The organism is Arthrobacter ipis, assembly GCF_014694315.1.
Classification (GTDB): domain Bacteria; phylum Actinomycetota; class Actinomycetes; order Actinomycetales; family Micrococcaceae; genus Arthrobacter; species Arthrobacter ipis.
In genome coordinates, this window is the sequence record NZ_JAAOXD010000001.1 from 82,839 (window position 1) to 293,853 (window position 211,015).

At 65.9% G+C, this 211,015-nt stretch carries 185 protein-coding genes, 5 tRNA genes, 1 other RNA gene, 1 pseudogene and 1 riboswitch; of the genes and pseudogenes, 127 read left to right on the forward strand and 65 right to left on the reverse strand.

Annotation, left to right across the window (positions count from 1 at the left end; translation table 11 throughout):
• Positions 1 to 65 precede the first annotated feature (65 nt).
• Positions 66 to 314: a WhiB family transcriptional regulator gene (locus G9E11_RS00340; RefSeq protein ID WP_003804966.1), complete on the reverse strand. Its 249-nt coding sequence runs from the start codon at positions 312 to 314 to the stop codon at positions 66 to 68.
• 232 nt (positions 315 to 546) lie between these two features.
• Here G9E11_RS00340 and G9E11_RS00345 point away from each other — a divergent pair, with 232 nt between their 5' ends.
• Positions 547 to 1,044: a CD99 family protein gene (locus G9E11_RS00345; protein ID WP_414635163.1), complete on the forward strand. Its 498-nt coding sequence runs from the start codon at positions 547 to 549 to the stop codon at positions 1,042 to 1,044.
• On the opposite strand, the gene G9E11_RS00350 is transcribed toward G9E11_RS00345, so the two are convergent.
• The gene (locus tag G9E11_RS00350) at positions 1,041 to 5,318 is read right to left on the reverse strand and encodes an FtsK/SpoIIIE domain-containing protein (RefSeq protein ID WP_190601959.1); all 4,278 of its coding nucleotides are present in this window, start codon (positions 5,316 to 5,318) and stop codon (positions 1,041 to 1,043) included. The genes G9E11_RS00345 and G9E11_RS00350 overlap by 4 nt on opposite strands.
• Positions 5,319 to 5,509: 191 nt before the next feature.
• On the opposite strand from G9E11_RS00350, the gene glf reads away from it, so the two are divergent.
• From glf to G9E11_RS00415, 13 genes are all read left to right on the forward strand, one after another.
• Positions 5,510 to 6,697: a UDP-galactopyranose mutase gene (gene glf / locus G9E11_RS00355; protein ID WP_190601961.1), complete on the forward strand. Its 1,188-nt coding sequence runs from the start codon at positions 5,510 to 5,512 to the stop codon at positions 6,695 to 6,697.
• Positions 6,694 to 8,700: a glycosyltransferase gene (locus tag G9E11_RS00360; RefSeq protein WP_414635164.1), complete on the forward strand. Its 2,007-nt coding sequence runs from the start codon at positions 6,694 to 6,696 to the stop codon at positions 8,698 to 8,700. Before glf ends, G9E11_RS00360 begins: the two co-directional genes overlap by 4 nt.
• The gene (locus G9E11_RS00365) at positions 8,697 to 9,575 is read left to right on the forward strand and encodes an ABC transporter permease (protein WP_190601963.1); all 879 of its coding nucleotides are present in this window, start codon (positions 8,697 to 8,699) and stop codon (positions 9,573 to 9,575) included. The genes G9E11_RS00360 and G9E11_RS00365 overlap by 4 nt, the downstream gene beginning before the upstream one ends.
• A gap of 1 nt (position 9,576) precedes the next feature.
• Positions 9,577 to 10,308 (forward strand): ABC transporter ATP-binding protein, encoded by a 732-nt coding sequence (locus G9E11_RS00370; RefSeq protein WP_190601965.1) that lies wholly within the window; start codon positions 9,577 to 9,579, stop codon positions 10,306 to 10,308.
• A complete protein-coding gene (locus tag G9E11_RS00375) occupies positions 10,301 to 12,394 on the forward strand; it encodes an acyltransferase family protein (RefSeq protein WP_190601967.1) in 2,094 nt (697 codons plus the stop codon). The genes G9E11_RS00370 and G9E11_RS00375 overlap by 8 nt, the downstream gene beginning before the upstream one ends.
• Positions 12,395 to 12,504: 110 nt before the next feature.
• Positions 12,505 to 13,794 carry a nucleotide sugar dehydrogenase gene (locus G9E11_RS00380; protein ID WP_190601969.1) on the forward strand — a complete coding sequence of 430 codons (1,290 nt, stop codon included), beginning with the start codon at positions 12,505 to 12,507 and terminating at the stop codon, positions 13,792 to 13,794.
• A gap of 67 nt (positions 13,795 to 13,861) precedes the next feature.
• Positions 13,862 to 14,461 (forward strand): acyltransferase, encoded by a 600-nt coding sequence (locus G9E11_RS00385; protein ID WP_190601971.1) that lies wholly within the window; start codon positions 13,862 to 13,864, stop codon positions 14,459 to 14,461.
• Positions 14,458 to 15,549 carry a DegT/DnrJ/EryC1/StrS family aminotransferase gene (locus tag G9E11_RS00390; protein ID WP_190601973.1) on the forward strand — a complete coding sequence of 364 codons (1,092 nt, stop codon included), beginning with the start codon at positions 14,458 to 14,460 and terminating at the stop codon, positions 15,547 to 15,549. Before G9E11_RS00385 ends, G9E11_RS00390 begins: the two co-directional genes overlap by 4 nt.
• Positions 15,549 to 16,544 carry a Gfo/Idh/MocA family protein gene (locus G9E11_RS00395; RefSeq protein WP_190601975.1) on the forward strand — a complete coding sequence of 332 codons (996 nt, stop codon included), beginning with the start codon at positions 15,549 to 15,551 and terminating at the stop codon, positions 16,542 to 16,544. Before G9E11_RS00390 ends, G9E11_RS00395 begins: the two co-directional genes overlap by 1 nt.
• A gap of 38 nt (positions 16,545 to 16,582) precedes the next feature.
• On the forward strand, positions 16,583 to 17,710 hold the full coding sequence (locus G9E11_RS00400) for a glycosyltransferase (RefSeq protein ID WP_194717736.1): 1,128 nt from the start codon (positions 16,583 to 16,585) through the stop codon (positions 17,708 to 17,710).
• Between the two features lie 101 nt (positions 17,711 to 17,811).
• The gene (locus G9E11_RS00405) at positions 17,812 to 18,477 is read left to right on the forward strand and encodes a glycosyltransferase family 2 protein (RefSeq protein WP_311764271.1); all 666 of its coding nucleotides are present in this window, start codon (positions 17,812 to 17,814) and stop codon (positions 18,475 to 18,477) included.
• Between the two features lie 64 nt (positions 18,478 to 18,541).
• Positions 18,542 to 18,853 (forward strand): DUF2304 domain-containing protein, encoded by a 312-nt coding sequence (locus tag G9E11_RS00410; protein ID WP_246468680.1) that lies wholly within the window; start codon positions 18,542 to 18,544, stop codon positions 18,851 to 18,853.
• Between the two features lie 347 nt (positions 18,854 to 19,200).
• On the forward strand, positions 19,201 to 20,442 hold the full coding sequence (locus tag G9E11_RS00415; RefSeq protein WP_190601981.1) for a lipopolysaccharide biosynthesis protein: 1,242 nt from the start codon (positions 19,201 to 19,203) through the stop codon (positions 20,440 to 20,442).
• Between the two features lie 553 nt (positions 20,443 to 20,995).
• Here the strand turns inward: G9E11_RS00415 and G9E11_RS00420 are convergent.
• The 4 genes from G9E11_RS00420 to G9E11_RS00435 all read right to left on the reverse strand — a co-directional run bounded on the left by G9E11_RS00420 (position 20,996) and on the right by G9E11_RS00435 (position 29,038).
• Positions 20,996 to 22,171, reverse strand: coding sequence for a glycosyltransferase family protein (locus tag G9E11_RS00420; RefSeq protein WP_190601983.1), 1,176 nt, complete (start codon positions 22,169 to 22,171; stop codon positions 20,996 to 20,998).
• Positions 22,172 to 22,258: 87 nt separating this feature from the next.
• A complete protein-coding gene (locus G9E11_RS00425; protein WP_190601985.1) occupies positions 22,259 to 23,401 on the reverse strand; it encodes a glycosyltransferase in 1,143 nt (380 codons plus the stop codon).
• A gap of 249 nt (positions 23,402 to 23,650) precedes the next feature.
• The gene (locus G9E11_RS00430) at positions 23,651 to 25,624 is read right to left on the reverse strand and encodes a DUF6541 family protein (protein ID WP_190601987.1); all 1,974 of its coding nucleotides are present in this window, start codon (positions 25,622 to 25,624) and stop codon (positions 23,651 to 23,653) included.
• Positions 25,625 to 25,750: 126 nt separating this feature from the next.
• Positions 25,751 to 29,038 (reverse strand): GH25 family lysozyme, encoded by a 3,288-nt coding sequence (locus G9E11_RS00435; protein WP_190601989.1) that lies wholly within the window; start codon positions 29,036 to 29,038, stop codon positions 25,751 to 25,753.
• Between the two features lie 266 nt (positions 29,039 to 29,304).
• Between G9E11_RS00435 and G9E11_RS00440 the strand changes: the two genes are divergently transcribed.
• From G9E11_RS00440 to ssrA, 15 genes are all read left to right on the forward strand, one after another.
• Positions 29,305 to 30,327, forward strand: a complete 1,023-nt coding sequence (locus G9E11_RS00440) for an acyltransferase family protein (RefSeq protein WP_190601991.1) — start codon at positions 29,305 to 29,307, stop codon at positions 30,325 to 30,327.
• A 60-nt stretch (positions 30,328 to 30,387) separates the two neighbouring features.
• Positions 30,388 to 31,437 carry a UDP-glucose 4-epimerase GalE gene (gene galE, locus G9E11_RS00445; RefSeq protein ID WP_190601993.1) on the forward strand — a complete coding sequence of 350 codons (1,050 nt, stop codon included), beginning with the start codon at positions 30,388 to 30,390 and terminating at the stop codon, positions 31,435 to 31,437.
• Positions 31,438 to 31,564: 127 nt separating this feature from the next.
• Positions 31,565 to 32,788 (forward strand): TadA family conjugal transfer-associated ATPase, encoded by a 1,224-nt coding sequence (locus G9E11_RS00450; protein ID WP_190601994.1) that lies wholly within the window; start codon positions 31,565 to 31,567, stop codon positions 32,786 to 32,788.
• Positions 32,788 to 33,642 carry a type II secretion system F family protein gene (locus tag G9E11_RS00455; RefSeq protein WP_190601996.1) on the forward strand — a complete coding sequence of 285 codons (855 nt, stop codon included), beginning with the start codon at positions 32,788 to 32,790 and terminating at the stop codon, positions 33,640 to 33,642. The genes G9E11_RS00450 and G9E11_RS00455 overlap by 1 nt, the downstream gene beginning before the upstream one ends.
• Positions 33,639 to 34,580: a type II secretion system F family protein gene (locus tag G9E11_RS00460; protein WP_190601998.1), complete on the forward strand. Its 942-nt coding sequence runs from the start codon at positions 33,639 to 33,641 to the stop codon at positions 34,578 to 34,580. The genes G9E11_RS00455 and G9E11_RS00460 overlap by 4 nt, the downstream gene beginning before the upstream one ends.
• A 71-nt stretch (positions 34,581 to 34,651) precedes the next feature.
• A complete protein-coding gene (locus tag G9E11_RS00465) occupies positions 34,652 to 34,894 on the forward strand; it encodes a hypothetical protein (protein WP_246468627.1) in 243 nt (80 codons plus the stop codon).
• Positions 34,895 to 34,897: 3 nt separating this feature from the next.
• The gene (locus tag G9E11_RS00470; protein ID WP_190602001.1) at positions 34,898 to 35,293 is read left to right on the forward strand and encodes a TadE family protein; all 396 of its coding nucleotides are present in this window, start codon (positions 34,898 to 34,900) and stop codon (positions 35,291 to 35,293) included.
• 163 nt (positions 35,294 to 35,456) lie between these two features.
• Positions 35,457 to 35,849 (forward strand): hypothetical protein, encoded by a 393-nt coding sequence (locus G9E11_RS00475; protein WP_311764272.1) that lies wholly within the window; start codon positions 35,457 to 35,459, stop codon positions 35,847 to 35,849.
• Positions 35,850 to 35,914: 65 nt separating this feature from the next.
• The gene (locus G9E11_RS00480; protein WP_190602002.1) at positions 35,915 to 36,328 is read left to right on the forward strand and encodes a pilus assembly protein TadG-related protein; all 414 of its coding nucleotides are present in this window, start codon (positions 35,915 to 35,917) and stop codon (positions 36,326 to 36,328) included.
• Between the two features lie 51 nt (positions 36,329 to 36,379).
• Positions 36,380 to 37,495 carry a peptide chain release factor 2 gene (gene prfB / locus G9E11_RS00485; RefSeq protein WP_190602004.1) on the forward strand — a complete coding sequence of 372 codons (1,116 nt, stop codon included), beginning with the start codon at positions 36,380 to 36,382 and terminating at the stop codon, positions 37,493 to 37,495.
• 175 nt (positions 37,496 to 37,670) lie between these two features.
• A complete protein-coding gene (gene ftsE / locus G9E11_RS00490; RefSeq protein WP_190602006.1) occupies positions 37,671 to 38,480 on the forward strand; it encodes a cell division ATP-binding protein FtsE in 810 nt (269 codons plus the stop codon).
• Positions 38,477 to 39,391: a permease-like cell division protein FtsX gene (ftsX, locus tag G9E11_RS00495; protein ID WP_190602008.1), complete on the forward strand. Its 915-nt coding sequence runs from the start codon at positions 38,477 to 38,479 to the stop codon at positions 39,389 to 39,391. Before ftsE ends, ftsX begins: the two co-directional genes overlap by 4 nt.
• A 24-nt stretch (positions 39,392 to 39,415) precedes the next feature.
• Positions 39,416 to 40,852: a peptidoglycan DD-metalloendopeptidase family protein gene (locus G9E11_RS00500; RefSeq protein ID WP_190602010.1), complete on the forward strand. Its 1,437-nt coding sequence runs from the start codon at positions 39,416 to 39,418 to the stop codon at positions 40,850 to 40,852.
• A 115-nt stretch (positions 40,853 to 40,967) separates the two neighbouring features.
• Entirely contained in the window at positions 40,968 to 41,438 is a 471-nt protein-coding gene (gene smpB, locus G9E11_RS00505; protein ID WP_003804881.1) for an SsrA-binding protein SmpB, read from the forward strand.
• Positions 41,439 to 41,560: 122 nt separating this feature from the next.
• Positions 41,561 to 41,929: a transfer-messenger RNA gene (ssrA, locus tag G9E11_RS00510) on the forward strand.
• Between the two features lie 143 nt (positions 41,930 to 42,072).
• On the opposite strand, the gene G9E11_RS00515 is transcribed toward ssrA, so the two are convergent.
• Positions 42,073 to 43,095, reverse strand: coding sequence for a hypothetical protein (locus G9E11_RS00515; RefSeq protein ID WP_218625933.1), 1,023 nt, complete (start codon positions 43,093 to 43,095; stop codon positions 42,073 to 42,075).
• A 1,199-nt stretch (positions 43,096 to 44,294) separates the two neighbouring features.
• On the opposite strand from G9E11_RS00515, the gene G9E11_RS00520 reads away from it, so the two are divergent.
• Positions 44,295 to 45,278, forward strand: a complete 984-nt coding sequence (locus G9E11_RS00520) for a S1C family serine protease (protein WP_190602014.1) — start codon at positions 44,295 to 44,297, stop codon at positions 45,276 to 45,278.
• 102 nt (positions 45,279 to 45,380) lie between these two features.
• Here G9E11_RS00520 and G9E11_RS21350 read toward each other — a convergent pair whose 3' ends face one another.
• Positions 45,381 to 45,515, reverse strand: coding sequence for a hypothetical protein (locus G9E11_RS21350; protein WP_258006495.1), 135 nt, complete (start codon positions 45,513 to 45,515; stop codon positions 45,381 to 45,383).
• Positions 45,516 to 45,606: 91 nt separating this feature from the next.
• Positions 45,607 to 45,969, reverse strand: coding sequence for a hypothetical protein (locus G9E11_RS00525; RefSeq protein WP_190603532.1), 363 nt, complete (start codon positions 45,967 to 45,969; stop codon positions 45,607 to 45,609).
• 22 nt (positions 45,970 to 45,991) lie between these two features.
• On the opposite strand from G9E11_RS00525, the gene G9E11_RS00530 reads away from it, so the two are divergent.
• Positions 45,992 to 47,380, forward strand: coding sequence for an MFS transporter (locus G9E11_RS00530; protein ID WP_190602016.1), 1,389 nt, complete (start codon positions 45,992 to 45,994; stop codon positions 47,378 to 47,380).
• Here the strand turns inward: G9E11_RS00530 and G9E11_RS00535 are convergent.
• From G9E11_RS00535 to G9E11_RS00575, 9 genes are all read right to left on the reverse strand, one after another.
• Positions 47,367 to 47,732: a fluoride efflux transporter FluC gene (locus G9E11_RS00535; protein ID WP_190602018.1), complete on the reverse strand. Its 366-nt coding sequence runs from the start codon at positions 47,730 to 47,732 to the stop codon at positions 47,367 to 47,369. The two genes, G9E11_RS00530 and G9E11_RS00535, sit on opposite strands and share 14 nt — an antisense overlap.
• Positions 47,729 to 48,205 (reverse strand): fluoride efflux transporter FluC, encoded by a 477-nt coding sequence (locus tag G9E11_RS00540; protein ID WP_311764273.1) that lies wholly within the window; start codon positions 48,203 to 48,205, stop codon positions 47,729 to 47,731. The genes G9E11_RS00535 and G9E11_RS00540 overlap by 4 nt, the downstream gene beginning before the upstream one ends.
• A gap of 6 nt (positions 48,206 to 48,211) precedes the next feature.
• Positions 48,212 to 48,925 (reverse strand): metal-dependent transcriptional regulator, encoded by a 714-nt coding sequence (locus G9E11_RS00545; RefSeq protein ID WP_190602020.1) that lies wholly within the window; start codon positions 48,923 to 48,925, stop codon positions 48,212 to 48,214.
• A 10-nt stretch (positions 48,926 to 48,935) separates the two neighbouring features.
• The gene (locus G9E11_RS00550; RefSeq protein WP_190602021.1) at positions 48,936 to 49,715 is read right to left on the reverse strand and encodes a class I SAM-dependent methyltransferase; all 780 of its coding nucleotides are present in this window, start codon (positions 49,713 to 49,715) and stop codon (positions 48,936 to 48,938) included.
• A 116-nt stretch (positions 49,716 to 49,831) separates the two neighbouring features.
• Entirely contained in the window at positions 49,832 to 51,238 is a 1,407-nt protein-coding gene (locus tag G9E11_RS00555; protein ID WP_190602023.1) for an aminotransferase class V-fold PLP-dependent enzyme, read from the reverse strand.
• A gap of 34 nt (positions 51,239 to 51,272) precedes the next feature.
• Positions 51,273 to 51,386, reverse strand: a riboswitch (SAM riboswitch).
• 181 nt (positions 51,387 to 51,567) lie between these two features.
• Entirely contained in the window at positions 51,568 to 52,380 is an 813-nt protein-coding gene (gene hisN / locus G9E11_RS00560) for a histidinol-phosphatase (RefSeq protein ID WP_102972027.1), read from the reverse strand.
• 66 nt (positions 52,381 to 52,446) lie between these two features.
• Positions 52,447 to 53,562 (reverse strand): ribosome small subunit-dependent GTPase A, encoded by a 1,116-nt coding sequence (gene rsgA, locus G9E11_RS00565; protein WP_190602025.1) that lies wholly within the window; start codon positions 53,560 to 53,562, stop codon positions 52,447 to 52,449.
• Positions 53,546 to 54,967 carry a 3-phosphoshikimate 1-carboxyvinyltransferase gene (aroA, locus tag G9E11_RS00570; protein WP_246468629.1) on the reverse strand — a complete coding sequence of 474 codons (1,422 nt, stop codon included), beginning with the start codon at positions 54,965 to 54,967 and terminating at the stop codon, positions 53,546 to 53,548. Before aroA ends, rsgA begins: the two co-directional genes overlap by 17 nt.
• A gap of 6 nt (positions 54,968 to 54,973) precedes the next feature.
• Positions 54,974 to 55,543 carry a DoxX family protein gene (locus G9E11_RS00575; protein ID WP_190602027.1) on the reverse strand — a complete coding sequence of 190 codons (570 nt, stop codon included), beginning with the start codon at positions 55,541 to 55,543 and terminating at the stop codon, positions 54,974 to 54,976.
• A gap of 308 nt (positions 55,544 to 55,851) precedes the next feature.
• Between G9E11_RS00575 and G9E11_RS00580 the strand changes: the two genes are divergently transcribed.
• Together G9E11_RS00580 and rsrA are read left to right on the forward strand one after the other, a co-directional pair.
• Complete coding sequence (locus tag G9E11_RS00580) at positions 55,852 to 56,724, forward strand: sigma-70 family RNA polymerase sigma factor (RefSeq protein WP_190603538.1); 873 nt, start codon at positions 55,852 to 55,854, stop codon at positions 56,722 to 56,724.
• Positions 56,721 to 56,981 carry a mycothiol system anti-sigma-R factor gene (rsrA, locus tag G9E11_RS00585; protein ID WP_102972031.1) on the forward strand — a complete coding sequence of 87 codons (261 nt, stop codon included), beginning with the start codon at positions 56,721 to 56,723 and terminating at the stop codon, positions 56,979 to 56,981. Before G9E11_RS00580 ends, rsrA begins: the two co-directional genes overlap by 4 nt.
• Positions 56,982 to 57,065: 84 nt before the next feature.
• Here the strand turns inward: rsrA and G9E11_RS21600 are convergent, their stop codons facing one another.
• The 5 genes from G9E11_RS21600 to G9E11_RS00605 form a co-directional block, all read right to left on the reverse strand.
• Positions 57,066 to 57,140, reverse strand: coding sequence for a 50S ribosomal protein bL37 (locus G9E11_RS21600; protein WP_369299106.1), 75 nt, complete (start codon positions 57,138 to 57,140; stop codon positions 57,066 to 57,068).
• Between the two features lie 119 nt (positions 57,141 to 57,259).
• Positions 57,260 to 57,865: a PadR family transcriptional regulator gene (locus G9E11_RS00590; RefSeq protein WP_190602030.1), complete on the reverse strand. Its 606-nt coding sequence runs from the start codon at positions 57,863 to 57,865 to the stop codon at positions 57,260 to 57,262.
• A complete protein-coding gene (locus G9E11_RS00595) occupies positions 57,865 to 58,692 on the reverse strand; it encodes a DUF4097 family beta strand repeat-containing protein (RefSeq protein WP_190602032.1) in 828 nt (275 codons plus the stop codon). The genes G9E11_RS00590 and G9E11_RS00595 overlap by 1 nt, the downstream gene beginning before the upstream one ends.
• Positions 58,693 to 58,782: 90 nt before the next feature.
• A complete protein-coding gene (locus G9E11_RS00600) occupies positions 58,783 to 59,382 on the reverse strand; it encodes a GDSL-type esterase/lipase family protein (protein WP_190602034.1) in 600 nt (199 codons plus the stop codon).
• 142 nt (positions 59,383 to 59,524) lie between these two features.
• A complete protein-coding gene (locus G9E11_RS00605; RefSeq protein WP_190602036.1) occupies positions 59,525 to 63,352 on the reverse strand; it encodes a multifunctional oxoglutarate decarboxylase/oxoglutarate dehydrogenase thiamine pyrophosphate-binding subunit/dihydrolipoyllysine-residue succinyltransferase subunit in 3,828 nt (1,275 codons plus the stop codon).
• A gap of 454 nt (positions 63,353 to 63,806) precedes the next feature.
• Between G9E11_RS00605 and G9E11_RS00610 the strand changes: the two genes are divergently transcribed.
• The 5 genes from G9E11_RS00610 to G9E11_RS00630 all read left to right on the forward strand — a co-directional run bounded on the left by G9E11_RS00610 (position 63,807) and on the right by G9E11_RS00630 (position 69,061).
• A complete protein-coding gene (locus G9E11_RS00610; protein WP_190603540.1) occupies positions 63,807 to 65,192 on the forward strand; it encodes a hemolysin family protein in 1,386 nt (461 codons plus the stop codon).
• On the forward strand, positions 65,189 to 66,259 hold the full coding sequence (locus G9E11_RS00615; protein WP_190602046.1) for a hemolysin family protein: 1,071 nt from the start codon (positions 65,189 to 65,191) through the stop codon (positions 66,257 to 66,259). Before G9E11_RS00610 ends, G9E11_RS00615 begins: the two co-directional genes overlap by 4 nt.
• Positions 66,260 to 66,387: 128 nt before the next feature.
• A complete protein-coding gene (locus G9E11_RS00620) occupies positions 66,388 to 67,374 on the forward strand; it encodes a metal ABC transporter solute-binding protein, Zn/Mn family (RefSeq protein WP_190602054.1) in 987 nt (328 codons plus the stop codon).
• Entirely contained in the window at positions 67,371 to 68,186 is an 816-nt protein-coding gene (locus G9E11_RS00625) for a metal ABC transporter ATP-binding protein (RefSeq protein ID WP_190602056.1), read from the forward strand. Before G9E11_RS00620 ends, G9E11_RS00625 begins: the two co-directional genes overlap by 4 nt.
• The gene (locus G9E11_RS00630; protein WP_190602058.1) at positions 68,186 to 69,061 is read left to right on the forward strand and encodes a metal ABC transporter permease; all 876 of its coding nucleotides are present in this window, start codon (positions 68,186 to 68,188) and stop codon (positions 69,059 to 69,061) included. Before G9E11_RS00625 ends, G9E11_RS00630 begins: the two co-directional genes overlap by 1 nt.
• 50 nt (positions 69,062 to 69,111) lie before the next feature.
• Here G9E11_RS00630 and G9E11_RS00635 read toward each other — a convergent pair whose 3' ends face one another.
• A complete protein-coding gene (locus tag G9E11_RS00635) occupies positions 69,112 to 69,576 on the reverse strand; it encodes a Fur family transcriptional regulator (protein ID WP_102972039.1) in 465 nt (154 codons plus the stop codon).
• 95 nt (positions 69,577 to 69,671) lie between these two features.
• Here G9E11_RS00635 and G9E11_RS00640 point away from each other — a divergent pair, with 95 nt between their 5' ends.
• Positions 69,672 to 70,328 (forward strand): MBL fold metallo-hydrolase, encoded by a 657-nt coding sequence (locus G9E11_RS00640; protein WP_190602060.1) that lies wholly within the window; start codon positions 69,672 to 69,674, stop codon positions 70,326 to 70,328.
• Here the strand turns inward: G9E11_RS00640 and G9E11_RS00645 are convergent.
• Positions 70,325 to 71,404, reverse strand: coding sequence for a PLP-dependent cysteine synthase family protein (locus tag G9E11_RS00645; RefSeq protein WP_190602062.1), 1,080 nt, complete (start codon positions 71,402 to 71,404; stop codon positions 70,325 to 70,327). The two genes, G9E11_RS00640 and G9E11_RS00645, sit on opposite strands and share 4 nt — an antisense overlap.
• Before the next feature lie 61 nt (positions 71,405 to 71,465).
• Between G9E11_RS00645 and G9E11_RS00650 the strand changes: the two genes are divergently transcribed.
• From G9E11_RS00650 to G9E11_RS00660, 3 genes are all read left to right on the forward strand, one after another.
• A complete protein-coding gene (locus tag G9E11_RS00650; RefSeq protein ID WP_190602067.1) occupies positions 71,466 to 72,308 on the forward strand; it encodes a sulfurtransferase in 843 nt (280 codons plus the stop codon).
• A gap of 166 nt (positions 72,309 to 72,474) precedes the next feature.
• Positions 72,475 to 73,629: an NAD(P)-dependent alcohol dehydrogenase gene (locus G9E11_RS00655; protein WP_246468630.1), complete on the forward strand. Its 1,155-nt coding sequence runs from the start codon at positions 72,475 to 72,477 to the stop codon at positions 73,627 to 73,629.
• The gene (locus G9E11_RS00660) at positions 73,626 to 74,054 is read left to right on the forward strand and encodes an HIT family protein (RefSeq protein WP_190602069.1); all 429 of its coding nucleotides are present in this window, start codon (positions 73,626 to 73,628) and stop codon (positions 74,052 to 74,054) included. The genes G9E11_RS00655 and G9E11_RS00660 overlap by 4 nt, the downstream gene beginning before the upstream one ends.
• 422 nt (positions 74,055 to 74,476) lie before the next feature.
• On the opposite strand, the gene G9E11_RS00665 is transcribed toward G9E11_RS00660, so the two are convergent.
• The 3 genes from G9E11_RS00665 to G9E11_RS00675 form a co-directional block, all read right to left on the reverse strand.
• Complete coding sequence (locus G9E11_RS00665) at positions 74,477 to 74,875, reverse strand: hypothetical protein (RefSeq protein ID WP_194717738.1); 399 nt, start codon at positions 74,873 to 74,875, stop codon at positions 74,477 to 74,479.
• Positions 74,876 to 74,964: 89 nt separating this feature from the next.
• The gene (hrpA, locus tag G9E11_RS00670) at positions 74,965 to 78,960 is read right to left on the reverse strand and encodes an ATP-dependent RNA helicase HrpA (protein WP_190602072.1); all 3,996 of its coding nucleotides are present in this window, start codon (positions 78,958 to 78,960) and stop codon (positions 74,965 to 74,967) included.
• Between the two features lie 149 nt (positions 78,961 to 79,109).
• Positions 79,110 to 79,277 (reverse strand): hypothetical protein, encoded by a 168-nt coding sequence (locus G9E11_RS00675; protein ID WP_190243222.1) that lies wholly within the window; start codon positions 79,275 to 79,277, stop codon positions 79,110 to 79,112.
• Positions 79,278 to 79,358: 81 nt separating this feature from the next.
• Here G9E11_RS00675 and G9E11_RS00680 point away from each other — a divergent pair, with 81 nt between their 5' ends.
• Positions 79,359 to 80,327, forward strand: a complete 969-nt coding sequence (locus G9E11_RS00680; RefSeq protein ID WP_190602073.1) for a GlxA family transcriptional regulator — start codon at positions 79,359 to 79,361, stop codon at positions 80,325 to 80,327.
• On the opposite strand, the gene G9E11_RS00685 is transcribed toward G9E11_RS00680, so the two are convergent.
• The 6 genes from G9E11_RS00685 to G9E11_RS00710 form a co-directional block, all read right to left on the reverse strand.
• Complete coding sequence (locus tag G9E11_RS00685) at positions 80,324 to 80,608, reverse strand: protealysin inhibitor emfourin (RefSeq protein ID WP_190602074.1); 285 nt, start codon at positions 80,606 to 80,608, stop codon at positions 80,324 to 80,326. The two genes, G9E11_RS00680 and G9E11_RS00685, sit on opposite strands and share 4 nt — an antisense overlap.
• Before the next feature lie 60 nt (positions 80,609 to 80,668).
• On the reverse strand, positions 80,669 to 81,709 hold the full coding sequence (locus tag G9E11_RS00690) for a M4 family metallopeptidase (RefSeq protein ID WP_190602075.1): 1,041 nt from the start codon (positions 81,707 to 81,709) through the stop codon (positions 80,669 to 80,671).
• A gap of 100 nt (positions 81,710 to 81,809) precedes the next feature.
• A tRNA-Arg gene (locus G9E11_RS00695) sits at positions 81,810 to 81,882 on the reverse strand.
• 93 nt (positions 81,883 to 81,975) lie between these two features.
• On the reverse strand, positions 81,976 to 83,532 hold the full coding sequence (locus G9E11_RS00700; protein WP_190602076.1) for a ferredoxin--NADP reductase: 1,557 nt from the start codon (positions 83,530 to 83,532) through the stop codon (positions 81,976 to 81,978).
• Positions 83,529 to 84,401, reverse strand: coding sequence for an FAD:protein FMN transferase (locus G9E11_RS00705; RefSeq protein ID WP_190602077.1), 873 nt, complete (start codon positions 84,399 to 84,401; stop codon positions 83,529 to 83,531). The genes G9E11_RS00700 and G9E11_RS00705 overlap by 4 nt, the downstream gene beginning before the upstream one ends.
• A 9-nt stretch (positions 84,402 to 84,410) precedes the next feature.
• The gene (locus G9E11_RS00710) at positions 84,411 to 84,887 is read right to left on the reverse strand and encodes an FMN-binding protein (protein WP_190602079.1); all 477 of its coding nucleotides are present in this window, start codon (positions 84,885 to 84,887) and stop codon (positions 84,411 to 84,413) included.
• A 193-nt stretch (positions 84,888 to 85,080) separates the two neighbouring features.
• Between G9E11_RS00710 and argS the strand changes: the two genes are divergently transcribed.
• From argS to G9E11_RS00760, 10 genes are all read left to right on the forward strand, one after another.
• Positions 85,081 to 86,730, forward strand: coding sequence for an arginine--tRNA ligase (gene argS, locus G9E11_RS00715; RefSeq protein ID WP_190602081.1), 1,650 nt, complete (start codon positions 85,081 to 85,083; stop codon positions 86,728 to 86,730).
• Positions 86,731 to 86,735: 5 nt separating this feature from the next.
• Positions 86,736 to 88,250: a diaminopimelate decarboxylase gene (gene lysA, locus G9E11_RS00720; RefSeq protein WP_190602083.1), complete on the forward strand. Its 1,515-nt coding sequence runs from the start codon at positions 86,736 to 86,738 to the stop codon at positions 88,248 to 88,250.
• Complete coding sequence (locus G9E11_RS00725; RefSeq protein ID WP_190602085.1) at positions 88,251 to 89,567, forward strand: homoserine dehydrogenase; 1,317 nt, start codon at positions 88,251 to 88,253, stop codon at positions 89,565 to 89,567.
• Entirely contained in the window at positions 89,568 to 90,674 is a 1,107-nt protein-coding gene (gene thrC, locus G9E11_RS00730) for a threonine synthase (RefSeq protein WP_190602087.1), read from the forward strand.
• An 11-nt stretch (positions 90,675 to 90,685) separates the two neighbouring features.
• Positions 90,686 to 91,651, forward strand: a complete 966-nt coding sequence (gene thrB / locus G9E11_RS00735; protein WP_190602089.1) for a homoserine kinase — start codon at positions 90,686 to 90,688, stop codon at positions 91,649 to 91,651.
• Positions 91,652 to 92,099: 448 nt separating this feature from the next.
• Positions 92,100 to 94,265, forward strand: coding sequence for a transcription termination factor Rho (gene rho / locus G9E11_RS00740; RefSeq protein ID WP_190602091.1), 2,166 nt, complete (start codon positions 92,100 to 92,102; stop codon positions 94,263 to 94,265).
• A 263-nt stretch (positions 94,266 to 94,528) separates the two neighbouring features.
• On the forward strand, positions 94,529 to 95,602 hold the full coding sequence (prfA, locus tag G9E11_RS00745; protein ID WP_190602092.1) for a peptide chain release factor 1: 1,074 nt from the start codon (positions 94,529 to 94,531) through the stop codon (positions 95,600 to 95,602).
• A gap of 15 nt (positions 95,603 to 95,617) precedes the next feature.
• Positions 95,618 to 96,532 carry a peptide chain release factor N(5)-glutamine methyltransferase gene (gene prmC, locus G9E11_RS00750; protein WP_190602093.1) on the forward strand — a complete coding sequence of 305 codons (915 nt, stop codon included), beginning with the start codon at positions 95,618 to 95,620 and terminating at the stop codon, positions 96,530 to 96,532.
• 15 nt (positions 96,533 to 96,547) lie between these two features.
• Complete coding sequence (locus G9E11_RS00755) at positions 96,548 to 97,366, forward strand: L-threonylcarbamoyladenylate synthase (RefSeq protein ID WP_190602094.1); 819 nt, start codon at positions 96,548 to 96,550, stop codon at positions 97,364 to 97,366.
• Complete coding sequence (locus G9E11_RS00760; RefSeq protein WP_190602095.1) at positions 97,363 to 98,148, forward strand: WecB/TagA/CpsF family glycosyltransferase; 786 nt, start codon at positions 97,363 to 97,365, stop codon at positions 98,146 to 98,148. Before G9E11_RS00755 ends, G9E11_RS00760 begins: the two co-directional genes overlap by 4 nt.
• 18 nt (positions 98,149 to 98,166) lie before the next feature.
• Here the strand turns inward: G9E11_RS00760 and G9E11_RS00765 are convergent, their stop codons facing one another.
• Positions 98,167 to 99,063 carry a glycosyltransferase gene (locus tag G9E11_RS00765; RefSeq protein ID WP_190602096.1) on the reverse strand — a complete coding sequence of 299 codons (897 nt, stop codon included), beginning with the start codon at positions 99,061 to 99,063 and terminating at the stop codon, positions 98,167 to 98,169.
• A gap of 315 nt (positions 99,064 to 99,378) precedes the next feature.
• Between G9E11_RS00765 and G9E11_RS00770 the strand changes: the two genes are divergently transcribed.
• The 12 genes from G9E11_RS00770 (at position 99,379) to G9E11_RS00820 (ending at position 108,992) form a co-directional block, all read left to right on the forward strand.
• Complete coding sequence (locus G9E11_RS00770) at positions 99,379 to 100,506, forward strand: MraY family glycosyltransferase (protein WP_190602097.1); 1,128 nt, start codon at positions 99,379 to 99,381, stop codon at positions 100,504 to 100,506.
• A gap of 90 nt (positions 100,507 to 100,596) precedes the next feature.
• Positions 100,597 to 101,094 carry a Cg1360 family ATP-synthase-associated protein gene (locus G9E11_RS00775; RefSeq protein ID WP_190602098.1) on the forward strand — a complete coding sequence of 166 codons (498 nt, stop codon included), beginning with the start codon at positions 100,597 to 100,599 and terminating at the stop codon, positions 101,092 to 101,094.
• Entirely contained in the window at positions 101,094 to 101,432 is a 339-nt protein-coding gene (locus G9E11_RS20845) for an AtpZ/AtpI family protein (RefSeq protein ID WP_218625934.1), read from the forward strand. The genes G9E11_RS00775 and G9E11_RS20845 overlap by 1 nt, the downstream gene beginning before the upstream one ends.
• Before the next feature lie 81 nt (positions 101,433 to 101,513).
• Entirely contained in the window at positions 101,514 to 102,314 is an 801-nt protein-coding gene (gene atpB, locus G9E11_RS00780; RefSeq protein WP_111905891.1) for a F0F1 ATP synthase subunit A, read from the forward strand.
• Between the two features lie 78 nt (positions 102,315 to 102,392).
• Complete coding sequence (gene atpE, locus G9E11_RS00785; protein WP_003804776.1) at positions 102,393 to 102,611, forward strand: ATP synthase F0 subunit C; 219 nt, start codon at positions 102,393 to 102,395, stop codon at positions 102,609 to 102,611.
• Positions 102,612 to 102,664: 53 nt separating this feature from the next.
• Positions 102,665 to 103,222, forward strand: a complete 558-nt coding sequence (locus G9E11_RS00790; RefSeq protein WP_190602100.1) for a F0F1 ATP synthase subunit B — start codon at positions 102,665 to 102,667, stop codon at positions 103,220 to 103,222.
• Positions 103,222 to 104,049, forward strand: a complete 828-nt coding sequence (locus G9E11_RS00795; protein WP_190602102.1) for a F0F1 ATP synthase subunit delta — start codon at positions 103,222 to 103,224, stop codon at positions 104,047 to 104,049. Before G9E11_RS00790 ends, G9E11_RS00795 begins: the two co-directional genes overlap by 1 nt.
• An 83-nt stretch (positions 104,050 to 104,132) precedes the next feature.
• Positions 104,133 to 105,770, forward strand: a complete 1,638-nt coding sequence (gene atpA, locus G9E11_RS00800) for a F0F1 ATP synthase subunit alpha (protein WP_190603544.1) — start codon at positions 104,133 to 104,135, stop codon at positions 105,768 to 105,770.
• Between the two features lie 76 nt (positions 105,771 to 105,846).
• Positions 105,847 to 106,737: a F0F1 ATP synthase subunit gamma gene (locus G9E11_RS00805; protein ID WP_190602104.1), complete on the forward strand. Its 891-nt coding sequence runs from the start codon at positions 105,847 to 105,849 to the stop codon at positions 106,735 to 106,737.
• Positions 106,738 to 106,809: 72 nt separating this feature from the next.
• A complete protein-coding gene (atpD, locus tag G9E11_RS00810; protein ID WP_190602106.1) occupies positions 106,810 to 108,264 on the forward strand; it encodes a F0F1 ATP synthase subunit beta in 1,455 nt (484 codons plus the stop codon).
• A 1-nt stretch (position 108,265) separates the two neighbouring features.
• Positions 108,266 to 108,550: a F0F1 ATP synthase subunit epsilon gene (locus G9E11_RS00815; protein ID WP_111905897.1), complete on the forward strand. Its 285-nt coding sequence runs from the start codon at positions 108,266 to 108,268 to the stop codon at positions 108,548 to 108,550.
• A gap of 10 nt (positions 108,551 to 108,560) precedes the next feature.
• A complete protein-coding gene (locus tag G9E11_RS00820) occupies positions 108,561 to 108,992 on the forward strand; it encodes a DUF2550 domain-containing protein (RefSeq protein ID WP_076801988.1) in 432 nt (143 codons plus the stop codon).
• Between the two features lie 128 nt (positions 108,993 to 109,120).
• On the opposite strand, the gene G9E11_RS00825 is transcribed toward G9E11_RS00820, so the two are convergent.
• Both G9E11_RS00825 and nucS read right to left on the reverse strand, forming a co-directional pair.
• Entirely contained in the window at positions 109,121 to 109,324 is a 204-nt protein-coding gene (locus tag G9E11_RS00825) for a cold-shock protein (RefSeq protein ID WP_003804766.1), read from the reverse strand.
• 295 nt (positions 109,325 to 109,619) lie between these two features.
• Positions 109,620 to 110,315, reverse strand: a complete 696-nt coding sequence (gene nucS, locus G9E11_RS00830) for an endonuclease NucS (RefSeq protein WP_190602108.1) — start codon at positions 110,313 to 110,315, stop codon at positions 109,620 to 109,622.
• Positions 110,316 to 110,458: 143 nt separating this feature from the next.
• Here nucS and G9E11_RS00835 point away from each other — a divergent pair, with 143 nt between their 5' ends.
• Together G9E11_RS00835 and G9E11_RS00840 are read left to right on the forward strand one after the other, a co-directional pair.
• On the forward strand, positions 110,459 to 110,815 hold the full coding sequence (locus tag G9E11_RS00835) for an ATP/GTP-binding protein (protein ID WP_190602110.1): 357 nt from the start codon (positions 110,459 to 110,461) through the stop codon (positions 110,813 to 110,815).
• Positions 110,816 to 110,866: 51 nt separating this feature from the next.
• The gene (locus tag G9E11_RS00840; RefSeq protein ID WP_190602112.1) at positions 110,867 to 111,667 is read left to right on the forward strand and encodes an alpha/beta hydrolase; all 801 of its coding nucleotides are present in this window, start codon (positions 110,867 to 110,869) and stop codon (positions 111,665 to 111,667) included.
• A 2-nt stretch (positions 111,668 to 111,669) separates the two neighbouring features.
• On the opposite strand, the gene G9E11_RS00845 is transcribed toward G9E11_RS00840, so the two are convergent.
• Positions 111,670 to 113,037: an AI-2E family transporter gene (locus tag G9E11_RS00845; protein WP_190602114.1), complete on the reverse strand. Its 1,368-nt coding sequence runs from the start codon at positions 113,035 to 113,037 to the stop codon at positions 111,670 to 111,672.
• Between the two features lie 191 nt (positions 113,038 to 113,228).
• Between G9E11_RS00845 and G9E11_RS00850 the strand changes: the two genes are divergently transcribed.
• From G9E11_RS00850 to G9E11_RS00885, 8 genes are all read left to right on the forward strand, one after another.
• Entirely contained in the window at positions 113,229 to 115,016 is a 1,788-nt protein-coding gene (locus G9E11_RS00850) for a hypothetical protein (RefSeq protein ID WP_190602116.1), read from the forward strand.
• Positions 115,017 to 115,099: 83 nt separating this feature from the next.
• A complete protein-coding gene (locus G9E11_RS00855) occupies positions 115,100 to 116,077 on the forward strand; it encodes a tetratricopeptide repeat protein (protein ID WP_190602118.1) in 978 nt (325 codons plus the stop codon).
• Positions 116,078 to 116,082: 5 nt separating this feature from the next.
• Complete coding sequence (locus G9E11_RS00860) at positions 116,083 to 117,180, forward strand: NADH:flavin oxidoreductase/NADH oxidase (RefSeq protein ID WP_190603546.1); 1,098 nt, start codon at positions 116,083 to 116,085, stop codon at positions 117,178 to 117,180.
• Between the two features lie 83 nt (positions 117,181 to 117,263).
• Positions 117,264 to 118,028, forward strand: a complete 765-nt coding sequence (locus G9E11_RS00865; protein WP_190602120.1) for an ABC transporter ATP-binding protein — start codon at positions 117,264 to 117,266, stop codon at positions 118,026 to 118,028.
• A complete protein-coding gene (locus G9E11_RS00870; protein WP_190602122.1) occupies positions 118,010 to 119,581 on the forward strand; it encodes a transporter in 1,572 nt (523 codons plus the stop codon). Before G9E11_RS00865 ends, G9E11_RS00870 begins: the two co-directional genes overlap by 19 nt.
• A 97-nt stretch (positions 119,582 to 119,678) precedes the next feature.
• On the forward strand, positions 119,679 to 120,461 hold the full coding sequence (gene nagB / locus G9E11_RS00875) for a glucosamine-6-phosphate deaminase (RefSeq protein ID WP_190602124.1): 783 nt from the start codon (positions 119,679 to 119,681) through the stop codon (positions 120,459 to 120,461).
• A gap of 51 nt (positions 120,462 to 120,512) precedes the next feature.
• Positions 120,513 to 120,854, forward strand: coding sequence for a DUF3039 domain-containing protein (locus G9E11_RS00880; protein WP_102972082.1), 342 nt, complete (start codon positions 120,513 to 120,515; stop codon positions 120,852 to 120,854).
• On the forward strand, positions 120,854 to 122,632 hold the full coding sequence (locus tag G9E11_RS00885; RefSeq protein WP_190602126.1) for a DEAD/DEAH box helicase: 1,779 nt from the start codon (positions 120,854 to 120,856) through the stop codon (positions 122,630 to 122,632). Before G9E11_RS00880 ends, G9E11_RS00885 begins: the two co-directional genes overlap by 1 nt.
• Before the next feature lie 34 nt (positions 122,633 to 122,666).
• On the opposite strand, the gene G9E11_RS00890 is transcribed toward G9E11_RS00885, so the two are convergent.
• Together G9E11_RS00890 and G9E11_RS00895 are read right to left on the reverse strand one after the other, a co-directional pair.
• Positions 122,667 to 123,314 carry an isochorismatase family protein gene (locus G9E11_RS00890; RefSeq protein WP_190602128.1) on the reverse strand — a complete coding sequence of 216 codons (648 nt, stop codon included), beginning with the start codon at positions 123,312 to 123,314 and terminating at the stop codon, positions 122,667 to 122,669.
• Positions 123,315 to 123,333: 19 nt separating this feature from the next.
• Positions 123,334 to 124,662, reverse strand: a complete 1,329-nt coding sequence (locus G9E11_RS00895) for a nicotinate phosphoribosyltransferase (protein WP_190602130.1) — start codon at positions 124,660 to 124,662, stop codon at positions 123,334 to 123,336.
• Positions 124,663 to 124,758: 96 nt separating this feature from the next.
• Here G9E11_RS00895 and clpS point away from each other — a divergent pair, with 96 nt between their 5' ends.
• The 6 genes from clpS to rdgB all read left to right on the forward strand — a co-directional run bounded on the left by clpS (position 124,759) and on the right by rdgB (position 129,122).
• A complete protein-coding gene (clpS, locus tag G9E11_RS00900; protein ID WP_190602132.1) occupies positions 124,759 to 125,136 on the forward strand; it encodes an ATP-dependent Clp protease adapter ClpS in 378 nt (125 codons plus the stop codon).
• A complete protein-coding gene (locus tag G9E11_RS00905; protein WP_190602134.1) occupies positions 125,129 to 125,695 on the forward strand; it encodes a DUF2017 domain-containing protein in 567 nt (188 codons plus the stop codon). Before clpS ends, G9E11_RS00905 begins: the two co-directional genes overlap by 8 nt.
• Before the next feature lie 107 nt (positions 125,696 to 125,802).
• Positions 125,803 to 126,828, forward strand: coding sequence for a glutamate racemase (murI, locus tag G9E11_RS00910; protein WP_414635165.1), 1,026 nt, complete (start codon positions 125,803 to 125,805; stop codon positions 126,826 to 126,828).
• Positions 126,825 to 127,622, forward strand: a complete 798-nt coding sequence (locus G9E11_RS00915; RefSeq protein WP_190602136.1) for an MBL fold metallo-hydrolase — start codon at positions 126,825 to 126,827, stop codon at positions 127,620 to 127,622. Before murI ends, G9E11_RS00915 begins: the two co-directional genes overlap by 4 nt.
• A 52-nt stretch (positions 127,623 to 127,674) precedes the next feature.
• The gene (gene rph / locus G9E11_RS00920) at positions 127,675 to 128,433 is read left to right on the forward strand and encodes a ribonuclease PH (protein WP_194717739.1); all 759 of its coding nucleotides are present in this window, start codon (positions 127,675 to 127,677) and stop codon (positions 128,431 to 128,433) included.
• Between the two features lie 14 nt (positions 128,434 to 128,447).
• On the forward strand, positions 128,448 to 129,122 hold the full coding sequence (rdgB, locus tag G9E11_RS00925) for an RdgB/HAM1 family non-canonical purine NTP pyrophosphatase (protein WP_414635166.1): 675 nt from the start codon (positions 128,448 to 128,450) through the stop codon (positions 129,120 to 129,122).
• Between the two features lie 81 nt (positions 129,123 to 129,203).
• On the opposite strand, the gene G9E11_RS00930 is transcribed toward rdgB, so the two are convergent.
• Positions 129,204 to 129,977, reverse strand: coding sequence for a VTT domain-containing protein (locus G9E11_RS00930; RefSeq protein ID WP_190603555.1), 774 nt, complete (start codon positions 129,975 to 129,977; stop codon positions 129,204 to 129,206).
• A gap of 68 nt (positions 129,978 to 130,045) precedes the next feature.
• Here G9E11_RS00930 and G9E11_RS00935 point away from each other — a divergent pair, with 68 nt between their 5' ends.
• Complete coding sequence (locus G9E11_RS00935; protein WP_311764274.1) at positions 130,046 to 131,140, forward strand: 3'-5' exonuclease; 1,095 nt, start codon at positions 130,046 to 130,048, stop codon at positions 131,138 to 131,140.
• 9 nt (positions 131,141 to 131,149) lie between these two features.
• Complete coding sequence (locus G9E11_RS00940) at positions 131,150 to 131,674, forward strand: DUF4395 domain-containing protein (protein WP_190602138.1); 525 nt, start codon at positions 131,150 to 131,152, stop codon at positions 131,672 to 131,674.
• On the opposite strand, the gene G9E11_RS00945 is transcribed toward G9E11_RS00940, so the two are convergent.
• Positions 131,661 to 132,779, reverse strand: coding sequence for an ADP-ribosylglycohydrolase family protein (locus G9E11_RS00945; RefSeq protein WP_190602140.1), 1,119 nt, complete (start codon positions 132,777 to 132,779; stop codon positions 131,661 to 131,663). The two genes, G9E11_RS00940 and G9E11_RS00945, sit on opposite strands and share 14 nt — an antisense overlap.
• Before the next feature lie 232 nt (positions 132,780 to 133,011).
• Here G9E11_RS00945 and G9E11_RS00950 point away from each other — a divergent pair, with 232 nt between their 5' ends.
• The 4 genes from G9E11_RS00950 (at position 133,012) to G9E11_RS00965 (ending at position 139,768) form a co-directional block, all read left to right on the forward strand.
• Positions 133,012 to 133,956 (forward strand): MIP/aquaporin family protein, encoded by a 945-nt coding sequence (locus tag G9E11_RS00950; RefSeq protein ID WP_190602142.1) that lies wholly within the window; start codon positions 133,012 to 133,014, stop codon positions 133,954 to 133,956.
• 57 nt (positions 133,957 to 134,013) lie between these two features.
• On the forward strand, positions 134,014 to 135,186 hold the full coding sequence (locus tag G9E11_RS00955) for an exonuclease SbcCD subunit D (protein WP_190602144.1): 1,173 nt from the start codon (positions 134,014 to 134,016) through the stop codon (positions 135,184 to 135,186).
• Positions 135,183 to 138,275: an AAA family ATPase gene (locus G9E11_RS00960; RefSeq protein WP_190602146.1), complete on the forward strand. Its 3,093-nt coding sequence runs from the start codon at positions 135,183 to 135,185 to the stop codon at positions 138,273 to 138,275. The genes G9E11_RS00955 and G9E11_RS00960 overlap by 4 nt, the downstream gene beginning before the upstream one ends.
• Before the next feature lie 113 nt (positions 138,276 to 138,388).
• Positions 138,389 to 139,768 (forward strand): MFS transporter, encoded by a 1,380-nt coding sequence (locus G9E11_RS00965; RefSeq protein WP_190602149.1) that lies wholly within the window; start codon positions 138,389 to 138,391, stop codon positions 139,766 to 139,768.
• Here G9E11_RS00965 and G9E11_RS00970 read toward each other — a convergent pair.
• On the reverse strand, positions 139,756 to 140,490 hold the full coding sequence (locus G9E11_RS00970) for an IclR family transcriptional regulator (RefSeq protein ID WP_190602150.1): 735 nt from the start codon (positions 140,488 to 140,490) through the stop codon (positions 139,756 to 139,758). The genes G9E11_RS00965 and G9E11_RS00970 overlap by 13 nt on opposite strands.
• Before the next feature lie 249 nt (positions 140,491 to 140,739).
• Between G9E11_RS00970 and G9E11_RS00975 the strand changes: the two genes are divergently transcribed.
• Positions 140,740 to 142,071 (forward strand): MFS transporter, encoded by a 1,332-nt coding sequence (locus G9E11_RS00975; RefSeq protein WP_190602152.1) that lies wholly within the window; start codon positions 140,740 to 140,742, stop codon positions 142,069 to 142,071.
• Here the strand turns inward: G9E11_RS00975 and G9E11_RS00980 are convergent.
• The 3 genes from G9E11_RS00980 to G9E11_RS00990 form a co-directional block, all read right to left on the reverse strand.
• Positions 142,068 to 142,721 (reverse strand): phosphoribosyltransferase, encoded by a 654-nt coding sequence (locus G9E11_RS00980; RefSeq protein WP_190602154.1) that lies wholly within the window; start codon positions 142,719 to 142,721, stop codon positions 142,068 to 142,070. The genes G9E11_RS00975 and G9E11_RS00980 overlap by 4 nt on opposite strands.
• A gap of 125 nt (positions 142,722 to 142,846) precedes the next feature.
• Entirely contained in the window at positions 142,847 to 143,674 is an 828-nt protein-coding gene (locus G9E11_RS00985; protein WP_190602156.1) for an alpha/beta fold hydrolase, read from the reverse strand.
• Between the two features lie 121 nt (positions 143,675 to 143,795).
• Positions 143,796 to 145,181, reverse strand: coding sequence for an amino acid permease (locus G9E11_RS00990; RefSeq protein ID WP_190602158.1), 1,386 nt, complete (start codon positions 145,179 to 145,181; stop codon positions 143,796 to 143,798).
• A gap of 185 nt (positions 145,182 to 145,366) precedes the next feature.
• Here G9E11_RS00990 and G9E11_RS00995 point away from each other — a divergent pair, with 185 nt between their 5' ends.
• Genes G9E11_RS00995 through G9E11_RS01015 form a run of 5 tightly spaced genes read left to right on the forward strand, consistent with a single transcriptional unit; the run spans position 145,367 to position 151,269 of the window.
• Positions 145,367 to 146,077: an NUDIX hydrolase gene (locus tag G9E11_RS00995; protein ID WP_190602160.1), complete on the forward strand. Its 711-nt coding sequence runs from the start codon at positions 145,367 to 145,369 to the stop codon at positions 146,075 to 146,077.
• A complete protein-coding gene (gene nadA, locus G9E11_RS01000; RefSeq protein WP_190602162.1) occupies positions 146,074 to 147,384 on the forward strand; it encodes a quinolinate synthase NadA in 1,311 nt (436 codons plus the stop codon). The genes G9E11_RS00995 and nadA overlap by 4 nt, the downstream gene beginning before the upstream one ends.
• Before the next feature lie 10 nt (positions 147,385 to 147,394).
• Complete coding sequence (nadB, locus tag G9E11_RS01005; protein WP_190602163.1) at positions 147,395 to 149,230, forward strand: L-aspartate oxidase; 1,836 nt, start codon at positions 147,395 to 147,397, stop codon at positions 149,228 to 149,230.
• Positions 149,223 to 150,095, forward strand: coding sequence for a carboxylating nicotinate-nucleotide diphosphorylase (gene nadC / locus G9E11_RS01010; RefSeq protein ID WP_190602165.1), 873 nt, complete (start codon positions 149,223 to 149,225; stop codon positions 150,093 to 150,095). The genes nadB and nadC overlap by 8 nt, the downstream gene beginning before the upstream one ends.
• A gap of 7 nt (positions 150,096 to 150,102) precedes the next feature.
• Positions 150,103 to 151,269 carry a cysteine desulfurase family protein gene (locus G9E11_RS01015; RefSeq protein ID WP_190602167.1) on the forward strand — a complete coding sequence of 389 codons (1,167 nt, stop codon included), beginning with the start codon at positions 150,103 to 150,105 and terminating at the stop codon, positions 151,267 to 151,269.
• On the opposite strand, the gene G9E11_RS01020 is transcribed toward G9E11_RS01015, so the two are convergent.
• A complete protein-coding gene (locus G9E11_RS01020) occupies positions 151,262 to 152,146 on the reverse strand; it encodes a fumarylacetoacetate hydrolase family protein (RefSeq protein WP_190602169.1) in 885 nt (294 codons plus the stop codon). The genes G9E11_RS01015 and G9E11_RS01020 overlap by 8 nt on opposite strands.
• A gap of 46 nt (positions 152,147 to 152,192) precedes the next feature.
• Positions 152,193 to 152,855 carry a DUF1684 domain-containing protein gene (locus G9E11_RS01025; RefSeq protein ID WP_190602170.1) on the reverse strand — a complete coding sequence of 221 codons (663 nt, stop codon included), beginning with the start codon at positions 152,853 to 152,855 and terminating at the stop codon, positions 152,193 to 152,195.
• Positions 152,856 to 152,939: 84 nt separating this feature from the next.
• Between G9E11_RS01025 and G9E11_RS01030 the strand changes: the two genes are divergently transcribed.
• Together G9E11_RS01030 and G9E11_RS01035 are read left to right on the forward strand one after the other, a co-directional pair.
• Positions 152,940 to 153,728 carry a hypothetical protein gene (locus G9E11_RS01030; protein ID WP_190602172.1) on the forward strand — a complete coding sequence of 263 codons (789 nt, stop codon included), beginning with the start codon at positions 152,940 to 152,942 and terminating at the stop codon, positions 153,726 to 153,728.
• Positions 153,729 to 153,801: 73 nt separating this feature from the next.
• The gene (locus G9E11_RS01035) at positions 153,802 to 154,608 is read left to right on the forward strand and encodes a transglutaminase-like domain-containing protein (protein WP_190602174.1); all 807 of its coding nucleotides are present in this window, start codon (positions 153,802 to 153,804) and stop codon (positions 154,606 to 154,608) included.
• An 88-nt stretch (positions 154,609 to 154,696) separates the two neighbouring features.
• Here the strand turns inward: G9E11_RS01035 and G9E11_RS01040 are convergent, their stop codons facing one another.
• The 9 genes from G9E11_RS01040 to G9E11_RS01080 form a co-directional block, all read right to left on the reverse strand.
• Positions 154,697 to 155,164 (reverse strand): MarR family winged helix-turn-helix transcriptional regulator, encoded by a 468-nt coding sequence (locus tag G9E11_RS01040; protein ID WP_190602176.1) that lies wholly within the window; start codon positions 155,162 to 155,164, stop codon positions 154,697 to 154,699.
• The gene (locus tag G9E11_RS01045) at positions 155,161 to 156,273 is read right to left on the reverse strand and encodes an LLM class flavin-dependent oxidoreductase (RefSeq protein WP_190602178.1); all 1,113 of its coding nucleotides are present in this window, start codon (positions 156,271 to 156,273) and stop codon (positions 155,161 to 155,163) included. Before G9E11_RS01045 ends, G9E11_RS01040 begins: the two co-directional genes overlap by 4 nt.
• Before the next feature lie 168 nt (positions 156,274 to 156,441).
• Positions 156,442 to 157,395: a PDDEXK family nuclease gene (locus G9E11_RS01050; RefSeq protein WP_190602180.1), complete on the reverse strand. Its 954-nt coding sequence runs from the start codon at positions 157,393 to 157,395 to the stop codon at positions 156,442 to 156,444.
• A gap of 158 nt (positions 157,396 to 157,553) precedes the next feature.
• The gene (locus G9E11_RS01055; RefSeq protein WP_190602183.1) at positions 157,554 to 160,769 is read right to left on the reverse strand and encodes an efflux RND transporter permease subunit; all 3,216 of its coding nucleotides are present in this window, start codon (positions 160,767 to 160,769) and stop codon (positions 157,554 to 157,556) included.
• A gap of 77 nt (positions 160,770 to 160,846) precedes the next feature.
• Positions 160,847 to 162,352: a malate:quinone oxidoreductase gene (locus tag G9E11_RS01060; RefSeq protein WP_190602185.1), complete on the reverse strand. Its 1,506-nt coding sequence runs from the start codon at positions 162,350 to 162,352 to the stop codon at positions 160,847 to 160,849.
• A gap of 77 nt (positions 162,353 to 162,429) precedes the next feature.
• Entirely contained in the window at positions 162,430 to 164,106 is a 1,677-nt protein-coding gene (locus tag G9E11_RS01065; RefSeq protein ID WP_190602187.1) for an ABC transporter substrate-binding protein, read from the reverse strand.
• A 198-nt stretch (positions 164,107 to 164,304) separates the two neighbouring features.
• On the reverse strand, positions 164,305 to 164,976 hold the full coding sequence (locus G9E11_RS01070; RefSeq protein ID WP_190602189.1) for a fasciclin domain-containing protein: 672 nt from the start codon (positions 164,974 to 164,976) through the stop codon (positions 164,305 to 164,307).
• 246 nt (positions 164,977 to 165,222) lie between these two features.
• Positions 165,223 to 165,304, reverse strand: a tRNA-Leu gene (locus G9E11_RS01075).
• A gap of 145 nt (positions 165,305 to 165,449) precedes the next feature.
• Positions 165,450 to 166,001, reverse strand: a complete 552-nt coding sequence (locus G9E11_RS01080) for a peroxiredoxin (protein ID WP_190602191.1) — start codon at positions 165,999 to 166,001, stop codon at positions 165,450 to 165,452.
• Between the two features lie 95 nt (positions 166,002 to 166,096).
• Between G9E11_RS01080 and G9E11_RS01085 the strand changes: the two genes are divergently transcribed.
• Positions 166,097 to 166,573, forward strand: coding sequence for a MarR family winged helix-turn-helix transcriptional regulator (locus tag G9E11_RS01085; protein WP_102972116.1), 477 nt, complete (start codon positions 166,097 to 166,099; stop codon positions 166,571 to 166,573).
• A 26-nt stretch (positions 166,574 to 166,599) separates the two neighbouring features.
• Here the strand turns inward: G9E11_RS01085 and G9E11_RS01090 are convergent, their stop codons facing one another.
• Positions 166,600 to 167,598 carry a LacI family DNA-binding transcriptional regulator gene (locus tag G9E11_RS01090; RefSeq protein ID WP_190602193.1) on the reverse strand — a complete coding sequence of 333 codons (999 nt, stop codon included), beginning with the start codon at positions 167,596 to 167,598 and terminating at the stop codon, positions 166,600 to 166,602.
• Positions 167,599 to 167,708: 110 nt separating this feature from the next.
• Here G9E11_RS01090 and G9E11_RS01095 point away from each other — a divergent pair, with 110 nt between their 5' ends.
• The 7 genes from G9E11_RS01095 (at position 167,709) to G9E11_RS01125 (ending at position 174,503) form a co-directional block, all read left to right on the forward strand.
• Positions 167,709 to 168,845 (forward strand): Gfo/Idh/MocA family oxidoreductase, encoded by a 1,137-nt coding sequence (locus G9E11_RS01095; protein ID WP_190602194.1) that lies wholly within the window; start codon positions 167,709 to 167,711, stop codon positions 168,843 to 168,845.
• Entirely contained in the window at positions 168,842 to 169,654 is an 813-nt protein-coding gene (locus G9E11_RS01100; protein ID WP_190602196.1) for a TIM barrel protein, read from the forward strand. Before G9E11_RS01095 ends, G9E11_RS01100 begins: the two co-directional genes overlap by 4 nt.
• A gap of 121 nt (positions 169,655 to 169,775) precedes the next feature.
• Positions 169,776 to 170,771, forward strand: a complete 996-nt coding sequence (locus G9E11_RS01105) for a substrate-binding domain-containing protein (protein ID WP_190602198.1) — start codon at positions 169,776 to 169,778, stop codon at positions 170,769 to 170,771.
• 56 nt (positions 170,772 to 170,827) lie between these two features.
• Positions 170,828 to 171,883: an ABC transporter permease gene (locus tag G9E11_RS01110; protein ID WP_190602200.1), complete on the forward strand. Its 1,056-nt coding sequence runs from the start codon at positions 170,828 to 170,830 to the stop codon at positions 171,881 to 171,883.
• A gap of 5 nt (positions 171,884 to 171,888) precedes the next feature.
• A complete protein-coding gene (locus tag G9E11_RS01115; protein WP_190602203.1) occupies positions 171,889 to 172,815 on the forward strand; it encodes an ATP-binding cassette domain-containing protein in 927 nt (308 codons plus the stop codon).
• 22 nt (positions 172,816 to 172,837) lie between these two features.
• Positions 172,838 to 173,872 (forward strand): Gfo/Idh/MocA family protein, encoded by a 1,035-nt coding sequence (locus G9E11_RS01120; protein ID WP_190602205.1) that lies wholly within the window; start codon positions 172,838 to 172,840, stop codon positions 173,870 to 173,872.
• A gap of 139 nt (positions 173,873 to 174,011) precedes the next feature.
• Entirely contained in the window at positions 174,012 to 174,503 is a 492-nt protein-coding gene (locus G9E11_RS01125; RefSeq protein WP_190602207.1) for a DoxX family protein, read from the forward strand.
• Positions 174,504 to 174,596: 93 nt separating this feature from the next.
• Here G9E11_RS01125 and G9E11_RS20740 read toward each other — a convergent pair whose 3' ends face one another.
• The 4 genes from G9E11_RS20740 to G9E11_RS01140 form a co-directional block, all read right to left on the reverse strand.
• A complete protein-coding gene (locus tag G9E11_RS20740; RefSeq protein ID WP_194717740.1) occupies positions 174,597 to 174,740 on the reverse strand; it encodes a hypothetical protein in 144 nt (47 codons plus the stop codon).
• A 197-nt stretch (positions 174,741 to 174,937) separates the two neighbouring features.
• Positions 174,938 to 175,013 (reverse strand) — tRNA-Lys (locus G9E11_RS01130).
• Between the two features lie 115 nt (positions 175,014 to 175,128).
• On the reverse strand, positions 175,129 to 176,370 hold the full coding sequence (locus tag G9E11_RS01135) for a PQQ-dependent sugar dehydrogenase (RefSeq protein WP_190602209.1): 1,242 nt from the start codon (positions 176,368 to 176,370) through the stop codon (positions 175,129 to 175,131).
• Between the two features lie 40 nt (positions 176,371 to 176,410).
• Positions 176,411 to 177,466 carry a sunset domain-containing protein gene (locus G9E11_RS01140; protein WP_246468631.1) on the reverse strand — a complete coding sequence of 352 codons (1,056 nt, stop codon included), beginning with the start codon at positions 177,464 to 177,466 and terminating at the stop codon, positions 176,411 to 176,413.
• A 225-nt stretch (positions 177,467 to 177,691) separates the two neighbouring features.
• On the opposite strand from G9E11_RS01140, the gene ilvD reads away from it, so the two are divergent.
• The 18 genes from ilvD (at position 177,692) to G9E11_RS01230 (ending at position 200,923) form a co-directional block, all read left to right on the forward strand.
• Positions 177,692 to 179,413, forward strand: coding sequence for a dihydroxy-acid dehydratase (gene ilvD, locus G9E11_RS01145; protein WP_190602213.1), 1,722 nt, complete (start codon positions 177,692 to 177,694; stop codon positions 179,411 to 179,413).
• Between the two features lie 393 nt (positions 179,414 to 179,806).
• Positions 179,807 to 181,708 (forward strand): acetolactate synthase large subunit, encoded by a 1,902-nt coding sequence (locus G9E11_RS01150; RefSeq protein ID WP_190602216.1) that lies wholly within the window; start codon positions 179,807 to 179,809, stop codon positions 181,706 to 181,708.
• A 2-nt stretch (positions 181,709 to 181,710) separates the two neighbouring features.
• Entirely contained in the window at positions 181,711 to 182,223 is a 513-nt protein-coding gene (gene ilvN / locus G9E11_RS01155) for an acetolactate synthase small subunit (RefSeq protein WP_190602218.1), read from the forward strand.
• A gap of 87 nt (positions 182,224 to 182,310) precedes the next feature.
• Positions 182,311 to 183,336: a ketol-acid reductoisomerase gene (ilvC, locus tag G9E11_RS01160; RefSeq protein WP_190602221.1), complete on the forward strand. Its 1,026-nt coding sequence runs from the start codon at positions 182,311 to 182,313 to the stop codon at positions 183,334 to 183,336.
• 117 nt (positions 183,337 to 183,453) lie between these two features.
• Positions 183,454 to 185,043, forward strand: a complete 1,590-nt coding sequence (gene serA / locus G9E11_RS01165) for a phosphoglycerate dehydrogenase (protein ID WP_190602223.1) — start codon at positions 183,454 to 183,456, stop codon at positions 185,041 to 185,043.
• 234 nt (positions 185,044 to 185,277) lie between these two features.
• On the forward strand, positions 185,278 to 188,073 hold the full coding sequence (locus tag G9E11_RS01170; RefSeq protein WP_190602225.1) for an ABC transporter permease: 2,796 nt from the start codon (positions 185,278 to 185,280) through the stop codon (positions 188,071 to 188,073).
• Complete coding sequence (locus tag G9E11_RS01175; RefSeq protein ID WP_111905958.1) at positions 188,070 to 188,825, forward strand: ABC transporter ATP-binding protein; 756 nt, start codon at positions 188,070 to 188,072, stop codon at positions 188,823 to 188,825. The genes G9E11_RS01170 and G9E11_RS01175 overlap by 4 nt, the downstream gene beginning before the upstream one ends.
• 34 nt (positions 188,826 to 188,859) lie before the next feature.
• Positions 188,860 to 190,419, forward strand: coding sequence for a methionine--tRNA ligase (gene metG / locus G9E11_RS01180; protein ID WP_190602227.1), 1,560 nt, complete (start codon positions 188,860 to 188,862; stop codon positions 190,417 to 190,419).
• A gap of 169 nt (positions 190,420 to 190,588) precedes the next feature.
• Positions 190,589 to 191,641, forward strand: coding sequence for a 3-isopropylmalate dehydrogenase (locus G9E11_RS01185; RefSeq protein ID WP_190602229.1), 1,053 nt, complete (start codon positions 190,589 to 190,591; stop codon positions 191,639 to 191,641).
• 100 nt (positions 191,642 to 191,741) lie between these two features.
• Positions 191,742 to 192,854 carry a branched-chain amino acid aminotransferase gene (locus G9E11_RS01190; RefSeq protein ID WP_190602231.1) on the forward strand — a complete coding sequence of 371 codons (1,113 nt, stop codon included), beginning with the start codon at positions 191,742 to 191,744 and terminating at the stop codon, positions 192,852 to 192,854.
• Between the two features lie 148 nt (positions 192,855 to 193,002).
• The gene (locus G9E11_RS01195) at positions 193,003 to 193,809 is read left to right on the forward strand and encodes an MBL fold metallo-hydrolase (RefSeq protein WP_190602233.1); all 807 of its coding nucleotides are present in this window, start codon (positions 193,003 to 193,005) and stop codon (positions 193,807 to 193,809) included.
• 18 nt (positions 193,810 to 193,827) lie between these two features.
• Entirely contained in the window at positions 193,828 to 194,604 is a 777-nt protein-coding gene (locus G9E11_RS01200) for a fumarylacetoacetate hydrolase family protein (RefSeq protein WP_190602235.1), read from the forward strand.
• A gap of 81 nt (positions 194,605 to 194,685) precedes the next feature.
• Positions 194,686 to 196,197 (forward strand): glutamate--tRNA ligase, encoded by a 1,512-nt coding sequence (gltX, locus tag G9E11_RS01205; RefSeq protein ID WP_190602237.1) that lies wholly within the window; start codon positions 194,686 to 194,688, stop codon positions 196,195 to 196,197.
• Positions 196,197 to 196,949, forward strand: coding sequence for an HAD family hydrolase (locus G9E11_RS01210; RefSeq protein ID WP_190602239.1), 753 nt, complete (start codon positions 196,197 to 196,199; stop codon positions 196,947 to 196,949). The genes gltX and G9E11_RS01210 overlap by 1 nt, the downstream gene beginning before the upstream one ends.
• Before the next feature lie 162 nt (positions 196,950 to 197,111).
• Positions 197,112 to 197,183, forward strand: a tRNA-Gln gene (locus G9E11_RS01215).
• 129 nt (positions 197,184 to 197,312) lie between these two features.
• A tRNA-Glu gene (locus G9E11_RS01220) sits at positions 197,313 to 197,385 on the forward strand.
• 173 nt (positions 197,386 to 197,558) lie between these two features.
• A complete protein-coding gene (locus G9E11_RS01225; RefSeq protein WP_190603557.1) occupies positions 197,559 to 199,313 on the forward strand; it encodes a dynamin family protein in 1,755 nt (584 codons plus the stop codon).
• Complete coding sequence (locus G9E11_RS01230) at positions 199,310 to 200,923, forward strand: GTPase (RefSeq protein WP_190602241.1); 1,614 nt, start codon at positions 199,310 to 199,312, stop codon at positions 200,921 to 200,923. Before G9E11_RS01225 ends, G9E11_RS01230 begins: the two co-directional genes overlap by 4 nt.
• Before the next feature lie 6 nt (positions 200,924 to 200,929).
• On the opposite strand, the gene G9E11_RS01235 is transcribed toward G9E11_RS01230, so the two are convergent.
• The 3 genes and pseudogenes from G9E11_RS01235 to G9E11_RS01245 form a co-directional block, all read right to left on the reverse strand.
• On the reverse strand, positions 200,930 to 201,481 hold the full coding sequence (locus G9E11_RS01235; RefSeq protein WP_190602242.1) for a DUF1697 domain-containing protein: 552 nt from the start codon (positions 201,479 to 201,481) through the stop codon (positions 200,930 to 200,932).
• A 109-nt stretch (positions 201,482 to 201,590) separates the two neighbouring features.
• Positions 201,591 to 203,197, reverse strand: a pseudogene (locus G9E11_RS01240) (HNH endonuclease).
• A gap of 205 nt (positions 203,198 to 203,402) precedes the next feature.
• On the reverse strand, positions 203,403 to 204,122 hold the full coding sequence (locus tag G9E11_RS01245) for an IclR family transcriptional regulator (RefSeq protein ID WP_043420062.1): 720 nt from the start codon (positions 204,120 to 204,122) through the stop codon (positions 203,403 to 203,405).
• A gap of 111 nt (positions 204,123 to 204,233) precedes the next feature.
• Here G9E11_RS01245 and leuC point away from each other — a divergent pair, with 111 nt between their 5' ends.
• The 6 genes from leuC (at position 204,234) to G9E11_RS01275 (ending at position 210,880) form a co-directional block, all read left to right on the forward strand.
• Positions 204,234 to 205,688, forward strand: a complete 1,455-nt coding sequence (gene leuC / locus G9E11_RS01250) for a 3-isopropylmalate dehydratase large subunit (RefSeq protein ID WP_190602244.1) — start codon at positions 204,234 to 204,236, stop codon at positions 205,686 to 205,688.
• Between the two features lie 9 nt (positions 205,689 to 205,697).
• The gene (gene leuD, locus G9E11_RS01255; RefSeq protein ID WP_190602246.1) at positions 205,698 to 206,300 is read left to right on the forward strand and encodes a 3-isopropylmalate dehydratase small subunit; all 603 of its coding nucleotides are present in this window, start codon (positions 205,698 to 205,700) and stop codon (positions 206,298 to 206,300) included.
• A 273-nt stretch (positions 206,301 to 206,573) separates the two neighbouring features.
• The gene (murA, locus tag G9E11_RS01260) at positions 206,574 to 207,899 is read left to right on the forward strand and encodes a UDP-N-acetylglucosamine 1-carboxyvinyltransferase (RefSeq protein WP_190602248.1); all 1,326 of its coding nucleotides are present in this window, start codon (positions 206,574 to 206,576) and stop codon (positions 207,897 to 207,899) included.
• Positions 207,900 to 207,909: 10 nt separating this feature from the next.
• Entirely contained in the window at positions 207,910 to 208,656 is a 747-nt protein-coding gene (locus tag G9E11_RS01265) for a lysophospholipid acyltransferase family protein (protein ID WP_190602250.1), read from the forward strand.
• Positions 208,653 to 209,705: an NAD(P)H-dependent glycerol-3-phosphate dehydrogenase gene (locus G9E11_RS01270; protein ID WP_190602252.1), complete on the forward strand. Its 1,053-nt coding sequence runs from the start codon at positions 208,653 to 208,655 to the stop codon at positions 209,703 to 209,705. Before G9E11_RS01265 ends, G9E11_RS01270 begins: the two co-directional genes overlap by 4 nt.
• Before the next feature lie 17 nt (positions 209,706 to 209,722).
• On the forward strand, positions 209,723 to 210,880 hold the full coding sequence (locus G9E11_RS01275) for a D-alanine--D-alanine ligase family protein (protein ID WP_190603559.1): 1,158 nt from the start codon (positions 209,723 to 209,725) through the stop codon (positions 210,878 to 210,880).
• Positions 210,881 to 211,015: the final 135 nt, after the last annotated feature.

The window sequence follows — 211,015 nt, forward strand, 5'->3', positions numbered from 1 at the left end:
GGTCCGCGGCCGTCGCCTTTTCCTGTGGAGCTTTTGCCCGGGTGCCTTCGTTGCTGTGGAGCGCGTTAGGACGCGCGGCGGGCCCTGGCGGCGCGGCGCTTCAGTGCGCGCCGCTCGTCCTCGCTCATGCCGCCCCACACGCCGGCGTCCTGTCCGGACTCCAGCGCCCACTGCAGGCAGGTGTCAACGACCGGGCACCGGCGGCAGACGCTCTTGGCTTCTTCGATCTGCAAAAGCGCTGGGCCAGTATTGCCCACGGGGAAAAACAGCTCCGGGTCCTTGTCGAGGCAGGCCGCGCGGTTACGCCAATCCATGCTGATCAGTCACTCCATTCCTGGGAAGTCAATACCCTTGTGAAAATATTCACTAGGGCTTACATAGGAAAGGGGCCCTGGAGGGCCCCCTTGGTCATCTGGATCAAGCGTTTCATGTTAACGCTGTGTAAACAAGGGGTAGTGGACCACGAAATCCCCAAGAAACGTGAGCGATGCATCACATCAGCGGGCTTTCCCGCCGTGAGTCGACTATCTCGGGTAGTGTGCCAGTGTGTCAAGACCCCCAGAAGAGCCGTCCGGCCCGTTCGCTGACGCCGGAGACGGCGGACTGCCGGAGGACCAAGCCTCCGCGGGAAGGGGCCGTTCGAGCCCCGTCCGTCCCCGAGCCGTCGCCGTGATCTCTGGGATCGTGGCAGCGGAGGCCACGGCCCTGCTGGGCGCAGCAGCCTGGTACGGTTTCCAGCTGGCCAGCGGTGCGCCTGTCATGTCGTTTTGGGGTGCCATTTTCACGCTCGGCCTGCTCCTGGCTTTTGCGTCATGGCTGTATGCCGTTGCCGTGTTCCTGTTCCGGGGCTTCCGCTGGCCGAGGGCCGGTGCGCTGGTGGCCCAACTGTTCGTGCTGACCATTGGCTTCCCCACGCTCACCGGCGGATTCCCGGTGGCCGGCGCCGCGATGCTGATCCCGGCCGCCACTGCCATCGTCCTGCTGTTCGACAAGCGCGTGATCCGCTTCGCCTCCCGCGCCGCTTCCGCTCCGCCGGCACTCTAACGCCTCCTGACTTGGTCGGCCACCGCCAGTTGGACGGGCACCGCCGTGCCGTCCGCCACGAGCAGGGCGCGTCCTGGCGGGGGATGGGGCTCCGGGTCAATCCGTAAGCCGAAGATGTCGCCATCCAGCGGACTGCGGGGCGCAATGAGGACGCCCCTGCCGCCACTGCGGGCTGCCATGGCGAGCGGGACACGCTGCATCAGTGACTGGCCGAACGCGGCTGAGAAAACTATCGCCCAGCCGCGACTGTTCAGCTCCACCAGTTGCTGCTGGGAAATGGCAGGCAGCATGTCGGCATCATCGACGAGGAGTATGGCGTCCCTTGGCAGGCTTCCTTCTACGGCGTCACGGTGGACCGCAGCCCAAAAGTCGCCGGAACCGGACCCCCTGCCGGGGTGCGGCCAGCCGGCCGCCAAGGGATTGAGCACCGGCAGGGAAGCCAGGAACGAGGACTTGCCCGAACCCGCGCTGCCCAGCACGGCAAGGACGGCGCCTCCCGGCAGGCGCACCCAGGCAGGGGCGGGTTCGTCCCCGCCCACGCCAATCACCAGGCACCGGGCGGCTCTACGCACCGGGTGGGCCGCTGCGGGATCTGGTCCGTGCAGAGGGACGTCTGAAGCAGGCCCATCGAAAGCAGCGTCGCCTGAAGCTCGATCCCCTCTGGGCATCCGGGAGAGTACGTCCGCCACAGAGAGCTGCACGGGAAGGGCATCCACGCGGAAGGGCCTGACCCGCACCGGCCCCTGCATCGCTTCGCCGAGGGCAATGACAGTTCCGGAACCGGCACGTCGACCTGCTGGGACATAGAGCTGGCAGACCGCCTGGCGCCCCGCCGACAAAGCCCAGGATGCCACGGCCCGGCCCGGAACTGGAGGAAGGTCGGGCATCTTGGGCCACGCCAGCCTGCTCTCGGCGCTGGCGCGCCGCGGGCAGTAGATGCGGTTGGGGATTGCCGGTAAGAACCGCGACGTCACGAGTTCCCGGTCGCCGGAGATCACCACGGTGATTCCGGCACGGTGGCCGTCCCGGACGATGTCCTGGACATGGTCCTCGGCGCGGGTCGGAGGACCGGAGCGGAGGGCCGACAGCCAGGAGCCCCAGCCTGAAATGGCCAGTACCAGCGGCGGCCCGAAGGTTGCCGGGAGCCGGCTGAGCCGCCCGGACGCCTCGCCCGCCAGGCGCTCCAGGAGGCGCACACCGCGGCGGAGGTCGTCGAGGTTCACAAAGGACCCAGCGCGGTGCGCGCCCGCTATTCCCGCCAAGGACCCGTCCGCATCGAGGGCATAGAGGTGGCATTCCGTCGGATGGGCCAGCAGCTGTTGCATCGCCATTGACATGGCGTGGGCGGCGTCCGGGGATCCTGCGCCGATCAGTGCCAGATGCCCATCGGTTCCGGGCCGCCAGGTGAGACCGGCCAGCCGCTGCTCCTCGGGCAGGTCCAGCAACCCCAGCCCGACGGCCAAATCGCCGGCAGTACCCCGGACGGTGGCTGAAGCGACGGTGCCTGAAGGGACGGTGCCTGAAGGGACGGCGCCCGCAGGGACGGCGTCTGCCGGGACCGCGCCTGCAGGGACGCCGTCTGCAGGGACGGCTTCCGCAAGGACGAGGCCATCTGCGGTGAGTGCGGCCAGATGGGCGGGATCGGTCAGTACGTCCGGAAGCGGCGGAGCCAGCGGACGGCGCACCGGAGAACCCCCCATTCCGGCCCATAGGGAGGCAGTCAGCTCCACCACAGGCCTGGCGGCGTCCGACGGGGTTGTGGGCGGAAGGCTGCTGCCGGTGACTGAAGGCAGCATCGCCAGCGCTGCGGTTGCCTCAAGCACCCTGACCGGGCAAGCTGCAGGTTCCTCGCCGGTGCTGGCAATTGATGCTGACTGGAACTCCTCAGCAGTTTCGGTACCCCTGGCCAGGTAGGCGCGGCCGGGCCGGTTGACGGGAATGGCCGATGCCGCATTGGTGCCGATCACATCGGCTGACTCGTGCGCGGACTGCATCCGAAGGGCGATGCTGGTAGTAACGTTCGCCCGGATGTCCGCAGTGAGAGCCCCCTGCGGGCGCTGGGTCGCCATGATCAGGTGGATGCCCAGGGAGCGGCCAATGGCAGCAATCCTCATCAGCTCGGTCAGGGTCTCCGGAGCGTCCTCGACGAGCATCCGGAACTCATCGATGATGAGGATGAGCTGGGGGAGGGGCGGTCCGCCCGCAGGCGCCATGCGATAGGCGGCCAGGTCCGGGGCGCTGGCTGCGGCTAGCAGCTGCTCGCGCCGACGGACTTCTGCCCGCAGGGACACAATCGTGCGCTCCAGCTGGTTGCTGGCCAAATCCGTCAGCATGCCGACGCAGTGGGGGATGCCAGTCAGCGGACTGAGTCCGGACCCGCCCTTGAAGTCGAAGAAGAGAACATTGACGCGGTCCGGCGGGTAGCACAGGGCGAGCCCGGCGGTAATCGTGCGAAGCAGTTCCGATTTTCCGGCACCGGTGGTGCCCGCAACGAGGACGTGCGGGCCATCCGCCTCAAGATCCAGGACACGCACTCCCCGGTCGGTGCTGCCCAGGGGGATGGTGAGTCCCGGCTCCAGCTTGCCTGCCGCCCAGCGTTTGGCGGTTGCAGGAGCCGACAGGTCAAGAACATCGCCCAGCCCGCAGCTCGCCGGGAGGGGGTGTCCCTCAGCCGGCATCTCAGGGAGGGACCGGCGGTATGTCCGGCAGTAGCGGTCGAAAACGCCGGAGGGCACCAGGTCTGCAACGAAGCGGTGTTCCCTGGTCTGCGTCCGAAGCATGCCTCCGCGCTCGCCAAGTTCAATGTCGGTTTCCGCCGGCTGCTGTCCCGGGCCCGGCAGATGGACCACCCGCCAGCCGAGACCGCGGGCAGTTTCGATGATGCCGGCCTCCGGGGTGCCGTCCGCTGCTTCGCCGAAGAGCAGGAGAATGCGGGACGCATCCTGTCCGCCGGACGTGTCCGTCACGGCCGCCAGGGTGTCAGGGATCCTTGAATGGAGTGAGACGTCGGGAAGGAACCGCGCCGCGAGCGGTAGGGAAGAAGCCGGTCCATGAATCGCGATCCGGGTGCCGCTGGCCAGCGGATATCCCGTGAGCTGCATCAGGAACGAATGGACCAGACCATGTACCTCGGGCTCTGGTCCCCGGACGGAAAGGACCACAAAGCCAGGATCAAGGACCAGCGGCACCGCCCCGAGCCCAGGGGGTTTGAAGCCCGGCTGGTTCGGCTCGAGGCGTATGTTGGCCAGTTGGTCAGCCAAGCCGAGCCTGAGCCAGGCGCCCGGCGCAGGCCCTGGCGCTTCCTTGTACTTTGATTTCTCCCGTTCGGCACTCCGGCCGGTGCGGACAGGGCACCGCGCGCGAACCGCAGCGCTCAGTGCAAGATCAGCAGCGGACGGTGCGGACCGTCGTCGTCGGTCCAGATCCTTCGCAACCGCCGCCGCGACTGCCGATCTGAGCTCGCGGCGCTGCCGGACGCCCGAGAGCACCGGGACTAGTAGAGACACTGCCGACACCGCGGTGAAGGCCAGAAACATCCACGACCCCGTCGCCAGCACCAGCCCCACACCTATGATCACAGGGAGAACCGCCCCGAGGAGCAGCATGGACCGGCCCGCCGGCACGGCCGGGTGTGGCACGGTCAGCGGCTCGGCCACAGAGCTCCCAGCGAACCCAAGCTCGGCGTCCCGTGCCCCTGACGGCGCAGCCAACACGACCGACATGGACGAATTGCCGCAGCGAATACGGGAACCGATCGCGACGGCTGCTTTTGACACCTGTTTGCCGTCAACATCGGTTCCGTTAATGCTGCCAAGGTCCACAAGGGTCAGTGACTTATCCGTAACCTCGAGTCGGGCGTGCTCGCGGGAGAGATCGGCATCCGGAATCGTCAGTTCGGCGTTGGTCCGGCCGATTCTGTAGTTTCCCCGCCGCAACGGAAGTACAGAGCCTGCAGCGGGGCCGCTGTCCACCACGAGGAGCATGGCAGCGGGAGGTTCGCCGGCCGGTCCGGCCCCGGACACGGCGGTGTCGGACCCGCCACTGGTGGAAGGACCATCCACCAGAACAGCCCCGTTAATGAGGGGGCTTCTGCCGACGGTCAACACGCCCAGCAGCGTGCCCTCCACCGATAGCCTGCCGGTCTGGAAGCGACGCGAGAGCTCGGCTTCCAGATCGGACCCTGGGCACCCGTCCGGAGCCGACACCGTCAGCTCGACCGGCCCGCCTTGGGATAGGGACCCGGGAGCACGCACGAGCGTGCACTGCAGTTCCATTCGTGTCCGCCTTTCCGGAGCCTTTTGGAGGAAACGCTAGCCCTCATCACAGCGAGCCGATCCTGCATATTGGTGTATGTGGATAAACCCCTGCCAAGGCTGCGATCACTGCCGTCGGGGGAGACTCGGGTAGGCTAGGTCAGCAGACAATGCACAACATTGGGCTGCCCGAATTCGAAACAGGAGATTTAGTGACTGCTGACCTCGTCATCGTAGGATCAGGCTTCTTTGGCCTGACGATCGCAGAACAGGCCGCCAGTGAGCTGGGCTTGAAGGTAGTCGTCCTCGACCGCCGCCACCACATCGGGGGCAATGCCTACAGCGAGAAGGAAGAGCAGACCGGGATCGAGGTTCACCGCTACGGCGCGCACCTGTTCCACACGTCGAACGAGCGCGTCTGGGAGTACGTCAACCGCTTCACCGCCTTCACAAACTACGTGCACAAGGTCTATGGCGTGCACAGCGGGGAGGTTTTCTCCCTGCCAATCAACCTGGCAACGATCAACCAGTTCTTCCGCGCCAACCTGACGCCGGGAGAGGCGAAGGAACTCATCCAGGAACAGGCCGGGGAACTTGCCGGCACGGATCCCCAGAACCTGAACGACAAGGGCATTCAGCTCATTGGGCGTCCGCTTTACGAAGCCTTCATCAAGCACTACACCGGCAAACAGTGGCAGACGGATCCCAAGGACCTGCCCGCGGGCATCATCTCCCGCCTTCCTGTCCGGTACAACTACGACAACCGGTACTTCAACGACAAGTACGAGGGTCTGCCGGCCAACGGCTACACGGCCTGGATCGAAAAGATGGCCGAGCACCCGAACATCGAGGTCCGCCTCAACACGGACTTCTTCGACGAGTCACACGAATACAGCAAGGGCAAAGTGGTCGGCAGCATCCCGGTGGTCTACACCGGACCGGTCGATCGCTATTTCGACTACGCTGAGGGCGATCTGTCCTGGCGCACCATCGACTTCGAGGAAGAAGTGCTCGACGTCGGCGATTTCCAGGGCACTTCAGTGGTCAACTACAACGACGCCGATGTGCCCTACACACGCATCATCGAGCCCCGCCACTTCCACCCGGAACGCGACTACCAGGCCGAGAAAACCGTCATCATGCGTGAGTTCTCCCGTGCCGCCGAGAAGGGTGACGAACCCTACTACCCGATCAACACGGCAGCAGACCGCGAACGCCTCCTGAAGTACCGGGATTTGGCGGCAGCCGAGCAGAACGTTCTTTTCGGAGGACGCCTGGGAACCTACAAGTACCTTGACATGCATATGGCCATTGGATCGGCCCTGACGATGTTCGACAACAAGATTCGTCCCCATTTCGAGGACGGGAAGATGCTGGAAAGCGGAGGAGTGGACGCGTGAGCCTGACCATCAGTACTGAGTCCCGGCAGTCTGGGGAGGGCAGCCAGACCTGGCGCACCCTACAGAGGGTCATCCTTCCAAATCAAAGCCAGATGGACACGGCGCCCTTGTACATCGATACGGGCAACGCCACCGGTAAGCAGCTGCCGACGTCGAATATCGAAGCCGGCGGCAAGTCCGCGACTCCCGCTGGCGGTACGCCGAGCAAGGAAGTGCACGTAGAGGACTTCCTCACGAGGCACTCCACGTCGGTCCGGCCGGGCGAGCGCGTCTCGTTCGGGACCTATTTCAACGCGTTCCCGGCCAGCTACTGGCGGCGCTGGACTCACTTGAAGAGCGTCCGGCTGTCGGTCGCTACCCGGGGTACGGGCTCGGTGATTGTATACAAGTCCAATGCGCGCGGTGCGCTGCAGCGAGTCGATTCCCGCCATGTTAACGGAGCCACCACTAATACGTTCGACTTGTCGCTGGCACCGTTCGGCGACGGCGGCTGGTACTGGTTCGATCTCGTCGCCGGTTCAAAGGAACTGGTCCTCACCGAAGCCAATTGGCTCGGCGAAGGGGAGGAACACACTCCGGGATCGATCACGCTTGAAATCACGACGCTAAACAAGGTCGATTTCTGCATCAACAACCTGCGGATCCTTGCGGACGCGCCGGAGGCCTTGCAACACGTCAAGGAATTGATCATCGTCGACCAGGGAACGCAGAAGGTAGCTGACGCCGAGGGGTTTGCCGACGTAGCAGCGGCCCTCGAAGGCAAACTGCGGATCATCAACCAGGACAATCTCGGCGGATCCGGCGGCTTTGCCAGGGGCATGTACGAAGCGGTGAACAACGGAAGTGATTACGCGCTGCTCATGGACGACGACGTCGTCGTCGAGCCGGAAAGCATTTCCCGTCTCCTGACTTTCGCTGACATGTGCAAGACCCCAACGATCGTCGGCGGCCACATGTTCGACCTGTACAACCGGACCGTGCTGCACACGTTCGGTGAAATCGTCAATCCGTACCGCTTCCAGCCGGACCTGCCGAGCGAGGACATGACGCTGGGACATGACTTCCTGTCATCCAACCTGCGTGAGTCCTCCTGGCTGCACCGCCGGTGCGATGTGGATTACAACGGCTGGTGGATGTGCCTGATCCCGACCAAGGTGATCAAGGAAATCGGGCTTTCCCTGCCTGTCTTCATCAAGTGGGACGACGCCGAATACGGGCTGCGCGCCAAGGAGCACGGGTACCCGACGGTGTCGTTCCCCGGTGCCGCGGTGTGGCACGTGTCCTGGATCGATAAGGATGACCTGGTTGGCTGGCAGGCATACTTCCATGCCCGCAACCGCTTCATTGCGGCTCTTATCCACAGCCCCTACGAATTCGGTGGGCGCGTGGTGCGGGAGTCCCAGTACGCCGACATCAAGCACTTGGTGTCGATGCAGTACGCCACTGCCGAGGGTCGCCGTATGGCACTGACTGACCTGCTGCGCGGCCCGGGCGGGCTTCATGACCTGCTTCCGAGCAAGCTGCCTGAAATCCGGAACATGATGAAGGAGTACCCGGACTCGGTCATATCCCCAGACCCGGATTCCTACCCGGCCCCCAAACTGGACAAGCCTCCGAAGCACGGGCATGGCGTCCGGCAGCCGTCGAAGCTTGGGCTGATCCCCCTGGCGGCGAAGACTGTGGTGCGGCAGCTGGTTCAGCCCGTGGCGCCGTCGAGCGTTAACCGTCCGCAGGCGAACATCGCGCATCAGGACAACCGGTGGTGGCGGATGTCCCAGTACGACTCTGCCGTCGTGTCCAACGCCGAAGGCACCGGTGCGTCCTGGTACAAGCGCAACCCGCAGCAGCTGCGCAGGATGCTGGCCGAGAGTGCCCGGCTGCACGCCATGCTGCTGAAGGACTGGCACAAGCTGAGCGCCGAATACAAAGCGGCAGCGAAGGAGATCTCCTCTTTTGAGGCGTGGAAGAAGACGTTTGAGCGCCACAGCGAAAGTGGACAATGAGCAGTAGCGTCGACGAGCTTACCCGCCCCGGCGTCGGCGGCGGCTTGACGGAAGTATTTCGTACGCGCTTCCTGCTGCACCTCCTGGTCCGCAAGGAACTGAAGGTCAGATACAGGGGCTCGGTCCTTGGCTTGATGTGGTCCTACGTCAAGCCGGGGATGCAGTTCCTGGTGTTCTACATTGCCCTCGGAGTCTTTCTCGGATTGGAAAACAGCCCCCGGAATCCGGACGGCCTGCCCAACTACGCGATCTATTTGTTCTCGGGCATCGTGCTGATCAACTTTTTTTCCGAGGCGCTCGGTAACGCGTCGCGGTCTATTGTCAACAACGGAGGATTGATCAAGAAGATCTATCTTCCGCGGGAGCTTTTCCCTGTTGCCTCAGTGTGGGTCTCGGCAGTGCACTTTTTTCCGCAGCTGGTCATCCTGTTGGCAGCCTGCCTCTTCGCAGGATGGCAACCATCGGCCTTGCAGTTGGCCGCGGCTGCTGGCGGGTTTGTGGTGGTGGCACTGCTTGCCACTGGGCTGGGATTGCTTTTCGGAGCCATCAATGTCTACTTCCGGGACTCCGAAAACTTCGTGGACATGCTCCTCATGGTTGCCACGTGGGCCTCGCCGGTGATGTACGCCTGGACCATGGTGGTCGATAAGCTCGGTCAGTTCTGGTTCGGCGTCTACCAGTTGAACCCGATCACTGTGGGAGTGGAACTGTTCCACTTTGCCTTCTGGGTGCCGACGACTGATGGCAGTTTCGAATTGCCAGAGAATCTGATGTCAGTGTGGCTGCCCTACGCGTTGCTGGTTTCGGCTGCGGTGCTGCTTTTGGGCCAGATCACATTTCGCCGGCTTGAGGGCCGCTTCGCTCAGGAGCTTTGAGTTGACCACAGCCATCGAAGTCAAGAACATCAACAAGCAGTTTGTGCTCCGCCACACACGCTCCATCAAAGAGGCCATTGTGTGGCTTTTGAAGGGACGGAAGGGCGACCTGTCCGAGAAGTTCCATGCCCTCCATAACGTGTCCCTGGAGGTTGGCGCGGGTGAGGCAGTCGCGCTCCTGGGGCTCAACGGCTCGGGCAAGTCAACGTTGCTCAAACATATATCGGGCGTTCTCGTGCCGGACGACGGCAGCGTCCGCACCCGTGGCAGGGTGGCGGGACTGATTGAGGTCGGGGCTGGATTCCATCCCGACCTTTCCGGCCGGGACAACGTTTACCTCAATGGTGCAATCCTCGGAATGTCGGAGGCGGACATCGACGAGCGGTTCGCCTCCATCATCGAGTTCGCAGAGATCGAGAAGTTCATCGACACGGAGGTGAAGTTCTATTCTTCCGGCATGTACCTCCGGCTGGCGTTCTCCGTGGCGGTGCACACCGATCCCGAGGTTTTCCTTGTTGACGAGATTCTCGCGGTTGGCGATGAGCCTTTTCAAAGGAAGTGCATCGAGAAGATTCAGCAGCTGGCAGCGGAAGGAAAGACACTCGTGGTCGTGAGCCACGACTTGGATTTGGTTTCCACGATTTGCGACCGGGGTGTGCTGCTGGAGCATGGGAACATCACTTTCGACGGTCCGATTTCGGAAGGCATCGCCAAGCTGCGTGGCCATGTCTAGAGGACCAACTACGGGCACGGCTGGCCAGAGGGCGGACATTCAAGGCCTTCGGACCCTGTCGGTTGGAATCGTTATTGCCTACCATCTGCGGCCTGACTTGTTGCCGGGCGGGTTCGTCGGCGTCGACGTCTTTTTCGTTATCTCAGGGTTTCTGATTGTCGGTTCGCTTGTCCGTGAAATCAGCGAACACGGCCGCATCGGTATGCTGGCCTTCTATGCCCGCCGCATCCGGCGCCTGCTCCCTGCCTCGACAGCCGTTCTTCTAGCCACCATGGTCGGGGCCGTCCTGCTGATGCCCCAGCACCGCTGGCAGTCGATCGCTCTTGACGTCGTGATGTCGGCGATCCAGATTCAAAACTGGAACCAAGCGTTCAGTTCCGTGAGTTACGAGTCGGCCAATGCACTCGTCTCGCCCGTGCAGCATTTTTGGTCTCTCGCCGTTGAAGAGCAGTTCTACATCATCATTCCCTTGCTCTTGGTTGGAGCCGGACTGGTGGCCCGCCGCAGTAGGATCCCGGTCAGACGTTGCTGCGCTTACCTACTGGGCTTGATGGTCTGTGCCTCCCTCATCCATTCCGTTCTTTTCACGGCGTCGAATCATGACGTGGCCTACTTCGCCACCACGACGCGAATGTGGGAAATCGGCTTGGGTGGGCTGGGTGCACTGCTGCTTCCGGTCTTTCGTCCCGGAGTCCGCACAGGAGCTGTTCTGGCGTGGCTGGGACTGGCGATGATCCTGTCGGCGGCAATCCTCTACTCCACGCAGATGGAATTTCCCGGCTTGGTGGCGCTGCTGCCTGTCACGGGTGCCGCGCTCGTTCTCATGAGCGCCCCGGCGCCGGCTGGTTCTCCCCGGCAAGGCGAGGTATCGGTTTTGCACCCAGCCACATATTTGAGCGTGGCCCCGATGAAGTACCTCGGTGACATCTCGTATTCGCTTTACCTGTGGCACTGGCCACTGATCGTCTTCTATGTCTACCTGGCGGGCAGGACTCCGAATCTTGCCACGGCCGCCCTGCTGGCTGGCGCGAGCGTGCTGCTGGCCGTGCTGTCCTATCGCTTCGTGGAACAGCCCTTCAGGCAGGCCAAGCGAGTGAGGCCTGCAGAGGGCCGCCGGTTCCGGGCAAGGCCCCGCACACTAAGGGACTACGCTCTGGGTGTGTCTCTGATAGCCACGACCTGCCTCACGGCGGCGGCTCCATGGGGGGTCGTGGAGGCAAAGTCCGCGTCGCTCAACTACGAGATCTCCGATGCGGATTATCCCGGTGCGCTTGCCTTCGACCCGGGTCGGCCTGCCCATGTTCCGCAGCAGAAGGCGGTGGTTCCTGACCCGGCGGTTGCCACTAAGGATGTACCGCTGACCAACAAAGACGGTTGCAACGTCTACGATCCGGTCAAGTCGCCGGACACCGGCTGCACATACGGGGATTTAGAAGCCCAGCGTACGCTCGCGATTATCGGTGATTCCCATGCCAGCCAGTACGTCGACCCCTTGGCGTCCATAGGAGAGAAGAACGGTTGGAAGGTCCGGGCCATGGTGCGGAACGGCTGTCCTTTTACGGCGGCTCCGCCAGCGTCCAAGGATACGGTCTTCAGCAACTGCCCGGAGCAGAACCGTCAGTCTCTCCGGAAGCTGCTGCGCATGAAACCAGACATGGTTGTGGTGGCCGGCATGACCCCGGCGGGTTATAAATCTGCCCTCGGATGGGAGTGGAAGAATGATCGTGAGCTAGTTTCCGGTTATCAAGAGATGCTGCGGCCCCTGATCGAGGCAGGCATCAAAGTTTCAGTGATTTCGGATTCGCCATTTCCGGCTTTCTCTGTCCCGGACTGTGTTGAGAGGAACGGGCCTGCCGCGCCGAACTGCTCGGTTCCTGACGAGCCGGACCGGGCTCAAACGGACCCCCTTCGGGTTGCCGCCCAAGAGGTTGGCGGACTGGGCGTTGTGGATCTGGGTAATTATTTTTGCAGGAACGGGAGTTGTCCCCCAGTGATCGGCAACGTCCTAGTTTACCGCGACAACCATCTAACTGCCACCTTTGCCCGCACACTGAGCGGCCCATTGAAGCGTGCGCTGAAGTTGTAGCGGTGGACGACTGAATACGGGCGTGCGCCAGAAACTCGCTAGGCTAGACCAAGAACTCCTGCGCCCGTTGGGGCGCACAAACACCAAATTATAGAGAAGGCGACGTATTCGTGAAGATTGCTGTAATTGCTTTGGGGAAAATCGGGCTGCCGCTGGCCGTCCAGTTTGCGTCCAAGGGCCATGAGGTTGTCGGCGTCGACGTCAACCAGCAGGTGGTGGAGCTTATCAACGCGGGGACCGAGCCGTTTCCGGGCGAGGCGCACCTGCAGGAGAAGCTCTCCGAACTGGTGCCGGCCGGCAAGCTCCGTGCCACTACCGACTATGCCGAGGCTGTTCCCGGCGCTGATGCCGTGGTGCTGGTGGTCCCGCTGTTCGTCGACGCGGACGCCAAGCCTGATTTCGGTTGGATGGACGGCGCCACTGCCGAACTTGCCAAGCACCTGACCCCGGGCACCCTGGTGTCCTATGAGACAACCCTTCCCGTGGGAACCACGCGAACGCGTTGGAAGCCGGCGCTTGAGGCCGGGTCCGGGCTGGTTGAGGGCAAGGATTTCCACCTCGTCTTCTCCCCGGAACGCGTGCTGACCGGACGGGTGTTCGAGGATCTGCGCAAGTACCCCAAGCTGGTGGGCGGCCTGTCCGAGGCAGGCGCGGCTGAGGCCGTTGCGTTCTATGAGGCCGTGCTGGACTTCGACGAGCGTACCGACCTTCGCCGGCCCAACGGTGTGTGGGACCTAGGGTCCGCGGAGGCATCCGAGCTGGCCAAGCTGGCCGAGACCACCTACCGGGACGTGAACATCGGGCTGGCCAACCAGTTCGCCCGGTTCGCGGCAACCGCGGGCATTGACATCTACCAGGTCATCGAGGCTTCCAACTCGCAGCCGTACAGTCACATTCACCAGCCGGGCATCGCTGTCGGCGGTCACTGCATCCCGGTCTATCCGCGCCTGTACCTCTGGAACGACCCCGAGGCGACGGTGGTCCGGGCCGCCCGTGCAGCCAACGCGGACATGCCCGACTACACGGTGGGCCTCCTCGAGGGCGCTTACGGCGACCTCACCGGTGCGCGCGTGGTGGTGCTGGGAGCCGCCTACCGCGGCGGCGTCAAGGAGACGGCCTTCTCCGGCGTTTTCGACGCCGTGGCCAGCCTTGAGAAGCGCGGCGCCGTGGTGACGGTCCACGACCCGCTCTACTCGGATGCCGAACTGGAAAAGCTCGGCTTCACCGCCTACCACGTCGGCGAACCCGTCGACGCGGCCGTCGTCCAGGCCGACCACGCCGAGTACCGCACGCTGACCCCGTCTGACCTGCCTGGCATCAAGGCCTTCATCGACGGCCGCCGGGTGAGCTCCGCCGACAAGTGGGACGGCGTCGTTTACCGCGTTATCGGCAAGGCCTGACAGCGCTTCGCGGCTGCCTTGCCGCTGCGGGCCGCCCGCACCGGCATTTTTCGAGAGGAACCAAAGTATGACGACGACCATTGCTCCGAGCGCCGACGTTTCGGACCAGGCAATCCTCGGCGACGGCACGAAGGTCTGGCACCTGGCCCAGGTGCGTGAACAGGCGAACCTCGGCGCGAACTGCATCGTGGGACGCGGCGCTTACGTCGGCACCGGCGTACAGATCGGCGAGAACACCAAGATCCAGAACTACGCCCTGGTGTACGAGCCGGCCAAGCTCGGCAAGGGTGTCTTCATCGGTCCGGCCGTGGTCCTGACCAATGACACGTACCCGCGGTCGGTCAGCCCCGACGGCTCGCTGAAGAGCGCCCACGACTGGACGCCGGTCGGCGTGACCATCGAGGACGGCGCATCGATCGGTGCCCGGGCCGTGTGTGTCGCCCCGCTGACCGTGGGGCGCTGGGCCACCGTCGCGGCCGGCGCCGTCGTCACCAAGGATGTGCCGGCCTTTGCCCTCATGGCTGGTGTTCCTGCCCGGCGTCTTGGCTGGGTGGGCAAGGCGGGTGAGCCGCTGCGCCAGGAGGGCGGCTTCTGGGTTTGCCCCGCTACCGGCGCCAAATACATTGAAGACGGAAATTCCCTGAAAGAGTCTGAGGAGAACGCATGAGCTACGACTTTATCCCCGCGGCGAAGCCGATCATCGGCGACGACGAGCGGGCCGCCGTCGACGCCGTTCTGGCCACCGGAATGCTGGCCCAGGGCCAGCAGGTCGCCGATTTCGAGAAGGAGTTTTCCGAGGTTCTCCTGGACGGCCGCTCATCCGTTGCCGTCAACTCCGGCACGTCGGGACTGCACCTCGGGCTCCTGGCTGCCGGTGTCGGGGCCGGCGACGAGGTTATTGTTCCGTCGTTCACCTTTGCCGCCACCGGCAACTCCGTCGCGCTGACCGGGGCCACCCCGGTGTTTGCCGACATCGAACTGGACCACTACACCCTGGACGTGGACCACGTTGCCTCGCTGATCACGGACAAGACCAAGGGCATCATGCCCGTGCACCTGTACGGCCACCCGTTCAATGTCGAAGGCCTCGGGAAGCTCGCTGAAGAGCGTGGCATCGACCTGTACGAGGACGCCGCCCAGGCCCACGGTGCCAGCTTCAAGGGCCAGAAGGTGGGAACGTTCGGCAAGTTCGCCATGTTCAGCCTCTACCCGACGAAGAACATGACCTCAGGCGAGGGCGGCATGGTCTCCACACCGGACAGCACGGTGGAGCGGAACCTGCGCCTGCTGCGGAACCAGGGCATGGAAAAGCAGTACGAAAACGAGCTTGTGGGCTTCAACGCCCGGATGACCGACCTGCACGCCTCCATCGGCAGGGTCCAGCTCAAGAAGGTCCTCGGCTGGACGGAGAAGCGCCAGCAGAACGCGGCCTTCCTGACCGCGAACCTCCAGGGCGTCGGCACGCCCAAGGTCGCCGAGGGCGCGTCCCACGTCTACCACCAGTACACGATCCGTGTGCCGGAGGACCGTGACGGGCTGGCCAAGGCACTGCGCGAGGAATACAACATTGGCACCGGCGTGTACTACCCGGTTCCCAACCACCGCCTGCCCTCCTTCAACCGCACCGAAGACCTGCCGAACACGGAAACCGCTGCCCGGGAAGTCCTCTCCCTGCCGGTGCACCCGTCCCTGAGCCAGAACGACCTGGACCGCATCGTCACCGCGGTCAACAAACTCGTCCAGGCAGGTGCCTGATGGCTAACCTGCGCGTCGGCCTCATCGGCCTGGGCATGATGGGCCGCCACCACGCGCGCGTGGTGCGGGAGCTCGACGGCGTCGACCTCGTCGCCGTCGCCGACTCCTTCGGCGACCCGCACGGCGTTGCCGGCCAGCTGGATGTCCTGTCCTCCGTCCAGGAGCTTATCGCCGCCGGCATCGACATGGCTGTGGTGGCTGTCCCCACCGGCCTGCACGAGGAAGTCGGCCTCGCCCTGGCCGACGCCGGCGTCCACACCCTGGTGGAGAAGCCGATCGCCTCCAGCGCCGAGGCCGGTCAGCGCCTCGTCGACGCCTTCGATGCCAAGGGCCTCGTCGGCGCCGTGGGACACATCGAACGCTTCAACCCCGCGCTGCAGTCACTGCGCAAGCGGATCGAAGCCGGTGAGCTGGGTGACGTCTACCAGATCGCCACCCGGCGCCAGGGCCCGTTCCCCGCCCGGATCGCCGACGTCGGCGTGGTCAAGGACCTCGGCACCCACGACATCGACCTGACGGCATGGCTGGCGCAGAGCCGCTTTGAGTCGATCTTCGCACGCACCACCACCCGCAGCGGCCGCCCGCACGAGGACATGGTCGCCGCGACAGGTCAGCTGGACAACGGCGTGATCACCAACCACCTGGTCAACTGGCTCTCGCCGATGAAGGAACGCCTCACCATCGTCACCGGTGAAAAGGGCGCCTTCGTGGCTGACACCATCACGGCAGACCTGACGTTCTTCGAGAACGGCACGGTGGCGACGGAGTGGGAGTCCATGGCCGCGTTCCGGGGCGTTTCCGAAGGCAACGTCACCCGGCTCGCCATCGCCAAGCCGGAACCCCTTCGCACCGAACACGAAGCCTTCCGTGACGCAGTCCTCGGACTGCGCAGCGACGTCGTCACCATGCGCGAAGGCCTGGACACGCTCCGCGTGGCTGAGGCCGTGCTGGAGTCCGCCACCAACCGGCAGCTGGTCAGGGTTCCGAGTTCGTGACCGGGCGACGGGTTCCACGCGTCACCATTACAAGCCGCTTGTTTGCACCCGAAGTGGGCGCGGCGGCCTACCGTCTCAAGGCGCTTGCCGACGGGCTGGCCGCGAAAGGGGCAGAGGTGCGAGTCCTCACGACGAAGCCGCCCAAGGCACTGAAGGGCACGGACGCAGACTACGAAGTACGGCGTTGGCCGGTGCTGCGGGACGCAGGGGGAAATGTCCGGGGATACATCCAGTACCTCAGTTTCGACGTTCCACTGTTCCTCAGGCTCCTTCTGTCGCCCAAACCGGATGTCGTGGTGGTTGAACCGCCTCCCACGACCGGACTCGTGGTCAAGACGGTTTGCCTCCTTCGCAGAATTCCCTACGTCTACTTCTCTGCCGACGTCTCATCCTCGGCTGCGAAGGGCATCGGTCTTCGCGGGCCCGCCCTGAAGCTGCTCACGTGGATGGAGCGCACGGTCCTCAAATCGGCGGCAGGCATCCTCGCGGTATCGGACGGAGTGAGTCAGGAGGTGGAAGCCCTGACCGGCAGGAAACAAGGTATCTTCATGGTGGGCACCGGGGTGGACACGGATACCTTCACCCTCGACGGCGATGCCAGGTCCGGCGAGGGCAGGTACTTCGTCTACGCGGGAACCATGTCCGAGATTCAGGGTGCCCAAGTATTCATCGACGGTTTCGCCCTCATCGCAAAGGACAACCCTGACGTGCGGCTTCTGATGTTCGGGCAGGGTGTGGAACTTGAGGCGCTCAAGGCCCGAAGTGCTTCCCTGGGTGCGCAGGTGGAGTTCAGGCCGCCCACGTCGGGCTCGGAGGTCGCGTCCTGGTTCAGGGGCTCTCTTGCCAGCTTGGCCTCAGTGCGGCCGGGCAAAGGTTATGACTTCGCCTTCGCCACCAAGTCTTTGGCCGGGTTGGCCGCAGGCGCGCCGGCTATCTACGCCGGGGTGGGACCAATGGTCCAGCTCATTGAGGACAACAGGCTCGGCGTTGCAACGGGCTGGGACGCTGCCAGTGTCGCCGTGGCGATGAAGGCCGTGATTGCCAGCCCAGTCTCCGACGACGATCGCTCACGACTCTCGGCGTGGACCGAGAAGAACTTTTCGCTGCGGGCGGTGGGCAGGACGGCCGCAGCGCGTGTCCTCGAGTCTGCCGGAGCAGGCAGCTAGCGTGGCTGCGGCCGCCGCCTCCGGTTCATTGGCGCCAGCTGCCAGTCCGGGGAGACCTGTTCGTTGATAATCACCGTAACTAGCTATGGGATACTGAATCAGTGAGTCGTACTTGGATCGTCATGCCCGTCTACAACGAGGCCTCCGTCGTCGGAAACGTCATTCGTGGCCTGTTGCCTGAGTTTCCCAACGTCGTTTGCGTTGACGATGGCAGCAGTGACGGATCCCAACGAGCCGCCCGCCAGGCCGGCGCCGTCGTCGTGCAGCACCCGGTCAACCTGGGACAGGGTGCCGCCCTCCAGACCGGAATAGAGTTCGCGCTGAGCGACCCGGAGCTGGACTGCATAGTGACTTTCGACGCCGACGGGCAGCACCGGGTCGAAGACGCCAAGGCAATGGTTGCGAGGATCAAGTCCGGCGAAGCCGACGTTGTCCTGGGCTCCCGGTTCCTCGATGACCGCACGCAGCTGTCACTGGCCAAGCGCGTAGTCCTGCGGACCGCCGCTTTCCAGTCGAGGCTGTCAACTGGACTGGAACTTTCCGACGCCCACAACGGACTGCGGGCGTTCAACGCCGAGACGGCCGGAATGATCCACCTGACCCAGAACCGCATGGCCCATGCATCGGAGCTGATACATCAAATAGCGGCGATCAACCCGCGGTGGGTTGAGCATCCGGTCGAAATCATCTACACCGATTATTCGCGGTCCAAGGGGCAGTCCCTGCTCAACTCCGTGAACATCGTTGCGGACCTATTCTTTAGGTGAGATTGTGCAGATAGTTGTCCAAGTAGTTCTTGTCCTGTCAGTGGTTCTTGTCTCACTGGCTCTCATGCGGGGCGGATCCAACGCCCGCCACCTCGCCATCCGGCGGATAATGCTTGTGCTATTCGCTTGTGTTGCAGCTTTTTCCGTGTTTTTCCCGGAGGTGCTGACCCAGGTTGCCCGTTTCTTCGGCATCGGCCGTGGAACGGACCTTGTTCTGTACGCGCTGATTGTGAGCTTCCTCGTCTTCATGGCCACCACCTATCAGCGGTTCCGCCATCTGGAAACGACTTTCACCAAGCTGGCTCGGCGCATTGCCTTGGACGAGGCCGAGAAGCCCTGGGTCAACTCGGAGCTTGAGCGCCCGAAGGGCCTGTAGCGCGATACCTGATCCTCCGTCTGCCCGATGGCGGGGACCTGCAGTTGAGAGGTTGTCGGCCACACGTGCCAATTTTTCGTAGAACAGATGTAACTGCCGCGGACAGCAGGAGCTTCTCCAGCAGATGGACCTTCGCCCTGGCTGGCAGTGTCGCGCAGGGTCTGGTCCGGTTCCTCTATAGCGTACTCATCGGCCGTTTCGTCGGGGTAGCGGCCTTGGGAACCGTCAACTCGGCCATCTCCGTAGCCTTGCTCCTCAGCCTCCTCTGGCCCACCTCGGCGGGGCAGGGCGCCACGAGATTCGTAGCGCAGATGAGAGGCGCCGGCCGCGACGACCAGGCCCAGGCAGTGGCCAACTATCTCGGCCGCCGGATGCTCCTGAGTTCGTTTGCCTTGGCAGCAGTAGCCTTCGGGACTTGTCTTTTCATACTGAGGACCGACCTGGCGACAGCGGCCTGCTGTGCCGTCCTGTTGCTCGGCTACGCATCGTGGTCCTTCGCCCGTGGTGTCCAGTACGGAGGCGGCCAGATCGCCCGGGCGGCCATGTGGGATGTCGGCGGGTCGGTCCTGGCGATCGGACTGCTGGTCCTCGTGCTCCTGCTGAAGTGGAATCCGGTTCTGCTGCTCCCGATGGCCGTCGCCTACGGACTGTATGGCTTAGTCTGCTGGCCGCAGAAGTCGACCGGGGAAGTGGACCCGTCCCTTGTCCGGCAGATGAACACCTATGTCCGTTACGGCGTTCTTGGCACCCTGTCCAGTACAGGTTTGCTGCAGCTGTCGATGATTGCGGCGCACTTCTTGGGGTCAGACCTCGAGGCCGGGTTCTACGCAGCCGCCCTCAGTCTGGCCACACCGGCGACGATGCTCGCGAGGACGGTCAGCCAGGTGCTTTTCCCGTCGATGGCAGAGGCAGGGGGCCGGGAGGACCCCAGCTCCCTTCGACGCCAGACAGACCTGATGACCCGAGGCCTGGTGGTGACCATGGTCGCCGTTTTCGGCGCCCTGTCGTTGGCCAGTCCGCTAGTCGTTGACCTCTTCTTCGGGGAACAATACGTTGAGGCTAAGGGATTGCTCTCGATCCTGCTGATGGCGGTGATGTTCACCACCTTGCCGGTGGCCTGCATCAACAGACTCAACTCGACGGGCACACACGGAGCCCGGTTTGTCTCTTTGACCGCCATGAGCGGGCTTATCTTGGCCGTCATTTTGTGGTTCCCGCTGTCCCATCTTCTCGGCCTCAAGGGAGTGGCGTTCGGCTACCTGATCGCGACCTTGGTCACTGCGACGGTATCGATCGTCCGTTGCTGGCGGCTTGATGGCCAGGAATGGTCGTTGCTGTTCGCCAAGGCCTTTGTTGCGATTGCCCTCGTTGTGGCTGGTCTGACTCTCACGAACATTGCATCTTTGCCCGACATCGCTGGCGTTGGTCTCGCCCTCGGCTTTACCGCCATCTGGGGCTTTATCTGCCGGAGGGACGTGCAGCGAATCAGATCTGCCCGGACTAGCCCGCAACCAGCTGCCGCGGCGGCGGGTCCGGTGCAACCGGATGGCCGCCCGGATGAGCAGGACGGAACTACAGCCAACAGCTGAGAGGCCTAGGTGTACTACCCCGGCTGGTTAGTGACACGCCTGATTGGTGAGCCCGTAAGGCCTCGTACGTTTGTGGCTGATCCCAGCCTCGGCAAGGACTCCCTGCAAAGGCGAGGGAGCGGTGGCAACCGCCGTTGTCGGTCATCACACGCGGGATTTTCACTGCATGGACAGCGAAAGCGGCGACGGCCGCACGCATGAACGCCCCAGCGGTCTCCTTAGATTCGTCAGGCAGGATCTCGGAGTACACGTGCCTGGGATGGTCATCGACGGCTTGGTGGATGGGGGAGTAGCCCCTGACCAGGCTCGATCAGCGCGGCGGCCCAACCCTCAGCCAGGATGCATCGAGCAAGACGCAGACGTCCGGCATGAGCGAGAAAAGCATTAGGGTGAGACACGAGGACCTCCTGGACTGTGTGTTTGCTCTCGACAAGCTCCACACAACACCCGGAGGTCCTCTTATTGCGTCAATTCAGTCCCCGTGTCACCAACCTGCCGGGGCAGTACACCTAGGCGCCGGACAACCGGCGCCACGGCATCCCGGCGCGGCGCCTTAGACGGGCGTCTTAAGCAGCAACTGCCGAACGATATCGCGCACAACGTCCTCGTCTTCCTGCGAGCTCAGAGCACTGGCAGCGGCGTCAGCATTGTTCTTGAAGCGCTCCACATCACTGGCAGAGAGTGACCGGATCGCTTCGGCGAGGCTCTCGGGGGAGTAGTCGCCCGTGACGACGCCAAGGTCATACCGTTCGATGAGCGCAGACGTCTCCGGCGATGGGCTGAACACCAGGCCAAGCCGTGCCTGGACGAAGTCAAAAAACTTATTGGGCAGCATCAGCCGGTGGTTGGTTGTGCGCGGCGGCAGGCTGAAGATCCCCAGATCGTACTGGTTGAGTGTCCGCGGAAGTTCGTCGGGAGCGACTGCGTCGTGGAACCGGATTCGACTGGAACCGGCGGACAGTTTCTTCAGCTCCCCCCAATACTTTCCGCCATCCCTGGCTTTAACCAGGTAGAGGTCGAGGGTATATTTCTCGTCGAGCTGCAGAACAGCGGTGATCATGCCTTCGAGGTTGCGGCCGGGAATCGCCGCCCCGCTGTGGACCAGCCGGATCCGGCCGGCGACCGGTTCGCTGGGCCGGAGGTCACGGAAGCCACCCGCATTCCTGACAACACGGACGCTCAACCCGAAACGGTCTTCATAGAGCCTGGCAATGGAGCCGTTCACTGCGCTGACAGCGTGCGTGCGCGGCAAATATTCACGGCACACGTCGGTCATGAACGGCTTGACGAGGAGGCGCCACGAAAGGACGTGGGCACGTTCCTCCGGGGCCCATTCATGCATATCGCCCCATACAGGGACCGGACCATTCATTTGCCCGGCAAGGTGGTGCGCCAGCGGCAACGCCCGGGCCTCATTGGCGACAATCAGGTCATAATCCTCGCCCGCTGCAAGCTTTTCGGCCGCTTTGACTGCCGGTGCGGACAGGGCCACGGCTTTGAACCTGCGCAGCGCCAGGGCTAGCACACCCGTGATGGTCTGGGGCAGCGACGGCAACGCGCTATCGACCGGAAGATGGCGGGTAGCATGCGCGGGCTTTTCACCGTAGCTCAGTGTCGTGACCTCGCCGAACTCAGCCAGGACTGCCAGTTGGCGGAGAACTCGGGAATCGGCGTTGATGTCGGAAAAAGAGATGCACAGTATCTTGGGTTTCAAGTGGGTCGCCTTCATGTCTGATTTCCTCGTTTGGCTATGGCCCTATTCATTCGCGGGCATAAGAGAGCACGGCCGGTGCCGCCGTCGGGGTAGCGGACAGCACTACGACCCGGCGAGATCTATGTAGTGGCTCTCCAGTTCATCGCAGCTGACGGCCAGGCTTCGGGACGTGACGACAAAATCCCGGGCCCGGGCCCGGCATTTCCGGTATTCCTCCCCGGACATCGTCAGGATTTGGCCTATTGCGGAGGATAGTTGGCCAATGTTTCCTTCGCTTACCAGGAGACCCGTTTCTCCGTTCCGAAGCATTTCGCCGATGCCGCCGCTGTCAGTTGCGACCACAGGGGTGCCGCAGGCTTGAGCTTCCAGAGATACCAGGCCGGCTGCTTCACGCCAGCCTTTGTGTTCCTTGCTGGGCACCACGACAACACTTGCAGCTTGCATCCTCGCTCGAACCGCGCTTCTCCCCGCGGCGCCGACAATTTCTGCATCAGCGTGGTCCACAATTATTTTCTCCAGGTCACCTCTGAGCGGTCCATCACCGATGAATACCAAACGGTGAGGCACGGTCTTCAGCAGTTCCTTAGAAGCAAGGGCGAGGTCCAGAACCCCTTTCCGCTCAGCCAAGCTGCCAACGAAAAGGACAGTGGGAAGCTGGTCGGGGTGTCCCTCATCTTCAAGCGGCACAAAGTAATCGGTATCTATGCCCTGATAATGAACTTCCAGCTTATTGGCTGGGTAGCCGGAGGAGATGGCCGTGTCAGCGAGGAACCTGCTGACCGCCAGTAGACGTGTGCTGGTCCGGTTGCATGCAGAGATGTTGCTGTGGTGCCACCGCTCCATCAACGAGCTTGTACTCCTGCCGTAGACGAATACGTCCGCGCCGTGCAGCGTTGTAAGCATGGGAATTCGTGCAAAGCGAGAAGCCGTTACGGCAGGGAGGGACCAAACCGCAGTGTGCTGATGAATGACGTCGGGACGGAACCTGAGAATTCCCGCCGTCATCCACGGCATGAAAGCTGGCATGACCAATTCACGGCGACGGAAACCAATCGAGGGGAACGGCGCATATTGACGCACGGGAGTAGAAATTGTCGGATCCTGTATGTCGGCCGCCAGTACGAAACACTCGAAATGGTGTTTAGCTCCTAGAGCTTCAGCATGCGAGACGGCAAAATATGTCGGTGGGATCCGGAGAGTGCCTTTGGTGACAGCCACCCTGAGGGCCGATTGAGTACGATTCATGGGTAAATTGAGCGCCCTTTTTTAGTTCATCGGCCTAGCCCTGACACCGAATTGAAATTCGCTCCGACGATCAAAATTCGGGTGCAGGGTCAGCGTCATGCGGGGAAAGCGTGGGCTGAGACAGCAGCTCTCGCCTTAGGTACCGAGTATTGATCTTAGCAAAGGCTCCTCACGCCGAAGGACGTCGGAGGAACACTTCTCGGTGCGCCGTGAGTCGCGTCGCTGGACGGCGGTACTGTCGGGCCTCGTTCAGCGGCACGCGGTCACTTCGTACAGACGTGCATCGCCTTCCGAGTCGAGCAGACGCAAGCCCTCTGTTCCAGCCAGCGAAGATAAAGCGGCGTAATGCCTGCCCTGGTGGACTTCCTTAGGGCCGAAATCCAGGACGTAGTAGCTGTTCTCCGTGGCGATCATCTGGCAGACCTCGCGGTCCTTCGCGACGGCCTTAAGCCGGCTCAGGATAATCCGTTCTGCTGGGCTCGGGGAGGAACTGATGGCAGGAAGCATCGCCGTCCTGCCGCTGAATGCATAAACGAGCGAAGCTCCTGTCCACGGATTGCCGACCACAACTGAGCCGGCGGGAACATGGCGATCAAGGCGCCTGAGCAGTGCCTCTTCGTCAGAGGAGAGCAGGGGTGAAGCGTCCGTGGAACTGTACGACTGGGCGGCCTTTGCCTGTTCGGTGGTGATTGACCGCCCTTGCGTCAGCGCTGCGGCCGCAAGGACCAGCACCGCTGATACGGCGAAGCTGATGGCACGTAGGGCCGGCCTCCTGGCGGGGGTCAGTTGCCGCTGGGCCCCTCGCAGGGAGGTCTCGATCAGCCAGCTTCCGCCAATGGCCGAGATGACCAGGGCGGTTATGGGCAGGAGGGCCGCCAAGCGGTAGGCATCGTTGTACCAGACGCCAGTCCAGAAACTGCGCGTCGGACCTGCAGGGTAACCGGCCACGACGGCGTAAAAGCCCAGGGAGATCAGGAAACATCCAAGAATCCAGAGCTTCCGCTCGGCGCACAGGATGACAATGCCCACGATGGTCAGTGCGAAGATGAGCCAAGGCACATCGGGGCTTTGCGGCGCGCTGGTGAGGGCTTCGCCGATTGCCCGGGGGAGAGTGGTCACCGGCGGCCAGAACGAGGCAGCCTCGCTTGGGCGCACGTTGGTCCAGAGGATCCAGGCAACGGCGCCGTAGGCGAGAACGGCCGCGAAGGCGATCAATGTTTTGCGGATCCCGTGCTCTTGGCCCCGAAAATTAATGCTGCGTTTGGCGAACCAGACCAGCAAAGGCGCCACAGCGAAGGCAATTAGAGTCATCGTCGTGCTGGGATGGGCCAGGGTCAAGCCAACTGATCCAACGCCGAGCAGGCCGACATACAAGATGGGGGAGGCCCGTCTGTCGCGTCCAATTCCCAGGAGTTCGACAACAGCGCCGAGACAAAAGGGGAGCAACGCTATGGCGAGCAGGGTCGGGTAGAGCACCCCGAAATCGACCATCAGATACGGGAATGAGCTAAAGCCTGCGGCCAAGGCTCCCGTCACCATCATGGGGACAGGTCGGCGGCCTGTCAGCGTCGAGACCAGGAATATCGCGGACAGGGGCCAGACCACAGCCGCGATGATCATGTTGGCCACGTTTACGGCCAAGGGAATGGAGGATCCGCTGGCATCCACCACCAGCGCCACAACGTCGTGCCACGCCGCGGGATAAAAGCTGAGCCGGTTGGAACTTGGGTCCAGTGACGCCAAGGTCAGCGACGAGGCCCGGCCGCTGTCCGCAATCACGCGCAGTGCGTTTAGGTGAAAAACGTTGTCATACGTCTGTGAGATATTTTCCGGCCCGCCGAAGATCCTGGTGAATCTGACGGAGATGATTGCCGCGGGGATACCGACGGCCAGCAGGTACGCCGCGGAGCGGAGGACTGCCGGCAGCCGCCCAATCTCCGGCCGTGGCCAGCTCCCGGAGGTGCGCCGCAACCACAGGACCCTCACCGCGGCAGCTGCGGCAGTGAATACGAGAGTTATCAGGACCATGGAGGCAACAGACCAGCGGATGTTCAGCATCTGGAGCAGGATGGCGCCCACCGAGGCAACAGATACCGTCATAGGCGCCGATGCACTCCACAGTGTCAGACCGCGTGCACCCATCGTCCTGGCCAACAGCGCTCCGGGAAGGAAGAGCACCAGCAGGCCGACAATAATCGTGGGGATGGTCTGCATCCAGCTCATCGGGCGAGTCTCCTAGTTTCCGTCAAAGAGTTCAGGATACAAGCCAGTGACCGGGAAACTGTCATCGGGGTGGGCATAGTGAAGGCAGCCGAAAGTCTGTTTCGGCGTGCGCATCCTGACTGTGTTCTAGTTCGCTCCTGAGGAGGCAGCAACCAGTGGCGCCGTGCCGACAGTGCCCGCCGTCGAAGCCACACCCCATTTGCTGCCTGCAAGGATGGGGTAGTAGCGCAGCTGCCCCGAGGTCTGGAGGGCCAGGACGCCCTTGCTTCCCGTGCCTGCGAAGCCGGCCGTGGCCGAGAACTGCCGGAAGGATTGCCAGCCGGTGCCAACCGTCTTTCTAATTTCTGACACAAACCTGCTTGTGCCGGTGGACCGGTAGAGCCGCATCGTGCCCGGCCCGTCCACCACCAACAGATCCTGTTTACCGTCGGAGTCGAAGTCAACCATGGCGAGCTTGAGTCCTGCCCACCCGCTGCCGATTCGCGCCGGCGTGCTGAGTCCCCTGCCGGAGGCGTTTGCCCAGTAATTCAACACCCCGTCGGCGCCATAGCCCACGAGCCCGGGATATTTGGCGCCCGCGACCCATTTGCCGGTCAGTAGCCTGGTCTGGGCGAAACCCGAGGCGACTACGGTAATGGGGGCAGCGAAGCCACCTGCGGCGGAGCCCGCATACAATGTGAGCGCGCCGCTGGACCTCTGGGCGAGAACGTCGGCGACGCCGTCGCTGTTCCAGTCAACGACGTTCAGGGACTTCATACCGGACCAGCCCACGCCGATCTGGTACGGGGATCCAATTGCGGAGGTGTTGGTTTCCGGGTGGTTCCACAACCCTCCCGCGGCATCGACAGTGAGAACATCTGCTGTGCTGGGGATGGCGCGTCCGCGCGTAATCAGAGAACTGCCGGAGATCAGGACACCTGACCAGCCGGTCCCTTCCACGGATTTGGCGCCCACCACGCCGCCGGTCAGTGGGTAGTAGTACACGGTGCCCGCGCTGTTACGTGCCAGCAAGCCGTGGGATGTTGCGGACGTGAAACCGGAGGCAGTGCCTATGCTGTTCATCGTGCCCCAGCCGGTTCCGATGACCTTGCGGGTCTCGGCGACAAAGGTTCCTGTCCCGCCGGAGCGGTAGAGCCGCATCCGTCCCAGGTAGTCGACAGCAAGGATGTCTTGGTTGCCGTCGCCGTCAGCGTCGTTCATGGAGACGTCCATTCGGACGAAACCTGAACCAAGGGCGGCTGCGGGCCCGAGAGCACCCCCGGAGGGATTCCCATAAGCCTGCAGAGATCCGTTGGGCCAGCGGACAATGACACTGGGGTACTTGGAAGACTTGACCCATCGGCCGATGGTGACATCGGCCCCTGACAAGCCGGAAATGAGCGTAGTCCGGGCCGCAAAACCTCCTGCGGCAAGTCCGGTTTGAATGCCGAGCACTCCGGCCGTGCTCACTGTCGCCACATCCTGGATCCCATCGGCGTTCCAGTCGGTTACGTGGACGGAAGCAAGACCGGTGAACCCCGAACCGATCTTGGTGGCGGCGCCCAAAGATCCCGAACTGGCTGCCCGGCGGAAGAGGCCACCGGCGGCATCAACGGTGACCACGTCCGAAGCCGAGGGGATGGACGGAGATGCCGGGGGCGGCGGCGCCGGTGTCACCGGAACCAGGTTGACATTCTCGCCGCCGGCAATGAGGTACGGGTTCCAGCCCGCGCCGAGCGCAGTGGAAACACCCCAGGTTCCGTTGCCGGGCACGGGGTAGTAGTAGAGCTGGCCACTGGTGTTGCGGGCAAGAAGGCCGTTTGTGCCGGCACCCTTGAAATTCGTGGTTACGGTGACGCTGGTCATTTTGTGCCAGCCGCTGCCGATGGTTTTGCGTACTTCCGTCAGGAAGGAGCCGGCGCCGTTGGACCTGTACAGCCGAAGCGCCCCGGTGGGGTCCTGGGCCAGAATGTCCTGGCTGCCGTCGCCGTCGAAGTCAATCATTGTCAGGTTCAACCCGCTCCAGCCCTGGCCGAGAGTTGTCCCGGCGCTCACTGAGGAGCCTGAAGTGTTGCGCCACAGGCGCAGCATGCCAGCATCATCGCGAGTGATGACATGGGGATAATAGCTGCTGTTGAGCCAGTAGCCGATGGTCAGCTGATAGTTGCTCCAGCCGGATTCCGCCAAGACGGGGCCCGCGGAAAAGCCGCCCGACGCCACTCCGACGTAGACGTTGACGCGGCCCGATTTCCACTGGGCCACGATGTCGAGCACACCGTCGGCATTCCAGTCGATGACGTTGATCGACCGGAGGTTGGTCCATCCCTGCCCGATCTGTTTGCGGGCGCGGAAGGTCGCGCTGCCGGTCGCCGGGTAGTCCCAAAGAATGCCTGAGGCGTCCGCCGCGACCACGTCGCCCAAGGATGTTATGGAGGGCGTGGGTACGGCGCCGTCAGCCTGGGACGCAAACCGCCGCAGGCTGTCCAGCGTTCCATTCCAGGCATTGGAGTCTCCAGCGAAGGGGCCCGTTGCACTGTACTGCCACACGCTGTAGGTTCCCCAGCCGTTGGGCATGGCCCCCACGTAGCGCGAATATGTGGCCAGATGCAGGGGCTGCCGGCTGAACGCACCAGAGTTTCCCGTGCACGTTGTCCACCAGTCGGTGGTTGTGTAGATCATCGGCAGCCGGCCGGTCCGGGCCAGCACGCGGTTGGAAAATGCCGCAATCCAGTTGACCATTGAGGCCTGGCTCATGTTGTAGCAGGTGTTGCCCAAGGATGCGTACGGGTTGTACTCGATGTCCAGCAGCGGCGGCATCGTATTGCCGTCTCCGCTCCAGCCGCCCCCGTTGTTGACGAAGAAATCGGCCTGTGCCGCTGCGGTGGAAACACCCGGCAGCGCGAAATGGTAAGCGCCACGGATCATTCCGGCGCTACCTGCGCCGCCATACTGGGAGCTGAAAAGCGGGTTTGTGTAGGTTGTTCCCTCGGTGGCCTTCACGTAGGCGAACCTGGCACCGAGACTATACTGCGCCGCCCAGTTGACGCTTGACTGGTGGCTGCTGACGTCCAGGCCCTGGACACCTGGAGCCATCCATGTGTTGGCCGCTTCTGTAGTTGCCGTTGCCGACAACGGCGACGACTTCCTGACGAGGGTGGATTCACGGCGCTTGAGGCCCTGGCCCATATAGGAGCCGTCTTCTCCGATTTCGGCCCGAAGGGCTTCCATGTCCACCGGCGCCGATGTAGACGTCGCTGCGGGGTCCGGCGTTTCGGAAGAGGACTGGACTGACGGCTGTACCGGGGCGCCCTGCGCAGGTAGCCCGCCGCCGAGGGAAAGCGTGGCCGACAAAAGAGCGGTTGTGCCCAACAGGCCGAGGCGTCTCGCGCCCACCACAATGGGCTTTGCGATTCTGCTATTCGAGGAAGGATTCATCTCATACTCCGTAGCCTTGAACTGCTGGCAGACAGTGGCTTGATGGCAGAGTCGTTCACCGTTTTGGCCCCCTAGTACGCCCGCGCGGGTGAGCGGTTCAGTGTAGCACTGGAGGTGCTGGTGTGACCAACGTGACACCTGAGCAGTACCGGGACCTGCGTGGCACCACATTTCTGCCCCACCGCCGCAGGGAACTAGACTGAGTGGCTGGTCCCGTGCCCCCTGATCGGGAACCCTCAACCGACCATGCGAAGGAACGATGAGCATTGCTTGCACAACCGTCCCTTGAACACCCCCGTCAGATGCGCTCAGGCGCCATTGATTTTCTGCGCGTACTGGGAATCGCGGCCGTGGTTGCCGGCCATATCGGAGCCTGGTCCGGCCCTGTCGTCCGTGAGACTGTCTACACATGGCACGTGCCGCTGTTTTTCTTCCTCTCCGGCTACCTGTGGTCCGAAGGCCGCACCGTGATTCAAGAAATGAATAAGCGGGCCAGGACACTTCTTCTTCCCTATCTCGTTTGGCTGGTTCTGGTTGGTGCGTGGTGGCTGTCACAGCTGGGTGTCATCCATGGCCAAGACATCCGCAAGCTCATCCTGGGCGGCTCGCATGTGCGGGGGCCGCTCGCCGCGTTCTGGTTTGTTACGGCGCTCTTCGTTGCTGTAGTGGCCGTCCGAGCGCTGCAGCGCTTCCCCGCGTGGGCGCAGTGGACGCTCTCCATGGGTGCGTTGGTTGTGACAATGCGCTTCCCCGACCTTGTCGCGCGGATCCCTCTAGCCGCGGGAGCGGGCCTCGCTTGTGTTGTGTTCGTCCTGGCGGGGCGGGAATTCAAGCGGCACCGGGCGAGGATTCGCCGGCCACTCGCCACCGGGCTGTCAATCCTGGGCGGATGCGCCGCCGTCATACTGTTGGGCTGGTCCACCTACCTGGATCTGAAATATGCCCAATTGGGCACGCCCGTTATGACGGTCCTCGTTGCCATCGGGGTATGCGCCGCCCTGGTACTCATCGCCGAGCATCTCGTGCCTTTGCTGGGTCCGCGTGCAAACGCAGCACTAAGCACACTCGCCAGTTGCGGGTTCATGGTTGTACTGACGCACGCGGTGGTTCTCGCTGAACTGACGAGGCTCGGCGTTGCCCCCTGGCTGGTCTTCGCTGCTTCACTGGCCGGTCCCTGGCTTGCCGCCCTGCTTATCCTCAGGACCGGGCTTGCTCCCGTTCTTCTGGGCGTACCCGTTCTCGCGGCAGCCGCGCCCCTGCGCGTGGGTGTGGGCTCCAGCCGTTCCTGATGTGTCTGCCTTCAACGCGTCAATTACCCACTCGCGGTTGGTCGCCATAAACTGGTGGCCATGAAGGTTTTGGTCACCGGCGGCGCCGGCTACATCGGATCACACACGGCTCTGTGCCTGCTCGAGGACGGACATGAGGTTGTCGTGCTCGACAACCTCATGAACTCGAACATTGAGGCAGTTCGCCGCGTCGAGGAGCTCACCGGCAAGAAGGTGGAGTTCCGCGAGGCCGACCTCCTTGACGCTGAGGCTGTTGACCAGGTCTTTGCGGAGGGCGGGTTCGACGCCGTCATCCACTTCGCCGGCCTGAAGGCCGTTGGCGAGTCCGTGGCGAAGCCGCTCTGGTACTACAAGAACAACGTCGGGGGTACGCTCAACCTGCTCGAGAGCATGGATAAGGCGGGCGTCCGGCGGCTGGTCTTCAGCTCGTCGGCCACCGTTTACGGCGCCTCGGAGCACGTTCCCCTGATTGAGAAGTCGCCGCTGGACGCGACGAATCCTTACGGCAGGACTAAAGAGCAGATCGAGGACATTCTGTCCGACCTGAGCGACGCCGACCCGCGGTGGAGCATCGCACTTCTGCGCTACTTCAACCCCGTGGGTGCGCACGAGTCGGGGCGCATCGGTGAAGACCCCCACGGCATCCCCAATAACCTTTTGCCCTTCGTTGCCCAGGTTGCGGTGGGACGGCGCGAGAAAGTCATGGTGTTCGGCAATGATTACCCCACGCCAGACGGGACAGGGGTCCGGGACTACATCCACGTCATGGACCTCGCAGCCGGCCACTTGGCAGCGCTGAACTACCTGCAGACCAAGACCGGCTCGTTCCGCTGGAACCTCGGGACCGGCCGGGGTTCGTCCGTTCTGGAGGTCATCGACGCGTTCGGTGCTGCTGCAGGACATCCGGTCCCTTATGAATTCGCGCCCCGGCGGCCGGGGGACGCGGCCGTCAGCTACGCAGATGCCTCCGCCGCATTGGCGGATCTGGGCTGGTCCGCGCACCGTGACTTGGCGCAGATGTGCGCCGACCACTGGCGCTGGCAGAGCGCCAACCCGTACGGCTACGCCGGCGCAGAAGCGACTGAACCGGCAGCAGCCGCTACGTCCTAAGCTCCACGCCATCGCTGGTCAGTTATCCACATGCCTGATTTTGTGGCTTGGCTCACGGGATAGCATCCTTTAGCTTTAACCCAGATGTACTGCCTCCGCTGGGGGCGGCAGTCGTTCGGGGGAATTCATGGATGCAGTACGCATTGTCGAGGATGAAGTCCGGGAGCTGATTCGTCGGCGGGGCCTCGATCCGTTGCACCAAACGGCCGAGGTCAGGCGGCTCGTGGAAGCGGCCGTGACCGACTATGACGAGCGCGCACTCATGGGTCCGCTTCCACCGCTTGGGCCGCTGGAGTCAGCACGCCGGTTTGTCTTTGATGCGGTGGCCGGGTTTGGTGCCCTCCAACCGTTCCTGGATGATCCGGGCATCGAGGAAATTTGGATCAACGCGCCCACTGAAATCTACGTTGCACGGAACGGCGAATCCGAACTCACATCACTGAGCCTGACGGACCAGCAGGTCCGGGACCTCGTTGAGCGGATGCTGAAGAGCTCAGGCCGGCGGCTGGACATCTCATCGCCCTTCGTGGACGCAGCATTGCCCGACGGATCCCGCCTGCACGTGGTCATCCCGGACGTCACCAGACGCCACTGGGCCGTCAACATCCGTAAGTTCGTTGTGAAGGCGACCAGGCTGGATCATCTCGTGGAACTGGGCACACTGACCCCTCAGTCCGGGCGCTTCCTTGGCGCCGCTGTCGCGAGCGGACTCAACATCCTGGTCTCAGGCGCGACGCAGGCGGGGAAGACCACGCTGCTGAACTGCCTCGCAGCCAGCATCGGCAGCCGCGAGCGCGTCATTACGGTCGAGGAGATCTTCGAACTGCAGTTTCCGCTGCGCGATGTGGTCGGGCTGCAATGCCGGCAGCCGAACCTCGAAGGCGAAGGGGAGATACCGCTCCGCAGGCTGGTCAAGGAAGCCCTCCGCATGCGGCCTGACCGCCTGGTGGTGGGCGAAGTCCGGGAAGCGGAGAGCCTCGACATGCTGATCGCCCTCAACAGCGGCCTTCCGGGGATGTGCACCGTCCATGCCAATTCAGCACACGACGCCGTGACCAAGATGTGCACCTTGCCGCTGCTCGCCGGGGACAACATTTCCAGCGCGTTTGTGGTTCCCACTGTGGCCTCGTGCATCGATCTGGTGGTTCACTGCAGCCGCCTTGCAAACGGGCGGAGGCAGGTGACAGAAATCCTCTCCCTGGGCAGGCGGGTCGAGAACGGAATTATCGAGTCCTCGATGATTTTCTCGACGATCGGCGGCCTGCTGGAACCGACGGCCAACACCATGCCGGCGGAGGAGAAATTCGCCAGAGCCGGTTATGAGGTCGCGGCACTCTTGGACCCGCGCTGATGGCTGCGCTGCTGGGGCTTCTGGTAGGAGCCGGGCTGTTCCTCATCTGGTGGTCGGCTTGGGACGAGCCCGCGCGTCCCAAGCGAGAGCCGCGGACAAGCCCTCTCCATGAGCTGCTGTTGTCTGCCGGCATTGAAAGGGTCACCGGCGCCGGTCTGATGGGCAGCTGCCTGGGACTTGGCGCCTTCGCGACGCTGGCCCTCTTCGCCGTGAGCAGGTCCCTGCCCGTCTCCGTTTGCTTCGGCCTGTTCGGCGCCTGGTTTCCGGTGGCGGTGGTGAAATGGCGGGTCAAGAGACGAAGCTCCGTCTTGCGGAGGGTGTGGCCCGACGTCGTGGACCATCTGCGGTCGGCCATCCGGGCCGGGTTATCCCTGCCCGAAGCACTGATACAGCTTGGCGAAAAGGGGCCGGAAGAGCTCCGGCACGTGTTTCGCGACTTCGGCTCGGACTACCGCTCGGGCGGCCAGTTCGACGCATCGCTGAACAGGCTCAAGGAACGGCTGGCGGACCCAGTAGCTGACCGCATCATCGAGGCACTTCGGCTAACCCGGGAGGTGGGCGGCTCGGATCTCGGCAAGCTGCTCGGGACCCTCGCCGAGTTCCTGCGCGAAAGTGCACGGACCCGGAGCGAGCTTGAAGCGCGGCAGTCGTGGACAGTCAACGCTGCCCGGCTGGCCGTCGCGGCCCCGTGGATCGTCATGCTGCTGCTGGTCAGCCGTCCTGAGGCTGTGGCTGCATACAACACCCCCATCGGGGCGGCCGTGCTGTTGGGAGGCCTGGTTGTCTCGCTGGTGTGCTATTCGGTCATGCTGAAGATAGGGGCCCTCCCAGAGGAAGAGAGGGTGCTGCGATGACCACCGTTCCAGCGGCCGCGATCGTCTGCGGTGCATTCCTGGGTGCCGGTCTGTGGCTCCTCCTTGTCAGGCTCCCGTTCATGCGGTCCGTCAGTTTCGTGGAACGGATCGAACCGCAGCTCAGATGCCAAAACCTCGAATCAAGGCTCCTGCGGGCGGAGGAACGCGTTCTCACTCCTTTTGGTCCCCTCGAACGCATAGTCCGCCCGCTGATCAGGGAAGCCACGGCCAAACTGGCCAGATTCAACCTTGGCTCCGCCGCCCTCAGTCGCAGGCTTGCGCAAGCACGCATCGACAAGTCGCCCTTGGACTTCCGGGCCCAGCAGCTCTTCTGGGGGCTTTGCACATTTATTGCAGCTGTCAGCGTGATAGTGCTGGCAGCACTCTCCGGGAGATTCAGCCCCGTCCTGGCCGTGGCCGTCTCCGTCGGTAGCGCAATCGGCGGCTTCCTCTTTAGGGACTACTGGCTCGGGGTGCAGATCAAACGGCGGGAGGAGCGGATGCTGGCAGAATTCCCCAGCCTGGCGGAAATGATTGCGCTCGCGGTGGGTGCCGGGGAGAGCGCCACCGGCGCTCTCGACCGCGTGTGCAGGACCGCCCGGGGTGAGCTCTCCAAGGAATTCAGCAGGGTCTTGGCCGAAACCCGCGCGGGCAAGCCCCTGGTGGATGCTCTCCAGGAGTTTTCTGCGCGCACCGATCTGGGGCCGCTCATCCGCTTTGTTGACGGCATCATCGTGGCAGTGGAACGCGGGACGCCACTGGCCGAAGTCCTCAGGGCCCAGGCCCAGGACGTCCGCGACACAGCCAAGCGTGAGCTGATGGAGTCCGCCGGCAAGAAGGAGATCGCGATGATGGTGCCGCTTGTCTTTGGCGTGCTGCCCCTGACAGTGGTGTTTGCCGTGTTCCCCGGAATAGCGGCACTCAGCCTCAATTTTTGACGCGGCTGCTCCGGCAGCCGCCGGAAGTGGCCACATTCAACAAACAAACAACTCCGAGAAAAGGGAAGCACATGACATTCATGGCCAGGCACGGACTTGCACTTGTCGCCGCATTAGCGGCGCTGATCGGCCACTCCTTGACTGCGGCCCCGCGCCCCCGGAAGACCTTCTCGGACCATCCTGAACGCGGGGATGTGCCCGGCTGGGTCATGATCACCCTGATGTCCGCGGTCCTTGTTGCCGCGCTGCTGGCCGTGGCCGGCCCGGCCTTGGAAGCCATGTTCAACCAGGCGATGGACACGGTCGGAAAATAGCCCGTGAACGAAACCGGTGCGGCCACTTCCGGACGTGAGCGCGGTGCTGCCGTTGTCGACTTTGTGCTCGTGGGCGCCCTGCTGACGGTGTTTTTTGTCTCCATTATTCAGCTCGCCCTCATCATGCACGTCCGGAACACACTCATCGACGCGGCGGCGTCCGGCGCCCGGCACGGGACCTTGGCCGACCGCAGCGCGGACGACGCCCGGCACCGTACCGGCGAGCTCATCGGAACGGCGCTCAATGCCGACTTTGCCCGTGACATCGAAACACGTGAAGTCGTCTTCCAAGGGCTCCGGACACTGGAGGTGACCGTTAGGGCCCCACTGCCGGTCATCGGTCTAATCGGTCCGCGCGGAGGGCTGGAGGTCACCGGCCATGCCGCGATCACCGGCTGACCGTAGGCGGCGCCACTTCACCAAGCGATTTGCAGACAGATTCCGGGAGGCGCTGTGCCTCGGCCCTGGTGGTACTCCCGGCCCCTGCGGCAGCTTCGGCGCCCACGGCACACGTGACGCAAGGAACGCAGGGGGCGACGTCGGGCAACGGGGGAGTGCGGTCGTGGAGTTCACGTTCCTCGGACTGCTCCTCATGGTTCCCGTGGTGTACTTCATCATCACTGTTGGCCAGCTTCAGGGCGGCTCGTTCGCCGTGGTGGGCGCAGCGGACCAGGCAGCCAAGGTCTTCGTGGCGCAGCCCGATGCACCGTCGGGCCGGGCAGCCGCTGAGCAGGCCACCATGGTGGCCCTTGCTGACTACGGCCATCCCGTCGGGAACGCCAGCGTCGAGATCCACTGCGACTCCGGCGGCGACTGCACCGCCGCGGGCTCGGCGGTCACCGTCACTGTTCGGCTCACCGTGCCGCTGCCTTTCGCCCCCTTTGGGGAGGCAATGCCCCTCAACGCCGGCCAGCTCAGCGCTTCGGCCACGCAGGTTGTGGGCAGGTTCCGTTGACGCCTCTTGCCGCCAGCCGCATCTCCGCCGGACCAGCACGAACCAGCCGCGATGAGGACGGGCAAATGACAGTCCTCATCATCGGGTTCGTCATGCTGGCCCTGCTGGTCAGCACCGTGGTCATGGCGGCGTCCAGCCTTTACATCGAGCACAAGAAGCTCCTGTCGCTGGCCGACGGCGCCTCTGTGGCCGCCGCCGACTCCTACACACTTGGCCAGGTGGAAACGGCCGGCGGCACTCCGTCGGCACTGCTGAACGGTGACAGAGTCCGGAACGTCGCCGCCGATTATCTCAGCCGCAGCGGCGCCTTCGCGCGCGTCGATGGACTGGCCGTCGCAGCCGGAACAGGGACGCCGGACGGTTCCACCTCCGTGGTGGTTCTCAGCGCCACCGTGCACCCGCCGGTGGTCAATTTCCTCATCCCGGACGGCATCACCATTGCCGCCACGTCTACCGCACGCTCGCGGCTGACGCGGTAGCCGGGCCGCCGGTCCTACCGCTCAGGGCGGATAGCGTACGCTTAAACAACCATGGCTCAAATTGATTTTGCTGCAGAAATCCGCGCGCTGCGCGGCACCTATACCTCCATCGAAAACGTCACCGATGTCGAGGCGCTCAAGGAAGAGATCGCAGAACTGAGCGAGCGGGCCGGCGAGCCGAACCTGTGGGATGACCCCGCGGCCGCCCAGGTTATTACCTCGCGGCTGTCGCACCGCCAATCCGAGCTGGAGCGGCTGAACACGCTGGTTTCCCGCATCGACGACCTTGAGGTGCTGGTGGAACTCGGCCAGGACGAGGACGACGCCGACTCCATGGGGGAGGCTGAGGCGGAGCTTGAGTCCATCCGCAAGTCGCTGAAGGACCTCGAGGTCGTCACCCTGCTCTCCGGCGAGTACGACGAGCGGGAGGCCGTGGTGACTATCCGCTCCGGGGCCGGCGGCGTCGATGCCGCGGACTTCGCCGAGATGCTGCTGCGCATGTACCTCCGGTGGGCAGAGCGCCATGGCTACCCCACCACCGTTATGGACACCTCCTACGCGGAGGAGGCGGGCCTCAAGTCCGCCACCTTCGAGGTCAACGCGCCGTACGCGTTCGGCACGCTGAGCGTCGAGGCGGGAACACACCGGCTGGTCAGGATCAGCCCGTTCGACAACCAGGGGCGCCGGCAGACCTCCTTCGCTGCCGTGGAAGTCATTCCCCTCATTGAACAGACAGACTCCATTGACATCCCGGACAACGAAATCCGCGTGGACGTCTTCCGCTCGTCCGGCCCCGGCGGTCAGTCGGTTAACACCACCGACTCCGCCGTCCGCCTGACCCACATCCCCACCGGGACCGTGGTATCCATGCAGAACGAGAAGTCGCAGCTGCAGAACCGCGCCGCCGCGATGCGGGTACTCCAGTCGAGGCTCCTGCTGCTCAAAAAGGAGCAGGAGGACGCGGAGAAGAAGGCGTTCGCCGGCGACGTCAAGGCATCCTGGGGCGACCAGATGCGTTCATACGTCCTGAACCCGTACCAGATGGTCAAGGACCTCCGGACCGAGCACGAAGTGGGAAACACCAGCGCCGTGCTGGACGGCGCCATTGACGACTTCATCGAAGCCGGGATCCGCTGGCGCACTGACAACCGCAACGCCGAACGATAGACGCACCCGCCCGGCCGAGGAACCCAATCCCGCGACACGCCCCTCTGACTCCCGCCTGAGCACGGTGGCCCGTGCGTATAGTCGAGAGGCCGGAGCTCTTCTTCCCCCTAGAGAAAGCCCCCGCACCGGTTGCAGACCATGCCCATAAAGCCGTGTCCTGCAGGGTTTTAGGGTCATGATCCGTTTCGAAAATGTCACCAAGGTCTACGACCAGAAAGCCAGGCCCGCCCTGGATTCTGTCAGCCTTGAAATTGACCGTGGTGAATTCGCCTTCCTCGTCGGCGCGTCGGGATCCGGCAAGTCCACGTTCCTGCGCCTGGTCCTCAAGGAAGACCGCGCCACCTCCGGCACCGTCCACGTCGCCGGCCAGAACGTCGCCAACATCTCCAGCTGGCGCGTGCCCCGCCTGCGCCGCGGAATCGGCGTGGTGTTCCAGGACTTCCGCCTGCTGCCGCAGAAGAACGTCTTCGCCAATGTCGCCTTCGCCATGCAGGTCATCGGCAAGAGCCGCAGCGTCATCCGCGACACTGTCCCCGAGGTGCTCAAGACCGTAGGCCTGGAGGGCAAAGAGAAACGCATGCCGCACGAGCTCTCCGGCGGTGAGCAGCAACGCGTGGCCATTGCCCGCGCCGTAGTCAACCGCCCCGGCATCCTGCTGGCCGACGAGCCCACCGGCAACCTCGATCCCACCACGTCCATGGGCATCATGGGCGTCCTGGACAAGATCAACCAGAACGGCACCACCGTGGTCATGGCCACCCACGACGACGACATCGTGAACGAGATGCGCAAACGCGTCGTGGAGCTCAAGAACGGCAAAGTCATCCGCGACGAAGCCCGGGCCCTCTACACGTCGATGATGCCTGTGGTCGGCCAGTCCCGAAGGCTCAAGGATGCCAGCGGACGCGACGAGACCGCGGACTCCGGCGGCCAGGCAGCGCGCGAACAGGCAGCGCGCGAGCAGGCAGGGGAGGGCCGGCTGTGAGGCTCCAGTTCATCCTCGGCGAGATCGGCGGCGGCCTGCGCCGCAACCTGTCGATGGTCGTCTCCGTCATCCTGGTGACCTTCGTGTCCCTGACTTTCGTGGGCGCCGCCGGTATGCTCCAGCTCCAGATCAACCAGATGAAGGGCTACTGGTACGACAAGGTCCAGGTGGCCATCTTCCTGTGCGGGGAAGGGTCGACGGCGGCTGGTTGCGCCTCGGGACCGGTGACGGCCGAACAGCAGGACAACTTGCGGACCCTGCTGGAATCGCCAGCAGTGGCCCAGTACGTGAACGATTTCCAGTTCGAATCCAAGGACGACGCCTACAAGCACTTCAAAGAGCAGTTCTCGAACTCTCCGATCGTGGATTCGGTCACGCCGGACCAGCTTCCCGCCTCGTTCCGGATCAACATGAAGGACCCGGAGAAGTACCAGATCATCAGCGAGACGTTCTCCTCGCAGCCGGGCGTCGAAACGGTCATCGACCAGCGGCAGGTCCTGGAGCGGCTCTTCTCCGTTATGAACGGGGCGTCCCTGGTGGCAGTCATTATCGCCGGTGTAATGACGGTGTGCGCCATCCTGCTCATCGCCACCACAATCCGGCTTTCGGCGTTCAGCCGGCGGCGGGAGACCGGCATCATGCGGCTCGTGGGAGCGTCAAAGACAGTGATCCAGCTGCCCTTCATCCTGGAGGGCGTGATTGCCGCGGTGATCGGAGCAGCCCTGGCCTCCGGAACGCTGTGGGCCGTGGCGCACTTCTTCCTGGGCGAATACCTGTCCAAGCAGTATCCGGATACTGCGTTCATCTCCCCGGCACAGACCCTGCTCCTGGCCCCTGCGCTTGTCGGGCTGGGTGTTGTTCTGGCGGGTACTTCATCTCTGCTCACGCTGCGCCGATACTTGAGGGTGTAGGCCATGCTCATCGAAGGAATGCCCATGACCAGTTCCGGCAGGCCCGTGCGAAGAAGCCCGGGCGGGCGCCACCGCAGGGTTCTAAGTGCCGCCGTGGCACTGGTGCTGGCCGCGAGCCTGGGGGCGTCGGCTCCTGCCGCCTTCGCAGACGACCTTGAAGACCAGCAGGCCGCCCTGAAAGCCGAAGCTGCCCGGGTCCAGCAGTCGCTCGAATTCGTCGACGCAAAAATTTCCAAAGCTGTGGGCGACCTGGTGATCTACCGGGGCCAGCTTCCTGCCGCGCAGCAGGCGCTTCTCGAGGCCCAGGGCCGGGTGGCGAGTGCCGTCAAGGAAGTGGAGGCCCTCGCTGCCAGAGTGGATCTGGCCCAGCAGAATAAGGCCAAAATCACCCAGCAGCTGGATGCAGACAAGCAGAAGATCGCCAGCACGAAGAAGCTGATCGGCCAGATCGCGACGCAGGCGTACAAGTCCGGCGGCGTGCCGTCAGATCTCACCCTGTTCTTCGGTGCCAACAACACGGGCAGTCTCACTGACACGATGGACATGGCCGACCAGGCATTGCGTAGCCAGAACTCCGCGATGGACAAGCTCACGCAGCAGAACGCCACCAACGTAAACTCGCAGGCACGCCTGCAGGCAGTCGAAGCCGAGATCAAGGACCTCAAGGCCAAGGCCGATGCGGCGCTGGCCAAAGAGAAGGCCGCCCGCGACGAGGCCGCCGCCAAGAAGGCCAAGGTGGACAAGCTCATCGCCGACACCACCCGCCTGAACAAGGAGCTGGAGGCGGCAAAGCCCGGCATCCAGAAGAAGCTGGACACCGTCAAGACACGTCAGCAGGCCGTCGCGGCCGAAATTGTTGAACGCGACCGTAAGCTGCGCGAGGCTTGGCTGGCCGAACAGCGCCGCATAGCTGAGGCCGCTGCCGCAGCAGCCCGGGCACGGGCCGAAGCGGATGCGCGGGCTCGGGGTGATGCCGAAGCTGCGGCCCGCGCGCGGATCGTGCAGCCGTACGTGCCTCCCGTGACCGGGCCGCCGTCGGCCTTTGGCCTCCGCCACCCGTTCCCTGGCAGCGTACCCATCACCTCCGGTTTTGGATGGCGGGCGACGCCGCCAGGAACCATCGATTTCTACGGTGCCGGCGGCTACATGCACACGGGCATTGACTTCGGTGCCGCTTGCGGGACGCCCGTGTACGCGGCGGCGGCCGGCGAAGTTTTCTCGGCTGGCTGGGCGGACGACGGCGGCGGGAACAACGTCAAAATCTCGCACGGTGTGGTCCAGGGCAACTCGCTGACCACGATCTATTACCACAACACCAGTGTGGTGGTCTCGCCCGGACAACAGGTCAGCCAAGGCCAGCTCATCGCATACTCCGGCACGACGGGAAACTCCACCGGCTGCCACTCGCACTTCGAGACTTGGCTGAACGGCGAGGCTGTTGACCCGATGCGCCTGCTCTGATCAGGGGCAGGGGCAGCCTTACGGCGCGGGCCCGCCGGTGCACCTGCCGTAGAATAGTAAGACTTTGTTCCGGTGCCGCCGGGACAGCCAGTACCGAGAACTGAGGAGTTGAACCGTGCCCAAAGAAAGTGGCCGAAAAGTCGTGGCCACCAACCGGAAGGCCCGGCACGACTACCACGTTATGGACACCTATGAGGCCGGCATCGCTCTCATGGGGACGGAGGTGAAGTCCCTCCGCGAAGGCCACGCTTCCATGGTTGACGGGTTCTGCACGTTCTATAATGACGAGCTCTGGATGGAGGGCATCCACATCCCTGAGTACAACCAGGGAAGCTGGACCAACCATGCAGCGCGCCGGCGGCGGAAACTCCTGCTGCACCGCGAGGAACTTATCAAAATCTCGCACAAGATCCGCGAATCCGGCTTCACCATTGTGCCGCTGCAGCTGTACTTCGTGGACGGCCGCGCCAAGGTGGAAATCGGCATCGCCCGGGGTAAGAAGGATTACGACAAGCGCCAGACTTTGCGCGAGCAGCAGGACAAGCGCGAGGCCCTTCGCGTCATGCGGGAACGCAATCGGCGCTAGGACGGAAAAATCGACGCGCGGTACATCGGCTGGAATCAATACTCGTTCCGATGCGTTATGCTAGGTAGTCCGGCAGGGATCTGGTCCAGAACCTGAGCTCCGCCGGTTTGGTAACAAAATACGGGGATGATCGGTTTCGACGATGTTAGTCGCGACAGGTGAAGCGGGCCGAGGATGCAGAATTATCTCGTAAACGCTGTCTGCAAACCAATAAGTGCCGAATCTAAGCGCACTGACTTCGCTCTTGCTGCCTAAGCAGTAAGACAGTCCGTCAGCCCGAGGTTGCTATCGCCCCGGATCCTGGCGTCATTTAGATAGCCACTGCTGTTTGCTCCCGTCATCGGAGTAAACGGGACTTTTAGATGACTGGGCCCGGATCAGCCGCCTGTTTGCAGGACGGCTGGGGCCGAGAATATCCGACGCAAACTGCGCCCGGAGAAGCCCTGACAACACGACATCGGACGGGGGTTCAATTCCCCCCATCTCCACCTTAGATGACCCCAGACATCCTTTACGGATGTGTCGGGTCATCAAAAACACCCCGGTCTACGGACCGGGGTGTTTTTGTTTGCCCGTTTCTCTGGGCTGGTAGTTCCGGGTGGTGTCTACGGTCTTGCCTCCGGTGTAGGCAAAGTCACCACGTCTCGCCTTGGAAGCAGGCACCCAAGGCACGGAATCCGTACAGAGTCCCCTGGAGCGCCAGGAACTTGGTCATCTGGTCCGCTGTGGTTTCCTTGATTGCCGAGAACGCCTCAAGCACGCTGGGAGACAGCGCGGCACCTTGGCAATCCGCGAAAGCCACCTGCGAAAGCCCGTTCCCAAAGTCCCGGAGGGTGCCGCCGGTTGGCTGATCCCACCACGGGTTGCTGAGGAACTGGAGAGTTGCGGATTTTCCGAATTCTGGCTCCAGGACCAAAACCGATTGAAGCGTGTATCCCTGATGCGGTGCGTCTTGTGGCTTGCCAAGCTGGGAGGGAAGATCACTGTAGCCCCAGTAGCCGGTGGTTGGGTTGAAGAGATAGCGGTCCGCGGCGGTTATCTGCGCCACGACGTCATCGAGCAGGGGGATGCTCCAGCCGGTTACTTCACGTACCTGCTTGAGCCAGGCTCCCGCGCCGAGATTGACGTTGGGCACGCAGGGCAGGTCCTTTCCCGAGTTCGAGTAGGCAACACAGATTCCGCCCGGCACATTTACCCGCGGGGTATTGAGCAGGCTGTCGACGGCCAAACGCAAATCCTCGTCGGTCACCAGCTTGTTCTGCCAGGCACCGAGCAATGCTGGCCCGGCGTGCCCGGCTGTGGACACTGTATATGTGGTGGACTCCGGGTTGGTAGTTCCGTCGCCGAACGCGTCCCAGGCATTTTCGATGCCCCACCCTCCGTCTGGCTTGCGGACATCGAGGAGGTGCTGCACAAGCTCTGCAACAGTAGGACTATCCCACCCCTCATGTCGCGCGTGGATGATGATGTCGAAGCCAGTCGATGCGGCATCGTGCGATCCGGCAGTCATACCCTTGGCTAGTTCCCAGAGCGTTTCCGACTCCTGACCCCACAGCGTTGAGGCTGTCGCTGCCTCAAGCAGGGGTGCATCCGTAATTTTGACCGTCACAGACATGCCAGGGATGCGGTTTTTACCCGCCCAGAGGTCAGGAGCCACTGTGAGCCGTCGCGCTGGTTGTGGAGTTACCCTGCAAGAAGCTGACGCCGTGCGGTCCGGGCTGAGCCGCACCAGCAGTTCGGCGGGGCATCCAACTGCCCCGGCTACGCCGGGGGCGATGCGCAGTACCGCGCCTGGTGACCACAACGGGCCTCCCACCGTAAATCGCAGAGTGGTCGCTTCACCGCGACGGACCACAGTTGGGACAACCGCTGTCACGCCAAGGGCTGCGACACGGGACGAGGTGGTGTGGGTTCCTACAGCGCGGCCGCCGTAGTAACGTGTCGCCACCGCGGTGACGGGGTACCCGCCGGCGCCCCTTGGCAGAAAGGTGCAGGTGGTCCTCGCGACGCCGGTGGCAACCCACTTTGTGGTGCCGCAGCTCATGGGGGAGGGGCCGCTGGGCACGATACGCACAGACTGGCCGGCCGGAACGTTTTTCAGTGTGGCTGTGATGGTCCCTGTGGTGTTGACCTTCAGGGAGGATGCGATGGTGAGTACAGGCGGCGCGGGCTTGGCCGTAACCCGAAGCGAGGTCGTCTGGGTACCAACGACCCGCCCGCTGTAGAAGCGGGTGGCTTTGGCGCTGACGGTGTACCCGCCGGCGAGGCGTGGCACAACGGTGCAGGAGGTGACCGCGACTCCGGGTGAGGCCCACCTGGTATTGGCGCAGGTCGTCCCCGCCGGGCCGGTGACGGCGATTGTCGCAGAATGGCCGCTAGGAATATGTCTCAGCGTGGCAGTGATGGTCCCCCGGCTGCCCACCTGCAGTGCCGAAACGCTAATCGACAGAGTAGGAGACGCAGCTTGCGCCTGGTAGGGGACGCCAATGATTACGAGCGCGCTGGCGATCAGGATGCCCATAAATGTCCTTGGGCGTAGTCCGACTAACATCTCTTGCTTCCCCCCGTACTGCGTCCTGTTGACGGCGCCGGCGCCTGGCAACGTGTGACGCGTTACAGCTCTTCCATTTGCTCCGCGTAGCCACGGATGTGACCTGGAGCACAGAAGGTAACAGGTCGAGGTTGGGGTGCCTCCCCCCAAAATGGGGGGGGCGGCCGCTTTCACCTCCGCTTGCCCAAGGCTTGCCCTCCCCGTTCACCCAAGGCGTAGCCGCTGCTGGACTAGGCAGCGGGGGCTGATTGTTGTGTTGGATAGCACCGGGTATTCACGGGTGCTAATTGCAAAGGAGGCCCTCAATGTCCACGGCGGCTGCAAATGAACCGGGTCCCGTCGAAGACGGCCCGGCCCTCGACTCTTACTCGGAGACGGTCATCAGGGTGGCCAGGACCGTCACGCCCCATGTGGCCGCCATTGAGATGACGGGGAACCGCCGCAACGGACGGTTCCGGGTCGGCGCCGGATCCGCGGTCCTGTTCACCGAGGACGGCTACCTGCTGACCAACGCCCACGTGGTGGCAGGCACCCAGAAGGGCCGTGCCGTGTTCGCCGACGGCTCCAGTACAGACCTTGAAGTCGTTGGCGCGGATCCGTTGTCTGATCTGGCAGTGATCCGGGGCCGGGCCCCGCATGTCGCTCCTGCCGAGTTCGGGGACGCAGAGTCACTGCAGGTGGGGCAGTTGGTGATTGCCGTCGGAAACCCGCTGGGGCTCTCGGGCTCGGTGACGGCAGGTGTGGTCAGCGGACTGGGACGCGCCATACCGGTCTGGGCCGGACGCAACCGCAGGGTCATTGAAGATGTCATCCAGACCGATGCCGCTTTGAACGCCGGCAGTTCCGGCGGGGCACTGGCCGACTCACGAAGCCGGATCGTGGGAATCAACACTGCCGTGGCGGGTGCCGGGCTGGGACTGGCCGTACCCATCAACCGCACGTCGCGCCGGATCATCTCCGCGCTCCTGTCGGACGGAAGGGTGCGGCGCGCCTATCTAGGCGTGGTCAGCACCCCGATCCGGCTGGGGGCCAGCGAAGTGGTCCGCACCGGCCAGCGGGAGGGGCTGCGCGTCGTGGAGGTGCTCTCGGGTTCCCCGGCCGAGCAGGCAGGGCTAAAGACGGGCGATGTGCTGCTGCGCGTGGGCGCCCGCGCCGTCAGCAATGCCGAGAGCCTGCAGAAACTCCTCTTTGCCGAGGCCATCGGCGTCCCGATGAACGTATCGGTCCTCCGCGACGGACACCTAACTGACGTCATAGCCGTCCCCGGCGAGATGGCGGACTGGGGATAGGCGGACTGGGGATAGGCGGATTGGGCACGGACCAGGGGCCGGGCACGAAAAACGGGGTGGCCAGGGAATCCTGGCCACCCCGTTCTCGGTGGTATTGGGCAATCAGCGTTTCTTCAGGTGCGCTACGGGGTCCGCTGCTCCCTCATGCGGGGCCTTGGCCTTCTTATCCGCGCGTTTCTGTTTGATGGTCTTGCCCGCTTTTTTCTGCTGTTGCTGGTGCGGCGATTTGTCCGGCATGGCGTGCTCCCTCGTCCGAGGGGCAGGAGGGTGCCCCTCCCTACGTAAATTACGCCTGTTTCAGCCCAGATGTAACTGCCCGGCTTACCCGTCAGCCCGTGACGTCGGCGATTCCCACAAACCTGGTGCCAACGCCGTCGAACTCGCTCCGTACATATCCGGGCGCGGGCGGGGGAACCTCGGAGGGGCGGTGATGATCGCACACGACGTACGTGAACTCCGGCCACCACTTCTTTGGCCGGGCCGCCTCCTCGTAACCGCAGACCGCGCAAACGAGGTGCACCCACACCGGCCGCTTCCCTGTCCGGTTGGCGCGGGACTGGACGAGCCACGCAGGCGGATTGTCCAGCAGTTCGCCAAGCTGGGCTTCGGTCAGAAGCTTGGGAATGCCGTGGCGCTGCGCCATTTCCAGTGGTACATCCAAGGCAATTGCCGCGTCACGTCTGCTGATCATCCAGTCCACGATACGGTAAGTCATGAGCGATGCCAGCCAGACCACTGCTCCCACGCGTCTCCAGCGACAGGTGCTGGCTGTCGCGATCGTGGCGTCCTTCATGGCGATCCTTGACAGCTTCGTCGTCAGCCTGGCGCTGCCCGCCATCGGCAGGGAACTCGGCGGCGGCCTCCGCGTTCAGCAGTGGGTGGTGGATGCCTACCTCCTGACGCTCGGGGCGCTCATTCTGGCGGCCGGCTCGCTCTCGGACCATTTTGGACGGGTCCGGGTGCTGCAGTGGGGGCTGGGCGGGTTTGCCCTCACTTCGGTCCTCTGCGGGGCAGCGTGGACCGGTGAAATGCTGGTGATAAGCCGGGGGCTGCAGGGAGTGGCCGGAGCACTCCTGGTGCCCAGTTCGCTCGCGCTGATTGTCAGCCACTTCGACAGCGGCGCCCAGGGGGCGGCCATCGGCAAGTGGTCGGCGTGGACCAGTGCTGCAGCCATCGTGGCCCCCTTGATCGGCGGCGTATCAGTGGACCTGCTCTCGTGGCGGGTCATCTTCTTCGTCAACGTGCTGCCGGCGGTGGCCATCTGGCCCGTGCTGGCCAGGTTGCGCAAGGCCGACGCCGTCCCCGGCCCGGCCGGCACCATTGACATTGCCGGGGCGCTCCTGGCCGTCATCGCACTTGGCGGACCGGTGTACGCGCTGATCGAGCAGGGGACTGCAGGCTGGGGCAGCCCGCATGTCTGGCTGCCGCTGGCGGCAGGTCTCGTGGCCGCGGCGCTTTTCCTCGTTCATGAATCGCGCACTGCCGTGGCGCTCCTGCCCCTGGGCATGTTCAGGGTCCGGAACTTCGGCTGGGGCAACATCGCCACCGCCGCGATCTACGGCGGCTTTTCCCTCGGGTTCTTTGCGCTGGGTATCTACATCCAGCAGGTGGGCGGCATGAAGGCGACCACCGCCGGCCTGGCACTGCTGCCTTCGACGGTGATCCTGATGCTGCTGGCATCGTTCTTCGGTGGCCTGGCCGGCAAGTACGGACCGCGGTGGTTCATGACGGCCGGTCCGGTGCTGTGTGCGGCCGGATTCCTGCTGACGCTGTCCGTTGGCGGCTCCCTGAACTACTGGACCCAGGTCCTGCCGGGGCAGGTGGTCTTCGGCCTCGGTCTTTCCATGACGGTGGCACCCCTGACGGCGGCCATCCTGGGATCAGTCCCTGAGAAGCAGGCCGGCGTGGGCTCGGCCGTGAACAATGCGGTTTCGAGGATCGCCGGCCTGGTCTGCATCGCCTTTGCGGGCTTCATCATCGGTCCCGAGCTGACGACGGCGGGCCTGCACCGCGCGCTGCTGGCCACCGCCGCGCTGCTGTTGCTGGGTGCGGCCTGTTCCGCCGGCGGAATCCGCAACCCGGTGCCGGCTAGCCGCCGCTGACCGCGATTCCCGCCCCGGCAGCAGCCAGCCCCAGCAGCAGATTTGCGAGGATGTTGGCGGCGGCGGCGAGGTAGCGCCGTTCACTGGCCAGCCGCACCGTCGCAGTGGTCCAGGAACTGAAAGTGGTCAGGCCGCCGGCGAACCCGGTGGCCAGGGCTGAGTGCCATTCGGGGCCGAATACCGCGGTGACGCCAACGGACAGCCCGATCACGAACGAGCCAGCCACGTTGACCAGCAGGGTAGCCCAGGGCCAGTGCCGCCGCGGCGACGGGAAGCCGGCCAGCCAGCCATCCACGGCGAACCGGAGGAGGGCTCCGGCGATGCCGAAGAGACCAACGAGGAGCGCCGTCACTGTCCAGCACCACGAGGAGCGCCGCGGAAAGCGCGGGGCGCGCCGAGCACCCTGCCGGTCCGCCAGCCGGCGGCAGCCGCCGCCAGCCCCAGGAGGACGGACAGTCCCAGATAGAGAAGACCCAGGACGGGGAGCCCGGTGCGGGTCAGCTGGTCCGTGGAAAATACGACGGCGGAGAAGGTGGTGAAGGAGCCCAGCACACCCGGCCCGATGGCCGCACGGAGCCAGAACGCGGTCTGCGGCCGCGCGATCCAGATGGTGGTGAGGGCCGCCAGCGTGAAGCTGCCGACGATGTTGATGCCCAGCGTGGCCCACGGCAGCTCTCCCGACTGGTCGGGGAACAGCAAGCCCAGCGCGTACCGGACTTCAGTGCCGAGCAGGCCGCCGGCGGCCACGGCCGTCCAGACCCGCCAGCCGTAGCCGGAGTCCGTCGTGGAGGCGGCGCCGGCGCGGCCGGCCAGGGGAGCCCGCACCAGTGCCTACAGGCCGGCCATGCGGCAGCCGGGATGCGCGGAGTCGCTGTGGATCCAAAGCGCGGAGGCCACTTCGTCGGCCAGGTCGACGTCGCGGCTGGTCCCGGGGGAGCCAATGCGGACAACCAGCGCGCCGCCGAAGGGCTTGCGTCCGCGCACCTCGACATCGGCGTCGAGGCTGATCTTTTCCGCGGCGAGGTAGCGCAGCAGCTCCGGGTTCTCGTCGCTGATCCGGGTGATCCTGCCCGTGTGGCCGTCGTCGAGCTCAATCATGCGGTGGGCGGACGGCATCCGAACGGAACCGTCGGCCGAGGGGATGGGATCGCCGTGAGGGTCCCTGGACGGGTTGCCCAGCCGGGCTGCCAGCCTCTCAATAAACGTGTCCGAGACCGCATGCTCCAGCTGTTCGGCCTCATCATGGACTTCGTCCCAGCTGTATCCGAGATCCGTGACCAGATACGTCTCGATGAGCCGGTGCCGCCGGACCATGGAGAGGGCAAGCCGGACTCCCTGGGGCGTGAGCGTGATGGCGCTGTAAGGCTTGTGGAGGACAAGGCCCTGGTCCTTGAGCTTGCGAACCATCTCAGAGACTGAAGAATTGGCCACGCCGAGGCGCTGTGCAAGCTGGGTGGAGGTGATGGGCTTGTCCTGCCATTCCGTGAAGGAATAGATGACCTTAACGTAGTCCTCGATTGAGGAGGAGGGCGTACTGGTCTTCACAGCTTCAAGCCTACCTGTTGCCACCAGGCCGTTCGGACCTGACAGCCCGCCAGGTCTGGGTGAGGTAGGGGAGCTGCAGCAGTTCGCCCTCGGCATGCCCGAGGTGTTCATGCAGGTACCAGGCCAGGTTGCCGGTCACCTTGGCCCGGGTGGCGTCATTGGCCGCGAGGTAATAGCTGCGGGACTTGGTCAGTTCGAGGATGTCGTCGGGGGTGACGGGATCCTCCCACCGGGTCAGGTGACTTTCGAGGGACGAGAATTCCGGGCCGATTTTGGGGCGGAAGTCCGGTTTGTGGACGTCCCCGGCGTGCATGATGCGGGACAGCCGGTGCACCCAGGGCACTGATGTGTCCAGCTGGTTCCAGATCAGGCCAAGCACCCCGTGCGGCTTGAGGATCCGGGAAATCTCGGTGCTGGCCCGCAGCGGGTTGCACCAGTGCCATGCCTGGGCAACGCTGACGACGTCGAACGCCGCCTCGGGCAGTCCGGTCGCCTCCGCGGTCCCTTCCAGGGCTTGAACCCCGGGGTAGTCGCGGCTGAGCTGCTCCAGCATGCCCAGGGAAGGATCCACCGCGCTGACGCTCAGCCCGCGTTCCACCAGCAATGCCGTGAATTTGCCGGTTCCGGCGCCAACGTCGGCAGCAGTGCGGGCCCCGGCTGGAATGAGCCAGTCCGCGGAATCACCCGGGTAGCCGGGACGGACCCGGTGGTAGTGCTCGCCGCCGTCCTGGAAGCTCTGCCCAAGCTCCTGCCGCCGCCCGTGATGAAGTTTGGGACCACCCCGTGCCACGCACAGTCTCCTTAGCCCGACGTCGAAAATTACCTTTTGAATCTACCGCACCGGGACCGCTGGTAGGGGACCGCTGCGGTGGCAGGCCGGGGTGACGGCTTAGTCCGGGGCGGCGGCTAGTCCTGCGCGCAGGGTGCGGCGCCCGCGGTGCAGGGGGTGTTGGGGGCCCACTCCGGGTAGGTGCGGGTGTCGTTCGCCGGGACCCAGCGTCCGGCGTCCACCACGTAGTCCCAGCCGAGGCCGGAGCGGCGGAGTTCCTCGATGCCGGCGAGCAGCCGCTGGGCGTCCTCGAGCCGTGATCCCACGCCGAAGCTGGCGCGCAAGGATCCGGACGGCAGGCCGAGGCGCTTCAGCAGCGGGTGCGCGCAGAAGCGGCCATCGCGCAGGCCCACGCCGTGTTCGGCCGACAGGTAGGCGGCCACGAGGCCGGCGTCGTATCCCTCCACGGAGAAGTTGACCACGCCGATGGCATCGTCCGGGTCGCTGTCGGCGAAGATCTGGTGGACGGTGACGCCGTCGATCTTGCCCAGCCCCTCGACGAGGAAGGACCGGATGGCGGCCTCATGGGCGTGCCAGCCCTGCGGATCCAGGGCAGCGATGACCTGGGTTGCCCGGGCCAGGGTGGCTGCTCCGAGCACGTTGGGTGAGCCGCCCTCGTGGCGTGCGGGGCCGGTGGCCCAGCTGACGCCGTCGAGCCTGGCCTCGCTCACGGCGCCGCCGCCGGCAAGGTGGGGGGTGCCGGCGTCGAGCCAGTCGGGGCGGCCGATCAGGACGCCGGCCCCGAAGGGGGCGTAGAGCTTGTGGCCGGAGAAGGCGAGGTAGTCGACGTCGTCCGCGGCGATGTTGACGCGGCGGTGAGGCGCGAGCTGGGCGGCGTCCACCACGATCCGGGCGCCGAATTCATGGGCAAGCGCAGCGAGGCGCCGGATCGGAAGGATTTCGCCGGTGACGTTGGAGGCGCCGGTCACGGCGAGGAGGCTGACATCGCCGTGCTCCAGTTCGGCGCGCAGGCTGCCGATGGTGGCTTCCAGGGTCTCCGATGCCACCACGCTGCGGTGCGGCACTCCCTGCCACGGCAGCAGGTTGGCGTGGTGCTCGATGTCCAGGTACAGCACTTCGCCGGTGTGGTGGTGGTCCTCCACGGGCAGGCAGCCGGCCAGGAGGTTGAGGGAGTCGGTGGTGTTCCGGGTGAAGATGACGGCGTCATCGGCCCGGCCGCCCACGAACTCCCGCACGATGCTTCGCGAGTTCTCGTATACGGAGGTGCTGATCTGCGAGGCATAGCCGGCGCCGCGGTGCACGCTCGCGTAGTACGGCAGGATCTCGTTGAGGTACGCAGAAACCACCGACAGCGCTGGCGCTGAGGCGCCGTAATCGAGGTTGGCGTAGCGGACGTGGCCGCCCTGGATCAGAGGAGCCTGGATTTCCGCGCCGGTGACGGCTGCCAGGGGACGGCCGGCGGCGGCAAATCGGCCGTCCAGCACGCCCGAGCCGGTGGTGGAAGAAATGGTTGCAGTCGTCATGGGACCTCACTGAGAAAGGACCCCGTGTGACGGGGATCCGCGCTTGCCGGGTCCGTTCCGGATCGGCCTGGTCGTCACCCGGGGCACCCCACCGCGAATGGAGGGTTGCCGGCCAGCTAACCGGGGTTTAGCGCTGGCACTCGTGACCTGTTACGAGACTAGGACATCCGGACGGGCGATGAAAAAGCCTGTTCGGAATGTTAAGCGGATTATTACGGAGCGCGGATATCGGGCTCTTGGCCGAACAAACGACGGCGAACGCACCCGCAAGGGGGCATCCGCCGTCGTAATATTCAGCACAAAAGCCGCAAGGCGCGGCGGGACGAAAACTAGAGCAAATCGTCCAGCTGCGGGTTCAGGCGCTTGAGGACTTCCGAGTGCAGGATTGAGTTTGTCGCCAGCGCATTGCCGCCGAACGGGCCGTCGGTGCCTTCAAGGGAGGTGAAACGGCCGCCTGCCTCGGTCACGATCGGCACCAGCGCCGCCATGTCGTACAAGTTCAGCTCGGGTTCGCAGGCGATGTCGACGGCCCCTTCGGCCACCATGCAGTAGGACCAGAAATCGCCAAAGGCCCGGGTGCGCCAAACTTCCTCGGTCAGCTGGAGGAACTCATCAAGGTTTCCGCGGTCTTTCCAGCCGCCGAGGCTGGAGTAGGACAGTGAGGCGTCGGCGAGGCTGGACACATTGGATACCTTGAGCCTCGTAGCGGCCGCGAGGGAACGGCCCGAGTAGGCTCCGGCGCCCTTCGCCGCCCACCAGCGCTTGCCCAGCGCAGGGGCGCTGACCACGCCAACCACGGGTTCGCCCTCGTCGACGAGGGCGATCAGCGTGGCCCACACCGGCACTCCGCGGACAAAGTTCTTGGTGCCGTCGATGGGGTCGATGATCCAGCGGCGGGAACCATGGCCGGAACTTCCGAACTCCTCACCGAGCACGGCGTCGCGGGGGCGGGAACGGGACAGCTGGCCGCGGATGGATTCCTCGGCGGCCTTGTCCGCATCGGTGACCGGCGTCAGATCTGGCTTCGTCTCGATCTTGAGGTCCAGCGCCTTGAACCGGCTCATGGTCTGGTCGTCCACGGAATCGGCCAGCACATGGGCCAGACGCAGGTCATCGTTGTAGGTTGAAGCGGGTTGGGTCATGGTTCCAAACTACCCGCAAAGGCCCGTCGGGGCGGGGAGGCAGCCGCCGGGCTGCGCCGCGGGAGGCTAGCCGACGCTGCCGAGTTCCTTGGTTTCCTGGGCCTCCATGCGCGGGTCGGTGCCCAGCAGGCGGCGCAGTGACGCGAGCCTGGCTGCTCCGGTTGGGCCTGCATAGCCGGCCGCTACCCATGCATCCACGCCGCAGTTGACGGCAGTGGCGTCGTGCTTGCAGCCTCGTTCGCAGGCCTCGGTGCCCGGCTCAAGGTCGGGGAAGGAGTGCAGGATGCGGTCCGGGTCGACGTGGGCCAGCCCGAAGGAGCGGATGCCCGGCGTGTCGATGATCCAGCTCCCCGCCGGGGCGTCAGCGAGCTTGAGGGCAAGGGCCGACGACGACGTGTGCCGTCCGCGGCCCGTCACGGCGTTGACGCCGCCGGTGGCACGTTCGGCGCCCGTCAGGGCGTTGACCATGGTGGATTTTCCGACGCCGGAATGGCCCAGCATCACGGTCACCTTGCCGTCCAGGTGGGCGCGGAGCTCGGACACAGCGGCCACGTCGAGCCGGGCGGAGAGGCCGTCGTCGGACCGGGCGTCGATGCCGCCGGCCTCGGAATCGGCGGTGCGGCTGATGATGACCGGAAAGTCGAGGTGGCGGTAGTTGTCCAGCAGCCCGGTGGGGTCCTTGACGTCCGCCTTGGTGACCAGCAGCAGTGGTTCGATCCCGGCGTCGTAGGCTGCCACCAGCGCCCGGTCAATAAACCCCGTGCGGGGCTCCGGGTTGGCCGCAGCGACAACCACCACCAGCTGGTCCGCGTTGGCCACAACCGCCCGTTCCACGGGATCGGTGTCATCCGCGCTCCGGCGCAGCAGGGTTTTGCGGTCCTGGATTTTCACGAGCCGGGCAAGCGTGTCCGGCTCGCCGGACACGTCACCCACGAGGGACACGAAGTCTCCGGCCACCACGGGGGAGCGTCGGAGTTCCCGGGCGCGGGCAGCGATGACCGTCCGCTCGTTGCCCGAATCCTCGCCTACGACAGCTGTGTAACGGCCGCGGTCAACGGTGATGATCCGTCCGGTCACGGCGTCCTCATGGCTGGGCCGGTCCTTCGTCCGGGGCCGGGAACCTTTTTTGTTCGGCCGGATCCGGACGTCGGATTCGTCCCAGGAATCAGTGCTGCGTGCCACCGGTGGTCCCTGCGGTGTTGGCGCCTGCCGTGTCTGCGCCTGCGCTGTTGGCGCCTGCGCCAATAGGCTGTTCGAGCATGTCCGCCCACAGCTTGGGGAAGTCCGGCATGGTCTTGGACGTTGTGGCGATGTCCTGCACTTCCACACCCCTGACCGCCAGCCCGAGGATGGCCCCGGCGGTGGCCATCCGGTGGTCGGCGTAGCTGTACACGACGCCGGCGCGGAGCTTCGCGGGCCGGATGATGAGTCCGTCCTCTGTTTCCTCGGCATCGCCGCCGAGGCGGTTGATCTCGGTGACGAGCGCGGCGAGCCGGTCCGTCTCGTGTCCGCGGAGATGGGCGATGCCGCTCAGCCGGGAGGGGCCTGTGGCCAACGCACACAGAGCGGCGACGGTGGGCGCGAGCTCACTGGTTTCGGCGAAGTCGGCCCCCTTGATTTCACTGCCGCCGGTCACCGTCAGGGTGCCGTCCTGCAGGGTCACCGTTGCCCCCATGTCGGTGAGGATGCTGCGCCACATGTCGCCCACCTGTGTGGTGTGCTCCGGCCAATCCGGAATCCGTACGGTGCCGCCCGTCGCCAGGGCAGCGGCCAGGAACGGGCCGGCGTTGGACAGGTCCTGCTCGATGCGCTGGTCGAACGCACGGATCGGGCCGGGGCTGACGATCCAGTGGTTCGGCGTGGAGTCATCCACCACCACGCCCGCGCCGCGCAGCACGGCAATCGTCATGTTGATATGGTCCAGGCTTGGCACCGTGCTGCCGGAGTGTTCAAGGTGTAGGCCGCCCGCGAACCGTGCCCCCACCAGCAGCAGGGCTGAGACGAACTGCGAGGACGCGCTGGCGTCAATGACGAGGTGACCGCCGCGGACCTGCCCCGTGCCGTCGACGCGGAACGGCAGCGAAGCGGGCATACCGCCGTCGTCGCCGCTGACGGCGACGCCCAGGCCCGCAAGTGCCTCGATGATGGTTCCCATCGGACGCGCCCGGGCGTGGGGGTCGCCGTCGAAAACGGTGGCGCCGCTGCGGAGTGCCGCCAGCGGCGGAACAAACCTCATGACGGTTCCGGCCAGGCCGCAGTCGATGGCGACGTCGGCACCGCCGGAGTTGGCCGGAATCGGCGTCACCTCCAGGTCCGGGCCGAAGGCGCCGTCGCCCGGCACTTCCCGGATGTCCGCACCCAGCTGGCGCAGGGCTTCGATCATCAGCGCTGAGTCGCGGGAGTGCAGCGGCGCCCGGAGCCGGGACGGCCCGTCGGCGAGCGCGGCGAGCACCAGGTACCGGTTGGTCAGCGACTTTGAGCCCGGCACGCGGACCGTGGCGTCAACCGGCTGCTCCGCAAACGGCGCGGGCCAGTGCGGAGCTGCGCCGGAGGTCTCAGCGGACGCGCCCATGGGTGAAGCCGTCATTCCTGCTTATGCCCCCACCGCGTGGTCAACAGCCCGGCGGACTGCCCTGTCGGCGTTGCGGACAGCCTTGTCGGCGCTGTGCAGCTTCTTGCCGGTGGTCTTGCGGGCGTCCGCGGCGAGGTGGCTCGCGGTCTTGCGTGCATCGGCGGCGAGGTGCTCTGCGCGCCAGGCCAGGCCGGGCCTGCCGGCTGTGTCCACGGAGGCCAGCAGCACACCGCCGGTGAGGGTGATGTTCTTGAGCAGTTGGTTGCGGCGGGCATCGCGGCCCTCCTTGCTGCTGATGTCCGCGCTGCGCCATTCAACGAAGGCGTTCAGTGCCGAGATGACGGCCAGCACCGAGGCTGCCAGGCGCGCGGATTTTCCGAGCGCGAAGAGGACGCCTGCACCCACCTGCGCTCCGCCGATGACCCGTGCCAAGACCTTCTCGTCCGTCTGGAACGGCAGGGCTTCGGAGGCGCGGCGCAGGAGGGGCGACAGTTGCTGTGCGGTGTCGTCCGCATTCCTGAGCTTGTCCGTTCCGGCGAGGATGAAACTTGAGGCCAGCATCGGCCGGGCAAAAAAGCGGACAACGGACATGAATTTCCTCCTGGATGGCCGAGCCGCGGGGGCCGCGGCGGAGTCGGTTCTAGTCTTGCACTTTTGCGGAATATTTGCCCACCGCGCGTCGTTGTGCACTTCAGGCCGGAAGCAGTCAGCAGGCGGTGTCCTGTGCGGTTTCCGGTGTTCAGCGGCGGCTGGGGAATGGCCGGAACCGGCAAGAGCGCGGACCGTCGCACGAACGCGGCCCTGATCAAGCGGGTCTTAATAGGCGGAGTGGAGATGGAGCATTGACTTTGGTGAAGGAAGCTGTGGGGGTGCGAAGTCCCGCCATGATGCGGCCGTTTGTGGTGCCGGAAGCCGACGCGCCCGAGGGTGGAAATGCCTTCTCGGGCCCGGACGTCTTCGCCGGCCCGGAGTACGGCACGGCGCGCTCCGGCACGGCACGCCTAAAGACGCGGTCGGCGACGATCAAAGTAGACTTGAACGCAATGAGCACCGTGGATCCGGCCCTGCAGGGCATACAGGAGGACGCCGCCAACGGCATCCCGAAGACTGGCACGTCACCCGCCGCTGAAGCGGCAGAGGATATCGACGTCGGTTCGGAGAGCGCCGAAGCGCGCCGCGCCCGGTTTGAGCGTGACGCCATGCAGTACGTGGACCAGCTCTATTCGGCGGCTATGCGCATGGCGCGGAACCCGGCCGATGCCGAGGACCTTGTGCAGGAGGCGTATACCAAGGCGTTCTCCGCGTTCCATCAGTACAAGCCGGGCACCAACCTGAAGGCCTGGCTGTACCGCATCCTGACGAACACCTACATCAACCTGTACCGGAAGCGGCAGCGGGAACCCCTGCAGTCGAATTCGGACACCATCGAGGACTGGCAGCTTGCCCGCGCCGAGTCCCACACCTCCAGCGGTCTGCGGTCCGCGGAGGCCGAGGCCCTGGACCACCTGCCTGATTCGGACGTCAAGCGGGCCCTGCAGGCCATCCCGGAGGAGTTCCGGCTGGCCGTGTACTTCGCCGACGTGGAGGGCTTCGCGTACAAGGAAATTTCGGACATCATGAACACCCCCATCGGTACTGTGATGTCCCGGCTCCACCGGGGCCGGAAGATGCTGCGGGACGAGCTGGCGGACTACGCCGCCGACCGGGGATTCAAAGCTGCTGCAGACGCCACGGCGGCAACGGAAAGCAACAAACAGGAGAACGGGAAATGAGCGACTGCCAGGGATTGGGCGATTGCGATGACACCAGGATGCAACGCATCTACGAGTATCTGGACGGGGCCTTGACCCGCAGCGACCTTGCGGAGATCAAGCAGCACCTGGACGAGTGCCCTGAGTGCACGCAGCAGTACGATCTGGAGTGCGTCATTCGAAAAGTGGTGAAGCGCTCCTGTACCGAGGCTGCTCCGGAAAACCTGAAGAACGCCATCCTGCAGCGGATTCACACGATCCGGCCGGTGGACGCCTGACGGGTTGCCTGACTTAAACGCGATGCCCCCGCTACCTTGCTGGTAGCGGGGGCATCGCGTTTAAGCTTCGGTTCAAGCCGTGGCTTAGGTGTTGGGGCGCTTCCCGTGGTTCGCGCCGCCACGCTTACGGTCACGACGCTTACGTGCACGCTTGCTCATAGCTGGCCTCCTTAATTTCGTTACCCAAAAGAGTTGCCCTCTAGTCTCCCATATCAGCGGACCGGCTGCGAACCGGCTGCTGTGCGGGGCAGGGCACCGGGACGGTGCCCGGACGGCGCCTACAGTGAGTTACGGATCGAGACCCGGGCCTGGTCCAGCACGGTCCGAACGGTTTCCAGGGCCACCGGTGTCATGGGCCGGGAGCTGGTGTGCAGGCGCAGCTCGGCGCGCATGTCGTCGCGGAACGCCTGCAGCAGCATCTCCGCTTCCTTGAGCATGTGCTGCCCCTCCGGGGTGTAACGGCCCGGGACGGCCGGATCCACGGACCTGGCAGCCGTGCGTGCCGCTTCCGCTGTGGCCGCCAGGTCCGCACGCAGCCCGCGCATGTTGCTGCGGATGTCGGCGCGAAGGTCATCGGCGAGCCGGCGGACGGATGCTGCAATGTCGTTTTCCACGGTCTCCAGCTCCTCGCGCCGGCTGTTCAGCTCAGCCAGGCCCGCAGCGGTGATGCGGTAGTTGGTGCGGCGCCCCTGGGATTCCGTGGCCACCAGGCCTTCCTCCTCCAGCTTGCCCAGGCGCGGATAGATGGTACCGGCGCTGGGGGAGTAGGTTCCGCCGAACCGTTCGCTGAGCGCCTTGATGAGTTCATATCCGTGCTTGGGGCCCGACTCAAGGAGTGCCAGCAGATAGAGCCGGAGTGCGCCGTGGGCAAAGACGGGGGGCATCAGAGTGCCGGTTCCGGGGTGGCCGGTGCCTGGCCATGGAAAATGGACGTCTTCCCGGACACGGAGTTGGTCCGGACCAGCATGAGTTTGGCGTCCGGGCCCGAGATGGTCTGCACCTTGCCGCCGGGGTGGCCATACTTCCGGTCGTCGATGACCACCGGACCGGTGGCCGACTGGGCCACGATGTCCACGCCGACGTCGTGCGGGACGCGGACAGTCAGGTCCCCGGACACGGAGTTCGCGCCGAAGTCGTGGGTGAAGCCGTGCAAGTCAAAGCTCATGTCGCCGCTGACGGTGTTGGCCCGGATATTGCTGAACTGGCCGGACGCCGTGACCTCCCCTGAGACGCTCTTGGCCGTGAGGACGCCGCTGTGGTTGCGGGCGATCACTTCCCCGCTGACGGTGTTGACGTGCAGGTCACCAGTGGTTCCGTCGGCCAGCAGGGATCCTGTCACGGTGCTCAGCCGGGTCCGGCCGTGGACGCCCGAGACCAGCCCGTCCCCGCTGACGGTGCCCGCCTCGACCTCGACGCCGGCTGGGACAGCGATGCTGATGACCACGGAGTTGTCGCTGCTGTTGTTGACCGAATCCATGAGATTCTTGAACCAGCCCTGCGGCCCATGCAGCTGGTGGCGGATTTCGAGACGCCCGCCGGTCACGGACACGGCCAGCGGATCGCCGTGCACGTCCGACACCTCTATCCGGACGGATGGCTCATCATGCGTGACGATGTCCAGCCTGCCGCGGACAATACCAACCTTGAGGTGCGAGACGCCGTCGACGTCCATGGTCTGCGGGCCGGTGACGGTCCAGGAATTCTCTTCCATGATTGCCTCCACTTGCGATATATCGTGACTGTAGAGGCCACGCTAGTCTGCAAGCTTCGGAAGATCAAGATATATCGCGAGTAGCTTTTCCTACTCCGGGGTGTCCATCCCCAACCACTGGAACCAACCCCGGTGAAGCACCAGCCATGCCATCAGCCCGTAGCCTGCCTGCCCGGGGGTGCCGCCGTTGGCAGCGAGATCCTGGCGCCACTGCTCATGGTTGAGCAGCGGTGAAAATGTGTCGACGTAGAGGTGCTTGCGTCGCGTGGTGACGTCGGCGAAGGCGGTGTTCAGCTCACCGAGGCGGCGGTTCTGCACCGGATCCAGGGTGGGCGGAGGCCCCACGACGAAGACCTCGAGCCGCTTTTGGGTAGCTGAATCCAGGATGTTGGCGAGGTTCAGCCGGCTCCGGGCAGTGGACAGCCCGAACTCGATGTCCCGGCCGGAAAGACCGATGACCAGGCGGTTATCGTGGTTGTCGGCGAACCGGCGGCCGGCCTCCTCGAGCCAGCGCGCGGCCAGGCCTTCCGTACCTTCCTGGGGGCACGGAAGCGAAAAGCTCTCCACCGTCATGCCGTCCTGCGGAGTGCGGGCGAGCACCCGGCCCAGCCATCCCAGCGCCCGGGGATCGCCGAGCCCGGCCAGCAGTTCATCTCCAACAGCCGCAATCCGCAGCTTCCTGTCTTCCACTACTACCTCTTCACTTGTTGGGAGGGCGTGTCCCGGATACGGACCGTTTGCCTGCCAGCCTAAAGGTCCATTAACTCACGCCAATTAAACAGAACTGCCCGGCTGGAACGGTATGTCACCGTCCGGCCGGGCAGCTGTTCTGCTACTTTCGGGCGAATGCCTGCTTCAGGAGCGTGTCCTGCTCCGCAGCGTGGCGTTTCATGGAGCCGGCCGCGGTGGAAGCCGAAGCCGGGCGTGAGACCAGGCGCACCTTCCGGTCCAGGGCGGTGGGCAGGTGCAGGCCCATGAACGGCCACGGACCCTGGTTGGCGGGTTCGTCCTGCGCCCAGACCACTTCAGCATTCGGGTACTTGGCCAGTTCGGCTTCGATCTCCGCCTGCGGCAGCGGGTACAGCTGCTCGACGCGGATGATAGCCGTCGACTTGTCACCCGTCTTCTGCCGCGTGGACAGCAGGTCGTAGTACAGGCGTCCGGAGACCAGGAGAACGCGCTCGACGGCGTCCCCCTGCAGCTGCTCGTGCTCAGCGATCACCGGGCGGAAGCCGCCGGTGGTGAAGTCCTCCACGGACGAGGCAGCGGCCTTGAGGCGCAGCAGCTGCTTCGGTGTGAAGATGATGAGCGGCTTGCGGGGCCGGCTGTAGGCCTGGCGGCGCAGCAGGTGGAAGTGCGAGGCGGCCGTCGTCGGGTTGGCGACGATGATGTTTTCCTCGGCACACAGCTGCAGGAAGCGTTCGATGCGGGCCGAGGAGTGGTCCGGACCCTGTCCTTCGTAGCCGTGCGGAAGCATCAGCACGAGCGACGAGCGCTGGCCCCACTTCTGCTCGGCGGACGAAATGAACTCATCGATGATGGTCTGCGCGCCGTTGACAAAGTCGCCGAACTGCGCTTCCCACAGGACCAGGGCGTCGGGGCGCTCCACGGAGTAGCCGTATTCGAAGCCCATGGCTGCGTATTCGGACAGCAGGGAGTCGTAGATCCAGAGCTTGGCCTGGTTGTCCGACAGGTTCCCCAGCGGCAGCCATTCGTTGCCGTTGGCGCGGTCGTGGAACACGGCGTGGCGCTGGACGAACGTGCCGCGGCGTGAATCCTGGCCGGCAAGGCGTACGGGCACGCCTTCCATGATCAGGGAGCCGAAGGCAGCGATTTCGCCGAAGCCCCAGTCGATGCCGCCTTCACGGGACATCTGTTCACGCTTCTCCAGCAGCTGCTTGAGCTTGGCGTGGACGGTGAAGCCTTCGGGGATCTCGACGTGCGCCTTGCCGATGCGGGCCAGGGTGTCTGCCGAGATGGCCGTCGACGCCGGGGCGTTCGTTCCGATGTCGGACTGCTGTGCCTGGGGACGCTCGATGTCCGATACCGCAGCCGAGTCGGCAGTGATGATCGGAATGGGCGAGGTCTGGGCCGCGTGGGTCTCGGCGAAGACACGCTCGAGGCGTTCTTGGTAGTCGCGGAGCAGCTGCTCGGCTTCTTCCTCGGTGATGTCACCGCGGCCGATCAGCGACTCGGTGTAGAGCTTGCGGACAGAGCGCTTGGCCTCGATGAGGTTATACATCAGCGGCTGCGTCATCGAGGGGTCATCGCCCTCGTTGTGTCCACGGCGGCGGTAGCAGACCATGTCGATGACGACGTCCTTGTGGAACCGCTGGCGGAACTCGTAGGCGAGCTGGCCGATGCGGACAACTGCCTCGGGGTCATCGCCGTTCACGTGGAAGACCGGAGCCTGGATCATCTTGGCGACATCCGTGGAGTACGTGGACGAGCGCGAGGAGGACGGTGCGGTGGTAAAGCCGACCTGGTTGTTGACCACGATGTGGATGGTTCCGCCGGTGCGGTAGCCCCGCAGCTGGGACAGGTTGAGCGTTTCCGCCACAACACCCTGGCCGGCGAAGGCGGCGTCGCCGTGGACCATGATGGGCAGCACAGGGAACGACTGCCCCTGGTCCAGCCGGTCCTGCTTGGCGCGGACAATGCCCTCAAGGACCGAGTCCACTGCCTCGAGGTGCGAGGGGTTGGCGGCGAGGTAGACCTTGGTCTCCTTGCCGTTGTCCGACGTGAACGTGCCCTCGGTGCCGAGGTGGTACTTGACGTCGCCGGAACCCTGTACGGAGCGGGGGTCCTGGGTGCCTTCGAACTCGCGGAACACCTGGGCGTAGGTCTTGCCGGCGATGTTGGTCAGCACGTTGAGGCGGCCGCGGTGGGCCATGCCGATGGCAACCTCGTCCAGTCCGTCGTCGGCTGCATCGGAGATGACCGCATCCAGCAGCGGAATCAGCGACTCGCCGCCTTCCAGCGAGAACCTCTTCTGGCCCACGAACTTGGTCTGCAGGAATGTCTCGAAAGCCTCTGCCGCGTTCAGCTTGGAGACGATGCGCAGCTGCTCGTCGCGGCTCGGCTTGGAGTACGGGTGCTCGAGCTGGTCCTGGAACCACTTGCGTTCGGCCGGGTCCTGGATGTGCATGTACTCGATGCCGGTGGTGCGGCAGTAGGCGTCCCGGAGCACGCCGAGGATGTCGCGGAACTTGAGCATCGGCTTGCCGCCGAAGCCGCCGGTGGGCCATTCGCGGTCGAGGTCCCACAGGGTCAGGCCGTAGGTAAGCACGTCGAGGTCGGGGTGCTTGCGCTGGACGTACTCGAGGGGATCGGTGTCCGCCATGAGGTGGCCGCGCACGCGGTAGGAGTGGATCAGCTGCTGGATCCGGGCGACCTTGTTGATCTGGTCGGCCGGGTCCACCTGCAGGTCCGGGCTCCAGCGCACAGGCTCGTACGGGATGCGCAGCGCTTCGAAGATTTCGTCGTAGAAGTCCTGCGCGCCGAGGAGCAGGGAGTGGACGAGCTTGAGGAATTCGCCGCTGCCTGCGCCCTGGATGACGCGGTGGTCATAGGTGGAGGTCAGGGTGAGGATCTTGCTGATGGCGTTCTGGGCGATGATCTTCTCGCTGGCGCCCTGCCATTCGGCCGGGTAGTCGAGGGCGCCGACGCCGATGATGGCGGCCTGGCCCTTCGACAGGCGGGGCACGGAGTGGACGGTGCCAATGCCGCCCGGGTTGGTCAGCGACACAGTGGTGCCGGCGTGGTCGTCAGCCGTCAGCTTGCCGTTGCGGGCACGCTTGATGAGGTCTTCATAGGTGTGCCAGAACTCCGCAAAGTTCATGGTTTCGGCCTTCTTGATGTTGGGAACCATCAGAAGGCGGGTGCCGTCGGGCTTCGGCATGTCAATGGCGATGCCGAAGTTCACGTGAGCCGGCTGGACCGCGACGGGCTTGCCGTCGACCTCGTCGTAGTACACGTTCATGGACGGGAACTGGGAGAGGGCCCGGACAACGGCGTAGCCGATGAGGTGGGTGAAGGAGACCTTGCCGCCGCGGGCACGGGCCAGGTTGGAGTTGATGACAACCCGGTTGTCGATCAGGAGCTTGGCCGGAACCGCCCTGACGCTGGTGGCCGTGGGCACCTCGAGGCTGGTAACCATGTTCGTCGCAATGGCCTTGGCCGGTCCGCGGAGGACGGACACGACGTCTTCCTCGGGGGCGGTGGGAGCCTTGACGTTCTTCGGCAGCTGGGCCGGGATAGGCTGGGCGCCGGTGCCCGCCTCGGACTTCTTCGCGCCGTCGCGGGCTACCGTTGCCGGAGCCTTCTTGGCAGGTGCAGGCTGGGCGGGGGCTGCCGCCGGCGCCGGTGCCGGGGCTGCCGCAGGCGCCTGGGCCGCGGGAGTAGCGGATGCCGGTGCCTTCGCGGGCGCCGGGGGAGGGACAACAGGCAACTCGCGGGTAGCCGGGTTGGCCGCCGGTGACATCACTGCCGGCACGCCGTTGGAAGATGGACCGCTGCCGCTGTCGAATGATTCGAACAGGGGCCACCACTTGGCATCGACCGTGTTCTTGTCCTGTTGATAACGCTCGTACAGTTCGTCAACGAGCCACTCGTTTCCACCAAATTCCTCTGGCAGACGGTGGCTAGGCTGCTCTGGCACTTGAAATACGCCTCTTCCATGAGTTTGATTTCCCTCTGGTCGCCTAAGGTGCCACGGCACAACGATCGAACCAGTTTCTGTGTCCTATGAATCCAGACCTTTGCCAGTCTAATGACCGTTCCGGGTTAACTGCCAATAAGGGTGACCCAAATCATGTACCGCCCGAATTATGGCGAAATGGCGTCCAAACGAGCCCGGAAGAGTGTCCTTTCCGCCGTGCCCGGACCGCGGTTCCGGACGGGCCGGATGAGCCCCTTCAGTCCTCCATGGCGGCACGCTGCTCCTGTAGACTGCAATCCTTATGGACAGTAGATATAGGTGCCATGGACGGTAATTCCAGGTGCCGGCCTGGGGGCTTTCAGCGGAGCGTGGTCAGCGCCGCGCGGCCCGACCACAGCGCCGGCAAACCCACTGGCCCGGGCCGCTGCCGCCGACGACTTCCGGCTGGCCCATGATGGAGTGGCTCCTTGTCGCCGCCGGACTGCTGCTGATCCTCGGAACAGGCTTCTTCGTCGCCGTCGAGTTTTCCCTTATTGCGCTGGATCAGCCCACCGTGCAGCGTGCCGTTGACGACGGCGACGCCGCCGCAGTGCCGCTGCTCAAGTGCCTGAAGTCCCTGTCCACGCAGCTGTCCAGCTGCCAGCTCGGCATCACCATGACCACGCTGTTGACGGGTTACGTCATGGAGCCGTCCGTCGGGGCGCTGCTCGACGCGCCCATTGCCGCCGTCGGGATCCCCGAGCCAGTGGCCGGTTCAGTCTCCCTCGTGGTCGCGATGGTGATCGCGACGGGGCTGTCCATGCTCCTGGGCGAACTCGTTCCCAAAAACATGGCCATAGCCCTCGCGTTTCGAATCGGCCGCGCCCTGGCGCGGCCGCAGCTGGTCTTCACCGCCATTTTCAAGCCCGCCATCGTGGTCCTGAACGGTTTTTCGAACAAGGTCCTGAACGTCTTCGGGCTGGAGGCCAAGGAGGAGATCTCCGGGGCCCGCACGCCGGCGGAGCTTGCCTCCCTGGTGCGCAGGTCCGCGGCCATGGGCACGCTCGATCCTGGGACCGCGAACTTCATTGCCCGCACGCTGAACTTCTCGGGCCGCAGCGCCGCTGACGTGATGACGCCGCGCATCCGCGTCGAAACCATTGATGCCGACCAGCCGGTCTCGGACATCATCGACGCCGCCCGCCGCAGCGGATATTCGCGCTTCCCCGTCATCGGTGAGTCTGCGGACGACATCCGCGGGCTGGTGCACGTCAAGAAGGCCATCGCCGTTCCTCCGAACCGGCGGCGGAAGCTCGAGGCCGGCGCCATCATGACGGACGTCCTCCGGGTCCCCGAAACCATCCACCTGGACGCCCTGCTTGCCGAACTGCGGGAGGGCAACCTGCAGCTTGCCGTGGTGCTGGACGAGTACGGCGGGACTGCCGGGATCGCCACGCTGGAGGACCTGGTCGAGGAAATCGTCGGCGAAGTGGCCGACGAGCACGACAAGGTCCGGCCGGGGCTGCTGCAAAGCGCCTCCGGTGACTGGTACTTTCCGGGCCTGATGCGGCCGGACGAGCTCTCGGAACAGATTCCGGGCCTCGCCGTTCCCGACGAGGCCGCTTACGAGACGGTGGGCGGGTATGTCATGAGCGAGCTTGGACGTATTCCCGAGGTTGGGGACACCGTGGAAGCGGGCGGCGGAACGCTCAGTGTCACGAGGATGGACGGCCGGCGCATCGACCGGATCTGCTTCAGGCCGCACCGCGAACCCAGGGACAGCGCCGCCAATCACGGCAAGTCAGGGAACGGCGGCAAATCCGCTAACCACGGCAAGCCCGGGAACGGCGGGCGGTCATGAGCGACTGGGCAGGACTGATCTGGCTGGTGGTGCTGCTCCTGGGCAACGCCTTCTTCGTGGCCGCGGAATTCGCCGTCATGTCCGCACGCCGGAGCCAGATTGAGCCGCTGGCAGACGAGGGCGTCCTGCGCGCGCAGACCACGCTGCGGGCCATGGAGAACGTTTCACTGATGCTGGCATGCGCGCAACTGGGCATTACCGTGTGCTCGCTGCTGATCCTGCTGGTGGCGGAGCCGGCCATCCACCACTTGCTGGCCGTGCCTCTTGCCGGGCTGGGGGTGCCTACGGAGATTGCCGACGTCTCGGCGTTCGCTGTGGCCCTGATGCTGGTGACGTTCCTGCATGTGACGTTCGGGGAGATGGTGCCCAAGAACATTTCCGTCTCCGTTGCCGACAAGGCAGCGCTGCTCCTGGCTCCGCCGCTGATGTTCATTGCAAGGATCGTGAACCCGGTCATCGCCGCGCTCAACTGGTCCGCTAACCACATCCTGAAGCTGATGCGCATCGAGCCAAAGGACGAGGTCAATTCCACGTTCACGCTCGAGGAGGTTCAGTCCATCGTGCAGGAGTCCACGCGGCACGGCCTGGTGGACGACGACGCCGGCCTGATCACCGGGGCCCTCGAATTTTCGGAGTACACCGCCGGCAGTGTCATGGTTCCGCTGGAACGGCTGGTCATGCTGAGGTCCTCGACCTCCCCGCTGGAGTTTGAAAAGGCTGTCAGCCGCACCGGCTTTTCCCGCTTCCCGATGCTGGACGACGACGGCATGCTGGCCGGCTACCTCCACATCAAGGACGTGCTCGCCATCCCGGAATCCGGCTATGAGGTGCCCATCGCGGAGAGCCGCATCCGGTCACTGGCCAACCTCTCGCGCGACGACGAGATAGAAATGGCGATGTCCGTGATGCAGCGCTCAGGCTCACATCTGGCGCGCGTCATGGGGCCGGGCGGGCAAACCGAAGGCGTGCTGTTCCTGGAGGATGTCATCGAGCAGCTTGTGGGGGAGATCCGGGATGCCAACCAAGCCAAGGGCATCCGGCGGCTGGGCAGGCCCGACGGCGGATAGCGGCCCGGGTGCCCGGGCCGGCGCCCGCGTCGGTAGCGCTAAATAGGAATCATTCCTATTTAGCGCTACACTCGAGTAGGGGTTGCCCCCTCCCCGCAACCTGACCTGTCCAGAACCGAGGTATCTCCGTGCCCAGCAATGCCCGCACTTTCCTGACCGCCGCCCTGGCCGGTTTCGGCCTGCTTCTCACCGGCTGCGGTTCGCCGGCGGCCTCGACACCAGGTGCAGACGCCGCCGCCCGCATCGCCGTCGTCACGTCCACGAACGTGTACGGGGACATTGTTGAGGCCATCGGCGGGGACAAGGTCAACGTCTCGGCCATCATCTCCCGTCCGAGCCAGGACCCGCACTCCTACGAGGCCAACGCCCAGGACCGGCTGACGGTCTCGAAAGCCAAACTGGTGGTGGAAAACGGCGGCGGCTACGACGATTTCATCCACACCCTGGCGGACGACAGCAATGTGCCGCACGAGAACATCATCAGTGCCGTGGAGGTGTCCGGACTGGCCCCGGAAGCGGCGGGCACGGCCTCCGCCCACGCCGGGTCCGCCCATGCAGAGGACGGGCACTCCCATGATCACGGCGACTTCAACGAGCACGTCTGGTACAGCCTTGACGCGGTGTCGCACCTTGCCGATGCAGTGGCCGCCCGGCTCGGCGCGCTTGACTCGGCCTCGGCCCCCCAGTTCACCGCCAATGCAGCCGCGTTCAAGTCGGGCCTCAAGAAGCTTGAGAGTAAGATTTCCGCAATGAAGACCTCGCACGGCGGTGCTGGCGTCGCGGTGACCGAACCGGTTCCCCTCTACCTGCTGGAAGCGGCCGGACTCGAGAACCGCACGCCTGCCGAGTACACTGCCGCCGTGGAGGAAGGCGCCGACGTTCCGCCCGCAGTCCTGAAGGCGGCCACCTCGACGGTCGCGGCAAAGGACACGAGTTTCCTCGCTTATAACGAGCAGACGGAAGGCCCGCAGACCCAGGCCGTAAAGAACGCGGCGAGCGCCGCCGGCACGCCGGTGGTGAACTTCACCGAAACCCTTCCGGACGGCAAGACCTACCTGGAATGGATGGCGGACAACGTGGAAAATGTCGGCAAAGCACTGAAGAGCCAGCGTTGAACCCAGTCATCAGCCTGAAGCAGGCGTCCCTGAAGTTCGGCCGGCGCGCGCTCTGGGAAGATCTGAACCTGGACATCAATCCGGGGGAGTTCTTCGCGGTGCTGGGGCCAAACGGCAGCGGCAAGACCAGTTTTCTGAAGGTCCTGTTGGGCCTGCAGGAGCTGCACTCGGGCCATGTGAGCCTCGGCGGCCACCCGGTGGAGCGGGGCAGCCGGCTGATCGGCTACATCCCGCAGCAGAAGCCCTTCCTGCCCGACACCCCCATGCGGGCCCGCGACCTGGTGGGCCTGGGCGTCGACGGGCACCGCTGGGGAATCCGGCTGGGCACCGCCAAAGCCAACCGCAGGATTGACGAACTGCTGGACCTCGTCGGGGCAAGCGACTACGCCAAGGTCCCCGTCGGGCAGCTCTCCGGCGGTGAGCAGCAGCGTCTCCGCGTGGCCCAGGCCCTTGCCACCGACCCGAAGGTGCTGCTGTGCGACGAGCCGCTCCTGTCGCTGGACCTGCACCACCAGCAGGCGGTCAGCGCCCTTATCAACAAGCAGTGCCATGACCGGAAGAGCGCCGTGGTGTTCGTGACCCACGAAATCAATCCGATCATCGACTACGTGGATCGCATCCTGTACCTGGCGGGCGGCCGGTTCAGCGTGGGAACGCCACATGAGGTCATGACCACCGAGGTCCTCTCCGACCTCTACGACAGCAACGTGGAAGTGATCCACGCCAACGGCCGGATCGTCGTCGTCGGTCTGCCCGATGCCACCACCCACCATCATGACGACGCGCATGCCGCTGCGGGGGAAGGTTCCTGATGGACCTGGATTCGCTCCTGCAATCGGTGTTCAACTTCGAGAACTACGGCGAATTGCTGGTGCTGGTGCAGAACTCGCTGTGGGCCGGCGCGGTTCTTGGGCTCCTCGGCGGCCTCGTGGGGACCTTCGTGATGAAGCGCGACCTGGCATTTGCCGTCCACGGAATCTCCGAGCTGTCGTTCGCCGGCGCCGCCTTCGCGCTCCTGATCGGCACCGACGTGGTGTTCGGCTCCCTGGTGGGGTCCGTGGCGGCCGCGCTGTTGCTCGGGCTCATGGGCGTCCGGGCGCGGGACAAGAACTCCATCATCGGCGTGATCATGCCCTTTGGCCTCGGGCTCGGCATTCTCTTCCTGTCGCTCTACGAGGGCAGGGCCGCCAATAAGTTCGGCCTCCTCACCGGGCAGATTGTGTCGGTGGACACCGTCCAGCTCCAGGTGCTGGCGGGGACCGCCGTGGCCGTGATGGCGGCGCTGTGCGTCATCTGGCGCCCGCTGAGCTTCGCCAGCGTAGATCCCGAGCTAGCCGAGGCCCGCGGTGTTCCCGTGCGGTCCCTGGCCCTGGTTTTCATGGTGCTCCTGGGCGTCAGCGTGGCGCTGTCGATCCAGATCGTGGGTGCCCTGCTGGTTCTCGCCCTGCTGATCACTCCAGCGGCTGCGGCCCTGCGGGTGACGTCGTCGCCGCGCCTCGTTGTCCTGCTCAGTGTGGTGTTCGCCGTTTCGGCGACGGTGGGGGGAATCCTGCTCGCCCTCGGCGGCCGCATCCCCATCAGCCCCTACGTCACCACGCTGTCGTTCCTGATCTACGTGGTCTGCCGGGTCATCGGCAGCGTCCGCGCCAGGCGCGGCCTCAACGGCCGGGTCATGCGGACCGCCTGAATTCCTTGGGCGCGCGGCTTACGGCACTCGGTTCCTACTGCACTCGGTTCCTACTGGGCTGCGGCCTTGCGTGCGGAGCAGTCGGGGCAGAGGCCGTAGATCTCAACCGTGTGGGCCACTTCCGTGAAGCCGTGCTCCTGCGCGGTCCTCGCGGCCCAGGTCTCGACGGCGGGGGCCTCCACTTCCACGGCCTTGCCGCAGTTGCGGCAGAGGAGGTGGTGATGGTGCACCGTCACGGCGCAACGGCGGTACACGGCCTCGCCGTCGCCGTTGCGCAGCACGTCCACGAGTTCCTCGTCGGCCAGTGACTGCAGAATCCGGTAGGCGGTGGCCAGGGAGACCGAGACACCCTTGTTCTGGAGAATCCGGTACAGCTCCTGGGTGCTCACGAAGTCATTGAGTTCGTCCAGGGCGGCGCTGACAGCGATCCGCTGCTTGGTGACGCGCTGCTCTTTCCCGCCGGCCGCCGTCGAAGGTGCCTGTGGTCTGCCGTCAGCGCTGGTGCGTTGTGGCATGGATGAACTCGCTTTTCTTTCGGGTAATGGCAGGCTTTAACGTTACCAGCCGGAGCCGCGTGGACACTGATCGGGGCCGTCTTTAGGCTTGCTTCATGAAGCTGACCAAATTCACGCACGCTTGTGTCCGGCTCGAGAAGGACGGTCAGGTGCTGGTCCTGGATCCGGGGACCCTCTCCGAAACCGCCGAGGCGCTGGACGGCGCGCACGTAGTCCTCATTACGCACGAGCACGCCGACCACATCGATGTTCCCGCGGTGACCGCCGCGCTTGCGGACAACGGCGGCCTGGAACTCTTCGCACCGGAGGGCGTGGCGCAGAACGTGCGCAAGGAAGCGCCGGATGCCGCTGGCCGGGTGCATGCCGTGGAGCCGGGAACGGCGTTCGACGCCGCAGGGTTCGCGGTCCGCAGCTTCGGCGGCCAGCACGCGCTGATTCACCCGCAGATTCCCGTGGTCGCCAACATCGGTTACCTCGTGGACGAGAACGTGTACCACCCTGGCGACTCGTTCATCATTCCGGACGGCATCAGCGTGCGTACGCTCCTAGTCCCGGTCCATGCCCCGTGGAACAAGGTCAGCGAGGTGGTGGACTTTGTCATCGGCGTCCGCGCCGGGCGGGCGTTCAACATCCACGACGGGCTCCTGAACGACACCGGCCTCGGACTGGTGGAGGGCCATGTCAAGCGGATCGGGGCCAAGTACGGCACAGAGTACAGCCACCTCTCCAGCCGGGAATCCGTGGAGCTTTAGGGCAGCCAGACACCCGTCTCGAAGAACGCTCTTAGCGTGTCCTCGTGTGGCTGCGGATCCAGTCCCTGGGCCGCCAGCCACGCGGGGCTGTAATGGCTGCCGGCGTACCGGTCCCCGCCGTCGCACATCAGGGACACGATGCTGCCCCGTTCGCCGTCCGCCACCATCTGGGCCACGAGCTGCCAAACACCCCAAAGGTTGGTGCCCGTGGAGGGCCCGGCGTGCAGCCCCGCCAGTGTGTGCAGGTGCCGCATGGCAGCCACCGACGCAGCATCGGGAACCTGGATCATGTGGTCGATGACCGCGGGGACGAAGCTTGGCTCCATGCGGGGCCGGCCGATCCCCTCGATCCGGGAGGGCATGCCGGTGCTGAAGTCCGCAGCGCCGCTCCGCCAGCCGGGGTAGAAGGCGGAGTTTTCCGGATCGACCACCGCCAGGGACGTGGCGTGGCGGTGATAGCGGAGGTAGCGGCCGATTGTGGCGCTGGTCCCGCCCGTTCCGGCTCCCACCACAATCCAGCGGGGGACCGGATGCTCCTCCAGCGCCAGTTGCTCAAAGATGGATTCGGCAATGTTGTTGTTGCCCCGCCAGTCGGTGGCGCGCTCGGCGTAGGTGAACTGGTCCATGTAGTGGCCGCCACTGGTGGTGGCAACCTCTGCGGCGGCCGCATATACCTCTGAGGCGTGGTCCACCAGGAGGCAGGCGCCGCCGAACTGTTCGATCAGGGCGATCTTTTCGGGACTGGTGGTGCGGGTCATCACGGCAATGAACGGCAGGCCCAGGAGCTGTGCGAAGTACGCTTCCGAAACCGCGGTGCTGCCGCTGGATGCCTCCACGATGGTGGTGCCCTCATGGATCCACCCGTTCACCAGCCCGAACAGGAAGAGGGAACGTGCCAGCCGGTGCTTCAGGCTTCCGGAGCGGTGCGTGGATTCATCCTTGAGGTACAGCTGGACGCCCCAGTGTTCCGGCAGCGGCACCGAATAAAGGTGGGTGTCGGCCGACCGGTTGTTTTCCGCGTTGATCTTGCGGACAGCCTCGTCCGCCCATGCCCTGTCGCTGAATCGCCTGCTCACGGAATCAGCCTACCGGCGCGGGCAGCCGGGACTAGAGTTGGTGCAAAACCCAAGGAGACGCATGGACACCCTCATTGACGTGGCCGGGCTGAATTCCCGGATGGCAGCCGGCCAGCGGACTGTGGTACTCGATGTCCGCTGGGCGCTTGGGGATGCAGAAGGACGTAGCCACTACCTGAACGAGCACATCCCCGGCGCTGTGTACGTGGACCTTCCCACCCAACTGGCGGACCCGGCAGATCCCGGCCGCGGGCGCCACCCGTTACCTTCGCCGGCCCGCTTCCAGGAAGCGGCACGGTCCTGGGGAATTTGCGACGGCGACGTCGTGGTCGCCTACGACGATGCCGGTAACACCTCCGCTGCCCGGGTGTGGTGGATGCTCCGAAATGCCGGCGTGCGCACCGTTTACCTGCTCGACGGCGGCCTGACCGCCTGGCGCACGGCAGGTTTGCCGTTGGAGGGCGGGGCAGTGCAACCGGATACCGGAGACGTGACGCTCGCCAGCGGCGGCATGCAGGTGACCGACGCAGACGGAGCCGCGGACTGGGCCGCCGGCGGCGTGCTGCTGGATGCGCGCGCCGGGGAACGGTACCGCGGGGAAGTCGAACCAGTGGATCCCCGGGCCGGCCACATTCCCGGCGCGGTCAGCGCACCCACGACGGGCAATCTCGACGACGACGGCCACTTCCTGCCGGCGGAGAAGCTGCGCCAGCGCTTCACCGGCCTTGGGGTCGACGCAACCACGCCCACGGCAGTCTATTGCGGCAGCGGCGTGACCGCCTCGCACGAGATAGCGGCACTGGAAATCGCCGGTTTCAGCGCCGCCCTGTTCCCCGGTTCCTTCTCCGAATGGTCCAACGACGCCTCCCGCCAAGTGGCCACGGGCGCCGATCCGGGAAGGTGAGTAGCGGGGCCGCCCGGTGGTTGAGCCTGTCGAAACCGGTCGCCCTCGCCCGGTGGTTGAGCTTGTCGAAAACCGGGCTTGATCTCGACAAGCTCAATCAGGGGTGGGCCAGGTACGGAGTGCACGGCAATTGGAACTCGCCGGGGTGCCGGGGTAGCGTCGCCCTATGACTCCTGGACGCCCCGTGCCCCCGCCGCTGAACCTGCGAATCGAACTGGACGGGACCGCCGTCGGACCCCTCGACGGTCGCCTTGCCGCTGCTCGCGGCGCGTCATCCGCCGCTGGCGGCCTGGTCGGGCTGACCGTTGCCCGCCGGGCACCCAAAGCCGACGACGTCGAGATTGCCATCGAGTTCTGCGGCCTCTGCCACTCGGACGTTCACGCCACCCGGGGGGAGTGGGGCTCCCAGAACTACCCGCTCGTTCCGGGCCACGAGATTGTGGGCAGGGTCAGCCGCGTCGGTTCTGACGTAAAGGACTTTCAGCCGGGAGACCGCGTTGGCGTGGGCTGCATGGTGGACTCCTGCAGGGAATGCGAGAGCTGCCTCGAAGGGCTGGAGCAGTACTGTGAGCGCGGCATGACCGGGACATACGGTGCAAAAGACGCCAGGAACGGGGACGCCGTCACCCAGGGCGGTTACGCCACGTCCGTGGTGGTGGACCGCCGATACGTCCTGCGGGTGCCGGAAAGCCTGGATCCCGCGGCGGCTGCCCCGCTGCTCTGTGCAGGCATCACCACGTTCTCCCCGCTGCGCCACTTCGGCGTCCGGGAAGGCCACACGGTCGGGGTCGTAGGTTTGGGTGGCCTTGGGCATATGGCCGTCAAACTGGCCAAAGCGATGGGGGCCGAGGTCAAGGTTTTCACTACCTCTGAATCCAAGGTGTCGGCGGCGCTGGGACTGGGCGCTGACGCAGTAGTGCTTTCCCGCGATGAGGAAGCGATGGCCGCTGAGAACCGGAGCATCGACGTCATTATCGATACGGTGGCAGCACCGCACGACCTCAACCCGTTCTTCCGGACCCTGCGCCGGGACGGGGCCCTGTTCCAGCTGGGTCTGCCCTCCGAAGCCATGCCGCCTGTGAACCCGGGGGCACTGATCCGGCGGCGGATCTCGTACGCCGGTTCCCTGATCGGCGGCATCGCCGAGACGCAGGAGATGCTGGAATTCTGCGCCGAGCACGGGGTTGTCTCGGACATCGAACTGGTTGGTGCCGAGCAGCTCAACGACGCCTATGACCGGATGGTCGCAGGTGATGTGAAGTACCGTTTTGTCCTGGATGCATCCACACTGCAGGAACCGTCGGAAAGGGCTGACGCATGAGCACGCTGTTCACCAAGATTCTCAACGGGGAGATCCCTGGCCGGTTTGTCTGGCGCGAACCAGACGTCTCCGCGTTCCTGACCATGGGTCCGCTGGCGGACGGGCACACGCTGGTTGTGCCGACCGAGGAAGTGGACCGCTGGACGGACGCTTCGCCGGAGACCCTTGCCAAGGTCATGGAAGTGGCCCGGCGGATCGGTGCCGTGCAGGTGGACACGTTCCGGGCAGCCCGGGCAGGACTCATCGTGGCCGGTTACGAGATCAACCACATGCATGTGCACGTGTGGCCATCCAACAGCATGGCCGAGTACAACTTCGCCACCGCCGAGCATAACCCCGATCCGGCGCGGCTGGACGCGAACGCGGAAAAGCTGCGTGCAGGCCTGCGCGACGCCGGCTACGGGGAGTTTGTGCCAGAGGCCTAAGCTGGGTTCCAAGTCGGCCATTCGCAACAACCACTTACGGGCCGTGTACTCGCAGAACCCCAGAGACGCGGCCTGCCCCCCGGCCTAGCTAGTTAGGGCGCTGGGCCGGGCTGTTCGATCCGGAGTGTTTCCCGCACGCCGGTTCCGGGCGCGCAGTTCGTTGCAGGACCGGCTCCCGAGTGGCTTGTTTCGGGATCGTTGATTCTCGCCAGGGCGATCTGCTCGGGCGCGCGCCCAAGCCATGCTCTTTGGTGCGGTCTTTGCCCAGGTTCTCGGCGGTCAGTGTCGCCCGGTTGGCGTGTTCCTGCCGGAGCCGGACTTCGAAGGTCACTGCAAGCCTCGCCTGTTGCCCGGCCAGCATGCCCTTCACGTACTCGGAGGCGCGGAGCTGGTCGATCAGCCCGGCGTTATCAGCGGTAAGGTCAGCCCGAAGCAGGGTACTTGCCGCCGCGATCCGCGCCTCCAAACCGGGCCCGCGACGTACCAGCGACTAAGGCAGCGCCGTCGGTGAACAGTACTTCGGCAAACAGAGCCTCTGGAAACGGGTCCTCCGGAAACGATGCCGGATACGCGGCGTCGAGGTCGTCGTCATATGGAAGCCCGTCGTCCGCGAACTCATCGAACGGGAAATCGGCATCAGCATCAGGGAACGCGGCAGCCTCCACAACGTCGCCGTGCGGCGCCGCTGCTGTGGCTGCTGATTTCCCGGTGCTTTGCAGGAACACAGTCTTCCAAGGGGGACCGACAATGAAGGGCCGATGGGGCGCCATGCGCCGCAATCCAAAAAGTTTTTCGGATGCGCCGGGGAGAACCAAAACCAAGTAGCAGCTCAGGGCGTTCCCAGCCCTGAGAACGCCCTGAAATGCTACCTAGTTGGGTGCAATGGTGAGCCGGAATCCGACTGCTGACGCTACGCCGCGAGCACCTTGTTTAGTGCCGTCCGGATCCGCTTCTCGGACACGGAATAGGCTGTGCCGAGTTCGACGGCGAACAGGCTCACCCTCAGCTCCTCGATCATCCAGCGCACCTGCGTCAGCTCGGCACCTGCCCGGCGGCCGGGCAGCAAAGCCGACACGGCGTCGTCGTAATCATCCTCCAGCTGCTGGACCGCCGCCATGTTCAGCGCATCGCGCTGAACGTTGCCGGGCAGCTTCTCCAGGCGTTTTTCGATGGCGGTGAGGTAGCGGGGGAGCTGGCTCAGCTGGGCGTAGCCCGTGCGGGCTACGAAGCCGGGAAAGACCAGCTGTTCAAGCTGGCTGCGGACATCGTTGAGTGCGCTGATGAGCGACAGGCTCGTGGTGCCCTTGAGCTGCTTTTGGATCCGGCGCGTGCTCGCGAGGATGCGCTCCACCACGGCCGTAACACTGAAGACGGTGTCTATCAGTTCCGCGCGGACATGCTCAAACAGGGCATCGTACGATGCCTGGTCCCATGGGAGCTCTGCGGGGGTCAGCTTGTCCACCGCCGCCAGGACGCAGTCTGCGATCAGGGCCGAGACGGACCCGTGCGGGTTCTGGCTGAACGTCAGCTTCTCGGTGTTGTTCAGGTGTTCCAGGACATAGCGGTCAGGCGCGGGCACGCGCAGGGCGAGGAGCCGGATGACACCGCCGCGCATGGCTTCCTGCTGCTCCGAGGCTGTCTGGAAGACGCGCAGGCCAACGGACTTTCCTTCGTCCACCAGCGCGGGAAATCCAGTGACGGTATGGCCCTTAACGGTAACGCTGGCTTCCCGCTGAATGGCGCCGAACCGCCACTCGGTCAGGCCGGACTGTTCCGTGAACCCGGCGTGCGCCTGCGGACGGCCGTCCTGTGCCCGCGCGTCCCGCAGGGCCCCTTGCGCGCCCGTCTGCTGCTGGCCCTTCTTCGCAGACCGCGGGCCGGCCGTGGCCGGAGTTGCACCCAGGGACTCCGCAATGGCCCGGCGGGTGGCCGGCGCCAGCCGCTCCTGCAGCGCTTCCAGGTCCTTGCCCTCGTCCAGTATCTTGCCGCGGCTGTCCACCACCTTGAAGCTCACCCGCAGGTGCGGCGGGACCGCGTCCCATTTCCAGGACCCGGGCGGGATGACCTGGCCCTTGAGGCGGCGCAGGACAAGCTCAAGCGAGCTCTCCAGCTCGTCCTCGGCAGGGTCGAAGTCCGCTTCCAGCGCCGCCACCGCCTGCCGGGCGACGTCGGGGGCAGGAACGAAGCTCTTGCGGACCTGCTTCGGCAGCGACTTGATCAGCGCAGTCACAAGTTCCACGCGCTGGCCGGGAATCAGCCAGCGGAAAGGTGCGTCGTCTAGCTGGTTCAGGAAGAGGACCGGAACTTCCGCCGTAACGCCGTCGGACGGGTTGGGCGCCGAGCCGGGCGCCACGGGATGGAATTCATAGCTCAGGGGCAGTTCGAACCCCTTATGCAGCCACGTCTTCGGGTACGCGGACTCATCCAGCGCCTCGGCGTCCTCGCTCAGAAGCAAGGCCTCATCGAAGTCCAGAAGCGCGGGATTCTGCTGCCGGGCGTCCTTCCACCACTTGTCGAAGTGCCGTTCCGAGACGACGTCCTTGCCAACCCGCGCATCATAGAACTCGAAGAGCGTTTCGTCGTCCACCAGGAGGTCCCGGCGGCGCATCCGCGCCTCGAGTTCCTCCACTTCCTGCAGCAGGGCCCGGTTGCGGTGGAAGAACTTGTGGTGCGTCTTCCATTCGCCCTGGACCAGCGCATGCCTGATGAACAGCTCACGGGCCAGGACAGGATCGACCTTGCCGAAGTTGATCCGGCGCTGGGCGATGATGGGTACACCGTAGAGGGTGACCTTTTCATACGCCATCACGGCGCCCATCTTGGTGGACCAGTGGGGCTCGCTGTAGCTGCGCTTGATCAGGTGCGGCGCCACCTGCTCGGCCCACACCGGCTCGAACTTGGAGGCAACCCGGGCCCACAGCCGGCTGGTTTCCACGAGTTCGGCAGCCATGACAAATGTGGGCGTCTTCTTGAACAGAGCCGAGCCCGGGAAGATGGCAAAACGGGTTCCCCGGGCGCCGGCATATTCCCGCTTGCGTTCGTCGAGGATGCCGATGTGGCTTAGCAGGCCGGAGAGAAGGCTGATGTGGATGCCCTCGTGGTTGCCCACAGCATCGGCCTGGCGCTTGTTGTCCAGGCTGATGCCCAGCGGCCGGGCCAGCTGCCGGAGCTGCGTGAACAGGTCCTGCCATTCGCGCACGCGCAGGTAGTTGATGAATTCGTTCCGGCAGAGGCGGCGGAACTGGGTGGAGGACAGCTCCTGCTGTTTCTCGTGGATGTAGTTCCAGAGGTTCAGGTAGCCGGTGAAGTCGGAATTATCGTCGCGGAAGCGGGCGTGCTTCTCCGCAGCCAGCTGCTGTTTGTCCGTTGGACGCTCTCGGGGGTCCTGAATGGTGAGTGCCGCCGCCAGGATCATGACTTCGCGGACGCAGCCGCGCTGGCCGGCCTCCACAATCATGCGTCCGAGCCGCGGATCCACCGGGAGCTGGGCAAGCTTATGTCCGACGGCGGTTAGCCCGCCGCCGTTGCGGCCGGCATTCCTGCCCTCCGCATCTGCCGTTTGGGGAGAACCCGCGGCTGCCAGCGGCGCACTCAAGGCACCGAGCTCACGCAGGAGGGTCACGCCGTCGTTAATGGCCCGTGAATCCGGTGGCTCGACGAACGGGAAGTTTTCGATGTCTTTGGGCCCGCGGGCGACACCCATGGCAGTCATCTGCAGAATGACCGCGGCCAGGTTGGTGCGCAGGATTTCCGGATCCGTGTAGAGCGGCCGGGACTCGAAGTCCTCCGCGGAGTAGAGCCGGATGGCGATGCCGTCCGACACGCGGCCACAGCGTCCCGAGCGCTGGTTGGCAGACGCCTGGGAAACCCGTTCAATGGGCAGTCGCTGCACCTTGGTGCGGTGCGAATAGCGCGAGATGCGGGCGGTGCCGGTGTCGATAACGTACTTAATGCCGGGCACGGTGAGGGAGGTCTCGGCCACGTTGGTGGCCAGCACGATCCGTCGCTTGCTGCCCGGGTTGAACACCCGGTGCTGTTCCTGCAGGCTCAGCCGCGCAAACAGCGGCAGGACCTCGGTTCCGGCCAGCCGCCGGTTGGTCTGGATCCTGGCCTGCAGGGCGTCCGCGGCGTCCCGGATCTCCCGCTCGCCGGAGAAGAAGATGAGGATGTCGCCCGGCGCTTCCAGGGCGAGCTCGTCGACGGCGTCGCACACCGCGTCCAACGGATCCCGGTCTTCCTCGAGCTCGTCGTCGGAGGAGTTGTCCTCGTCATCGCCGGCTGACGGCCCGCCAGCCGGCTGGGAGAGCGGCCGGTAGCGGATCTCGACGGGGAAGGTCCGCCCGGAAACCTCAACGATCGGTGCCGGTTCCTCCTCCGAGCCGAAGTGCTTCGCGAAGCGTTCGGGATCGATGGTGGCGGAGGTGATGATCACCTTCAGGTCCGGCCGCTGCGGCAGGATCCGCTTGAGGTAACCGAGGATGAAGTCGATGTTCAGGCTGCGTTCGTGCGCCTCATCGATGATGATCGCGTTGTATTTGCGGAGCAGCTTGTCGCGCTGGATTTCGGCCAGCAGGATGCCGTCGGTCATCAGTTTGACCTTGGTGGATTTGCTCACCTCGCCGGTGAAGCGGACCTGGAAGCCCACTTCCTGCCCGATGTCGACGCCGAGTTCGGAGGCTATGCGCTCGGCCACGGTCCGGGCTGCGAGCCGCCGCGGCTGGGTGTGGCCGATCAGGCCGTTATCGCCCAGACCCAGCTCCAGGCACATCTTCGGAATCTGGGTGGTCTTTCCGGAGCCGGTCTCGCCGGCAATGATTGTCACCTGGTTGGCGGCAATCGCGGCCATCAGGTCCTCGCGGCGCTCGGAAACCGGCAGCTCGGCGGGGTAGGAGATGTGAAAAGTCATGGCTCCCATAAGTCTACTGCCGCGTAAAAGGACCCGGCGTACGCCGGGTCCTCGGTGTGGGTGGGGACTGTGGTTCTGGGTGGTCGGTGTTTCGGGTGGCTTGAAGTTGTGGGCGGACAGTGAGCGGGTTTAGCTGGGGCCATCCGCAGCTAGAAGATGCGCATGGTGTAGTTGCTGCTGGGCAGGTCCAGTGCGGACCAGTCCCGGACCGAGTGTTCGGGAGGCGTGTGGCCGCGGCCATCCCGCAGAATGGCGCCGACCGTGGCGGCAGCTGCAATGAGGACCAGGACAAGAAGGGCGATTCCGAAGATTTCCATGTCTCCATGGTTCTCCCGCGGAAGCACCGAAAGAAGTGGCAGAAATGCCTAAAAAGTACAAATTTCTGCCATACTGGAAACATGCTCAAAACAGTGGCAATCATTGCGGTTCCCAACTTCTCGATCTTCGAGTTCGGTACCGCCTTTGAAGTGTTTGGCATCGACCGTTCGGACCGGGGAACAGGCGTGCCGCAGTTCGACTTCCGCGTGTGCACTCCGGTGCCCGGCGAAGTTCCGCTGAAATCCGGCCTCACCATGAACGTCGGCCTAGGCCTGGAAGCCGCCGCCGATGCCGACCTGGTGATCATGGCGCCCTACGGCCGGGAGGAAGATGTTCCCGAGTCCGTCCTCGATGCCCTCCGGGCGGCGCACAGCCGCGGCGCCTGGGTGATGTCGATCTGCTCCGGCGCGTTTGCGCTGGCGCGGGCCGGGATCCTGGACGGACGCCGGTGCACCACCCACTGGCATTACTCGGAAGAACTGGCCGCCCAGTACCCCAATGTCCTGGTCGACGAGAACGTCCTCTACGTGCAGGACGGACAGATCATCTCCAGCGCCGGAACAGCCGCGGGCATCGACGCCTGCCTGCATCTGGTGAGGATCGAATTCGGGGCGGCCGTGGCGGCCGCCATCGCCAGGGACATGGTAGTTCCGCCGCACCGCGACGGTGGTCAGGCCCAGTTCATCGACCGGCCCATGCCCGAGTGCGGCTCCCAGCCCATGGAGGAACTCCTCCGATGGATGGTGGCGAACCTGGATGAGGAACATCCCGTCCAGGAGCTGGCCGCCCGCGTGCACATGTCGCCGCGCACCTTTGCCCGGCGCTTCCGCGCTGAAACAGGAGCCACCCCGGCTGCATGGCTCAATTCCCAGCGGGTGCTGCGCGCACAGGAGCTCCTGGAGTCCACGGAACTGAACATAGACGAGGTGGCGCGGCAATCAGGGTTTGGCCATCCCGTGCTGCTCCGGCACCACTTCGCCAAGGTGCTGGACACGAGTCCGCAGTCCTACCGCCGGGCCTTCCGAGGCCAGATGGCCCCGGCCGGCTAGGCCGAGTCTTCGGCTGCTGCCCGGGTCGACTCCACCAGCACCCGCCAGGGACCGGTGACAGCCGTTTCCGGCAGGGTGGCGCGGCGCTGGCCGGCGCGGATGGAGTACATGAAGCGGTCCGGCTGCCCGTCCGCCGCCTGGCGGGGGTCGTCGACGGCGTCCCATGGGCACGCTTCGACGAGCGGTTGCCAGCGGCTCTTGTCACTGCTCGTGACGGCCAGCACCGTCCAGACACGGGTGAGTGCGGCTATCCCGCCGCTGCGCTCGACTGTGATTTTCATGGCGAGGTTCCCGGGTTTCCGCGGCGGCCGGGAAGCGGAATGTCACAGTCCCGGCGTCGGTTAGAGCTTTACCTTCACAGTCTCCCACGCCCCGCGCACCGCGTCATGCTCTGCCGACTCCTCGCCGAACAGTTCCTTGGCCGTCGCAGCGGTGGCTTTGGCGAAGGCTGTGAAGGTGCTGGTCGGGCTCAGCGAGCCGCCTGTCAGGGTCTCGTACCAGATCTGCCCGGGCGCTTCCCACGCGTTCCCGCCCAGGGTCTGGGCGACGACGCAGAACGCCCGGTTCGGGATGCCGGAGTTGATGTGGACCCCGCCGTTGTCCGCCCTGGTGCGGACATAGGAGTCCATGGAGTCCGGTTGCGGGTCCTTGCCAAGGACGTCGTCGTCGTATGCGGTTCCCGGTGCCTTCATGGAGCGCAGGGCGGACCCTTCGACTTGCTGCGTGAACAGCCCTTCGCCGATCAGCCAGGAGGCTTCGGCTGTGGTCTGCTTCCGGAAATACTGCTCCACGAGTGCGCCGAAGACGTCGGACACCGACTCGTTGATGGCCCCGGCCTGGTTGCGGTAGGCGAGCCCGGCCGAAAACTGCGTCACGCCGTGGGCCAGTTCGTGGCCGATCACGCTGAGAGACCTCGTGAACCGCTCGAACACCTCCCCGTCGCCATCGCCGAACACCATCTGCTGGCCGTCCCAAAAAGCGTTGTCGTACATTCTGCCGAAGTGGACAGTAGCGTTCAGCGGCATTCCCGCGCCATCGATGGAGTTCCGCCCGAAGGCGTCCGCGTAGAGGATGTGCGTATGGCCCAGGCCGTCGTAGGCCTCGTCGACGGCGGGGTCGCCCGTAACGGCGTCGCCCTCTTTCCGGACAACCTGCCCGGGCAGCGACTCGCCGGACTTGGCGTCAAAGACGGACCTGTTGACCGGGGCGGGCTCCAGTTGCCTGATGCCGGCAGGGGCGGACGGCGCCGCCGCGCGGCCCGCGTGCACAGCCCCGACGTGAAGGAGGGCTTCCTTGGCGGCGCGGGCAACGGCCGAGAACCTGGGTGACTTTTGGGCAGCCAGGCGGCGAAGGATGTACGGCGGAACGATTGAACAGACCATGCCACTCACACTACGAACGGCCTCTGACATTCTGCGTCAGGCGCACTGGAGACACAGAAAACCCCCGTCCGCTTTCAGTAAGCGGCGGGGGTTTCTTCTGTGCCCTCGATAGGATTCGAACCTACGGCCTTCTGCTCCGGAGGCAGACGCTCTATCCCCTGAGCTACGAGGGCATCCAGGGATCCTGCCGTTCCCGGCCGGACGTCCTAGAGCTTAGCAGGAAGGTGGGCCGGAACGGAAAACGAAACCCGTTTCCGTGCCCTACATCAGTATCCCGCGAATGAGTCCACGTGGATACGGCGTGCGCCGGCATGCCGCGCGGCGTGCCGCAGCGAGCCGACGCTGGCCGGTGAACCCGAGATGAGAACCCTTCGCTGGCCGATGTCCGGCACCAGCCGTTTCAGTGCGTGACCGTCAAGCCGGGCGCCCGGGGCAAGCAGCGCACCCGCGTCCTCGATGAAGTCCGGCGGCGCCGCTCCGTCGGCAAGCCGGGCAAGGACGCGGGCGCCGGAATCCTCGAGTTCGGCCGCGTAGGCGAGTTCCGACGCGCTCCGGGCGAGGTACAGAAGCACGGTGTCGCGCTCGCGGGCCACCCCACCGGACAGGTGCGCCAGATACGGGGTGATACCGATGCCGGCGGCAATGAGCAGGACCGGCTCCGAACCCTTCGGCAGGATGAAGTCACCCGCCACGGTGGTGGCCGTGAGTTCCTCGCCGGGTTTGAGGGACAGCAGCTTGCGCTTGGCAGCGGAGACGGGGTCAGCAGTGCCGACGCCGATTTTCACATGCTTCGCGTCGGGCGGGCTGGTCAGGCTGAAGACGCGGCGCCTTCCCCGTCCGTCCGGCTTGGGGTGCGGAAGATCCAGTTCGAGGTACTGGCCGGATGAATGGCGGAGCGGGCGCTGGGGACGGAAGACGAATTCCGTCGTCGTCGGCGTAAGCGTGCGGGAGTGGCTGAACAGCAGCCGCACGCTTCCGCGCTGGCCCGCCAGGAACGCCAGCAGGTTGCCCGCCAGCAGTGCCAGCTCGGGGGAGTTGGCCAGGAAGCCAGGATTGAATGGCGTGGCCAGCAGGATTCCGACGACGGCGGCCATCGCCAGCTGCTGCCAGCGCCGGGGCGGCAGGGTGAGCGGTTCGGTGAGCATGAATCCGGCAAAAAACAGTACCGGGCCCTGCGCCAGGGTTTGCCACACGGCACTTCCGAAGTCGGTGCCGGAAGGCATTTGCACCGCGGCCGCAACGCCGGTTGCCACCAGGATAAAGACTGTGGCCATAAGCGTTTTACGGGTCCGGTAGAGCACCAGCAGGACGCCCGGGACCAAAAGCCAGAGCATGGCAGGTGTGCCGGCCCACCACGTGGCGATGTTGAGCCCGGTCAACCCGGTGATGAAGGCCCCGGCGGCCGCGGGGTTGAATACATGGCGGCCGCGCCAGGCGAGGGCGTACTTGGAGGCTGACGCCAGGACGCAGGCCAGTGCCACGCCGGCCAGGTCCATCGGCGCAAAGGCCGGGCCGAGCTGACTGGGCCAGAACAGGAAGTAAAGCAGGAGTCCCGTGATCAGCGAGGATTCCGAATGCGGCTGTACCTTGAACAGCACGGCCAGGGCGCGGTTGGAAACGTACGTCAGCCCCAGGCAGAGAGCCAGGTGGGCGAGCATGTTCGGAATACCGAAGGTCAGCCAGCCGAGGGCGTCGAGCAGGAGACTGTAGGCGGCCAGCACGGCAAGCACCAACAGCACCAGCCTGTACATCGTGAACCGGCCCAGGTACGCGTCCAGCGCGGTGCCGAGTGAGGCCTGCTGCCGGGAGGTGGTTGAACTCATGTGAACAGCCTTCCTTCGAATTCCGCGGAGTACTCCGCACTGCCGTTGGAAAATACCTTGAGCCAGGAAAAACGGAAATGCCGTTCCAGGTCCTCGGCCGGAACCAGGAACAGGGCGGTGGCGAGGGCGTCAGCCTCCATGGCTGTGTCCGCCTGGGCCCACGCGGCCACGACCGTCCTGACCGGCGCCCCGGTGGTGCCGTCCAGGACATGATGGAGTCCGTCTCCCCAAGCCCGCCGGTTCGACGCCGAAGCGCAGAGGGCGCCAGACCCCAGCGGCACAGTTCCTATCGCCTTAGTGGCGTCATACGGATGCTCCAGCGCCACCTGCACCGGCTCCTGTCCGCCGTTCAGCAGGTCCCCGCTGGCGTCAATGAAGAAGTCCGGAACACCGTGGCTCCTTAGCTGTTCGGCCAGAAGGTCCACGAGCTGGCCCTTGCCCGCCGCGCCGATGTCCAGCACCACCGGGGCAGTGGTGCGCAGCGACGTTCCGTCCCATGCCAGCACGTCGTCCCAGGCGGGGGGAGCCGCAGCTTCCCCGCGGGGCTGCAGGGAATAGTGCGGATCATAGCCCAGCCGCTCAAGGCTTTCACCGATGAGGGGCGTCACGGCGCCGCCGCTGAGCGTGTAGAGCTGCCGGTAGAGCGCCGCCAGGCCCGCGGCTTCGGGCGGCAGCTGGTACTGCCCCGGCGCCACGGACATCCGGGCCACCAGGGAGTCCTCCCGGAACCTGGACCACGTGGAGTCGTAGCGCTCCACTTCGGCCAGCACTGAGCTGCGCAGCGCCGGGGGCAACGCGGCAGGAGTGGAAATTTCCCAGCTGGTGCCGATGCCGTCAAAACGGAAGCCCTGCCAGCCCGGATGCGGCATGGCAGCCGGCTACAGGGCCTGGGCCTTGATGGCTTCGACCGCCTGGTTGAAGCCGCCGCTGGTCAGGGAGGAGCCGGCCACCTTGGAGACGTTGATCTCATCCAGGCTCTTGCCCACCACCTGGTCAGCGATGCCGCCGGCGAACTCGCCCTGGAACTTCCGCGTGTTGGGATTGGACGGGTGCTGGGTGATCTCCACCGCGGACACATTGCCGCCGGCCAGCGTCAGCTGAACGCCCACGGTCTCAGTGCCGTTGGGGGACTTGTAGTTGCCGTCCGCGCTGTAGGTCCCGTCCTTGTAACCGGCTGCGGCGCCCGCCGAGGAGCCGGTTGCCGCCGACCCGGTTGCCGACGCAGAAGCGCCCGCCGAGTGCTCGGTGTCCTGCGCGGCGGGCTGCTGGGCCGACGGCGCGCAGCCGGCCACCGTTCCGGCAAGGGACAGGCCGGCCACGCCGGCGAAAACAGTCTTGCGGAGTGAAGGCTTCACAGGGTCTCTTTTCGTGGTGCGGGCACTTTAGGGACAGCGTTGTGGTTCGGTGTTGATGTTTCAACAATTTCGCCGGTGAGTAAAGGCTAAGGGGTTTTCCTGTGAATTTCCCTGCCATTTGCTGTGACACCGAGGGGCCACCCGGCCCCTGCCGGATTCCGCGCGGCGACGGGCTCCCCGGTAGTCTAGGAGTGTGACTCCCGAAGAACTCTCCCTCGCAATATCCGCCTGCCTGAAAGACGCCGTTGCCGCCGGCGACATCGCCCTTGCCGAGGCGGCGATACCGGACTCCGTCCTGGTGGAGCGTCCGAAGAACCGGGAGCACGGCGACTGGGCCACCAACATCGCCCTGCAGCTGGCAAAGAAGGCCGGAACCAACCCGCGCGAATTCGCCACGCTGCTCAGCGCGCGGCTCAAGGACATCAACGGCGTCGACGGCGTGGAAATCGCCGGTCCCGGCTTCCTTAACATCACGGTTGACGCGGCCGCCGCCGGAGCGCTGGCCAAAGCCATCGTCGAAGCGGGCAGCGAGTACGGCACCAACGCCGCGCTTGCCGGCCACACCGTCAACATGGAGTTTGTCTCCGCCAACCCCACCGGTCCGCTGCACATCGGACACACGCGCTGGGCTGCCCTGGGTGACTCGATCGCCAGGGTGCTTCGCGCCTCGGGTGCCGACGTCACCGCCGAGTACTACATCAACGACGCCGGCTCCCAGATGAACGTCTTCGCCAACTCGGTGCTGTCGCGCCTGCATGGCCGCGACGTGCCTGAGGGCGGCTACCCGGGCGAATACATCCGCGACTTGGGCCACGATGTCCTGACCCGCCACCCGGACATCCGCGAACTGACCGATGCCGCGGCGCTGCCCGTGATCCGGGCCGCGGCCTACGAGGCGCAGCTCAAGGACATCAAGGACACCCTGGCCGACTTTGGGGTCGCCTTCGACGTGTTCTTCTCCGAGCAGGAACTTCACGACGCCGGCGCGATCGAAAGTGCCGTTGCCCGCCTTCGCGAGCAGGGCCACGTGTTCGACGACGGCGGTGCCGTCTGGCTGCGCACCACCGACTTCGGTGATGACAAGGACCGCGTCATGATCCGTGCGAACGGCGAACCGACATACTTCGCCGCCGATGCCGCGTACTACCTGTCCAAGAAGGACCGCGGCTACACGGAAAAGATCTACCTCCTGGGAGCCGACCACCACGGCTACATCAACCGGCTCAAGGCCATCGCCGCCGCGGCCGGCGACGACCCCGAGGTCAACATCGAGGTCCTGATCGGCCAGCTGGTCTCCGTCAACGGCGCCAAGCTCTCCAAGCGCGCCGGCAACATCATTGAGCTCAAGGACCTGATCTCCTGGCTGGGAACGGACGCGGTCCGCTACTCCCTGGCACGCTTCCCGGCCGACTCCCCGCTCACGCTGGACCCCGAGCTGCTGAAGAAGCACTCCAACGAGAATCCCGTCTTCTACGTGCAGTACGCACATGCCCGCTCCCGCGGCACCGCGCGCAACGCCGTGGCTGCCGGAGTGGACCGGAGCGCCTTCGACGCCTCTCTGCTGGACCACGCCACGGAGAACGAACTGCTGTCCTACCTGGGCAGCTACCCCTCCATCGTGGCCAAGGCAGCCGAGCTGCGCGAGCCGCACCGCGTGGCCCGGCACCTTGAGGTCATCGCCGGCGCCTACCACCGCTGGTATGACGCCTGCCGGGTGGCGCCCATGGGCGACGAACCCGTCACGGACACCAACCGCACCAGGCTGTGGCTCAATGACGCCACCAGCCAGGTGCTGGCCAACGGACTCGAACTGCTGGGCGTTTCGGCGCCGGAACGGATGTGATCGGCGTGCAGGAAACCAGCAGCAGTGCTGCCTTCAAGAACCCCGCCGCCGGCAGCACCGCCTCGCCGCTGGCTCCGGAGTGGCTGGCCGTCCCCGCGGACCTCAACGCCCTCCACACGCCCGTGTGGGCCGGCGGCGTGGAACGGAACGCCGGCGGCGAACTGGCCATTGACGGCATCCCCGTCAGCAACCTCAAGGAACAGTTCGGCACGCCCCTTTTCGTCATGAGCGAATCGGACTTCCGAGCGCGCGCCCGCGCCTTTAAAGATGCGTTCGACGAAGCTTTTGCCGACATCTGCGGGGGAGTGGATGTCTACTACGCCGGCAAGTCATTCCTCTGCACCGCCGTAGCGACCTGGGTAGCCGAAGAAGGGCTGCGGCTGGACACGTGTTCCGGCGGTGAACTTGCCGTCGCCGCCCGTGCCGGCATCGACGGCGCCAACCTGTCCCTGCATGGCAACAACAAGTCCGACGCCGAGATCAACCGGGCGCTGGACATGAACCTCGGCCGCATCGTAGTGGACAGCCTGGACGAGTTGGAGCGCGTGGCCAAGATCGCCTCCGGCCGCGGGGAGACCGCCAAGGTCATGCTGCGGCTGACGCCCGGCGTGCACGCCCACACCCACGAGTTCATCGCCACCGCCCACGAGGACCAGAAATTCGGCCTCTCCATGGCCGGGGATACGACCGACGAAGCAGGCCTGTCCGCCGCTGAGGAAGCCGTCGCCGCGGCAACGTCGTACGACAGCGTGGAGCTGCTGGGCCTGCACTGCCACATCGGTTCGCAGATCTTCGAGCCGGACGGCTTTGCGCTGGCCGCGCAGAAGCTCCTGACCTTCCTGGCCGCGGTGCAGGCCAAGTACTCCATCACCCTTCCCGAGCTTGACCTCGGCGGCGGCTACGGCATCGCCTACACGCCGGTGGACACGCCCCGCCCGGCAGCCGACATCGCGCAGGCGATGGCCGCCGTCGTACGTTCCAAGTGCTCCGAACTGGGCATCACCGCACCCCGGATTTCCATCGAGCCCGGCCGTGCCATCGTGGGCAGCAGCACCTTCACGCTGTACGAGGTAGGCACGCTGAAAACCGTCCGCGTGGACGCTCCGGCCGATGGCGACGGCGCAGCCGGTGAAAATACTGCTAAAAACGTTACGCACCCGCGCCGCTATGTGTCAGTGGACGGCGGTATGAGCGACAACGCCCGTCCGGTGCTGTACGACGCGGATTATTCGGCCATTCTCGCGTCGCGGACCTCCGCTGCGGCCCCGCAGCTGTCCCGCGTAGTGGGCAAACATTGCGAGAGCGGCGACATAGTTGTTAGAGATGTATATCTGCCCGAGGACGTGGCAGCCGGTGATCTGCTCGCTGTACCGGGGACCGGCGCCTACTGCTGGGCCCTGTCAAGCAACTACAACTATCTGGCCCGGCCGGGCGTTGTCGCTGTGCGCAACGGAGCTCCCCGGCTGATTGTCCGCGGGGAAACCGAAGAAGATTTGCTGAACCGCGACATGGGAGCCTGAATGACCGAATTGCGAACCCTGAAAGTGGCCCTGCTGGGCTGTGGCAACGTCGGGGCTCAGGTGGCGCGGATTCTGATTGACGACGCCGGCACCCTGGCGCCGCGCACCGGCGCCCGCCTGGAACTGGCCGGCATCGCGGTGCGGAACCTCGACGCCGAGCGCGAGGTGGACCTCCCGCGTGACCTCTTCACCACAGACGGTGAAACGCTGGTCAAGGAGGCCGACCTCGTCATCGAGCTGATGGGCGGCATCGAGCCCGCCCGCTCGCTGATCCTCTCCGCCATCCAGAACGGCGCCAGCGTGGTCACGGGCAACAAGGCCCTGCTTGCCGCCGACGGTCCCGCACTCTACGAAGAGGCGGACAAGGCGGGCGTCGAGCTGTCCTACGAAGCAGCCGTCGCAGGCGCCATCCCCATCCTGCGCCCCATCCGCGACAGCCTCTCAGGTGACCGCATCACCCGTGTGCTGGGCATCGTCAACGGCACCACCAACTTCATCCTTGACCAGATGGACTCCACCGGCGCGCAGTTCGCCGACGCACTCGCCGAGGCCCAGCGCCTCGGCTACGCCGAGGCTGACCCGACGGCCGACGTCGAGGGCCACGACGCCGCCGCCAAGGCCGCCATCCTGGCATCCTTGTCCTTCCACACCCGCTTCGACCTGGAGAACGTCTACTGCGAGGGCATCACCGGCGTCAGCGCCGCCGACATCGCCGCCGCCAAGGAAGCGGGCTTTGTCATCAAGCTGCTGGCCATCGCCGAGAAGATCGGTAACGGCGACGGCAGCGAGGGCGTTTCCGTGCGCGTCCACCCGACCCTCCTGCCGCGCGAACACCCGCTGGCAGCCGTCCGCGGTGCGTTCAATGCTGTTTTTGTCGAGGCGGAGAACGCCGGCGAGCTGATGTTCTACGGTCAGGGTGCCGGCGGAACCCCGACGGCGTCTGCCGTACTGGGCGACCTCGTCTCGGCGGCACGCCGGATCGTCCTGGGCGGCCCCGGACGCATCGAGTCCACCACCGGCCACGTCCCGGCGCTGCCGATCGATGCCGCGACCACCAGCTACTACATCGGCCTGGACGTTGCGGACCAGCCCGGCGTGCTGGCAAAGATCGCCCAGCTGTTCGCCGAGCACGGCGTCTCCATCGAAATCATGCGCCAGACCATCCACCGCGATGCCGACTCCAACGTGGAATCGGCCGAGCTGCGGATCGTCACCCACCGCGCAAGCGAAGCTGCACTGGCAGCAACCGTCGAGGCCGTGAAGGGCCTTGACGTGATCAATTCCGTTACATCCGTACTGCGGGTAGAAGGAGCTTAAGTGGCTCACCAATGGCGCGGTGTCATCCGCGAATACGCTGACCGTCTGCCCGTAACGGCGGCCACCAGGGTCATCACTCTCGGCGAGGGCGGCACGCCCCTGGTTCACGCCCAGAAGCTCTCCGAGCTGACGGGCTCGGACGTCTACCTCAAGGTCGAGGGCATGAACCCCACCGGTTCCTTCAAGGACCGCGGCATGACCATGGCCATGACTGCGGCCGTGGAGGCCGGCGCCAAGGCCGTGGTGTGCGCCTCCACGGGAAACACGTCAGCCTCCGCCGCAGCGTACGCCACCGCCGCCGGCCTGACGTGTGCCGTGCTGGTGCCTGAAGGCAAGATCTCCATGGGCAAGCTGAGCCAGGCCATCGCGCACGGCGCCACGCTCCTGCAGGTGGACGGCAACTTCGACAACTGCCTCGATATCGCCCGCAAGCTGGGTGAGTCCTACCCGGTATTCCTGGTCAACTCCGTGAACCCGGCCCGCATCCAGGGCCAGAAGACCGGCGCCTTCGAGATCGTCGACGCCCTGGGCGACGCCCCGGACATCCACGTGCTCCCGGTGGGCAACGCAGGAAACATCACGGCCTACTGGAAGGGCTACAAGGAGTACGCTGCCCCGTTTGAGTCCGAAACGGCCGGCACGCTTGCTGCCGTCGCCACCAAGACGCCGGCCATGTGGGGCTTCCAGGCCGCGGGCGCCGCTCCGTTTGTGGCCGGCCACCCCATCACCGAACCGGACACCATCGCCACCGCCATCCGGATCGGCAACCCCGCCTCCTGGGACGGCGCCATCGCGGCCCGTGACGAGTCCGGCGGATTCATCGATTCCGTCACTGACGAGGAAATCCTCGCCGCCCACCGCTGGCTGTCCTCCCGCGAGGGCGTCTTCGTGGAGCCCGGCTCGGCTGCCGGCGTCGCAGGCCTGCTCAAGAAGCACGCCGCGGGTGAGGTGCCCGCGGGCAAGACCATCGCCATCACTGTCACCGGACACGGCCTCAAGGACCCGCAGTGGGCTCTCAGGACCGAAGACGGCAGTGATGTCCAGCCTGTCAAGGTGTCCAACGACGTCGTGACCGTCGCCGCAGAACTGGGACTGGAAGACAAATAACAGTGGAAACCATGCTGCCGCAGACCGCCCAGCTGCCCGCCATCCAGGCCGGGCAGCAGGTGACGGTCCGGGTACCGGCCACCAGCGCCAACCTCGGTCCCGGCTATGACAGCCTCGGGCTGGCACTGACCCTGCACGACACCCTCACCGTGGAGAGCCTGGACAGCGACGAGCTGGTCTTCGAGCTCAGCGGTGAGGGTGCGGATTCCCTTCCGCGGGACGCCAGCCACCTGGTGGTCAGGGCGATGAATGCCGCCTTCGGGCGACTGGGTTACCGCCACACGGGCCTGAAGATCACGGCGGAAAACGTCGCTCCGCACGGCCGTGGCCTGGGCTCGTCGGCGTCCGCAGTCGTGGCAGCCGTGACCGCGGCCAACGCGCTGCTGCCCGCGGGGGAGCAGCAGGACCGGAACTGGATCCTGCAGCTGACCAGCGAGCTGGAGGGCCACCCGGACAACGTCGCTCCGGCGATCTACGGCGGACTGGCGCTGTCGTGGCAGGACAGTGACCAGTACAGCAGCACGTGCGCCACCGTAGACGCTGCCGTCGTCCCTATCGTGGCAGTGCCGGACTTCGAGCTGTCCACCGAGGCCGCGCGCGCTTTGCTCCCTGCATCCATCGGCCATCATGCGGCCGCGATGAACTCCGGCCGTGCAGCACTTCTGATCCATGCCCTGACGCAGAAGCCTGAATTCCTGCTCGCCGGCACCGAGGACTTCCTGCACCAGAGCTACCGCGCGGAGGCCATGCGGCCCAGTGCGGCCCTTATCCGGGCCCTGCGCGCTGCCGGCCACGCTGCCGTTGTCTCCGGAGCTGGACCCACGGTTCTGGTCCTTGCCAACGGCGAGGCGGAGGCAGCCGCCGTTCTGGAATTCATTGCCTCGTTTACCGAGGCAAACACGCCGGACATCAACTGGCGTGTGATGAAGCTGGCGGTCGACGTCGAAGGTGCTAAAGTGGGAGTGCACCGGCGGTAACACCGCATGCAGTCTCCGCAGTCAGCACCGCATTCACTGAGTCATCACAGCATTCATTGATGCAGCCAGACGGCGACTCTGCAGTCGAGAGGGCCCTGCAGCCAAGAGACCGTGCAGTCACCGACTCCGAAAACGGCCTTAACCGGTCATCGGGTCAGAATCTGCTTCGATCTGCTGCTGCTGCTTCGATCTCTTATTTGCGCGATATTTTCCGGTGCCACCTGCTTGGCCTGGCCAGGAACCTACAGATGTGTTTCTGTTCCCTGAACCGCCAGTCCGCCGCCCCGCCAGCTATGTGGAGCGTTTGAAGGTGATCAGTATCCGGCCCTGCTGGCCGAACTCCAACCGGCAAGGCCGAACATCGCGGCTGCAGATCTGAACTGCAGCCCAGATCCAATCATCGCGTCCAGCTCACAGTCTGGACGCCGTCGAGGGGGAAGGATCCTTCGTGACCGAAACCACTGAGCTGTCGCCAGCTGTGGACATATCATCTTCTGCTTCCGGATCGTTGACGGAAGCGCCCGCCAAGAGCAGCGGCCTTGCCGGCCTGAAGCTCGCCCAACTGCAGGCCCTCGCCAGCCAGCTCGGTATCTCCGGCGGATCCCGCATGCGTAAGGGCGACCTGGTGGCGGCTATTTCCGCGCACCGTGCAGGCACGTCCGCCACCGCCACCAAGGCGCCGGCACGGACCGCCGCAAAGGCCGCTGCAGCAGCCCCGGCTGCCGAAACCGCCGCAGCCCCGGCCGCGGAAGCAGCCGAGGCTCCGGCCCAGGAAACTCGTGCACGTGGCCGCGGCCGCAGCCGCCGGGCAGTGAGCGACGGAATTGTTGCCGCACCCGCGACGGAAACCGCAGCCGAGGCCCCCGCCGCTGAAGCACCGGCCGCTGCCGAGGCACCGGTTGCTGCTTCGGCCCATGGGGCAGCCTCCGCTGAGGCAGAAGGCGCAGAGCGCCGCCAGCCGCGCACCCGCAACCGCCGCCGCGGCGAAGCAGCCGCTGCGGCTCCCGCCGAAGCACCCGCTGCACCCGCTGAAGCTGCCGCAGAGGCACGCGGCGGTGAGGCACGTGGCGCTGAAGCAGGGGGTGCAGACGCACGTGGTGCTGAAGCACGCGGTGCTGAGGCGCGCGAGCAGGCGCCGGAGGGCGAAGCCGGACAGCGCGAACGCCGGGATGCCCGGGGCCGCGGTGGCCGTGACGCCGGCGAAGCTGGCGGACGCGACACCCGCCGTGATGACAGCCGGCGTGACGATAACCGCCGTGACGACAACCGCGACGCCGATGACGACGGCGGCAGCCGCCGCAACCGTCGGAACCGCCGCGACCGGAACGACCGCAATGAGCGTTCGGACAGCCGCGACGGCAGCCGCAACGAACGGTTCCGCGACCGCAACGACCGCCGCCGGGGACGCAGCCAGGGGCCCGACGTCGACGACGTCGAGGTCACCGATGACGACGTGCTGCTGCCGGTGGCCGGCATCCTGGATGTCCTCGAAAACTACGCGTTCATCCGTACGTCCGGTTACCTGCCGGGCCCGAACGACGTGTATGTCTCCCTGGCCCAGGTCAAGAAGTACAACCTGCGCAAGGGCGACGCCGTTGTTGGCGCCATCCGCGCGCCGCGCGACGGCGAGGACCGCGGCCAGCAGTCCGCCCGCCAGAAGTTCAACGCACTGGTCCGCGTCACCTCGGTGAACGGCAAGACGGCCGAGGACCTCAAGGACCGCGTGGAGTTCGCCAAGCTCGTCCCGCTGTACCCGTCCGAGCGCCTGCGCCTCGAGACCGACCCCAAGAAGATCGGCCCCCGCGTCATCGACCTGGTCGCCCCGATCGGCAAGGGCCAGCGTGGCCTGATCGTCTCCCCGCCCAAGGCCGGCAAGACGCTCATCCTGCAGTCCATCGCCAACGCGATCACCACCAACAACCCTGAGGTCCACCTCATGATGGTGCTGGTTGACGAGCGTCCCGAAGAAGTCACGGACATGCAGCGCACCGTCAAGGGTGAGGTCATTGCCTCCACCTTCGACCGTCCCGCCGACGACCACACCACCGTGGCCGAACTCTCCATCGAGCGCGCCAAGCGCCTCGTGGAAATGGGCATGGACGTCGTGGTGCTCCTCGACTCCATGACCCGTCTGGGCCGTGCCTACAACCTGGCAGCGCCGGCCTCCGGCCGCATCCTGTCCGGTGGTGTGGACTCCGCTGCGCTGTACCCGCCGAAGCGGTTCTTCGGTGCTGCCCGCAACATCGAAAACGGCGGCTCGCTGACCATCCTGGCGACGGCACTCGTGGAGACCGGATCCAAGATGGACGAGGTCATCTTCGAAGAGTTCAAGGGCACCGGCAACATGGAGCTCCGCCTGTCCCGCCAACTGGCGGACAAGCGTATCTTCCCCGCCGTGGACGTCAACGCCTCCGGCACGCGCCGCGAAGAAAACCTGCTCTCGGCCGAAGAGGTCAAGATCATGTGGAAGCTGCGCCGCGTCCTCTCCGGCCTTGAGACCCAGCAGAGCCTGGAACTCCTGACCAACAAGATCCGCGAAACCCAGAGCAACGTCGAGTTCCTCATGCAGGTTCAGAAGACGACGCTTGGTGCGAAGTCGGATAACGACAAGTAGCTGGCCTACGCCGCTCAAAACATGCCGGCCCCGCCCCTACGCCGGGTGGCTGACGATCTTCGATCGTTAGCCACCCGGCTCCGGCAGGCCCGAAGCCACTCCCCGGCCGGCATATTTTGAGCGGCTTCGTCGTTAACTCACCGCTTCCTGGCCCGACAGCAACGCGAGGTCAGATACAGCCCGATCGGGTCACCGCATTGGGCGGTAAGTGACCCCGCGTTGCAGTAACTAGACTTGGTTACAAGTCGAAAGAGGTTTGAGAAATGTTTGAGTCCGTACAGGGTCTGTTGGATGAGCATGATTCCATTCAGGCGCAGTTGGGGGATCCGGCTGTTTATGCTGACCAGAAACTGGCGCGGAAGCTCGGGCGGCGGTCTGCTCAGCTGAACGGCATTGTGGAGGCCTACCACAAGTGGCATGCGCTGAACGATGACCTCGCCGCTGCCAAGGAGATGGCAGCCGAGGACCCTGATTTTGCTGCCGAGGTGCCGGAGCTGGAGGAAGCTGTCGAGGTTGCCGCGGCGCGGCTGACGCGGCTGCTGATTCCCCGGGACCCGGACGATGCCCGCAACGTGATCCTTGAGGTCAAGGGCGGCGAAGGCGGCGACGAGGCTGCCCTGTTCGCCGGCGACCTGCTGCGCATGTACACCCGCTACGCGGAGTCCCGCGGCTGGAAAACCGAGATCATCTCCTCCACCGAGTCGGACCTCGGCGGCTACAAGGATGTCCAGGTTGCCGTCAAGGGCAGCTCCAACGATCCCGCCGAAGGTGTCTACGCGCGGCTCAAGTTCGAGGGCGGCGTGCACCGTGTGCAGCGTGTGCCCGTGACCGAATCGCAGGGCCGCATCCACACATCGGCCGCCGGCGTCCTGGTCCTGCCCGAGGTGGATGAGCCGGAAGAGCTCGAGATCAACCAGAACGACCTCAAAATCGACGTGTACCGCTCCTCGGGTCCCGGCGGCCAGTCCGTCAACACCACGGACTCCGCCGTCCGCATCACGCACCTTCCCACGGGCATCGTGGTGGCCATGCAGAACGAGAAGTCCCAGCTGCAGAACCGTGAAGCCGGCATGCGCGTTTTGCGTGCCCGTATCCTGGCGCACCAGCAGGAGCAGATCGACGCCGAGAACTCCGCGCAGCGGAAATCCCAGATCCGCACCATGGACCGGTCTGAGCGGATCCGCACGTACAACTACCCGGAAAACCGGATCGCCGACCACCGCACAGGTTACAAGGCCTACAACCTTGACCAGGTCATGAACGGTGACCTCGAGCCGGTCATCCAGTCCGCAATCGAGATGGACGAGCAGGCGCGGCTGGACGCCATCGGCGACTAGGAGCCGCGGGATTCCATGACGTCCGAGCACATTCCGGAGCCGCCTGCCCACTCCGTGTCCGCCCAGTCCCTGGCTGAGGCCGTCCGGGAGGCGACGGAGCTCCTCACCGAGGCCGGCGTGCCCAGCCCCCGGGTGGACGCAGAACTCCTGGCCGACCATCTGCTGGGCGTGGGCCTGGGGCGGCTGCGCGCCATGATACTCGGCGATGCCCCGGCCCCGGCCGGCTACACCGAGCTCGTTGCCGAGCGCGCCACCAGGATTCCGCTCCAGCACATCACCGGCGTGGCGCACTTCCGCTACCTCCAGCTCGCAGTGGGACCCGGCGTGTTCATTCCGCGCCCGGAGACCGAGTCCGTGGTGCAGCTGGTCATCGACCGGCTGCGCGTACTGGAACGTGCCGGCGTGGTCCGCCCCAAGGTGGTGGACCTGGGCACCGGCTCGGGGGCCATCGCCGGATCAATCGCGCACGAGGTGCCAGAGGCCGAAGTCTTCGCGGTGGAGTTCAGCGAGTTCGCGCATGCCTGGGCGGCGAAGAATCTCCAGCCGCTGGGGGTCACCCTGCTGCTGGGGGACCTGCGGAACGCTCTGCCGGAACTCAACGGAACGTTCGACGTCGTGGTTTCCAACCCGCCGTACATCCCGGCTGAAGCCATCCCCAACGAACCGGAAGTGGCGCTGCACGATCCGCCGGAAGCACTCTACGGCGGGGGAGCGGACGGCATGGAACTGCCGACGGCGGCCGCCGCCTCTGCGGCGCGGCTCCTGGTTCCAGGCGGCTACTTCGTGATGGAACACGCCGAAGTCCAGGCCGGCTGGATATCGACGATGCTGAACCGGACCGGAAACTGGACCGACGTCACAACGCATTTTGACCTTAACGGCAAGGAACGCGCCACCAGCGCCGTCCTTGCCGCGCCGCCCGCGGAGTAATGAAAGAATGAGGCAGTGACCACTACGTACAACTGCACGGCCGACGACGAGCGGACCGAAGGGATCGCCCACGCACGGCGGGCGATCCTGGAGAAAAAGTGCGTCGTCCTTCCCACGGACACCGTTTACGGAATCGCGGCCGATGCCTTTTCCCCGCAGGCCGTCACCATGCTGCTGGTGTCCAAGGGCCGCGGCCGGAACATGCCGCCGCCCGTCCTGATTCCGCGCCTGAACGCGCTCGACGGGCTGGCCACCGATGTGTACCCGGATGCCCGCGACCTGGCCGAGGCCTTCTGGCCCGGCGGACTGACCCTGATCTTCCACGCGCAGCCGTCCCTCGACTGGGATTTGGGCGAGACCAAGGGCACCGTTGCCCTTCGCATTCCGGACGACGAGGTCGCGATTGACCTGCTGACCGTTACCGGACCCCTCGCCGTGTCCTCGGCAAACCGGACCGGCCAGGCTCCGGCGCAGACAGCCTTTGAAGCCCGTTCCCAGCTCGCGGAGTCCGTTGAGGTCTACCTTGAAGGCGGTTTCCGGCCGGTCGAGGGGACCGACGCCCGGCCGTCCACCATTGTGGATGCCACCTCATTGCCGCTGCGCGTCGTCCGCGAAGGGGCCATCAGCCTGGAGCGGCTGCGCGAGGTGGTTCCCGGAGTTCTCGACATCAACGGCAATGCCGCGGACGAAGCTGAGCTCACCGGTGCCCCGGAGGATGTTGCCCCGCAGGATGTTGCCCCGCAGGACGCTGCCTCCGAGGATGCCGCGCCCGCCAGCGGTGCTGACGCTCCTCTGCAGTCCGACGCCGGCGAAAAGCCCGCAAGCGCCGAATGACGCTGCAGAGGCAATCTATTCCCGTTCTTGGAGTGGACGCCACGCCCTTGGACGTCGACGGGCTCACCGCCGTCCTCAACGAATTCGTGGCTGACGGCACCACTAGGACGGTCGTCGGACACAATCTCCACAGCGTGACGCTTTTCCACACCGAACCGGAGTTCAGGAAGTTCTACGAGAACAGCGACGTTGTCCTTCTCGACGGCGCGCCCGTCCTCTGGCTGTGGGGGAGGAGCAGGCAAAAGGCCGGCCGGAAAAAGTCTGACGCCGACACGCGGCCCGTCATGGACTACCGGCTTGGTTCAACAGACTGGATTCCCGCGCTGGGCCGGCTGGACGGCCTCTACCGCATCGCTGTCCTTGGAGCCGGGGCGACCGCCAACGCCAAGGCCGTGGCGAAACTGCAGGGCATGGTGCCGGGCGCCACTGTCGCCGGCATGCCGGGGGAGGACTGGGACTCGGAACTGGAAGAGAAAGCTGCCGCGTGGCTGGCGGAATTCCAGCCGCAGCTGGTGCTGATCGGCCTTGGCATGCCGCTTCAGGAAGAGGTGCTGTGGCGCCGCCTGCCGTCGTTGCCGCCCGCGGTCTACTGCGCCGTCGGCGGAGCCATCGAGCAGATCGCCGGCATCCAGAAGCTGGCGCCCCGCTGGCTCGGCCGGCTCGGGCTGGAATGGGCGTGGCGGCTGCTGCTGCATCCGCGCCGCGTGGCGTATAGGGTGTTTGGCGAGCCGTGGGTCCTGCTGGCACTCCTGCTGCGGCGCCGGCTGCGCGGGCAGGGCTGACAGCCCCGCCCGCCTGCGTTAAAACTTTTGGTCCTTCAGCGGGCCAAATCCCTTGCCGCGGAGCCCGGTGGAAAACGCCCGGAACCAGTCCGCAAGCCCGCGGACATCGCCCCTGCGGAGGAAATAGCCGAGGTAACCGCCAACATCGGCCACCAGGGACTTCACACGGAAGTGGCGGCGAATAAGGTAGCCGCGGTTGCGGTAGTAGTAGTAGCGCTTGAACGCGCCGTCCGGGACGATGACGTGCCAGCGGGCACCAAACACGTGCTTCGTTTCGGAAAAAGCGTGCGGGTGCATGATCGCAGCCGTGGTGACGGTGCCGAAACGGATGCCTGCCTTGCGCAGCCGGATGGTGAAGTCCACCTCGTCGCCGCGGATGAAGAGGCGCATGTCCGGCAGGCCCACCTTGAAGAAGACATCGGAGCGGATGAGCGCACCGTTGAAGAAGTGGCCGTCGTTCGGCAGGAACCCCACCTTCTCCAGCGCGGCCCGGTCGTGGGAGACCTTGCCGTCCAGCCGGAAGAAGAAGGAGAGCTGGTCGGGATGCCCCGGGGCTACCACCAGGGGCACAACGGCCTCCAGGTCCCGCGCCTCCGCTTCCCGGATCAGCGTGGCCAGGCACTCGGCGTCCGCCGGCTCGGCGTCGTCGTCCATCATCCAGACCCAATCGGCACCGCTTGCCACGGCCTTGAGCGCCGCAAGGGAGAAGCCCCCGGCACCGCCAAGGTTGGCTTCGGAACGGATGTAGTCCACATTCGCATGCTGGGCGGCGACGTCCTTGGCGGGGACCGTGCCACTGTCAACGAGGCAGATTGTCGACACGGGGGCCGTCTGCCCGTTGATGGCCCTCAGCAGGACGGCGAGCTCATGGGGACGGTCAAACGTCACGGCGGCAACTGCGACCGACACTGGCATTGCGGGGATCCTTTCAGCACAGCCGTCGGCAAGTTTCCCGCCGGCGTAAGGCCGTGTGACGCGAAGCGATGTACCCGTTGGCGTTAGTATCTTGACTAGAGTCCACTGTAATACAGCCCCGTCAGGCACTATGCACTGCCTGTCTGTGCGCGCATGGCGACGGAGAAGTTTCATTTATTGCACGTCAGATTCACACCTATCGAGCCCGCATGGTCCGCCCGGACTGACCCCGAATCCGCATCCGCATAGCCTGCAGCATGGCGGGAAGCACTGCGCCAGCAACGCGTACGGCACCGTCGGAATGGTGGCCGCGCCGTGATCATGTACCTGTCCATGATGCTGACCGCAGCGCTCGTGTCCTACGGGGCCACGTGGGGTGCACGGCTGATCGGGAACCGGCTTGAGCTGTTCGCTCCTATCCGCAGCCGGGACATGCATTCAAGCCCGGTCTCGCGGCTCGGCGGGCTGGGGATCTTCGTCGGCGTGCTGGTGGCACTGGCCGTGGCAAGCCAATCCTTCTTCGTCAAGGACATCTTCCGGAACAACGGCGCTCCGTGGGGTGTGCTGGCGGGAGCGGCCGTCATCGTGCTGGTCGGAGTGGCGGACGACCTTCTGGACCTTCGCTGGTGGGTCAAGCTGATCGGGCAGTCTCTCGCCGCGCTCGTGGTAGCCGTCTGGGGCGTGCGGATGACCATCATTCCGTTCATTCCGGAACCGATCCGCTTCGACTCGGACCCAATTAACATCGTCCTCACCACCGGCCTCATCGTCGTCACGATGAACGCTTTCAACTTCATTGACGGGCTGGACGGGCTGGCCGCCGGGGTGGCCATTATCGGCGGGTCCGCGTTCTTCCTCACCGCTTACTGGGTCCACCGGAACGCGCCGATCCTGGACCGTTCCGACCTCGCCACGCTGCTGACGGCGGTCCTTGTGGGCAGCTGCCTGGGCTTCCTGCCACACAACTGGTTTCCTTCAAAGATCTTCATGGGCGATTCCGGCGCGATGCTGATAGGCCTCCTCATGGCGTCGGCCGGTGTGGTCTCGACCGGGCAGATCACCTCGGGCCTTTATGACCGCGTCAACGGTATCCCCACGATCATCCCGATCCTGCTGCCGTTTGCCGTGCTGTTCCTGCCGCTCCTGGACCTGTGCCTTGCGGTGGTGCGGCGCACCGCCGTCGGGCGTTCACCGTGGTCCGCCGACCGCGGGCATCTGCACCACAAACTCATGGACATCGGTTACTCCCACCGCACAGCGGTCATGCTGCTGTATTTGTGGGCCGCGGTGCTGTCTTTCGGGGGTCTGGCCTTCGCCGTCTACCCCTGGCAGGTTGTGCTGGCCGTCATGGTCGCCGCCACCATGGTCATGGGTCTGGTCACGGCCTGGCCGTACCTGAGCCGCCGTGGCGATGAGGCCGGAGCAGGGCCAACACCGGAGTAATACGCGCTTTTCGGAAAATTTCTATCTCATGTAGAATTCAGGTGCAGGTCTTTCCTGCACCACTCCACCCTGCCACGAAGATTGGTTCGCATGACCTCCAACGCCGAGCCCGGACCTGTGTCCGGCAAGGAATCCGTTGGTGTCTCCGGGCCCACGCGGTCGCTCTGGCTCGGTCTGCTTGGACTCAGTTCGGCAGTCTCCTGCTGCGCTCTGGTCCTTACCGGTGTGGTGGCGGTGCTGCTGAACGGTTGGACCGGGGTTGTGTCCAGCAGCCTCGGCGGCCTGCTGGTGGTCGTGTTCTTCGCCATCAGCCTGCTGATCGGACACTTTGTGGGGCGCAATAACCCCTCGGGCGCCGTCGGCCTGTTCGTGGCTACTTACTTCGTCAAGGTCATCGGTTTCGCTGTGGTGTTGTTCGCCCTGGGTGCTCCCGACTGGCTGCACGGCCGTTGGTTCGTCATAGGTGCCGTCGTGGCTGTGGTCACGTGGCAGGCTGCCGAGATCTACGGTTTCAGCAAAGCCCGGCTGCAGATCTTCAACGACCCCGAACCGGACAGCGACCCCAAGTCGAACGGTGAGCAACACTGATGACCAAGCACAAGCACCCCGGGAAAAACGAGCCTGGAACACCCAAACCAACGCCCGGTCCTGCCGCTGTACCCAGCGAAAATTCCGACGGCGGTTACAACGCTGGAATGGCCGTCTTTAGCTACATAATTGGCGGAATCATCGTCTGGAGTTTGATAGGGTGGGGACTGGATTATCTGTGGGGAACCCGCTGGATTGTGCTCGTAGGCGCTCTGCTTGGAGCTGCGGGAGGGTTCTATCTGTCCCATATGCACGGCCTCACCAGTTCAAGGAAAACAACTGGCGGGAACGGTGCAGCCAGCGGCCCGTCCGAGGACGGGAACAGTAATGCCAAATAATTTCACGAGGGGGAGGGCAAGCATGACGCGCGCCGGAACCTTACCAACGCCCAACGATGGACACTGCAGAGAGGAAACGCGTTGATCGCGCTTGCGCTCCCGGCCCAAAATTCAGGAGAGTTCACACCTCCCGGAATTGAAGAAATGCACCTGCCGGCAATCCTGCCGTGGGGTGCGGCAGACGGATTCTCCAAGCAGATGCTGCTGGTTATCCTGTCCGTCGTCATTATCGCCACATTCTTTTTGCTCGCTGCGCGGAAGCAGCAGCTCGTTCCCGGCAAGCTGCAGTTCGCAGGTGAGGCCGCCTACGGCTTCGTCCGCAACAGCATCGCCAAGGACATCATCGGCGGCAGGGACTTCATCAAGTATGTCCCGCTGCTGTTCAGCCTGTTCTTCTTCATCCTGGTGAACAACATCTACGGCGCAATTCCGGTGATCCAGCTCCCGAGCTTCTCGCACGTCGGCGGCGCCTACGTGCTGGCAGCCATAGTGTACGTCACCTGGATCGGTATCGGCATCAAGAAGAACGGCCTGCGCTACTTCAAGCTCGCCACCGTTCCCTCCGGTGTCCCGGTCTACATCCTCCCGATCGTCATTCCGATCGAGATCATCTCGAACTTCCTGGTCCGTCCGGTCACGCACAGCCTGCGTCTCTTCGCCACCATGCTGGCCGGCCACCTGATCGTCATGATTGCCGGTTCGGGCATCGAATACCTCGTCATGCAGGAGAACGTCCTCCTCAAGGGCACCTCGGTTCTGGTTCTCGCCGGCGCAATTGCCATGTACATGCTGGAAGCGCTGATCATGGCGCTGCAGGCGTACGTGTTCACACTGCTGACTGCGATCTACATCGAAGGCGCACTCCACGCCGACAGCCACTAGGCACCCCAAACTTCCCCTCGTGGGGATGAAGCAACCCAAACAACCTGCCATACACATGGCATCTTGAAAGGAAGAAAAATGGAAGGCTCCATCAACGGCTCCCTCAACCTCATCGGCTACGGCCTCTCGGCCATCGGCGGTGGTATCGGTGTGGGACTCGTGTTCGCTGCCTACATCAACGGTGTGGCTCGTCAGCCGGAAGCCCAGCGCGTCCTGCAGCCGATCGCATTCCTCGGCCTTGCGCTGACTGAAGCCCTCGCCATCCTGGGCCTGGTCTTCGCTTTCGTTCTCAAGTAAACCTTCAGAACCTAGCGAACATTCAGAACCGAGTAGATAAGGACGGGTGAAATATGAATCAGCTGATCATCTCAGCCGCCACTGAAGGCGCCGAGGCGGCTAACCCGCTCGTTCCCAATCTTTGGGAAATGGGCGTCGTCCTCGCCGGCTTTGCTGTCCTCTTTTTCATCGTGGTCAAGTTCGTTGTCCCGATGTTCGAGAAGACGTTTGCAGAGCGTGCCGAGGCCATCGAGGGCGGCATCGCCAAGGCTGAGAAGGCTCAGGCTGAGGCTTCTGCTGCACTCGAAGAGTACAAGCAGCAGCTCACCGATGCCCGTGCTGAGGCAAACCGTATCCGTGAGGAAGCACGTGCCGAAGGCGCCCTGATCCTGGCGGAACTGAAGGAGAAGGCTGCAGCAGAGTCTGCACGCATCACCGCTCAGGCTCACGCGCAGATCGAATCCGAGCGCCAGGCGGCCGTTGTGTCGCTTCGTTCGGAGGTGGGCACCCTTGCCACCACGCTTGCGGGCCGCATCGTTGGGGAAACCCTCGAGGACGACGCACGTGCAGCACGCGTCGTTGACCGCTTCCTGGCTGATCTGGAGACCCAGAACGCAGGTGTAGCTAAGTAATGGCAGGTGTATCGAGCGAATCGCTGACCAAGGCGCTGACCGAGCTGGAGCCAAAGCTTCCGTTTGCATCGCTGCAGTTGGCAAAGGAACTTTTCGGAATCCTGGGCGCGGTAGACAGCTCGGCTGGCTTGCGCCGCGCCCTGACTGACCCCTCCCGCAGCGGTGAGGAAAAGTCGGCGTTGATCAAGCAGCTCTTCAGCGGAAAAGCTTCCGCCGAAGCCGTGGACGTCGCAGCCGGTCTGGCCAGCTCACGCTGGGCATCGGCGCGAGACATCGGCGATGCACTCGAGACGCTTGCCGCAACGGTGGTCATCGCCGTTGCTGAAAACAAGTCGGCCGTTTCTGCCTCCGGTATCACCGGTCTGGAAGAGCTGGAGAACGATCTTTTCTCCTTCAACCAGGCCGTGGCTGCCAACCACGATGTGCAGCGCGCCCTGTCTGAACCGCAGGCCAGCGCTGCTGCAAAGATCGCCCTGGCCGAGAGGCTGGTTCCTTCCGCAAGTGAGGAAGCCAAGGTCCTCATCGGACAGGCGGTCGCGCAGCCCCGTGGCATCAAGGCAACCAAACTCGTGAGCCGTTTCGCCGAGCTCGCCGCCAAGCGCCAGCAGCGCTGGATTGCGACGGTCAGCGTCACGCGTCCCCTCACGGGGACGCAGGAGAACCGTCTGCAGCAGGGACTTAACTCCCTTTACGGACGCGAGCTGAAGGTCAACTTCAACGTTGACCCCACGCTGATCGGCGGCATCCGCGTTCAGGTGGGGGACGAAGTGCTCGACGCTTCGCTCCTCACCCGCCTGAACGACCTCCAGCGCCAGCTGGCCGGCTAGCCGGACAAGCACCACACAACTGATAGAAACCCCGGTCATCGTGAGCAACGATGATCACGAATACAGGAGAGCAGGGACTGCAGATGGCCGAATTGACCATCAACGCCGACGACGTCCGTAATGCGTTGAACGAATTCGCGGCGTCCTACGAACCCGGAAACGCAGAGCGCGTAGAGGTCGGCCGTGTGACCGCCGCAAGTGACGGCATCGCCCGTGTTGAGGGCCTTCCCTCGGTCATGGCGAACGAGCTGCTTCGCTTCGAAGACGGCACCCTGGGCCTCGCCCAGAACCTCGACGTTCGCGAGATCGGTGTCATCGTCCTCGGTGACTTCTACGGCATCGAAGAGGGCCAGGAAGTTCACCGCACCGGACAGGTTCTGTCCGTGCCGGTGGGCGACGCCTTCCTCGGCCGCGTGGTGGACCCCCTGGGTGTGCCGATCGACGACCTTGGCGAGATCAAGGCCGAGACCACCCGTGCCCTTGAACTTCAGGCACCGGGCGTTACCCAGCGCAAGTCTGTGCACGAGCCGATGCAGACCGGCCTGAAGGCCATCGACGCCATGATTCCGATCGGCCGTGGCCAGCGCCAGCTGATCATTGGTGACCGTCAGACCGGCAAGTCCGCCATTGCCATCGACACGATCATCAACCAGAAGGACAACTGGGCTTCCGGGGATGTCACCAAGCAGGTCCGCTGCGTTTACGTCGCGATCGGCCAGAAGGCTTCCACGATCGCAGCAATCCGCCAGACCCTTGAGGACAACGGAGCGCTCGAGTACACCACGATCGTTGCCTCCCCGGCTTCCGACCCGGCCGGCTTCAAGTACCTCGCACCGTACGCCGGTTCGGCCATTGGCCAGCACTGGATGTACGGCGGCAAGCACGTCCTCATCGTGTTTGATGACCTGTCCAAGCAGGCCGAAGCCTACCGCGCCGTGTCGCTGCTGCTCCGCCGCCCGCCGGGACGCGAAGCCTACCCGGGGGACGTCTTCTACCTGCACTCCCGCCTGCTGGAGCGTTGTGCCAAGCTCTCCGACGAGCTCGGCGCAGGCTCGATGACCGGCCTGCCGCTCATCGAAACCAAGGCAAACGACGTCTCCGCCTATATCCCGACCAACGTGATTTCCATCACCGATGGCCAGATCTTCCTGCAGTCCGACCTCTTCAACGCCAACCAGCGCCCCGCTGTTGACGTTGGTGTCTCGGTGTCCCGCGTTGGCGGTGCCGCCCAGGTCAAGTCCATGAAGAAGGTCTCCGGTACCTTGAAGCTGGATCTTGCCCAGTACCGCGACATGCAGGCGTTCGCGATGTTCGCATCGGACCTCGATGCCGCATCCCGCCAGCAGCTGACCCGCGGGGCACGCCTGATGGAACTGCTCAAGCAGGGCCAGTACTCGCCGTTCCCGGTTGAGAACCAGGTTGTGTCCATCTGGGCCGGTACCCAGGGCTACCTGGACGACGTTCCGGTTGAGGACATCAGCCGCTTCGAGTCCGAATTCCTGGACCACCTCAAGCACAAGTCCTCTATCCTCACGACGCTGGCTCAGACCAACGTTCTGGGCGATGACACCGTCGAAGCACTGAAGACCGCCATCGTGGACTTCAAGAAGGGCTTCTTCGGCGAGGGGGACAACCACTTGGTGGGCGCCGGCCACGAGGAGCATGAAGCTATCTCGGAGGGTCAGGTCGACCAGGAAAAAATCGTCAGGCAGAAGCGCTAGTTTCGCTGGCAGGGACTGCCGGAACCCTTTGCGGGTCCGGCAGTCCCGGCCATCGGGATCTTAGGAAAGGATAAGTATGGGAGCCCAGATCCGGGTCTACCGTCAGAAGATCAGCTCGACGACGTCGATGCGCAAGATCTTCAAGGCGATGGAACTGATCGCTACCTCGCGCATCGGCAAGGCCCGTGCCCGGGTGGCAGCTTCACTGCCTTACGCGAACGCGATCACGCGCGCTGTTTCTGCTGTCGCAAGCCAGAGCGAAATCGACCACCCACTGACTACCGAGCCGGAGAACATCCGCCGGGCCGCCGTCCTGGTCATTACCTCAGACCGCGGCCTTGCAGGTTCGTATTCCGCCAGCGTGCTCAAGCAGGCCGAAGGCCTGAATGAATTGCTCCGTGCCGAAGGCAAGGAAGTCAAGACGTTCCTGCTGGGCCGCAAGGCGCAGGCTTACTTCGAGTTCCGGAACCGTCCCTATGGGCGCGTCTGGACCGGCAACACCGATGCCCCTGAGTTCGCCACGGCGCAGGAAATCGGCGTGGCCCTGCTCGAAGACTTCGCTACTGACTTCGAAGAGGGCGGCGTGGACGAGATCCACGTTGTGTACACCCGCTTCAAATCCATGGTGACGCAGGAGCCGACCGTCATCCGACTGCTTCCCCTCGAAGTTGTGGAAGAGCAGGCTGCCTCCGAATCGGAACTGCTGCCGCTTTACGAGTTCGAACCGGAGCCGGAACAGGTGCTCAACGCCCTGCTGCCGCGCTACATCGAATCCCGCATTTTCGCGGCCATGCTGCAGGCAGCGGCTTCTGAGCTTGCTGCACGCCAGCGGGCGATGAAATCCGCCGGCGACAACGCCACGGACCTCATCAAGAAGTACACGCGTCTGCGCAACACCGCCCGCCAGGCAGAGATTACGCAGGAGCTTTCCGAAATCGTGGCCGGCGCCGACGCACTCGCGTCGTAGCCGGACCGGTCCCGGACCCCTGCAACAAAAGATAAACTTAACCCCACGCCATCTACGAGTGAAGTGAGAGAGATGACTGCCACCGCTACCGAACACGTAGCCGCAACGACCGGTGCCACCGGCCGGATCGCACGTGTCATTGGCCCGGTTGTCGACGTCGAATTCCCGGCTGACGCAATCCCCTCGATTTACAACGCACTCACCACCGAGATCACTCTCAACGGTGAGACCAAGACCATCACGTTCGAGACCTCCCAGCACCTGGGTGACAACCTCGTCCGCGCTATCTCCCTGCAGGCAACCGACGGCCTGGTCCGCGGCACGTCCGTAGTGGACAGCGGTTCCCCGATCACCGTGCCTGTTGGCGACGGCGTCAAGGGCCACATCTTCAACGTCCTCGGCAAGCCGCTGGACGTCGACGAGTCCGAGATCCAGGCTTCTGACTACTGGCCGATCCACCGCAAGGCCCCGTCCTTCGCGTCCCTCGAGGGTTCCACCGAAATGCTCGAAACGGGCATCAAGGTCATCGACCTCCTCACCCCGTACATCAAGGGCGGAAAGATCGGCCTGTTCGGCGGCGCCGGCGTGGGCAAGACCGTTCTGATCCAGGAAATGATCACCCGTGTTGCCCGCAACTTCGGTGGTACTTCCGTGTTCGCCGGTGTGGGCGAGCGTACCCGTGAAGGTAACGACCTCTGGGTTGAAATGGAAGAGGCAGGCGTCCTCAAGGACACCGCCCTTGTGTTCGGCCAGATGGACGAGCCGCCGGGAACGCGTCTGCGCGTGGCCCTGTCCGCCCTGACCATGGCGGAGTACTTCCGCGATGTCCAGAACCAGGACGTGCTGCTCTTCATCGACAACATCTTCCGCTTCACGCAGGCAGGTTCCGAGGTTTCCACGCTGCTGGGCCGCATGCCCTCCGCCGTGGGTTACCAGCCGAACCTTGCCGACGAGATGGGCCTCCTCCAGGAGCGCATCACGTCCACCAAGGGGCACTCCATCACCTCGATGCAGGCCATCTACGTCCCCGCAGATGACTACACCGACCCGGCACCGGCCACGACGTTCGCACACCTGGACGCCACCACGGAACTTTCCCGTGAAATTGCCTCCCGTGGTCTGTACCCCGCAGTGGACCCGCTGACTTCGACATCCCGAATCCTGGACCCGCAGTACATCGGCAAGGACCACTACAACACGGCTGTCCGTGTGAAGCAGATCCTGCAGAAGAACAAGGAACTCCAGGACATCATCGCCATCCTCGGTGTTGACGAACTGTCCGAAGAGGACAAGATCGTCGTGTCGCGTGCGCGCCGTATCCAGCAGTTCCTGTCGCAGAACACCTACACTGCCAAGCAGTTCACGGGCGTTGAGGGCTCCACGGTTTCCATCAAGGACACCGTTGAAGGCTTCTCTGCGATCTGCGACGGCGAGCTCGACCACATTGCAGAGCAGGCGTTCTTCAACGTCGGCGGCCTGGATGACGTTGAGCGCCAGTGGGCCAAGATTCAGGAACAGACCAAGTAATATGGCTGAGCTTGAGGTTGAGATTGTCGCAGCGGACCACTTCGTGTGGTCCGGGGCGGCCAAGATGGTCAAGGCCCGCACCAGCGATGGTGAAATCGGAATCCTGCCCGGCCACTCGCCCGTGCTGGCGATTTTGGCTGAGGGCCAGTTGGCAATCGAGCCGGTTTCCGGCGACCGCATTGCCGTGGATGTTGACGGCGGGTTCTTCTCCGTCGACAACGACCGGGTGGTAATTGTTGCTGACAACGCCCAACTGGGTGACGCGGCCACTGCGGGGATCCGATAGCACAACCCTGATGGACGTTACTTCCTTTCCGTTCATCGCCATAGCAACCGTGTTTGCGGTGCTGATTTTTACGCTGTGCCTGTTTGGGGTGCGCCGCTTCAACCTGCGGCGCGCCCTGGGCACGGTTGACGCCTCCATTCGTACGGCTGGAAAGAGCTGGCGGATGGGGGTTTGTCGTTATCAGGACAATGAGCTTGAGTGGTTCAAACTGCTTTCCCTGAGCGTGCGGCCCCGCCACCGCTTCAAACGGAGCTCCCTTGAGCTGCTGGGCCGGCGCCAGCCTACAGAGGCGGAGCTGGTCAAGGTGCAGCCCGATGTGGTGATCGTGGAGCTTCGGTACGAGGGGGAGGATGTCTTCCTGGCCATGAAGTTCGACGCCTACACGGGGTTGTCCTCCTGGCTTGAAGCCGGGCCGGTCATCGGCGTGGGGACCTGGCGCTGAGGCTCCCGCCACGGCCTGAACCGCATGGGGCGCCAACGCGGCGCGAGAATGTTTCAGGATATGAAAACATTAGTGACACAAAAATGATCCCCGGCACGAATGCCGAGGATCATTTATTTTGCGACAGCTTAGACGACGGTTACGCCCGTGGCCTGGGGGCCCTTGGCGCCCTGGCCGATTTCGAACTGAACACGCTGGTTCTCGTCGAGGGTCTTGAAGCCACCGGTCTGGATCTCGGAGTAGTGAACGAAGACATCGCCATCGGAGTCGTCCGGGGTGATGAAGCCGAAGCCCTTTTCAGCGTTGAACCACTTGACGGTTCCCTGTGCCATTTATTTCTCCTCAGTATGGAACTTTTTAAGGCCAGCACACCTCGTACTGGTCTTGGTTACTCTGCGAGAAGAATCCTGGCCTGCACCCCCGATGACCGGAATTGCGTTGCAGGAGCTTCGCGCTCGCAACATGTCTTGCGAGCATGAAAAACACCTACACAAAGACTGGTATAAGAATTTCATGGGCAAACCGTCTGGTCAACGGTCAAAACGCGAATTACGCCAAATTTTGGGCAAATCCGGAGTAAACACCTGATCACCATTGGCTGCAGCCCCGCCAATCAGAAAATACAGGTCAGAAAAGCCGGGACTCGACGTCGTCAACGCCCCGCATCGCGTCGTAATCCAGGGTCACGCAGTCAATGCCGCGGTCCGTGGCGAGCACCCTGGCTTGCGGCTTGATTTGCTGGGCGGCGAAGATGCCGCGCACCGGTGCCAGCAGGGGATCCCGGTTGAGCAGTTCGAGGTACCGCGTCAGCTGCTCCACACCGTCGATGTCCCCGCGGCGTTTCAGTTCAATGGCCACCGTGGCGCCGCCGGCATCCCGGGCAAGGATGTCCACTGGCCCGATGGCGGTGAAGTACTCCCGCCGGATCAGGGAGAACCCCTCCCCGAGGGTTTCGATCTGGTCGGCGAGGAGCCGCTGCAGGTCGGCCTCGACGCCGTCCTTGATGAGGCCAGGGTCCTGTCCCAGTTCGTGGGAGCTGTCGTGGAGCTGTTCATGGATGTTGATGATGAGCCGGTCGTCCGTCTTGGCCGACTGCACGGTCCACTGCTCGACGACCCCAACCTCGACGTCGGCGTCCTCCGGGGAGGTCACGCGGAGAACGGCGGGCGGGCTCATCCAGTTCAGCGGCTTGTAGGAGCCGCCGTCGGAGTGCACCAGGACCGAACCGTCGGCCTTCACCAGCAGGAGCCGGGTGGCGAGGGGGAGATGGGCTTTGAGCCGGCCAACATAATCAACGGAGCAACGGGCTATGACGAGACGCACGCCCTACACCATACCTTCTCGGCAGTGCCTTCTCCGCCATGCCTTCCCGGCAGTGCACGCCAGACAGGGGCGGGACCCTGGCGTGCAGTAGCGCGATGTCATGCAGTGCAGGGCAGGGGTATCGGCTAAGGCAGAATGGAGGCATGCCCCGCTCCAACCGTCCCCGCCGCCCCAAAGCCGGGCGCGGTGCGGCCGGAAACGCCACGGGCGGTGGAAAGCACGGCGCAGGTCCCGTCCCGGAACTTGACCTCGAGCGGGCCCGCGCGGGAATCGCCCGGCGCGAAAGCGCGCCGGACGGCGACTGGATGGTGCGCACCATGACAGCGCGCAACGCCGAAAAGACGTACATCTGCCCGGGCTGCTCCACCGGTGTGCTGCCCGGGATCGCCCACCTTGTGGTCTGGGCGGACGACCACCTGTTCGGAGCTGCCGCGGGGCTGGCCGAGCGGCGCCACTGGCACACCAACTGCTGGACGTCCCGCAACTTCCGGTACCGGTAACGCTCGGTGACCCGTGCCGGGGCAACCCGGCCGGAAGATAAGCTGGTGCGCATGACTTTTGACCCGGCGTCGTACGTCTTTAACCAGCCATCAGCAGCGACAGCGATCCGCGCCTCCACGGTGCTTCCCGCCCGGCGCGAAAACATTGAAATCCGCACCGAGGACGGCCACACTCTGGTGGGCGAACTGGCCCTGCCGGAATCGGGTCCGGTCACTGCCACGCTGATCACCCTCCATCCGCTGCCCACGCACGGCGGCTTCATGGATTCCCACGTGTACCGCAAGGCCTCCTACCGGCTGCCGGCCCTGGCCGGGGTGGCCGTACTGCGCTTCAATACCCGGGGCACCTCCTCGCCGCGCGGAACCAGTGACGGAACGTTTGAAGAAGGCATCGGCGAGCGGTACGACGTGGAGGCGGCCGTGCGCTTCACCGTCGAGCGGGAGCTGCCCAACCGCTGGCTGGTGGGCTGGTCCTTCGGCACCGAACTCGCGCTCATGTACGGCGCAGTGGAACCGGTGGCCTCCCAGGTGGAGGGCGCAGTGCTGCTGTCCCCGCCGCTGCACCGCGCCACCGACGAGCACATGTTGCTCTGGGCCGCCGCCGGCAAGCCGCTGACCGTCCTGGTGCCCGAGCACGACGACTACCTCCGGCCCGCCGCCGCAGTGGCCCGGTTTGGGCTTGTGCCGCAGGCCAGGGTGGTGGGGGTCGACGGCGCCAAGCACCTCTGGGTGGGGGAGAAGCAGGCCGCCCGGGTGCTGAATGAGATCGTGGACGACGTCACGCGTGACGGTGCGGGAGCCGAGGGCCTGCCGCAGGAATGGGAAGGGCCGGTGGCCGCCGCCGCTGTCTGAGGCTAGTGCTTATCCTGCCGCACGATGTAGATCTCCTTGATGAGCAGCAGGGTGGCGGCCGCCGTCGGGATGGCAATGAGTGCCCCCAGGACGCCGAGCAGGCTGCCTCCCGCGATCACCGAGATGACGGCGACGGCGCCGGGCACCGCCACGGCTTTCTGCATGATGCGCGGCGAGATGAAGTACGCCTCGAACTGCAGGTAGGCGAAGTAGCAGATGGCGTAGGCCAGGGCGGACTGCCAGCCCAGCGTCAGCGTGATCAGGATGACCACCACGCCGGCGATCAGCCCGCCCACCAGGGGGATGAAGGCCAGCAGCGCCACGACGAACGTCAGCAGCACCGCGAACGGCACGCCGATGATGGACATGACGATGAAGGCAAAGGTGGCATTCAGGAGGGCTACCACAGCCTGGCCGATGACGTAGTTGCCCACGGAGCGGCTGATCTCCTCGGATAGCGCCTCGACCCGTCCGCGCCGGGAACGCGGCGCCAGCCGGTAGCCCCACTTTTTCATTGCGGGGAGGGCGGCGAGGAAGTAAAGGCTGAGCACCAGCACGATCAGGGTGCCGAAGAGGCCGTTGGCCACCGTCGAACCGAAACCGACGACGCCGCCGAAGATGCCGCTCATGGCCTCCGGGTTCTTGACGAACTTGTCCAGTTCCTCGGTGATGCGGTCGCGCACGCCGAACTGGTTGTCCACTGTCCGGAAGAAATCCGAGTTGATGAAGTCGCGCACCCATATCGGAGCCTGCTTCACGAGCTCGGTGACCTGCTCCACGATCGTGGGGATGAGGGTGGCAAAGAAGCCGACGACGGCAAGCATCAGCACGGATACCGAGACGAGGATGCCGGCGGGCCGGGGGATCTTCCGGCCCTCCAGCCAGCGCACCACCGGGTCCAGGCCGAGGGCAATGAACAGGGCAGCCACAATCCAGAGCAGGAGCTGGGTGGTGTGGGAGCCGATCCAGTAGACCAGGAGCGCCAGGCCGACGCCCACGGTGCCCATGAACCCCAGATACAGCGGGTGCTGGGCCGAGATGCGGGGCCCGGGGGACCCGAAACGCTCCGTGTCTCCGGGTTCGCCGGCGTCTTCTGTCCCGAGGTTGTCGGGATGCTCCGGCGGGAATTCAAACCGTAGCCTCGGCTGGGCGCCGGGGATCGGCTGGCGCAGGCGCCTCAGCACGGCACCGAGGGCCGCGGGACGCCCCTTCGTCTTTACGGGCTTGTGGTGCGGGGCGGGCTGTGGCGCAGTGCTGTGGTCTGCCGCACGGTGTGCAGCAGTGTCCTGTGGTGCCGGCAGGCTCTGGGGGGAGTCGGCGTCGGGCAGATCTTCGGCGCCGCGCATGGACGGATCCGTGTGTTCAGTCACTGCTTTTTGATGCCTTTACCGTGCGTGGCGCCGCGGCTGCGGGCCGGATGTGATGATCATCGCAAACACTATCAGCAGCCTTGTGAATAGCCGGGCGGGCGGCGTTTCGCTGGGCCGGAGCCGGGGCTCCACGGCCCCCGGTCCGGCCTATTGGTAACAAAACGGTTACTATTGGAGGTAAACCCCCGCTGATGATAGGTATTCCTTTGCGTTTCAAGACTGCAGTTGCACTTGTGCTGCTCGGCCTCCTGACACTGCTGGCCGGCATCGGGCAGAAGACCTTTTGGGCCCCCGCCGAGACGGTCACGGCAACGGCTTCCGCCGGCGAAGCCGCGCCCCTGACCGTTATCGACCAGAAGCTCCGCACGCTCGAGGGCGGAACGGTAACCATCAACGTCAAGGGTGAGGGCAGCTTCCTGCTCGCGGCCGGACGCCCGGATGACGTTGACGCCTGGGTGGGCAAGACCGCCCACAACACCGTCACTGGACTCTCCGACGACAAGAAGTCGCTGCAGGTTAAGCACACCGATGGCGAAGCCAGCGCACCGTCGCCCGCCGGCTCCGACCTTTGGGTCAGCACCGAGAACGCCAGCGGCGAGATGGACTACACGTGGTCCGCTCCGGCCGACGGCGATTGGTCCCTGCTGCTCGCAGCAGACGGAAAGAAGCCTGCGCCGTCGTCTATTTCCATGACGTTCCCCAATGACACCTCCATGCCGTGGGCCGTGCCGCTCATGGTCCTTGGCGGGCTCCTGATTCTCGCGGGCGGTGCACTGCTGGTCCTCAAGCCCAAGGGCGGGGCGCCCCGTGACGGTGGGTCCTCGGGCAGCGGGTCCGCCAGCGGCGGGGCCACCGGCAAGGCCAGCGACAAGCAGGGCAGCCTGTTTGCCCGGCGCGCCCGCGCCAAGGCGGCGGCTAAGGCCGGTGAACGGTCTTCCTCCGCACGGCTCAGCGTGGTGGTGGCCGCCACCACCGCCGCGGTCCTCGCCGGCGGCGCAGCTGCCGCGCAGGCCAGCACCTCGTCGGCCCCGGCCTCTACTGCAAGCGAATCCGCAGCACCTGCGACGAGCGCGGCTGCAGCCCCCGCAGGGAACGGCACTCCGGTGGTCCTGGACGCCCAGTTCCGCCGCATCATGGAGCAGGTGGCCAGCGCCACCGACGCCGGCGACGCCGCCAAGGACGCCAAGAAGCTTGCCGCCCGCGTTGCCGGAACGGAACTTGAGGTCCGCACCCAGAACTACAAGATCAGGTCGCGTGTGGCCTCCTATGACGCGCGCATGCCGGTGCGTTCCACGAAGCTCCTGACGACGGTGGTCACGGACAAGCGCGAATGGCCGCGCTCCATCATGGCCGTCACGCAGGGTGAAGGCAACGTTGTGCCGCAGCTGCTTACGCTCGTGCAGAGCTCGCCGCGGGAAAACTACAAGCTGGTGGGCACGTCCCCGCTGCAGCCCGGCACCACGTTCCCCGCCATCGTGCGCGGGGGCACCGAGTCGCTTGCCGCGGACGACAAGTCCGGACTGCTCTACAGCGGGCAGGAAGCGCTCGCCGGCCTGGCCGACCGGCTGACCAAGTCCAACTCCACGTTCAAGAGCAAGCTGGTTGAAGGGGAATCCTCCCCGTACATCGCGGACACGCTGTCCTACCAGGCTGACATCGTGAAGGACGGCGTCGACGGCAAGTTCGCGTTCACGCACAAGGTTGTTCCGGAGAGCACTGTCGTGTTCCGGACGGAGGACGGCGGGGCCCTGGTCCTTGGCCGCCTGACCTTCAACTTCGACGGCACCCCCAAGGCGGAGGGCGACAAGCTGTCCATCGGCAACGATGCGGCCGTTCTCGCCGGTGGCAAGGAGACCACCACCGGAATGGTGCTGAAATTCGCCGAATCCGTGGCCGTTTATGTGCCGCCGGCCGCCTCGAAGGATCCGATGAAGCTCGTCGCTGCCACGCGCGGACTGGTTGGCGCCAGCTTCAAGTAGGGAACGGCTTTCCTTAAAAACCTGCCGTCACAAGAGCGGCCGCGGTGCTTACCGCGGCCGCTCTTGTGGCTAGAGTGGGAGCTATGAGTTCGCCAGCTTCCCGCCCTGTCCCTTCGGCCGCGAGCCAGCTTAACCTTCGCGGCGCCGTCGATCTCTCCTCCCTCAAGCAGCGCCCGGCGCCGCCGGCGCCTCCGGGCAACACCGACGCCGCTGATTCACAGCAGGCCGACGGCGGACCCGCCCTCCGGGTGGACGTCACCGAGGCGAACTTCCAGAGCCTTGTGGAGCTGTCCGCCCAGGTGCCCGTGGTATTTGCCCTCTGGGCCGCCTATTCGCCCGAATCCACCGGCGTCCTGGATGCGCTTGACCGGATTATCAAGAGCTACGGCGGCCGGCTGGTCCTCGCCGCCGCGGACATCGAAGCATTCCCTCAACTGGCCCAGGCGTTCCAGGTGCAGGCCGTTCCCACCGCCGTCGCCGTGCTCAAGGGCCAGCCGGTTCCGCTCTTCCAGGGTGGCGCTGACGAGGAGCAAATCCGCCCGCTGCTGGACGAACTGCTCACGGTGGCCGCCGCCAACGGTGTGACCGGCAACGTTGGAGGCGGCGCGGGCACATCCGAAGAATCCGCCCCTGCCCCTCTGCCGCCGCTTCACCAGAAGGCGTTCGACGCCATCGAAGAGGGTGACTACGCTGCTGCGGCCGCTGCCTACCGGCAGGCGCTCGTCGAGATGCCGGCGGACGCCGAGGCCAAGGCCGGCCTGGCGCAGGTGGAACTCATGGAACGCCTGCAGAGCCTTTCCGGACCCGAGGGCGAGGCGCTGCGCCAGCTTGCCGCGGACGAACCGGACAACCTCACGGCCCAGTTGGGCACTGCTGACCTTGATCTCGCCGGCGGCCACGTGGAGGATGCCCTGAACCGCGTGGTGGCGTTTATCGGCAGGAACTTCGGCCCGGAACGCGAGTCCGCCCGCGTGCGCCTGCTCGAGCTGTTCGAAGTTGTCGGAACCACGGACGAACGCGTGGGCAAGGCCCGCCAGGCCCTGGCACGGGTGCTGTTTTAGTGGCGGTGCCCGCGCTGTTCGAGCCCCTGACGCTGCGCTCCCTGAAGCTGCAGCACCGGGGCTGGGTGTCGCCGATGTGCCAGTACAGCTGCGAACCTGACGAGGCCCCCGGAGTGCCCACCGACTGGCACCTCATGCACCTCGGATCGTTCGCCGCCGGGGGAGCGGCCCTCATCCTGACCGAGGCTGCGGCAGTCAACGCCGAAGGGCGCATCAGCCCTCGCGACGCGGGGCTGTACAACGACGAGCAGGCGGAGGGCTGGGAGCGGATCGTCCACTTCGTGCACCGCCACGGCGTCGCCGACGCCAAGATCGGTGCCCAGCTCGCCCATGCCGGACGGAAGGCGTCCACGTACTGGCCGTTTTCCGGCCGGAGCGGATCGGTTCCGGCGTCCGACGGCGGCTGGGAGACAGTGGGTCCGGGCACCCAGGCGTTCGACGGCTACGCGCCGCCCGCAGCCATGACCGAGGATGACATCAAGCGCGTCATCGCGGATTTTGCCGCCGCAGCCAACCGCGCCGTCAACATCGGCTTTGACACCATCGAGCTGCACGGCGCCCACGGCTACCTCCTGCACCAGTTCCAGAGCCCGCTGATCAACGACCGCACGGACGCCTGGGGCGGCAATGCGGAGGGACGTAACCGCCTGACCCTGGCTGTCATCGACGCTGTCCGCAATGTCATCCCGGAGTCCATGCCGCTGCTGCTTCGCATCTCGGCAACCGACTGGGCGGAGGGCGGAATCAGCGTCGAGGACTCGGTCAGCCTGGCCGCGCAGGCCGCTGAGCGGGGAGTGGACCTGGTCGACGTCTCCAGCGGCGGGGCCGTTGCGCACCAGCAGATCCAGCCCGGGCCGGGCTACCAGACGGAGTTCGCAGCCCGGATCCGCCGCGAAACAGGAGTCGCCACCGGCACCGTGGGGCTGTTGACGTCCCCCGGGCAGGCCGAGCACGTGGTGGCCACCGGACAGGCTGATGGCGTCTTTATCGCCCGGGCGGCACTGCGGGATCCGCACTGGTGGCTGAGGGCCGCCTTTGAACTCGGCCACGACCTGCGCTGGGCGCCGCAGTACGAACGGGCCGTGCCCCGCCGTACGTTCTGACAGCTTTTAGGCGTACTGCGTCGGTAGGTTTCTACTCCTTCCGGAGGATCCCCCCGGCGACAGGCCAAGACTAGGGTAAGTGCATGAGCACTCCCTTAACAGCCCTCTCGATCAGGGGGCTTGCCAAGCGTTTCGGCACCAAGATCGCGGTGGACGGTATCAGCCTCGACGTTCCCGCCGGTTCGTTCTTCGGCATTGTCGGGCCCAACGGTGCCGGCAAGACCACCACCCTGTCCATGGCCACGGGCCTGCTCCGCCCGGACTTCGGAACGGCGGTGGTCCACGGGGTGGACGTCTGGGCGCAGCCGCTGGAAGCCAAGAAGCTGATGGGCATCCTGCCCGACGGAGTGCGGCTCTTTGACCGGCTCAGCGGTGAGCAGCTGGTCACTTACGCCGGGCTGCTCCGGGGCATGGACAGGGCCGTGGTGGCGGCCCGGGTGGGGGAGTTGCTCGCGGCTTTGGACCTCAGTCAGGACGCGGGCACCCTCGTGGTGGATTACTCCGCCGGCATGACCAAGAAGATCGCGCTGGCCTCCGCGCTGATCCATGCTCCGAAGGTGCTCGTGCTGGATGAGCCCTTCGAATCCGTGGATCCCGTCTCCGCCGCCAACATCAGGGACATCCTGGAGAGGTACGTGGCCACGGGCGGTACCGTGATCGTGTCCAGCCACGTGATGGACCTCGTGCAGCGGATGTGCGACCACGTCGCCGTGATTGCCGGGGGCCGGATCCTGGCCGCCGGAACTGTGGACCAGGTACGGGCCGGCGCAAGCCTGGAAGAGAGGTTCGTGCAGCTTGTTGGCGGCAGGAGCCAGACGGAGGGGCTCGAATGGTTGCGCACCTTCTGAGGCTGAAGCTCACGCTTCTGCGGAACGGTCTAAAGCGCAGCCCGTGGCAGCTGGTGGGGCTGGCCTTCGGCGGACTGTATGCGCTGGGCATCGTGGGCATGTGCGTGGTGCTGCTGGTCCTCCTCCGGCAGGAGGACCCGGGCCTGGCCCAGACCGTGGTGGTGCTCGGCGGCTCGGCGGCCCTGCTGGGCTGGGGGATTGTGCCCGTCGTTGCCTCGGCGGTGGATATGACGCTTGACCCGGCCCGCTTCACGACGTCGGCCGTGCCCATGCCACAGCTGTTGGCCGGCCTCGCGCTCGGCGGCCTCATCGGGCTCCCGGGGCTGGCCACTTTGCTCGTCGCTTTGGGAACCGTGGTCACCTGGACGCGCGGTGTGCTGCCAGCCGCAGGCGCGCTGGTCGGAGCCCTCCTGGGCGTGCTCACCTGTGTGGTGTTCTCCCGCGTCGTCACAACAGCCACGGCAAGCCTGGCTGCCTCACGGCGTTTCAAGGACGTCAGCGGGATTGCCTTCATGGTTCCCCTGGTCCTCCTCGGCCCCATCACCGCCGGCATCTTTCAGGGAATGGCGGGTTCAGGAGCCTTCCTGTCCGAGCTGGCCGGCAGGATTTCCTGGACGCCGCTGGGGGCCGCCTGGTCACTTGGCGGCGACCTCGAAAGGGGACACGTGGGCCCGGCAGGACTCAAACTCCTCATCGCCGTGGCCACGCTGGCTGTGCTTTCCTGGTGCTGGAAGCTGCTGCTCGAACGCGCGCTCGTAACGCCGCCCTTCGCCGGAAGCAGCCGCCGGAAGGGCGGGCGCCTGGGGCTCTTCGCGCTCCTGCCCGGCACTCCTGCCGGTGCCATCACGGCACGGGCGCTGACCTACTGGTTCCGTGATCCCCGGTATTCAGGCTCGCTGGTGGTCATCCCGCTGCTGCCGGTCGTCCTGGCTTTCCAGGGCAGCCAGACCAACGACTACGGCGTCCTGATGATTACCGGGCCGCTCACCGCGTTCCTTCTGGCGTGGTCCATCTCCGGGGATGTGTCGTACGACAACACCGCATTTGCCCTGCACCTGGCCGCCGGCGTGCGGGGTGTCCATGACCGGCTGGGGCGCGCGCTGGCCTGTCTGTCGTTCGCGCTGCCAACGGTGCTGGTCCTCGCCAGTGTGCCTTTCTTCATCACGCGCGACTGGGCGTGGTGGCCCTCCATCCTGGGAATCTCCGTGGGAGTGCTGCTGACCGGGCTGGGCCTGTCCTCCGTGGTGTCCGCCCGCTACACGATTGCCGTGCCTCTTCCCGGCGACAGCCCCTTCAAGAAGCCGCCGGGCAACGTCGGGCAGACCCTTGCGGTTCAGTTTGGCGGGATGGGTGTCCTCCTGGTGCTGGTCCTCCCGGAAGCCGGCCTGGTCCTGGCGCAGGTGCTTACCGGCGACCCGCTGTTTGGCTGGATCAACCTGGTGCTAGGCCCTGTCCTCGGCACAGCACTGTTCATTGTGGGGGTCCGGGTGGGCGGGCGCTGGCTCGATGCCCGCGGCCCGGAGCTCTTGGCCCAGGTCACGGTCAACCGCTGAAGACAGCCAACCGCGAATGTCCTGAACGGCCAGATGCATCTGCCGGGCGGGGACCCGCCGTGGTTGACTAGCAGGACAGCTGAGAGAAAGGCCGGAAATGGAAGTCGTCATACTTCCGGGCGGCAAGCAGATTGCCTCCCTGGTGGCGGACGCGGTGGAAAGCCTGCTGCGGAACAAGCCCGACGCCGTGCTGGGGCTTGCCACGGGATCATCGCCGCTGCCGGTCTACGATGAGCTCGTCCGGCGCCACGAACAGGGCGGCCTGGACTTCAGCCGTGCCTTCGGGTTCACCCTTGATGAATACGTCGGGCTGGAGGCAGGACACCCCGAGTCCTACCGGGAGGTGATCCGCCGCGACTTCGCCAACCGGGTCAACATCGGCCCCGCGAACGTCCTCGGACCGGACGGAAGCGCCGCGGACATCCCGGCAGCCTGCCGGGCCTACGAGGACCGGATCAGGGAGCGCGGCGGCATCGACCTGCAGCTTCTGGGCCTGGGCACCGACGGGCATATCGGCTTCAACGAGCCGGGGTCATCGCTGGCATCCCGCACCCGGATCAAGTCGCTCATCGAGCAGACCCGGCGCGACAACGCCCGCTTTTTCCACAGCCTTGAAGAGGTTCCGCACCACGTGGTGACCCAGGGGCTGGGCACCATCCTCGAGTCGCGGCACGCGATCCTGCTGGCCACCGGAGCCCAGAAGGCGCAGGCCGTTCACGACCTCGTGGAGGGGCCCCTTGCCGCGATCTGTCCTGCCTCTGTCCTGCAGTTGCACCCCCATGCCTCCATCGTGGTGGACGAGGCGGCCGCGTCGTCACTGAAGCTCGCCGACTACTACCGTCACACCTTTGACCACAAACCGGCGTGGCAGGGGCTCTGAGAGGAACCTGCGCCCGGGACCTCCCGCGGCCGCCCGTCCGGAACAGCTAAGATGGATGCCATGAGTAGCATGACGGATCCTCTCGACAACGACCCCATGCGTGAGCTTTCCGGAGCCGGATCGTCCACCGCAACCATTGAGCGCGAGGAACTGCGCCAGGAAGTGGAGCCCGGCGACCGTGAGCGCTTCTCGCACTACGTGCGCAAGGAAAAGATCATGGAGTCCGCGTTGACGGGTGAACCGGTCATCGCGCTGTGCGGCAAGGTCTGGACGCCTGGACGGGATCCGCAGAAGTTCCCGGTCTGCCCCGAGTGTAAAGAGGTCTATGACGGCCTCCGCCCGGGCAATGACGGCGGCAAGGGGTCCGGCGGAGACTCAGGCAACAACAAGTAGTGACGGAGACACTCTTCGGCGGACCCACCCTGCCTCCGGCTTATCCGGAACGTGCAGCCTGGGGAACCGCCCAGAAGCTCCGTGCCTGGCAGCAGGAAGCCCTGGACCTTTACTTCAGCAGGGCTCCTCGCGACTTCATGGCAGTGGCCACCCCCGGCGCCGGCAAAACCACCTTTGCGCTCAGGGTGGCCTCCATGCTCATCGAGGCCGGCACGGTGAACCGCGTGACCATCGTGGCGCCCACGGACCACCTGAAGCGGCAGTGGGCTGACGCTGCGGCGCGCGTCGGCATCGCGATTGACCCGAACTTCAAGAATTCGGACGGACAGCACGGACGCGGGTTCATCGGCGTGGCCGTGACCTATGCGCAGGTGGCCAGCAAGCCCATGCTTCACCGGGCCAAGACCGAGGCCGCCCGCACCCTGGTGATCCTTGACGAAATCCACCACGGCGGCGAGGCGCTGTCCTGGGGCGACGGCCTCCGCGAGGCCTTCGACCCCGCTGCCCGGCGGCTTTCCCTGACCGGTACGCCATTCCGTTCGGACACCTCGCCCATTCCGTTCGTGGAGTACACGGAGGACCGCGAGGGCATCCGGCGCTCCAAATCGGACTACACCTACGGCTACGGAAATGCGCTCCGTGACCACGTGGTGCGGCCGGTCATCTTCATGGCGTATTCGGGGCAGATGCGCTGGCGCACCAGCGCCGGTGACGAGATGGCCGCCTCCCTCGGCGAGGCCGCGGTCACCAAGGACATCACGTCGCAGGCCTGGCGGACCGCACTGAACCCTGCGGGGGAATGGATTCCCGCCGTTCTGGCGGGAGCGGACAAGCGGCTCAGCGAGGTCCGGCGATCCGTTGCCGACGCCGGCGGCCTGGTGATTGCCACTGATCACGAGGACGCCCGGGCGTACGCCGGCCAGCTCAAGAAGATCACCGGCGAGTCGCCCACCGTGATTCTGTCCGATGACGCGAAGGCTTCAAACAAGATTGAGGAGTTCAGCGCGGGCAACCAGCGCTGGATGGTTGCCGTGCGCATGGTGTCCGAAGGCGTGGACGTGCCGCGCCTGTCGGTGGGCGTCTACGCGACGTCAACCTCCACCCCCTTGTTCTTCGCCCAGGCAGTGGGCCGCTTTGTGCGTTCCCGGAAACGGGGCGAGACGGCCTCGGTCTTCCTGCCGTCCGTTCCCCCGCTGATGGCGCTGGCCAACAGCATGGAAGCCGAACGTGACCATGCCCTGGACCGGCCGCAGAACGATGACGGGGACGGCCTGATGGACCTCGAAGAGTCGCTGATGGACGAGGCGAACCGCGAGGAGAAGGCATCGGACAGCCTGACCAAGGGCAAGTTTGAGGCGCTGGACTCGCAGGCGTCGTTCGACCGGGTGCTGTTCGACGGCGGCGAGTTCGGCACTGGAGGCGACATCGGCTCCGAGGATGAGCTGGACTTCCTCGGCATCCCGGGCCTGCTGGACGCCGAGCAGGTGGGCATGCTGTTGCGCCAGCGCCAGCATGAGCAGCAGGGCCGCAAGAAACGCCAGGGCCCTGCGGCGGCGCCCGCCGCCCCCGCGGTACCCGACCACCGGATGCTGATGGACCTGCGGAACGAGCTGGCGAAGAACGTGGCGGCCTGGTCCGCACGGACGGGCACACCGCATGGCGTGGTGCACACAAAGCTGCGGACCGTCTGCGGCGGCCCTCCGGTGGCACAGGCGAACGAGGAGCAGCTCCAGTCCAGGCTGAAGAAGCTTCAGGACTGGTTCATCGGCAGGACATAGCGCCGCGGGAAGCAGGCGGGAACCAGGCGTGAACCTACTCCAGGTCCACGCCGCCCAGCTCCATTTCTGCGTAGGTGTCGTCGAGGTCATCGGCGATCCCCGCCGTCAGCCGTTTGATCACGGTGACGGCGTAGCCGGCCTGGACGGCATCCAGTGATGTCGCCATGACGCAGTGGTCGGTGGCCAGGCCCACCACCACGACGTCCTCCACGTCGTGGCTCTGGAGCCAGTCGTCCAGGCCGATAGCGTCTTCCTCAGGGGCGTAGCCGGGGTCGGCCGCTCCGGACATTGAACCCGGCAGGGAACCGGGCTGCCGCTCGCCGGTGGGGACGGCGTCCTCCGGTGCCAGCAGGCCTTCGAACCCGGAATAGGCCGCGGTGTACAGGCCCTTGTGGAAGTAGGCCTGGATGTGCTCGGTGTCGAGTTCCGGGTGCAGCTCGGCACCCTGGGTCCCGGCCACGCAGTGCGGCGGCCAGGTGTCCTTGAAGTCCGGCGCTTCCGAGAAATGGGCGCCCGGATCGATGTGCCAGTCCTGCGTGGCCACTATGTGGTCGAACTGGCCGTGGTGGTTCTCGACGTACTCGCTGATGGCCCCGGCCACGGAGGCCCCGCCCTCCACCGGCAGCGCGCCGCCCTCGCAGAAATCGTTCTGGACGTCGACGATGATGAGTGCCCGTGCCATCAGTTCTCCTCAGTTCCCATCAGTTGTCCTCATAGAGGGTCGGAATAGCCGGCTCGCCGCGGTGCAGGCGGTGGACTATCGAGGGCAGTTCGGCCATGGAATCGGCGTGGCGCTGCCGGGCGCGCAGGACGCCTTCGTGGCCGGTCCAGCCAGGCAGGAGCTCGCCGTTCTTGATGAACTGCTGCAGCAGCGCACGGTCATTGCCGTCGTCCGCCGGCCGGTGGCCCACTCCGATGAGCTCCTGCATGGCCGTACCGTTGTCGTTGAGCCGGCGGAGGGCGTACTTGCGCCCGCCTTTGCTCGTCTTGTTCTTGGCGGCCTTGGCCACCGAAACGAACTCTCCGGCGTCGTTGGTCCGGCTGACCAGCTTGTAGACCATGCTCGCGGTGGGTGCACCGGAGCCCGTCACGAGGGAGGTGCCCACCCCGTAGGAGTCGACGGGGGCGGACTGCAGTGCCGCAATCGCGTATTCGTCCAGGTCCGAGGTCACTGTGATGCGGGTGCGCTCGTTGCCCAGCTCGTCCAGCAGCTGCCGGACCCACTGCGCCTGCTCCACCAGGTCGCCGGAGTCCAGCCGCACGGCGCCCAACTTGTCCCCGGCGATGTCAACGGCCGTACGGACGGCGGTCTCGACGTCGTACGTGTCCACCAGCAGCGAGGTGCCGGCCCCCAGGGAGGCGACCTGCGCCTCAAAGGCGTCCCGCTCGGTGTCGTGGAGCAGCGTGAAGGAGTGGGCGGCGGTGCCCACCGTCTTGAGTCCGTACCGGAGCCCGGCCTCGAGGTTTGAGGTGCTGTCGAACCCGGCTATGACCGCGGCACGGGCGGCAGCCGTGGCTGATTCCTCCTGGGTCCGCCGGGACCCCATCTCGATGCAGGGCCGCTGGCCGGCCGCCATCACCATGCGCGACGCCGCCGAGGCGATGGCGCTGTCATGGTTGAGGACGGACAGGACGTAGGTCTCCAGGATGCACGCCTCGGCGAACGTTGATTCGACGATCAGGATGGGGGAGTTGGGGAAATAGGCCTCGCCCTCGGCGTATCCCCAGATGTCGCCGGTGAAGCGGAAGTCGGCCAGGTAGTCGAGCGTCTCCTTGTTAACCACGCCGGTGCGTGCCAGGAATTCGAGCTCCGCGTCGCCGAACCGGAACGCCGTGATGCCTTCGAGCAGCCGGCCCGTACCGCCCACAATTCCGTAGCGGCGCCCGTCCGGGAGCCGGCGCGCGAACGCCTCGAACACGGCTTTGCGGTGCGCGGCGCCGGAATGGAGGGCCCCCTGCAGCATGGTCAGCTCGTAATGGTCGGTGAACAGGGACGTGCGGGGCTGCTCCCAGCCGGCGGAGTTACTCACAAAAATCACTCTAGTCCCCACCGGCTCCCACGTCTTGCTTCGCTTCGCCGCGGGGCCCTCGCCGGCGTGGGCCCAGCATCGCCATAGAATGGACAGATGACCTTAAGCGTTGCGCTCGGCCCTGACACCCAGGAGAGCACCCAGACCGGAACGGCGGTGTCCACCGACGCACTGACCGCCCCGGACGTCCCTTGGAACCTCGTCATCTGGAATGACCCCGTTAATCTCATGAGCTACGTCAGCTACGTGTTCCAGAGCTATTTTGGCTACCCGGAAACCAAAGCCAACAAGCTGATGCTTGAGGTGCACAGGAAGGGCCGGTCCATCGTTGCCCACGGCAGCAAGGAACAGGTGGAGCAGCACGCGGTGGCGATGCACGGGTTCGGCCTGTGGGCCACCGTGGAGAAGGCCACCGGCGGAGACAGCGGGGGCGGCAAGCGCGGCCCGGGCAAGGGCAAGGGAAAACGTGGCTAAGGCTTTCAAATACGGACTTAAAGGCATCTCCGGCTTTCTGGAACCGGCCGAGAGGGAACTGCTGCGCAGCCTCTTCGCCGATGTCATCTCCATGCTGGAGCCCTCGGACCGCGGCTCCGAGGATCCGCTCGCCGCGATGATCGGACTGGACATGGAGGTCCGGGAACCGTCGGACCGCGCCCTGCGCCGGCTGCTGCCCAACGCAGTGAAGGACGACGCCGCGGCCTCGCTTGAGTTCCGCCAGCTCACGGAACGCTCACTGCGGGAAAGCAAAATCGGCGCGTTGCGCGCCGCCGCCCTGGGGCTGGACAAGGACGAGCTCGTCCTGACGCCGGCTGATGCCCGGCACTGGTCCACGGCGCTGAACGACGTGCGGCTGGTGCTCGCCGAGCGGCTCGACATCCGGGACGAGGCGGACGCGGACCACGTCCACCAGATGCAGGACTGGTCCCAGGCCGAGGACGTGGAAAGCTACCTCGCACTGGTCTACAACTTCACCACGTGGCTGCAGGAATCCCTCGTGCAGGCGATGCTGCAGTCACTGGACAAGCGGGCCTGAGCCGTTCCGGCGTCGATTCCGGCGGCGCCGGATGTGACAAATTCGACATGAGTCGCCCGCCACAAGTGATGGCCGCACCTCACGGGAAGACCTATCCTCAAATAATCATGACTTCAGCATCGAGCATGGATCCGGCAGCGGGAGCTGCAGCGGAGTCCGCAACGGCCGACGGCGTAAATGTGGGATCGCTGCCGATCGGCGTCTTCGACTCCGGGGTCGGCGGCCTCACGGTGGCGCGGTCGATCATTGACCAGCTGCCGAACGAATCCATCCTCTACGTCGGCGACACCGCCCACGGCCCGTACGGGCCGCTGCCCATCGCGGAGGTGCGCGCCAACGCCCTCGGCGTCATGGACGAACTCGTGGACTCCGGCGTCAAGCTGCTCACCATCGCCTGCAACTCGGCGTCGGCCGCGGTGCTCCGTGATGCCCGCGAACGCTACACGGCGCGTTACGGAATTCCCGTCATCGAGGTGATCCAGCCGGCCGTGCGCCGCGCCGTCGCGGCCACCCGCAGCGGCCGGGTGGGCGTGATCGGCACCTCCGCCACGGTGGGCTCACGTGCCTACGAGGACACCTTCGCCGCGGCGCCCGACCTGGCGATCACCTCCGTGGCCTGCCCTGCATTCGTGCCGTACGTGGAGGCCGGCATCACCACGGGGCCGGAACTGCTCGAGGTCGCCCGCGAGTACCTTGAGCCGCTGAAAGCCGCGGGCGTGGACACCGTGGTGCTGGGCTGCACGCACTATCCGCTCCTGACCGGCGTGATCTCCTACGTCATGGGCGAGGACGTCACGCTGGTCTCCAGCGCCGAGGAAACCGCCAAGGACGTTTACCGGGCGCTGGCCAGCAACGGCCTGGAACGGACGGACCCGGCGCCGCCGGAGCACAGCTTCATCGCCACCGGCGATCCGGGCCAGTTCGAAGCGCTGGCCCGCAGGTTCCTGGGACCGGAGGTGCTTAGCGTCAAGCACGTGGACCACGTCGCGGCCCAGTACCCCACGGGCAGCCTGGCGCGGATCACCCCCGAAATGATCGCCGCCGCACGGAACGCGGCCGCCCGCCCGCGCATCTCCAACTTCGTCGGGCAGGCCGCCGGCGGCGGAGCAGCCACCGGGGGGTCGTTCCTGTGAAGCTCACCATCGTCGGCTGCACGGGCTCATTTCCCGGCCCCGGATCGCCCGCCTCCTGCTACCTGCTGACCGCCAACGACGGCGAACGGGTGTGGAAGGTGGTCATGGACCTCGGCAGCGGGGCCCTTGGCGCCATCCAGCGGTACACGGACCTCGAGGACATCGACGCGATTTTCCTCACCCACCTGCACCCCGATCACTGCATGGACCTTTGTGGCCTGCACGTGGCGGTGCGCTGGAAGCCCGGCGGCTGGGACCGGGGCAGGATCCCCGTCTGGGGCCCTGCCGCCACCGCCGACAGGATGGCAACTGCCTACGGGCTGGACCTGGATCCGGGGATGCACGAGGAGTTCGACTTCACGAACTGGACCGAGCGCCAGTCCGTCACCGTCGGGCCCTTCACTGTAACGCCCTTCGCCGTGAACCACCCGGTGGAGGAGGCCTATGCGCTGCGCGTGGAGGTGACCGAGCCGGACGCCGCCGGGAATGCCGTGACCCGCGTGCTGACATATTCAGGCGACACGGATTCGTGCCGCGGGCTGGAGGAGGCGGCCAAGGACGCCGACCTCTTTCTTTGCGAGGCGGCCTTCGAGGAGGGCCGTGACGACGGCATCAAGGACGTCCACTTGACCGGCAAACGGGCCGCCGAGGCAGCCGCGGCCGCTGGCGCCCGGCGCCTTCTCCTGACCCATATTCCGGTGTGGACGTCCCAGACCAAGGTCATGGCGGAGGCGCGTCCCGCCTTCACCGGTGACGTGGCCGTGGCAGTGGCGGGCGTGCACTACACGGTCTGAGCAGCTTCCCGGGGCGGCCGGGTGCAGCCCGATAAATCGATAAGCTAAAGGCATGACTTCCGAAGCAACCACTGCCCCCGTCATCCGTGCCGACGGCCGCACCCCGGACCAGCTCCGGCCCATCAGCATCACCCGCGGCTGGTCGAAGCAGGCCGAGGGATCGGCCCTCATCGAGTTCGGCAACACCCGGGTCCTGTGCACCGCTTCCCTCACCGAAGGTGTTCCGCGCTGGCTCAAGGGCGAAGGCCGCGGCTGGGTGACCGCCGAATATGCCATGCTCCCGCGTGCCACGAACACCCGCTCGGACCGCGAATCCGTCAAGGGCAAGATCGGCGGCCGCACCCACGAGATCTCCCGCCTCATCGGGCGCTCCTTGCGGTCGATCATCGACACCAAGGCCCTGGGGGAGAACACCATCGTGTTGGACTGCGATGTCCTGCAGGCCGACGGCGGTACGCGGACGGCGGCCATCACCGGCGCCTATGTGGCGCTCGCCGAGGCCATTCGCTTTGCCCGCGAGAACAAGATGATCGCCCGCAATGCCCAACCGCTGGTGGACACCATCGCCGCCGTGTCCGTGGGGATCATCGACGGTATTCCGATGCTGGACCTGCCGTACATCGAGGATGTGCGGGCCGAAACCGACATGAATGTCGTAGTGACCGGCTCCGGCAAGTTCGTGGAGGTCCAGGGAACGGCTGAGGGAGCCCCCTTCGACCGGGATGAGCTCAACAAGCTGCTGGACCTGGCACTGCTGGGGACGGAACAGCTGGCCGCGATCCAGCGCGAGACCCTGTCTGAAGCTCCGTGAGTGGGAACAGCGCCGTGAGTGGTGACAGCGCCGTGAGCGGCGTGTCCGCAACTGAGGCGGCACCCCGGCTGGTGCTGGCCACGCGCAACGCCGGGAAACTGCGGGAGCTGCGTGAGCTGCTGCGCGGACAGATCCCGGGGCTCGACGTCGACACGCAGGTGGTGGACGCCGCCGCCGTCGGAGCCCCCGACGTCGCGGAAACCGGGGTGACCTTTGCGGAAAACTCTCTGCTGAAGGCGCGGGCGGTTGCCGAGGCAACGGGGCTGGTGGCCATCGCCGACGACTCCGGGCTGTCAGTGGATGTCCTGGGCGGCGCGCCGGGGATCTTCTCCGCGCGCTGGGCCGGCCGGCACGGTGACGACGACGCCAACCTGCACCTTCTGCTGGCCCAGCTGGCGGACGTGCCGGACGGCCACCGCGGCGCCGCATTCGTGTGCGCCGCTGCCCTCGCAGTGCCGGCGTCGGCATCCGCAGACGGGGCCCGCGAAGTGGTGGAGTACGGCCAGTTGGCCGGCACGCTGCTGCGTGAGCCGCGCGGCGAAGGCGGGTTCGGCTACGACCCCGTCCTGGAACCCGTGGGCCTGGACCGGAGCTGCGCCGAGCTCAGCCCGGAGGAGAAAAACGCCATCAGCCACCGGGGCCTGGCGTTCCGTGCGCTGCTTCCCTCGATCGTCGAGGCCCTCCGGTAAACAGCAACGCGGGGTCAGTTACCGCCCAATCCGGTCATCCCATTGGGCGCTAAGTGACCCCGCGTTGCTGGAGCGTTCCCGTTAGTCGAGGTTGGTTTTGCGCTCGGCCTCGGGCTCGTGCTCCTCGATGAACTCCTCCACCGGGTCCGTCCCGAAGGCCGCGGCCTCGCGCTTGGCGGTCATGCCGCGGACAACTTCAATGCCGACAGGAATCACCGAGAGCAGAACGATGACGATGAAGATGATGTCCAGGTTTTCCCGCACCCACGGAATCTTGTCGCCCAGCACGTAGCCGAGAAGCGTCACGCCGCCGCCCCAGAGGAGGGCGCCGATGACGTTAAAGAGGAAGAACTTCCGCTTGTCCATCTGGGCAACGCCCACGATGACGGGGACAAAGGTGCGGATGATGGGCACAAAGCGTGCCAGGATCAGGGCCTTGCCGCCGTGCTTTTCGAAGAACTTGTGAGCACTGTCAACGTTCTCATGCTTGAAAAGCCTGGAGTCCGGCTTGTTGAAGATGGCAGGACCCGCCTTGGACCCGATGAGATAGCCCATCTGGTTGCCGATGATGGCGGACATGATGATCAGCGCGGCGAAGAGCCAGATATTGAATTTGATCGTGTCCGTGGCCACGAGCAGGCCCGCCGTGAACAGCATGGAATCGCCGGGCAGGAAGAATCCGATCAGCAGCCCGGTTTCGGCGAAAATAATCCCGCACACCAGCAGAACAACCCACGGGGCAAGGGCCGGGTCGGCGAGGAAGATCTGGGGGTTGAGCCAGTCGGGCAGGAATGATGCCAGCTGCGGCTGGACGGGGCCAGCGCCACCCAGCGCGGGCACGGCAAAGTCGCTCAATGCATTAAAGTTCACGTTTCAAGGGTACTTGACGGGCTCCGTGCCCCCGCCGGGCTACAGTTGTCCCCGTGGGTTTGGACTTTACGGCGATCGACTTCGAGACCGCCAATGGCTTCCGCGGTTCGCCGTGCGCCGTTGGCCTCACCAAGGTCCGCGGCGGCGTCATCGTCGAGGAGGCCTCGTGGCTGATGCGGCCGCCGGAAAACCATGACTCGTTCGACTACCACAACGTCCGCGTCCACGGCATCAGGCCCGAGCAGGTGGCCGGCCGGCCCCGCTTTGGCGAGCTGTTCCCGGAGATCGGCGCGTTCATCGGCGGCGACATCCTCGCGGCGCACAATGCGGCCTTCGACCTCGGCGTGATCCGCTCCGGGCTGGAAGTCTCGGGGCTTCCCGGCCCCGCCTACGACTATGTGTGCACCGTGATGCTCTCCCGGCGCTGCTACTCCCTGGTTTCGAATTCCCTGCCCTTTGCCGCCGAGGAGGCGGGCGTGCCCCTGGTGAACCACCACGACGCGGCCGAGGACGCCCGGGCGTGCGCCGGCATCCTCATCGACATCGCGGGGCGCAACCGGGCCAACAGCATTGCCGAGCTCTACCTTTCGCTGGGGCTGTCCATACCGCAGCAGGCAGCGTTCGATCCGTCCAGCGGTGAGTTTTCCAAGGCGACCGTCTCAGCCCTCGCCGCCGCGGGCGGCGCCGGTGCTGACCGAGCGGTCCGGCCGTTCCGCAGCGGGTGGCCCGAGGAAGGGCCGAATCCCGAGCCCAATCCCGACGCCGAACCCGGGAACCCGCTGTTCGGCCAGACCGTCGTGTTCACCGGCCAGCTCGGGATGCCGCGGCCCGAGGCGAAGACGCGGTCCGCTGAACTGGGGGCGCGCCCGGAAAGCCGGGTCACCGCACGGACCAGCGTCCTCGTGGTGGGTGACGGCTTCGTGGCCGGCGACCTGCGCTCCGGTCGGCTCACCGGCAAGGCCAAGCGAGTACTGGAGCTGCATGATCGCGGCCAGGCCATCGAGGTGATCTCCGAAGGGGAGTTCCTGCAGATGGTGGGCGGCGCGCCCGTGCACGGCGCCTCTGAATACGTGGCGCAACAGGGCTTGAAGGGCGGTGCGCCTACACATGGCGCAACAAAGTTTTCCGGCGCCGCCGCCGCTCCCTAGCCTTGCCTCATGGGCAAACTGAGCGTTCCAGGCAAACCGGGCACACCGGGCAGATTGAGTGCTGCGTTCGCCTTTCCCAACCCGGTCAACGAATACGCGGCCCGCATCACCGCGGGGCTGGTGGTCCTGCTGGCTGCCGTGACGCTGCTCACCGGCTCCGGCTGGGGCCTGGCGGTCATTGCCGCCGGCTTTTGGCTGCGCGTGCTGTTCGGCCCGAGGATCTCCCCGCTCGCCCTGCTTTCGGTCAGGGTCCTCGCCCCGCGGCTGGGACGGGTCAAGCTGGTGCCCGGGCCGCCCAAGCGTTTCGCCCAGGGCATCGGCGCCGCGATGTCCACCGCGGCCGCCGTCCTGCTGGCCGCCGGTCTCGCGCCCGCCGCGTGGATCTTGCTGGCCGTCCTGATTGTTGCCGCCTCGCTGGAGGCCTCCGCCGGGTTCTGCCTTGGCTGCGCCATCTTCGGCCTGCTGCAGCGCCGGGGACTCATCCCCGAGGATGTCTGCGAAGCATGCAACAACATTTCGCTCAGCCGGACGTGACGGCAACCAACTGTCCGGCCATGCCGCGGATCACCTCGGGGGCTTCGAGCGCCTCGAGCCAGTCCGCGGGCAGGCAGTCCGTGCCGTAGTACGCACCAAGGATGTTGCCCGCGATGGAGCCGGTGGAATCGCTGTCACCGCTGTGGTTGATGGCCACGGCGATGGCCGCCTTGAAATGCTCCACCGGATCGGGCGCGCCATCTCCCTCTGCGCGGTCTCCGTGTACCGGGACAGCAGTGGCCAGGACCGCGTAGAGGCCGACGGCGAGAGCCTCCTCTGCCACCCAGCCCTCACCCAGTTCACGGACCAGGTCCTCCGGGCTGAGTACGGAGGCGGCACCGGTTTGACCGGCTTCGCCGGCGAGGCGGACCGCGGCACCCAGCCGCTCGCGGAGCTCGGGGGCTGCCTCGTTATCATCCAGCACACGGGCAAGGACGGCCTGCGCTGCCTCGGCCAGTCCGCTGCCCTGCACCAGGAAGTAGATCAGCAGGCTGAAAGCGCCGGCGCTCTGCCGGGCGGAGGGATGCCCGTGGGTGAGCGATGCCGCGTCGGCGCTCAACTTGTACACGGACTCCGCCGGAATGTGCGGCACCAGGCCGAACGGCGCGGATCGCATGACGGTTCCGCAGCCCTTCGAATCCGGATTGACCGGCCGAAAGATCGTTCCCATTTCGCCGGTGGCCAGCCCGCTCAGGCAGGCGTTGCCGGGTGCCCGCCGGTGCCGCAGCACCTCCTGGCCGTCAATCCAGCGTGACTGCGGCCGCGGCGCGGATTCGGGCACGGGCACTCCCTGCGTGTCCAGCCAGCGCAGGTAGGCAAGCCAGACGCAGGCGTTGGCGTCAGCACCGACACCGGAGTTGGCCCACTCCAGGGCCTCGACGATCCCGTCGACCGTGTACAGCGTCATCTGGGTGTCGTCCGAGAAGTGGGCCCCGCCGTCGAGCGCGGAAAAATCCCGGAGCCCGGCGGCGCCGAAACGGCGCCGGATCTCGTCTATGGGATCGAACTCGACGGCATAGCCGAGCGAGTCGCCCAGGGCGCCGCCGAGCAGGCAGCCATGGATGCGGGACTCGGGGGACGGAACGGTGCCGGGAACATTGCTCATGCAAGCAAATTTACCTTCCCGCCGGAGCAGTCCCGCCTTTGTGATTCTGGGCGCTGTGGTGTTGGCCGCTGGCCGCCGGACTGTGCTGTGATATCGCACTCCCAATGCCGGGGGTCCGGACGCCGGACGATAAGCTCGGATTCAGCAACCGTCCAGACTTTGCTGCCAGACTGCTGTGGCCGGCTCCCGAAGCGAGCGGCATTCCCCGCTACAGAAACCAAAGGATTCCCCCATGAGCACCCCCGTGTCCGTCCCCCCGACCGATGACCGGCATTCCGCCGGAGACAACGGATTCCGGCCCGGACTCCTGTCCAGGCTCGGAGCGGAGGCGTTCGGAACGCTCTTTCTGGTGGTCGCCGGGCTGGGCGTGCCGCTCTTCACCCTGCCGCAGTCAAACCCGCTGCCCGGCGCCCTCGCCGGAGGCCTTGCCGTGACAGCGGCGATGCTGGCCTTCGCTTACATCTCTGGCGGGCACTTCAACCCGGCCATCACCCTGGGCAACCTCGTCGCTGGCAGGATCGGCATCGCCGCTGCAGCTGCCTACATCGGCGCGCAGCTGGTCGGCGCGGCGGCGGGCGCGCTCGCCTTGTTCGGCATCCTCCGCACGGTGCCCAACATCCAGGACGCGCGCACGGCCTTCGACACTGTCACCGCCGGCTTCGGCGAGCACTCCGTGATCCAGACATCGATGGCCGGCGTGCTGCTCGTGGAAGTGCTTGGAGCAGCCCTACTGGTCGCCGTGTTCCTTGGCATGACGGCCCGCCGCAACAACCATGCGGCCGCCGCGCCCTTCGCCGTCGGGCTGGCATTTGCCGTGCTGCTGCAGCTGGGCCAGGCCCTTGGCAATGCGCCCTTCAACCCGGCCCGGGCCACCGCCTCTGCGCTCTTCAGCAGCAGCTGGGCGCTGGGGCAGCTGTGGCTGTTCTGGGTGGCCCCGATCGTCGGTGCCGGCATCGCAGGGCTTGTTTTCCGCGGGTTCGCCGACGCCCAGGGCCGTAGTGCCGCCGCCGCGGACCACACCGACGACGACGCCGCCGGTCCCGAGGCTGACCTCGGGGACGAAATCGACGGCGCCTCAGGCCGAGAAGCAGTCGAAAAGCCCGCGGCCGCCGCGCCTGACGCAGGCGGCGACGACGCGCGCGACTTCTTCGACAGGCCGCGCAGCAAGGAGTCCTGACGCGCCGAGGCGCGGGGGGTCGGCTATTTTGTCGGTGCCCGCGTCTAGCTTATGAATATGCGGTTATTGCACACTTCCGACTGGCATCTGGGCCGGTCTTTCCACGGCGTCGGCATGCTGGACGCCCAGCGCGCCTTTGTCGACCAGTTGGTTGCCCGGGTCAGGGAACTCTCCGTCGACGTCGTGCTGATCGCCGGCGACGTCTACGACAGGGCACTGCCCGGCGTCGATGTGGTCAACCTCCTGGACGATGCGCTGGTCCGGCTGACCGCGGCGGGCGCGCAGGTGGTGCTGACCAGCGGAAACCACGACTCCGCCATCCGGCTCGGCTTCGCCTCCCGGCTTCTGGAGAAGGGCGGCGTGCACCTGCGCACCCGCCTGCAGGAGCTGGACGTTCCCGTCCTGCTGCCACTCGGCGGCACGGGGACCGATTCGGTCCTGGCCATTTATGGCATCCCTTGGCTCGAACCCCGGCTGGTCGCCGAGCACCTTGGCGTGGACACCGCCAGCCACTTCGAAGTAACGCGTGCTGCCACGGAACGCATCAGGGCCGATGTCGCCACGCGCAGCGAATCCCGGACGGTCCATTCCGTTGTGCTGGCCCATACCTTTGCCAGCGGGGGCATCAGCTCGGACAGCGAACGCGATCTCAGCATCGGGGGAGTGGGTGCCGTGCCGCTGGACCTGTTTGACGGCTTCAGCTACACAGCACTTGGCCATCTGCACGGCCGGCAGTCCCTGTCCGCGGAGGTGCGGTATTCGGGCTCGCCGCTGGCGTACTCGTTCTCCGAAGCGAAGCACCAGAAGGGCGGCTGGCTCGTTGACGTTGACAGGTCCGGGGTCACCGCCGTGGAGGAGATCCTCTGGGACGCGCCGCGGAAACTTGCCGTCCTCCGGGGGACACTCGACGGGCTGCTGGAGTCCCCGGAGCACGCGTGGGCCGAGCAAGCCTACTGCCAGGTGACCCTGACGGACGCCCAGCGGCCGGCCCAGGCCATGGAGCGGCTGCGTGCCCGGTACCCGGACACGCTCGTCCTCGGGTTCGAGCCGGAGGGGGCACCCGCCGCCTCGCAGGCGAGCTACAGCAGCCGGCTGGCCGAGGCGGAGGATGACCTCGCCGTCTGCTGCGGATTCCTGGAACACGTCCGCGGGCGGGAGCCGGACACGGCGGAACAGGCCGCCCTCACCGAAGCTTTGGAGAACGTGCGTCTGCAGGAGGCATCACTGTGAGGATCCACCGTCTGGAAATCTCCGCGTTCGGGCCGTTTGCCGGAACCGAGGAAATCGATTTTGACCGGCTGAGCGCCCACGGGCTGTTCCTGCTTAATGGGCCCACCGGCGCCGGCAAGACCAGCGTGCTGGATGCCATCTGCTATGCCCTCTACGGGTCCGTGCCGGGCGCGCGGCAGGACGGAAAGAGACTGCGCAGCGACCATGCGGACTCGGCTGCCGAACCCCGAGTGACCTGCGAATTCACGGCCCGGGGCAGGCGCTTTGAGGTTTCCCGCTCGCCGGCCTGGGACAAGCCCAGCGCCCGCGGACGGAACGGGTTCACCACGCAGCAGGCCAAGACGCTGCTGCGTGAACGGGTGGCAGGTGCGTGGGTGGAAAAGTCCGGCCGGAACGACGAAGCCGGGGCGGAGATCACAGCGCTCCTCGGCATGGACCGGGAGCAGTTCACCCGCGTGGTCCTGCTCCCCCAGGGGGACTTCGCCGCGTTCCTCCGGTCCAAGGCTTCGGACCGCCTCGACCTGCTGCAGAAGCTCTTCGGAACCGAACGGTTCGAGGCAGTGGAGCGGGAACTTGCGTCACAGGCCGCCGGGGCCGTGAGCCAAGTCGCCGATCTTGAGGGCAGGCTGGCCCTGCTGGTGGCGAGGGCCAGGGCTGAGGCCACGGTTCTCGAAGTCGACCCCGAAGCGGCGCCGGAACCTGCCGGCGGTCCCGAACTGCTGTCATGGCTGGAGTCTGCCGCCTCGGAGCGTGCCTTGGCCCTGGCCGGGGATGCAGAAGCCGCCGAGGAGCGGCGCCGCGGGAGCATGGAGCAGCTCGAAGCGGAGCTGGCCAGGGAAGGAAGGCGCCTGAAGCTTGCTGCCGCCCTGCGCCGGAGGGCGGAGGCAGAGGCCGCCGCCCCTGCGCTGACCAGCGCGGGAGCCGCGCTTGACCTGCACCGGAAGGCCGAGCTCCTGGGCGGCCAGCTGAAGGCCGTGACTGCCGCCGAATCCTTGCTTGTACGGGCGGAAAGAGCCGCGGACCTCGCTTCTGCCGGCGTGCGGGAGGCAGCGAGCTCGAGCTCCGAACTGGCTGTTAGGGAACACGGCACTGCGGAACACGGCGCTGCAGAACACAGCGCCGTCGCACACCAGGCCGCCGTCGACGTGGCCACAGAGCTTTCGCGGCTGCGGGCGCTGGCCGCTGTGATCGGCGAACGCCTTGCCGATGAGGACCGGCTGGCCGGCCTGCACGCACGGGCCGCCGGGCTTGCGCAGCGGCGGCAGGAACTCACCCGTTCCGGAGATGACCACACCGTCCGGCTGCTTTCCCTCCGCACCGAGATGGAGGCCCTGCGTGCAGCCCTGCAGCCGCTTGAACAGCTGGCAGGGGAATCCGTGCTGCGGACCAAGGAAGCGTCAGCCGCCGACGAGCTGGTGGATGTTGTCAGGCGCTACGGCACTGCTGTCGCCGGGTGCGCCGCCGTCACCGAGCGGCACCTCAAGGGCCGGGAACACCACCAGGAACTGCGTCGGCAATGGCTGGACGTCCGGGAGGAACGCCTGTCCAATGCGGCAGCCGAATTGGCTTCGCGCCTGCAACACGGGGCGCCCTGTCCCGTCTGCGGCAGCCCGGAGCACCCCGAGCCGGTTCCCGCCGGGGACTCCGTCCTGGGGCTTGCCGAGAAAGAAGAACGGGCCAAGGAGAGCAGCGAGGCGGCCGAAAGGGCGCTGTCTGCACTGGAAGCGGAGCTTTCCGAGGCCAGGCAGCTGGTCGCCGTTCTTGCCGGCCAGGGCGGCGACACCGATCCCGCCGAAGCGGCGGAAGCCGCCCGGGACGCCCGGGAAGCTGCTGCCGAAGCGGCCGCGGCCGTAGCGGAACTGGCAGCGAGCAGGAGCCGGCAGGAAGAACTGGCTGAACGCATCGAGGCCACGGAGCAGGTGCGCGTGGACATGCTGTCGCAGTTGGCGCAGACGGAATCCGCCCTGACCGAAATCGAAGGGCAGTCCGCCGTACTGGAATCGTCGCTCGAAACGCTTCGTGCCGGCCACGCCAGCCTCGCTCTCCGCAGCGACGCCATCGCCCAGCTTGTCGGCATTCTCGAGCAGGCTGACGCCGCCGGGTCCCAGCTGGACCAGGCTGCGGCCCGCCTGGCTGAGGCACGGACAGAGCTGGATCGCGCTCTTCCCGAAGCCGGATTCGCGTCGGCCGCTGAGGCCCGCCAGGCCCTGCTGCCGGGGGCGGAGGCGGCGAGGCTGGAGTCTGCCGTCCAGGCCGGACGCGACGAGGAGGTACGGCTGGAGGAACTGTTCGCCAGCGAAGAGCTCGTTGTCGCAGCAAAGGAACAGACCGCCAGGGAAGACGAAAGCGGCTCCGCGACCACCCCAGCGGACCTGGAACTGCTGCGCACCGAAGCCGAACAGGCCGCCCGGGCAGCAAAGGACATCGAACTGGCGGCGGGCATGGCGCGGCAGGCCGCCCAGACCCTGGGACGCCTCCGTGAGGAGTACGGGGAACTCGCTGAATCCGGCCGGGAGCCCCGGGAACGCGCTGAAGTCCTGAAAGGCCTCGCGGAAGCGGCCCGCGGCTCCGGTGACAACAGCTACCGTATGAGCCTTAACGCGTATGTCCTGGCGGCCCGGCTCGAACAGGTCGCCATTGCCGCGTCGGAAAGGCTCATCGCCATGAGCGACGGCCGCTACACTCTGCAGCACTCGGACGCGAGGGCAGCCCGGAACGCCAAGTCCGGGCTCGGGCTGGAAGTGGTGGACGAATGGACCGGCCGCCGCCGGGACACCTCGACCCTCTCCGGCGGGGAATCCTTCATGGCCTCGCTGTCGCTGGCCCTTGGCCTCGCTGACGTGGTGCAGCAGGAAGCCGGCGGTGTCGACATTGAGACGCTGTTCGTCGACGAGGGCTTCGGCAGCCTCGACGAGCAGGCGCTCGAGCAGGTCATGGATGCACTGGAGGGCCTCCGCGACGGGGGCCGCGTGGTGGGCCTCGTGAGCCACGTGGGGGAGATGAAGCAGCGCATCGGCAGCCAGCTCCAGGTGGTGAAGCAGCGCAACGGCTCCACGGTGCACATCGTTGATGCTCTCGTAACGGCCTGACCCGGCGGCGGCGCCCCGCCGTCGGGACTTGCCTGTCCAGTACCATGGGACTGTTACCGGGTTCGGCGCATCGGGAGGAGGGACGATGCGCACGACTGAGCGAGCCCGCATACATGAGCACTTCAACGGCGCCCCAACCACCCGCCGACTCCCGTCCCATCGCCCCGTCCGCCGACGCCAAGGCGCCCGCCCCGCAGTTCGGCGGCCGTTTTGCGCGCCTGCCGGCTCTGGCGGGCGGGGGATTCCTGCCCGTTGGCCTGTTTGCCCGCCTGCCCCTCGCGATGCTGACCCTGGGGACCCTCACCCTTGCCACGTCGGTCACCGGCTCCTATGCCGTAGGCGGGGCCGCTGCCGGCGCCGTCGGCATCGGCTCGGCCGTCGGTGCGCCGATCCTCGGCTGGCTGGCCGACCGGCTCGGCCAGCGCCCGGTACTGCTGATCTCGGCCGTCCTGAACGTCGTGGCCGTACTTGGCGTCATTGCCACCGCGTATCTGATCCCCGGCGTGCACGACGTCGGCGCCGCGTGGGGCGTCATCGGGGCTGCTTTGGCGGCGGGTTTCAGCTGCCCGCAGGTCGGCCCGCTGGCCCGTGTCCGGTGGATGGCGCTCACAGCCGAAAGCCGGCGCGCCGGGGACAGCACCGATCTGGACGTCGCGCTGTCCTATGAGAGCACGGCCGACGAACTGACGTTCGTGCTGGGTCCCGCCCTCGTGGGCGTCCTGGCTAGCCTGGTCGCCCCATGGCTGCCGCTGGCCCTGGCCGCCGCGCTCACCCTCACGCTCGTCCCGGCCTTCGCCTTGCACCGTACCCACGCCGCTGTTCCGCGGCGGGCTGCCGCCGGAACCCGCGCCAGCCGCCGGGCAGTTACGGGAAATGCCGCCGGAGAAAGTGCCGAAACCCGGGCCGCCAGCCGCTTTGCCGGCCTGGCCCGCGTGGCACTTCCGGTCCTGGCCATGGTCTGCATGGGCACGTTTTTCGGCTCCACTCAGGCAGCCTTGAGCGCGTTTGCCGCCGGTTTCGCATCGTCAGAGGTGGCCGGACTCCTATATGCCGTCATGGGGATCAGCTCGGCCGCGGCCGCGATCTCGGTGGCCTACTGGCCGGCCGGCTTCCCCCTGACTGCCCGCTGGGTGACCGGGGCGGCAGCCATGGCAGGGATGTCTGCCCTGCTGTTCCTTCCAACCGACGGCTGGGGCATGGTGCTGGTACTGCTTGCACTGGGCCTGCCCGTGGGCCCGGTCATGGTCACGGTGTTTGCCATCGGCGGGCTCGTGGCGCCGGCGGGCCGGCTGGCCACCGTGATGACGGCGCTCGCCAGCGGCATCGTCGCGGGCACCGCCCTGGGTTCGTCCATCGGCGGCCAGTTGGCACAGGAAGGGGGCCACCACGCCGCCTTCCTCGTCTCGGCAGCCGCCGCGGCGGCCCTGTTCGCCCTCGGAGCGGCGGCCGCCGCCGTCGTCCGTTCCCGGAAGCGGTCAGCTCAGGCGAGCTGACCTTCGATCCGGGCCGCGCTGGCGGTCAGGGCAGCGGCCACCTCGGCCGGATCCTCCGATGAGCGGATGTAGACGACGGCGACAGCCGCCGGGCGTCCGCCGGGCACACGGACCGGCGCAGCAAGCGAGGAAACCCCCGCGATGACCTCGTCGTGGCTAGCCGCGTACCCGCGCTTGCGCGCCTCGCCGGCTTCGGGGCGGTACGGCACGGCGGGAGCCAGCTGGCTCCACTCGTGCTCCGTCAGGGCGGACTGGATGGCGATGCCGGGCGCGCCGGAGCTGATTGGATGGCGGGACCCCGGATGCTGCACCACTGTGGCGGCCGAATGCCGTGGTTCCACCGTCACGAGTGTCACGCATTCCTGGTGGTCCCACACCGCCACGAAGGCCGTCATGTTGAGTGTGTTGGCCAGCTGGGTCAGCTCCGGCAGGGCAGCGGTCTGGAGGTTCCGCGAAACGCCGCGCGCCAGAACCGCGAGGCCGGGGCCGGGCTGGACCCGCCCGGCGTCGTCGCGTACCAACAGGGAGTGGTCCTCAAGGGTCCGCAAAATCCGGTAGGCCACGGAACGGTGGACGCCCATGGCCTCCGCCAGCTCGGCGATCGTCAGCGGGCGGTCTGCTTCGGCAAGGATTTCCAATGCGCGGATGCCCCGGGAGAGGGTCTGCGATGGCGAGGTCTGGGCGGGCGCAACCTGCGCTGCGGCACCGGCGTTGGGAGTCATGGTGTCCATCCTAGGCAGGTAAAGCGAGCGGCTGGCCAAAGGGCTTACGTGGCCCGCGGCCGCGCGCCGTTCTCTATGAGATCTCAGTGTTCAAATATGGAACAGTCTAGCTGTTTCCGCGCGGTCCCGGCTGAGGGGTGCGCCAGATCACACTTCGTAGTATCCTCACACTAACTGACCGTTCGATCAGTAAATCGGACAGCTTCACATCAACTTCGGCAGTAGCACTGCCCCGGCCACGGAGTTTCAATGACCGCAACTTCACCCGTAGATTCAGAGGTGGGCCCCAGCAGCAAGCGTGAGGAACGCAAAGTCCTCGCCGGCACGCTGGTGGGCACCACCATCGAATGGTACGACTTCTTCATTTTCGCCCAGCTGACGGCAACCCTGCTGTCCCCGCTGTTCCTCGCCCCGCTTAACCAATCCAACCCGGGCCTGGCGCAGATCCTTTCCTTCGCCCTGATTGGCATCAGCTTCCTGTTCCGCCCGCTCGGCGCCATCGTTGCCGGACACCTGGGAGACCGCCTCGGCCGCAAGGCAATGCTGGTGTTCACCCTCATCATGATGGGTGCCGCAACGGCCCTGATCGGCATGCTGCCGACGTACGCCCAAATCGGCGCCTGGGCGCCAATCCTGCTGATCCTCCTCCGTGTGCTCCAGGGCTTCTCCGCCGGCGGCGAATGGGGCGGGGCCGCCCTCATGGCAGTGGAGCACGCACCGCTGCACAAGAGGGGGCTGTTCGGCGCCTACCCGCAGATCGGTGTTCCCGTCGGCATGATTCTGGCCACGGGGCTGCTGTTCTTCCTGAACTCTGGAATGTCGAAGGAAGACTTCGCCTCCTGGGGCTGGCGCGTTCCCTTCCTGCTCTCCATCGTGCTGATCGTCGTGGGCTACATCATCCGCCGGGCAGTCGGCGAAAGCCCGGTCTTCAAGGAAATGACCGCGCGCAAGGCCGAAAGCAAAGCGCCCCTCGGCGAGCTCATCCGCCACCACAAGAAGGCGGTACTGCACTCCACCCTGATCTTCATCGGCAACAACGCGGCAGGCTACCTCCTGATTGCCTTCTTCATCGCCTACGCCACCAGGACGCTGAAGATGCCCACGCCGCAGATTCTGCTGGCCACCACGCTGGCATCCTTCGGCTGGCTGATCTTCACCCTGGTGGGCGGCTGGCTCTCGGACCGGATCGGCCGGGTCAAGACCTTCCTGACCGGCTACGCGATCGTCTTCGTTTGGATGATCCCGATGTTCGCCCTCATCGACACGAAGGACATCGTGCTCTACGGCGTGGCGCTGTTTGTCCTCACGGTGGGTCTTGGCCTGTCCTATGGCCCGATGTCGGCCATGTACGCGGAGATGTTCCCCGCCCACGTGCGGTACTCGGGGATCTCGATCGGCTACGCGTTCGGCGCGATCCTGGGCGGCGCGTTCGCCGCCACCATCGCCGAGACGCTCCTGCAGAGCACCAAGTGGACCGGCTCCATCGGCATCTACATCATGGTGCTGTGCGTTATCTCAGCCATCGGCGTGATCCTGGCGAAGGAAACGAGGGGCCGGCCCCTCGGCGTCAGCCGGGACTAGATGCGGGCGCCATGCAGCAGGGCAATGGCGTCCTCGTCCGTCAGTTGCTCAAAGTGCCGGTAAAAGGCCCCCACTGCCCGGAACCTTCCGGGAAGGTGGAGACACAGGACATTGCAGACCCGGGACAATGACTTCTCCGCCTCGATCGAACCGACGGGCGCGGCGGCCACTACCGCTGCCGCGCCGGCCATCCGCACGGCCTCGACGGCCGCCCGCATGGTGGCCCCGGTCGCCAGGCCGTCGTCCACGAGAAGGGCCGTCTTGCCGTGCACATCGGGGTGCACGGCCGGATAGCTGTCGGCACGGCGCATCAGTTCGGCCCGCTCCCGGTGCTCCACCTGGTCGAGCCACTCCTGCCGCACGCCGTCGTCCAGAATGCGCTCGACGAGGGGCCTGTTGAGGAGGCGGACGATCCTTCCGGCTGAGTATGCGAGCGCTCCGTAGGCAGTTTCGTCATGGCCCGGGATGCCCAGCTTGCGGACCAGCAGGGCACCGAACGGCAGGTGCAGGACCTCGGCCGCGGCGGCGGCCACCGGAATGCCGCCCCGGGCCAGGCCCAGCACCAGGGTGTCCGGGCGCTCGCGGAATTGTGGAAGGGCGGCCGCAAGCTGCCGTCCTGCGTCTTCCCGGTCCTCAAAAACCATGGCCATGGGTTCCTCTTCCGGTGTCTCCGCCCCCAATGTCCAGCCTACGCCCGTCGGCTCCGGCGGGAGCAGGGGTATCCGACGGCGTTCCGGCGGGGGATCGGGGACGGAAGCCCGGGCCGATCCGCCGACTAGTTGCCGAGGAACGCGATGGCCGCCTGCTTGAAGGCGCGGCTGGTGATGGCGCTGGTGTGGGTGCGGCCGGGCAGCACCAGTTGCTCGGCGGTGGAACCGGCCTTCAGCGCCAGTTCGGCAAGCTGTGGCATGGACGTGGCGCGTTCATCGTTTTCGCCGGCCACCAGCAGCACGGGCATGTGCGGCACGGCCTCGGCCGGGTCGTACGGTTCACCCTTGATCGCCTCCACCAGGGACAGCAGCGCGAAGATGTTGTTGCTCGGCAGCGCCTGCGCCATGCTGAGGAGCCCGGCTGTGGACGCGTCCGCTATGGGTGTGCCGTCGGCCAGGTAGCGCTGCGCCGCGACGAGGTCGAAGGCCGCCAGCGGGTCCGCCATGTTCGGGCCGCCCAGGACCAGCCGGTGCACCAACTCTGGCTGGGTGGCACCGAACTCCCAGCCAAGCCGGGAACCGAGGGAATAGCCGATCACGTCCAGCCCGCTGGCGGGGTCACCGTCGCGCAAAGGCCGGGCTCCGGCGTCGAACGCGATCTGCAGCAGGTCCGCCCTGATCCTGCTGGGGGAGTAGGAGTCCATGTCTTCCGGCGCGCCGCTCCGGCCGTGTCCGGGGAGGTCGACGGCGATGACGCGGCGGCCAGCCTCCAGCAGCGCCGGGATCCAGCCGGTGTCTTCCCAGTTCAGCCTGCTGGACGCGGAGAAGCCGTGGATGAGGAGGATGGGGCGGAGTCCGGCGTCGTTCTTGGGGTCGTGCACCGCGACGTATAGCTGCGGGTCGGTGCCCTCGACCGTGTGGGAGTGCTGTTCGCCGGTGTGTCTGCCGCTCATCGCCTCAGTCCTCGTCAAGTCTCAGTCCTCATCATGTACAGGGCTCGCCTGGACTGCTTCGTCGCCGGTCCGCCGTGGATGGGCACCACTCTACCTGCCGGCGGACCGCGGAAATCCACCGCTACGTGCGTGACCGGGCGCGCCGGGATGCCGCGATCCGCGCACCTGCCCAGCAGGCGGCGGCGATGCCGGCAATCAGCAACAGCGTGCTGATCAACTGGATGCGGCTGCTCTCGGCGCTGAAGCCCACGGCAAACACCAGTCCCAGCAGAACCAGGCCGAATACAGTGAGCCCGGGGAATCCCCTCATCCGCAGCGGCAGGGGAGTCCCGTCGCGGTCTGCCCGCCGGCGCAGGATGAGCTGGGAAACCAGTGCCGAACCCCAGACCACGAGGCACGTGGATCCGACTAGCTGGAACAGGGCCGGCAGGATGCGCTCGGGGAACAGCAGTTCCAGCACCGTGGCGATGAAGCCGAACGCGACCGAGACGCCGACGGCGGCCATCGGCACGCCCACACCGCTGAGCCGGGACAGGAAGCCGGGAGCCTCGCCGCGCTCTGCCAGCGAGAACACCATGCGGGACGCCCCGTACAGGTTGGCGTTCAGGGCGGACAACAGGGCGACGACGGCAACCAGGGTGATGGCGGTGGCGGCACCCGGGATGCGGGCGGCGTCCAGAACGCCCGCGAACGGCGAGGACAGGGCCTCCGAGGTGGCGGGAAGGACGGCTGCGATCACGAAGACGGAGCCGATGTAGAAGACGAGGATCCGCCACACGACCGTCCGGATGGCCTTGGTCACGCTGTGCTCGGGGTCTTCGGTCTCGGCCGCTGCGACGCTGACGATCTCCGTGCCGCCGAACGCGAAGATCACCACGAACAGTGCGGTCGCAATGCCGGCCAGGCCCGAGGGTGCGAAGTCTCCGGTGATGTTGGCCAGTCCCGGGGATGCCGCGTCCGGCAGCAGGCCCAGCAGCAACGCTGCGCCAATGGCGAGGAACAGGACGATGGCGGTTACCTTGAGGATGGCAAACCAAAACTCGAACTCGCCGAAATTCTTCACGCCGGCCAGGTTGATGCCGGTGAACACCACCATGAACACCAGGGAGAGCGCCCACACCGGAACCACCGGCCAGACCGAAAACAGCAGTCCCGCGGCGCCGAGCGCCTCGGCGGCGATGACCACCACCAGCTGCAGCCACCAGAGCCAGCCCACTGTTGCCCCGGCGGTCTTGCCCATGGCGCGTTCGGCGTAAACGGAGAAGGCGCCGCTGGTGGGGTTGGCTGCCGCCATTTCGCCCAGCGCCCACATGACCAGGATGATGAGTGTGCCGGCCACGAGGTAGGAAACCAGGACTGCCGGGCCGGCCGCCTGGACACCGGCGCCGGACCCCAGGAACAGCCCGGCGCCGATGGCGCTGCCCAGGCCCATCATGGTGAGTTGCCGGGGCTTCATGCTGTGGCGGAGCTGTACTGCGGGTCGCTCTGCGGTGGACTTCGTCGTCATGCTGCGTACCTTCTTGGGGTTGGGGAACTGGTCCTTTTGGGACCTTTCGAATTTACACCCAACTTCCGGCGAAACATTTTGCATCCCGGGCAACCGGCCGTAGAATCAGTTTTAGTCAACTTGACTATAACTAACCGAGGCGGGCAACAAGCGGCCGGCCGATCGCAGCGAAGCGGGTGATTACCGTGTACACCACCTCTGCCAACGTGGCCGAGCGGCAGTTCGCGCCGCCGTCGCTCGCCATTTCCACGGTGATTTTCGCGCTCCGCCCCAGCGAGTCTTCCGGCCGGCCCACGCTCTGGCTGCCGCTGGTCCGCCGGATCCGGGAGCCGTTCAAAGGGCTCTGGGCCCTGCCCGGCGGTCCGCTGACCCACGCTGAATCCCTGCAGGACGCTGCCTCGCGGAACCTGAGGGAAACAACCGGGCTGGCACCCAGCTACCTCGAGCAGCTCTACGCCTTTGGCGGCGTGCACCGCTCGCCCACGCAGCGCGTGGTGTCCATCGTCTATTGGGCGCTGGTCCAGCCCACGGAAGCTGCCCTCGCGGACGAATCCGAGAACGTCCGGTGGTTCCGCGCCGACAAGCTCGGCAGCCTGGCCTTCGACCACAACGGGATTGTGGACTACGCCCTTTGGCGCCTGCGGAACAAGCTGGCCTACGGCTCCATCGCCTACCACTTCCTGGGGGAATACTTCACCCTCGCCCAGGTCCGCGAGGTCTACGAAGCCGTGCTGGACACGCAACTGGACCCCGCCAACTTCCGCCGGCAGATCAAGTCGACGCCGGAAATCGAAGAAACCGGTGAATACCTCCAGGGCGGCAAGCACCGCCCGCCGCGTCTTTACCGATTTACCGGCCGCCCCGGCCTCGACCCAGATAACAGGAGCACCCCATGAGCAGCGTCAACACTGCCATCCAGCTGATCACGCGTGAACAGGCCGAGCAGGCCAAGGCTGCCGGCACCGGCGGCACCTGCAGCCCGGCGCTTGCCAAGGGCCCCTGGGAATATGACCTCGCGGAAACGCTTGCCGGCGTTCCCGCCTACGGTCCCGGGGCCTCGAGCGCGGACGTCGCGCCCGCCTCCACGCCGCGCCAGGGACAGCTTCCTGAGGAGTACAAGCTTGCCGGCGAAGCTGAACTCGATGCCCGGATCCGTGCTGCCAAGGCGGCATTGGGCGACCGCGCCGTCATCCTGGGCCACTTCTACCAGCGCGACGAGGTTGTCCAGTACGCCGACTTTGTTGGCGATTCATTCCAGCTGGCCAACGCCGCGCTGACCCGGCCCGACGCCGAAGCGATCGTGTTCTGCGGCGTGCACTTCATGGCCGAAACCGCTGACACCCTCTCCACGCGGGAGCAGGCTGTCATCCTGCCCAACCTCGCTGCCGGTTGCTCGATGGCTGACATGGCCGACGCCGACTCCGTGGAGGACTGCTGGGAACAGTTGGAGGAGATCTTCGGCACCGAGCCGGACGCCGAAGGCCGCGTCCCGGTCATCCCGGTCACCTACATGAATTCCTCCGCGGCGCTGAAGGCGTTCTGCGGCCGGAACGGCGGCATCGTCTGCACGTCCTCCAACGCCAAAACGGTCCTCGAGTGGGCCTTCGAGCGCGGCCAGCGCGTCCTGTTTTTCCCGGACCAGCACCTCGGCCGGAACACGGCTAAGGCGCTGGGTGTCCCGCTCGAGCAGATGCCCATGTGGAACCCGCGCAAGGAACTTGGCGGCAACGACGAGCAGGCCCTGCTGGATTCCCGCGTGATCCTCTGGCACGGGTTCTGCTCGGTGCACAAGCGTTTCAGCGTGGCCCAGATCGAGAAAGCACGCGCCGACTTCCCGGGCGTCAACGTCATTGTGCACCCCGAGTGCCCCATGGAAGTGGTGGACGCAGCCGACTCCGCCGGGTCCACGGACTTCATCCAGAAGGCCATCGCGGCAGCCACCGAGCCCACGGTCTTCGCAATCGGCACCGAGATCAACATGGTGAACCGGCTGGCGGCCCAGTACCCGCAGCACACCATCTTCTGCCTGGACCCGGTCATCTGCCCGTGCAGCACCATGTACCGGATCCACCCTGGCTACCTGGCCTGGGTGCTCGAAGAACTCGTCGCCGGCCGCGTGGTCAACCGCATCACCGTGGACGACGACGTGCAGCAGGACGCCAGGACGGCACTTGAGCGCATGCTCGCCGCCAAGCCCCAATAGGGAGCCCACAATGACCAGCGAAAACGGAACGGCCGGACGCCGGCGGCTCGCCGTCGTCGGCAGCGGCATCGCCGGCCTCTACGCCGCATTGCTCGCGGCGGAGGCAGGCGCCGACGTGGTGCTGCTGACCAAGGGCGCGCTCGCCGACAGCAACACGTACTTCGCCCAGGGCGGCATTTCCGCAGTCCTCGACGAGCCGGCTCCCGGAGACACCGTGGCCGCCCACATGGCCGACACCCTGAAGGCCGGCGGCGGGCACTGCAACCCGGCGGCTGTCCGGGTACTGTGCACCGAGGCGCGCCGGGACATCGCCGGGCTCGGCCGCTTCGGCGTCCGCTTTGACCTGGACGACGACGGCGACCCCGCCCTGGGTCTCGAGGCCGCCCACTCCGCGCCGCGGATCCTGCACGCCGGCGGCGACGCCACCGGCGCAGGCATCGCCAACGCCCTGATCTGCGCCGTGCTGGCCGCGCAGGCCACGGGCAGGATCCGGCTGCTAGGCCACGCGAGCGTCACTGCCCTCCTCCAGCAGGGCCGGCGGGTCACCGGCGTTGAGTTCCTGCAGGCCGGCCGGCCGGGCAGCATCCGGGCCGACGCGGTGCTGCTGGCCACCGGCGGGGCGGGGCAGCTGTTCGCACAGACCACCAACCCTGCCGTTGCCACCGCGGACGGCCTGGCCCTCGCCTGGCGCGCCGGTGCTGCCGTCGCCGACCTGGAGTTCTTCCAGTTCCACCCCACCTGCCTGGTGAGGCCTGACGGGGGAACTGTCAGGCCGGTCAGGGGATCGAAGTCCGACGACGGCCAGGATCCGTTGCTGATCTCCGAGGCAGTGCGCGGCGAGGGGGCCATCCTCGTTGACGCCCACGGCCGCCGCTTCCTGCACGCCTACCACCCCGACGCCGAACTCGCCCCGCGCGACGTCGTTTCCCGCAGTATTGCCCTGCACCTTGCCGCTCTCGGCGACCCCAACGGCCATGTCTACCTGGACGCCCGGGTCATCGAGGACGCCAAGGGAGCAGGGTTCCTCAAGCGCCGCTTCCCGACCATCACACGGCGCACCCGCGAAGCGGGCATCGACTGGACCCGGGAACTCGTCCCCGTCGCGCCGGCCGCGCACTACTGGATGGGCGGCGTCACCACCGACCTGCACGGCCGCACCACCGTCCCCGGGCTCTTCGCGGCCGGCGAAGTTGCCTGCACCGGCGTCCAGGGCGCTAACCGGCTGGCTAGTAATTCGCTGCTGGAGGGGCTGGTGTTCGGGCGGCGGGCTGTTGAAGCGTTCCTTGGTGATTCCTTGGTGACGTCGCGGGCCAGTGCTACTCCGCGTGCTGTCTCGGCCGCTAGCGGCCTCCCCTTGACGCACGCTTCCGTAGCACTGTCCCGGGACTTCGCGGGGAACGGTCAAACCCCTGACCCCTACCCCGAGATGATGGGAAGTGGTCCTGAACTCCGGTCGTCGCAGGGGCTCGACCGGCTGCCCCGAACTGAATCTGTCGATGAGGCGTCCACTGTCTCTGACGGCTTTTCTCGGGGGGCTTTGCGGCGGTTGATGACTGCCAATGCCGGGGTGCTGCGCAGTGGGGAGCTGCTGCGGGAGGCGGGGGCCGCGCTTGGGGCATGGGCCGCCGTCGTGCGTCCTGAAACGGTGCCGCAGTCAGCGGACCCGCGGACCCACGAAAACGCCAACCTGCTGCTTGCCGCGCAGCTGCTGGTCCACGCGGCGAGGGAGCGGCAGGTGTCACTCGGCGCGCATTACCGGGATGACAGCCAGCCGGCAGGTCTTCCAATCCGCGACCTAGACGAAGAATTCAGAATGAGCCCGAAAGCGAGCCTTGTCCATGACTAGCCTGACCCTCCCTGCAGCCCCCGTCCGCGAGATCCTGGAGCGGGCCTTCGCGGAGGATGCGCCCAGCGGCGACATCACCTCGCAGCTGCTGATCCCGGCCGAGGCCAGCGCCACCGCGGTGCTCAACGCCCGCGCCCCGGGCGTCTTCAGCGGCGGCAGCGTGTTCCGTGACGCCATGCTGATGGTGGACCCCGACACACAGGTGGAGCTGCTCGTGGCCGACGGCGAGGCGTTCACCGCCGGAACAAAGCTCGCACGGGTGACCGGCCGGGCGCGCAGCGTGCTGCTGGCCGAGCGGGTCGGCCTAAACCTGGCACAGCGGATGAGTGCCATCGCCACCAAGACGGCCGAATTTGTGGCACTGGCCGCCGGCACCAAGGCCCGTATCACGGACACCCGCAAGACCACCCCCGGCCTGCGGGTCCTGGAACGGTACGCCGTCCGCTGCGGCGGCGGCGCCAACCACCGGTACAGCCTTTCCGACGCCGTGCTGGCCAAGGACAACCACCTGGCCGTCATGACCGGTGGAGACCCGGCACGGCTGACCGCCCTCCTCGCGGACGCGAAGGCCCAGCTGGGACACACCACGCATTTCGAGGTGGAGGTGGACAGCGCCGAACAGATCGAACCCGTCCTGGCCGCCGGGGTGGACACCATCATGCTGGACAACTTCAGCCTGGAGGAACTCCGTGCCGGTGTCCGACAGGTCGCCGGGAGGGCCGTCGTGGAGGCCAGCGGCAACGTCAACCTTCGCACCGTGGCGGACATCGCCGCCGCAGGCGTGGACGTCATCTCCGTCGGGGCCCTGACGCACAGCGTCACGGCCCTGGACCTCGGCCTGGACGTCGAACTGACAGTGGGGTGAGCACACCATGATCTTCCTGGACGCAGCAGCCACAACACCCGTCCGCCGGGAGGTGCTGGAGGCCATGTGGCCCTACCTCACCGGCGAATTCGGCAACCCGTCAAGCCACCACTCGCTCGGCGACTCCGCCGCGCGGGCACTCGCGGATGCCCGGAAGACCGTGGCCGCGGTGCTGGGCTGCAGGCCCGGGGAGATCACCTTCACCTCCGGCGGCACGGAGGCGGACAACCTCGCCGTCAAGGGGATTGCCCTGGCTCGGCAGGCCGCGGACCCGGCGCTGAACCGGGTGGTGATCAGCGCCGTCGAGCACCCTGCCGTGGAGGAATCCGCACGGTACCTGGAACGCTTGCACGGCTTCACCTTGGACGTCGTGCCCGTCGACGGGAACGGAACCGTGACCCCGGAGGCACTCGCCGCGGTGCTGCGGGACGAAACCGCGCTGGTCAGCATCATGTACGCCAACAACGAGGTGGGGACTGTCCAGCCGGTGGCTGAACTGGCGGACCTGGCGCGGGGGCGGGGGATCCCCTTCCACACCGACGCCGTGCAGGCCGCCGGCTGGCTGCCGCTTGATGTGCGGGCGCTCGGTGTGGACGCGCTGAGCATCTCCGGGCACAAGCTCGGGGCGCCCAAGGGCAACGGGGTCCTGTTCGTTCGCGGCCGGACCCGGATTGAGCCCCTGGTGCATGGCGGCGGGCAGGAACGCGGCCGGCGCTCCGGGACCGAAAACGTTGCGGGCGCCGTGGCCCTGGCCACCGCCCTCACCCTGGCCCACGCCGACCAGTCCGCGCTCGCGGCCCGCGTCACGCGCCTGCGCGACCGTTTTATTGCCGCCGTGCTGGGCAGCATTCCGGGTGCGCTGCTGACCGGCCATCCGTCCGAGCGGCTGCCCTCCGTGGCGTCGTTCTGCTTCCCCGGCACCAGCGGAGAATCCGTGCTCCTGGAACTCGAGCGACAGGGCGTGGTGTGCTCCAGCGGCTCGGCGTGCGCGGCCGGCTCGGATGCGCCGTCGCCGGTGCTGGTGGCACTCGGCATCGAAACGGAGGTGGCACAGACCGCCGTGCGGTTCAGCTTTGATTCCTCGGTGACCGCCGCCAACCTGGAGGCAGCAGCCGCGGCGGTGGCAGCCGCCGTCGGAAGCATCCGGAACCTGGGCGGCGTGCCGGTCAGCTAGCAGCTGTGACGGGGTTGGAAAGCTCTCCGATCCCGCCCACCCGGCAGGTGACGGTGTCGCCCGGCTGGATGCCGGCGCTCGCCGCCGGGAACCCGGTGAGCACCAGGTCGCCGGGGTGCAGGGTCATGAACGACGTCAGGTAGACCAGGATCTCATCCACCTTCCAGCCCAAGTCCGCGGTGCTGGCCGTGGGCAGCTCGGTGCCGTTATGGACGACGCCGACAGGCAGGTCCGCATCGTCCAGCCCGGTGACGATCCAGGGGCCGGCCGGCGTGAAGGTGTCCTGGCTCTTGGCGCTCAGCCAGAGCTCATCGGACTTTTGCAGCTTGCGTGCGGTGACGTCGTTGCCGATGCTGTAGCCCAGGACCGCCGTCCGTGCGTTGCCGAGGGTCAGGTTTTTTGCTGTCCGGCCGACGACGACGGCCAGTTCCGCCTCCGGCTCCACCAGTCCGATTCCGGCCGGCAGCTCAATCGCGTCGCCCGGGCCGATCACGCTGGTGGCTGCCTTGTGGAAGGCCTGTGCGGGAAGGTCCCGGCCGGCCGGCCCGGTGTTGTGGGCCATCCCGAGGACGTTGGCCGGCACGCTTGGCGCCAGGAACGTGAAGCTGTCCTCGGAGACCTCAGCGCCGGGTTCCCATCCCTTGCGGCGGGCGCTGCCGGCATTGGCGCGCGAGCCGGGGAAGGGGGACTCCACCACGGTCCACGTCCGTCCCGGAGTGCCCGCGAAGTCCGCGGCGTCGTTGGCCACGAAGAAATGTTCGGGCAGCGGTGCTTGGTCCGTGTCTGTGTCTGTGTCTGTGTTTGGGGACGGGGTCGGCGACGGGGCAGGGGCGAGGGGGCGGACGCGGGCGATCCGCCGCGGGGGAGCTGGGGTCATTCAGCCATCGTATGTGCGGGGCGGAGCGGCCCCGAACTGCGTGACGTCAGTACAGCTCGCCGACGGGGATCTCCACGGCCAGCCGGTTGGCGGGGCCGGCGAGGGGGCAGGCCCAGGCCTCGTTGTAGGCGCACGAGGGGTTGTAGGCGAAGTTGAAGTCCAGAACGTACTGGGCGTCGGGCCCGGAGCCGCGGACGCCGTGGAACGCGCCCTTGATGGTATCCAGGAGATAGCGGCCGGCGCCGTAGCTTCCGCCGGGCTTTCCGGCGGTGGCGTCGCGGAACGGGACGAAGATCCCGCCGCCGTAGCCCATCAGCTTCCACACGGCCAACTGTCCCATCTCTGGAAGGTCGAACGTTCCCAGCCGGACAAACCTCACCAACCCGTCCGTCCCTGTTTCGACGGTCATTTCCCGCCCGGCGCCCTCCTTGGTCAGGGGTACGTAGAAGCGGTAGATGGGATCGTAGTCTGCCGTCTTGAGTCCGTAAAAGGACGCCTTGGCCTCGGCCGTCAGGGCCGACGCGGCATGAGTCCCGAACATGCGGTCGCGCTCCTGGCGCCAGTAGGCGTGCGCTTCCTCAGGGCTGTCTGCGGCGATCTTGCGCACTGTGTCGTAGAGGGCGAAGGTCCGCAGCCGCCAGTCGGCAATGTCAAGGGCGGACATGTTCGCCAGCGTCTGCTCTGCTTCGTCCAGCTCATGTTCGTCCATGACCTCAGCCTAGTTGCTAATTCATCGCCGAAACGCTGCCCGGCAACCCCCTGACGGGCCCGGCGTCCCGGCTAGGCTGGAGCGATGACAGGGATCACCGCCTCTGGACGTACCGGGCTCACCGCCGTCGTGCTGTTGACGGCGGGACTGATGGCCGGCTGCAGCAGCGACGGCAAGGGTGCGCCCGCCTGGACGGCGGAGCCGGGCACGAGCCCGGCGAGCGGGGCGGCCTCGGGGCCCGCGAGTCCCTCCGCCACTGCATCCGGCGGCGCCTCTGCGACGGCCGGTGCCACGGCAGCGGCATGGAAGGTCTTCACCGACCCTGCCAAGACCGTGAGCTTCGAGCTTCCGCAGGACTGGATTGCCCAGTCCGTGGGACCGGACAAGGGGACCCTTCCCGGCGCAGTGAAGATCGAGGTCAAGGACGCGGAAGGCACCTATCTGGCCACCCTGCAGACCGGGCTGCCGGAGGCAGCGGCAGCCACGTGTGCCGCCTCCGCCCGCAAATCCTACGTCGTCGTCAGCAGTGTCCCTGTCGAGCTGCCGCACAGCGGCGGGCAGGGGACCATCGACCCGCACGTGGTGTTCAGGGTGATGCAGGGCTACCGCTACTTCGGCTCCTACGGCATCACCAACTTGGTGGGCGGCGCCGATTCCAAAGCCTGCCAGCTGCAGAACGTGGTCCAGGGCCTGGCTGGCAAGGGGAACTACTCGTTCAGCGACGTGCGCTCCCTGAAGGCGTTTGCGCCGGATGAAAAGGTGGCCCCTGCCAAGGCCTTCGACACGCTTGACCAGGCCGCCGGCTACGTCAACGGGGGCTCCGAATTCGCCAATGTCCAGCGGATGCTAATGTCTCTGAAGATCAAAAACTAGTCCTGCTGCGCCTCCGGCACATCCCCCGTCCGCAGCCGCGACTGGCTGACGCCGCCTCACACCCCGGAGACCCATGGAACGAACTGTTGCTGCCCGCCTGGTATTCAAGACCGTGGCCGACACAAAGGTGGCGATGGCCATCTCCGTGGCGAGGAACGCCGGCTACACGTCCTTCGAGGAAAACCTCAGCGTAACGGCGGCCCGGGAACAGGTTCCGCTGACTGAGCTATCGGACCACCACGGCGGCAGGTTCCACTACATGGAGTTCGCCGAGCCAACGGAGGTCACGGTGGATTATTCGGCGACCGTTGCAGGCCGTGCCGAGCCCGAGGAGCCCTCCCTGATGGAGCTGATCCGCTACGTCCGGCCCAGCCGTTACGCGGAGTCCGACCGGCTGCTCCCCACGTCGTATGCGGAGTTCGGCGGACTCCAGGGGGAGGAGCTCCTGCACGCCGTCCGCAACTGGGTGTTCAACGAACTGCGCTACGTCAGCGGCTCCTCCCGGGGAACCGACGGAGCTGTGGAGACCCTCCTGAACCGGCGGGGCGTCTGCCGGGACTATGCGCACCTGGCCATCTCGCTGCTGCGCGCCAAGAACGTGCCTGCCCGGCTGGTGGCCGTGTATGCGCCGGGCCTTTCCCCGATGGACTTCCATGCCGTGGCTGAGGCCCATGTCAGCGGGGGGTGGCACGTGATTGACCCCACCGGCCTCGCGCCCAGGGGGGCCATGCTGCGCATCACGGCCGGGCGCGACTCCTCGGACACGGCGTTCCTGTCCACCGTGGGTGGAAGCCTGTCCCTCCGGGAGATCCGCGTCATGGCCACGGTGAACGGAGACCTGCCGGCGGAGGATCCGGACAAGCTGGCAGTCATCGGCTGACCGGAACTGCCCGCTTAACTGGCGTCCCGCCGTCGGCCGTCCGACGGCGGGACGGCCACCTGCCGTCCCGCTAACGGGACGGCAGCTGCTAACGGGACGGCAGCGAAGCGCGCAGCTTCTCCGTAAGGCGGAGCAGCTCCCGTTGCTCCGCCGCCGTCAGCGCCGGGGCAACGAGCTCGGCGATGTCCCGCACGTGCTCCCGGCCGATCTCCTTCTGCAGCGCCGCGCCCTCCTCAGTCAGCTTCAGCAGCACGCCCCGGCCGTCGTTCGGGGCCGGCTGGCGCTCCACCAAGCCGCGTTTCTCCAGCCGGTCCACCAGCCTGCTCAGGCTGGACTGGCTCAGGAGCACGTTGTCGTTCAGTTCGTTCAGGCGCAGCCAGCCGGACGGGCATCGCGACAGTGTGAACAGTACGTCGTACTCGTTCACCGCCAGGTCCCGAAAGGCAGGGCCGGACTGCAGCCGCCGCATCACCGCCACCTGCGCGCGGAACAGCGACTCCCAGGTTTCCGCCGCCAGCCGGACGGCGGACGTCCCCGACGCTGTCCGGGGTGTCATCGCGACTCTGTCGGGGAGGCAGCGGTTTCTTCGGCTGCGATCCGCGCGGCAACGCGTCCGGCGTGCGTGGGCGGAGCCGGGATGTGCGCCGGCGTGCGGTCTGCGTACTCCTTGCGCAGGACCGGCAGGACTTCCTCGCCGAACAGGTCCAGCTGCTCCAGGACGGTTTTTAGCGGCAGGCCTGCGTGGTCGATCAGGAACAGCTGACGCTGGTAGTCACCGAAGAACTCGCGGAACGTGAGGGTCTTCTCGATGACCTCCTGCGGGCTGCCAACGGTCAGCGGGGTCTGGGACGTGAAGTCCTCCAGCGACGGGCCGTGGCCGTAGACGGGGGCGTTGTCGAAGTACGGCCGGAACTCCTTCACAGCGTCCTGGGAGTTCCTCCTCATGAAGAACTGCCCGCCCAGCCCCACGATGGCCTGGTCAGCCTTGCCGTGGCCGTAGTGCTCGTAGCGTTCGCGGTAAAGGTTGATCAGCTGCTGGTAATGCTCCTTGGGCCAGAAGATGTTGTTCGCGAAGAAACCGTCGCCGTAGTAGGCCGCCACTTCCGCGATCTGCGGGCTGCGGATGGAGCCGTGCCACACAAAGGGGGACACGCCGTCGAGCGGGCGCGGGGTGGAGGTGAAGTTCTGCAGCGGCGTGCGGAACTTGCCGGACCAGTTGACGGTGTCCTCGTCCCACAGCTTGCGCAGCAGGCTGTAGTTCTCGATGGCGAGCTCGATCCCGTCCTGGATGTTCTTGCCGAACCAGGGGTAGACCGGGGCCGTGTTGCCGCGGCCCAATACCAGGTCCACGCGGCCGTCGGCGAGGTGCTGCAGCATGGCGAAGTCCTCGGCGATCTTGACCGGGTCGTTCGTGGTGATCAGCGTGGTGGCCGTGGACAGCGTGATCCGCTCGGTCTGCGCGGCGATGTACGCGAGTGTAGTGGTGGGGGACGACGAGAAGAACGGCCGGTTGTGGTGCTCACCGATGGCGTAGACGTCCATGCCGATTTCTTCGACCTTCTTGGCGATCGCCACCGACGCCTTGATGCGCTCGTGCTCGGTGGGGGTCCGGCCCGTGGTGGGGTCCTGGGTGATGTCGCTGACGCTGAATACGCCGATCTGCATGATGAGCCTTCCGTTCGCCGAAGTTGTTCGGGCCTGTACTAAACAGTGTACCCGATTTACATGCATTTGCATGTACTGCACTCAACGTCTTCGGCGACAGGTTATTCCCGCCCGTCCCAACTGAGTAGCACTTCAGTGCGTTCCCAGCGCTGGGAACGCCCTGAAGTGCTACTCAGACGGGGACCAGCCACGCGCCAGAAGCGCCAGGCGGACCTTGCGGACGGCCGCCCGTGCGTCGTTCTCCATGTGGTTCTTGCCGATCCGCACCAGGATCCAGTCCGCGGCGGCGAAATCCTCGTCGCGGCTTATATCCTTCAGCACCTGCGCCGGATCCGAATGCCCCTCGCCGTCGTATTCCACGGCCACACGGAACTCCGGGTAGGCAAGATCCGGTTGGCGCACGACGCCTCCGACCAGCGTTACCGGGACGTTGACGACAGCATCCGGAAGCCGGCGGCGGTCCAGGGCAAGCCGGAGCCGTGTTTCGGGAGCAGAATCCGCGCCGACGCGGGCCTGTTCCAGAGCCAGGCGGGCCTTACGGATTCCGGGCGTTCCCTTGTGCCGGTCCAGCATGTCGGCGAGTTCGTCCCGGGTGGCATGGGGTGAGGATCTCCCCTCGAATTCGGGGCGGGGCCGGCGCAGGAGATGGTCAGCCACCACCGTCAGCTCGTCGATACTCATCCGCCGGGCGATGTCCAGCCACGTCCGGGCCCTGCTGGTCACGAACACCCCGCCGAGTTCCACGATTTCGTCCGGAAAGAACTGCCCGCGGTGCCCCACCACGCCCTGGCGCCGGGCGATGGTAACGGCATCCGGACGGGAAATGTGGATGCCCGGCTGGTCAGCGCCCGGGAGAAAGCCGGGGAACTCCCACAGCAGGAATGCCGTGGCGTGTGACGCCGCCGAAAGACGGGTCACCAGCGTGTGAGGCCTGGCCAACTGTGCAAGCCGCACCAGGCACTCCGGGCTAATGCCGGCACCTGAAGGCACCCGGATGCCCCGGCTCGGAGTCACGAGGCCGCCGGTCTTCAACCGGTCCCGGGCAACCCCGGCTTTGAGCGCCTCATCCACGGTGAAGGGAACGTCCGACAGCTGGTCCGGCAACGGTCTCGGGTATTTCATGGCCCCATCGTTCCGCAAACCGGAGGCCGGAATTGGGTTATCCACAGTCTCCGCGGCAGTCGCCCCATGTAAGTAGCAGCAGATGGCGTTCCCAGCGCTGGGAACGCCCTGAGCTGCTACTTAGTTGGGTGGGGAGGAGGAGTGGTGATGCGGCGGGGTTATTCGGCGGAGCCGGGGGCGGCGCGCCGTCCGCTGAGCTTGGGCACCATGCCGGTGGTCCAGTCCGCGAACTCTGCGTCGACGTCGTCATCGGCGGGGGAGAAGCCGGGCCGCTGCTTGAGCTGGCGCAAGAGCTCCTTTTTCTCCTTCCGCCCCTCCACCAGCCGATACAGCACGGGGACGAGCACCAGCGTGAGCGCGGTGGAGGACACCAGACCGCCGATCACCACGATGGCCAGCGGCTGCGAAATGAACCCGCCGCCGCCCGTCATGCCCAGGGCCATGGGGGTCAGCGCGAAGACAGTGGCCAGTGCGGTCATGAGGATGGGCCGGAGCCGCTGCCGGGCGCCGTGGGTGATGGCATCGGCAACACTCATCCCCGGATTGCCGCCATGCGGCTTCCGGTACTGGTTGATCAGGTCGATCAGCACAATGGCGTTGGTCACCACGATGCCCACGAGCATCAGCATGCCGATCAGCGACGGCAGCCCCAGCGGCACCTGCGTGACGAGGAGCAGGGCAACTGCTCCAGTGGCGGCGAACGGCACCGACACGAGGAGGATCAGCGGCTGCACCAGCGACTTGAATGTCGCCACCATGATCACGTAGACGATGGCGATGGCGGCCAGCAGTGCGAGGCCGAGCTGGCGGAATGATTCTGCCTGCTGGGTGGTGGCGCCGCCGATCGCCGCGGTCACGCCGGCGGGGAGGTCCACGGCTTTGAGGCGCTGCTGCACTTCCGCGCTGACGGCTCCCAGGTTGGATCCCGACGGCGTGACGGACACCTGCGCGGTCCGCTGGCGGTTGCTGGAGGTGATGGAGACAGGGACGTCAACCTGTTCGACGGCGGCAATCCGACTGAGCGGGACCGCGCCGGTGGCGGTGGGGAGCGGGATGTCGCGGACGGCGGCGATGCTGGTGAAGCGTTTTCCTTCGCCGATCTGGACGGGGAAGTCGTCCGTGTCGATGCGCACGGTGCCTGCGGCGACGGGGCTGATGGTGGCGGCGAGGACGCCGGCCACCTGCTCTTCGGTCAGGCCGGCGGCAACGGCCTTGGCCCGGTCTACCTTCACCTGCACCACGGGCTGGCTGGCAGCCAGGTTGGTGGTCACCTCACTGCTTCCGGGAACTCCGGCCATGGCCTTGACCATGGCGTCGCTGGCCTTCCTCAGGTCTTCGGAGGTGGCTGCCTTCAGGGTGATGTCCACGGTGGAGGACGTTCCGAAGCCTCCCTGCTGGGAACCGACGGAGATCTTGCCGGCAGCACCTGCCGCTGCCAGTTCGCTGCGGACGGTGTCCTGCAGCTTGCCCTGGTTTGCTTTTTCTTCGGTGACCACGGTGAAAGTGGAGTTGGAGGCGCCCGAGGACGTCAGCGCGGTGAAGCCCGCCTGCGCATTGCCGGAGGTGACCTGGACGTCCCTGATGCCGTCGATGCCGAGGAGCACGTCCTCGACCTTCCGGGCCGCGGCGCTGGTGTCGTCGAGGCTCGTGCCGGCGGGCAGTTCCTGCTTGACCGTCATGCTGTTCTCGCCGGAGCGTCCCAGCAGGTCGGTGGCGAGCAGCGGCGTCATTGCAGCGGTCCCGCCGAGGACCAGGACCGCGGCGATGAGGGTGAGTACGGGGTGCTTCTGGGTCTTGTTCAGGACGGGAAGGTAGCCGCGCTGCAGGACGCTGCGCTGCTCGGCCTCGTGTGCCTGCGCCTGGACTTCCCGGGTGGAGCGCGGGGCCTCGCCGGCTCCGTTGGCGGGGCTCTTCAGGAACCAGTACGCGAGCACGGGAACGATGGTCAGGGACACCAGGAGCGAGGAGAGCAGCGCAATGGTGACCGTCAGGGCGAACGGCCGGAACAGTTCCCCGGTGAGTTCGCCGACGAAGGCGATCGGGAGGAAGACGGCCACTGTCGTCAGCGTGGAGGCGGTGATGGCGCCGGCAACCTCGCGGATGGAGGTGATGATCGCTGTGAGCTTGGCTTCGCCGTAGCTCAGGTGCCGCTTGATGTTCTCGATCACCACGATCGAGTCATCCACCACCCGGCCGATGGCGATGGTCAGCGCCCCAAGCGTGAGGATGTTCAGCGAATACCCCGTTCCGGACAGGCCGATGAAGGTGATCAGCAGAGAGAGCGGAATGGAGACGGCGGTGACCAGGGTGGAGCGGACGGACATGAGGAAGAGGAGAATGACGGCCACCGCGAAACCGAGGCCCAGGAGGCCCTCCGTGGTGAGGTCCTTGATGGACTTCTCGATGAAGGGTGCCTGGTCGAAGACGGGGGTGAACCTGGCGTTCGAGCCAAGCTCCGCCTCGAGCTGTGGCAGCAGATCCTTCACCGCGTGCGAGATCGCCACGGTGTCGCCCTCGGGTTTCTTCGTCACCGAAATGGCCAGCGTTTCGAGGCCGTTCGTCCGGGTGATGGATGTGCGCGCGTCATCCTTGATGCTGACGTCAGCGACGGAACCGATGGTGGTGCCGGCGTTGGCCCCGCTGAGCGGCAGGGACTTCACCGCGGCCACCGAGTCGACCGGGCTGCCGATCTGCAGGGAGAGGCTTTGGCCCTTTTCCTCGATAGTGCCCGCCGGAACAAGATCGCCGTTGTTGGTCAGGGCATTGCGGAGCGACTGGATGCTGGCACCGCCGGCGGCCATGCTGGCCGCGTTCGGCTGGATCAGGATGTGCCGGTTAGCGCCGCCTGTCACGTCGGCGCCGCGGACGCCGTCGAGCTTCTGCAGCCTCGGTACCGACAGCCGCTGAAGGTCCGTGTTCAGCTCGCTTAGCGGCTTGTCGGAGGACACGGCAAGGAAGACGATCGGGAAGTCGCTGATGCTGCCGGCGATGGCCTGGGGCTGGACGTCGTCAGGGAGCGTACGCTTCGCGTTGGAAATCGCCCGGTCGATCTGGTTCCGGGCCCGGTCCAGGTTGGAACCGTAGGTGAACACCAGGCTGATCTGCGAGACGCCGTTGCGGGAGGTGGACGACGTCGACTCCAGGCCTTCGACGCCGTTCAGCGCCGTCTCCAGCGGCCGGCTGACCTGCTTGTCCACCACCTCGGGCGACGCCCCGGGCATCGACGTGATCACCGTGATCCGCGGGAACTCAACCGAGGGAATGAGTTCCTGCTTCAGCGAGGACATGGTGATCACGCCGAACGCCGAGGCGAAGATGGTGATCAGCGCGATGAGCGCGCGGTTCCCGAGGGATAGTTGGGCCAGCCGGAACATCGCATGATCTCCTGGGTCGACGGACTGTTTGCCTTCGGTGGTGCCTGCCGCAACCCGCGCCGGTCAGCGCTGGACGGTCACCTCTGGACTGCGGGCGATGCTTCCAGCTGGAGGCTCTTGGCGGTGGCCTTCTCGAGCTCGGCCGCCAGCTCCGGGTTTTCGTTGAGCTTGACGCCGTAGCCCGGCATCATTTCCTTGAGCTTGGACTGCCAGCCCTTGAAGTTCTTGGGGAAGGACTTCTGCAGGAGCTCGATCATGATGGGCACGGCCGTGGAGGCTCCCGGGGAAGCTCCGAGGAGGGCGCCGACGGAACCGTCGCGGGCGGCGATCACCTCGGTGCCGAACTGCAGCACACCGCCCTTCTTCGGATCCTTCTTGATGATCTGCACGCGCTGGCCGGCGGTGATGAGTTCCCAGTCGCCGTCCTTGGCTTCGGGGTAGTACTCGCGCAGCGCCTCCACCTTGTCACCGTGGCGCTTGGCCACCTCTTTGACCAGGTAGGCCGTCAGGTCCATGTTGTCCTTGGCCACGGCGAGCATCGGGATGATGTTGCTCGGCCGGATGGACAGCGGGAGATCGAGGTAGCTGCCGTTTTTCAGGAAGTTCGTCGAGAAGCCGGCGTACGGGCCGAACAGGAGGGAGCGCTTGCCGTTGACGTAGCGCGTGTCCAGGTGCGGCACGGACATGGGCGGTGCGCCGACGGAAGCCTGTCCATAGACCTTGGCGTTGTGCTGGGACGCGAGGGACGGGTCCGTGCAGCGGAAGAACTGGCCGGAAACCGGGAACCCGCCGAAGCCCTTGCTTTCGGGTATGCCGGAAGCCTGCAGCAGGTGCAGCGCTCCGCCGCCCGCGCCGACGAAGACGAACTTGGCCCGGATGCTGCCGCGCTCACCGGAAGCGGGGTGCTTGAGCGAAAGGTCCCAGCCGCCGTCGGACGCCCTGCGGAGATCGGTGACGTTGTGGCCGTAGTTGATTTCGACGCCGTTGTGGGCCAGGTAGCCGGTGAGCTCCCGGGTCAGGGCACCGAAGTCGACGTCGGTGCCTTCGGCGGCGCGGGTGGCGGCGACGCGCTGCTTCGTGTCGCGGCCCTTGACGATCAGCGGCGCCCACTTGGCGATCTGCGCGAAGTCCTCGGAGTACTCCATGCTCCGGAACAGGGTGTGCTCCTTGAGCGCGTTGTACCGGGTCTTGAGGAAGGTGGAGTTGTCGTCGCCGATGACGAAACTCATGTGCGGAACCGTGTTGATGAAGCCCTTGGGCGAGCCGATCAGGGAGTTGTCCACCAGGTGGGACCAGAACTGGCGGGACAGCTGGTACTGCTCGTTGATGTGCAGTGCCTTGGCCGGATTGACCGAGCCGTCTTTGGCTGCGGGGGAGTAATTAAGCTCACACAGCGCGGCGTGCCCCGTGCCCGCGTTGTTCCACGGTCCTGAGCTCTCCAGGCCGGCCTCGTCGAGCCGCTCGAACAGCGAGACGGTCCAGTTGGGTTCGAGCTGCTTGATGAACGCACCCAGCGTGGCGCTCATAATGCCGCCGCCAATAAGGACGACGTCGGCATGTTGGGTCTTGGAAATGAAAGTCACAATCAGTCTCCCGTAGGCGGCTCTGGCTGTCACAGAATATCCCTGTACCGCCCTCTAACTGAAATTGCGCCCCGGCGTCAAGACCTCAGCTGGACCTTCGTGAAAACTTCATTTAATACCGGCGAGGCGGGATAGCTGATCACCCGGTCGGACAGGGCCAGGGCGGAGATCGGGAAAGCGATGGGGACGGCGGGCAGGGACTCCGCGATCTGGGCGTTGATGGTCTGGTACTGCTGCGTGCGCTCCTGGCCGTCCGGGAGTCCCCGGGCGCGGTCGATCTTGGAGAATACCTGCGGGTCCTGGTACCCGAACTCGCCGTTCTTCTCGCCGAAGAGCGGGGCGAGGAAGTTGTCAGCGTCGGAATAGGAGCCGTTCCAGCCGAGCAGGTGCAGCGCATGGTCGCCGGGGTTCTGCACCTTCTGCAGGTAGCCGTCCGTCCAGTCCACGGGGACTGGCTGGATGTTCAGGCCCACCGCCGTGAGCTGGCGGCTGATCTCTGCATAGACCTTCTCCGGGGTGGGCAGGTACGGCCGTGTGACGTTCATGGGGTAGTAGAACTTCAGGGCCTGGCCCTTGTAGCCGGCCTCTGCCAGGAGTTCCTTCGCTTTGCGGGGGTCATAGCCGAGTGCGGGTGCGTTGTTGTTGAACCCGCTTAGCTTGGGCGGAACGAACTGCGAGGCCTGGGCGGTGTTGTCGATGAAGAAGCGCCGGATCAGCGTGTCCTTGTCGATGGCCAGCTCGATGGCCTGGCGGACCTTGAGGTCCTTGAGTACCGGAATTGCCTGGTTCATGCCGAGATACATCACCGAGAACGGGTCCCGCTGGATGATCTGCTTGCCGCGCTTGACCAGTTGGTCGAAGTTTCCCACCGTCACGGAGTCATAGCCGTCGATCCTGCCGTCCAGCAGGGCCTGCAGCCGCGTCTGCGGGTGGTCGTAGGTGACGAATTTGAGGGTGGCGATCTGTCCCCGGGCGCCCCAGTACTCCTTGTTGTCCACGAGTGTGACTCCCGCGCTGTCCCAGGCGGAGAAGCGGAAGGGGCCGGTGCCCACGGGATGCGTGGCGTAAGCGGAAAGTGCCTGGCTGCCGCGCCGCAGGCTGGGCTGATCGGCCTTCCCGGCGGCGAGTGCCTTGGGGGAGGAGATGGCAAACGCGGGAAGCGTCAGGGCCTGCAGGAAGCCGGTGAAGCGTTCCGTGAGGCTGATCCGCACCCGCAGCGCCGACAGGGCGGTGCAGGATTTGAAGACGGACAGCTCCGGATGGTCGGCGTGCTCCTTGAAGACTCCCTTGAAGGTGGTTCCCGGAGCCTGCATCCGAAGGGCTTCGGAAAAGTTGAACCAGCGGTCGAAGTTGGTGCAGACGGCGTCGGCGTTGAAGGGGGAACCGTCGTGAAACCTGATGCCCGGGCGAAGGGTGAACGTATAGACCAGGCCGTCCGGCGATTCCGTCCACTGAGTTGCAAGCAGCGGCGTAGGCTCGCCCGTTGTTTGGTCGACGCCCACCAGCCCTTCCAGGATCTGTCTGGTGACCCGCTGCGATTCGACGTCGTTGGCCAGTGCGGGGTCAAGGCCCAGAGGCTGCGAGGCAGTGCCGAACGTGAAGGTCGCCGAGGGGGCAGCGGCTGCTGTTGTGGTGCTTGCCGCAACTGACGACGGCGTGGGCTGGGCTTCGCTCGTGCAGGAAGTGAGTGACAGGCCCAGAAGGACGGCGCCGGTCTTGAGGGCCGTACGGCGCGGGATACTGCTGCTGGGCACTCGATTACCACCTCTGGACTGCTGGGTGCGCGTGGGCGGCTGTTGCCCGCCACCCAGTCTAATTGACGGATCGCGGGCCACTGGCTTACGCGTGCGCCAGGACACGCCGGGGCCCGGAGCGGCAAAAGGCCGCGGTCCGCACTGTCGGGTGCGAACCGCGGCCTCTGCCCGGGACGACTCCCGGATCAGGCCCAACGACTACTTTGGCATCAGTACCGAGTCCACGAGGTAAACGGTGGCGTTCGCCGTCTGGACGCCGCCGCAGATCACGTTGGCGCCGTCCACCTTGAGGGCATCCTTGGTCCCGGTCACGGTTACCGAGCCGCCCTGAACGGTCTTGTGCGTGCCCACGATCTTGTCCGGGGTGATTTGGCCGGGGACCACGTGGTACGTGAGGATCTTGCTCAGGAGGGCATCGTCCTTCTTCAGGGTCTCGATCGTTGCGGCGTCGACCTTGGCGAAAGCATCGTCAACAGGCGCGAACACCGTGAACTCGCTGCCGTTCAGCGTGTCGACGAGGTTGACCTTGGGGTTCAGCTTGCCGGAGACGGCGGCTGTCAGGGTCTTTAGCAAAGGGTTGTTCGAGGCTGCGACGGCCACGGGGTCAAGGGCCATGCCGGCGACGGAACCCTTGCCGCTGGGGACCTGCTTGGCGTAGTCGGCACAACCCGGCCCGGCGAGGTTGGTCGCCGGATCCATGGCCGCCGTCGAGGTCTCTGACGGTGACGGCGCCATGCTGGAGGCGGACGGCTCGGCGGCCGCAGACGAGCTGCCGGACGTGCCGGCGGAGCCGCCGCAGGCGGTGAGGCTGAGCAGAGCTGCCGCTGCAATGCCTGCGACGGTAAAGGTTGAGCGCTTGAAAGACTGCATTTCGATTCTCCTTAGTTGTGCCGACGAACGGGATCGGAGGGGCTGCGGAGCCCTCGGTGATCCTTTTCCGACTGTGGGGCACCGGCCTGTGGTTCCAGGCTGTTGGGCGGTGTCTCACTGGGTATTCGCCTGGCCGGCAGCAGCGGATGGGTGAACCGCGAAAAATTTTCTGGCGGCCTCGCGGACGGCCCGTTAAACGAAGAAATCCCGGGCGGTAACCCGGGATTTCCTACTCTCTTACTTTTGTGCGCAAGGGGGGACTTGAACCCCCACGCCCGAAGGCACAGGAACCTAAATCCTGCGTGTCTGCCAATTTCACCACTCGCGCCCGGCTCCGCCTGATGCCCTGCCTGCTGTCACCAGCAGGAAGACGTACGACGGCGGATGCCAGCCTCAATTGTACCGTCACCTGTGCGGTCCCTGCGGCAGGCGCCGCTTTCGCGGGGCTGGGTTGTTAGGCGCGGTCCGGGTTGTTAGGCGTCCGCGAGCTTCAGGTCCTTGCGCAGCTTGGCGACGTGTCCGGTGGCACGGACGTTGTACTGGGCCACGGCAACTTTGCCGTCCCCGTCCACCACCACGGTGGAACGGATGAGGCCCTCGTAGGTCCGGCCGTAGTTCTTCTTCTCGCCCCACGCGGCGTATGCCTCGGCAACGGCGTGGTCTTCGTCCGACAGGAGGGGAAAGGTGAGGCCCTCCGCGTCGGCAAAGCTGGCCAGCTTGCCTACGGGGTCGGGCGAGATCCCCAGCACTTCGTAGCCGGCAGCCTGAAGGGATGCCAGGCTGTCCCGGAAGTCGCAGGCCTGCTTGGTGCATCCGGGCGTGGCGGCGGCCGGGTAGAAATAAACTATGGTATTCCGGCCGCGGAAGTCGCAGGCCTGCTTGGTGCATCCGGGCGTGGCGGCGGCCGGGTAGAAATAAACTATGGTATTCCGGCCGCGGAAGTCGCTGAGGCTGACGTCTGCTCCCGTTGCATCCTTCAGTGTGAAGCCGGGGGCGGTGTCGCCCGGCGTGAGTTTTTCAGCCAACGTTCTCTCCTTGTTTTCGTGCAGGACATTCCAGCTTAGTGAGGCGTCGTGCCGGGTACTAATCAGGCTTAGTTATACTTGGTGGTATGCCTGATATGGATCGCTGGCCCACAGGGCGCCTCTTGTCCACGGCGGCCCGCCTCGTAGAGCACTCCTGGAACGAAAAGCTGGGTGCCATTGGCCTGACCCATGCCGGCGTCATCGCCATCGAGGTGCTCTACAACAGCGGCCCCATGACGCAGGCGCAGCTTGCCCAGCTTGTCCGGGTGCAGGCCCAGACCATGGGCAAGACGCTGAGTCGCCTCGAGTCGCACGGGCACATCGTGCGCCAGCGCAGCACGTCGGACCGGCGCAGCCACGTCGTTTCGCTCACGGAGCGCGGCACCGAAGCCGTCATGGCTGCGGCAGACATGGAGCGGTCGGTCCTGGCCGCGGCATCCATCGACCCGGATCGGCTCCGCCAGGAACTCCAGGCCGTGGTCCGGGAGCTGGCCAAGCGCTTTGCATCGCCTGAGACCAGCGCCATTGTGGCCGGAGCTGACGCCGGGCTGACCGTCGAGGCAAACTCCTAGCCGGCGGCTACCACCTGCACCGGCGGCTACCCGCCGGCAGCGGGAGTGGCCGTGGTCCTGCGCGCAACCAGATGCGGGGTCCGGACCACATGGCCAGGCGGCTGCGTTCCCTCAATCCGGGCCACAGCGCGGTCCACGGCTGCTGCTGCAAGAAGCGGAGCGTCCTGGCTGATCGAGGACAGCTGCACATAGCTGAGCCGCGCGAACTGGCTGTCGTCGTAGCCCAGCACTGACACATCCGCAGGGACCTTCAGGCCCTGCGCCCGGAGACTCTCGATGAGTCCCAGGGCTGACCTGTCGTTGAAGGCAATGACCGCCGTCGGCATGTCCGGGCCGAGGGAATTGCCGGCAGCCATCCCGTCTTCCTCCATCGCGCCGCCAGCAATGATGGCCGGCTCCAGGCCACGGCGTTCCATCTCCGCCCGGAAGGCTGACCGGCGCGGTTCGGCGGAGACCGCGGTGCCGCCGTCGACATGGACGATCCGCCGGTGCCCCAGGGACACGAGGTGTTCCACCGCCATCCGGATGCCCTCGTAATCGTCACTGCTCACCGAGTCGGCGAGTTCGCCGACGTCGTTGCGGAGCAGGCTCACCACCGGCACCTGGCCGGCGTACCGGGCCAGTTCCTCGCTGCTGAGCGTGGGCGAGATCAGGATCAGTGCCTCGGACCCGAAGTCCAGCAGAGCCTCGATGGTCCGGGCCTCTGGCCTGCCGCTGGTGACGCCGCCCAGCGCGAGTTCGTAGCCCTTGGCGCTGGCCTCGGCGTACGCGGCGTCCACAATCTCGGCGTGGAACGCGTGGCCCGTGGAGAAGCTGAGACCCAGGAGTTTGGTCCGGGTGCTGCGCAGCAGCCGGGCACGGCTGTCGGGCCGGTAGCCGAGTTCGTGTGCGGCGTCCAGCACTTTCTGCCGTGTGGCTTCGGCCGCGCCGGGGGCGCCGCGCATCACGATGGAAACCAGGGCCCGCGATACGCCGGCCGCCCGCGCTACGTCCACGAGCGTGGGGCGCCGTTGCTGTTCAGACATGTGCCTCCTTGCTGCCAGCAGTCTATAGAACGATCTAGACAGCTGGCCAATAACTGTGCCACTATCGTTTCACTAGAACGATCTAGGTGCCCTGAAAAGAGGATTGCAACATGACCTACATCCAGCAACCGGCCGGTGACAACCGCCCCGTCCGCCTCGGCCTGATTGGAGCCGGATGGATCGGCGCCTTCCATGCCGAGTCGGTGGCATACCGGATTCCCAATGCGCGGCTGGACGCCATCGCTGACCCCGCCCTTCCCGCCGCCGAGGCACTGGCAGGCAAGCTCGGCGTTGCCAGAATCACCGCAGATCCGGCGGACGTCATAGGCGACCCCGACATTGACGCGGTCCTGGTGGCATCGCCGGCAAGGTTCCATTCAGGTCTCATCGCAGCTGCTGCCCGGGCCGGGAAAGACGTCTTCTGCGAAAAGCCGGGCGGCCGCACTGTCGAAGAACTGGATGAGGCGCTGGCCGCCGCGGACGCCGCCGGGGTCAACGTCCAGTTTGGCTTCAACCGGCGCTTCGCAGCGGACTTCGCCGCCGCCCGGAGACTCATCGACGACGGCGCGGTGGGCACCCCGCAGCTGCTGCGGTCCCTCACCCGGGACCCGGGCACCGCGGCCGGAATCTCTTCTCCGGAGCGGATCGCGCCCGGAACGATCTTCCTGGAAACGTTGATCCATGATTTCGACACCCTGAACTGGCTGAACCCGGGAGCGGTTCCGGTTAAGGTGCACGCGGTGGCTGACGCCCTGGTGGCGCCGGAAGCGAAAGCCGGAGGCCTGCTGGACACGGCGGTGGTCACGGTGACCTACAGCAACGGTGCCATCGCGGTGGCCGAAGCCAACTTCAACGCCCTGTATGGCTATGACGTGAGGGGCGAGGTGTTCGGATCCGCGGGCATGGTGGCCGCCGGCGGGCCGCAGGCATCGAGTGCCGTGAGCTACACCGCCGCGGGCATTGCCTCGGACACCGTGCGGCTGAACATTGACCTCTTCCACGACGCCTACACAGCTGAGCTTGCGCGCTTCGTCGAGGGCGTTGCGGCCCGCCGGGCCGGACGCGCAGCGGGCGGAACAGCGGTCCCCGGCGGCATCGATGCCCGCAACGCGCTCGCCGTGGCACTGGCGGCGATCCGGTCGCACGAGACCGGCCTCCCGGTGGACGTTTCGGCTGTGGCCCACCTGCAGGCGGCCGAGCCCGGGCTGCAGCTCACGGGATTGCATCTCACAGGTCCGGGCGCATGAGCTTTCGGCTGGCAGCATGCGCCGAAATGATCTACGGCGAGTTGCCCCTCGTCGAGCGGGTGCAGCGCATACACGGGCAGGGGTTCGAGGTGGAACTCTGGGACACGCGGAACCGGGACATTCCGGCACTCGCCGCGACGGGTGCCCGCTTCTCCTCCATGAGCGGCTACTTCGGCGGCAGCCTCATTGACCCGGATAGCGCGGACCGGGTCGTTGAATCGGCGGAGAAACTCATCCCCACTGCGTTGGAGCTGGGTGTCGAGCGCATGGTGGTGCATCCGGCGGAACTCGGCGACGGCGGGGTTTCCGTGCGGCCCCTTCACCGCTCCACCGGCCAGATGTGGCTGACCGGCCTCCGCACTCTGGAGCGGCTGGGACGGCTCGGTGAGCGGCATGGTGTGGTCTTTGCGCTTGAGAACCTCAACACAGTCCTGGACCACCCGGGCATACCGCTGGCGCGGGCCAAGGACACCCTGGCGCTGGTGTCCGCGGCCGACCACCCGCACGTGAGGATGATGCTGGATCTTTACCATGCCCAGATCGGCGAAGGAAACCTCATTGAACTTGTCCGCGGGGCGCAGCCGTGGATCGGGGAAATTCAGGTGGCCGATGTCCCCGGCCGCTTCGAGCCCGGAACGGGGGAGGTCAACTACAGTGCCGTCGCCAAGGCGCTCGCCGGCGTCGGCTACTCGGGCGTCATCGGCCTTGAGGCGGCTGCGTCGGGCGGTTCAGGGGTCGCCGCGGGGGACAAGGCTCTTTCGGCCTTCCGGGACGCCTTCACGGTCGAAGTAGCTCAGCAGCAAAACTAATATCGTCCTAATGTTAGGACAAAGATTGACAACTGTGACCCGAGTCACGATGATCAGAGATATCAACATTCCGGCCGGTGGGGCGTGGCACGGCCGGAACCCGAATCAAAGGAGATTTTCGGTGAAGAAATTTTCATGGCGGAGGGCGGCGCTGGTAGCCGCCGTCGTGCCGATGCTGGCTCTCAGCGCGTGTTCGTCCAGTGGTGGCAGGCCGGAGGAGAACGCAAACGCCGGAGGCGGCGGGCAGGCTGCGTCGACGCCACGGATCAAGGTGGCCCTGATCACGCATGCCGCTCCCGGAGACACGTTCTGGGACATTGTCCGCAAGGGCGCTGAGGAAGCCGCCGCAAAGGACAATGTTGAGCTGCTCTACACCTCGGACCCCGAAGGCGGCCGCCAGGCCCAGCTGATCCAGCAGGCCGTGGACCAGAAGGTGGACGGCATCGCCGTGACCCTGGCCAAGCCGGACGCCCTGAAGGACGCCCTGAAGAAGGCCACCGATGCCGGCATCCCCGTAGTGAGCCTCAACGCCGGTGAATCCGTTTTCGCCCAGCTCGGCGCGTTCACGCACTTCGGTTCCAATGAGAAACTCGCCGGTGAAGCAGTGGGCGACAAGCTCAACTCCCTCGGACTCAAGCACCCTGTCTGCGTTATCCAGGAGCAGGGGCACGTCGGCCTCGAAGCCCGCTGTGCGGGTGTGAAGTCGAAGGTTCCGGCCACCGAGATCCTTTACGTGCAGGGCACGGACATGACCCAGGTGTCATCCACAGTGACCGCCAAACTGCAGGCCACCGCTGATGCCGACGTCATCATCGGGCTGGGTGCGCCCTACACGCTGACCATCCTCAAGGCGGTGACCACGGCCGGCAGCAAAGCCAAGGTGGCTTCCTTCGACATGAACGCCGAGCTCGCCCAGAAGATCGCCGATGGCGCCGTTGAATTCACCGTTGACCAGCAGCCGTGGCTGCAGGGCTACGGCTCGGTGGACGCGCTGTGGCAGGCCAAGCGCGGCGGCTTCAAGATCGGCGGCGGCCAGCCCGTCCTGACCGGCCCCACCATCGTGGACAAGGCCGGCGCAGCCAACGCCCTCACCTTCGCCCAGCAGGGTATCCGCTAGCAGTCCGCCAGCCCCGGTCCGGCGGAAACGCCGGACCGGCAGCAAGGAGCATTCCAATGACCATGACCCAGACCATTTCCAAACCGGCGGTGACCGACGAACGTGTCGGCAGGCGCAATCCTTTGCAGAAGCTGCTTGGCCGTCCCGAGGTGGGCGCCCTTGTGGGAGCCATCGTCCTTTTCATATTCTTTGCTGCGGTGTCCCAGACCTTTACCCAGCCGAACGCGTTCGCCACCGTGCTCTACGGTTCCTCGACCATCGGCATCATGGCGGTGGGGGTATCGCTGCTGATGATTGGCGGCGAGTTCGACCTGTCCACAGGCGTCGCAGTCATCAGCTCCGCGCTCACGGCGTCGATGTTCAGCTGGTACTTCAGCATGAACGTCTGGATCGGTGTGATCCTGGCGCTTGTTGTGTCGCTGAGCATCGGTTTCATTAACGGCTGGATCCTCATGAAGACCAAGCTCCCCAGCTTCATCGTCACGCTCGCCACGTTCCTCATGTTGACCGGCCTGAACCTGGGTCTGACACGCATGATCGGCGGCGGCGTCTCATCACCGTCCATCTCCAACATGGACGGCTATGAGTCCGCGCAGGCCATCTTCTCCTCGTCGGTGAACATCGGCGGCGTGGACGTGAAGAACACCGTCTTCATCTGGATCGCCCTGGTTGCCATCGCGTCCTGGGTGCTGCTTCGCACGAAGGTGGGCAACTGGATCTTCGCCGTCGGCGGCGACGCCAACGCCGCCCGCGCCGTGGGTGTTCCCGTCAAGGCGACCAAGATCGGCCTCTTCATGGCCGTGGGTTTCTGCGGCTGGATCCTGGGCATGCACAACCTGTTCGCATTCGACGCCGTGCAGTCCGGCGAGGGCGTGGGCAACGAATTCCTCTACATCATCGCCGCCGTCATCGGGGGGTGCCTGCTGACCGGAGGCTACGGATCCGCTGTGGGCGGCGCGATCGGCGCCTTCATCTTCGGCATGGCCAACAAGGGCATCGTCTACGCGCAGTGGAACCCGGACTGGTTCAAGTTCTTCCTGGGCCTGATGCTGCTCCTGGCCACCATCGTGAACCTGATCGTCAAGCGCCGCGCAGACTCAAGTAAGGGCTGAACACCATGGACGCCAAACAAATCGACCAGCAGGAACTCCTCCGCGACGAGACGGACCCGCTGACCCACACCCCGGTGCACCTGCTCTCACTGGACAGCGTGGGCAAGCACTACGGCAACATCGTGGCCCTCACGGACGTCACGATGGCCGTGGACAACGGCAGGGTGACCTGCGTGCTCGGGGACAACGGCGCGGGCAAGTCCACGCTGATCAAGATCATCGCCGGCCTGCACCAGCATGACGAGGGTGTCCTCCACATCATGGGCGAGGAGCGGAAATTCGGTTCACCCCGTGACGCCCTGGATGCCGGCATCGCCACCGTCTACCAGGACCTCGCAGTCGTTCCCCTGATGCCCATCTGGCGGAACTTCTTCCTCGGCTCCGAGCTGACCACGGGCTTCGGTCCCTTCAAGCGCATGGACGTCCAGGCCATGAAGGACATCACCAAGAAGGAACTGGCGGACATGGGCATCGACCTGCGCGACGTTGAGCAGCCCATCGGCCAGCTCTCCGGCGGCGAACGCCAGTGTGTCGCAATCGCCCGCGCCGTGTACTTCGGTGCGAAGGTCCTGATCCTGGACGAGCCAACGGCAGCCCTGGGCGTGAAGCAGTCCGGCGTGGTGCTGCGCTACATCCTGCAGGCCCGCGACCGCGGACTGGGCGTCATCTTCATCACCCACAACCCGCACCATGCCTTCCCCGTCGGTGACCGGTTCCTGCTGCTCAAGCGCGGCAGGTCGATTGGCTACTACGACAAGAAGGACATCACCCTCGACGAACTCACCGCCCAGATGGCAGGCGGCGCCGAACTGGCCGAACTGGCCCACGAACTCGAACAGCTCGGTGGCCACGGGGACGTCGTAAAGCAGGTCCAGGCAGAGGTCGCCGGCGTGACTGACTCCACTGCGGACACCGGCCGGGCACCGCAGTAGGGGAGACGTGACAAGGAGCAGCATGAAAGAAGTAACCCTGGGACTTGTGGGCGTCGGCCGCATCGGCGCCATGCACGCTCGGAACATCACTGGCCTGAACGGTGTGATGGGGCCGCAGGGCACCTCGGTGCAGCTCAAGCTGACTGACGTTGCCGAAGAGCACGCCCGTTCCCTGGCCGGCGGAATCGGCGCCGGGTTCCTTCCGTCCGTTCAAGCCTTGCTTGACTCGGGCGTCGACGGACTGGTCATCGCCACGGGAACGGCCACGCATCCGGACCTGATCAGGGCCGGAGTGGACGCGGGAATCCCGGTGTTCTGCGAAAAGCCCGTCGCTGTTAACGTCGAGGAATCACTGCCCGTGCTCGACCACATCCGGACCACGGGCGGCACTGTGCAGATCGGCCACCAGCGCCGGTTCGATCCGGGTTACCTGGAGGCCAAGCGCGCCTTCGACGCCGGGGAGCTGGGATGGCTCCACACGGTCAGGGCGGTCACCTGCGACATGACGCCGCCGCCGGTGGAGTTCCTAGCGACGTCCGGCGGGCTCTTCCGCGATTGCTCCGTCCACGACTTCGATATCCTCCGGTGGCTCACCGGCAAGGAAATCGTGGAGGTTTTCGCCAAGGGGTCCAACAACGGTGACCCCGCAATCGGTGCCGTGGGCGACGTCGATACCGCGCTGGCTGTGGTGACGTTCGACGACGGCAGCGTCGGAACGGTCTCGGCCACCCGCTACAACGGGGCGGGCCATGACGTCCGGCTGGAACTCCAGGGATCCGCAGGGTCCGTCATGGTGGGGATGGATGAGCAGATGGCGATGTCTTCTGCCGAGCCCGGGATCGATTTTCCGGCGGGGCCGCCGCACCTGACGTTCGCCGAGCGGTTCCACACGGCATACCGTGCCGAGATGGCGGCCTTCGTGGAAGTAGTGCTGGGGCAGCGGCAGAACCCGTGCACACCGGAGGACGCCGTCGCAGCGTCCATGGTGGCCGACGCTGCCCAGGTATCGCTGCAGTCCCGGGAGCCGGTGCGGGTGGCGCTCGAGGCGGCGGGCTGACGAGGGAAGAGCCTGGCCCGGCGCCTGCGGGGACCCGCACTGCGCCTGCGTGCCAAAGGAAAACATAAGGGCCCTCCCATAGCCTCCCTGCATCCAATAAGCGGGGAGGCGGCTGCCCCAATGTCAGGGAGGGAACACGATGAAAACTTTGCTGCGCGGGGGTGGGCTTCTGGTGCGTCTTGGGGGTGCTGCCGATGCCCGCCTCGTCCAGGTGCTGCGCCCAGCGGCGTTGTCCTCGCTGCGTATTCTGCTTGGCGTCCTGTTCATATGGTTCGGTGCGCTGAAAGTGGCAGGCGTATCGCCGGTTGCGGGTATGGTCGCCGGGACCCTGCCCTGGGCTGATCCGCGCGTGGTGGTGCCTGTTCTCGGCGCAGTTGAAGTGCTGCTCGGCGCGGCGCTCGTTACCGGGGTTGCCCTTCGCCTGGCCCTCCCCGTCCTGGCCGTGCACCTGTGTGGAACGTTCCTGACCTTCCTGATGCTGCCCGGGCTGATGTTTTCCGACGGTGACCCTCTGCTCCTGACGGAGGACGGTGAGTTCGTCATGAAGAACCTGGTCCTCATCGGCGCGACGCTGGCCTTGATTGCCCATGTTCCCGCCAGGAGCGTAACCGGGGCGAATCACGGCAGCTGAGGACGCCTGCCGGGGCGGCCGCTCAGAATTAGGTCCGGCTGCTCGTCGCCCGGGTACGCCCCTGCGCCCCTCGGGGCGCAGGGGTTCGGCTCGTCAGTACTGGATCGTCTCGGTTCTGCCGGTGCGCAGGGACAGCGTTACCGCTTCGGCGATGGCCTGGGCCTTCAAACCATCCTCGAGTGACGGCGTGACGGCTGAACCGCCGTCGGCCGCTTTGCCGCTCTCCAACGCGGCCACAAAGTGGGCAAGGGCCGCGGCATAGGTCGGCTGGACCCGCCGGAGGCATCTGGTCAGCAGCGCGCTGCAGGTCAGGGGATCCTCGGGCAGCGCGCCGGACTAGGTTCCTCCGCTGGCGCGCCGGGGAGCCTGAGGCCAGGCCGAGGGAACGAGAAAGCCCCGCCTTCAGGCTTGTGGCCTGGAAGGCGGGGCTTCGGTGGTGCACCCCCCGGGACTTGAACCCGGAACCCATTGATTAAGAGTCAATTGCTCTGCCAATTGAGCTAGAGGTGCATCTGCTGTTTCGTTCCTCCGAGGGCTTTTATTTCCCTCGTTGACCTCCGCAACGACATGAAACTCTACACGAACTTTTGGCTGGTGTGAAATCGGGGTGGGCCGGAGGTGCCGCTTAGCCCGGAATCCGCAAAATCAGCGCGAAATCAGGGTTTTGGTTGTTACTGAGAGCCCATAACTCTCCGTTTGGGGCCAGCGAAACGTTCCTGATCCGCCCGAACTGCCCCGTGAAATAGCCCACAGGATTGCCGGCGTTTTCGCCCTTGAGCGGGACAGCCCAGAGGCGCTCGCCCCTCAGCGCGCCAAGGTAGGCCGTGCTGCCGACAATCTCGAGTCCGCTGGGGGAGGAGTCTGCGGTGGACGGCCAGACAATCTTGGCGTCGATGAAGCCGTCGCGGTGGGGTGCTCCAGTGACTTCCGGCCAGCCGTAGTTTCCTCCGGGCTGGATCAGGTTGAGTTCGTCATTGACGTCGGGTCCGAACTCGCTGGCCCAAAGCCGCCCCTGGCTGTCCCATGCCAGGCCCTGCACGTTCCGGTGGCCAAGGCTGTAGACAGGATTGTCCGGGAAGGGATTGCCGGGCGCGGGGGCGCCGTCCTTGGTGATCCGCAGGATCTTGCCGCCCAGCGCGTTCCGGTCCTGAGGCTGCTCCCGCCGCTGCGAGTCTCCCGTGCCGACGTAGAGGAACCCGTCCGGGCCAAAGCGGATCCTGCCGCCGTTGTGGGTGGAGGCCTTGGACATGCCGGAGAAGATCACCTCCGGCTCACCCAAGCGGAAGCCCACACCGCCGGCTGCCGCGCTGCCTTCCAGGCGCATGCGGGCAATCCGGTTGTCATCCGCCGCCGTGAAGTAGGCGTAGAGATAGCGGTCAGAGGCGAAGCCGGGCGACAGTGCGAGGCCCAGCAATCCGCCCTCACCGCCGGGAACGACGCCGGGGACGGCCCCGATGGTGCTGACCTTGCCGTCCCGGACCGATCTGACCAGGGCGGAATCGCGTTCGGAGATGACGGCCGTGCCGTCCGGTAGGAACACCGTCGACCAGGGAATCTGCAGGCCTTCGATCCTGGTCCGCACTTCCGGTGCCCGCGGCGGTGTCGGAGCCGCGCTGGAAGCGGCCCCTGCACTCTTATCCGGGATACCCGTTCCCGGTGTGCCGGAGCCGGGGGCGGATGTCGCGGGAGCCCTGTTGGCCGCGGAGCGGGTGCTGCCCGGGGCAGGCTGACCGCCGTCGCCGGTGCAGCCGGACAGGGACAACGCCAGGGCCAGGGGCAATGCGAGGGCGGAATACGTCCGCGCCGTCACGGCCGGGGGCGTGGCGGCGGCAGCCGTTGCGGGTTTCCCGGGGTGCTTGCGTGCCATACGCCTACTCCGTCCGCAATCTGCCGCCGCCGCGTGGGCGTTAGCGCCGGGACCGCCGAGGCGCCCGGAACCCGGCAGCCTCGGCGTGGGCCGGGGACTGGAACCAGACTTCCGCCCGGGCGTCCTCGTAGCCGGCACTGTCTTCGTCGTAATAGGTCATGGCGCTCACATCGCCCTTGACGGCGTATCCGTCCGGGGCGCTGCCGTCTGCGGCGGGCGCGGCCGATCCCTCGCCATACGGCTGGTCCCCTGCCGCTGCTGCACTCACATCGGCGACCCGTTCACGGTGGATGGGCTGTTCGCCGAAACCACGTTCGGCGCCGAAGCCCTGTTCCAGGTGATGCGGCTGGGGTTCGCGGTGATGCGGCAGGGCCTCGTGGCTGGCTCCGGCTTCCGTGGCGGCGGAGGACTGGATCCGCTGCCGGGTTTCGGCCTCGGCGTCCATCGATTCGGCTGCCGCGGATTCCGCGCCCGGCAGGGTGGGAGCATGCGGGTCCGTGTACTCCGCGTGATGCGTCGGGGCTGCGGGCTCTTGTGCTGCGGGCTGGGTGGGCCTGCCTGCCGCGGCACTGCCTGGTTCTGCACTGACTGTTTCTGCACTGACTGTTTCTGCGCTGCCGGCATCCGACCACTGGGCATCCCATTCGGCCTTATCTTGGTCGTCGTCCCAGTCGTCAACATCTCCTCCGGCGGACCGCGCCGGGGAGGGGCGGGCGGTGGCGGCTTCCCAGGATTCGATGTCCGGTTCCAAGTCCTCGGGGTCCGGGCGCGTGGACGCAGGGGCGGGCTGGCCGACCAGCGGCGCGGCTTCCGCAGCCGCCGGCCCGGCGTCCGGTTCCGCGTCTGGCTCCGCCAGGCGCCCTGTTTCCGGTACGGTCCGGGTGGTGGCTGGCGGAGGCCCCGCCGCCGCTGCTGCGGCGGAAAGGGCCGACGGCGTCTCTTGCGTTCCGGTTGGCGCTGCGGGAGAGGCTCCGGCACGGGGCGCCGCCTGTTCCGTCCTTGCCGCGTCGGCTGACGTTCCCGAGTTCCGGTTCAGCAGCCACCAGACAACGGCAATGATCAAAACGATGACAAGGACCCAGATAATCCACTCCATAGCAAAGCCTTTCATCCGTCACACGTGGTTGCCGTTGCTTGACGGTACGTCGCTGTCAATAGGGCTGTCTAGGCTTGTCAACGCCAGTGGGGGAGAGGGCACGCAGCCCTCGCGTCCCAAAATGTGAGACGTGAGTCCACCATTTGATCGGAATTTTCCGGAAATTGGGCCAAAACGGCCACTTCCGGTCGTTGGCGGCCTTGCAGGAGTCATAGACTTTGACCCATGAGTGAGGACACCCAGATCGCAACCGATAACAAGCCTGACATCAAGCCCCGGAGCCGGGTTGTCACGGACGGCATTCACGCAGCTCCGGCCCGTGGAATGTTCCGGGCCGTGGGAATGGGCGACGACGACTTCGCCAAGCCCCAGATCGGCGTCGCGAGCTCCTGGAATGAAATCACTCCCTGCAACCTCTCCCTGAACCGGCTGGCCCAGGGCGCCAAGGAAGGCGTCCACGCCGGCGGCGGCTTTCCGATGCAGTTCGGCACCATCTCCGTGTCCGACGGGATCTCCATGGGCCACGAGGGCATGCACTTCTCCCTGGTTTCCCGCGAAGTCATCGCCGACTCGGTGGAGACCGTCATGCAGGCGGAGCGCATCGACGGCTCCGTGCTGTTGGCCGGCTGCGACAAGTCGCTCCCGGGCATGCTCATGGCCGCTGCGCGCCTGGACCTCGCCAGCGTATTCCTCTACGCCGGCTCCATCATGCCGGGCTGGGTCAAGCTGGAGGACGGCTCCGAGAAGGAAGTCACCCTGATCGACGCCTTCGAAGCCGTCGGTGCGTGCGCCGCGGGCAAGATGAGCATGGAAGACCTCACCCGCATCGAGAAAGCCATCTGCCCCGGTGAGGGCGCCTGTGGCGGCATGTACACCGCGAACACCATGGCCTGCATCGGCGAGGCCCTGGGCATGTCCCTGCCCGGCTCCGCAGCCCCGCCCTCGGCAGACCGCCGTCGTGACGAATTCGCCCGCAAGTCCGGCGAAGCCGTTGTCAACCTGCTCCGCCACGGCATCACGGCTCGCGACATCATGACGAAGAAGGCCTTCGAAAACGCCATCGCCGTCACCATGGCCTTCGGCGGGTCCACCAACGCCGTCCTGCACCTGCTGGCGATCGCCCGCGAGGCAGAGGTCGAACTGACCCTGGACGACTTCAACCGCATTGGCGACAAGATCCCGCACCTGGGTGATCTGAAACCGTTCGGCCGCTACGTCATGACAGACGTCGACAAGATCGGCGGCGTCCCGGTGATCATGAAGGCACTGCTCGACGCCGGCCTGCTGCACGGCGACTGCCTGACCGTCACGGGCAAGACGGTTGCGGAAAACCTCGAGGCCATCAACCCGCCGGACGTCGACGGCAAGATCCTCCGCGCGCTGGACAACCCCATCCACAAGACCGGCGGCATCACCATTCTGCACGGCTCCATGGCTCCCGAAGGTGCCGTCGTGAAGAGCGCCGGCTTCGACGCCGACGTCTTCGAGGGCACTGCGCGCGTCTTTGAACGCGAGCAAGGCGCTCTGGACGCGCTCGACAACGGCGCCATCCACAAGGGCGACGTCGTGGTGATCCGCTACGAAGGCCCCAAGGGCGGTCCGGGCATGCGCGAGATGCTCGCCATCACCGGCGCCATCAAGGGTGCAGGCCTGGGCAAGGATGTCCTGCTGCTCACCGACGGCCGCTTCTCCGGCGGTACCACCGGCCTCTGCATTGGCCACGTTGCCCCCGAGGCGGTCGACGGCGGCCCCATCGCCTTCGTCAAGGATGGCGACCGGATCCGCGTGGACATCGCCGCCCGCAGCTTCGACCTGCTCGTAGACGACGCAGAACTCGAATCCCGCAGGGAAGGCTGGGCGCCGCTGCCGGCCAGGTACACCAAGGGTGTGCTGGCCAAGTACGCCAAGCTGGTACACAGCGCCTCCACCGGCGCCTATTGCGGGTGATGCCTTCCCGTTGCAGGAGGCGCTGAGCGCCTCCTGCAACGGGCCCCTCGGCATCACCCTTATTAAGCCCTGCCGCCCCCAGGGGGCGGGTGCAGTTCGATCCCTAGGGAAGGATCAATTAGTGGACAATGATGTCCACATGGTGAGATGGCCTGCCGCTTCGTTGACACGCTATCCACCAGAGGGAAAACTGAACGCATGATCTTCGTTACCGTCGGCACCGTCGTCGTACTTACCAAGCGCGTGGCTCCATAGCCCGACTGGTAACGAACTGTCACGCGCAACCCCTCGAAAAGCCACCAGGCTGAGGGGTTTTTTTATTTTCCGGGCGGGACGGAACGTTCAGTTTTCCCTAGCACCACACCAATTCAAGATCCACTAAGGAAGAGTTCGATGAGCAAAGGATCGCCCATCAGCCCCTCGCTGATGGCTTCAAAGTCCGCTGGAGCCGCCAAGGCTCCGGACCGCGTCGACAAGCCGGCTGAGGCCGGGGTCGACATTGCTGCAGCCGCCTCTCCTGTCCTTGGGCCGAACAACGTCGTACCCCCGACGGTGATGACCGGCTCAGAAGCAATTGTCCGTTCGCTCGAAGAACTCGGTGTCGACGACATTTTCGGTTTGCCCGGTGGCGCGATCCTGCCCACCTACGACCCCTTGATGGCCTCCAAAATGAACCACGTTCTGGTCCGTCACGAACAGGGAGCCGGCCACGCCGCGCAAGGCTACGCCATGGTTACCGGGCGGGTGGGCGTCTGCATCGCCACCTCGGGCCCGGGTGCCACCAACCTCGTCACCGCCATCATGGATGCCCACATGGACTCTGTTCCGCTCGTGGCCATCACCGGCCAGGTCTCCAGCGGAGTGATCGGCACCGATGCCTTCCAGGAAGCCGACATCGTGGGCATCACCATGCCCATCACCAAGCACTCGTTCCTGGTGACGGACCCCAACGACATTCCCCACGTCATGGCCGAGGCCTTCCACCTCGCCTCGACCGGACGTCCGGGCCCGGTCCTGGTTGACATCGCCAAGGACGCCCAGCAGGGACAGATGACGTTCTCCTGGCCGCCCAAGATCGACCTGCCGGGCTACCGCCCCGTGGTCCGCGGCCACAACAAGCAGGTCCGTGAGGCCGCCAAGCTGATCTCTGCCGCCAGCAAGCCCGTGCTGTACGTGGGCGGCGGTGTGGTCAAGGCCCACGCCGCGGCTGAACTGCGCGAGCTGGCCGAACTGACCGGCGCGCCGGTGGTCACGACGCTCATGGCCCGCGGTGTCTTCCCGGATTCGCACCCGCAGCACGTGGGCATGCCCGGCATGCACGGCACGGTTTCGGCTGTTACCGCCCTGCAGCAAGCGGACCTGCTGGTGACCCTGGGCGCGCGCTTTGACGACCGCGTCACCGGTGTCCTGAAGACCTTCGCGCCCAACGCCAAGGTCATCCACGCCGACATCGACCCCGCGGAAATCTCCAAGAACCGCACGGCCGACGTTCCCATCGTGGGTTCCGTGAAGGAGATCATTCCGGAACTGACGGAAGCCGTCCGGACCCAGTTCGGCGCCTCCGGAACCCCGGACCTGGCCAACTGGTGGGCCTTCCTGAACAACCTGAAGGACACCTACCCGCTGGGCTGGACCGAACCCGAGGACGGCCTGACTGCACCGCAGCGGGTCATCGAGCGGATCGGCGCCCTGACCGGCCCCGAGGGCATCTACGTTGCCGGTGTGGGACAGCACCAGATGTGGGCTGCGCAGTTCATCAAGTACGAGCGTCCGCATGCCTGGCTGAACTCCGGCGGTGCCGGCACCATGGGCTACGCCGTTCCGGCCGCCATGGGCGCCAAGGTTGGCGAGCCGGACCGTGTGGTCTGGGCCATCGACGGCGACGGCTGCTTCCAGATGACCAACCAGGAACTGGCTACCTGCGCCATCAACAACATCCCCATCAAGGTTGCTGTCATCAACAACTCCTCGCTGGGCATGGTGCGCCAGTGGCAGACCCTCTTCTACGAAGGCCGCTACTCCAACACGGACCTGAACACCGGCCACGAGACCATCCGCATCCCCGACTTCGTCAAACTAGGCGAGGCCTACGGCTGCGCCTCCTTCCGGTGCGAGCGGGCCGAGGACATCGACGCAACAATCCAGAAGGCGCTGGAAATCAATGACCGCCCCGTGGTCATCGACTTCGTGGTCAGCCCCGACTCCATGGTGTGGCCGATGGTGCCCGCCGGGGTCAGCAACGACCAGATCCAGGTTGCCCGCAACATGACCCCCGAATGGGAAGAGGAGGACTGATCATGAGCCGCCACACACTGTCCGTTCTGGTCGAAGACAAGCCCGGTGTGCTGACCCGCGTGGCCAGCCTTTTCGCCCGCCGCGCCTTCAACATCAATTCCCTGGCCGTCGGCCCGACGGAAGTTCCGGGCATCTCCCGGATGACCGTCGTCGTCAACGCCGACGGTGACCTGATCGAACAGGTCACCAAGCAGTTGAACAAGCTGATCAACGTGATCAAGATTGTTGAACTGACTTCCGAATCTTCCGTACAGCGCGACCACATCCTGGTCAAGGTACGTGCGGATGCCGCAACTCGTCTGCAGGTGACCCAGGCTGCAGACCTGTTCCGCGCTTCAGTGGTCGACGTCTCCACCGACTCGGTGGTCATTGAAGCAACTGGCCACCCCGAAAAGCTCACGGCACTGCTCTCAGTGCTGGAGCCCTTCGGTATCCGCGAAATTGTGCAGTCCGGCACCTTGGCCGTTGGACGGGGATCCCGCTCCATGAGTGATCGGGCCCTGCGCTCCGCCTAGAGTTCAGCTGAGGCGCTGTGCAGCGCCTGGAAACGCAGCACCACAGACATACATCTACAAGAAATCCACTCAAGAGGAGTTACGCAAGTGACTGAAATGTTTTACGACGACGACGCAGACCTGTCGATCATTCAGGGCCGCAAGGTAGCCATTGTCGGCTATGGCTCCCAGGGCCACGCCCACGCGCAGAACCTGCGCGATTCCGGCGTCGAGGTTGTCATCGCGCTCAAGGAAGGCTCCAAGTCCATCGCCAAGGCCGAGGACGCAGGCTTCACGGTCAAGAACGTTGCTGACGCCGCCGAATGGGCCGACGTCATCATGATCCTGGCGCCCGACCAGCACCAGCGCTCGATCTTCAACGACTCCATCAAGGACAAGCTGACCCCGGGCAAGGCCCTCGCCTTCGCGCACGGTTTCAACATCCGCTTCGGCTACATCGAGGCACCGGAAGGCGTCGACGTCATCCTTATCGCCCCGAAGGCCCCGGGCCACACGGTCCGCCGCGAATTCGAAGCCGGCCGTGGCATCCCGGACATCATCGCCGTGGAGCAGGACGCTTCCGGTTCCGCCTGGGACCTGGCCAAGTCCTACGCCAAGGCCATCGGCGGCACCCGCGCCGGCGTCATCAAGACCACCTTCACCGAAGAGACCGAAACCGACCTCTTCGGTGAGCAGGCTGTCCTGTGCGGCGGCGTGTCCCAGCTGGTCCAGTACGGCTTCGAGACCCTGACTGAAGCCGGCTACCAGCCGCAGATCGCCTACTTCGAGGTGCTGCACGAGCTCAAGCTCATCGTTGACCTCATGTGGGAAGGCGGCATCGCCAAGCAGCGCTGGAGCGTTTCCGACACCGCCGAGTACGGCGACTACGTCTCCGGCCCGCGCGTCATCACCCCTGAGGTGAAGGAAAACATGAAGGCCGTCCTCGCGGACGTCCAGTCCGGTGCCTTCGCCAAGCGCTTCATCGAAGACCAGGACAACGGCGGTGTCGAGTTCAAGGAACTGCGTGCCAAGGCTGAGTCCCACCCGATCGAGGGCGTTGGCCGCGAGCTGCGCTCCCTGTTCTCCTGGCAGCAGCAGGACGAGGACTACGTGGAAGGCTCTGCAGCCCGCTAAGGCTGAGCCCTTCAAGGCATGGCAGTGAGGCCGGGTTCACACTTAACAATGTGAGCCCGGCCTTTCCGTACGCCTAGACTTTATGTACCCCCAGGACTTCAACGCAGAGGATCAGCTGTGTCAAAACCCGTAGTATTGCTTGCCGAAGAACTTTCGCCCGCCACCATCGAGGCCCTTGGCCCGGATTTTGAAATCCGCCAGACGGACGGCGCCGATCGTTCCCAGCTGCTCTCTGCCATCGAGGACGTTGACGCAATCCTGGTCCGCTCCGCCACGAAGGTGGACGCCGAGGCCATTGCCGCCGCGAAGAACCTGAAGGTCATCGCCCGCGCAGGCGTCGGCCTGGACAACGTGGACATCAAGGCTGCCACCCAGGCCGGTGTCATGGTGGTCAACGCCCCGACGTCGAACATCGTTTCCGCCGCGGAACTGACCGTTGGCCACATCCTGAGCCTGGCCCGCCACATCCCGCAGGCCAGCGCCGCCCTGAAGGACGGCGAGTGGAAGCGCTCCAAGTACACCGGCATCGAACTCTTCGAGAAGAAGATCGGCATCATCGGCCTGGGCCGCATCGGCGCCCTGGTCGCTGCCCGCCTTCAAGGCTTCGACACCGAGATCCTCGCGTTCGACCCCTACATCACCTCGGCCCGGGCCGCCCAGCTCGGCGTGAAGCTCGTCACCCTGGACGAGCTGCTGGCGCAGTCTGACTTCATTACCATCCACATGCCAAAGACGCCGGAAACGGTCGGCATGCTCGGCGCCGAAGCCTTCAAGAAAATGAAGAGCACGGCTTACGTGGTCAACGTGGCCCGCGGCGGCCTCGTGGACGAGGAAGCCCTCTACACCGCGCTGCAGGACCGCCAGATTGCCGGTGCAGCCGTGGACGTGTTCGTCCAGGAGCCCAGCACCGACCTGCCGTTCTTCAAGCTGGACAATGTTGTAGTCACCCCTCACCTGGGCGCGTCAACCGACGAGGCACAGGAAAAGGCCGGCGTCTCCGTCGCGAAGTCAGTCCGCCTCGCCCTCGCAGGGGAACTGGTTCCGGACGCCGTGAACGTTGCCGGCGGCCTGATCGCCCCCGACGTCCGCCCGGGCATCCCGCTGATCGAGAAGCTGGGCCGCATCTTCACGGCGCTGACCCACGCCTCGGTGACCCAGATCGACGTCGAGGTTTCCGGCGAAATCGCCGCGCTTGACGTCAAGGTCCTGGAGCTCGCCGCCCTCAAGGGGGTCTTCGCCGACGTCGTCACCGAGCAGGTGTCCTACGTCAACGCCCCCGTGATCGCTGAGCAGCGCGGCATTAACGTCCGCCTCATCACCACCCCTGAGGCCGAGGACTACCGCAACGTACTGACGCTGCGCGGCGCCCTGAGCGACGGTGCCCAGATCTCCGTGTCCGGCACCCTGACCGGACCCAAGCAGGTGCAGAAGCTCGTCGGCGTGAACGGCTACGACGTCGAGATCCCCATCAGTGAGCACCTCGTGGTGGTCTCCTACGCTGACCGTCCCGGCGTCATCGGCACCATCGGCCACATCCTGGGCATGAACAACATCAACATCGGTGGCATGCAGGTGGCACGGAACGCGGAGGGCGGCCAGGTCCTGGCCCTGCTCACCATCGACAGCTCCGTCCCGCAGCAGGTGCTGGACGCCATCAAGGCCGGGATCGGTGCCGAGATGGTGCGCGAAGTGGACCTCGAGGACTAGTCCGAGGAACACCGGCCGGCAACGGCCAGGTCCCCCAACGCGGGGTGAACTCCTTGTCCCCTGGAGTCCACTCCGGCCAAGTATGATTGGCCGGTCTGCTTACAATAGCTAGGTTCGAATTTAAGGATCCAGCCGGCAGGCCGGCCAATACTTTTTGCACGCCCGCAAGGGACACCCCCACATTTTCTGCGGTCATCGTGGCGTGCGCACGCAATCCAGGTTTCAGGGAGTCCAATGAACGCCGTCCAGAGGTTCATCAGAAGCAAAGTGCTTTTGCTGACCGCTGCAATTCTGATCTTCGCCATGTGCCTGTCAGTCCTCGTCCAGACCCAGTCGCAGGCAGCGCTGAACCGGACCGTGGACCAGAACTCGCGCGGGCTCTACGACATCCTGGTCCAGGCCAAGGCGGGCTCGGACGGTTCGCTCATGCAGCCCGAGATTGCCACGGGGCAGGGCGGCATCAGCTTCGACCAGCTGCAGAAGATCCGCGATCTGTCCGGCACCTCCGTTGCCGCGCCCATCAGCCTCGTTTCGCGCGTGACGCAAAACCTCGAGACGCCGCGCCTGGAAGCCATGGACTACCTGGGCTTCAACGCCGGACTCGTCGGCACCGCGACGGCGGGGCAGCCCGGCGGCACCGATCCCGGCAAATGGCCGGCAGCCCAGTCCGTGCTCAGCGACACGCCCAAGAAGTACCGCCTGACGGCCAGCGCCACGAGCTCCGACGGATCTTCGCAGCACACCCTTTTCAAGTCCACTGCCGAGGGCGCTCTCGGCAAGGGCAAGCTCGTGGAGCAGCAGGTCGAGGGAGGCAACAGCATCCAGATCGCCGGTCCCGAAGGCGAGACCGGGATCAAGTTCCCGGCCCCGGCTGGCGGCTCCGAGCACAATCTGTTTAACCTCACGGTTGCCCTGCCCATGGCACCGGAGGTAACGGAGTCCGTGGTCGCCGTCGACCCCGTTTCCGAGCGTGCCCTGCTGGGCACCTCCGGTGACTTCCTGGCGCCGCTGGAGAAGGCACCGCCGGCCGACGCCCGCAGCGCCGAGGCGGTTGGCCAGCACCTGGAGAGCCTCTTCACCACCGGCATCGGCATGAAGGAACTCGAGGAAGGCCCTGACTTCCTTGGCGTGAAGCTCAAGTACTGGGCGCCCATCATGACCCAGTACCAGCAGGCCAAGCGCAACGGACAGCTCACCGAGGATTCCAAGGCCATCCCGCTGATCGTGCGTTCCGGCACGTCGGTTGACCTGAAGTACTCCGTGAAAATCGAGGAGATCGACGACTCCGGAAACGTAGTCAAGGAGGTCGGCACGGCTGAGCGCTCCCTGGACAAGGACTACCTGCCGTTCGTCTCCAAGTCTCCCTTCGCGCTGTCCTGGCCCGGGTCCACGGACTACTCCAAGCTGCTGGGCAACTCGGCGAACTTCAGCCGCGGCCTCTACAGCCCCGCCACCTGGAGCACCAACTTCGCCTCCGCCCCCAAGTACAGCGACGGCTCCACCGCAGGCAACGGTGCCGAGGACAAGACCGCCACTCCGGGCGAGTGGGTCACCGTGAACCGCCTGCCGGAGAAGAGCGCCAATGGCGAGGCCGTGGACCAGACCCAGCGCAATCCCGTTGACGAGCGCTCCTACCGGGAGAACCTGGAAACGGGCAAGAAGCTGGCTACCCCGCTCGCCATGGTCTACGGCACCTTCGATCCCGCCGCCGTCCAGGAAGCGGCCGGGGACGTCAACCGGCTTCCACTCGGCGGCTACGATCCCACGCCCATGACGCTGAGCAAGGATGCGCAGGGCAAGGACGTTGCGGACACGGCGCTCAAGCCTTCCCTGAGCGCCACCGGACTCGTCAGTCAGTCGGCCGGCGCCATCACCGACTACTACGGCCTGGCCGCTGCCCGCGGCTACGAGAAGAACGCATCCGTCATCGACGCCGTCCGCGTGCGGGCCAGCGCCGCCGGCAGCTGGAAGCAGGTCCAGCCTGAGGTGGACAAGCTGGCCACCGAGATCCGGGACATGGGTCTTGAAGCCACCGTTGTGGCCGGTTCTGCCCGCGAGGACGCCAACATCTTCGTTCCCGGCTACTCCAAGGACGACGCCGGCAAGGAGTCCGCCCTTGGAACTGTCCAGCAGTCGTGGGTCAGGCAGAACGCGGCCGACGCCGTTGCCGGCTCGCTGACGGCGACGAACCTGACGCTGCTGTTCCTCACGCTCTGCGGTGCCGCGCTGCTGACCGGCGCCTCGACCGTCAGCTACGTGCGGCTGCGCCGCAGCGAAGCCGGCACGCTGCGCGCCATGGGCTGGACCCAGCGCCGCATCCGGTCCTGGGTGCTGGAGGAGTTTGCCGTCGGCGCCGGGCTGCTGGCCGTGGCCGGAATAGTGCTCAGCCTCCTTAGCTGGAACATCGCCACCGCCATCGTCTCGGCGTCCGTGCTGGCCCTGTACCTGGGCGCGGCCTTTTTCGCCGCCCAGCAGCTGCGCCACCGCGAGGTGGTCGACCAGGAGCCGCAGCACGACGAAAAGCTCATTGCCGTCGATTCACCGCTGACCTTCGCGAACCGGCAGCTGGGCACCCACCGCTTCAACGCCATCTCGCTGGCCGTTGCCGTTGGCGTGTTCGGCTCGGCAGTTGGCGGCCTGATCGCCCTGCTGATTGACATTCCGCGGGCCGCCGGCGCCAGTGCGCTCAGCGGCCTGGCGGCCGCCAGCGTGGCCCTGCCGAGCATCATCCTCGGCGTGTCCGGCGTGGCGGTTGGGCTCTTGCTCACACTGGTCACCGGGCGGTTCGAGCTGAAGGCCAAGCGGCGGTACCTCGGCACGCTGCAGGCGATGGGCTGGAACCCCGACATGCTGGGCCAGGTCCGCTTCTTCGAAAACGCCCTGGTGGGCGCGGTTGCCGTCCCGCTGGGTATCCTCGGCGCCCTGGGCATCGGCCTTGTTCTTGCCCCCTACGCCGCGCTGTGGGCCGCCGTGGCCGGGCTCGTGGCTGTTCTCTGCTGGATTCCGATTGCAACGAAAGTGGTCAAATGACTAACGACCTGAACCTTCGCCGCGTGCGCGGGAACAATGAGGCTGTAACCCCGGTCCAGACCCGGGCCAACACCATCGTGAAGGAAGCCGACCACGCCACCCCGCTGGAGCTGAGCAACATCACCATCCGCTACGGCGGGGGCAAGAACGGCTCCGACGCCGTCAGCGTCGTGGAGGGCTTCGACCTCACCCTGAACGCTGGGGAGATGCACTGCGTGGCGGGCCGCAGCGGCTCGGGCAAGACCAGCATCCTGACCGTCGGAGCGGGCCTGACCCTGCCGACGTCGGGCCGGGTGCTGTGGGAGGGCGATTCGCTCGAAACCATGAGCGACGACGAGATCGCAGACCGCCGCCGTGCCCTGATCGGCTATGTTGACCAGGGCGGTGCCCTGATCGACGGCATGAGCGCGCTTGAGAACGTGCTCCTGCCGGCGGTTCCGGACGGCGAGGTGGAGCAGCGGCGTGAGATGGCCAAGGACCTGCTGGACCTCGTGGGCCTCGGCCGCCGCATGCGGCACCGTCCCGAGCAGCTCTCCGGCGGTGAACGCCAGCGCGTCGCCATCGCCCGCGCCCTGATCCTTGGCACCCGCGTCCTGGTGGTGGACGAGCCCACGGCCAGCCTGGACCGGGCCTCCGCCAACCGGATCATCAGTATCCTCAAGGACACAACCTCTGACGGCATTGCAGTCCTCGTGGCGTCACATGACCACGAACTGGTCCGGCTCAGCGATACGCTGACCGAACTGATCTAGCTCCATCCCTCCGCATAAAGGTAACGTTCCGCCCGTGACTTCCTCAGACAAGAGCCCCTTCTACATCACTACGGCCATCACCTACCCGAACGGCGTGCCTCACATCGGCCACGCCTACGAGTACATCGCCACGGATGCGATGGCCCGGTTCAAGCGGCTCGACGGCTATGACGTGAAGTTCCTGACCGGCACTGACGAGCACGGGCTGAAGATCGCGCAGGCAGCGGAGAAGGAAGGCGTCTCGCCCAAGGAACTGGTGGACCGGAACGCGGAAATCTACAAGGCCGCGCACGCCGCCCTCGGTATCAGCTACGACCGGTTCATCCGCACCACGGACGCGGACCACTACACCGCCTCGCAGGCCATCTGGAAGAAGATGGAAGCCAACGGGGACATCTACCTGTCCAAGTACGAGGGCTGGTACTCCGTGCGGGACGAGGCCTACTACGGTGAAGACGACACCGTGGTGAAGGAGGACGGCGCCCGGTACACCAAGGAGACCGACACTCCGGTGACCTGGACCGCCGAGGAAAGCTACTTCTTCCGGCTGTCCGCCTACCAGGACAAGCTGCTGGCCCTGTACGAGGCACAGCCGGAGTTCGGCGCGCCGCAGTCCCGGTTCAACGAGGTCATCAGCTTCGTCAAGCGCGGCCTCGAAGACCTGTCTATCAGCCGCACCACCTTCGACTGGGGCGTGCCCGTCCCCGGCGACGAAAAGCACGTCATGTACGTGTGGGTGGACGCGCTGACCAACTACCTCACCGGCGCAGGTTACCCGGACGTGGAATCCGAGTCGTTCAAGCGGTACTGGCCCGCCGATGTCCACATCATCGGCAAGGACATCTCCCGGTTCCACGCCATCTACTGGCCGGCCTTCCTCATGAGCGCGGGCCTCGAGCTGCCCAAGCGGGTGATGATCCACGGGTTCCTGCACAACAACGGCGTCAAGATGTCCAAGTCCCTCGGCAACGTCGTTGCCCCGGCGGACTTCGTGGCCCAGTACGGCCTGGACCAGGTCCGCTTCTTCTTCCTGCGCGAGGTTCCGTTCGGCGCGGACGGCAGCTACAACCACGAGGCCATCGTCGGCCGGATGAACTCGGACCTGGCGAACAACTTCGGAAACCTGGCGCAGCGCTCACTGTCCATGGTGGCCAAGAACTGCGAGGGCCGGGTACCCGTGCCGGGCGCGTTCAGCGACGCAGACACCGCCATCCTGGGTCAGGCGAACGCGCTGCTGGAGCAGGCACGTGCGGCCTTCGAAAAGCAGGAGTTCAGCCGCGCGCTCGAGGCGATCTGGACTGTACTGGGGGACACCAACGCGTACTTCGCCGAGCAGGCACCCTGGGTGCTGCGGAAGACCGACGTCGAACGCATGCAGACGGTGCTGTACGTGACCCTCGAGGTGTTGCGCATCGTCTCGGTCCTCGCCCAGCCGGTCATGCCCACTGCCACCGCCGCCCTGCTCGGCTACCTCGGCCAGCCGGAAGGGGCGGCCCGGGAATTCTCGGCCCTCGCGACGCCGATCGTCGCGGGCACCGACCTGCCCGCCCCCGCGCCGGTTTTCCCGAAGTACGAGGAACCCGCGGACGCGTAGGACGCCTCCTCACGTCCTGCAGGTTTTACCCCAACGCTTCCTCACTTTCCTAAAGAAAGTGAGGAAGCGTTTGTGTTTGGGCGGCGAAAGCTGAGGGCGGGTCTCGTCCCGGTGACCGAATGGTGAGACGGCTTGACCAGAATGTGGATGGTTTGGCTACCCTGAAAAGATGAGCGCATCTACCATCAACCTCGCTGTCATCCCGGGCGACGGCATTGGCCCGGAGGTCATCGCCGAAGCCCTGAAGGTTCTCGAAAAGGTCGTCGCCGCCGAAGGCGTCACCCTTGACCAGACCCACTACAAGCTCGGTGCCCAGCACTGGCTGGAGAGCGGCGAGACCCTTCCGGAGGCTGTCCTCGAGGACCTGAAGTCGCGCGACGCCATCCTCTTCGGTGCCATCGGTGCAGCGCCGGGGGACACCCGCATCCCGTCCGGGCTGATCGAACGCGAACTGCTCCTCAAGCTGCGCTTCAGCCTTGACCACTACGTCAACCTGCGCCCCTCACGGCTCTACGGCACGGTGGGCAGCCCGCTGGCTGAACCGGGCAACATCGATTTCATTGTTGTCCGTGAAGGGACCGAGGGTCCCTACGTGGGCAACGGCGGCACCCTGCGCGCCGGCACGCCGCACGAGGTGGCCACCGAGGTTTCCCTGAACACTGCACACGGCGTGGAGCGCGTCGTCCGGGATGCCTTCCGGCGTGCCAACGAGCGTCCGCGCAAGAAGCTGACCCTGGTCCACAAGCACAACGTGCTGGTCTTTGCCGGCCACCTGTGGAAGCGCACCGTCGAGGCCGTGGCCAAGGAATTCCCCGAGGTCACCCACGACTACCTGCACATCGATGCCGCGACCATCTTCATGGTCACCGATCCCGCCCGCTTCGACGTCATCGTCACCGACAACCTCTTCGGCGACATCATTACCGACCTTGCTGCCGCCATCACCGGCGGAATCGGACTGGCGGCCTCGGGCAACATCAACATGGACCGCACGGCGCCGTCCATGTTCGAACCGGTCCACGGTTCCGCACCCGACATTGCCGGCCAGCAGAAGGCGGACCCCACCGCGGCAATCCTGTCCGCAGCCCTCCTCCTGGACCACCTGGGCTACCCCGATGCTGCCCGGAAGATCGAGTCCGCGGTGGTGGCCGACGTCGAAAGCCGCAACGGCGAAGTGCGCAGCACAAGCGCCATCGGTGACGCCATTGCGGCGGCAGTTTAGCGTCCGCCAGCAGGCGTAAGCTTGACCTGAATTACCAATCGCTGCCGTGGTCCGATGCTGAACCACGTTCAGATGCCAGGCAGCCGACCGTGGAGGAACCATGACTCAGACTGCCCATGGCGTCGAATTCACCCAGCAGCCCTCGGCCACCCCGAAGTCTGCTGAGGAGCGTGCAGCCATCCTGGCGAACCCAGGCTTTGGCGACCACTTCACCGACCACACTGCGATTGTTGACTACACGGTCGACGCCAGCGGCCAAGGCGGATGGCATGATGCGCGGATCGAGGCCTACGGGCCGATCATGCTGGACCCGTCGGCCGCTGTGCTGCACTACGGGCAGGAGATCTTCGAGGGACTGAAGGCCTACCGTCACCCTGACGGCTCCATCTGGAGCTTCCGGCCTGAGGCCAACGCCGCGCGGATGAACAAGTCCGCCCGCCGGCTGGCGCTTCCGGAGCTTCCGGCCGAATACTTCCTCGGCGCCATCCGCGAACTTGTGGCGGCGGACAAGGAATGGGTTCCTTCCGGTGACGGCGAGGCCCTGTACCTGCGCCCGTTCATGATCGCCACCGAGGCATTCCTGGGCGTGCGGGCAGCGCGTGAGGTGTCTTTCCGCGTCATTGCCTCGCCTGCCGGAAACTACTTCGGCGGCGAGCTCAAGCCCATTTCGATCTGGATTTCCCGCGAGTACGCCCGGGCAGGCCGGGGCGGCACAGGCGCTGCAAAGTGCGGCGGCAACTACGCCGCCTCGCTCATCGCGCAGCAGGAAGCCGAGGCGAACGGCTGCAAGCAGGTGCTGTTCCTGGACCAGTTTAACGACAACGCGGTTGAGGAACTGGGCGGAATGAACGTCTTCTTCGTTCTGAAGGACGGCTCGCTGGTGACGCCCGCGCTGAGCGGCACCATCCTCGAGGGCGTGACCCGCTCCTCGATCATGCAGGTCGCCAAGGACATGGGCCGTGCGGTGACCGAGCGGAAGATCACCCTGGATGAGTGGCGCGACGGCGTTGCCTCCGGCGACATCGCCGAGGTCTTCGCCTGTGGCACCGCCGCGGTCATCACGCCCATCGGCGTTCTCAAGGACGCCACGGAGTACATCGGCTCCGAGGACGCAAAGGCAGGCGAGACCACCATGGCCATCCGGAAGCAGCTGCTCGGCATCCAGACCGGCGCCGTCGCGGACACCCACGGGTGGCTGACCCGGCTCGCCTGAGCCTTCGGCCAGATAATTTCAAAGCGTACGACGGCGGGTGGCCGGCTGGGGTGTTTCGGCAGCCCACCGGCCGCCCGCCGTCGTACTGCTGCTGCTGTTGTGCTGCTGCTGTTGTGCTCCCGGTGGTCGCTGTTGCCGGGATGGCAGAATGAAACACGTGAACCAGGACATCACCAGCGCCTTTACCGGCAGCAGCCCGCTGACGCGTTTCCGCCTCGCGCCCAATCCGGGGCCGATGAGCCTGGAGGGGACCAACTCCTACATCGTCGGCGAGCCGGGCCACGCGGCTGCGGTTGTGGTTGATCCGGGCCCGCTTGATGAGGCGCACCTTCAGGCGCTGGCTGCGGCCGGACCCGTTGAGCTCATTCTGGTCACGCACCGGCATGCGGACCACACCGCCGGTTCGGCCCGTCTCGCGGAAATCACCGGCGCGCCCGTCCGGGCCGCCGCTTCCGAACATTGCCATGGGGGAGCCGTGCTGCAGTCCGGGGAAACGATCGCTGCCGGCGGGACGGAAATCCGGGTGGTTTCCACTCCGGGGCACACGTCCGACTCCGTCTGCTTCCATCTGCCCCTCGACGGACCTGCCGGCTCCGTGCTGACCGGCGACACCATCCTGGGCCGGGGGACCACCGTGCTGGACCATCCGGACGGTACGCTGGCGGACTACCTCGCTTCCCTCGACCGGCTGGAGCGGCTGGGGCCGGCAACCGTCCTGCCTGCCCACGGTCCCGTCCTGCCCGCACTCGACGAGGTGGTCCGCGCCTACCGGGACCACCGGCTTGACCGGCTGGCCCAGATCCGGACGGCCCTCGCTAGCCTCGGCCCGGACGCCGCTGTAGGTGAGGTCACCAGCGTGGTCTATGCCGACGTCGACCCCTCCGTCCGGCGCGCCGCCGAGAATTCCGTGGCGGCACAGTTGGAATACCTGCGCCTCCTGAGGGAGAGGGACTGAGACTGTAGGCTTGGGGCCATGCGTATTGCCCGGTTTGTAGTCGATTCTGATCCCCTTTACGGCGTTGTTGAAGGCCAGCCCGGCAGTGAGGAAATCACTGTCATCAACGGCGATCCGTTCTTCAACGGCGTGGAACGCACCTCCGTGCGGCACAAGCTGGAGGATGTCCGCCTGCTGGCGCCCATCATTCCGCGCAGCAAGGTGATCGGCGTGGGGCGGAACTTTGTGGAGCACGCCCACGAGCTCGGCAATGAGGTGCCCCAGCAGCCGCTGCTGTTCCTAAAGCCCAACACATCCGTGGTGGGCCCGAACGATCCTGTTGTTTTGCCGGAGTTCTCCGAGGAGGTCTCCTTCGAGGCGGAGCTGTGCGTTGTCATCGGCCGCATCTGCAAGGACGTGCCGGAAGAACGTGCCGACGATGTGATCTTCGGCTATACCTGTGGCAACGACCTCACCGCCCGCGACGTCCAAAAAACGGACCTGCAGTGGGCGCGGGCCAAGGGCTTCGATACTTCCGCACCCCTTGGGCCGTGGATTGAAACCGAACTTGATCCCGAAGACCTGTCCATCAAGGGCCGGCTCAACGGCGAACTCCGCCAGGACGGCAGCACCAGCCAGATGATCCGCGGCGTCCGCGAGCTGGTGTCCATCGTCTCCAGCGCGTTCACCCTGCTGCCCGGGGATGTCATCATGACCGGCACCCCGGCCGGCGTGGGCCTCGTCCAGGCGGGCGACCGGTACGAAGTGGAGATCGAGGGCATCGGCCGTCTGTCGAACCCCGTGGTCCGCCGGTAGCTGCGCACGCGGCGGCGCTGCCCGCGGGCAGCGCCGCCGGGGACGGGACAGCGGTGCCCGGTTGGTAAAGTTGGTATCACTATGACTACCCCCTCCGCCGCTCCTGTTGCCATTCCTGCCGTCACCGCCGAAACGCCCGTCCGCGTCCGCTTCTGCCCGTCACCCACGGGCACCCCGCACGTCGGGCTGATCCGCACGGCGCTGTTCAACTGGGCCTACGCCCGCCACACCGGCGGCAAGATGATCTTCCGCATCGAGGACACGGACTCGGCGCGCGACAGTGAGGAAAGCTACCACCAGCTGCTGGATGCGCTGAAGTGGCTCGGCATCGACTGGGATGAGGGTGTTGAGGTGGGCGGGCCCCACACACCGTACCGCCAGTCGCAGCGGAGCGGGCTGTACCAGGACGTCATCGCCAAGCTCAGGGCGGGCGGCCATATCTACGAGTCCTACTCGACGCCGGACGAGATCGAAGCGCGCCACCGCGCCGCCGGTCAGGACCCGAAGCTGGGCTACGACGGCTTTGACCGTGACCTCAGCGACGATCAGGTCGCGGCGTTCAAGGCCGAGGGCCGGGAAGCCGTGCTGCGCCTGCGGATGCCGGACGAGGACATCACGTTCACCGACCTGGTCCGTGGCGAGATCACGTTCAAGGCCGGCTCTGTCCCGGACTTCGCCGTGGTGCGTGCCAACGGTGCACCGCTTTACACGCTGGTCAACCCGGTGGACGACGCCCTCATGGGGATCACGCACGTTCTCCGTGGCGAGGACCTGCTCAGCTCCACGCCGCGGCAGATCGCATTGTACCGGGCGCTGTATGCCGTGGGCGTTGCAGAATATATGCCGGAGTTCGGTCACCTGCCCTACGTCATGGGCCAGGGCAACAAGAAGCTTTCCAAGCGCGACCCGGAATCAAGCCTCTTCCTGCACCGGGAGCGCGGCTTCATCCCCGAGGGGCTGCTGAACTACCTTTCCCTGCTCGGTTGGTCCCTGAGCGCCGACGAGGATATCTTCACGGTGGAACAGCTGGTGAAGAACTTCGACATCCACGATGTCTTGGCTAACCCGGCCCGGTTCGACCTCAAGAAGGCCGAAGCGATCAACGGAACACACGTCCGGCTGCTTGACCCTGCAGTCTTCCGCGAGCGGCTGGTCCCGTACCTCCGCCACGCCGGCCTGGTGGGGGAAATCCTCACCGATCGCCAGGAGGAAATCCTGACGGAGTCCGCGCCGCTGGTTCAGGAGCGGATCACCCTCCTCGGTGAAGCCCCGGAGATGCTGGCGTTCCTGTTCAAATCTGACGACGCAATCGACGTCGCCGCCGACGCCCGCAAGGGCCTGCCGGAGAACGTCACCGAGGTTCTCGATGCGGCGCTGGCCGCGCTCGAGCCGATCGGCGACTGGAATGCTGAAAACATCCAGTCCGCGCTGAAGCAGGCGCTGGTGGAGGACCTGGGCATCAAGCCCCGGCTCGCGTTCGGTCCCGTACGCGCCGCGATCTCCGGCCGCCGGATCTCGCCACCGCTGTTCGAGTCCATGGTCATCCTGGGCAAGGATTTGTCCCTGGCGCGCCTGCGCGCTTTCCGCGGCTGATGTCACAGCCCGCAGTGGAAACCACCGTCCTGTCCCGCAGCCTCGGGGCGGTCAGCGGTGTCCTGTTCGACATTGACGACACCCTCGTGGACCTTGCCTACGCCATGACCACGGCGCTGCGGGATGCCAGCGAGCACCTCCTTCCCGGCCTGGACCAGGCCGGGTGGGAGAAGGTGGGGCGGATCTTCACACACGAGACGACCCACTACTACGACCGTTACCTCGCCGGTGAGCTGACCTTCAACGAGCAGCGGCTGCTCCGGGGCCGCGCGGCCCTGGGCCACTTCGGCGTGGAAATGGGCGAGGGGGAGGAGTCGCACAACTGGCTCAGCACCTACTCGCGGCTGCAGCCCAGCTACGTGCGGGCCTATGAGGACGTGTTGCCGTTCCTCGACGCCCTGGACCAGGCTGGCATCCCGTACGGGGCCGTGAGCAACAACGTGCACGACTACCAGCGGGTGAAGCTGGACAGCGCCGGCCTGGAACGGATCCGGTTCCTCGTGGGCACCGACACTGTCGGCGTCCCCAAGCCGGACCCTGCCATCTACCTCGAGGGCGTCCGGCTGATCGGCAGCACGCCCGCCACCACGCTTTACATCGGGGACAACCGGCTCCTGGACGCGGAGGGCTCGACGGCGGCAGGACTGTTGGGGATCTGGCTGAACCGCAGCGGGGAGCAGGCTCCGGGTTTCCAGGGGCAGGAGATTGCTTCGCTGCTGGAACTGCTGGCTCTGCCGGCCGGGTCCAGCTAGTCGGCCATGTCCGTTGCCTGCGCCCGTTGCTACGTACTCAAAGTGTGGCGCAGGTAACGGCCGGCCGATTTGTGCGGGGCAAAACTCTCGGGTAGAGTAATTACTCGTGCTGAGGGGCACGGAGCGAAAGATAAAGACTTTCGACCGGCCCGAAAGTGCCTATGGGATATGGTGTAATTGGCAACACTACGGTTTCTGGTACCGTCATTCTAGGTTCGAGTCCTGGTATCCCAGCTCTGAATCTCTTCGGATTTTCCGCAGAATTTCAGGTGTTGCGAATCGAAATCATCGATTTGGAACAAAGCCAAATGTGTGAAACACTATCTTGGCTTGATCGGCGGAGACGCTGATCGCAAAGTACATGGCCCCATCGTATAGCGGCCTAGTACGCCGCCCTCTCACGGCGGTAACGCGGGTTCGAATCCCGCTGGGGTCACAGGTAACCGGCTTCGGGCAATAGCCCGGGGCCGGTTTTGTTTTGCCAGAAAATTCCCTGGGGCCGCTGGGTCTTTGGCGGGCGCACATGCGCGTGTCCGACCGAAACCCGGCCTGAACTGGCATGATGAGGCTGTGACCTCCGACCGGATCCCGCCAACCCAGGACCAGGACATGGAAGTGCAGCCTGCCGGCGTGCGCCTCCTGGAGGACGTCCGCCGCGATTTGGCAGCTGTCTCGTTGCCGCTCGCCCTGCCGACGGCCGAACAGGCGCGGCTGGAGATCCGGAACTCCGTGGCCCAGCTCGATGACTACGTCCTGCCCCGCTACCGCAGCCTTGATGCTCCGCTGCTGGCCGTCGTCGGCGGTTCAACAGGAGCAGGAAAATCGACTCTCGTGAACGCGCTGGTGGGCCATCCGGTCACGCGTGCCGGCGCCATCCGGCCCACCACCCGCCAGCCCATCCTCCTGCACCATCCCTCGGAAGCAGGCTGGTTCGAGGACCAGCGGGTACTGCCCGGCCTCAGCCGGATCCGCGGAACCGTCGTCCCGGCGGCCACGCCTGGCGCCATTTCTGGAGTCGCCGGCCCGGCCGGACCGTCGACGGACACCGCGCCCGTCACCTCATTGGTCCTCGTGGGCGAGCCTGCCGTGCCCGAGGGCATCGCACTGCTTGATGCTCCGGACGTGGACTCCATCTCCGACGAGAACCGCAGGCTCGCGGGGCAGCTGCTGGCGGCAGCGGACCTGTGGATTTTTGTGACCACCGCCAACCGCTACGCGGACGCCGTTCCCTGGAAGCTGCTGCTGAACGCGGCGTCGAGGGACATTATGGTGGTGGTGGTCCTCGACCGCGTGCCGCCGGCGGCGGAAGCCGAAGTGAGCGAGGACCTGCGCAGCATGCTGGCCAGGGAAGGCCTTGGTGCCGCCCGCCTGTTTGTCATCCCGGAAGTCGCCCTCGGCAGCTCCGGCATGCTTCCGGCGGAAACAGTGCAACCCCTGAAAGCCTGGCTTCGCGGCCTTGCCGACGACGCCGCAGCCCGCGCTGACATCGCACGGCGGACGCTGCACGGAGCCGTACGGGAGCTTGGCCAGCGCGTGGGCCGCATCGCCGACGCCGCCAAGGAGCAGGGCCGCGCGGCCACCCTTCTGGGCGACGACGTACGGGCCGCGTACCAGGACGCTGGCACCCGGATCATCGACGCCACCAAGGACGGGGCCCTCCTGCGCGGCGAGGTCCTGGCCCGATGGCAGGATTTTGTGGGAACTGGTGAGTTCTTCCGCAGCCTGGAGCAGAACGTGGGGCGGTTCCGCGACCGGCTTGGGGCGTTCTTCCGCGGCGAGCCCGCGCCCGCAGTGGAGGTGGAAACGGCCATTGAGACGGGGCTCCATGCCGTCATAGTGGATGAAGCTGCCAAGGCGGCGGAGGACGCAGACCAGCGCTGGCGCTCGGATCCGGCAGGCCGGCAGCTCCTGGGCACTGATGACCTCTCGGGTACGAGCCCCGGCTTTGCGGACCTCGTGGCGGCGGAAATACGCGACTGGCAGGCCGGCCTCATGGAACTCATCAGGACCGAAGGGCAGGACAAGCGGACCCAGGCACGCTGGCTCTCATTCGGTATCAACGGCCTCGGTGCGGCCCTGATGATCGTGGTGTTCTCCATGACTGCCGGGCTGACCGGCCTTGAGATCGGCGTCGCCGGAGGTACCGCCGTCGTGGGCCAGAAACTGCTTGAAGCCGTATTCGGCGAGGACGCCGTACGACGGCTTGCGCGTACCGCCCGTGACGATTTGAGCAGCAGGTGCCGAGGCCTGCTGGCGGCAGAGCAGGAGCGCTTTTTGGACCGGCTGGCCCCGGAAGCCGGGCAGGCCGCCGTCGGGCTCGCCGAACATGCGCGGGCGCTCACACGGCTGGCGGACGCCACGTGAACCGACGGGGGAGGGCGAAGGAAGAGACGCGGCTGCAGGGCCGGCTCGAGGCTTTGGGCAGGGCCCGGGAACTGGCCGAAGGCGTGCTTCCCGACGCCGCCCTCGCGGACGTCCTCGGGGTGCTGGAACGTGCCAAGTCGCGGCGTGCGCTCTCCGCCGACCATACGGTGGTGGGATTCTTCGGGGCGACCGGAAGCGGAAAATCCACCTTGTTCAACGCCGTGAACGGCGCTGAAATCGCGACCGCGGCGGCGCGACGGCCCACCACGTCCGAACCTTTGGCAAGTGTGTGGGGCGCCGACGGCAGTGAGCCGCTGCTTGACTGGCTGGATGTCCGTGCCCGCCACCATGCAGATGCCGTGGACGGGTTCGCCGACGAGGACGCCGGGCTGATCCTGTTGGACTTGCCCGACTTCGACTCGACGCGCACCGCGAACCGGGAGATCGTGCAGCGGCTGGTGGGGATGGTGGACGTCCTGGTCTGGGTGCTGGACCCGCAAAAGTACGCCGACGCCGCCGTCCACAACGGCTTCCTGGCGCCGCTGGCGTCACATGGCGCCGTCACGTTGGTGGTGCTCAACCAGGTAGACAGGCTTCCTGCAGCGGATGTCGCGCCCGTGCTCGAGTCGCTGCGGGGACTCCTGGCGCGCGACGGGCTGGGCAAGGTCCAGGTCCTGGCGGCTTCCGCGCTGACAGGAGCGGGTGTAGACGGCGTCAGAGCCGCCATCCGCCGCGTGGTCTCGCAGCGGGAAGCGCTGTCACTGCGGCTTTCCGCGGACGTGACCAAGGCGGCGGCGCAGTTGGAGGAAGCGGCGGGCCGCGGGGACGCCGCCGGCGTGAGGGGCGGGACCGTGGCCCGGCTTGGTGATGAACTGGCGACGGCGGCCAACGTACCCCTGGTGGCCGCTGCAGTGTCCGCTTCCTACCGGATCGAGTCCACCCGGCGCACGGGCTGGCCGGTGACGCGGTGGCTTGTGCGTTTCAGGCCTGATCCGCTCCGCCGGCTCAATCTGCGCCGCAACGCCAGCGCCGAGGTGAACCGGACGTCCCTGCCGCCCGCCGGGGCTCCGGAGCGTGCGCGGACTGATGCTGCGGTCCGCCAGTTTGCCGATGCCGCCAGTGACGGTGCCCCGGGCCCCTGGCGGGCATCCATCCGCGCCGCGTCCCGGGCGGGGCGGGACCGGCTGCCTGATGCCCTTGACCAGGCCATCGCCGGGGCTGACCTCGCTGCGGGACGGAGGTCCTGGTGGTGGGGTGCATTCAACGTGATCCAGTGGCTCGCGCTGCTCGCGGCCGTGGCGGGGCTGGGCTGGCTGGGTGTACTGGCCGGGTTCGGCTACCTGCAGCTGCCCGCTCCGGAGGTGCCCCGGGTGGAAGGCTGGCCGGTCCCCACCCTGCTGATTGCCGGCGGAGCTGCGCTGGGGATCCTGCTCGCCGTCACCGCCAAATTCATCGCCGCAGGCGTCGCGCGGCGCCGCGGCGCGAGGGCCAGGAAGCGGCTCAACGCCGCCGTGGCAGAGGTAGCTGGCCGGCTTGTGGTGGAACCGGTGGAGGCGGAGGTCCGTCGGCTGGAGGCATTTAACGATGCGCTCAGGGCTGCCGCCGGCTAGTTCTACTCAGCCGGCTGCCGTCTCGAGGGCTGCCGCGGCGTCCCGGACCTTGATCATGGTGCGCAGGTTTCGGGTGGTGGTGGAGGACTTGTACCTCGGCTTGGCGGACAGTTTGCTGAACGGGCTTTCGAGCGTGCCGCCGGCAGGCGCCAGCCAGGCCATGGCCTCGGGTCCCAGCCGGTCCTGCTCCCCGCCGTCCAAAGCTTCCCCCGCGGCGAACAGCTCGTCCAGCGCGGCCGTGTCCGAGGCCAGCGTGAGATAGGTGTGCGTGCTTTTGTCGTCGGCAGGATAGCGGCATGCCCCAACGAGCTCCGACACGCGGTCCGAGGTCAGCACCACCACCCAGGCGTCGTAGCCGAAGGCCTTCCGCAGGGTTGCCTCGAATTCCCTCTTGACGGCGGCAGGATCGAGTTCGCTGGCCAGCACCACATTGCCGCTGGCCAGCAGGGTCTTTACGCCTGTGAACGGTCCCGCTTTCAGGGCTTCCTTGAGGTCCGCCATCTTGATGTTGATGCCGCCCACGTTAATGCCGCGGAGGAACACTGCGTAGCTGGTCATGCGCCCACACTACTGCCCGATTGGTGCTACGGCCCGTCTGTCCCGGCCCGGCTCACTAGGGTGCCGGGCCGCCCTGTTCGGAGTGGTTTATTTCGTATGAACGGGTTCCTTACAGCTTGGCTTCACCCAGACCCCATCCGGACAGTCTGGTGCCGGGTAGCGGTGGTGCCATTGAGCGGTAGGTGTGGCCGGTTGGGGTGGTGATTTCGATGGTGTGCCGTGGCCCTGGTCTGGGCTTTGCCTTCCAGCCGGGCAGTTCCTTGGTGTGGTTGCACGCTTCGCAGATGCCGGCGCCGTTGGCCAGGGATGTTGGGCCGGCGTTGTGCCAGGGGATGATGTGGTCGTGGTGGCGGATCGGGGCGTCGCAGTAGGGGGTGCGGCAGGTGTCGTCGCGGATTTGGATGAAGCGGCGCAGCGGTGCCGGGAGCAGGCGCCGTCTCGAGTCCATCGCGACGAGGTCGCCGGTGCTCGGGGCGGTGTAGAGCCGCCGGACCCAGGTTTTGAGTTCTTTCAGACTCTTGGCTGAATCGGGCGCAGCGGGCTGGACACGAACCTGGTCTTCCTGCCCTTGCGTGAGCAGGTTGCGGGCGAAGTCTGCGCGGATGATGCCGTAGCCGGGGATGCGGGCGGGTTCGCTGTCGCCCTGCAACAGGGTGCGGTCGGTCATGACGAGGTGGAGCTCGATGCCGGTGATGCCGCCGGGTGTGCCGGTGATCGACTCGACCAGGGTGTCTGCCTTGATCTGGTCGCGGGAGCGCGGGACTCCGGCGGCGTGGAGAGTGTCGGCGTTCCGGGTCAGTGCCGCGAGAACTGCGACGCCCTCGTGGACGGGCAGCAGCGCTGACAGGTAGGTCATGCATTCCGGTGCCGGGCGCAGGCTTACCCTCCGTTCCGATGTGGCGTGGCTGGCGCGCTGGGCGACGGAGCGCGGGTCCCTGCGGATCGCTGCGGCGTGGACAGCTGCGATGACGGCCCGTGTCCCGACGCCGTTGAAGGTTCCGCTGTCGGCCGCGAGCTCCTCGTCAACGGCAGCCCGGTCTTCGACACTCAAACAGGCGGTCTCTTTCACCATGTGCATGACGCGTTCTTCGTTCAGCTGCCGGTGTCCAGGGCGGCCTGGGCGTGGGGCATCTGCACCAAGGCTTTTGCCGTGCCGAGCAACCGTTGTCCGCGGTTTGGGGACTCGCCGCGGGCCAGCGCGATCTGTTCAGCCGCGCCCAGGCCACTGTCTTTGCCGCGGTCCTTGCCCAGGTCTCCCGCGGCCAGTGGCGGCCGGTCGGCGGATTCCTGGCGGAGCCGCGCCTCGAAAGTCACGGACAGCCGCGCCTGTTGCCCGGCGGCCCAGCACTTGACGTTCTCGTAGGCGCGGACCTGGTCAATCAGCCCGGCATTGTCGGCCGCGAGGTCAGCTGCCGGGACAAACCAGCCGGAGGTTATTGGAGGGGCGCCGGCAGCGACGGGCCAAGTGGTTGGGGCACCCGAGGGAACCCCGTCGTCAAACAAGAGGTCTTCGTCGAAAGGACGGTCGACAAACAGGGCGCCAGGAAACGGGTCCTCGGGAAAGAATGCCGGATACACGGCGCCGAGGTCGTCGTCATACGGAAGGCCGTCGTCCGCGAACGCGTCGAAGTGGAAACCGGCGCCGGGAACCGCGGCATCCTCCAGAACGACGCGCGGCGCCGCTGCTGTCAGTGCCGAGTTCCCGATGCCTTCCATGAACACAGTCTGCCAAGGGGCTACGACATTTAAGGGCTGATCAGGCACCAGATGCGGGTTGGATCAAAAAGTTTTTTTGAATCATCTGAGAACGAAAAACCAGGTAGCAGATCAGGGCGTTCCCAGCCCCGAGAACGCCCTGTGCTGCTACTCAGTTGGGTGCACTATGAAAATCCGGCTGGCCGGCGTGTTCAGCTAAGTGATATCAGTCGTTGTTCTTGCGGAGCGCTTCCGTCAGGACGCGGGCGGCGTTGCAGACAACCTCCGCGTGCAGCCGGCCCGGCTGCCGGGTGAGGCGCTCGATCGGGCCGGAGATGGAGACGGCAGCGATGACCCTGCCGGACGGTCCGCGCACGGGTGCCGAGACTGAGGCGACGCCGGGTTCACGCTCGCCGAGGCTCTGGCCCCAGCCCCGCCGTCGTACTCCCGCCAGAACGGTGGGCGTGAAACGCGCGGACTGCAGGCCCTCCAGCAGGCGGTCATGGTCCTCCCAGGCGAGCAGGACCTGGGCAGCCGAACCGGCCTTCATGGAGAGTTGGGTTCCCACGGGAATCGTGTCTCGCAGCCCGATCGGCCGTTCCGCGGAGGCAACGCAGACCCGCCAGTCGCCCTGGCGGCGGAAAATCTGGGCGCTTTCGCCGGTGGCGTCGCGAAGCTGCATGAGAACCGGCCCCGCAGAGGCGATCAGCCTGTCCTCGCCGGCGGCGGAGGCAAGCTCAACGAGGCGGCTGCCGAGGACAAAGCGGCCCTGGATGTCCCGGCTAACGAGGCGGTGGTGGACCAGTGCCAGCGCGAGCCTGTGCACGGTGGGCCGCGCCAGTCCCGTGGCAGCGACTAGCTGCGCAAGAGTGGTGGGCCCAGCCTCAAGCGCGTCGAGCACCTGCGCTGCTTTATCAATGACACCGACTCCACTAGAATTGTCCATGTATTGATATTGCCGTCTCATTATCTGAGATGCAAATCATTTGACTGGCTTATTACAGGGGTCTGCTGTTTCAGTGGATCTAACAGCAAACAGCATCGAAGGGAGATGGCCATGGCCAAAACATTGGCCGAGAAAGTCTGGGACGCGCACGTGGTGCGCAAAGGCGACGGCGAAGGCGCCAACGCCCAGCCGGACCTTCTGTACATCGACCTCCACCTCGTCCATGAGGTGACCTCCCCGCAGGCCTTCGAGGGTCTCCGCCTGGCCGGCCGCAAGCTGCGCCGCCCGGACCTCACCATCGCCACCGAGGACCACAACACCCCGACGCTGGACATCGACAAGCCGATCGCTGACCTTACCAGCCGGACCCAGATCCAGACCCTGCGCAACAACTGCGAGGAGTTCGGCGTCCGCCTGCATTCCCTCGGTGACGCCGAGCAGGGCATCGTGCACGTTGTGGGTCCCCAGCTTGGACTGACCCAGCCCGGAATGACCGTGGTGTGCGGCGACTCGCACACGTCCACTCACGGCGCGTTCGGTGCGCTGGCCATGGGCATCGGCACGTCAGAGGTGGAGCACGTCATGGCCACCCAGACGCTGTCCCTCAAGCCGTTCAAGACCATGGCCATCAACGTCGAGGGCGCGCTGCGCCCCGGCGTGACCGCCAAGGACATTATCCTTGCTGTCATCGCCAAGATCGGCACCGGTGGCGGCCAGGGCTACGTCCTGGAGTACCGCGGTTCGGCCATCCGCGCGCTGTCCATGGACGCCCGGATGACCATCTGCAACATGTCCATCGAAGCAGGCGCGCGCGCCGGGCTGGTGGCTCCGGATGAGACGACCTACGCCTACATGAACGGCCGCCCGCACGCGCCGCAGGGCGCCGAGTGGGACGCCGCCGTCGAGTACTGGAACACGCTGCGCACGGACGACGACGCCGTCTTCGACGTCGAGGTTGACCTGGACGCCAACACCCTCGAGCCGTTCGTCACCTGGGGCACCAACCCCGGCCAGGGCGTCTCCCTGTCGGCAAAGGTACCCTCCCCGGAGGACTTCGGCGACGAGAACGCCAAGGCCGCCGCGGAACGCGCCCTGCAGTACATGGGCCTGGCAGCCGGAACGGCCATGAAGGACATCCGCGTGGACACCGTCTTCCTCGGCTCCTGCACCAACTCCCGCATCGAGGACCTGCGGGCCGCGGCGGACATCGTCCGCGGCCGCGAGAAGGACCCGAAGGTCCGGATGCTGGTGGTCCCCGGCTCGGCCCGGGTACGCCTTGAGGCCGAGGCCGAGGGCCTGGACAAGGTCTTCAAGGATTTTGGTGCCGAATGGCGGTTCGCCGGCTGCTCCATGTGCCTGGGCATGAACCCGGACCAGCTGGAGCCGGGGGAGCGGTGCGCCTCCACCTCCAACCGCAACTTCGAAGGCCGGCAGGGCAAGGGCGGCCGCACGCACCTTGTTTCTCCCGTGGTTGCAGCCGCCACCGCCGTCCGCGGAACGCTGAGTTCGCCGTCGGACCTCGATCCGGCACCGGAATCCGCAGCCCTCACCACCGACGCCGCCTAGGAAGACGCCATGGAAAAGTTCACCACCCACACCGGTATCGGCGTCCCGCTGCGCCAAAGCAACGTCGACACGGACCAGATCATCCCCGCCGTGTACCTCAAGCGCATCACCCGCACGGGCTTTGAAGACGCGCTGTTCTCAGCGTGGCGCAAGGACCCTTCCTTCATCCTGAACCAGGAGCCGTTCAACGCCGGGTCCGTCCTGGTGGCGGGCCCCGACTTCGGCACCGGGTCCTCCCGTGAGCACGCCGTCTGGGCGCTTAAGGACTACGGCTTCCGCGCCGTCCTCTCCTCCCGCTTCGCCGACATCTTCCGCGGCAACTCGGGCAAGCAGGGACTCCTCGCCGCCCAGGTTGCCCAGGATGACATCGAGCTGATCTGGAAGACCCTCGAGAATGCGCCGGGAACCGAGGTGACCGTTGACCTCGCGTCCAAGACCGTCACCTGCGGCAACGTGGTTGCGCCGTTCGAGATCGACGACTACACGCGCTGGCGCCTGCTCGAGGGCCTCGATGACATCGGCCTGACCCTGCAGCACGAGGAGGACATTACGGCCTACGAAGCCACTCGGCCGTCTGGCGCCTGCTCGAGGGCCTCGATGACATCGGCCTGACCCTGCAGCACGAGGAGGACATTACGGCCTACGAAGCCACTCGGCCGTCCTTCAAGCCGCTCACACTTCCGGCCAGGACTTCCTGACCGATTATCAATTCGCATCGCCAAAGGCCCGCCGTGCATAGCCGCGGCGGGCCTTTCCGCTGCCCCCGGTCGGGCCGTCGGTCCCCCCGCGCCCGGGTTAGTATTTCGGTTCGGTAACGCGAACTCATATGCTTAGCTGGTGCCTTTGTAAGGATTTGGGGGCGAGTAGTCGTGAGGAAACCGGTAAATGAGTAGTGTTCTGACAATCCGCGGAGGCGTCCCGCTAACTGGCCGTGTCACCGTCCGCGGTGCCAAGAACCTTGTGCCCAAGGCCATGGTGGCCGCGCTGCTGGGCAACGAGCCTTCCCTACTGCGGAACGTTCCGGAAATCAAGGACGTCGAGGTGGTCACCAGCCTCCTCCAGCTCCACGGCGTGACCGTCGAGAAGGACCCCGTCACCGGTGACCTGACCCTTGATCCCAAGGCTGCCAAGACTGCCCCGAGCACGGCCATAGACGCCCACGCCGGCGACTCCCGGATCCCCATCCTGCTGTGCGGTCCCCTGATCCACGCGGTCGGCGAAGCCTTCATCCCGGACCTGGGCGGCTGCAAGATCGGCGACCGGCCCATCGACTACCACCTGAACGTGCTGCGGCAGTTTGGCGCCGTCGTCGAAAAGCGTCCGGGCGGCATTCACATTTCGGCGCCCAAGGGGCTGCGCGGGGCCAAGATTTCCCTGCCGTATCCCTCCGTCGGTGCCACGGAGCAGGTTCTCCTGAGTGCAACGCGCGCCGAAGGCATCACGGAGCTCTCCGGTGCCGCCACCGAGCCCGAAATTGTTGACCTCATCGCCGTTCTCCAGAAGATGGGCGCCATTATCAGCGTCCAGACGGACCGCACCATCAGGATCGAGGGTGTCCGCGAGTTGGGCGGCTACAACCACCGGGCGCTGTCTGACCGCAACGAATCGGCCTCCTGGGCGTCCGCGGCGCTGGTGACGCGCGGTGACATCTTCGTTGAAGGCGCCTCCCAGCGGGACATGATGACCTTCCTGAACACCTTCCGCAAGGTGGGCGGCGGCATGGACATCGGCGAGGACGGCATCCGCTTCTACCACCGTGGCGGCAAGCTCAGCCCCCTCGTCCTCGAAACGGACGTCCACCCCGGTTTCATGACCGACTGGCAGCAGCCCCTGGTCGTGGCCCTGACCCAGGCCGAAGGCGTGTCCATCGTGCACGAGACCGTCTACGAGAACCGCTTCGGTTTCACCGACGCCCTCATCCGCATGGGCGCCAGCATCCAGGTGCACCGGGAATGCCTGGGCAGCGTGCCGTGCCGCTTCGGACAGCGGAACTTCCTGCACTCCGCCGTCATCTCCGGCCCCACCCAGCTCAAGGGAACCGACATCGACGTGCCGGACCTCCGCGGCGGCTTCAGCCACCTGATCGCAGCCCTGGCCGCCACAGGAACGTCCCGGGTGACCGGAATGGACATCATCAACCGCGGCTACGAGCGGTTCACTGAGAAGCTGTCCGGGCTCGGCGCCGACTTCGACATCTCCTTGGCGAAGTAGCGGGGGCCCGATGAAAGAATCGGCCAAAAGCCACACAACGTTCGTGATTATCGCCGGCATTGTCCGGCCGGTGCTGAACCTGATCATGAACAAAAAATGGGAGGGCACGGACAAGCTTCCCGCGGGCGGCTTCATCGCCGTGCCCAACCACTGCACCGAGATCGACCCCCTCGTGATCGGGCACATGCTGTACAGCAACAAGCGAGCCCCGCACTTCCTGGCGAAGTCGGGCCTCTTCAAGGTCCCGGTGGTGGGTGCCGTACTGCATGCCACCAAGCAGATTCCGGTGGAACGTTCGACGGCGGGGGCCAACCGCTCGCTGCAGCTCGCCCAGGAGGTTGTGGCCGAGGGCGGAGCGATCATTATCTACCCCGAGGGTACGCTGACCCGCGACCCCGATCTGTGGCCGATGAAGGGCCACACCGGTGCTGCCCGGCTGGCCCTCGAGGCCGGCATCCCGGTGGTGCCGATGGCGCATTGGGGCGCGCACGAGCTCTTTCCCCGCTACGCCAAGCGGTTCCACCTGTTCCCGCGCAAGACATCTAGGATCCGGATCGGCGACCCCGTCGACCTCTCGCGCTTCGCGGGCCGCGCGCGGGACAAGGCCACCCTGGCCGAAGCCACGGACGTCATCATGGATGCCGTGACCGGACTCCTGGCCGAACTCCGCGGGGAGCAGCCGCCGGCCCGGCGCTGGGATCCTTCCACCCACAACCAGACGAAGCACGGCCGCGACGTCGAGCGGGGCGGGAAGTGACACCTGTGCACGCCCGGCCCGGCTCCGCGGTGTCCGTGGCAGTCCTGGGCGCCGGTTCGTGGGGCACCACGTTCGCTAAAATCCTGGCGGACGCCGCCACCGCCTCCGCCGTGGAGCGCAGCATCAGGCTCTGGGGGCGCCGGGAGGAAGTCGTAGCCGAGATCAACGGCAACCACCGCAACCCCCAGTACCTGGCAGACATTGACCTTCCGCCAAGCATCTCCGCTTTCACCGACGTGGCGGACGCGCTGTCCGGAGCTGACCTGGTTGTCCTTGCTGTTCCGGCGCAGTCCCTGCGCCTCCAACTGCGCAAGTGGAAGCCCCTGATCGGGCCCGACGCCCTCGTCGTGTCGCTGATGAAAGGCCTTGAGCTTGGCACCGACGCCCGGATGAGCGAGGTGATCGCCGAGGAACTGGACATCCCGGCCGACCGAATCGCCGTCGTCTCCGGCCCCAACCTGGCCATGGAGATCGCCCGGGAGGAGCCCACGGCCTCGGTCGTCGCCTGCCCTGACTCCGCCGTCGCCGGCTGGATCGCCAGAAGCTGCACGGCCCCCTACTTCCGCCCCTACACCACCTCAGACATCGTAGGTGTCGAGATCGGCGGCATCGTCAAGAACGTCATCGCGCTGGCCGTGGGCATCTGTGAGGGGAAGCAGATGGGGGACAACACCAAGGCCTCCGTGATTACCCGCGGCCTGGCAGAAACCTCCCGGCTGGCCCTGGCGCTCGGCGGGAAGGCCCACACCATGGCCGGCCTGGCCGGACTTGGGGACCTGGTGGCCACGTGTTCGTCACCGCTGTCCCGGAACCACACTGCCGGCCGCCTGCTGGGGCAGGGCCTGACGCTGGACGAGGTCGCGCAGAAAATGACCCAGACCGCCGAGGGCATCAAATCCGGCCAGGCAGTCCACGACCTTGCCGGCAAGCTCGGCGTCGAAATGCCCATCACGGCGGCCGTCGTCGCGGTCCTCGCCGGAAAATTGTCCGTTGACCAACTCGGGCCGCTGCTGCTGTCCCGGGAACTTAAAGCCGAAGGCGATTACTGACAGTGTCGGAAGAAAATTTGTCCGCAGCGGACAACACCAGCCAGAGCAAGCCCGCCCACGGCGGTAGCCAGCCCAAGCCGCGGGTGGCCGTCCTCTTTGGCGGCCGCTCCAGCGAGCACGCCGTCAGCTGCGTGACCGCTGCCGGCGTGCTGGGGGCCATCGACCGGAACAAATACGACGTCGTTCCCATCGGCATTGCGAAGTCCGGCCAGTGGGTCCTCGCGTCGGGGGACACGGCACAATGGTCCCTGTCCGCAACCTCGCTTCCGGAGGTCGCCCCGTCCGCCCAGACAGTAAGCATCACGGAGATCGGGGGAGAGCACCAGCTCATCGTGACGGCCCCCAACGAGGTGCCGCAGGTACTCGGATCCGTGGATGTGGTGTTCCCGCTGCTGCACGGGCCGTTCGGCGAGGACGGCACCATTCAGGGGCTTCTGGAGCTCTCCGACACCCGCTACGTCGGTGCCGGCGTGCTCGCCTCGGCGGTGGGCATGGACAAGCACTTCATGAAAGTGGTCTTCGAGGCCGCCGGCCTGAAGGTGGGCCCGTACATCGCCGTGACCGACCGGCAGTGGCGCAACGACCCCGAGTCTGTCCGCAAGCAGGTTGACCTGCTCGGCTTCCCGGTGTTCGTCAAGCCGGCCCGCGCCGGATCCTCGATGGGCATCTCCAAGGTGGACTCGCTTGACGGCCTGGACGCCGCGATAGACGCGGCCCGCGAGCATGATCCGAAACTGGTGATCGAGGCCGGCATTGTGGGCCGGGAAATCGAATGCGCCGTGCTCGAGGGCCGCGGTGGCGATGCGCCCCGCACGTCCCTGCCCGGCGAGATCTCCGTCGCCGGCGGCGGGCACGAGTTCTACGACTTCCAGGCCAAGTACGTGGATGACGCGGCCGCCCTGAGCTGCCCCGCGGACATGCCCGAGGAAGCGATTGCCCGCGTCCGCGAGCTCGCTGCCGCGGCGTTCGACTCTGTGGGGGCGGAGGGCCTGAGCCGGGTCGACTTCTTCTACACTCCGGACGGCGACCTCATCATCAACGAGATCAACACGATGCCCGGATTCACGCCGAAGAGCATGTACCCGCAGATGTGGGCGGCCACAGGACTGTCTTATCCGGACCTGATCGACGAGCTGATCCACCTGGCGCTGGCCCGCAAGACCGGCCTGCGCTAATCCCCACCGGCACCCTGACCTCGCTCCGCTTCGGCCAGGGACCGGCGTGGGCCCAGCGGCACCCTGACCTCGCTCCGCTTCGGCCAGGGAACCCTGCCGGCGTGGGCCCAGCGGCACCCTGACCTCGCTCCGCTT

What these genes read in the sequence shown, in the direction of transcription:
- G9E11_RS00340 (WP_003804966.1), bottom strand. Translation starts at nt 314, where the DNA reads ATGGATTGGCGTAACCGCGCGGCCTGCCTCGACAAGGACCCGGAGCTG.
- G9E11_RS00350 (WP_190601959.1), bottom strand. Translation starts at nt 5,318, where the DNA reads ATGGAACTGCAGTGCACGCTCGTGCGTGCTCCCGGGTCCCTATCCCAA.
- G9E11_RS00365 (WP_190601963.1), top strand. Translation starts at nt 8,697, where the DNA reads ATGAGCAGTAGCGTCGACGAGCTTACCCGCCCCGGCGTCGGCGGCGGC.
- G9E11_RS00375 (WP_190601967.1), top strand. Translation starts at nt 10,301, where the DNA reads ATGTCTAGAGGACCAACTACGGGCACGGCTGGCCAGAGGGCGGACATT.
- G9E11_RS00385 (WP_190601971.1), top strand. Translation starts at nt 13,862, where the DNA reads ATGACGACGACCATTGCTCCGAGCGCCGACGTTTCGGACCAGGCAATC.
- G9E11_RS00390 (WP_190601973.1), top strand. Translation starts at nt 14,458, where the DNA reads ATGAGCTACGACTTTATCCCCGCGGCGAAGCCGATCATCGGCGACGAC.
- G9E11_RS00395 (WP_190601975.1), top strand. Translation starts at nt 15,549, where the DNA reads ATGGCTAACCTGCGCGTCGGCCTCATCGGCCTGGGCATGATGGGCCGC.
- G9E11_RS00410 (WP_246468680.1), top strand. Translation starts at nt 18,542, where the DNA reads ATGCGGGGCGGATCCAACGCCCGCCACCTCGCCATCCGGCGGATAATG.
- G9E11_RS00420 (WP_190601983.1), bottom strand. Translation starts at nt 22,171, where the DNA reads ATGAAGGCGACCCACTTGAAACCCAAGATACTGTGCATCTCTTTTTCC.
- G9E11_RS00425 (WP_190601985.1), bottom strand. Translation starts at nt 23,401, where the DNA reads ATGAATCGTACTCAATCGGCCCTCAGGGTGGCTGTCACCAAAGGCACT.
- G9E11_RS00430 (WP_190601987.1), bottom strand. Translation starts at nt 25,624, where the DNA reads ATGAGCTGGATGCAGACCATCCCCACGATTATTGTCGGCCTGCTGGTG.
- G9E11_RS00435 (WP_190601989.1), bottom strand. Translation starts at nt 29,038, where the DNA reads ATGAATCCTTCCTCGAATAGCAGAATCGCAAAGCCCATTGTGGTGGGC.
- galE (WP_190601993.1), top strand. Translation starts at nt 30,388, where the DNA reads ATGAAGGTTTTGGTCACCGGCGGCGCCGGCTACATCGGATCACACACG.
- G9E11_RS00450 (WP_190601994.1), top strand. Translation starts at nt 31,565, where the DNA reads ATGGATGCAGTACGCATTGTCGAGGATGAAGTCCGGGAGCTGATTCGT.
- G9E11_RS00455 (WP_190601996.1), top strand. Translation starts at nt 32,788, where the DNA reads ATGGCTGCGCTGCTGGGGCTTCTGGTAGGAGCCGGGCTGTTCCTCATC.
- G9E11_RS00460 (WP_190601998.1), top strand. Translation starts at nt 33,639, where the DNA reads ATGACCACCGTTCCAGCGGCCGCGATCGTCTGCGGTGCATTCCTGGGT.
- G9E11_RS00465 (WP_246468627.1), top strand. Translation starts at nt 34,652, where the DNA reads ATGACATTCATGGCCAGGCACGGACTTGCACTTGTCGCCGCATTAGCG.
- G9E11_RS00480 (WP_190602002.1), top strand. Translation starts at nt 35,915, where the DNA reads ATGACAGTCCTCATCATCGGGTTCGTCATGCTGGCCCTGCTGGTCAGC.
- prfB (WP_190602004.1), top strand. Translation starts at nt 36,380, where the DNA reads ATGGCTCAAATTGATTTTGCTGCAGAAATCCGCGCGCTGCGCGGCACC.
- ftsE (WP_190602006.1), top strand. Translation starts at nt 37,671, where the DNA reads ATGATCCGTTTCGAAAATGTCACCAAGGTCTACGACCAGAAAGCCAGG.
- G9E11_RS00500 (WP_190602010.1), top strand. Translation starts at nt 39,416, where the DNA reads ATGACCAGTTCCGGCAGGCCCGTGCGAAGAAGCCCGGGCGGGCGCCAC.
- G9E11_RS00520 (WP_190602014.1), top strand. Translation starts at nt 44,295, where the DNA reads ATGTCCACGGCGGCTGCAAATGAACCGGGTCCCGTCGAAGACGGCCCG.
- G9E11_RS21350 (WP_258006495.1), bottom strand. Translation starts at nt 45,515, where the DNA reads ATGCCGGACAAATCGCCGCACCAGCAACAGCAGAAAAAAGCGGGCAAG.
- G9E11_RS00525 (WP_190603532.1), bottom strand. Translation starts at nt 45,969, where the DNA reads ATGATCAGCAGACGTGACGCGGCAATTGCCTTGGATGTACCACTGGAA.
- G9E11_RS00530 (WP_190602016.1), top strand. Translation starts at nt 45,992, where the DNA reads ATGAGCGATGCCAGCCAGACCACTGCTCCCACGCGTCTCCAGCGACAG.
- G9E11_RS00555 (WP_190602023.1), bottom strand. Translation starts at nt 51,238, where the DNA reads ATGACGACTGCAACCATTTCTTCCACCACCGGCTCGGGCGTGCTGGAC.
- hisN (WP_102972027.1), bottom strand. Translation starts at nt 52,380, where the DNA reads ATGACCCAACCCGCTTCAACCTACAACGATGACCTGCGTCTGGCCCAT.
- aroA (WP_246468629.1), bottom strand. Translation starts at nt 54,967, where the DNA reads ATGACGGCTTCACCCATGGGCGCGTCCGCTGAGACCTCCGGCGCAGCT.
- G9E11_RS00575 (WP_190602027.1), bottom strand. Translation starts at nt 55,543, where the DNA reads ATGTCCGTTGTCCGCTTTTTTGCCCGGCCGATGCTGGCCTCAAGTTTC.
- rsrA (WP_102972031.1), top strand. Translation starts at nt 56,721, where the DNA reads ATGAGCGACTGCCAGGGATTGGGCGATTGCGATGACACCAGGATGCAA.
- G9E11_RS00590 (WP_190602030.1), bottom strand. Translation starts at nt 57,865, where the DNA reads ATGCCCCCCGTCTTTGCCCACGGCGCACTCCGGCTCTATCTGCTGGCA.
- G9E11_RS00595 (WP_190602032.1), bottom strand. Translation starts at nt 58,692, where the DNA reads ATGGAAGAGAATTCCTGGACCGTCACCGGCCCGCAGACCATGGACGTC.
- G9E11_RS00610 (WP_190603540.1), top strand. Translation starts at nt 63,807, where the DNA reads ATGGAGTGGCTCCTTGTCGCCGCCGGACTGCTGCTGATCCTCGGAACA.
- G9E11_RS00615 (WP_190602046.1), top strand. Translation starts at nt 65,189, where the DNA reads ATGAGCGACTGGGCAGGACTGATCTGGCTGGTGGTGCTGCTCCTGGGC.
- G9E11_RS00630 (WP_190602058.1), top strand. Translation starts at nt 68,186, where the DNA reads ATGGACCTGGATTCGCTCCTGCAATCGGTGTTCAACTTCGAGAACTAC.
- G9E11_RS00635 (WP_102972039.1), bottom strand. Translation starts at nt 69,576, where the DNA reads ATGCCACAACGCACCAGCGCTGACGGCAGACCACAGGCACCTTCGACG.
- G9E11_RS00640 (WP_190602060.1), top strand. Translation starts at nt 69,672, where the DNA reads ATGAAGCTGACCAAATTCACGCACGCTTGTGTCCGGCTCGAGAAGGAC.
- G9E11_RS00650 (WP_190602067.1), top strand. Translation starts at nt 71,466, where the DNA reads ATGGACACCCTCATTGACGTGGCCGGGCTGAATTCCCGGATGGCAGCC.
- G9E11_RS00655 (WP_246468630.1), top strand. Translation starts at nt 72,475, where the DNA reads ATGACTCCTGGACGCCCCGTGCCCCCGCCGCTGAACCTGCGAATCGAA.
- G9E11_RS00660 (WP_190602069.1), top strand. Translation starts at nt 73,626, where the DNA reads ATGAGCACGCTGTTCACCAAGATTCTCAACGGGGAGATCCCTGGCCGG.
- hrpA (WP_190602072.1), bottom strand. Translation starts at nt 78,960, where the DNA reads ATGACTTTTCACATCTCCTACCCCGCCGAGCTGCCGGTTTCCGAGCGC.
- G9E11_RS00675 (WP_190243222.1), bottom strand. Translation starts at nt 79,277, where the DNA reads ATGGAAATCTTCGGAATCGCCCTTCTTGTCCTGGTCCTCATTGCAGCT.
- G9E11_RS00680 (WP_190602073.1), top strand. Translation starts at nt 79,359, where the DNA reads ATGCTCAAAACAGTGGCAATCATTGCGGTTCCCAACTTCTCGATCTTC.
- G9E11_RS00685 (WP_190602074.1), bottom strand. Translation starts at nt 80,608, where the DNA reads ATGAAAATCACAGTCGAGCGCAGCGGCGGGATAGCCGCACTCACCCGT.
- G9E11_RS00690 (WP_190602075.1), bottom strand. Translation starts at nt 81,709, where the DNA reads ATGGTCTGTTCAATCGTTCCGCCGTACATCCTTCGCCGCCTGGCTGCC.
- G9E11_RS00700 (WP_190602076.1), bottom strand. Translation starts at nt 83,532, where the DNA reads ATGAGTTCAACCACCTCCCGGCAGCAGGCCTCACTCGGCACCGCGCTG.
- G9E11_RS00705 (WP_190602077.1), bottom strand. Translation starts at nt 84,401, where the DNA reads ATGCCGCATCCGGGCTGGCAGGGCTTCCGTTTTGACGGCATCGGCACC.
- G9E11_RS00725 (WP_190602085.1), top strand. Translation starts at nt 88,251, where the DNA reads ATGACCGAATTGCGAACCCTGAAAGTGGCCCTGCTGGGCTGTGGCAAC.
- thrB (WP_190602089.1), top strand. Translation starts at nt 90,686, where the DNA reads ATGCTGCCGCAGACCGCCCAGCTGCCCGCCATCCAGGCCGGGCAGCAG.
- prfA (WP_190602092.1), top strand. Translation starts at nt 94,529, where the DNA reads ATGTTTGAGTCCGTACAGGGTCTGTTGGATGAGCATGATTCCATTCAG.
- prmC (WP_190602093.1), top strand. Translation starts at nt 95,618, where the DNA reads ATGACGTCCGAGCACATTCCGGAGCCGCCTGCCCACTCCGTGTCCGCC.
- G9E11_RS00760 (WP_190602095.1), top strand. Translation starts at nt 97,363, where the DNA reads ATGACGCTGCAGAGGCAATCTATTCCCGTTCTTGGAGTGGACGCCACG.
- G9E11_RS00765 (WP_190602096.1), bottom strand. Translation starts at nt 99,063, where the DNA reads ATGCCAGTGTCGGTCGCAGTTGCCGCCGTGACGTTTGACCGTCCCCAT.
- G9E11_RS00775 (WP_190602098.1), top strand. Translation starts at nt 100,597, where the DNA reads ATGACCTCCAACGCCGAGCCCGGACCTGTGTCCGGCAAGGAATCCGTT.
- G9E11_RS20845 (WP_218625934.1), top strand. Translation starts at nt 101,094, where the DNA reads ATGACCAAGCACAAGCACCCCGGGAAAAACGAGCCTGGAACACCCAAA.
- atpE (WP_003804776.1), top strand. Translation starts at nt 102,393, where the DNA reads ATGGAAGGCTCCATCAACGGCTCCCTCAACCTCATCGGCTACGGCCTC.
- G9E11_RS00790 (WP_190602100.1), top strand. Translation starts at nt 102,665, where the DNA reads ATGAATCAGCTGATCATCTCAGCCGCCACTGAAGGCGCCGAGGCGGCT.
- G9E11_RS00795 (WP_190602102.1), top strand. Translation starts at nt 103,222, where the DNA reads ATGGCAGGTGTATCGAGCGAATCGCTGACCAAGGCGCTGACCGAGCTG.
- atpA (WP_190603544.1), top strand. Translation starts at nt 104,133, where the DNA reads ATGGCCGAATTGACCATCAACGCCGACGACGTCCGTAATGCGTTGAAC.
- G9E11_RS00805 (WP_190602104.1), top strand. Translation starts at nt 105,847, where the DNA reads ATGGGAGCCCAGATCCGGGTCTACCGTCAGAAGATCAGCTCGACGACG.
- atpD (WP_190602106.1), top strand. Translation starts at nt 106,810, where the DNA reads ATGACTGCCACCGCTACCGAACACGTAGCCGCAACGACCGGTGCCACC.
- G9E11_RS00815 (WP_111905897.1), top strand. Translation starts at nt 108,266, where the DNA reads ATGGCTGAGCTTGAGGTTGAGATTGTCGCAGCGGACCACTTCGTGTGG.
- G9E11_RS00820 (WP_076801988.1), top strand. Translation starts at nt 108,561, where the DNA reads ATGGACGTTACTTCCTTTCCGTTCATCGCCATAGCAACCGTGTTTGCG.
- G9E11_RS00825 (WP_003804766.1), bottom strand. Translation starts at nt 109,324, where the DNA reads ATGGCACAGGGAACCGTCAAGTGGTTCAACGCTGAAAAGGGCTTCGGC.
- G9E11_RS00835 (WP_190602110.1), top strand. Translation starts at nt 110,459, where the DNA reads ATGCCCCGCTCCAACCGTCCCCGCCGCCCCAAAGCCGGGCGCGGTGCG.
- G9E11_RS00840 (WP_190602112.1), top strand. Translation starts at nt 110,867, where the DNA reads ATGACTTTTGACCCGGCGTCGTACGTCTTTAACCAGCCATCAGCAGCG.
- G9E11_RS00850 (WP_190602116.1), top strand. Translation starts at nt 113,229, where the DNA reads ATGATAGGTATTCCTTTGCGTTTCAAGACTGCAGTTGCACTTGTGCTG.
- G9E11_RS00855 (WP_190602118.1), top strand. Translation starts at nt 115,100, where the DNA reads ATGAGTTCGCCAGCTTCCCGCCCTGTCCCTTCGGCCGCGAGCCAGCTT.
- G9E11_RS00865 (WP_190602120.1), top strand. Translation starts at nt 117,264, where the DNA reads ATGAGCACTCCCTTAACAGCCCTCTCGATCAGGGGGCTTGCCAAGCGT.
- G9E11_RS00870 (WP_190602122.1), top strand. Translation starts at nt 118,010, where the DNA reads ATGGTTGCGCACCTTCTGAGGCTGAAGCTCACGCTTCTGCGGAACGGT.
- nagB (WP_190602124.1), top strand. Translation starts at nt 119,679, where the DNA reads ATGGAAGTCGTCATACTTCCGGGCGGCAAGCAGATTGCCTCCCTGGTG.
- G9E11_RS00880 (WP_102972082.1), top strand. Translation starts at nt 120,513, where the DNA reads ATGGATGCCATGAGTAGCATGACGGATCCTCTCGACAACGACCCCATG.
- G9E11_RS00890 (WP_190602128.1), bottom strand. Translation starts at nt 123,314, where the DNA reads ATGGCACGGGCACTCATCATCGTCGACGTCCAGAACGATTTCTGCGAG.
- clpS (WP_190602132.1), top strand. Translation starts at nt 124,759, where the DNA reads ATGACCTTAAGCGTTGCGCTCGGCCCTGACACCCAGGAGAGCACCCAG.
- murI (WP_414635165.1), top strand. Translation starts at nt 125,803, where the DNA reads ATGACTTCAGCATCGAGCATGGATCCGGCAGCGGGAGCTGCAGCGGAG.
- rph (WP_194717739.1), top strand. Translation starts at nt 127,675, where the DNA reads ATGACTTCCGAAGCAACCACTGCCCCCGTCATCCGTGCCGACGGCCGC.
- G9E11_RS00940 (WP_190602138.1), top strand. Translation starts at nt 131,150, where the DNA reads ATGGGCAAACTGAGCGTTCCAGGCAAACCGGGCACACCGGGCAGATTG.
- G9E11_RS00945 (WP_190602140.1), bottom strand. Translation starts at nt 132,779, where the DNA reads ATGAGCAATGTTCCCGGCACCGTTCCGTCCCCCGAGTCCCGCATCCAT.
- G9E11_RS00950 (WP_190602142.1), top strand. Translation starts at nt 133,012, where the DNA reads ATGAGCACCCCCGTGTCCGTCCCCCCGACCGATGACCGGCATTCCGCC.
- G9E11_RS00955 (WP_190602144.1), top strand. Translation starts at nt 134,014, where the DNA reads ATGCGGTTATTGCACACTTCCGACTGGCATCTGGGCCGGTCTTTCCAC.
- G9E11_RS00965 (WP_190602149.1), top strand. Translation starts at nt 138,389, where the DNA reads ATGAGCACTTCAACGGCGCCCCAACCACCCGCCGACTCCCGTCCCATC.
- G9E11_RS00970 (WP_190602150.1), bottom strand. Translation starts at nt 140,490, where the DNA reads ATGACTCCCAACGCCGGTGCCGCAGCGCAGGTTGCGCCCGCCCAGACC.
- G9E11_RS00975 (WP_190602152.1), top strand. Translation starts at nt 140,740, where the DNA reads ATGACCGCAACTTCACCCGTAGATTCAGAGGTGGGCCCCAGCAGCAAG.
- G9E11_RS00980 (WP_190602154.1), bottom strand. Translation starts at nt 142,721, where the DNA reads ATGGCCATGGTTTTTGAGGACCGGGAAGACGCAGGACGGCAGCTTGCG.
- G9E11_RS00985 (WP_190602156.1), bottom strand. Translation starts at nt 143,674, where the DNA reads ATGAGCGGCAGACACACCGGCGAACAGCACTCCCACACGGTCGAGGGC.
- G9E11_RS00990 (WP_190602158.1), bottom strand. Translation starts at nt 145,181, where the DNA reads ATGACGACGAAGTCCACCGCAGAGCGACCCGCAGTACAGCTCCGCCAC.
- nadA (WP_190602162.1), top strand. Translation starts at nt 146,074, where the DNA reads ATGAGCAGCGTCAACACTGCCATCCAGCTGATCACGCGTGAACAGGCC.
- nadB (WP_190602163.1), top strand. Translation starts at nt 147,395, where the DNA reads ATGACCAGCGAAAACGGAACGGCCGGACGCCGGCGGCTCGCCGTCGTC.
- nadC (WP_190602165.1), top strand. Translation starts at nt 149,223, where the DNA reads ATGACTAGCCTGACCCTCCCTGCAGCCCCCGTCCGCGAGATCCTGGAG.
- G9E11_RS01015 (WP_190602167.1), top strand. Translation starts at nt 150,103, where the DNA reads ATGATCTTCCTGGACGCAGCAGCCACAACACCCGTCCGCCGGGAGGTG.
- G9E11_RS01020 (WP_190602169.1), bottom strand. Translation starts at nt 152,146, where the DNA reads ATGACCCCAGCTCCCCCGCGGCGGATCGCCCGCGTCCGCCCCCTCGCC.
- G9E11_RS01025 (WP_190602170.1), bottom strand. Translation starts at nt 152,855, where the DNA reads ATGGACGAACATGAGCTGGACGAAGCAGAGCAGACGCTGGCGAACATG.
- G9E11_RS01030 (WP_190602172.1), top strand. Translation starts at nt 152,940, where the DNA reads ATGACAGGGATCACCGCCTCTGGACGTACCGGGCTCACCGCCGTCGTG.
- G9E11_RS01035 (WP_190602174.1), top strand. Translation starts at nt 153,802, where the DNA reads ATGGAACGAACTGTTGCTGCCCGCCTGGTATTCAAGACCGTGGCCGAC.
- G9E11_RS01040 (WP_190602176.1), bottom strand. Translation starts at nt 155,164, where the DNA reads ATGACACCCCGGACAGCGTCGGGGACGTCCGCCGTCCGGCTGGCGGCG.
- G9E11_RS01045 (WP_190602178.1), bottom strand. Translation starts at nt 156,273, where the DNA reads ATGCAGATCGGCGTATTCAGCGTCAGCGACATCACCCAGGACCCCACC.
- G9E11_RS01050 (WP_190602180.1), bottom strand. Translation starts at nt 157,395, where the DNA reads ATGAAATACCCGAGACCGTTGCCGGACCAGCTGTCGGACGTTCCCTTC.
- G9E11_RS01055 (WP_190602183.1), bottom strand. Translation starts at nt 160,769, where the DNA reads ATGTTCCGGCTGGCCCAACTATCCCTCGGGAACCGCGCGCTCATCGCG.
- G9E11_RS01070 (WP_190602189.1), bottom strand. Translation starts at nt 164,976, where the DNA reads ATGCAGTCTTTCAAGCGCTCAACCTTTACCGTCGCAGGCATTGCAGCG.
- G9E11_RS01085 (WP_102972116.1), top strand. Translation starts at nt 166,097, where the DNA reads ATGGATCGCTGGCCCACAGGGCGCCTCTTGTCCACGGCGGCCCGCCTC.
- G9E11_RS01090 (WP_190602193.1), bottom strand. Translation starts at nt 167,598, where the DNA reads ATGTCTGAACAGCAACGGCGCCCCACGCTCGTGGACGTAGCGCGGGCG.
- G9E11_RS01095 (WP_190602194.1), top strand. Translation starts at nt 167,709, where the DNA reads ATGACCTACATCCAGCAACCGGCCGGTGACAACCGCCCCGTCCGCCTC.
- G9E11_RS01100 (WP_190602196.1), top strand. Translation starts at nt 168,842, where the DNA reads ATGAGCTTTCGGCTGGCAGCATGCGCCGAAATGATCTACGGCGAGTTG.
- G9E11_RS01110 (WP_190602200.1), top strand. Translation starts at nt 170,828, where the DNA reads ATGACCATGACCCAGACCATTTCCAAACCGGCGGTGACCGACGAACGT.
- G9E11_RS01115 (WP_190602203.1), top strand. Translation starts at nt 171,889, where the DNA reads ATGGACGCCAAACAAATCGACCAGCAGGAACTCCTCCGCGACGAGACG.
- G9E11_RS01120 (WP_190602205.1), top strand. Translation starts at nt 172,838, where the DNA reads ATGAAAGAAGTAACCCTGGGACTTGTGGGCGTCGGCCGCATCGGCGCC.
- G9E11_RS01125 (WP_190602207.1), top strand. Translation starts at nt 174,012, where the DNA reads ATGAAAACTTTGCTGCGCGGGGGTGGGCTTCTGGTGCGTCTTGGGGGT.
- G9E11_RS01135 (WP_190602209.1), bottom strand. Translation starts at nt 176,370, where the DNA reads ATGGCACGCAAGCACCCCGGGAAACCCGCAACGGCTGCCGCCGCCACG.
- G9E11_RS01140 (WP_246468631.1), bottom strand. Translation starts at nt 177,466, where the DNA reads ATGGAGTGGATTATCTGGGTCCTTGTCATCGTTTTGATCATTGCCGTT.
- ilvD (WP_190602213.1), top strand. Translation starts at nt 177,692, where the DNA reads ATGAGTGAGGACACCCAGATCGCAACCGATAACAAGCCTGACATCAAG.
- G9E11_RS01150 (WP_190602216.1), top strand. Translation starts at nt 179,807, where the DNA reads ATGAGCAAAGGATCGCCCATCAGCCCCTCGCTGATGGCTTCAAAGTCC.
- ilvN (WP_190602218.1), top strand. Translation starts at nt 181,711, where the DNA reads ATGAGCCGCCACACACTGTCCGTTCTGGTCGAAGACAAGCCCGGTGTG.
- G9E11_RS01170 (WP_190602225.1), top strand. Translation starts at nt 185,278, where the DNA reads ATGAACGCCGTCCAGAGGTTCATCAGAAGCAAAGTGCTTTTGCTGACC.
- G9E11_RS01175 (WP_111905958.1), top strand. Translation starts at nt 188,070, where the DNA reads ATGACTAACGACCTGAACCTTCGCCGCGTGCGCGGGAACAATGAGGCT.
- G9E11_RS01185 (WP_190602229.1), top strand. Translation starts at nt 190,589, where the DNA reads ATGAGCGCATCTACCATCAACCTCGCTGTCATCCCGGGCGACGGCATT.
- G9E11_RS01190 (WP_190602231.1), top strand. Translation starts at nt 191,742, where the DNA reads ATGACTCAGACTGCCCATGGCGTCGAATTCACCCAGCAGCCCTCGGCC.
- G9E11_RS01195 (WP_190602233.1), top strand. Translation starts at nt 193,003, where the DNA reads ATGAAACACGTGAACCAGGACATCACCAGCGCCTTTACCGGCAGCAGC.
- G9E11_RS01200 (WP_190602235.1), top strand. Translation starts at nt 193,828, where the DNA reads ATGCGTATTGCCCGGTTTGTAGTCGATTCTGATCCCCTTTACGGCGTT.
- gltX (WP_190602237.1), top strand. Translation starts at nt 194,686, where the DNA reads ATGACTACCCCCTCCGCCGCTCCTGTTGCCATTCCTGCCGTCACCGCC.
- G9E11_RS01210 (WP_190602239.1), top strand. Translation starts at nt 196,197, where the DNA reads ATGTCACAGCCCGCAGTGGAAACCACCGTCCTGTCCCGCAGCCTCGGG.
- G9E11_RS01225 (WP_190603557.1), top strand. Translation starts at nt 197,559, where the DNA reads ATGGAAGTGCAGCCTGCCGGCGTGCGCCTCCTGGAGGACGTCCGCCGC.
- G9E11_RS01235 (WP_190602242.1), bottom strand. Translation starts at nt 201,481, where the DNA reads ATGACCAGCTACGCAGTGTTCCTCCGCGGCATTAACGTGGGCGGCATC.
- G9E11_RS01245 (WP_043420062.1), bottom strand. Translation starts at nt 204,122, where the DNA reads ATGGACAATTCTAGTGGAGTCGGTGTCATTGATAAAGCAGCGCAGGTG.
- leuC (WP_190602244.1), top strand. Translation starts at nt 204,234, where the DNA reads ATGGCCAAAACATTGGCCGAGAAAGTCTGGGACGCGCACGTGGTGCGC.
- leuD (WP_190602246.1), top strand. Translation starts at nt 205,698, where the DNA reads ATGGAAAAGTTCACCACCCACACCGGTATCGGCGTCCCGCTGCGCCAA.
- murA (WP_190602248.1), top strand. Translation starts at nt 206,574, where the DNA reads ATGAGTAGTGTTCTGACAATCCGCGGAGGCGTCCCGCTAACTGGCCGT.
- G9E11_RS01265 (WP_190602250.1), top strand. Translation starts at nt 207,910, where the DNA reads ATGAAAGAATCGGCCAAAAGCCACACAACGTTCGTGATTATCGCCGGC.